This is a genomic window from Comamonas sp. JUb58, from assembly GCF_004364775.1.
In the GTDB taxonomy this organism is placed as follows: Bacteria; Pseudomonadota; Gammaproteobacteria; order Burkholderiales; family Burkholderiaceae_C; genus Comamonas.
On record NZ_SOAL01000009.1, the window covers coordinates 55,855 to 237,954 of the forward strand.

Annotated in this window: 149 protein-coding genes and 1 riboswitch (1 of these 150 only partly in view); of the genes, 80 read left to right on the forward strand and 69 right to left on the reverse strand. The window is 64.5% G+C overall.

From position 1 onward, the window contains the following. Both EDF71_RS11290 and EDF71_RS11295 read left to right on the forward strand, forming a co-directional pair. A protein-coding gene (locus EDF71_RS11290; RefSeq protein WP_133856818.1) for an NAD(P)/FAD-dependent oxidoreductase crosses the window boundary here: on the forward strand, nt 1–19 show its 3' portion. The gene continues 1,802 nt to the left of window position 1, outside the view; the window shows 19 of its 1,821 coding nt (coding positions 1,803–1,821); the start codon falls outside the window, past its left edge; it ends in the stop codon at nt 17–19. Nucleotides 20–146: 127 nt separating this feature from the next. Further along, on the forward strand, nt 147–1,127 hold the full coding sequence (locus EDF71_RS11295; RefSeq protein ID WP_133856694.1) for a YihY/virulence factor BrkB family protein: 981 nt from the start codon (nt 147–149) through the stop codon (nt 1,125–1,127). 69 nt (nt 1,128–1,196) lie between these two features. Here the strand turns inward: EDF71_RS11295 and EDF71_RS11300 are convergent, their stop codons facing one another. The 3 genes from EDF71_RS11300 to EDF71_RS11310 form a co-directional block, all read right to left on the reverse strand. Next, a complete protein-coding gene (locus EDF71_RS11300; RefSeq protein WP_133856695.1) occupies nt 1,197–2,498 on the reverse strand; it encodes an MFS transporter in 1,302 nt (433 codons plus the stop codon). Between the two features lie 233 nt (nt 2,499–2,731). Beyond that, nucleotides 2,732–4,252, reverse strand: a complete 1,521-nt coding sequence (locus EDF71_RS11305; protein WP_133856696.1) for an acetyl-CoA hydrolase/transferase family protein — start codon at nt 4,250–4,252, stop codon at nt 2,732–2,734. 236 nt (nt 4,253–4,488) lie between these two features. Further along, nucleotides 4,489–5,781, reverse strand: a complete 1,293-nt coding sequence (locus tag EDF71_RS11310) for a solute carrier family 23 protein (RefSeq protein ID WP_133856697.1) — start codon at nt 5,779–5,781, stop codon at nt 4,489–4,491. A gap of 284 nt (nt 5,782–6,065) precedes the next feature. On the opposite strand from EDF71_RS11310, the gene EDF71_RS11315 reads away from it, so the two are divergent. The 6 genes from EDF71_RS11315 (at nt 6,066) to minE (ending at nt 11,349) form a co-directional block, all read left to right on the forward strand. Beyond that, the gene (locus EDF71_RS11315; protein WP_133856698.1) at nt 6,066–7,007 is read left to right on the forward strand and encodes a zinc ribbon domain-containing protein; all 942 of its coding nucleotides are present in this window, start codon (nt 6,066–6,068) and stop codon (nt 7,005–7,007) included. A 23-nt stretch (nt 7,008–7,030) separates the two neighbouring features. Continuing rightward, nucleotides 7,031–7,666 (forward strand): hypothetical protein, encoded by a 636-nt coding sequence (locus EDF71_RS11320; RefSeq protein ID WP_133856699.1) that lies wholly within the window; start codon nt 7,031–7,033, stop codon nt 7,664–7,666. 88 nt (nt 7,667–7,754) lie between these two features. Then, the gene (locus tag EDF71_RS25010; protein WP_166656518.1) at nt 7,755–9,284 is read left to right on the forward strand and encodes a hypothetical protein; all 1,530 of its coding nucleotides are present in this window, start codon (nt 7,755–7,757) and stop codon (nt 9,282–9,284) included. Between the two features lie 190 nt (nt 9,285–9,474). Continuing rightward, entirely contained in the window at nt 9,475–10,206 is a 732-nt protein-coding gene (gene minC / locus EDF71_RS11330; protein ID WP_133856700.1) for a septum site-determining protein MinC, read from the forward strand. A gap of 67 nt (nt 10,207–10,273) precedes the next feature. Further along, nucleotides 10,274–11,086 carry a septum site-determining protein MinD gene (minD, locus tag EDF71_RS11335; RefSeq protein ID WP_133856701.1) on the forward strand — a complete coding sequence of 271 codons (813 nt, stop codon included), beginning with the start codon at nt 10,274–10,276 and terminating at the stop codon, nt 11,084–11,086. A 5-nt stretch (nt 11,087–11,091) separates the two neighbouring features. Beyond that, entirely contained in the window at nt 11,092–11,349 is a 258-nt protein-coding gene (gene minE / locus EDF71_RS11340) for a cell division topological specificity factor MinE (RefSeq protein WP_021027472.1), read from the forward strand. Nucleotides 11,350–11,748: 399 nt separating this feature from the next. On the opposite strand, the gene EDF71_RS11345 is transcribed toward minE, so the two are convergent. From EDF71_RS11345 to EDF71_RS11360, 4 genes are read right to left on the reverse strand one after another with little or no spacing between them, the layout of a single operon-like run. After that, nucleotides 11,749–12,207 (reverse strand): PaaI family thioesterase, encoded by a 459-nt coding sequence (locus EDF71_RS11345; RefSeq protein ID WP_021027471.1) that lies wholly within the window; start codon nt 12,205–12,207, stop codon nt 11,749–11,751. After that, complete coding sequence (locus EDF71_RS11350) at nt 12,204–13,364, reverse strand: acyl-CoA dehydrogenase family protein (RefSeq protein ID WP_133856702.1); 1,161 nt, start codon at nt 13,362–13,364, stop codon at nt 12,204–12,206. The genes EDF71_RS11345 and EDF71_RS11350 overlap by 4 nt, the downstream gene beginning before the upstream one ends. 23 nt (nt 13,365–13,387) lie before the next feature. Then, nucleotides 13,388–14,581, reverse strand: coding sequence for a thiolase (locus EDF71_RS11355; RefSeq protein ID WP_133856703.1), 1,194 nt, complete (start codon nt 14,579–14,581; stop codon nt 13,388–13,390). Between the two features lie 15 nt (nt 14,582–14,596). Beyond that, nucleotides 14,597–14,962: a Zn-ribbon domain-containing OB-fold protein gene (locus EDF71_RS11360; RefSeq protein ID WP_133856704.1), complete on the reverse strand. Its 366-nt coding sequence runs from the start codon at nt 14,960–14,962 to the stop codon at nt 14,597–14,599. A gap of 534 nt (nt 14,963–15,496) precedes the next feature. Here EDF71_RS11360 and EDF71_RS11365 point away from each other — a divergent pair. The 7 genes from EDF71_RS11365 to rraA all read left to right on the forward strand — a co-directional run bounded on the left by EDF71_RS11365 (nt 15,497) and on the right by rraA (nt 23,832). After that, complete coding sequence (locus tag EDF71_RS11365) at nt 15,497–16,705, forward strand: ABC transporter substrate-binding protein (RefSeq protein WP_133856705.1); 1,209 nt, start codon at nt 15,497–15,499, stop codon at nt 16,703–16,705. A gap of 82 nt (nt 16,706–16,787) precedes the next feature. Next, complete coding sequence (locus tag EDF71_RS11370) at nt 16,788–18,227, forward strand: NAD-dependent succinate-semialdehyde dehydrogenase (RefSeq protein WP_133856706.1); 1,440 nt, start codon at nt 16,788–16,790, stop codon at nt 18,225–18,227. Between the two features lie 132 nt (nt 18,228–18,359). Further along, on the forward strand, nt 18,360–19,190 hold the full coding sequence (locus EDF71_RS11375) for a TlpA disulfide reductase family protein (protein WP_133856707.1): 831 nt from the start codon (nt 18,360–18,362) through the stop codon (nt 19,188–19,190). Nucleotides 19,191–19,286: 96 nt separating this feature from the next. Beyond that, nucleotides 19,287–20,213 carry a LysR substrate-binding domain-containing protein gene (locus EDF71_RS11380; protein WP_133856708.1) on the forward strand — a complete coding sequence of 309 codons (927 nt, stop codon included), beginning with the start codon at nt 19,287–19,289 and terminating at the stop codon, nt 20,211–20,213. A 79-nt stretch (nt 20,214–20,292) separates the two neighbouring features. Continuing rightward, nucleotides 20,293–22,293 carry an aconitase family protein gene (locus tag EDF71_RS11385; RefSeq protein WP_133856709.1) on the forward strand — a complete coding sequence of 667 codons (2,001 nt, stop codon included), beginning with the start codon at nt 20,293–20,295 and terminating at the stop codon, nt 22,291–22,293. A 25-nt stretch (nt 22,294–22,318) separates the two neighbouring features. Further along, nucleotides 22,319–23,317: a tripartite tricarboxylate transporter substrate binding protein gene (locus EDF71_RS11390; RefSeq protein ID WP_133856710.1), complete on the forward strand. Its 999-nt coding sequence runs from the start codon at nt 22,319–22,321 to the stop codon at nt 23,315–23,317. Beyond that, nucleotides 23,317–23,832, forward strand: a complete 516-nt coding sequence (rraA, locus tag EDF71_RS11395) for a ribonuclease E activity regulator RraA (protein WP_243854265.1) — start codon at nt 23,317–23,319, stop codon at nt 23,830–23,832. Before EDF71_RS11390 ends, rraA begins: the two co-directional genes overlap by 1 nt. On the opposite strand, the gene EDF71_RS11400 is transcribed toward rraA, so the two are convergent. The 6 genes from EDF71_RS11400 to EDF71_RS11425 form a co-directional block, all read right to left on the reverse strand. Continuing rightward, nucleotides 23,823–25,340: a class I adenylate-forming enzyme family protein gene (locus EDF71_RS11400; protein WP_133856711.1), complete on the reverse strand. Its 1,518-nt coding sequence runs from the start codon at nt 25,338–25,340 to the stop codon at nt 23,823–23,825. The genes rraA and EDF71_RS11400 overlap by 10 nt on opposite strands. A gap of 11 nt (nt 25,341–25,351) precedes the next feature. Further along, the gene (locus EDF71_RS11405; protein ID WP_133856712.1) at nt 25,352–26,341 is read right to left on the reverse strand and encodes a tripartite tricarboxylate transporter substrate binding protein; all 990 of its coding nucleotides are present in this window, start codon (nt 26,339–26,341) and stop codon (nt 25,352–25,354) included. Between the two features lie 44 nt (nt 26,342–26,385). Beyond that, a complete protein-coding gene (locus tag EDF71_RS11410) occupies nt 26,386–27,582 on the reverse strand; it encodes an acetyl-CoA C-acetyltransferase (protein WP_133856713.1) in 1,197 nt (398 codons plus the stop codon). 24 nt (nt 27,583–27,606) lie between these two features. Continuing rightward, nucleotides 27,607–28,875: an acetyl-CoA hydrolase/transferase C-terminal domain-containing protein gene (locus EDF71_RS11415; RefSeq protein WP_347876666.1), complete on the reverse strand. Its 1,269-nt coding sequence runs from the start codon at nt 28,873–28,875 to the stop codon at nt 27,607–27,609. Further along, nucleotides 28,872–29,765 carry a MaoC/PaaZ C-terminal domain-containing protein gene (locus EDF71_RS11420; protein WP_133856714.1) on the reverse strand — a complete coding sequence of 298 codons (894 nt, stop codon included), beginning with the start codon at nt 29,763–29,765 and terminating at the stop codon, nt 28,872–28,874. Before EDF71_RS11420 ends, EDF71_RS11415 begins: the two co-directional genes overlap by 4 nt. 291 nt (nt 29,766–30,056) lie before the next feature. Next, nucleotides 30,057–30,962 carry an SDR family NAD(P)-dependent oxidoreductase gene (locus tag EDF71_RS11425; protein ID WP_133856821.1) on the reverse strand — a complete coding sequence of 302 codons (906 nt, stop codon included), beginning with the start codon at nt 30,960–30,962 and terminating at the stop codon, nt 30,057–30,059. Nucleotides 30,963–31,183: 221 nt separating this feature from the next. Between EDF71_RS11425 and EDF71_RS11430 the strand changes: the two genes are divergently transcribed. The 7 genes from EDF71_RS11430 to EDF71_RS25015 all read left to right on the forward strand — a co-directional run bounded on the left by EDF71_RS11430 (nt 31,184) and on the right by EDF71_RS25015 (nt 39,015). Then, nucleotides 31,184–32,080 carry a MaoC family dehydratase N-terminal domain-containing protein gene (locus EDF71_RS11430; protein ID WP_133856715.1) on the forward strand — a complete coding sequence of 299 codons (897 nt, stop codon included), beginning with the start codon at nt 31,184–31,186 and terminating at the stop codon, nt 32,078–32,080. Between the two features lie 87 nt (nt 32,081–32,167). Continuing rightward, the gene (locus EDF71_RS11435) at nt 32,168–33,334 is read left to right on the forward strand and encodes an acyl-CoA dehydrogenase family protein (protein ID WP_021025399.1); all 1,167 of its coding nucleotides are present in this window, start codon (nt 32,168–32,170) and stop codon (nt 33,332–33,334) included. Between the two features lie 40 nt (nt 33,335–33,374). Next, nucleotides 33,375–34,556 carry a CaiB/BaiF CoA-transferase family protein gene (locus EDF71_RS11440; protein WP_133856716.1) on the forward strand — a complete coding sequence of 394 codons (1,182 nt, stop codon included), beginning with the start codon at nt 33,375–33,377 and terminating at the stop codon, nt 34,554–34,556. Nucleotides 34,557–34,581: 25 nt separating this feature from the next. Next, nucleotides 34,582–35,961, forward strand: a complete 1,380-nt coding sequence (locus EDF71_RS11445; RefSeq protein ID WP_133856717.1) for an MmgE/PrpD family protein — start codon at nt 34,582–34,584, stop codon at nt 35,959–35,961. Nucleotides 35,962–36,110: 149 nt separating this feature from the next. Beyond that, nucleotides 36,111–37,064, forward strand: coding sequence for a tripartite tricarboxylate transporter substrate-binding protein (locus EDF71_RS11450; RefSeq protein ID WP_243854278.1), 954 nt, complete (start codon nt 36,111–36,113; stop codon nt 37,062–37,064). Between the two features lie 70 nt (nt 37,065–37,134). Continuing rightward, a complete protein-coding gene (locus EDF71_RS11455) occupies nt 37,135–38,016 on the forward strand; it encodes a CoA ester lyase (RefSeq protein ID WP_133856719.1) in 882 nt (293 codons plus the stop codon). Between the two features lie 129 nt (nt 38,017–38,145). Next, entirely contained in the window at nt 38,146–39,015 is an 870-nt protein-coding gene (locus tag EDF71_RS25015; protein WP_166656519.1) for a hypothetical protein, read from the forward strand. A gap of 67 nt (nt 39,016–39,082) precedes the next feature. Here the strand turns inward: EDF71_RS25015 and EDF71_RS11465 are convergent, their stop codons facing one another. From EDF71_RS11465 to EDF71_RS11480, 4 genes are all read right to left on the reverse strand, one after another. Beyond that, nucleotides 39,083–40,087: a tripartite tricarboxylate transporter substrate binding protein gene (locus tag EDF71_RS11465; RefSeq protein WP_133856720.1), complete on the reverse strand. Its 1,005-nt coding sequence runs from the start codon at nt 40,085–40,087 to the stop codon at nt 39,083–39,085. A gap of 44 nt (nt 40,088–40,131) precedes the next feature. Further along, nucleotides 40,132–41,709 carry a class I adenylate-forming enzyme family protein gene (locus EDF71_RS11470; protein ID WP_133856721.1) on the reverse strand — a complete coding sequence of 526 codons (1,578 nt, stop codon included), beginning with the start codon at nt 41,707–41,709 and terminating at the stop codon, nt 40,132–40,134. Between the two features lie 23 nt (nt 41,710–41,732). Then, nucleotides 41,733–42,686, reverse strand: coding sequence for a tripartite tricarboxylate transporter substrate binding protein (locus EDF71_RS11475; protein ID WP_133856722.1), 954 nt, complete (start codon nt 42,684–42,686; stop codon nt 41,733–41,735). Between the two features lie 187 nt (nt 42,687–42,873). Next, entirely contained in the window at nt 42,874–44,178 is a 1,305-nt protein-coding gene (locus EDF71_RS11480; protein WP_133856822.1) for a Glu/Leu/Phe/Val dehydrogenase, read from the reverse strand. Between the two features lie 208 nt (nt 44,179–44,386). On the opposite strand from EDF71_RS11480, the gene EDF71_RS11485 reads away from it, so the two are divergent. Beyond that, a complete protein-coding gene (locus EDF71_RS11485) occupies nt 44,387–45,169 on the forward strand; it encodes a fumarylacetoacetate hydrolase family protein (RefSeq protein WP_133856723.1) in 783 nt (260 codons plus the stop codon). A 97-nt stretch (nt 45,170–45,266) separates the two neighbouring features. Here the strand turns inward: EDF71_RS11485 and catC are convergent, their stop codons facing one another. The 9 genes from catC to EDF71_RS11530 form a co-directional block, all read right to left on the reverse strand. After that, the gene (gene catC, locus EDF71_RS11490) at nt 45,267–45,551 is read right to left on the reverse strand and encodes a muconolactone Delta-isomerase (RefSeq protein ID WP_021026843.1); all 285 of its coding nucleotides are present in this window, start codon (nt 45,549–45,551) and stop codon (nt 45,267–45,269) included. 206 nt (nt 45,552–45,757) lie between these two features. Next, nucleotides 45,758–46,522: a hypothetical protein gene (locus EDF71_RS25020; protein WP_166656520.1), complete on the reverse strand. Its 765-nt coding sequence runs from the start codon at nt 46,520–46,522 to the stop codon at nt 45,758–45,760. 9 nt (nt 46,523–46,531) lie between these two features. Next, nucleotides 46,532–47,401, reverse strand: coding sequence for a YaiO family outer membrane beta-barrel protein (locus EDF71_RS11500; protein ID WP_133856724.1), 870 nt, complete (start codon nt 47,399–47,401; stop codon nt 46,532–46,534). Between the two features lie 20 nt (nt 47,402–47,421). Further along, the gene (wecB, locus tag EDF71_RS11505) at nt 47,422–48,606 is read right to left on the reverse strand and encodes a UDP-N-acetylglucosamine 2-epimerase (non-hydrolyzing) (protein ID WP_133856725.1); all 1,185 of its coding nucleotides are present in this window, start codon (nt 48,604–48,606) and stop codon (nt 47,422–47,424) included. After that, nucleotides 48,603–50,495 (reverse strand): hypothetical protein, encoded by a 1,893-nt coding sequence (locus EDF71_RS11510; protein WP_133856726.1) that lies wholly within the window; start codon nt 50,493–50,495, stop codon nt 48,603–48,605. The genes wecB and EDF71_RS11510 overlap by 4 nt, the downstream gene beginning before the upstream one ends. A gap of 10 nt (nt 50,496–50,505) precedes the next feature. Continuing rightward, the gene (locus tag EDF71_RS11515; RefSeq protein ID WP_133856727.1) at nt 50,506–51,507 is read right to left on the reverse strand and encodes a hypothetical protein; all 1,002 of its coding nucleotides are present in this window, start codon (nt 51,505–51,507) and stop codon (nt 50,506–50,508) included. Further along, the gene (locus tag EDF71_RS11520) at nt 51,504–52,457 is read right to left on the reverse strand and encodes a polymer-forming cytoskeletal protein (protein WP_133856728.1); all 954 of its coding nucleotides are present in this window, start codon (nt 52,455–52,457) and stop codon (nt 51,504–51,506) included. The genes EDF71_RS11515 and EDF71_RS11520 overlap by 4 nt, the downstream gene beginning before the upstream one ends. Then, nucleotides 52,454–53,920, reverse strand: a complete 1,467-nt coding sequence (locus tag EDF71_RS11525) for a glycosyltransferase family 2 protein (RefSeq protein ID WP_133856729.1) — start codon at nt 53,918–53,920, stop codon at nt 52,454–52,456. The genes EDF71_RS11520 and EDF71_RS11525 overlap by 4 nt, the downstream gene beginning before the upstream one ends. 517 nt (nt 53,921–54,437) lie before the next feature. Further along, nucleotides 54,438–55,205, reverse strand: coding sequence for an enoyl-CoA hydratase (locus EDF71_RS11530; protein ID WP_133856730.1), 768 nt, complete (start codon nt 55,203–55,205; stop codon nt 54,438–54,440). A 348-nt stretch (nt 55,206–55,553) separates the two neighbouring features. Here EDF71_RS11530 and EDF71_RS11535 point away from each other — a divergent pair, with 348 nt between their 5' ends. The 6 genes from EDF71_RS11535 (at nt 55,554) to EDF71_RS11560 (ending at nt 68,848) form a co-directional block, all read left to right on the forward strand. Further along, a complete protein-coding gene (locus EDF71_RS11535; protein ID WP_243854266.1) occupies nt 55,554–56,006 on the forward strand; it encodes a YjfI family protein in 453 nt (150 codons plus the stop codon). Nucleotides 56,007–56,046: 40 nt separating this feature from the next. Next, complete coding sequence (locus EDF71_RS11540; protein ID WP_133856732.1) at nt 56,047–56,751, forward strand: PspA/IM30 family protein; 705 nt, start codon at nt 56,047–56,049, stop codon at nt 56,749–56,751. 93 nt (nt 56,752–56,844) lie between these two features. Beyond that, the gene (locus EDF71_RS11545; RefSeq protein ID WP_133856733.1) at nt 56,845–57,531 is read left to right on the forward strand and encodes a ubiquinone biosynthesis protein UbiH; all 687 of its coding nucleotides are present in this window, start codon (nt 56,845–56,847) and stop codon (nt 57,529–57,531) included. A 74-nt stretch (nt 57,532–57,605) separates the two neighbouring features. After that, nucleotides 57,606–59,696, forward strand: a complete 2,091-nt coding sequence (locus tag EDF71_RS11550; RefSeq protein WP_133856734.1) for a flotillin family protein — start codon at nt 57,606–57,608, stop codon at nt 59,694–59,696. Nucleotides 59,697–59,845: 149 nt separating this feature from the next. Beyond that, complete coding sequence (locus EDF71_RS11555) at nt 59,846–65,344, forward strand: DNA repair ATPase (protein WP_133856735.1); 5,499 nt, start codon at nt 59,846–59,848, stop codon at nt 65,342–65,344. 123 nt (nt 65,345–65,467) lie between these two features. Beyond that, nucleotides 65,468–68,848 carry a mechanosensitive ion channel domain-containing protein gene (locus tag EDF71_RS11560; protein WP_133856736.1) on the forward strand — a complete coding sequence of 1,127 codons (3,381 nt, stop codon included), beginning with the start codon at nt 65,468–65,470 and terminating at the stop codon, nt 68,846–68,848. Here EDF71_RS11560 and EDF71_RS11565 read toward each other — a convergent pair. Next, nucleotides 68,845–69,783, reverse strand: a complete 939-nt coding sequence (locus EDF71_RS11565; protein WP_133856737.1) for a LysR family transcriptional regulator — start codon at nt 69,781–69,783, stop codon at nt 68,845–68,847. The two genes, EDF71_RS11560 and EDF71_RS11565, sit on opposite strands and share 4 nt — an antisense overlap. Before the next feature lie 68 nt (nt 69,784–69,851). Here EDF71_RS11565 and EDF71_RS11570 point away from each other — a divergent pair, with 68 nt between their 5' ends. After that, nucleotides 69,852–70,307: a PACE efflux transporter gene (locus tag EDF71_RS11570; protein ID WP_243854267.1), complete on the forward strand. Its 456-nt coding sequence runs from the start codon at nt 69,852–69,854 to the stop codon at nt 70,305–70,307. A gap of 64 nt (nt 70,308–70,371) precedes the next feature. Here EDF71_RS11570 and gltS read toward each other — a convergent pair whose 3' ends face one another. After that, nucleotides 70,372–71,598, reverse strand: coding sequence for a sodium/glutamate symporter (gene gltS / locus EDF71_RS11575; protein WP_133856738.1), 1,227 nt, complete (start codon nt 71,596–71,598; stop codon nt 70,372–70,374). A gap of 225 nt (nt 71,599–71,823) precedes the next feature. Continuing rightward, nucleotides 71,824–71,936, forward strand: a riboswitch (S-adenosyl-L-homocysteine riboswitch). 35 nt (nt 71,937–71,971) lie between these two features. Between gltS and metH the strand changes: the two genes are divergently transcribed. From metH to EDF71_RS11590, 3 genes are all read left to right on the forward strand, one after another. Continuing rightward, on the forward strand, nt 71,972–74,725 hold the full coding sequence (gene metH, locus EDF71_RS11580; protein ID WP_133856739.1) for a methionine synthase: 2,754 nt from the start codon (nt 71,972–71,974) through the stop codon (nt 74,723–74,725). Nucleotides 74,726–74,852: 127 nt separating this feature from the next. After that, nucleotides 74,853–75,128, forward strand: a complete 276-nt coding sequence (locus EDF71_RS11585; protein ID WP_133856740.1) for a helix-turn-helix transcriptional regulator — start codon at nt 74,853–74,855, stop codon at nt 75,126–75,128. A 3-nt stretch (nt 75,129–75,131) separates the two neighbouring features. Further along, nucleotides 75,132–76,481, forward strand: a complete 1,350-nt coding sequence (locus EDF71_RS11590) for a type II toxin-antitoxin system HipA family toxin (RefSeq protein ID WP_243854268.1) — start codon at nt 75,132–75,134, stop codon at nt 76,479–76,481. 46 nt (nt 76,482–76,527) lie between these two features. On the opposite strand, the gene EDF71_RS11595 is transcribed toward EDF71_RS11590, so the two are convergent. Further along, nucleotides 76,528–77,133 carry a hypothetical protein gene (locus EDF71_RS11595; RefSeq protein ID WP_133856741.1) on the reverse strand — a complete coding sequence of 202 codons (606 nt, stop codon included), beginning with the start codon at nt 77,131–77,133 and terminating at the stop codon, nt 76,528–76,530. A gap of 243 nt (nt 77,134–77,376) precedes the next feature. Between EDF71_RS11595 and EDF71_RS11600 the strand changes: the two genes are divergently transcribed. The 3 genes from EDF71_RS11600 to EDF71_RS11610 all read left to right on the forward strand — a co-directional run bounded on the left by EDF71_RS11600 (nt 77,377) and on the right by EDF71_RS11610 (nt 79,721). After that, entirely contained in the window at nt 77,377–78,201 is an 825-nt protein-coding gene (locus EDF71_RS11600) for an ABC transporter substrate-binding protein (RefSeq protein WP_208301035.1), read from the forward strand. A 66-nt stretch (nt 78,202–78,267) separates the two neighbouring features. Beyond that, nucleotides 78,268–79,035: an amino acid ABC transporter permease gene (locus EDF71_RS11605; RefSeq protein ID WP_243854269.1), complete on the forward strand. Its 768-nt coding sequence runs from the start codon at nt 78,268–78,270 to the stop codon at nt 79,033–79,035. Next, the gene (locus EDF71_RS11610; protein WP_133856742.1) at nt 79,032–79,721 is read left to right on the forward strand and encodes an amino acid ABC transporter permease; all 690 of its coding nucleotides are present in this window, start codon (nt 79,032–79,034) and stop codon (nt 79,719–79,721) included. The genes EDF71_RS11605 and EDF71_RS11610 overlap by 4 nt, the downstream gene beginning before the upstream one ends. Before the next feature lie 72 nt (nt 79,722–79,793). On the opposite strand, the gene EDF71_RS11615 is transcribed toward EDF71_RS11610, so the two are convergent. The 3 genes from EDF71_RS11615 to EDF71_RS11625 form a co-directional block, all read right to left on the reverse strand. After that, complete coding sequence (locus tag EDF71_RS11615) at nt 79,794–81,155, reverse strand: glycerophosphodiester phosphodiesterase family protein (RefSeq protein ID WP_133856743.1); 1,362 nt, start codon at nt 81,153–81,155, stop codon at nt 79,794–79,796. 274 nt (nt 81,156–81,429) lie between these two features. Then, the gene (locus EDF71_RS11620) at nt 81,430–81,699 is read right to left on the reverse strand and encodes a hypothetical protein (RefSeq protein WP_133856744.1); all 270 of its coding nucleotides are present in this window, start codon (nt 81,697–81,699) and stop codon (nt 81,430–81,432) included. A 44-nt stretch (nt 81,700–81,743) separates the two neighbouring features. Further along, nucleotides 81,744–82,523 carry an SDR family oxidoreductase gene (locus tag EDF71_RS11625; RefSeq protein ID WP_133856745.1) on the reverse strand — a complete coding sequence of 260 codons (780 nt, stop codon included), beginning with the start codon at nt 82,521–82,523 and terminating at the stop codon, nt 81,744–81,746. A gap of 116 nt (nt 82,524–82,639) precedes the next feature. Here EDF71_RS11625 and EDF71_RS11630 point away from each other — a divergent pair, with 116 nt between their 5' ends. Further along, entirely contained in the window at nt 82,640–83,575 is a 936-nt protein-coding gene (locus EDF71_RS11630) for a LysR family transcriptional regulator (protein WP_133856746.1), read from the forward strand. Between the two features lie 109 nt (nt 83,576–83,684). Here EDF71_RS11630 and EDF71_RS11635 read toward each other — a convergent pair whose 3' ends face one another. The 3 genes from EDF71_RS11635 to EDF71_RS11645 all read right to left on the reverse strand — a co-directional run bounded on the left by EDF71_RS11635 (nt 83,685) and on the right by EDF71_RS11645 (nt 85,244). Next, nucleotides 83,685–84,035: an RNA-binding protein gene (locus EDF71_RS11635; protein ID WP_133856747.1), complete on the reverse strand. Its 351-nt coding sequence runs from the start codon at nt 84,033–84,035 to the stop codon at nt 83,685–83,687. A 110-nt stretch (nt 84,036–84,145) separates the two neighbouring features. After that, nucleotides 84,146–84,385, reverse strand: a complete 240-nt coding sequence (locus tag EDF71_RS11640) for a hypothetical protein (RefSeq protein ID WP_243854270.1) — start codon at nt 84,383–84,385, stop codon at nt 84,146–84,148. Between the two features lie 259 nt (nt 84,386–84,644). After that, entirely contained in the window at nt 84,645–85,244 is a 600-nt protein-coding gene (locus EDF71_RS11645; RefSeq protein ID WP_243854279.1) for an ankyrin repeat domain-containing protein, read from the reverse strand. A gap of 237 nt (nt 85,245–85,481) precedes the next feature. Between EDF71_RS11645 and EDF71_RS11650 the strand changes: the two genes are divergently transcribed. Then, nucleotides 85,482–86,648 (forward strand): hypothetical protein, encoded by a 1,167-nt coding sequence (locus tag EDF71_RS11650; RefSeq protein ID WP_133856749.1) that lies wholly within the window; start codon nt 85,482–85,484, stop codon nt 86,646–86,648. Between the two features lie 19 nt (nt 86,649–86,667). Here EDF71_RS11650 and EDF71_RS11655 read toward each other — a convergent pair whose 3' ends face one another. From EDF71_RS11655 to EDF71_RS11670, 4 genes are all read right to left on the reverse strand, one after another. Then, entirely contained in the window at nt 86,668–87,294 is a 627-nt protein-coding gene (locus tag EDF71_RS11655) for a pseudouridine synthase (protein ID WP_243854271.1), read from the reverse strand. After that, the gene (locus EDF71_RS11660) at nt 87,294–87,980 is read right to left on the reverse strand and encodes a GntR family transcriptional regulator (protein WP_133856750.1); all 687 of its coding nucleotides are present in this window, start codon (nt 87,978–87,980) and stop codon (nt 87,294–87,296) included. Before EDF71_RS11660 ends, EDF71_RS11655 begins: the two co-directional genes overlap by 1 nt. 4 nt (nt 87,981–87,984) lie before the next feature. Then, nucleotides 87,985–89,292, reverse strand: a complete 1,308-nt coding sequence (locus tag EDF71_RS11665; protein WP_133856751.1) for a C4-dicarboxylate transporter DctA — start codon at nt 89,290–89,292, stop codon at nt 87,985–87,987. Between the two features lie 224 nt (nt 89,293–89,516). Further along, nucleotides 89,517–89,882 (reverse strand): RidA family protein, encoded by a 366-nt coding sequence (locus EDF71_RS11670; protein ID WP_133856752.1) that lies wholly within the window; start codon nt 89,880–89,882, stop codon nt 89,517–89,519. Nucleotides 89,883–90,005: 123 nt separating this feature from the next. Here EDF71_RS11670 and EDF71_RS11675 point away from each other — a divergent pair, with 123 nt between their 5' ends. From EDF71_RS11675 to EDF71_RS11720, 10 genes are all read left to right on the forward strand, one after another. Further along, on the forward strand, nt 90,006–90,671 hold the full coding sequence (locus EDF71_RS11675) for a TenA family protein (RefSeq protein ID WP_133856753.1): 666 nt from the start codon (nt 90,006–90,008) through the stop codon (nt 90,669–90,671). A gap of 101 nt (nt 90,672–90,772) precedes the next feature. Further along, entirely contained in the window at nt 90,773–91,972 is a 1,200-nt protein-coding gene (locus EDF71_RS11680; protein ID WP_133856754.1) for a threonine ammonia-lyase, read from the forward strand. A 206-nt stretch (nt 91,973–92,178) separates the two neighbouring features. Continuing rightward, complete coding sequence (locus tag EDF71_RS11685) at nt 92,179–93,447, forward strand: nitrate/nitrite transporter (RefSeq protein ID WP_133856755.1); 1,269 nt, start codon at nt 92,179–92,181, stop codon at nt 93,445–93,447. A gap of 34 nt (nt 93,448–93,481) precedes the next feature. Continuing rightward, the gene (locus EDF71_RS11690) at nt 93,482–94,918 is read left to right on the forward strand and encodes an MFS transporter (RefSeq protein WP_133856756.1); all 1,437 of its coding nucleotides are present in this window, start codon (nt 93,482–93,484) and stop codon (nt 94,916–94,918) included. A 39-nt stretch (nt 94,919–94,957) separates the two neighbouring features. Continuing rightward, entirely contained in the window at nt 94,958–98,764 is a 3,807-nt protein-coding gene (locus EDF71_RS11695) for a nitrate reductase subunit alpha (protein WP_133856757.1), read from the forward strand. Between the two features lie 25 nt (nt 98,765–98,789). Beyond that, entirely contained in the window at nt 98,790–99,149 is a 360-nt protein-coding gene (locus tag EDF71_RS11700; RefSeq protein ID WP_166656521.1) for a cupin domain-containing protein, read from the forward strand. Continuing rightward, complete coding sequence (gene narH, locus EDF71_RS11705; RefSeq protein WP_133856759.1) at nt 99,146–100,669, forward strand: nitrate reductase subunit beta; 1,524 nt, start codon at nt 99,146–99,148, stop codon at nt 100,667–100,669. Before EDF71_RS11700 ends, narH begins: the two co-directional genes overlap by 4 nt. Nucleotides 100,670–100,680: 11 nt before the next feature. Further along, on the forward strand, nt 100,681–101,367 hold the full coding sequence (gene narJ / locus EDF71_RS11710) for a nitrate reductase molybdenum cofactor assembly chaperone (RefSeq protein WP_208301036.1): 687 nt from the start codon (nt 100,681–100,683) through the stop codon (nt 101,365–101,367). A gap of 17 nt (nt 101,368–101,384) precedes the next feature. Further along, nucleotides 101,385–102,107 carry a respiratory nitrate reductase subunit gamma gene (gene narI, locus EDF71_RS11715; RefSeq protein WP_133856760.1) on the forward strand — a complete coding sequence of 241 codons (723 nt, stop codon included), beginning with the start codon at nt 101,385–101,387 and terminating at the stop codon, nt 102,105–102,107. Continuing rightward, nucleotides 102,104–103,000, forward strand: coding sequence for a peptidylprolyl isomerase (locus tag EDF71_RS11720; protein ID WP_133856761.1), 897 nt, complete (start codon nt 102,104–102,106; stop codon nt 102,998–103,000). Before narI ends, EDF71_RS11720 begins: the two co-directional genes overlap by 4 nt. A 1,290-nt stretch (nt 103,001–104,290) precedes the next feature. Here EDF71_RS11720 and EDF71_RS11725 read toward each other — a convergent pair. After that, nucleotides 104,291–104,509 carry a DUF3079 domain-containing protein gene (locus tag EDF71_RS11725; protein WP_133856762.1) on the reverse strand — a complete coding sequence of 73 codons (219 nt, stop codon included), beginning with the start codon at nt 104,507–104,509 and terminating at the stop codon, nt 104,291–104,293. Nucleotides 104,510–104,642: 133 nt separating this feature from the next. On the opposite strand from EDF71_RS11725, the gene EDF71_RS11730 reads away from it, so the two are divergent. The 3 genes from EDF71_RS11730 to EDF71_RS11740 are packed head-to-tail and all read left to right on the forward strand — an operon-like array spanning nt 104,643 to nt 107,865. After that, a complete protein-coding gene (locus tag EDF71_RS11730) occupies nt 104,643–105,200 on the forward strand; it encodes a hemerythrin domain-containing protein (RefSeq protein WP_243854272.1) in 558 nt (185 codons plus the stop codon). After that, nucleotides 105,197–107,158: a type IV pili methyl-accepting chemotaxis transducer N-terminal domain-containing protein gene (locus EDF71_RS11735; protein WP_133856764.1), complete on the forward strand. Its 1,962-nt coding sequence runs from the start codon at nt 105,197–105,199 to the stop codon at nt 107,156–107,158. Before EDF71_RS11730 ends, EDF71_RS11735 begins: the two co-directional genes overlap by 4 nt. Beyond that, nucleotides 107,155–107,865, forward strand: a complete 711-nt coding sequence (locus tag EDF71_RS11740; protein WP_133856765.1) for a response regulator — start codon at nt 107,155–107,157, stop codon at nt 107,863–107,865. Before EDF71_RS11735 ends, EDF71_RS11740 begins: the two co-directional genes overlap by 4 nt. Here EDF71_RS11740 and EDF71_RS11745 read toward each other — a convergent pair whose 3' ends face one another. Next, nucleotides 107,866–109,383 carry a PLP-dependent aminotransferase family protein gene (locus EDF71_RS11745; RefSeq protein WP_133856766.1) on the reverse strand — a complete coding sequence of 506 codons (1,518 nt, stop codon included), beginning with the start codon at nt 109,381–109,383 and terminating at the stop codon, nt 107,866–107,868. 109 nt (nt 109,384–109,492) lie between these two features. Between EDF71_RS11745 and EDF71_RS11750 the strand changes: the two genes are divergently transcribed. The 3 genes from EDF71_RS11750 to EDF71_RS11755 all read left to right on the forward strand — a co-directional run bounded on the left by EDF71_RS11750 (nt 109,493) and on the right by EDF71_RS11755 (nt 112,590). Then, nucleotides 109,493–110,104 carry a LysE family translocator gene (locus EDF71_RS11750; RefSeq protein ID WP_133856767.1) on the forward strand — a complete coding sequence of 204 codons (612 nt, stop codon included), beginning with the start codon at nt 109,493–109,495 and terminating at the stop codon, nt 110,102–110,104. A 101-nt stretch (nt 110,105–110,205) separates the two neighbouring features. Then, nucleotides 110,206–110,352 (forward strand): hypothetical protein, encoded by a 147-nt coding sequence (locus EDF71_RS25025; RefSeq protein WP_166656522.1) that lies wholly within the window; start codon nt 110,206–110,208, stop codon nt 110,350–110,352. Between the two features lie 369 nt (nt 110,353–110,721). Then, nucleotides 110,722–112,590, forward strand: coding sequence for a phosphoenolpyruvate carboxykinase (GTP) (locus tag EDF71_RS11755; protein WP_133856768.1), 1,869 nt, complete (start codon nt 110,722–110,724; stop codon nt 112,588–112,590). 384 nt (nt 112,591–112,974) lie between these two features. On the opposite strand, the gene EDF71_RS11760 is transcribed toward EDF71_RS11755, so the two are convergent. Beyond that, on the reverse strand, nt 112,975–113,412 hold the full coding sequence (locus tag EDF71_RS11760) for a hypothetical protein (protein ID WP_133856769.1): 438 nt from the start codon (nt 113,410–113,412) through the stop codon (nt 112,975–112,977). 146 nt (nt 113,413–113,558) lie between these two features. Here EDF71_RS11760 and EDF71_RS11765 point away from each other — a divergent pair, with 146 nt between their 5' ends. Beyond that, entirely contained in the window at nt 113,559–114,536 is a 978-nt protein-coding gene (locus EDF71_RS11765; protein ID WP_133856770.1) for a LysR family transcriptional regulator, read from the forward strand. 41 nt (nt 114,537–114,577) lie between these two features. Beyond that, nucleotides 114,578–115,423: a metallophosphoesterase gene (locus EDF71_RS11770; protein ID WP_133856771.1), complete on the forward strand. Its 846-nt coding sequence runs from the start codon at nt 114,578–114,580 to the stop codon at nt 115,421–115,423. Nucleotides 115,424–115,445: 22 nt separating this feature from the next. On the opposite strand, the gene EDF71_RS11775 is transcribed toward EDF71_RS11770, so the two are convergent. Further along, entirely contained in the window at nt 115,446–117,047 is a 1,602-nt protein-coding gene (locus tag EDF71_RS11775; RefSeq protein ID WP_133856772.1) for a Fic family protein, read from the reverse strand. 300 nt (nt 117,048–117,347) lie between these two features. Here EDF71_RS11775 and EDF71_RS11780 point away from each other — a divergent pair, with 300 nt between their 5' ends. After that, on the forward strand, nt 117,348–117,770 hold the full coding sequence (locus tag EDF71_RS11780) for a universal stress protein (protein ID WP_133856773.1): 423 nt from the start codon (nt 117,348–117,350) through the stop codon (nt 117,768–117,770). A gap of 177 nt (nt 117,771–117,947) precedes the next feature. Here EDF71_RS11780 and EDF71_RS11785 read toward each other — a convergent pair whose 3' ends face one another. Then, entirely contained in the window at nt 117,948–118,892 is a 945-nt protein-coding gene (locus EDF71_RS11785) for a LysR family transcriptional regulator ArgP (protein ID WP_133856774.1), read from the reverse strand. A gap of 54 nt (nt 118,893–118,946) precedes the next feature. On the opposite strand from EDF71_RS11785, the gene EDF71_RS11790 reads away from it, so the two are divergent. Beyond that, a complete protein-coding gene (locus EDF71_RS11790) occupies nt 118,947–120,314 on the forward strand; it encodes a D-amino acid dehydrogenase (RefSeq protein WP_133856775.1) in 1,368 nt (455 codons plus the stop codon). A gap of 67 nt (nt 120,315–120,381) precedes the next feature. Here EDF71_RS11790 and EDF71_RS11795 read toward each other — a convergent pair whose 3' ends face one another. Continuing rightward, a complete protein-coding gene (locus EDF71_RS11795; protein WP_133856776.1) occupies nt 120,382–121,482 on the reverse strand; it encodes a branched-chain amino acid aminotransferase in 1,101 nt (366 codons plus the stop codon). Between the two features lie 239 nt (nt 121,483–121,721). Beyond that, a complete protein-coding gene (locus EDF71_RS11800; protein WP_133856777.1) occupies nt 121,722–122,531 on the reverse strand; it encodes an alpha/beta hydrolase in 810 nt (269 codons plus the stop codon). Between the two features lie 155 nt (nt 122,532–122,686). Here EDF71_RS11800 and EDF71_RS11805 point away from each other — a divergent pair, with 155 nt between their 5' ends. Then, nucleotides 122,687–123,214 carry a flavin reductase family protein gene (locus tag EDF71_RS11805; protein ID WP_243854274.1) on the forward strand — a complete coding sequence of 176 codons (528 nt, stop codon included), beginning with the start codon at nt 122,687–122,689 and terminating at the stop codon, nt 123,212–123,214. Between the two features lie 65 nt (nt 123,215–123,279). On the opposite strand, the gene EDF71_RS11810 is transcribed toward EDF71_RS11805, so the two are convergent. The 11 genes from EDF71_RS11810 to tssI form a co-directional block, all read right to left on the reverse strand. Further along, nucleotides 123,280–124,053 (reverse strand): ferredoxin--NADP reductase, encoded by a 774-nt coding sequence (locus tag EDF71_RS11810; RefSeq protein WP_133856779.1) that lies wholly within the window; start codon nt 124,051–124,053, stop codon nt 123,280–123,282. Between the two features lie 157 nt (nt 124,054–124,210). Continuing rightward, nucleotides 124,211–125,035 carry an IclR family transcriptional regulator gene (locus tag EDF71_RS11815; RefSeq protein ID WP_133856780.1) on the reverse strand — a complete coding sequence of 275 codons (825 nt, stop codon included), beginning with the start codon at nt 125,033–125,035 and terminating at the stop codon, nt 124,211–124,213. A gap of 29 nt (nt 125,036–125,064) precedes the next feature. Next, on the reverse strand, nt 125,065–126,201 hold the full coding sequence (locus EDF71_RS11820; RefSeq protein WP_133856781.1) for an alpha-hydroxy acid oxidase: 1,137 nt from the start codon (nt 126,199–126,201) through the stop codon (nt 125,065–125,067). Nucleotides 126,202–126,214: 13 nt separating this feature from the next. Next, complete coding sequence (dapA, locus tag EDF71_RS11825; RefSeq protein WP_133856782.1) at nt 126,215–127,129, reverse strand: 4-hydroxy-tetrahydrodipicolinate synthase; 915 nt, start codon at nt 127,127–127,129, stop codon at nt 126,215–126,217. Nucleotides 127,130–127,135: 6 nt separating this feature from the next. Further along, on the reverse strand, nt 127,136–128,899 hold the full coding sequence (locus EDF71_RS11830; RefSeq protein ID WP_133856783.1) for an ABC transporter permease subunit: 1,764 nt from the start codon (nt 128,897–128,899) through the stop codon (nt 127,136–127,138). Next, entirely contained in the window at nt 128,896–129,990 is a 1,095-nt protein-coding gene (locus tag EDF71_RS11835; protein WP_133856784.1) for an ABC transporter ATP-binding protein, read from the reverse strand. The genes EDF71_RS11830 and EDF71_RS11835 overlap by 4 nt, the downstream gene beginning before the upstream one ends. A 113-nt stretch (nt 129,991–130,103) precedes the next feature. Further along, nucleotides 130,104–131,180 (reverse strand): ABC transporter substrate-binding protein, encoded by a 1,077-nt coding sequence (locus EDF71_RS11840; protein WP_133856785.1) that lies wholly within the window; start codon nt 131,178–131,180, stop codon nt 130,104–130,106. A gap of 50 nt (nt 131,181–131,230) precedes the next feature. Continuing rightward, entirely contained in the window at nt 131,231–132,661 is a 1,431-nt protein-coding gene (locus EDF71_RS11845; protein ID WP_133856786.1) for an FAD-binding oxidoreductase, read from the reverse strand. Nucleotides 132,662–136,142: 3,481 nt separating this feature from the next. Beyond that, complete coding sequence (locus EDF71_RS11850; RefSeq protein ID WP_133856830.1) at nt 136,143–136,652, reverse strand: RHS repeat-associated core domain-containing protein; 510 nt, start codon at nt 136,650–136,652, stop codon at nt 136,143–136,145. A 668-nt stretch (nt 136,653–137,320) separates the two neighbouring features. Next, a complete protein-coding gene (locus EDF71_RS11855; RefSeq protein ID WP_133856787.1) occupies nt 137,321–141,919 on the reverse strand; it encodes an RHS repeat-associated core domain-containing protein in 4,599 nt (1,532 codons plus the stop codon). Between the two features lie 62 nt (nt 141,920–141,981). Continuing rightward, nucleotides 141,982–144,321 carry a type VI secretion system tip protein TssI/VgrG gene (tssI, locus tag EDF71_RS11860; protein ID WP_133856788.1) on the reverse strand — a complete coding sequence of 780 codons (2,340 nt, stop codon included), beginning with the start codon at nt 144,319–144,321 and terminating at the stop codon, nt 141,982–141,984. 374 nt (nt 144,322–144,695) lie between these two features. Here tssI and EDF71_RS11865 point away from each other — a divergent pair, with 374 nt between their 5' ends. Together EDF71_RS11865 and EDF71_RS11870 are read left to right on the forward strand one after the other, a co-directional pair. Continuing rightward, the gene (locus EDF71_RS11865; RefSeq protein WP_133856789.1) at nt 144,696–145,910 is read left to right on the forward strand and encodes an ABC transporter substrate-binding protein; all 1,215 of its coding nucleotides are present in this window, start codon (nt 144,696–144,698) and stop codon (nt 145,908–145,910) included. A gap of 111 nt (nt 145,911–146,021) precedes the next feature. After that, complete coding sequence (locus EDF71_RS11870) at nt 146,022–147,923, forward strand: ABC transporter permease (RefSeq protein ID WP_133856790.1); 1,902 nt, start codon at nt 146,022–146,024, stop codon at nt 147,921–147,923. A 49-nt stretch (nt 147,924–147,972) separates the two neighbouring features. On the opposite strand, the gene EDF71_RS11875 is transcribed toward EDF71_RS11870, so the two are convergent. From EDF71_RS11875 to EDF71_RS11885, 3 genes are all read right to left on the reverse strand, one after another. Then, nucleotides 147,973–148,323, reverse strand: a complete 351-nt coding sequence (locus EDF71_RS11875; protein WP_243854275.1) for a signal protein — start codon at nt 148,321–148,323, stop codon at nt 147,973–147,975. Nucleotides 148,324–148,467: 144 nt separating this feature from the next. After that, nucleotides 148,468–150,072: a DUF3482 domain-containing protein gene (locus EDF71_RS11880; protein ID WP_133856791.1), complete on the reverse strand. Its 1,605-nt coding sequence runs from the start codon at nt 150,070–150,072 to the stop codon at nt 148,468–148,470. A gap of 13 nt (nt 150,073–150,085) precedes the next feature. Next, a complete protein-coding gene (locus tag EDF71_RS11885; RefSeq protein ID WP_133856792.1) occupies nt 150,086–151,615 on the reverse strand; it encodes a DUF2868 domain-containing protein in 1,530 nt (509 codons plus the stop codon). A gap of 103 nt (nt 151,616–151,718) precedes the next feature. On the opposite strand from EDF71_RS11885, the gene trpB reads away from it, so the two are divergent. From trpB to EDF71_RS11950, 13 genes are all read left to right on the forward strand, one after another. After that, nucleotides 151,719–152,927 (forward strand): tryptophan synthase subunit beta, encoded by a 1,209-nt coding sequence (trpB, locus tag EDF71_RS11890; RefSeq protein ID WP_133856793.1) that lies wholly within the window; start codon nt 151,719–151,721, stop codon nt 152,925–152,927. 193 nt (nt 152,928–153,120) lie between these two features. After that, on the forward strand, nt 153,121–154,137 hold the full coding sequence (locus tag EDF71_RS11895; RefSeq protein ID WP_133856794.1) for a LysR family transcriptional regulator: 1,017 nt from the start codon (nt 153,121–153,123) through the stop codon (nt 154,135–154,137). Then, nucleotides 154,134–155,621, forward strand: a complete 1,488-nt coding sequence (locus EDF71_RS11900; RefSeq protein ID WP_133856795.1) for an NAD(P)/FAD-dependent oxidoreductase — start codon at nt 154,134–154,136, stop codon at nt 155,619–155,621. The genes EDF71_RS11895 and EDF71_RS11900 overlap by 4 nt, the downstream gene beginning before the upstream one ends. Further along, on the forward strand, nt 155,618–156,592 hold the full coding sequence (locus EDF71_RS11905) for an ABC transporter permease (protein WP_133856796.1): 975 nt from the start codon (nt 155,618–155,620) through the stop codon (nt 156,590–156,592). The genes EDF71_RS11900 and EDF71_RS11905 overlap by 4 nt, the downstream gene beginning before the upstream one ends. Further along, nucleotides 156,589–157,527: an ABC transporter permease gene (locus EDF71_RS11910; protein WP_133856797.1), complete on the forward strand. Its 939-nt coding sequence runs from the start codon at nt 156,589–156,591 to the stop codon at nt 157,525–157,527. Before EDF71_RS11905 ends, EDF71_RS11910 begins: the two co-directional genes overlap by 4 nt. Then, on the forward strand, nt 157,524–158,552 hold the full coding sequence (locus EDF71_RS11915; RefSeq protein ID WP_133856798.1) for an ABC transporter ATP-binding protein: 1,029 nt from the start codon (nt 157,524–157,526) through the stop codon (nt 158,550–158,552). Before EDF71_RS11910 ends, EDF71_RS11915 begins: the two co-directional genes overlap by 4 nt. Nucleotides 158,553–158,557: 5 nt before the next feature. Beyond that, nucleotides 158,558–159,586 (forward strand): oligopeptide/dipeptide ABC transporter ATP-binding protein, encoded by a 1,029-nt coding sequence (locus tag EDF71_RS11920; RefSeq protein ID WP_133856832.1) that lies wholly within the window; start codon nt 158,558–158,560, stop codon nt 159,584–159,586. Nucleotides 159,587–159,658: 72 nt separating this feature from the next. Then, nucleotides 159,659–161,227: an ABC transporter substrate-binding protein gene (locus EDF71_RS11925; RefSeq protein WP_133856799.1), complete on the forward strand. Its 1,569-nt coding sequence runs from the start codon at nt 159,659–159,661 to the stop codon at nt 161,225–161,227. Further along, nucleotides 161,227–162,534 (forward strand): acyl-CoA thioesterase/bile acid-CoA:amino acid N-acyltransferase family protein, encoded by a 1,308-nt coding sequence (locus tag EDF71_RS11930; RefSeq protein ID WP_133856800.1) that lies wholly within the window; start codon nt 161,227–161,229, stop codon nt 162,532–162,534. The genes EDF71_RS11925 and EDF71_RS11930 overlap by 1 nt, the downstream gene beginning before the upstream one ends. 14 nt (nt 162,535–162,548) lie before the next feature. Then, on the forward strand, nt 162,549–163,067 hold the full coding sequence (locus EDF71_RS11935) for a CMD domain protein (protein ID WP_133856801.1): 519 nt from the start codon (nt 162,549–162,551) through the stop codon (nt 163,065–163,067). Beyond that, nucleotides 163,064–163,675 carry a peroxidase-related enzyme gene (locus tag EDF71_RS11940; protein ID WP_133856802.1) on the forward strand — a complete coding sequence of 204 codons (612 nt, stop codon included), beginning with the start codon at nt 163,064–163,066 and terminating at the stop codon, nt 163,673–163,675. The genes EDF71_RS11935 and EDF71_RS11940 overlap by 4 nt, the downstream gene beginning before the upstream one ends. A gap of 240 nt (nt 163,676–163,915) precedes the next feature. Beyond that, on the forward strand, nt 163,916–164,236 hold the full coding sequence (locus EDF71_RS11945; RefSeq protein WP_133856803.1) for a helix-turn-helix transcriptional regulator: 321 nt from the start codon (nt 163,916–163,918) through the stop codon (nt 164,234–164,236). Then, nucleotides 164,220–165,473, forward strand: a complete 1,254-nt coding sequence (locus EDF71_RS11950; RefSeq protein WP_133856804.1) for a type II toxin-antitoxin system HipA family toxin — start codon at nt 164,220–164,222, stop codon at nt 165,471–165,473. Before EDF71_RS11945 ends, EDF71_RS11950 begins: the two co-directional genes overlap by 17 nt. 117 nt (nt 165,474–165,590) lie before the next feature. Here the strand turns inward: EDF71_RS11950 and EDF71_RS11955 are convergent, their stop codons facing one another. From EDF71_RS11955 to EDF71_RS11990, 8 genes are all read right to left on the reverse strand, one after another. After that, entirely contained in the window at nt 165,591–166,964 is a 1,374-nt protein-coding gene (locus tag EDF71_RS11955; RefSeq protein ID WP_133856805.1) for an LLM class flavin-dependent oxidoreductase, read from the reverse strand. Between the two features lie 22 nt (nt 166,965–166,986). Next, nucleotides 166,987–167,550, reverse strand: a complete 564-nt coding sequence (locus EDF71_RS11960; protein ID WP_133856806.1) for a carboxymuconolactone decarboxylase family protein — start codon at nt 167,548–167,550, stop codon at nt 166,987–166,989. Between the two features lie 2 nt (nt 167,551–167,552). Continuing rightward, nucleotides 167,553–168,458, reverse strand: a complete 906-nt coding sequence (locus EDF71_RS11965) for a branched-chain amino acid ABC transporter permease (RefSeq protein WP_133856807.1) — start codon at nt 168,456–168,458, stop codon at nt 167,553–167,555. Then, complete coding sequence (locus EDF71_RS11970) at nt 168,455–169,318, reverse strand: branched-chain amino acid ABC transporter permease (RefSeq protein ID WP_243854276.1); 864 nt, start codon at nt 169,316–169,318, stop codon at nt 168,455–168,457. The genes EDF71_RS11965 and EDF71_RS11970 overlap by 4 nt, the downstream gene beginning before the upstream one ends. Next, nucleotides 169,318–170,040 (reverse strand): ABC transporter ATP-binding protein, encoded by a 723-nt coding sequence (locus EDF71_RS11975; RefSeq protein ID WP_133856808.1) that lies wholly within the window; start codon nt 170,038–170,040, stop codon nt 169,318–169,320. Before EDF71_RS11975 ends, EDF71_RS11970 begins: the two co-directional genes overlap by 1 nt. Further along, the gene (locus EDF71_RS11980) at nt 170,037–170,813 is read right to left on the reverse strand and encodes an ABC transporter ATP-binding protein (RefSeq protein WP_133856809.1); all 777 of its coding nucleotides are present in this window, start codon (nt 170,811–170,813) and stop codon (nt 170,037–170,039) included. Before EDF71_RS11980 ends, EDF71_RS11975 begins: the two co-directional genes overlap by 4 nt. After that, a complete protein-coding gene (locus EDF71_RS11985) occupies nt 170,810–172,042 on the reverse strand; it encodes an ABC transporter substrate-binding protein (protein WP_133856810.1) in 1,233 nt (410 codons plus the stop codon). Before EDF71_RS11985 ends, EDF71_RS11980 begins: the two co-directional genes overlap by 4 nt. 157 nt (nt 172,043–172,199) lie before the next feature. Beyond that, nucleotides 172,200–173,741 (reverse strand): YifB family Mg chelatase-like AAA ATPase, encoded by a 1,542-nt coding sequence (locus tag EDF71_RS11990; protein WP_133856811.1) that lies wholly within the window; start codon nt 173,739–173,741, stop codon nt 172,200–172,202. Nucleotides 173,742–174,068: 327 nt separating this feature from the next. Between EDF71_RS11990 and EDF71_RS11995 the strand changes: the two genes are divergently transcribed. The 3 genes from EDF71_RS11995 to amt all read left to right on the forward strand — a co-directional run bounded on the left by EDF71_RS11995 (nt 174,069) and on the right by amt (nt 176,556). Beyond that, entirely contained in the window at nt 174,069–174,800 is a 732-nt protein-coding gene (locus EDF71_RS11995) for a TorF family putative porin (RefSeq protein WP_133856834.1), read from the forward strand. Nucleotides 174,801–174,843: 43 nt separating this feature from the next. Further along, on the forward strand, nt 174,844–175,182 hold the full coding sequence (gene glnK, locus EDF71_RS12000; protein ID WP_027010591.1) for a P-II family nitrogen regulator: 339 nt from the start codon (nt 174,844–174,846) through the stop codon (nt 175,180–175,182). A gap of 66 nt (nt 175,183–175,248) precedes the next feature. Further along, nucleotides 175,249–176,556: an ammonium transporter gene (gene amt, locus EDF71_RS12005; RefSeq protein WP_133856812.1), complete on the forward strand. Its 1,308-nt coding sequence runs from the start codon at nt 175,249–175,251 to the stop codon at nt 176,554–176,556. An 87-nt stretch (nt 176,557–176,643) separates the two neighbouring features. On the opposite strand, the gene EDF71_RS12010 is transcribed toward amt, so the two are convergent. Next, a complete protein-coding gene (locus tag EDF71_RS12010; protein ID WP_133856813.1) occupies nt 176,644–178,896 on the reverse strand; it encodes an aminotransferase class V-fold PLP-dependent enzyme in 2,253 nt (750 codons plus the stop codon). A 100-nt stretch (nt 178,897–178,996) separates the two neighbouring features. Between EDF71_RS12010 and EDF71_RS12015 the strand changes: the two genes are divergently transcribed. The 3 genes from EDF71_RS12015 to EDF71_RS12025 all read left to right on the forward strand — a co-directional run. After that, on the forward strand, nt 178,997–179,458 hold the full coding sequence (locus EDF71_RS12015) for an Lrp/AsnC family transcriptional regulator (RefSeq protein WP_166656524.1): 462 nt from the start codon (nt 178,997–178,999) through the stop codon (nt 179,456–179,458). Between the two features lie 74 nt (nt 179,459–179,532). Next, a complete protein-coding gene (locus EDF71_RS12020) occupies nt 179,533–180,480 on the forward strand; it encodes an SMP-30/gluconolactonase/LRE family protein (RefSeq protein WP_133856815.1) in 948 nt (315 codons plus the stop codon). Between the two features lie 124 nt (nt 180,481–180,604). After that, on the forward strand, nt 180,605–182,100 hold a 1,496-nt coding region (locus EDF71_RS12025), incomplete at its 3' end, for a DUF6531 domain-containing protein (protein ID WP_243854277.1).

Sequence of the window (182,100 nt, forward strand, 5' to 3'; positions counted from 1 at the left end):
GGTGCACCATCTGCGCTGATGCGGCGTGGGGCAAGGGATGGGCCGGCATGGGCGGGGCGCTGCAGATTGTCAGGAATTGGGACCTGGCGCCAGCTATGGCCGATGGCTGACACCGGCCGGCCGCCCTTCAATGCCAGAATCGGGCGATGGTGACACAAGACTCCACGCTCGCCCAACGGGTGCAGCGCAAGCTCAATCCTTTCCGCCCCTTCTACCATGCGGCCGATCAATGGCTGGCAGCCGATGGCTTGCGCATGAGCGCGGCCATGTCCTTCTACGGCATGCTGAGCCTGGCGCCACTGCTGCTGCTCCTGGTAGGGGTGCTGGGCTGGTGGCTTGATCGGTCCTACATCGAGAGCAACCTGATCCACCAGGTCGAAGACATCATGGGCTCGCAGGTGGCCGATGTGGTGCGCGGCGCGCTGTCGAGTGCGCAGACCAAGTCGCAGGGCCTGATTGCCTCGGCGATTGGTTTTGTGATGCTGCTCTCGGGCGCCACCGGGGTGTTTGTGGAGCTGCAGACCTCGCTGGAGCGGCTTTGGAACCATGGCGAGAAGGTCGACAAGAGCGGCACGCCCTGGTGGTACTCGCTGGTGCAGCGGGTGCGGGGGTTGGGCTACATCCTGGTGCTGGGCTTTTTGATGCTGATATCGCTGGTCATCACCACGATGCTGAGCATGACCACGCGCTGGGCGGGTGCTGTGCTGCATGTGGAGGCCCCCGGCATGCTGCTGGGCGTCATCAACGAGACCGTGTCCTTCCTGATCACCGTCACCTTGTTCGTCGGCATGATGCGCATCGGCACGGGCACCAAGCCCCGCCTGCGCTTTCTGATTGCCGGTGCGGCGATTGGCGCCTTTCTCTTCACCATCGGCAAGCAGGTGCTGGCCTGGTATCTGTCCACCGCTGCCGTGGTCTCGGCCTATGGCGCTGCCGGCTCGCTGGTGGTGCTGCTGATGTGGATCTACTTCTCGTCCGCCATCCTGCTGTTTGCCGCCAGCTGCGCCCGCGCGCTGAACAGCGCAGACATTGCCTTGCATGGCAAGGGCGGCGGCGCGGCGGAGGAGGACAGCACGCAGCTGCGGCCATCGGCCGGGCAGGCCGCCACCGTGGATTTCCAGATTTAGCAATCCACCGCAGCAAACAACAATGCGCCCTCGGGCGCATTGTTTTTGGGGGGAGGGAGAGGCCGTTCTTTAGTGGGCCTGGGCCTTCACATCAAAGCCTTCGGCGCGGGTGTCATGGCGCATGAAGAACACCAGTGCAAAGGCGACGACGGCCAGCGATGCCAGGAACATCACGGCATAGACATCGTTGCCCATCTTGTCCTTCAGCGTGCCAAAGATCGTCGGGCCGATGTAGCCACCCAGGTTGCCGATGGAGTTGATCCAGGCGATGCCCGCTGCGGCTGCGGTGCCGCTCAGGAAGGCCGTAGGCAGGGTCCAGAAGGTGGGCAGTGCGCTGAAGATGCCAAAGGCAGCCAGGGTCACCGCAGCCATCTTGGGCACCGGTGCAGCAGTGTTGGCGGCAATCAGCAGACCGGCAACGATGCAGGCCAGCGGAATCAGCACAAACCACTTGCGCTCTTTCATGCGGTCGGAGCCGCGCGTCCAGAAGATCATCGCAATGGCGCCGACCAGATAGGGGAAGGCGTTGATGAAACCGACCTGCACATTGGACAGGCCACCAAAGCCCTTGATGATCTGCGGCAGGAAGAAGCCCAGGCCGTAGAGCGGCACGGTGATGCCCATGTAGACAAAGCCCAGCGCGATCACCTTGGGGTTGAGCAGGGTCTGTTTCCAGGAGATCTTGTGGATGGATTCGCGGTTCTGGCGCTCGGCCGTCAGGGTCTTGGCCAGCCAGGCGCGCTCTTCGTCGGTCAGCCACTTGGCGTCTTGCGGGCCATCGGGCAGGTAGAACAGCACGACAAAGGTCAGGAAGATCGCTGGCAGCGCTTCCAGGATGAACAGCCATTGCCAGCCATGCATGCCGCCCATGCCGTCCATATCGAGGATGAAACCGGAGATGGGCGCACCGATCACCGTGGAGATGGGGATGGCGAACATGAACCAGCCGACGATGCGCGCACGGTAGGCGGCCGGGAACCACAGGGTGATGTAGAAGATCACGCCGGGGAAGAAGCCCGCCTCGGCAATCCCCAGCAGAAAGCGCACGATGTTGAAGCTGGTTGCGCCACCAACCCAGGCCTGCGCGGCCGACAGCACGCCCCAGCTGAACATGATGCGGGCGATCCACTTGCGGGCGCCAAACTTCTCCAGCGCCAGATTGCTGGGCACTTCACAGAGAAAGTAGGAGAGGAAGAAGATACCGGCCGCGCTGCCGAATACGGCTGCCGAGAAGCCCAGGTCCTTGGACATGCTGGCCCCGGCAAAGCCGATATTGACGCGGTCGAGGTAGGCGATGAAGTAGCAGACCATGAGCAGCGGCAAGAGCCGCCAGCTGATCTTGGAGATGGTGCGCTGTTCCAGGGTGTCCATGTTTGTCTCCGATGCTGTTATGGATAGGACGTGCGGTTGAGGTGCTTCGCTTTTGATAGCTGTTAATGCAGACCTATCTTAAGCAGATGCTATTTTTGCCCAGGGTTGCTACCACGGGCCGCCGCTATTGTGCGCTGCAGCGCCCGCTGCCGCTGGTGCGTCGGAGACAGATGCAAAAAGCCCCGCACAGCGAGCGCTGGCGGGGCCTAAGGGTAAAACCGGAGGGGGTTGGCTTACGCCGTTTTCATCGAACCGGTATCCAGATAGCGCTGGTGCCAGGACAGCGCCTCGGTCAGGATGTGCGGCGTGTGCAAGCCGGCTGACTGCTGCATCGCGCGGTCCACATAGTCCTGCAGCATGGGGCGGAAGTCCGGGTGCGCGCAGCGCTCGATGATGACTTTGGCACGCTGCTTGGGCGAGAGGCCGCGCAGATCGGCCAGGCCCTGCTCGGTGACGATGATCTGCGTGTCGTGCTCGGTGTGGTCCACATGCGAGCACATGGGCACGATGCAGGAGATATGGCCGTTCTTGGCCACCGAGGGCGTGACGAAGAAGGACAGGTAGCCGTTGCGCGCAAAGTCGCCGCTGCCGCCAATGCCGTTCATCATGCTCGATCCCATCACATGGGTGGAGTTGATGTTGCCGTAGATGTCGGCCTCGATCATCGAGTTCATCGCGATCACGCCCAGGCGGCGCACCAGCTCGGGATGGTTGGAGATCTCCTGCGGGCGCAGGATGATGCGGTCGCGGTAGAAGTCGATGTTCTCCTCGAAATCGCGGTAGGCGGCCGCCGACAGCGAGATGGAGGTGGCCGAGGCGCGCGACATCTTGCCGCTGCGCAGCAGGTCCAGCATGCCGTCCTGCAGCACTTCGGTAAAGCCCAGCAGGTTGTCGAAGGGGCCGGTGAGCAGGCCGGCCAGCACCGCATTGGCCACATTGCCTACGCCCGACTGGATCGGCAGCATCTCCTGGGGCAGGCGGCCCATCTTCATCTCGTGCGAGAGAAAGTCGATGATGGAGGCTGCAATGGTGTTGGAGTTGGCGTCCGGCGCGGCAAACACATTGTCGCGGTCGCCCTTGTGGGTCTCGACCACGGCCACGACCTTGTCCAGGTCCACGTTCAGGTAGCCCTCGCCAATGCGGTCGTCGGCATGGGTCATGCGGATGGGCACGCGGCGCGGCGGGATGGCAGTGCCGTAGTAGATGTCGTGCATGCCTTCCATCTTGGCGGGCGGCTTGGTGTTCACCTCCAAGATCACCTTGTCGGCAATCTCCAGCCAGGTCTTGTTGTTGCCCACCGCGGTCGACGGGATCAGCAGGCCATCGGCAGTGATGCCCAGCACCTCGATCACCGCGACATGCATATGGCCCAGAAAGCCGAACCAGGCGTGCTGGGCGACGTGGGACAGGTGCATGTCGATGAAGTTGATGTCACCGGCATTGATGGACTTGCGCGCGATCGGGTCGGTGTTGAAAGGCAGGCGCTGGTCGATGGCACCGGCCTCGGCCAGCACGCCATCGCATTCCGCAGCGGTGGAGGCGCCCGTCCAGACATTGATCTTGTAGGGCCGGCCTGCGGCATGCTCGGCCTTGGCATGGCTGGCAATCGCCTGGGGCAGGGCCTTGGGGTAGCCTGCGCCGGTGAAACCGCTCATGCCCACATTGGCGCCAGCAGGGATCAGCGCGGCCGCGTCGGCGGCGGACATGATGCGGGAGTGCAGCGCGCTGCAGCGCACACGGTCATTCAACGACATGGGGGGAGACTCCAGGAAGGTGTTTTCGTTATTGTCTACAGATGCAGCCCGGCGGCATAGGCCGGGCGGCGAGGCGGGCAAATCTTAGCAGTCGTTGCATCCGAAACCATTGAGAATCCGGGAATACCCGATTGTGGATAAGTGCTACTGCGGCGGCAATTTATTGTTGCACTGCAACAATTTAGCGCATAAAAAAAGCCCGGGACAACCGGGCTTGGGGAGGGTTAAGGTGCTGCTCAGCGCTTGTCGCGGCGGTTGAGCAGTTGGTAGAGAATGATGGCGCCGAAGGTCGCGGTCCCGATGCCGCCCAGCGCAAAGCTGCCGAACTTCAGGGTGAAGTCACCGGTACCGATGATCAGGGTGATGGCGGCCACGATCAGGTTCTTGTTCTGCGAGAAGTCCACCTTGTTTTCCACCCAGATCTTGGCGCCGGCCACGGCAATCAGGCCAAACACCACGATGGACACGCCGCCCATGACGGGCAGCGGGATCGCCTGGATCAGTGCGCCGAACTTGGGCGAAAAGCCCAGCAGCAGGGCAATCAGGCCGGCCACCATGAACACGGCGGTCGAGTAGATGCGGGTCGCCGCCATCACGCCGATGTTTTCGGCATAGGTGGTCACGCCCGTGCCGCCTACGCCGCCGCTGACCATGGTCGCCACGCCGTCGCCGATGAAGGCCCGGCCCATGTACTGGTCCAGGTTGCGGCCGGTCATGGCCGTCACGGCCTTGATGTGGCCCAGGTTCTCGGCCACCAGGATGATCACGATCGGGGCGATCAGCACCATGGCTTGGGGGCTGAACTGCGGTGCCGAGAAATTGGGCATACCAATCCAGGCGGCCGAGGCCAGGCCCGACAGATCCACCGGCTTGCCCAGGCCCATGCCATTGGTCAGGATGGCGTAGATGATGGCCGCGGCAATCAGGCCCACCAGGATCAGCAGGCGCTGCACCATGCCGCGTGCCAGCACGGCCACCATGCCGACGCAGACAAAGGTCATCGCCTGCATCCAGCTCTCGAAGTTGTTGCTGGCCATGTTCTTGATCGGGACAGTGGCCAAGTTCAGGCCGATCACGGCCACGATAGCGCCGGTCACCACCGGGGGCATGAAGCGCTCGATCCAGCCCGTGCCCACCGCCTGCACGATAAAGCCGATCAAGGTGTAGAGCAGGCCGCAGGCAATGATGCCGCCCAGCGCCATGCCGATATTGGCATTGGGCCCCGAGCCGGCATAGCCGGTGGCGGCAATCACCACGCCGATGAAGGCAAAGCTCGATCCCAGGTAGCTGGGCACGCGCCCGCCGGTGATCAAAAAGAAGATCAAGGTGCCGACACCACTCATCAAAATGGCGACATTTGGATCAAAACCCATCAGAATGGGCGCCAGAATGGTCGAGCCAAACATGGCGATGACATGCTGCACCCCCATGATCGAGGTTTGTGGCCAGGGCAGGCGCTCATCGGGCGCGACGACATCGTCAGCGCCCGGGCGCACTTCACGCCAGCGGGGAAGGAAGGAATCAGACATGGTTTGGGCAGGCCGCAGGCAGGGCTGCACCGGGAGGGGCAGTTGCAGGCGCGCAAGAGAAAAGGTGCTGCATCATAGTGAATTTGTCAATCCTTGTAGAGAGAGGGAAACTCTCTAACCAGGACCGATGCGGAGACTGCAGGGCCCCGGGCGCGAAGGCCGGTACACCAGGTGTGGCGCCATAGCACTGGCCTGACGAGCTAATCCAATAGATAATCGCAATCATATTGAGAACAAATACAACAACTGCCTGCAGCAACTTGTTGTTTAGGGAGAGGGATTCTATGAACTGTGTGCAATGTGGCGAGGCATTGGCCGCCGGCGCCAAATTCTGTCGAAAATGCGGCTGCAAAGTTCAGACCGCGCCGACCGCTGAGGACCTGGCCAGCGCCCGTGCGGTGCCAGCCGCGCCAGTGGCGGCCTATGCCACCTGCCCCGATTGCGGCGCGCTGTGCAAGGGCCAGGCGCTGTTTTGCAAGCAATGCGGCTGCCGCTTCGAAGAGACACCCGGCTTTCAGGACACGGCCCCGGACTGGGATGTACCGCTGAGCGTGGCCGAGGAGAAGGCCATCCTGGTCTTTGGCAATGTGCAGGACAGCTCCGGCCCCCCATCCAGCTTGCCCGGTGAGCGCATCCAGACCAGCGCTGCGATGGTGATTGGCGGCGCGGCAGGCAGCTCGGCCGCAGCCGTGCCCGCCCCCGCGTTGCGCGAGCCCGAGGCGCCGCTGTGGGAGACCGATGCTGCTGCCAAGCGTGCCCCGCCAGCCACCCCCGACCCCAGCCTGCGCCCACGTGCCAGCGCCCAAGCGCGCAACCCCATGCCCGAAGCCCCTGTGCCCCAAAGCGGCGGGGGCTTGCGCATTGTGCTGGCGCTGCTGGGCGTGGTGGTCTTGGCCGGTGGCGGCGCCTGGTGGTGGAAGAGCCAGCAAGGCCGCGCGGCAACGGGCACGGTGGCGGCGCCCAGCGTCTCCGCCCCCGCAGATGTTGCAGCTCCGGTAGAGGCAGACGCCGCAGCCGTGCCGCTGGAAGCCGCAGCACCTGCGATGGTCGCGACCGATGCCGCCCTGGCCCCGAATGAAACGCTGGTCACCCCGGCCGCCGCTGAAGATGCCGTTGCCGCAGCTGTGGCTGTGGAAGAAGCGCCCGCCCCAGCAGCCGCACCCGCCCGCCCGGCGGCGGTGCGCAAGCCGGTGCGTAAACAGACCTTGGATGATTTGCTGAATTGAAGGAGAGCATTGTGAAGCTGTTGATGAAAATGTCCGCCCTGGTGTCGGTGCTCGCGCTGGCGGGCTGTGCTGCCCCACCTCCAGAACCCGCACCCGCTCCCGCGCCGGCCGTGCCGGTGCAGGTCGAATGCGGTATCGCATCGCCCCCCGGCTGCCGTGAGCCGGCTGTGCCCCCAGCGCTGGTGACCTGGGAGCAGAAGATGAAGGGCGAGATCGATGAGGCCGAGGCCCTGCGCGTTCGCGCGGTCGAGGCCATGTCGGCGCTGCCGGTCAAGCAGCGCATCTCGGGCAGCAAGACCACCTCCACCGAGCAGGTCTTCAGCTCCAGCCAGTCGCCTGCCACGCGTGGCATGCCGGTGCTCGATTCGGTGTCGCTGGATCTGCCCTGGGCCGCCAAGTCGCGCCAGGAGCACAAGGATGCGATGGTTGCCATCAAGGACATCGCCACGATGATGGCCGACAACCGTGGCGGCGCCACGATCTTTGTGACCGTCTCGCCGCGTGATCTGCGCGCCAAGAAGGTGAACACCAATTCCGGCACCGCGCCCACCGAGGCCGGCAACCCGGTCGAGGTCAAGAAATCGGCCGACAAGAATGTGCCGCCCGGTATCGAGCACTTTGTGATCCAGGCCAAACCCTGGCCCAGCCGCATCGACTGAGCACGCGGCGCGCACCCCTTAGCTGCCATGCGCGCCCCTGCGGGGGCGGTGGCACATCTACACGGTAACCACGACGAAGGAATCGCAGATGTCTTCTCCCAAATCGATGCTGAAGTCCATTGACTTTGGCCAACTGATGCGAGCGGCCGAGGGGCTGACCCAATGGCGCGTGCTCGGCCTGTCGTTTCTGACCTGGCTGGCCGGCGGCCTGGTGATGGTGGGCGGCCAGATGCTGGCCACCCGCGCGGGCAGCATGCTGCTGGCGCTGCTGTTCCTGATCATTGCCTCGGTGGTGTTCTCTGCCGGCATGTCGGCCGTGGGCATCCTGCTGCAGGACAAGGCCAAGGATGTGGAGCAGCGCAGCATGTCGGCCGCCATCCGGGCCGGCCTGCTGTGTGTGCCGCGCTTCATCATGTTTGGGCTGCTGGTGCTTGCCGTGGTGCTGGGCCTGTGCCTGGTGGCGGCCATTGTCTACTTCGTCTGCAAGATCCCCTTCATCGGGCCGATCCTGCTGTTCTTTGCCCACCCGGTGATGGTGATCGCCGCCTCGGTGTTCTTCATTGCGCTGTACTGGGTGGCCGCGCCCCTGCTGGCGCCCGCCATCTGGGATGGCCGCTCGCTGCGCCGCGCGGTATCGCTGGTGCTGGCGGTGGTGCGTACGCGCCTGGTGCCGCTGGTGCTGATGCTGCTGGCGCTCTACATCGTCATCACCGTCATCACCTTGGTGGTGTTCACCGGCTTTATCCCCGGTTTTGCCTACATGACGGCCATTGCCAGCGGCGTGATTGGCCCGAGCATGATGGCCTCGATGGGTGGCATGGGCAACTCTGCCGCCTTTGGCGCGATGGCCAGCAGCGGCCACATGATGGCCGGCACGCTGTCGACCGTGATCCTGTTTGCCGTGCTGATGGCGCTGACCATGCAGGTGATGATCATGGGCGTGAACATCATCTACCTGATGGTCACCGATGGCCTCGATGAGCAAGGCACCGAAGAGAGCCTGCAGGCCGGCATTGACCTGGCCCGCGAAAAGGCCCGCCAGGCCCAGGGCATGGCCCGTGAAGCCGCCGACAAGGTGCGCCACGCCACCCATATGGACGGCCATGGCCACCAAGGGACTGCAGCGCGTGCCCCGGCAGCGCCTGTAGCCCCGGTGACGCCTGCAACGCCTGCCGCACCGGTAGCGCCGCTGAACGACATCTTTGCACCGGCGCCAGCGCCGGTCGCCCCCGTGGCTCCCGTGCCCCCAGTGGCGTCGGTGCCTGCACCGCCACCGGTGGTCGCTCCGGCACCTGCCCCTGTGCCGGTGCCGCCCCCAGCGCCCGTGGCTCCGGTCCCGCCTGCTCCCGTGCCGCCAGCCCCTGTGGCACCGGCACCTGTAGCCCCGGCTCCCGTGGTGCCTCCTGCGCCCGTACAGCCGCCGGTGGCGCCAGCGCCGGCAGCCGGCCTGGGCGCTGCAGCAGTCGTTGGCGCTGCAGCCGCATCGGCCTTGCCGCCCACGGCAGCGCCAGCGGCACCGGTGGCCTCCGAGCCCTTGCTGCGCTGCCGCAGCTGCTTTGAAGTGGTGGCGGCCGACGATGTCTTCTGCGGACACTGCGGTTTCCAGCTCAAGCCCTGATGGGTTGTGGCATTCTTCCAGGGCGCGCAAGCGCCCTTTTTCATGGCACTCTGTATCCGCCCGTAAGCGCGGCTTCATTGGTAAAAGAGTGTTGTCAATCCGGGCAAAACGGCAGACCGGCCGCGGCGATTCACGTCAGGCAGGTTACACTTTGCCGATTCATGTCCAGTAACTAGATCGGCTTATAACCATGTCAGGTGAAACGACCCAGCGCAGCGGTTTCGATATGAAAAGCGCCCAGTTGCCGGTGGTTGCGTTCGCTCTGCGTTCGGCTGACCTGGAGCAGTTGGCGCTGGAGTTTGCCGAGCGTTTTGGCAGCGATTCCGCCTTTTTCGACCATGACCCGGTGCTGGTCGATCTGGCGCAGCTGCGCGAGGCCGACGAGGACATCGACTTTGCCGCCCTGGTGGCCTTGCTGCGCCAATACCGCACCACGCCGGTGGCGGTGCGCGGCGGCAGCGAGGCGCAGATGGCCAGCGCCTACGCGGCCGGCCTGATTGCTGCGCCTGAGGCACCGCCCGCGCGCAAGGCGGCCGAGCCGGAAGTGCGCGAGGTCGAAGTCGAGGTCATCAAGGAAGTGCAGCTGCCGGCCAAGGCGACCTTGCGGGTCGACAAACCCATGCGTTCGGGCCAGCAGGTCTATGCCTCGGGCAGCGATGTGATCGTCAACGCCATCGTCAGCTTTGGCGCCGAGGTGATTGCCGATGGCAACGTCCATGTCTACGGGCCCCTGCGTGGCCGGGCCGTGGCTGGCGCCCGTGGGGACAAGAGCGCACGTATTTATTGCACCTGTTTTGAGCCGCAGCTCGTCTCGATCGCCGGCATCTACCGCACGGTCGAGTCGGATTGGCCCGCCGAGCTGTCGGGCAAGGCGGCGGTGGTGCGGCTTGAAGGTGAGAAACTGTTGATCGAGCCGCTGTGACAGGCGCCAAGGGACGGCCCGCACAGGGCTTTGGACATTTGAGGACGTAAAGGGATCGGATCGAAAGATGGCAAAAATCGTCGTTGTAACTTCCGGCAAGGGCGGAGTTGGAAAAACTACCACCAGTGCAAGCTTTGCGGCCGGACTGGCACTGAGCGGCCACAAAACTGCGGTGATCGACTTTGACGTCGGCCTGCGCAATCTGGACCTGATCATGGGCTGCGAGCGCCGTGTGGTCTATGACCTGATCAATGTGATCCAGGGTGAGGCCAACCTCAACCAGGCGCTGATCAAGGACAAGCAACTGGAAAACCTCTACATCCTGGCCGCTTCGCAAACGCGCGACAAGGATGCGCTGACGCAGGACGGGGTCGAGAAGATCCTCAAGGACCTGGCGGCGATGGACTTTGACTACATCGTCTGCGACTCGCCCGCCGGTATCGAGAGCGGCGCGCTGATGGCCATGCACTTTGCCGATGAGGCTTTGGTGGTCACCAACCCCGAGGTGTCGTCCGTGCGTGACTCGGACCGCATCCTGGGCATGCTCAGCTCCAAGACCAAGCGTGCCGTCGATGGTGGCGATCCCATCAAGGAACACCTGCTGATCACGCGCTACAACCCCAACCGGGTGCAGGACGGCCAGATGCTGTCGCTGGAAGACATCCAGGACATTCTGCGCATTCCGCTGATCGGCGTGATTCCCGAGTCGGAGTCAGTGCTGCAGGCCTCCAACCAGGGCACCCCTGCGATCAACCTGAGCCAGACCGATGTGTCCGAAGCCTACAAGGATGTGGTGGCACGCTTTTTGGGTGAAGACAAGCCTATGCGCTTTACCGATGCGCAGAAGCCTGGTTTCTTCAAACGCATTTTTGGGAGGTAAGTTCAATGTCCTTGCTGTCCCTGTTTTTGGGTGAAAAGAAGAAGACCGCGTCGGTCGCCAAGGAGCGGCTGCAGATTATTTTGGCGCGGGAGCGCACGGGGCGTAGCAACAACCAGCCAGACTACCTCCCTGCTCTGCAAAAAGAGCTGATGGCTGTCATTGCCAAGTACGTCTCCATCAACCCAGATGACGTCCGTGTCAATCTGGAACGACAGGACAATCTTGAAGTTCTAGAAGTCAAGATTGAGCTGCCAGACAAGTAAGTTTCTAGGTCTGGGGTGTTTGTCCGTCGTGCATGGGTGTTGCGGCGAATGCTGGTGATTTTGGGGCTTTGGCAGTTTTCGTTTTGGGGTGGCGATATGGGCCCGCATGCGTTGTTGTGGCGCCTTGCCATACCGAAGTATTGTCTGCGGCGCCACGCCTAGCCTGCGGGCCCATCTCGCCATTGGGGTGGGTGGGTGGTTCGGGGCGCTCTGTGGGCTGCCGACATTGCTGTTGAATACCGTAATCGGAATCACCATCCTGGTTTCCGTTCTCCAAAAACAAACGCGACCTTCGGGTCGCGTTTTCGTTGGGGGTAAGTCGGTGGATTTCTGGAGGTTTGTGGGTAAGTGGGTGTCTTATCCACAAAACTATGCACATGCCGGTGCTTTTCCCCTCAGTTATGCACTGGGCTCGGCCGTGTTGTCGTAGGCGTGGGCTTTCCAGTATTTGAAGGTGCCCTGGGCGGTAGCCAGGATGCGGCGGTTGGCGTCGTAGATGTTGGCCTGGCAGGTGCAGAGCGAGCGGCCCTGGTTGATGACCCAGCCTTCGGCAACCAGGGGACCACGGCCCGGGTAGATAAAGCGCGAGGACATCTCGACGGTGACGGCGGTGCTGGACGGCGCGCCGGGGGCGAGCACGGCGGCGCGGGACATGGCCACGTCGAGCAGGGTCATCAGAATGCCGCCATGCGCGGCGGGCAGCTGGTTGCACAGTTCCTCGCGCAGGTCGGGCAGGTGCACGCGCACGATGCCGTCTTCAAAGTTCGGATCCTGGCGGGCGCCGATGAGGCGCAGAAAGGGCACGCGGGTGTTGAGGTCCTCGATGCTCAGCTGCTGGCGCGGCGGGGTGGTGCTCATGCGGCGGCCTTGGCTTCGCGCACCATGTTGCGCGCAATGATGATCTGCTGGATCTGGGTCGTGCCCTCGTAGAGGCGGAACAGGCGCACATCGCGGTAGAAGCGCTCAATGCCGTACTCGGCCATATAGCCCGAGCCGCCCAGGATCTGCACCGCACGGTCGGCCACGCGGCCGCACATCTCGGTGGCAAACATCTTGGCGCTCGATGCCTCGGTCGAGACGTTCTGGCCTGCATCGCGGCGGCGTGCCGCGTCGATGGTCATGCACTCCGCGGCATAAAGCTCGGCCTGGCTGTCGGCCAGCATGGCCTGCACCAGCTGGAAGTCGCAGATCGCCTGGCCAAACTGCTTGCGCTCCAGCGAATACTGCAGCGCATCGCGCAGGATGCGCTTGGCGCAGCCCACCGCCACGGCGGCGATGTGGATGCGGCCTTTTTCCAGCACCTTCATCGCGGTCTTGAAGCCCCGGCCCTCTTGCAGGCCGATCAGGTTGGCCGCAGGCACCTTGACGTTGTCAAAGATCACGTCGCAGGTGTGGGCGCCGCGCTGGCCCATCTTCTTGTCGTACTTGCCAAAGCTGATGCCCGGGCTCTTGGCATCGACGATGAAGGAGGACACGCCACCGGCGCCCTTGTCGGCCGGGTTGGTGCGCGCCATCAGGGTGAACATGCCGGCATGGGGCGCATTGGTGATGAAGCGCTTGGTGCCGTTGACGATGTAGTGGTCGCCCTGCTTGACGGCGGTGGTGCGCAAGGAGGCCGCGTCCGAGCCGGCTTCTGGCTCGGTCAGCGCAAACGAGGCGATCACCTCGCCGGTGGCCAGGCGTGGCAGCCATTCGGCCTTCTGGGCATCGGTGCCATCCATCAGAATGCCTTGCGAGCCGATGCCCACCGTGGTGCCGATCACCGAGCGAAACGCGGGCGAGGTCTGGCACAGCTCCAGCAGCACATGCACTTCCTCTTCCATCGTCAGCTCCAGACCGCCGAATGCTTCAGGGATGGTCAGGCCGAACAGGCCCAGATCGCGCATCTCCTGCACGATGGCTTCGGGGATCTCGTCGGTCTCGGCGACTTCGTTCTCGGCGGGCACCAGGCGCTCGCGCACAAAGCGGCGCACGCTGTCGAGCAGCGCGTCCAGGGTTTCTTGGTCTCGGATCATGGAATGTTCTCTGTTGCAGGGCTTTAGAGCGTTGCCGCCGTGCCCAAAATCGCCGTGGCCTGGCTGGACAAGGTGCCGCCATTGCCATGGGCCAGTGCCAGCTGGGCGCCCGCCACTTGGCGCTCGCCGCAGTTGCCGCGCAGCTGGCGCACCGCCTCGATCAGCGCAAAGATGCCATACATGCCCGGGTGCACGCAGGACAGGCCGCCACCATTGGTGTTGACCGGCAGGCTGCCGCCCGGTGCAATCGCACCGCTGGCGACAAAGGCACCGGCCTCACCCTTTTTGACAAAGCCCAGGTCTTCCAGGAAGAGCAGGGTGTTGATGGTGAAGGCATCGTAGAGTTCGACCACATCCATGTCTTGCGCCGTCAGGCCTGCCATCGCAAAGGCCTGTGCACCCGACTGGCTGGCAGCGGTGACGGTGAGGTCGGGCATCGACGAGATCTGGCGGTTCCAGCAGGCCGTGGCATTGCCCAGCACATAGATGGGCGCGTTGGGGCCGCGCTGGGCGTCTTCGGCGCGGCTGAGCACAAAGGCGCCGCCGCCATCGGTCACCAGGCAGCAATCGCGCACGGTGAAGGGATCGGCCACCATGCGGGCGCCCAGCACCTGCTCGATGGTCAGCGGATCGCGCATGAAGGCCTCGGGGTTCTTCTGCGCCCACTGGCGGGCCGAGACGGCCACGGCCGCGAGCTGCTCGCGCGTGGTGCCGTACTGGTGCATGTGGCGCGCCGCAGCCATCGCATAGGCTGCCACCGGCATCGTGGGCTCGAAGGGGTGCTCAAAGGGCTGCGGGTCCATGAACTTGCGCGCAGCGGTGGACTCCTTGCGGCCAAAGGCGGCCGAGCGCTGGGCGCTGCCGTAGCAGACCAGCACATGCTTGCACTGGCCGGCCTCCAAAGCCATGATCGAGGGCAGCAGGTGGGCGATAAAGCTGGAGCCGCCCACCATGGTGCCGTTGATGTAGTTCGGGTTGATGCTCAGGTGCTCGATCACCGGCATGGGCCACATGGTGGCGTTGACGCTGCAGGTGGCCAGGCCGTCGATGTCCTGCATCGTCAGGCCGGCATCGGCCACGGCCGCATGGGCAGCGCGTGCGAGCAGCAGCATGTCGTCCGAGCCTGGGGCTTCGCCGCAGCCATAGGTGGCCACGCCGGTGATGGCGGCCTTGCCGCGCAGCGCGCGCAGGCCGCTGCTGGTATGTACTTGTGCCATGTCTTATCCCTCTTGTTATGCGGCTTTGAACACCACCAGGCCCTTGCCGTTGTGCTCGATCACCTCGGCCTGCACGGCCATGCCGATCTTCACATCGGCGGGCGCCATGCCTTCGACGCGGCTCATCATGCGCGGGCCTTCTGCCAGGTCCACCAGCGCAACGTTGTAGTCGCCACCGGCCTCGGCCTTGCGGCGGATCACCGTGGTCGAGTAGACCGTGCCCTTGCCACTGGGTTGCTCCCAGGCCAGCGCATCGCTGCCGCAATGCGGGCACAGCTCACGGGGGTAGAAGATGGCCTGGGCACAGGCCTTGCAGCGCTGAATCTGGAAGCTGCCCGTATCCAATGCAGCCTGGTACTGGCTTGACATCGAGGGTGTCATTGCGGAATCTTTCTGAGGAGATAGCGGATGCTGAAGCATGGCCCCATTGCCTGCTGCACGCAATTATTGGTTGCCGAAGAGGGGGTTTGGCCGCGCTTGACGAACCTGGGTGACAGCAGTTTTGGGTGGAATGGTGAGAGCGTGATGACGACCTCCTCGCGCCGCGACAGTGTCTTTGCGGGATGGGATGCTAGGCGCAGCGCGCAGCCAATAGCCAGCTATTGGCAAGCGCTGCAACGACGCAGACCGCCCCTGCCCGGGCGGCCGCAAAGGCACTGGCCCGAAGGGTTGGAGTGGAATCGGCCAGGTTCGGCGCGCCGGCTCTCGCTAAACCCCGACGAAAGCTGCTTTCCTGGCCTTTGAACTCACTCCGATTGCACTCCAACGCGGCTGCGCAGAGGTCGTCAACACGCTCTTAGGGTTTTCTAGGCTTTGGCACAGGCTAAGGCGGCGCTTGGCAAATGCAGAAACCGGCGGGCCAGAAATCTCTAGCATCGTCTGTCAAACGCTTTCTATAAAACCGGAGACAAGACCATGAAAATGACCGCGCTGGCTTTGGCGATGGCCGCAAGCTGCACCACGGGCGCGCAAGCGCAGGGCATCTCTGACGACGTCGTCAAGATTGCCGTGCTCAGCGATATGTCCGGCCCCTATGCCGATACCGCAGGGCGCGGCTCGCTGGAGGCCGCGCGCATGGCGGTGGAGGACTTTGGCGGCACGGTCGGGGGCAAGAAGATCGAGGTGGTGTTTGCCGACCACCAGGGCAAGGCCGATGTCGGCGCCAGCCGCGCACGCACCTGGTTCGATACCGATGGCGTGGATGTGGTGGTTGACCTCAACAACTCGGCCGTTGCGATGGCCGTCTACAACCTGGCCAAGGAGCGCAACAAGCTGGTGCTGACCTCGGGCGGCGCATCGGACGCGCTGACCAGCGAGGCCTGCATCCCCACCGGCATCCACTACACCTACGACACCTATGCGATGGCCAGCGGCGTGGCCCATGCGATGCTGGAAAAAGGCAAGAAGGACTGGTACATCATGGCGGTGGACTATGCCTTCGGCAAGGCTGGCGCCGAGACGGTGACCAATATCGTCAGCAAGGGCGGCGGCAAGATCGTGGGCCGCACCAACTTCCCGCTCAATGCCAGCGATTTCTCCTCCTTCGTGCTGCAGGCGCAGGAGTCCAAGGCCTCGGTGGTCACCCTGGTGAGCGCGGGCAATGACACCATCAATGCGATCAAGTCGGCCAAGCAGTTTGGCCTGATGCAAAAGCAGACCGTGGCGCCGCAGTTCATGTTCATCCAGGACGTGCATTCGCTGGGCCTCAAGACCGCGCAAGGCCTGACCTTTGCGACCGCCTTCTACTGGGACCGCACCCCCGAGACGCGCGCTTTCTCGCAGCGCTTTTTTGAGCGCATGGGCAAGAAGACCATGCCCTCGATGGTGCATGCCGGCACCTACTCGGCTGTCACCCAATACCTGAAGGCCGTGGCCGCGATCAAGACCGACGACGGCCCCGCCGTCACCAAGTACCTCAAGTCCAACAAGATCGAGGATTTCTTCAGCCAGAACGGCCATGTGCGTGAGGACGGCCGCATGGTGCACGACCTCTACCTGGTGCAGGTCAAGTCGCCCGAGGAATCCAAAGGCCCTTGGGACTATTACAAGGTGCTGGCCACCATCCCGGGTGACCAGGCGTTCCGGCCCATGGCCGACGGCAAGTGTGGTTTCGTGAAGAAGTAACCACATACTTATCCACAGGCAACGCGGTCTTCAGCGCTGAAAGACCGCGTTATGCATTCCAAACCCCTTGCAGGAGCCCAGCATGTCCCAAGCTTATCCACAGTTGCAACTGTTTATCAACGGCCAATGGCTGTCCGCCGACGGTCGCAAGAGCGAGCCCGTCATCAACCCGCTGGACGAGTCCACGCTGGGCCAGCTGCCCCATGCCAGCCCGGCCGATCTGCAGGCTGCGCTGCAGGCCGCCAACGCCGCGTTCGAAGGCTGGAAGCGCACCTCGCCGCTGGCCCGCTCGGACATCTTGCGCAAGGCCGCCAGCCTGATCCGTGAGCGTGCCGACCACATCGCCCGCTGCATGACCCTGGAGCAGGGCAAGCCCGTGCGCGAAGCCAAGCTCGAAGTGCTGGCCGCCGCTGACACCTACGACTGGTACGCCGAAGAAGGCCGCCGCAACTATGGCCGCCTGGTGCCGGGCAAGACCCCGACCCAGCGCATCGCCGTGCACCATGAGCCGGTCGGCGTCTGCGCTGCGTTTGCACCCTGGAACTTCCCCGCCATCACGCCCGCGCGCAAGATCGCCGGCGCCTTGGCTGCGGGTTGCACGCTGGTGCTCAAGCCCGCCGAGGAAACCCCCGCCACCGCCCAGGAGCTGGTGCGCGTGCTGCACGATGCCGGCCTGCCCGCCGGTGTGCTGAACATGGTGTTTGGCGTGCCGGCCGAGGTATCGGGCTACCTGCTCGACCAGCCCGAGGTGGCCAAGTTCTCGTTCACCGGCTCCACTGCCGTGGGCAAGATGCTGGCCTCGCATGCCGCCAAGAGCATGAAGCGCGCCACCCTGGAGCTGGGCGGCCATGCGCCGGTCATCGTCTGGAAGGATGCCGATATCAACAAGGCCGCTGACGCCCTGGTCGCCGGCAAGTTCCGCAACGCCGGCCAGGTCTGCATCTCGCCCACGCGCTTTTATGTGCACCGCGATGTGTTCGACAGCTTCGTGACCGCCTTTGTCGAGCGCACCAAGAAGCTCAAGGTCGGCAATGGCCTGGACGAGAGCAGCCAGATGGGCCCGCTGGCCAATCCGCGCCGCATCGAGGCGCTGACCCGCCTGATCGCCGATGCGCAAGAAAAGGGCGCCACCCTGCACACCGGCGGCAAGCGCATGCCCGGCAAGGGCTTCTTCTGGGAGCCCACTGTCATCAGCAACCTGCCCGAAGACGCCGGCCTGATGAACGAGGAGCCCTTTGGCCCCGTCGCGCTGATCAATCCCATCGCCGACATGGACGAAGCCTTGAAGCGCGCCAACCGCCTGCAATACGGCCTGGCCGCCTATGCCTTCACGCAGGACAGCGCCGTGCGCCAGCAGCTCTCCAACGGCGTGCAAACCGGCATGCTGGGCATCAACACCTTGAACATCTCCATGGCCGAGGCGCCCTTTGGCGGCGTCAAGGAAAGCGGCTGGGGCTCGGAATGCGGTATTGAAGGGCTGCAGGCTTACTGCAATATCAAGCTGGTGAGCGAGGACCAGTAAGACCCACCCGCCCATGGCTGGCCCCTGTTGCGAGGCCGGCCATGGAACCAAACGCCGCGTCAGGTATTCAGACAGCAGATTCGCCGCTGGTGTGCCTCCACACCAGTGCCTTCTGTGTTTAAAAATACAACGATGAGCGCAAGTTTGCAGTTCGGGCCGTTTTCACTGCCCTGGGGTTTGGTCATTTTGATGCTGGCATGGCTGCTGGCCGATGTGCTGTTGGCGCGCTGGGCGCGGCAGCGGGGTCTGTCAACCACGCCGCATGCCTGGCTGCTGCCGCTGCTGGCGCTGGTCGCAGCGCGCCTGGGCTTTGTGGCGCGTTATGCCGATGAGTACCTGGCGCAGCCGCTGTCGCTGTTCAATGTGCGCGATGGGGGCTGGGAGCCCTGGGCGGCGCTGGCGGTGACGGTTGTTTACGTTTGGTGGCTGTGGCTGCGCAAAAAGGCGGTGGTTCAGCCGCTGGCAGGTGCGGCGGCGCTGTTTGCGGTGCTGTGGCTGGGTGGCAATGCCCTGGTCTACCACTTCTCCTCCAGCGCCAAGGCTTTGCCGCAGCTGTCGCTGGTGGCGTTGGATGCCAAAACCCATGTGCTCGACCAGTTCAAGGGCAAGCCCGTGGTCATCAACCTTTGGGCCAGCTGGTGCACCCCTTGCGTGCGCGAGATGCCGGCGCTGCTGGAGGCGCAAAAGCGCTACCCGCAGGCGCAGTTTCTGTGGGTGAACCAGCAAGAGGCGCCCGAGGTGGTGCTCAAGGCCGCACGCGGCTTTGGCCTGCCCGATGGCCAGGTGCTGCTGGACCCGCGCAACAGCATGGGCGTAGTCGCTGGCAGCCGTGCGCTGCCCACCACCTTGTTCTATGACGCGAACGGCCAGCTGCAGGGCCAGCGCGTGGGCGAGCTCTCCCACGCCAGCCTGAACGACTTCATGCAGCAGATCGTGCCGGCCAGCGCTAGCGCATTGCGATGACAGCGCGGGCGCGCACGGCGGCCGCGCGCTCGGGTATCGCCGCCTAGATGGTGTTGGCGCGCTATCCTTGGCGGCTGCCCACCTCCACCCCCCACCATGACCGCCAACCGCCCGCCCGTCAGACGCCTGGACACCTATAGCCTGCGGCTGTTCATCGCCGTGGCGCGCTCGGGCTCGATCGCACGGGCTGCGGAGACCGAGCATATTGCCTCATCGGCGCTCAGCCGGCGCCTGTCGGACCTGGAGCATGCCTTTGGCACGGCCTTGCTGGTGCGTTCGCCGCGCGGCGTGGTGCTGACGGAAGCCGGTCGCCGGGTGTTTGAGCGGGGCATGCAGATTGATGAGGAGCTGCAAGGCCTCGTGCGCGAGGTGCAGGAGCAGGGCGACGAGGTGCGCGGCACCGTGCGGCTCTACGCCAATATGTCGGCGGTGGTGGGCTTTTTGCCCGAGAAGCTGTCGCAGTTCCGCGCGCGCTATCCGCATGTGCGCATCTCCTTGCACGAGGCCGATACCCGCGAGGTGCTGCGCGCCTGCCTGGATGACCGCGCCGATGTAGGCGTTGGTGTGGCCGTGCCGCCGGCCTCGGGGCTGGATGCCTGGTACTTTGCCAGCGATCCGCTGCAGGTGGTGATTCCGCCGGGCCATGCGCTGGCTGCGCATGGCACCGTTGATTTTGCGCAGCTGCTGGCCCATCCCTTGATCGGTGTGCACCAGGGCGGCGCGCTGGACCGCATGCTGCACGAACGCGCCGAGGCGCTGCAACAGCGCTTCAACCCCGAGGTCTCGCTCAGCAGCTTTGATGCCGTCTGCCGCATGGTCGAAGCCGGCCTGGGTATTGCCGTTGTGCCGCAAAGCGCCGTGGCGGCCTATGGCGGCTCGGCCGGCTTTGTGCTGCGGCCCTTGGCCGAGCCCTGGGCGCAGCGTGAGCTGCACCTGTATGCCTTGCGGCGCCAGCCGCAGCTGCGCACCACCCAGGCCCTGCTGCAGGTGCTGCAAGGCGGTGGGGAGCAGCTCCCCGGGTAATCCCGGTTATCGATTTTTGCGCTATCCCCTGTGCTGTCTTAGCGCTTCTGGCTGCGCGGCGACATCGCGATGATGGGGCATGCAAAGCAACGGCCCCACGGCACTCCATTTTTCTCCGCGCATCCTGTACCTGAGCCAGAACCCCGCCTGCGTGCAGCAGGTGCTGGCTGGCGAACAGCTGTCCCTGGCGGCAGCGCAGCCGCTGCGCGACGATGTCTCCACCGACGAGATCACGCCGATCGCGATCCTCACGCACTTTGACGATGCGCTGGGCCACTACCCCTACAGCGGCTTCCAGGCAGGCGGTGTGTTCCCGATTGCAGCCGGTGCGATGCGGGGCAGCGGCATCGAGGTTGTGGTCGCTGGCAAGCGCTACGGCAAGGGCTCCTCGCGCGAGCACAGCCCCATGGCCGAAAAGCTGGCCGGCGTGCGGCTGGTGATTGCCGAGAGCTTTGAGCGCATCTACCGCCAGAACGCCGACAACATCGGCCTGATCACCTCGACCGACCTCAGCCTGGTCCCGCGCATTGCCGCGGGTGAGGCGATTGCCTGGCAAGAGCTGCTGGCCGGGCGCGATGCGCTGGCCGCCGCCATCCTGGTGCAAGGTGGCCTGCTGGCCTTTGGTCGCGCGCATCTGGCGAATGTGGCAGACGTAGCCAGCGCAGCGCAGCCCGCACCAGCGCCGACCACCCAGCCGCGCACCCTGTTCGAGAAAATCGTCGCCCGGCATGCACTGGCCACGGCCGTTACCCCGGCCCAGCCGGTTGCTGGCGATGGCGCCTTTGTGCGGGCCGATTGGCGCTTTATCCACGAGTACTACACGGGCATGGCCGCGCACATGCTGCATGCCAGCCTGGGCCGCCCGCTGGCGCTCAACGACCCGGCATCGATCCTGGTGTTTGAGGACCACACCTCCTATGTGCAGGAGAGCCCCGCCCATGTGCGCGGCGGCCTGGTGCCCAATGTGCAGCGCATGGTGCAGGCCCAGCGCAGCTTTGCCGCCGACTATGGCCTGCACAGCTACCGCACCCTGACGGAAGACGAGGCCATGCGTGATGACGGCAGCAATGTGGCGGGCATCTCGCACGCGATGATGACCGAGCGCCATGCGCTGCCCGGCCAGCTGGTGGTGGGCACCGATTCGCACACCACGCACAGCGGTGCGTTGGGCTGCGTGGCCTTTGGCGTGGGCACCACCGACATGGCCAATGCCTTTGTCACCGGTGCCGTGCGCCTGACCCTGCCGCAAAGCCTGCGCATTGTGCTCGATGGTGCGCTGGCGCCCGGTGTGGCCGCCAAGGATGTGGTGCTGCACCTGCTGGCCCAGCCCTTGATCCGCGCCGGTGGTGGCGTCGGCAAGGTGTTTGAGTTTTGCGGAACGGCCATCGCGCAGATGGGTACCGATGAGCGCGCCACCTTGACCAATATGACGGCCGAGCTGGGTGGCTTCACCGGCATCGTCGCGCCCGATGCCGAAACCGTTCGCTTTCTGCGCGAGCGGCGCGGCATCGAGGTGGTGCTGGAGGACTGGATGCACAGCGACCCGGGCGCCGACTATGCGCAGACCATCCACATCGACTGCGCTGCGGTGCCCGCCATGGTGGCCAGTCCGGGCGATCCGGGCAATGGCCGGCCGCTGGCATCGATCACTGCGCCGCTGCGCATCGACATTGCCTACGGCGGCTCCTGCACTGCTGGCAAGCGCGAGGATTTTGTGCACTACCACCAGGTGCTGCACTGGGCTGCCGAGCGCGGCCTGAAGGTGGCACCCGGCGTGCAGCTGTTCCTGCAGTTTGGCACCACCGCCGTGCGCGACCACTGCGCCGCTGCCGGCTACCTCGACGCCTTTGAGCGCGTGGGCGCACGCCTGCTGCAGCCCTCCTGCGGGGCCTGCGGCAACTGCGGCCCAGGCGGCTCGGAGCGTGCCGACCAGGTGACGGTCAGCGCCATCAACCGCAATTTTCCCGGCCGTGGCGGGCCGGGCAGCGTCTGGCTGGCCAGCCCCGCCACCGTGGCGGCCAGTGCCATCGCCGGTGAGCTCATGTCGTTTGAGGAGTTGAGACGCCGCTTTTCCTACTGAGAAAAAAAGAGACCAGGAGACAACGATGAAAAAAGCAAACCCACCCAGCAAGCGCCGCTTGCTCGCCATGCTGCCGCTGCTGGCCGCTGCGCTGTGGCTCCCCTCGGGCCCGGCCAGCGCGCAGCCCGCCGCATCGGACAAGCCCATCCGCATGGTCGTCCCGCTGGCCGCAGGATCGACCGTAGATGCTGTGGCCCGCGCGCTGGCCCCCGGCCTGGGCCGCATCACCGGGCACCCGGTGGTGGTCGAGAACATTGCCGGGGCCGGCGGCATCCCCGGCACCGCCCAGGTGGTGCGGGCGCACAAGGATGGGCTGACCCTGGGCATGATCTCGTCCAACCATGTGATCAACCCCGGCATCTACCAGACCATTCCCTACGACAGCCTGCGCGACATCACGCCGATTGCGGTGCTGGCCACCGTGCCGCTAGTGCTGGTCGCCAACGCCAAGCTGCCGGTAACGGACCTGGCCCAGCTGCGTGCCTATGCCAAGGCGCACCCCGGCACGCTCAACTACGGCTCGGCCGGCAATGGCAGCACCTTGCACCTGGCCAGCGAACTGTTGATTGCCGAGACCGGCATCGACATCAAGCATGTGCCCTACCGGGGCACCGGGCCGCTGATTACCGACCTGATGGGCGGCCAGGTGCAGGTGGCCTTTGTGTCGGTGTCGCAGGCGCTGCCGCAGATCAAGGCCGGCACCCTGCGTGCCCTTGGGCTGTCCACCACGCAGCGCTCGGCCGCGCTGCCCGATGTGCCCACCTTGGCCGAGGCGGGCGTGCCCGGCTACAGCTTTGATGCCTGGATTGCACTGGTGGGCCCGGCCGGCCTGCCCAAGCCCATCGTCGACCAGTACGCTGCGGCCATGAAGACCGCACTGGCCTCGCCCGAGGCGCAGACCGCCATCGCCGGCCAGGGCCTGATGGTGCTGGACAAGGGGCCGGCGCAGGCACCAGCCTTTTTCCAGGAGGAGCTGGCCAAGCACCAGAAGCTGGTCAAGCTCTCGGGCGCGAGGATCGACTGATGGCGATGGCAACGGCTCCAGCAGCCGACGTGCCGCCGTCGCTGCCCACCCGCAGCTCCGACCTTTGCGACCAACTGGGCAGCGCCGCCCAGCTGTGCGAGGCGGCTTGGCAGTCCTATGGCGGGCGCGCATCCGCCAGCGGCCGTATCCAGACCTTGCGCTGCCACGAAGATGCCGGCCTGCTGCGCCAGACCTTGGAGACCTCCGGTGGCGGGCGCTTGCTGGTGGTCGATGCCGGGGCCTCGCTGCGGGTCGCCGTGCTGGGCGACCGCATGGCGCGCATCGCGCTGGACCACGGCTGGGCGGGCCTGCTGGTCTATGGCGCGGTGCGCGATACGGAGGTGTTGGCCCGCATGGACCTGGCGGTGTTTGCACTGGGCCGCACGCCGCTGCGGGGGACCGGCAACGGCGGCGGGGCGCTGGGGCTGGCGCTGCAGCTGGGCGGTGCCCAACTACAGCCGGGGGACTACCTGGTGATGGACCCCGACGGCGTCGTCGTGGCCCCTCAGGCCTGAGCCTGCTCGGCCTCCAGCCGGGCCTGCAGCTCGCGCTTCATCACCTTGCCATTGGCGTTCACCGGCAGCTCATCGATGGCGATGATGCGTGCCGGCCGCTTGTAGGGCGCCAGGTGCTCGCGCAAATGCGCTTGCAAGGCATCCAGGTCCGGTGGATGGCGGGCATCCTGCACCACAAAGGCGATCACGGCCTCGTTGCCATCGGCCTCCTTCTGGCCCACGACAGCGGCGCGCTGGATGCCGGGGAAGCTGCCCAGTGCATGCTCCACCTCGCTGGGGTAGACGTTGAAGCCCGAGCGGATGATCATCTCCTTGAGGCGGCCCACGACGAAGAGCGCGCCATCGGCATGCAGCTCGCCCAGGTCGCCAGTGGCATACCAGCCGCCGTCGCGCAAGGCTGCGGCCGTGGCCTCGGGGTCACGGAAGTAGCCGGGCATCAGGCCTGTACCACGCACCCAGATCTCGCCCCGCTCGCCGGTCGGCAGTGGCCGGCCGCTGTGCGGATCGACGATCTGCAATTCCGCGCCATCGATGCAGTAGCCAGCGCTGGTGTCGCTGCGCGCCTCGTCGATGCGCGTCAGGTGCAGCGAGCCAGCGTATTCGCTCATCGCATAGCCGTGGTGCAGGGTCTGGCCAAACAGCGCCTCGACCTTGGTTTTCAGCGCCAGATCCAGCGGGCCGGCGCCGGTGTAGAGGTAGCGCAGATGCGGTGCAGCGGGTTGGCGGATGCCATGCTGCTCGCAGTACTGCAGCAGGCGCGCAAACAAGGTGGGCGGGCCTTGCAGCTGGGTGATGCCATGCTGGGCCAGCGCGTCCAGCAGGTCGGCGGGCTCGAACTGGCTGCGCATCTCCAGCGCGGCCCCCGCCGACAGCGAGGCCAGCAGCACGGTGCCCAGGCCGAAGATATGGGTCATCGGCACAAAGGCATAGACCTTGTCATCCGGCCCCAGCCGGCGCGACTGGGCCGAGACGCGGGCAAAGTGCGCCACACCGCGCTGGCTCATCAGCACGCCCTTGGGGGTGCCGGTGGTGCCGGAGGTGAAGATGATGGCGGCCACTGGATTGCCATCCGGCTCAGGCTCGGCGCGCGCATCGGCACGCACCGCCGTATGGGCCAGGCCTGGCACGCAGGAGGGGCTGGTGCCATAGCGCTCGCCATGGGCGGCTGCGGCCTTGGAGACGCGGTCGGTGAAGTAGACCACCCGCGCATCGGCCTTGTCGGCAAAGCCGCGCACCTCGCCGGGGGCCATGCGGGCATTGACGCCGCAGGCCCAGGCGCCCACGCGGCTGCAGGCCAGCAGCAGGGCGGCATGCTCGGGGCAGTTCTCGGCGACCACCAGCACGCGGTCGCCGCTGCGTACCTGCAGCGCGCGCAGCTCCGCCTCCAGCGCATCGACCAGGCGGCCCAGGTCGGCATAGCTCAGGGTGCGATCGGGCAGGTAGATGAAGGGCCGGTCCGGGGCCTCTTGCAGCCAGCGGTCCAGAAACTGGTGAATGCGAAATTCCATCTTGGGTCCTATCAGTCCACCACAATGCCCTGGGTCACGGTGGACCACATCTGGCGTTCCTTGGCGGCACGTTCGCTCAGGGTCTGGGGGCTGCCCGTCCATTCGTCATAGCCCAGCTCCTTGTACTTGGCCTTCAGCTCGGGCTGGGCCAGCGCGGCGTTGATGGCCTTGTTCAGGCGCATCTGCAGCTCGGGCGACATGCCCTTGGGCCCGTAGACGGCATACCAGCCACCCACATCAAAGCCCTTGAGGCCTTCGATGCCGCTTTCGGCAAAGGTCGGCACATCGGGCAGGGCCGGGTTGCGCTGGGGCGAGGTCACGGCAATCGGGGTCACCTTCTTGCCGTGGATGTAGGTGCCGGCGGTGCTGATGATGTCCATCATCATGTTGATCTGGCCGCCCATCACATCGGTCATCGCCGGTGCGTTGCCCCGGTAGGGCACATGGTTCAACTCGATGCCGCTGCGCTTGGCAAACAGCAGGGTGCCCAGGTGGTTGGAGCCGCCCACGCCGGCCGAGGCATAGCTGAGCTTGCCGGGGTTGGCCTTGGCATAGTCCACCAGCGCCTGCGTGGTCTTGAAGGGCTCGTTGTTGTTGGCCACCAGCACGTTGTAGTAGCTCAGCACCGGTGCGATCGGGGTCAGGTCCTTGACCGGGTCGAACTGCATCTTGCGCATCACATTGGGGCTGATGGTGATGGTGGGGCTGGCGGCAAACCACAGGGTCAGGCCATCGGGGTTGGCGCGCGAGGTTTCGTTGCCGGCCAAGGTGGCGTTGGCGCCCGTCTTGTTGTCGACCACGACGGTGCTGCCCAGCTCCTTGGACAGCGCGATGGACAGCAGGCGTGCGCCCTGGTCCACGGGGCCGCCGGCCGAGTAGCCAACGATGAGGCGCACCGGCGCGCCCGATCCCAGGCCACCTTGGGCTTGGGCAAGGGTACAGAGGCTGAGAGCGGCGGCGGCCGTGGCGGCCAGCAGGCCGCGGCGGTGGATGAGGGTCATGTCTTGTCTCCTGGTTTTTGTAAGCGGTGGGGGCGGGCGGGCGCTCAGTAGCGCTCGAACACGGCGGCAATGCCCTGGCCGCCGCCGATGCACATGGTCTCCAGGCCATAGCGGCCCTTGCGGCGGTCCAGCTCATGCAGCAAGGTGGCCAGGATGCGCACGCCGGTGGCACCAATCGGGTGGCCCAGCGAGATGCCCGAGCCGTTCACATTCAGGCGCTCGGCATCGTTCCATTCCAGGCCCTGCAGGACAGCAAGCACCTGGCAGGCAAAGGCCTCGTTGATTTCGACCAGGTCCATGTCGTTCATCGTCAGGCCCAGCTTGCCCAGCAGCTTCTTGACGGCGGGCACCGGGCCAATGCCCATGCGCGAGGGCTCGCAGCCGGCAGCAGCCCAGCCGACCAGGCTGGCCATCGGCGTCAGGCCCAGCTCCTGGAGCTTGTCTTCGGCAACGATCAGGCAGGCGGCCGAGGCATCGTTTTGCTGGCTGGCATTGCCGGCGCTGACGGTGCCGCCCTTCATCAAGGCGCGCAGCTTGCCCAGCGAATCCATCGTGGCATCGGCGCGGAAGCCTTCGTCGCGGCTGAACAGGGTGGCCTCGCCTTTTTTCTGCGGCACGCTGACGGGCACCACCTCGGCATCAAAGCGGCCGGCCTGCCAGGCGGCGGCGGCGCGCTGGTGGCTGCGCAGCGCAAAGGCGTCGGCCTCTTCGCGGCTGATGCCGTAGTCGCGTGCCAGGTTCTCGGCGGTCTCGATCATGCCGGAGATGACGCCAAAGCGTTCCACCGGTTGCGAGCGCTCGCGGCCCCGGTCCAGGCGGTCATACATGGTGACGCTGCCAGCGCGCTTGCCCCAGCGCATATCGGTGGTGTAGTACTCGATATTGCTCATGCTCTCCACACCGCCAGCGATCACCACATCGGCGGCGCCGCTTTGCACCATCATGCAGGCGGTGACCACGGCTTGCAGGCCGCCACCGCAGCGGCGGTCAAGCTGCATGCCCGGCACTTCCACCGGCAGGCCGGCCTGCAGCGCGGCCCAGCGGCCCACGCAAGGCGTTTCGCTGCTGGCATAGGACTGGGCAAACACCACATCGTCGATGCGGCTGGGGTCGATGCCACTGCGCTCGACCACGGCACGCACGGTGGTGGCTGCCAGGTCCTCGACCGAGACGGGGCGCAGGCTGCCCCCGTAGGTGCCCACCGGGGTTCGCAAAGGGGTGACGATGGCGGCTTTACGCATGGCTTTCTCTCCAGAAAAAAGGGGTCAATTCAGCTGCTGGCGCGCTTGGGCCGCCAGCAGGTCTCGGTGTTCAGGTGCGGCAATGGCCAGCATGGCGCGCAGGCGCTGGCCCAGGCTCAGGCCGCGCAGGTCGGCGATGCCGTGTTCGGTGACGATCAGGCCGGCATCGGCACGCGGTGTGGAGACCGGGCCGGACAGCTGCGCGACGATGCGCGACTGGCCTCTGGCGGTGGAGGGCAGCGCCACAATCGGCAGACCGCCATCGCAGGCGGCAGCGGCACGCAAAAAGTCCATCGCGCCGCCGACCGCGCCCAGGTACTGGCCTGCCACCACCTCGGCATTGATCTGGCCCGTCAGATCGACCTCGATCGCCGAGTTGATGGCGGTGAGCTTCTGGGTCTGGCCCAGCACCCGGGCGTTGTGGGTGTAGTCGGTGCCGGCAATGCGCAGTGCAGGGTTGTTATGCGCCCAGCGCCGGGTGCGGGCACTGCCCATCAACAGGCCGGTGACGCTGGTGCCCGCATCGATGCCCTTGCGCGCATTGGTGATGACGCCGGCGTCGACCAGGTCGGCCACGCGGTCGCCGATGGTGCCGCTGTGTACGCCCAGATCGCGGTGGCCTTGCAGCGCCTGCAGCACGGCATCGGGCAGGTTGCCAATGCCCAGCTGCAAGGTGGCGCCGTCTTCCACGCGGCTGGCGATCAGCTGCGCAATCGCCTCTTCTGCGGGGCCAATCTTGCCGGCGGGCACATCGACCACGGCCTGGTCGCTCTGCACCCAGGCATTCACATTGGCCAGGCGCAGGCTGGCGCCCGCCACCCAGGGCACATCGGCGTTGACCTCGGCGATCACGCAGCGCGCATGGCGCATGGCGGTGACCAGGTAGTCATGGGCCAGGCCCAGGCTGCAGTCGCCATCGGCATTGGGCGGTGATACCTGGACGAACACCACATCGACGGGGATGCGGCGGCTGGCGATCAGCTGCGGAATCTGCGAGTAATGGCAGGGAATCGGATCGAGCACACCGGCCATGCCGAGCGTGCGGTGCGAGCCACCGGCGGCATAGCCGCGCATATCGATGGCATCGGCATGCGCGGGTTGCAGGGTGTTGGCGCCGCCAATGCCCAGAAACACGCTGGTGCGCGCAAAGCGCTGGCGCTGGGCCACATAGGCCTGGATCAGCGACAGCGGCTCGGCGGCCGACTGGCCCCAGACGATGCTGTCGCCAGCACGGATGAACTGCGCCAGGTCCAGGTCTGCCAGCGCTATCTGCCGGCCTTGGGCCATGCTCATGGCTGGGCGGCAGCCAAGCTGGCATTGCCATGGCTGAGCACGACAATGCCGCGCTCGACCACCAGCGCACGGAACTGCAGCGCATCGCCTTCCTGCCAGACCTCGGTGCGCAAGGTCTCGCCCGGAAACACCGGCGACGAGAAGCGCGCATGCATGCTGCGCAGCAGGCTGGCATCGCCATTGCAAGCAGTCATCACCAGCGCATGGCAGACCATGCCGTAGGTGGCCAGGCCGTGCAGGATGGGCTTGTCAAAGCCAGCGGCTTGCGCCACCTGCGGGTCGGCATGCAGGGGGTTGTAGTCGCCCATCAGGCGGTAGAGCAGGGCGGCCTCGGGGCGGATAGTGTGGGTATAGGTCCAGCGCGGTGCCGTATCGGGCGTGGGCGCCAGTGCCGGCAGCGAGGCATCGCTGGGCTGGCCGCCCAGCGCTTCGCTGTAGCCGCCATCGCCGCGGCAGAAGGTGACCTGCTCCAAGGTGGCATAGCGCGTGCCGTCTTCGCCTTCCAGGCTGCGCTCGCTGACCACAATCGCGCCCTTGCCCGCGCCCTTGTCGATGACGCGCGTAACCCGCGTCTTGCCCACCACCTTGGCCCCCACCGGCAGCGGCTGGTGGATGGTGGTGCGCTGCTCGCCATGCACCAGCTTGACCCAGTCAATCCCCGTATCCGCCTCCTTGGCCCAAAAGCCCGGATAGCCCAGCACCGAGCTCATCGTCGGCAGCGCCTGCAGCGGCTGCGCCATGCCCTCGTAGACCAGCGGCAGATTGCGGGTATCGAGCGGATCATTGCCCACCCCCAGACTCAGCGCATACAGCATCGTGTCGCGCTGCGAATAATCCTGGTGCACCGGCGCAAACGGCCGGGCCTTGAGTTGCTGGTAGTTGATGGTCATGGTTGTTGTCTCTGGGGTTGTTGTTGTGCGGCGTAGTGCACTGTGTGTTGGATGTTTTGCGAGGCCACCGGGGGACCTCCTTGAAACGGTCAGAGCACACCCATCGAGCTTCGTTGTTCGAGCATCAACACGCCCACTGTGCACTGCGCGTAAAAACTGGCGCTACCGTACTAACAGGCACCGACGAAGGGCCTAGCCGGCCGCGCCGCCCCGCCCGGAGGGTGCCGTCCCCCTTCCCACGCGAAGCGTGAGAGAAGGGGGAAGCCGCGCAGCGGCTCAGGGGGATGCCTCTTAAACCGGATCCCAGCTAAACACCTCGCCCGACCGCTCCATCGGCACAAACGAAGATTTCAGCGCCGGCATCGCATGCGAGGCGATGTCCTCAGGCGTCCAGCCTTCGCCCTGGTGCACCGAGCGCAGGGGACGCGGTTGGCTCATCAGGAAGATCTCGTTATTGCGCACCGCAAACACCTGGGCGTTGACGTCCTTGGCCTGCTCGCTCAGCAGGTAGACGGCCAGCGGCGCGATCTTGTTGGGGGTCATCTGCTTGAGCTTGTCCACACGGGCCTGCTGCTCGGGCGTGTCGGTGGGGATGGAGCCGATCATGCGGCTCCAGGCAAAGGGCGAGATGCAGTTGCTGCGCACATTGAACTTGGCCATGTCCAGCGCAATGCTCTTGGACAGCGCGACGATGCCCAGCTTGGCGGCCGAGTAGTTGGCCTGGCCAAAGTTGCCGATCAGGCCGGAGGTGCTGGTCATGTGCACCATGGCGCCGCTCTCCTGCTCCTTGAAGTGGTTGGCCGCAGCGCGCGCCACGTAGTAGCTGCCGTAGAGGTGGACCTTGATGACGGCGTCCCACTCGTCCACGCTCATCTTGTGGAAGAAGCGGTCCCGCAGGATGCCGGCGTTGTTGACGATGCCGTCGAGCTTGCCAAAGCTGTCGAGCGCGCACTGCACGATCTTGGCGGCGGCATTGGCATCCGAGACGCTGTCGGTATTGGCGACGGCTTCACCGCCGGCGGCCTTGATCTCGTTGACGACCTTTTGCGCGGGGCCGTCGTCATGGCCTTCACCGGTGGTGGAGGTGCCGATGTCGTTGACGACGACCTTGGCGCCTTCCTTGGCCATGGCCAGGGCCATATCACGGCCGATGCCACCGCCAGAACCGGTGACGATAACGACTTTGCCTTCGAGCATGGTGGACATGTCTGCTTTTCCTTGGAGCTGTGTGTAGATGAATACCACCAGCATGCCGTCCATGAAGCGCATTGCCAATTCGCAAATGCGTAGGCAGGGCTTTGGCAAACTGAAACCGCAGGTTCAAAAACCAGGGCTAACCCTTTGTCTTCACCGCTGTAAAAGGAGAGGTTCCAATCTCTGCGATTGCGCTGGGGGGCCGAGCCTGCGACAGTGCCACCATGTCGCAAACCCCTGAACCTTCTGCCGCCTCGCTCTCTGCCGAGCAGGTCGCCCATTTGCAAAGCTGGATCCACAAGACCGAGACCATGCAGGACCTGGTGGCCCGCACGGCCGTGACCGGTCTGTCAGCCACCCTGGACCGCGATGACCTCCCGGCCCAGGACGGCGACAGCCTGCCGCCGCTGTGGCACTGGATGAACTTTCTGCCGATGGCGCGGCAAAGCCTGCTGGGGCCCGATGGCCACCCCGCGCGTGGCGGTTTTCTGCCCCCGGTGCCGCTGCCCCGCCGCATGTGGGCCGGCGGCCGCCTGCAGTGGCAGGCGGACAACCCGTTGCGCATTGGCGAGAGCCTGGAGCGCGTATCGCGCATCGCCTCGGTGGACCACAAGGTGGGCCGCTCGGGTGAGCTGCTGTTTGTGCTGGTGCAGCACAGCTATAGCAATGCCCGGGGCCTGGCGCTGACCGAAGAGCATGACATCGTCTACCGCGCCGCAGCGCAACCCAGCGACCCGGTGCCCCCGCCCACGGCCGCCGAGACGCAGGCCGCCTGGAAGCGCGAGATCAATGCCGACCCGGTGATGCTGTTCCGCTACTCGGCGCTCACCTTCAACGGCCACCGCATCCACTACGACCGCAGCTATGTCACGCAGGAAGAGGGCTACCCCGGCCTGATCGTGCATGGTCCGCTGATTGCGACCTTGCTGGTCGATCTGCTGCGCCGCAATGCGCCGGATGCGGTGCTGACCGACTTCTCGTTCAAGGCCATCCGCCCCACCTTTGATCTGCATCCTTTCACCGTGCTGGGCCAGCCCCAGGACGATGGCAAGACCATCAAGCTCTGGGCGCATGACCACGAGGGCTGGCTCACGATGCAGGCCACCGCCAAGATCCGCTGAGCGCGCAGACCAACAACGCTTTCCCCAACACCGGCGGGTGGCGCAGACGCTGTCAGCGCCGCCACCCCCAACGCCAGACCCAGAACCATGATCGAACACACCGGCTCCAACAACTTCCCCGAAATCCGCGATGCCATCCGCGCGCTCTGCGCCGAGTTTCCCGACGAGTATTTCCGCAAGGTCGATGAGGCCCGTGCCTACCCCGAGACCTTTGTCGAGGCGCTGACCAAGGCAGGCTGGCTGGCAGCGCTGATTCCGCAGGAATACGGCGGCTCGGGCCTGGGCCTGACCGAGGCCTCGGTCATCATGGAAGAGATCAACCGCTGCGGCGGCAACTCCGGCGCCTGCCACGGCCAGATGTACAACATGGGCACCTTGCTGCGCCATGGCTCGACCGCGCAGAAGGAAAAGTACCTGCCCAAGATCGCCAGCGGCGAATGGCGTCTGCAATCGATGGGCGTGACCGAGCCCACCACCGGCACCGACACCACCAAGATCAAGACCACGGCCGTGAAGAAGGGCGACAAGTACGTCATCAACGGCCAGAAGGTCTGGATCAGCCGCATCCAGCACAGCGATTTCATGATCCTGCTGGCGCGCACCACGCCGCTGGCCGAGGTCAAGAAGAAGAGCGAAGGCATGTCGATCTTCATGGTCGACCTGCGCGAGGCCGAGAAAAAAGGCCTGACCGTGCGCCCCATCCTGAACATGGTGAACCACGAGACCAATGAGCTGTTCTTCGAGAACCTGGAGATCCCCGAAGAGAACCTGATCGGCGAAGAAGGCAAGGGCTTCAAGTACATCCTGGACGGCCTCAACGCCGAGCGTACCCTGATCGCCGCCGAGTGCATTGGCGACGGCTACTGGTTCCTCGACCGCGTGACCAACTATGTGCGCGACCGCGAAGTGTTTGGCCGCCCGATTGGCCAGAACCAGGGCGTGCAGTTCCCGATTGCCGATGCCTTCATCGAGGTCGAAGCGGCCAACCTGATGCGCTGGAAAGCCTGCGAGCTGTTTGACAAGCACGAGCCCATGGGCGCCCAGGCCAATATGGCCAAGTACCTGGCCGCCAAGGCGAGCTGGGAGGCGGCCAATGCCTGCCTGCAGTTCCACGGTGGCTTTGGCTTTGCCTGCGAATACGACGTGGAGCGCAAGTTCCGCGAGACGCGCCTGTACCAGGTGGCACCGATCTCGACCAACCTGATCTATTCCTACGTGGCCGAGCACATCCTGGGCCTGCCGCGCTCGTTCTGATGGCGCCGCGCAGCGATAAAAACAGAGAACCGGAGACTTCATGACCAGACCATTGGATGGCATCACCGTCGTATCGCTGGAGCACGCCGTGGCCGCGCCTTTTTGTGCGCGCCAGCTGGCCGATCTGGGCGCGCGCGTCATCAAGGTGGAGCGGCCGGGCAGCGGCGATTTTGCGCGCGGCTATGACAGCCGGGTGCGCGGCCAGTCCTCGCATTTCACCTGGCTCAACCGCAACAAGGAAAGCCTGGCGCTGGACCTGAAGGACCCCGCATCCCTGGAGGCGCTCAAGCAGCTGCTGGGCACGGCCGATGTGCTGCTGCAGAACCTGGCACCGGGCGCTGCGGCGCGCATGGGGCTGTCGTATGAGGCCTTGCATGCCGCCTTTCCGCGCCTCATCGTCTGCGACATCAGCGGCTATGGCGACAACGGCCCTTACCGCGACAAGAAAGCCTATGACCTGCTGATCCAGAGCGAGGCGGGTTTTCTGTCGGTGACCGGCACGCCCGAGACGCCGAGCAAATCGGGCATTTCGGTGGCTGATATTGCGGCGGGCATGTATGCCTATACCAATATCCTCTCGGCCCTGCTGCTGCGCGGCAAGACGGGCGAGGGCAGCCATATCGATGTGTCCATGCTCGAAGCGCTGGGCGAGTGGATGGGCTACCCGATGTACTACGCGTTTGAAGGCGCCGCGCCGCCACCGCGCACCGGCGCATCGCATGCCAGCATCTACCCCTATGGCCCCTTTGTGGCCGGCGATGGCGGCACGGTGATGCTGGGCCTGCAAAACGAGCGCGAGTGGAAGATCTTCTGCGACCAGGTGCTGCTGGCACCGGCGCTGGCGACCGATGCGCGCTTTGACAGCAATGCCAAGCGCAATGCCAACCGCGCCGAGCTGCAGGCCGAGATCCTGCGCATCTTTGGCTCGCTCAATGCCAGCGATGTGGTGCAGCGCCTGGACGAAGCCGGCATTGCCAACGCCCATGTCAACGACATGGCGGGCCTGTGGGCGCACCCGCAGCTGCTGGCACGCCAGCGCTTTGCGCAGGTGGACACGCCCGTGGGCACAGTGCCGGCGCTGCTGCCGCCTGGCCGCAACAACCAGTACGACTACCGCATGGATGCGGTGCCTGCGGTGGGCGAGCACACGGCCGCCATCCTCGATGCGCTGCAGCTGCCGGCCGATGCGCTGGCAGCAGTGCGCAAGGCCTCCGGCCTTTGATGCTTTCTGTTGGAGAAAAAAGAACATGACCACCGCAACCCCATCCCCCACGCCAGCGGCCAAACTGGCCCGCTTTGCAGCCGAGCTGCAGTACAGCGACATTCCCGAATCCGTGCTGCAGAAAACCGAAGACCTCTGGGTCGACTGGTTTGGCTCGGTGGTGGCCGGCCACAATGCCCGCCCCGTGGCCAGCATCACCCGCTTTGCGCTGGGCCAGGGCCCGGCCCAAGGCCCTGCCGAGGTGATTGGCCCCGAGGGCAGCAGCAGCAGCCCCTACCTGGCGGCCATGGCCAATGCCGCCGCCTCGCATGTCGCCGAGCAGGACGATGTGCACAACGGCTCGGTGTTCCACCCGGCGGCCGTCGTCTTTCCCCCGGCTGTGGCCGTGGCGCAGGCGCTGGGCAAGTCCGGCAAGGAGCTGCTGACCGCCTGCATCGCCGGCTATGAAGTCGGCATCCGTGTGGGCGAATTCCTGGGCCGCTCGCACTACAAGATCTTCCACACCACCGGCACCGCCGGCACCTTGGCAGCGGCTGCGGCCGTGGGCCATCTGCTGGGCCTCAATGCGCAGCAAATGCTGCATGCCTTTGGCTCGGCCGGCACGCAGTCTGCAGGCCTGTGGGAGTTTTTGCGCACCGCTGCCGACAGCAAGCAGCTGCACACCGCGCATGCCGCCGGTGCCGGCCTGATGGCTGCCTACCTGGCCAAGGATGGTTTCACCGGCGCGGCCGACATCTTCTGCGGCGCGCAGGGCATGGCCGCTGGCATGTCCAGCGACAGCGATCCGGCCCGCCTGGTCGATGGCCTGGGCACGCGCTGGGCCACGCCCGAGACCTCGTTCAAATGGCATGCCTCCTGCCGCCACACCCACCCGGCGGCCGATGCGCTGCTGCAGGTGCTGCGCGCGCACCAGCTCAAGGTCTCGGACATTGCCGAAGTGGTGACCCATGTGCACCAGGCCGCGATCGATGTGCTGGGCCCCGTGGTGGACCCGAGCACAGTGCACCAGAGCAAGTTCTCGATGGGCACGGTGCTGGCGCTGGCCGCGCGCTTTGGCTTTGCCGGCCTCAACGAGTTCGACAACGAATTCCGCGCCGAAGACACGATGGCACTGCGCGACAAGGTGCGCATGGTGCTGGACCCCGAGGTGGACGGCGCCTACCCGCAGCGCTGGATTGGCAAGGTCACCGTGACCACCACCGATGGCCGCGTGCTGGAAGGCCGGGTGGACGAGCCCAAGGGCGATCCGGGCAACACCTTGAGCCGCGAGGAGCTGACCGACAAGGCGCTGCGCCTGGGCGAATTCAGCCGCGCTGTGCCTGCCGCGCAGATGCAGCAATCGGTGCAGAAACTGTGGCAAGTACGGGAATGGACCAGGGTCGAAAAGCTATTGGTGGCCGTATAAAGAAAGCAGCAGCGCCGAAGCTGGGTGGCTGCGACGCGGGGGCCCGACCAGGCCCCCATCCCCTACCGGGATGGGCGATGTACCCCTCCCAAGATCAGGAGACAAAAATGCGCTTTCGCTTGTTGACCCCGGCAGCCGCTGCCGCCGTGATGGCCTGTACCGGCCTGGGCCTGCACCTCAACGCCCAGGCGGAGGACTGGCCCACCAAACCGGTGGTGATGGTGGTGCCTTACTCGGCCGGTGGACCTACCGATGTGGTGGCACGCATGCTGGCCATTCCGATGGGCAAATCGCTGGGCCAGACCGTGGTGGTGGAAAACACCGTGGGCGCAGGCGGCACGATTGCGCCCGCACGCGTGGCCCGCGCCAAGAACGATGGCTACACCATCCTGATCCACCACATGGGCATGGCCACGGCACCATCGCTGTACAAGAAGCTGCCCTATGACCCGTTGAAGGATTTCGAGTACATCGGCCAGGTGCTGGATGTGCCGATGACCCTGCTGTCGCGCAAGGACTTTCCGGCCAACAACTTCCAGGAGCTGATGGCCTATGTGAAGACCAACCAGGAGAAGGTGTCGCTGGCCAATGCCGGCATTGGCGCGGTCTCGCAGCTCTGCGGCATGCTGTTTGCGTACCAGGCGGGGGTCAAGCTCACCACCGTGCCCTACAAGGGTGCGGGCCCGGCCATGAATGACCTGATGGGCGGCCAGGTCGATCTGCTCTGCGACCAGACCACGCAGACCGCGCCGGTCATCAAGGACGGCAACCGTGTCAAGGTGTTCGGCGTGACCACGCCCCAGCGCCTGACCGCCATGCCGCAGATCCCCACGCTCGACGAGCAGGGCCTGAAGGGTTTTGACGTCAAGGTCTGGCATGGCATGTATGCCCCCAAGGGCACGCCGGCCGAGGTGATCAACAAGATCAACGTCGCCCTGAACGTGGCCTTGAAGGACCCCGTGGTGGTGCAGCGCATTGCCGACCTGAGCAGCGAGCTGGTGACCCCGGACCGCGCCACGCCGCAGAGCTTGAAGGCCTTGCTGGAATCGGAAGTGAAGCGCTGGAATACGGTGATCAAGGCAGCCGGCGTGACCGCCGAATAAGCCTGGCGCTTGACCCGCGCAGGAGCAGGGGCCATGGGCCCCTTTTTTGATAGACGAAAGACTGATGGACATGACTCTCAACACGCATCCGCTGGCCAGTGCTACCTCCTGGCTGTTTGTACCGGCCAGCCGCCCCGAGCGCATCGCCAAGGCACTGGCCAGTGGGGCCGATGCGGTGATCGTGGACCTGGAAGATGCGGTGGCGCCGCAGGACAAGGAAGGTGCCCGTGCCGCCTTGCTGGGCGCCTTTGGCCAGCTGCAGGCGGCCGAGCGCGCCCGGGTGCTGGTGCGCATCAATGCCCATGGCACGCCCTGGTTTGACGGCGATCTGCAGGCGCTGGCCCAGCTGGTGGCGCAGGGCGCAGCTGGCGTGGTGCTGCCCAAGGCCGAGACCGCCGAAGCGATGGCGCTGCTGCTGCCAGCGTTGGGTACGCAGGGGCTGCTGGTGCCCATCATCGAATCGGTCGCGGGCCTGCATGCCATCGATGCGATTGCGCACGCGCCGCGCGTGCTGCGCCTGGCCTTTGGCCATCTGGATTTTCAGGTCGATGCCGGCATGGCCTGTGCGGAGGACGAGAGCGAGCTGCTGCCGGTGCGCCTGGCCGTGGTGCTGGCTGCGCGCCGCGCCCAGCTGCCCGCGCCCATCGATGGCGTCACTGTCAACACCCAGGATGCGGCCGTGGTGCAGGCTGATGCGGCGCGTGCGCTGCGCGGCGGCTTTGGCGGCAAGCTCAGCATCCACCCGATGCAGGTGGCTCCTATCAATGCCGCCTTTGCGCCGACGGATGCGCAATTGCAGCGCGCCCAGCAGGTGCTGGCGGCCGCCGAGGCGGCGCAAGGCGGGGTCTGCGTGGTCGATGGCCGCATGGTCGATGCCCCGGTGATTGCACTGGCCCACAAGACCTTGCAGCGCCACCAGCAGGCCCAACGGCGCTTGCAAAGCGCGTCCTGAGCCTGTGCCAAAAGCGGTCCGCTCGGGTAGCCGAGCAGGACACTTTCTGACACAGCTCTCCGCAATCTCGTCGATATACTCGCTCGACCACCGCGCCGCAAAAGCGGTACACCGAAAGAGGAGAGCGAGATGTTCAAACACGCGATTGCCTGGGCCGCCGTGGCCCTTACCGGGATGGCCCATGCCTACGTGCCGCAGGGCGGTACCTGGATCATTTCCGAGGAAGCCAATGGCCGCCCCGGCCGTGGTTTTGCCGTGGATGTGCAAAACGATGTGCTGGTGATGCAGGTCTATGCCTATGAAAGCAGCGGCCAGCCGACCTTCTACATGGCCACCGGCCGCCTGGATGACAACAGCGAGCTGACGGCCACCTTGGGCCGCTATGAAGGTGGTCGTTTCCTGGGCAGTGACGCCCGCAGTGGTGTCGAGCGCGGCAGCCCTGGCAATGTGCGCATCCGCTTTGTCAGCGGCACCTTGGGCTATATCACCCTGCCGGGCGAAGGCGAGAAGGAAATCAAGCGTTTCCGGTTTGGCTATGACGACTCGCCCGCCTCGCTGCTGGGCCTGTGGAGCCTGGTCTATGGAGACAGCATTGGCAACATCGAAACCGAGACCATGCAGCTGACCCGTATCACCGGCGGCTCGTCCTTCGGCAGCGGCATGACCGTGTCCTACGACGGCCTGTTTGCCTGCGAGCAGATCATCCGTGGCGTTGATACCGGCAAGACCCAGTGCGTGAAGATGCGCAGCGGCTCATCAAGCGAAACGGTGCGCGGCTTCTGGTTTAACTTCAGCGTTAACCAGGCAGAGGGCAACTGGAACAATACCCGTGGCTCGGGCGACGGTGCCCTCTATGCCAACCGCCTGATGCAGAACTCGGGCCGCATCACCGGCCTGCTGCGCAAGGTAACGCCGGATGCCGGCAGCGAGCAGAACAGCAATGACGATGCGCTGCGCTCCGCACTGGAAGCCCAGGCCAGCGCGCGCCAAAGCCGCTGATCTGCGTTCACTGCCCCATGAAAAATGCCCTGGCTTGCCAGGGCATTGTTGTTGGGGCCTTGGGCTCTTATTCAATGCGGGCGCCGGTCGCTTTGACCACTGCAGCCCAGCGCTCCATCTCGCGGTCGATATGGGCACCCAGCGCCTCAGGGGTGGAGCCCACCGGCTCATAGCCGCTGGCGGCCAGCTGCGATTGCAACGAGGGGTTTTGCAGCGCGGTGGCAATCTCGCGGCTGAGCTTGCCGGTGATGTCGGCAGGGGTGCCTGCCGGCGCAATCACTGCATACCAGCCATTGATGTCAAAGCCCGGAAAGCCTTGCTCCTGCACGGTGGGGATCTCGGGCGCCAGGGCGGAGCGCTTGGCGCTGGTGACGGCCAGCGCATGGAGCTTGCCGCTGCGCACATGCGGGATCGAGGTGGAGATGCTGTCAAAGGTCAGGTCGATATCGCTGGCCAGCATGGCGTTGACGACACCGGCACTGCCCTTGTAGGGCACATGCGTCATCTTGACGCCAGCGGTGCTGGCAAACAGCGCGCCGGCCAGGTGGCCGGTATTGCCATTGCCGGCCGAGCCATAGGTGAGCTTTTCCGGCGCGGCCTGCGCGGCCTTGACCAGCTCGCCAATGTTCTTGGCCTGCAGCTTGCTGCTGCCCACCACAATCATCGGCAGGTTGGCCACCAGCGAGACTGGCGCAAAGTCCTTGCGGGTGTCGTAGGGCAGCTTGGGGTAGAGGCTGTCGTTGATCGCATGCGCGGCCAGCACCATCAGCACGGTGTAGCCATCGGGCTTGGCGCGCGCCACATACTGCGAGGCCAGGGTGCCGCCCGCGCCGGGCTTGTACTCCAGCACCACCGGCTGGCCCAGCTGCTGCTGCAGCTGCAAGGCCAGTGGGCGACCCAGCAGATCGGCACTGCCCCCGGGTGGGTAGGGGATGACCAGCTGGATCGGCTTGCTGGGCCAGGTCGCTGCATGGGCCATGCCGGCCAGCAGGCTGCTGCCCGCAACCGCCATGCCAGCGAGCAGGCCGGCCAGCTGCCTGCGCCGGTGGGAGGTAGGGTGGCGATGGGTCATGTCATGTCTCCTGGTCTTGTTGTTGGATGGGCGTCGCCGGGCGATCAGGCCGCTGAGGCGCTGGTCTGGCTGGCGTATAGCGTGCGCAGCTCGCGCTTGAGCACCTTGCCAATCTCGCTGCGCGGCAACTGGCCGTGGATGACCAGGTCGGCCACGCGCTGGGTCTTGCCGACGCGGCTGTTGAGCCACTGCTGCAAGTCAGACGCCTGGGGGCTGCTGCCGGGCTGGGGCACCACATAGGCCACAGGGCTCTCGCCCCAGGCGTCCGAGGGCACGCCGATCACCGCGCATTCACGCACCTCGGGGTGCTGCAGCATGACGGCCTCGATATCGCTGGGGTAGACGTTGAAGCCACCGGTGATGATCATGTCCTTCTTGCGGTCGCCCAGCACGATGAAGCCGTCGGCATCCATCTGGCCCACATCGCCGCTGCGGATAAAGCGCTCGCCGCTGGGGCTGATCCACTCGGCCTCGCGGGTCTTGTCGGGCTGGCGGTGGTAGCCGGTCATCATGCCGGCCGAGCGGCCAACGATCTCGCCCTGCGCGCCCTTGGGCAGCTCCTTGCCTTCTTCGTCGATAAAGCGCAGATCGGCGTCGGGGCCGGCGCGGCCGACGGTGTGCAGCTTGTCGGGGAACTGGTGGCAGTGCAGCTCGCAGCGCACGCCGCCCTCGGTCATGCCGTAGTACTCGATCAGGCGGCCGGGCCAGCGGCGCAGCACCTCGGACTTGAGCGCGGTCTTGAAGGGCGCACTGGTGCAGAATTTGTTCTGCAGCAGCGTCAGGTCGGCCTGGTCAAACGCCGGGCAGTCGAGCAGGCGCTGGTACTGCACGGGCACCAGCATGGTGTGGGTGGCGCGCTCCGCTTGGGCCAGCTGCAGGTACTGGGCCGCGTCGAACTTGCGCATCATCACCAGGGTGCCGCCCAGGGCCAAGGTGGGCAGAACCGCCACCAAGGTGGTGTTGGAGTACAGCGGCGTTGCGCACAGCGATACCGCATCGGTGCCGTAGCCATTGGTGACGGCGCGGTTCACATGCGACCAGCGCATGCCCCAGCTTTGCACAATGCCCTTGGGCACACCGGTGGTGCCCGAGGAATAGATCAGGTTGAAAGGCCACTGCGGCGTGGGCTGCACCGGCTGGGGCGCCTGGCCGGCGGGCACCTGGGCCAGCCAAGTGCTCCAGGGCGTGCCGGCCTGCGCGGCATCGTCCAGCGCGATGCAGGGCCGCTCTGCGGTGCTGGCCAACGGCCACTGCGCAGCGACCTCGGCATCGCGCAGCAGCAGCTTGGCCTCGGAGTTGTCCAGCATGGCGCTCAGGTGCTCGGCCGTGGCCGATGGCGCCAGCGGTGCCACGACGACACCGGCCTGCAGCGCGCCCAGGTAGGCCAGCACATAGGGCACCGAGGTGCTGGCGCAGATGGCCACCACATCACCGGCTTGCAGGCCTTGCTGCTGCAGCGCGCAGGCCACCTGGCGCATGCCCTGGGCCAGCTGGGTGTAGTTCAGGCGGGTGTCGCCCAGCACCAGCGCGGTGTGGTTGGGGCGTTCCTGGGCCTGGGCCAGAACCAGGGCGGGGATGGAGCCAAAGGGCTGGGCGAGTTGGAAGGAGGAAGTGTCAGACATACCAAGAATGCAAACGAAAGAAATCAGTCCAGGGACAGGTTGGCGGCGCGGACGATCTCGGCCCAGCGCTTGCGCTCCTGCGCGATGAAGGCGTCGTGCTCGGCCGCCGTTTCGCCGCCGGGCACACCACCCAGCTCGGCAAAGGTGCGGCGGATGTCGGCGCTTTGCAGTGCCTCATGGGCCACCTGCTGCAGGCGGTTGACGATGGCATCAGGCGTGCCAGCCGGGGCCAGCAGGTCAAACCAGGCGGTCACATCCATCGGTACACCGGCCTCGCGCATCGTCGGCACATTGGGCAACTGGTCGGAGCGCTCGCGGCTGGTGATGGCCAAGGCCCGGAACTTGCCTGACTGGATATGCGGCATCGAGCTGGGCAGGTTGTCGATCATGAAATCGACCTGCTGGCCCAGCAAGGCAGTGACGGCGGGCGCTGCGCCGCTGTGGGGCACCAGGGTCACATCCAGCCCGCTCTGCTGGCGGAACAGCTCGGTGGACATGTGCGGCGATTGGCCCACGCCCGAGGTCGCGGCGGTCAGCGGCTTCTGCTTGCCCAGCGCCACGAGCTGCAGCACGTTCTGGATGGGCGAGCTGGCGTGCACGACCAGGATGTTGGGCACCGAGATCACATTGGTGATGCCGCGCAGGTCATTGGGGCCGTAGGCCAGCTTTTTGTTGAGGCTGAAATTGATGGCCACCGGGCCGATGTTGCCCATCAGCAAGGTGTAGCCATCGGGCTTGGCGCGCGCTACATAGGCAGTGCCGATGCCACCGCCGCCGCCGGCCTTGTTCTCGACGATGACGCTGGTCTTGAGCGACTGGCCCATCTTCTGCGCCAGCAGGCGCGCTGCGATATCGGTGGTGCCGCCGGCCGCTGCGGGCACGACGATGGTGATGGGGCGGGCCGGCCAGTCGGCCGCGAAGGCCAGCAGGGGGGAAAGCAGCAGGGCCGCAAGGGCGCGGCGGCGCGCAAAGCGCATGGTGTTGTCTCCGTATTTATCGTTAAGGGTTCACGATAGGGAGTTCCACCCAGCGGCGTGAGGGGGTTTGCCTGCACCAGGGCATATTGCGCCTTCGCCGTTGCGAAAGCCATGCTTTGCGTGCGCAGAAGCAGGCCAAAAAAAAGCGGCCCGAAGGCCGCTGATGAAGCGTGGAGTAGCGCTGACTTTATGGGTACAGACCGCGTGCTTCGCGTGCGTGCAGAATGCGGCGGCAGGCGATGATGAAGGTGGCGGTACGCAGGGAGACCTTGTTCTCCTGCGCCACTTGCCACACGGCAGCAAAGGCGTCCTGCATGATGCGCACCAGGCGGGCGTTGATCTCGTCCTCGCTCCAGAAGAAGCTGGAGAAATCCTGCACCCATTCGAAGTAGCTCACCGTCACGCCGCCGGCGTTGGCGATCACGTCGGGCAATACCAGCACACCCTTGTCATGCAGGATGTCATCGGCTTCGGTGGTGGTCGGGCCGTTGGCGCCCTCGATCACCATCTTGGCCTTGATCTTGCCAGCGTTCTTGCCATTGATCTGGCCTTCCAGCGCAGCGGGGATCAGGATGTCGCAGTCGACGGACCAGAAGTCCTCGTTGGCCATCTTGTCGGCGCCCTTGAAGCCGCCCACACCGCCGGTGTTGGCCACATGGTCGAGCACGGCGGGCACATCCAGGCCCTTGGCGTTGAAGATGGTGCCGGTGTGGTCCTGCACGGCCACGACGATGGCGCCGGCTTCAGCAAACAGCTTGCCAGCCGTGCCGCCCACGTTACCAAAACCTTGCACCGCCACCTTGGCGCCTTGCAGGGCCAGGCCGGACAGCTTGGCGGCTTCGACGCCCACGGTGAACACGCCGCGGCCGGTGGCCTCGACACGGCCCAGCGAGCCGCCCAGATCGATGGGCTTGCCGGTGACCACACCCGTGGAGGTGGCGCCGGTGTTCATCGAGTAGGTGTCCATCATCCAGGCCATGATCTGGCCGTTGGTGTTCACGTCGGGTGCAGGGATGTCCTTGGACGGGCCAATGAACAGACCGATTTCGCTGGTGTAGCGGCGGGTCAGGCGCTCGAGCTCACCCTTGGACAGGGTCTTGGGATCGACGCGGATACCACCCTTGGCGCCACCGTAGGGCACGTTCACGGCGGCATTCTTGATCGACATCCAGGCCGACAGAGCCATCACTTCGGACAGGGTCACATCCTGGTGGAAGCGCACGCCGCCCTTGCCGGGGCCACGGCTCAGGTTGTGCTGCACACGGTAGCCTTCAAAGTGGGCGATCGTGCCGTTGTCCATCTCGATGGGCACATCCACAATCAGCGCACGCTTGGGGCGCTTGAGCGTCTCGACCCAGCGGGCCAGCGAGCCGAGGTAGGGCGTGACGCGGTCGACCTGCTGCAGGTAGTTGCCCCAGGGGCCCAGGTGCTTGGCGTCGAGGTAGGAAGGCAGCGCGTGTTGTGCTGCGGCGGGAGTGCTGTTGGACGGCATACGATCCATGCGGTTGAAAAGGTCTGTACAGCTTAAATCCGCTCTATATCCTTTGTCCAAGGCCGGATGATAGGGATGGAATGCTTTTTTTGCATAACCTGGCCTTGCCGCTGCTTACATGTGGCGTATTGCTGCGGCGACAGGGGCTGGCGCCGCTGTCCGTTACGCTATGCCAATTGGATTTTTTACACTTTCGGACACCATCGCCATGCCCTCTGCCGACACCGCCCCGACCTTCCAACCCGCAGCACTAGCCCAGGCGCTGCAGACGGCCACCTCGGCCGGCAGCGCCATCGATGCGGCCGCCTGGCCCGCCAGCCTGGCGCCTGCCGACATCATCGCCGTGCACTGCGAGCGGGCTCAGCGCTGGGGCGACAGCGCCCAAGCACCCCAGTACTGGAAATCCGGCGGCCCCAGCCGCAGCCAGCCGCTGGGCCATGCACCGCTGCCGCCCCAAGGGGTGCATGCTGGCGGCGCCGATCTAGGAGGGACGCCGTTCTTTCTGCGCGGGGTGGAGGCCGAGATTGCATTGCGCCTGGGCCAGGCGGTCGATGCGGCCCAGGCCGCTGCGCTCGATGAGGCCAGCGCTGCCGAGCTGATCGATGCGATAGCGGTAAGCATTGAGATTGTCGATTCGCGCTGGCAACAGCAACTGCAGGCACCCGCCGCCCTCAAGGCTGCCGATCTGCTCTGCCATGGCGCGCTGGTGCTGGGCCCCTGGCAGCCCTACCGCCCCGTGGATGGCCGCACGCAGCGCTGCACGGTGCAGATCGGCACGCAGCCGGCCCAGGCTTTTGAGAACAGCTACGGCCTGCAGGACCCGGCCTGGCTGCTGCCGCAGTGGCTGCGCCATGCCACCGCGCACTTTGGCAGCCTGCGCGCCGGCACCGTGGTGACGACCGGCAGCTGGTGCGGCCTGTTGCAGGCCGCGCCTGGCGATGCAGTGCGGGTACAGTTTGACGGCATTGGCGAGCTGCGGGTGCAGCTGTAATCCGCAGACCCCGCCAGAAAGCAAAAACGCACACCGTTCGCCATGGGCGAGGGTGTGCGTTGCACAGCGGGTGGCCGGCCCAGGCCGGCGCGCGCTATCAGTTCTGGGCGATGGCCGAAGGGTGCTGGGCCAGCGGCGTGACCGAGATCTTCATGTAGGGGAACAGCGGCAGCGCCTGCAGCAGGCCGTGGAGTTCGTCGTTGGATTCCACATCGAACACGCTGTAGTTCGCATACTCGCCCGCCACGCGCCAGATGTGCTTCCAGCGGCCATCGCGCTGCAGATCTTGCGAATAGGCCTTCTCGCGGGCCTTGATCTCTTGGGCCTGCTCTTGGGGCAGGTCATGGGGAATGTTCACATCCATGCGAACCAGGTACAGCATTGTTTTCTCCTTGGCGGCGCTGGGTGGGCCTGCCGCTGGGCGGGCCACCATGCGCTATGTGTCGATCGGTTGGTGCCGGCCCTGCGGGCAGGGCCAGCGCGCATTGTCCGCCCAGGAGGAAGCCAACAGGGTCTCGTCGGCTAATCGTTGCTTGGGTAACCGTTTTAAAGGCTCTGAACCAGCCGCCCGTAGCTAGGTGCGGCCGGCTAGGCGCCCCCATGCTCAGGCGCCGGTGCAAAGCTCATGAACAGGCCGTAGATGCCCAGCTGTGCTGCAATCTGCGGCAGAAAGCTGAACAGCATGTACAGCGGCAAGGTGACGAGCAGGCTGAACTGCTGGGACAGCCAGGCGAGCGAGGCGGCTTGCAGCGGGATGCTGATGACGAGCATCAGCATGCCGGTCAAGGTGGCGGCCACCTTGTGCAGCACCGGAATCGGGAAGATATACAGCACCAGTGCATGCACGGCAGGCAGCAGCCAGAGCATGGCCAGGCCCATGTCCAGGATGTTGTCGGCCAGCAGGCGGTTGACGTCGCTGACCGCCAGCGTGGGCAGGAACTCATAGGAGAGCAGGCCCACGATGCCCAGCAGCGCGACGATGCGCAGCCCATAGATCAGAGGCAGGCGTTCGCGCGAGAGCACAAAGGACAGTGCCATCAGCCCCAGCGACAGCAGCGCGCCGCCCCACCATTGCCAGAGGTTGGGGGCCGGCACATAGAAATGCGTGCGCACCACATCGATGGGCATGCCCAGCAGCGAGGTGGTCTTGACCTCCACCCCGTCACTGCTGCCCAGGCCCAGATGCGGCCAGGCCCAGCCCAGCACATCGGCCCAGCGGTGCATCAGCAGCGGCGCGCCCCACCACAGCACCAGCCAGAAGGCCAGCAGCAGCACCAGCAGCTGCGCGCTGTGCTGCCAGGTCCAGATATAGCTTCTGAGCCCTCGGTGCTGGCGGGTCATGCGCAAAGACATGGCGGGGCCTTAGAAGTCGAAGAACACCGCAGCGCTCAGGCCCTTGCGGTTGTAGTAGGGGTTGCGGTAGAACTGGCCGCCGACCAGGTAGCCCCAGTCCTTGCCCAGCCACTGGCGCCATTGCAGGCTCAGCTCGGTCGACTGGAAGCCGACCTGGTCACCGGCGCCATTGGCGATGGCGCCGCTGGGCAGATAGCCTTCCTTGCCGTGGTCGATGCGGGCGGTGAAGTAGTGCTGCTTTTCGCGGCCCATGGTCAGCGCGGCAAAGCCCCGGTAGCCTTCCACCGAGCCGGGGTTGGATTTGTTGTAGACCACGCCGCCTTCGCCGACCCAGTCATTGGCCGAGTAGTAGGCCACCGAGGCGGTGATGCCGGTGTCGCGGTGGATGCCGTCGCGGCTGGCCGACTTCATCAGGGCCAGGCCGGTCACCCACTGCTGGCTCTCAGTCCACTTGCGGTAGATGGCGATGTCGCCACGGTATTTGTTTTGGAAGTCCGCCGAGCCGGAGCTGGCGCCCACCGACATGTACCACCAGGGCGACAGGGTCTGCGTCAGCGACAGCGCACCGACGGTGCCGCGCTGGTCGAAGTGGCGCTGGCTGGACAGTTCCCAGTTCAAGGTGGTGCCGGGCTTGAGGCCGACATTGCCGCGCACGAATTCGTCGTTCCAGTTGCTGTTGCCGCCGGTCAGGCTGGAGAAGCCCGCGCCGATATCGACCTGGCCGCGCTTGCCGGGTTCAAAGTCGGCGGCGGGTGCAGCAGCGGGCTCGGCGGCGGTGACGGGGGCAGCAGCGCTGGCGGCCGTGGTCTGGGCCATCGCGGGGGCCAGCAGGGCGGCGGCGCTCAGGGCCAGGGAGCTGCGGAGGAGGAAGGTGTTCATGGTGTTCTTGTGTGGGTTTTTCAAAGGGAGGATGGCGGCAGATGGCGGGCAATCGCGGCGGCAATCTGCACACCGCTGCTGCCATCGCCAAAGGGGTTGTCCACCGTGGCGGGCGGTTGGCCAGGCAACTGGCCGGTGGCCAGCACATGGCTGGCGGCCGAGAGGATGCGTTCGGCCTGGGTGCCCACCAGCAAGCCGGCGCCGCAGGTGATGACTTCCGGGCGTTCGGTCACATCGCGCATCACCAGCAGCGGCTTGTGCAGCGAAAGGCCTTCTTCCTGGATGCCGCCCGAATCGGTCAGCAGCAGCTGGGCAGCGTCCATGATCTCGACCATGGGCGCGTAATCGAGCGGCGCGGTCAGGCGCCAGCGGTTCTGCACCTCGGCCGTGGTGGCGGCATGCACGCTGCGCACCACGTCCTGCACCAGCGGGTTCAGGTGCACCGGCCAGATCACGGCGGCATCGGGGTGCTGCTCCAGCAGGCGGGCCACCGATTGGGCGATCTCCACCATGGGCCCGCCCCAGTTCTCGCGCCGGTGTGCGGTCACCAGCACCAGCTGGCGCAGGCCGCTGTCAACAAACCACTGGTAGTCCGGGTTGGCCACCGGCTGGCCGGCAGCGCGCTGCTTGCGCACATGGCGGGCAGCCAGCAGCACGGCATCGACGACGGTGTTGCCGACCACCGAGACCTCGCCCGGGACGTTTTCCTTTTCCAGGTTGTCACGGGCCTGGCCGGTGGGCGCAAAGTGCCATTGGCTGACGCGGCCGATCAGGCTGCGGTTGATCTCTTCGGGGAAGGGCTCGGAGATGCGGCCCGAGCGCAGACCCGCCTCGACATGGCCAACGGGAATCTGCAGGTAGGAGGCAGCCAGCGCGCCCATGGCGGCACTGCTGGTGTCGCCATGCACCAGTGCCACGGCAGGCTTGAGGCTGGCCAGGGTGCTGCCGATGGCGGACATCAGCTCGCTCGACAGCGCCGGCAGGGTGGCGACTTCGCGCTTGAGACGGATCACCTCCTGGGGTGCAATGCCAAAGAATTCATACAGCGGCCAGGCCATCTCTTCGTGCTGGCCAGTGTGCAGCACATGGGTGGTGATGCCGCGCGCGCGCAGCGCCAGCACCACCGGGGCCATCTTGATGATCTCGGGCCGGGTGCCCATGATGGCGGCCACGGAGAAGGAGGAGGAAGGGTTGGAGGTGCTCATGGTAGGCGATGCAGTTCAAGGCTGAGTTCTTTGCCGTCCTGTACGCGGACCAGCCAGGCATCGTCGGTGCCTTGCACCTGGGCCTGACCAGTGCGCACGCGCACGGCATCGTATTTGGTCTTGGGAACGGTCCAGGTCATCGACTCCAGGGACCGGTTGTGGCTGGCGCTGAGCAGGTCGTTGTCACCGTCGGCGGTGATGGTCCACTGCACCTGTTCGCGACGGCTGAGGAAGTCGGCCGCCTCGGTCATCGAGATGAACTGGCACTGCTTGCGGTCCGCGCAGGCCTGCACGCTGTCGATATAGGCCTTCACTGCGGGCAGGTAGTCCACTGCGCCAATCGGGTGGAAGTAGCTCAGGCGAACGCTGCGGGTGTGCTCGATAAAGCGCGCCACCTGCTGCAGCCACTGGCCGAACTCGTCAATGGGCATCTTCTGGAACGAGGCCTCTTCGGCCGAGGCCACCTGGCCATAGGTCAGCACCGGGAAGGCCCAGGACTGGTTGACCTGGCGCGTGCCCAGCCACAGCCGCGTGGGCGGCATGCCGACATTGGCCACCGTGTAGAAGGCCTGCACGCCGTGCTCGGCCATCCAGTCGTAGGTCCAGAGCGGGGTGTTGCCATTGGGGGCCGAGTATTCCTTGGGCTGCAGGCCATGGTTGGCCTTGGTGACCGAGGCGTTGTTCAGGTCCAGCAAGGGCATGAAATCATCGGCATTGTCGTCCGATGCGTTGTTGCCGAAATAGTTGTGGATCCAGCCGCCATGGTTGCCGATACTGTGGCCCTGGCTCAGCAGCTTCTGGATCATCTGCTGGGCGTCTTCGTTGTAGTCCAGGTCCATGCCCAGGCCATCGCCCTGTTTGTTCACATCCGGGCCGGCGGTGAAGTGCAGGGACTGGTGGCCGTGCTCAAAAATGCCGGCTTCCTGCAGCTCGTGCAGAAAACCGATCGCCTTGCCGTCGTCGTTGTGCCAGTTCAGTACCAGCGCGCCAATGCCGTCGGGCGAGGCGAGCAGCGCAGGGCGCTCCACCACCTGCTGGGAAAAGTAGGACAGAAAACCGTGCAGGAAAATGCCGTCGGTGCGTTCGAGCAGGTAGGTCAGCGGCAGGTTGACAAACAGCGCCTGGCCCTTGCCCCAGCGGTTGAGGCTGGCCACCACATCGCCATTGCTCGATTGCAGCAGGATGCGTGCACTGCCCTTGGGACGGTCGGTCTTCAGCACGGTAAAGCGCTGCGAATCCTTGGTGTAGCCGGCGATGAAGCTGGGGAAGGCGGGTACATCCACTTCCAGCTCTTCGGGATCGATGGCGGTGAGCTTGGCAGCAGCCTTGGCATCCAGATAGCGCCCGGGGGGAATGCCCAGCAGCTCCATCGTGGCGGGTGCGCCCCGGATCTCTTCATAGTCGGAGAGCCGGTCCTTGTAGGTGTCGTAGTCGCCGTAGCGCACGCCCAGCATCTCGGACAGGCGCGAGGTGCCCTTGCTGTAGTAGCCGCGCTCGTCGAGCATGCCGCCGTCCTGCACCACCATGGCCTGGCCGCCAGCCTGCACCACCTGGATCAGGGTCTGCACGGCCGCATCCGAGATATTGCGGTGGAAGGTGTCGGGCAGGATCACGGCCTGCTGCGCGGCTGGGGCGCCGTAGTTGATGCCGCGCATCCATTCACTGATGCGCAGCGGCGTGAGCAGCACGCCGCGCTCATGTGCTGCCTGGCGCCAGATCTGGACCTCGGGGGCGTTGGGGGCCATGCTGTCCGGAATCAGCAGGCTGATGGTGGCGTAGTGCTGGCTGGCCTTGACGCTGCGCGCCTGGTGCCAGGCGATGGCGGCCAGCGCGCACAGCACGACCACGGTGGCGGCCAGCCATTTTTTCCAGCGCAAGAGCTTGTTCATGGTGTCAGCCTCAAGGGTTGGCAGCAGGGGCGGTTGCGGGCGCTGTGGTTTTCGCAAAAGGGCACTGGGTGCCAATGCCCTTTTGCGCCAGCGCCTGGTCGATCATCGCATCCAGCACGGTCCAGCCTATCGTGGCCTGGAAGGGCCGCAGCGACGCGCGCCAGCAGGCCGCCTGGATCGGGGCGGTCTGGCGCATTTTCCACGCAACCAGGCCCCATGCATAGTCATCTTCGCTGCGCGACAGCCAGGCCTTGCCATGCAAGGCCAGCCACTGGGCAGTGGCGCGGTCCGATTCGGCGCTGGAAATCACGCCGGTTTGCCACAGGTAGGCGCTGGCCAGGGTGTGGGGGTAGAAGCGCGGCTGGTCGTATTCGGGCAAGGCCGGCTTCCAGTCGCTGCCGCTGCGAAAGTTGCGGGTGATGGCGGTCGCGAGCTGCTTGGAGGCGGGGCCGGCCTGTGCACCTTCGGTCACGCGCAGCGCTTCGTAGACCTCGACGTTGTCCATCAGGTAGTACAGCTCGGTGTTCAGCAGCGCCTTGTAGAGCTGGTTCTTGGGGTTGCGCAGGCGCGTAAGCAGCTGTTGGCTGCGCACAATGGCCAGATCGGCAGCCACCAGCTGGCTGGTGGTCAGCCATTTTTTCTCGCGTGCCTGGTGCAGCATCTCGATCGTGGTGGCGGCCATGGAGTCGTCGGCATCGGCACCCATGCAGCTGCGCCAGCCCATGTCACCGGTGGGGCAATAGCGGTCAAAGCCCCCGTCCAGGCGCTGGCGCGGCAGCAGCCAGGCCAGCCAGCGGCGCAGCTCGGCCTTGAGCGGCACATCGGCCTGCAGCGCGATGGTGAAGCCCTTGTTGACGAAGTAAGGATCCACTACCTGGCCGCCCAAGGTCGTGTAGTAGGCGCCATCGCCTGTGGCAAATTCGGCCAGCGCCGGGGGCTCGGCCGCCTGCGCGCTGCCCGCCAGCTGCCAGGCCATGGCGGCCGAGGCCATCCAGAGATTGCGTGTTTTCATAGCACCACCTGTCCGGAACGTACGGCAGCAATACTGCCATAGACCCGCACACTGGCGTGCAAGGCGATGGTCCAGGCCGAGACACTGCTGGGGCATTCCTTGTCGCCCACCTGGCTGTCCGGGCCCAGATGCAGGCGCTTGCCGGCGCACAGAGGGCCTTCGACATAGTTGTTGCCCTTGGTCTGCAGGTCGCCCTGCACAAAGACGGCGCCCTGCACACAGGCGCTCTGCGCCAGGATGGCATTGCCATGCACCTTGATATGGCCCACGACCACGGACATCTCTTCCATCAGCAGGTTGCCGGTGACCACCAGGCCGCCCCGCACGATGGTGCCGGCCGGAATGCGCAGGTCCCCTTCATGGCGGCGTTGCAGGGTCGTCAGCGGCATACCGGTGCCCAGCTCGGGCAGCGGAAAGCTCAGCGAGCGCTTGAGCGGCCAGGTGAAGATGCAGGCGGCCGAGAGGCGCAGAAAGCGCGCACCGGGCGACAGCACGATATGGCGCTCGGCGCTGGTCAGGCGGGCCAACTGGGCAGGGCCCAGGCAGTGGATGCTCTTGGCATGCAGCACGCGCTGCACCACGCTGTTGGCCTGCAACTCGACCACATCGCTGGAGATCAGGGTGCGCAGCTGGGAGCGAAAGCCGATCACCACCGGCACCTGGGTCTTGGCCATCAGGCGGTTCTGGCCCCGGGGCACCATCAGGCGGCCCTGGTCATCGTGGCGCCATTGGGCGACACGGGGCATGGCTTCCAACAGGTCGAGCTGGTCGGCCATGCGCTGGGCCGTGTAGTCGGTGCGGCCGTTGTCCAGCGGGTCAATGGCCAGCGCATCGGCATCACTGCGCGAATACAGCTCGCGCAGCGCTGGCAACAGGGGCAGAAGGAAGACCAGGGCGGTCGCGATCAGCCACATGCTGCCAAACAGCAAGGGGTTGGCGGGGGCGGTCATACACGTGCTTCAGGCAGGGCGACGGTGGCGACAGCAGCGGCCTGCGCAGCGGCGGGGGCTGCAGCGGGCGCCTGGCGGTAGCGCACGGTCTTGTCCCATTTGAACTGGCGCTTGAACAGCTTGTCGAGCAGCAGCCCATCGATCGTGGCCTTGGAGACCGCGACCATGCTGACCACAAAACCCGTCAGCAACAGTGGCAGCAGACGCAGGCGGCGTTGGTGGCCATCCAGGTGCACGGCAGCGGCCACTTCAAAGAAGGCGGCGAAGTTACCCACGCAGGCAAAACCGGTGGCAATCAGCAGCATCAGCAAGGCAATGTTCACATTGGCGCCGATGCCGTAGCCGGTCACTGTCAGCACCAGGGCCAGCAGCCAGCCCACCAGCAGGATGGGTGACATCAGGAACACGCCCAGCAGCGCCACGCCGTCGACCCGTTCCATCCAGCGCAGGCCCTTGCGGGTCAGCATCTCGGTGCCCAGCTTGGTCATCACCTGGTTGTGGCCCTTGGCCCAGCGGCTGATCTGGCGAAAACGCACGGCCCAGCTCTCAGGCACTTCTTCGTAGCATTCGGCGTAACCCAGGTAGGCGGTTTGCCAGCCCTTGAGCAGCAGACGGTAGGTCAGGTCGGTGTCTTCGGCCAGCACTTCAGGTGTCCAGCCGCCGACATCCTGCAGCGCGCTCAGGCGAATGCCGCCGACGGTGCCGCCATATTGGGCCACGGCGCCCATGTTGAAGCGGGCTTGCTGGTCGACCTGGTAGCCGCCGGAGCGCTCCAGATCCAGCAGGCGGGTGAGCAGGTTCACACCAGCGTTCTGTGGCACCACGCGGCCCATCACGGCGCCCACTTCGGGGTCGAGGAAGGGGGCCACCAGTTGCTTGATGATTTTCTTGCCAGGCAGGTAGTCGGCGTCGAACACCACGATCAGCTCGGACTCACCCCGGGCCTGCACGATGGCGGTGGCATCGGCCAGCGCCGCAGCCTTACCTGGGGGGCCTTCCTGGCGGTGGAACAGCTGCAGGCGGCCGGGGTGGCGGTCGGCATAGCTGTCGATGATCTGGCGTGTGCCATCGGTCGAGCGGTCATTGACCGGCATGATCGTCAGGCGGTCACGTGGGTAGTCCACGTCCAGCAGCGCCTCGATGCAGCCGGAGATCACGGCCTCTTCGTTGTGCGCGGCAATAAAGACGGTGATATGGGGCCAGTGCGCCTGCTCGATGCCGGCATACAGCGGGCGCTGGCGGGCAAACAGGCGGTTGAGCGTGAAGGCGTAGTGGCGGAAGGTGTAAAGCGCCTCCAGCAGCACCACCAGCATCAAGGCCGCCAGGCACAAGCCCAGTGCCCAGGTCGCCCAGCTGGCTTGGTAGAGCGTTGAGGGCTGTGCATGGGCAAGCACAGGCGAAAAGCCCAGGAACGCTGCGCAGAGTGCAGGTGCCTGAAGAAAAGGGGCGGAGTGCTTGGCCATGATGATTGATAGAAAAAAATTCTTACGACTTGTGATTCGATTATATCAATCACTACAAATGCATGAATAGTGTTTCAACAAGTATCCGAGTAAAAAGTAAGCATTTATTAACGTTAAAGCGAATAACTATCAACACTTTGTGAAATGGCTGCGCCGAAGGCGTTACAAATTGATGCTTGATTTGGAAGCCTTTTTTGGAGATTGTGCGGCGCAAATGCTGCAGTGCATCAGAATTTTTTGTAGCTGGATGATGCGTTTGATAGTTGGTGTAAGCGCAACGCGATAGAAAAAATGCTTGGATAGTGATGGGCCAAAGAGACACGCTGCGCGTACATCCGGCGCGTAGCGGCTGCATCCGTGCGCAAAGAGGCATCGCCCAGGCGCAGACTGCGGGGCGGTCAAGATGAGGGGGGGGTGCTGGGTTGCGCGGCACAGCGCTGCACGCCAGCTAGAAGCGCTGCCGGCTGTTATGGAGCGAGAAAGTCAGGCCGGGCAGTGCGAGTGCCCGGGCCAGGGGTCAGTGCTGGCCAAACCGGGCCATATAGGCCTGGGGCTCCCCGGTCTTGAAGGCATGGGCAAATTCCTGCACGCTGTCGTCGATCGCCTGGTCGATGGATTGCGTCTCCCAGGCGCGCAGCATGCGCTTTTGCTGGCGCAGGGCCTGCGGGCCGTAGCTGGCCAGCTTGTTGGCCAGGTGCTCCACCTCGCCATCCAGCCGCTGGGGCGGCACCACCTGGTCGAGCAGACCCCATTGCAGCGCCTGCGCGGCATCGATGTTGTCACCCGTCAGCATCAGCCACTGCGTGCGTGCTGCGCCAATCAGCCGGGGCAGCAGCGCGGCATGGATCACCGAGGGGATGCCGACCTGGACCTCGGGCATACCGCATTGCACACGGTTGCTGGCAATGCGGATATCGCAGGCGCAGGCCAGCTCCAGCCCGCCGCCCAGGGTCCAGCCCGGCAGGCGTGCAATCACTGGCGTGGGGAACTGGCGCGCGCCTTCGCAGACGCGGCGCAAGCGGCTGATGAAGGCGGCGGCATTGTCGGGCGTGAGGGCACGCATTTCCTTGATGTCAGCGCCTGCGACAAAGGCCTTGTCGCCGGTGCCGCGCATCACCAGCACGCGGATGCGGCTGTCCTGCGCCAAGGTATCGAGCGCCTGGGCCAGGTCTTCCAGCACGGGCGACGACAGGATGTTCAGGCTGCCGGCGTTGCGAAAAGTCAGGGTGGCCACGCCCTTGTCTTGCAGGCTGGCATGGGCATGGTGCAGGTCGATCAAAAGCATGCATCCATTGTGGAGATGCATCGCAAACTGGCCGGTCCCCATCGGGACAAAACGCCATGCAGCCCATGAAATAGCCATGCAGTGCTATGATTTTAAAGGAGAATTTACATATTGAAACTATTACATGTACACATCACATGTAATGACTGTTATGGTGGCCGCATGGACCAAAAAACATCTGCCCACTACCAGCGCTTGCACCGCCAACGGTTGCGCGAGCAGGGGCTGGTGAAGAAAGAGGTCTGGGTACTTCCAGAGTACAGCGCGGTCCTGCATCTGCTCGAGAAGCAGATGCGCCAGCCGCAGGCGCAACCGGGTTCATTGACCATCCACCAACAGGAGGGGAGCATGGAAAACAGCAAGCACCACTACCGCAGCATTCAGGCGCTGGCCGAAGAGCTGGGCGCATCGGCGCTGGCCCGTGAGGGCAAGTTGCAGATAGAGCTACTGGAAGGGACCGAGACCAGCGTGCTGGTCACCTTGTCCGATTTTGGCGATCTACCCGTGCATGTGGCCCTGTCGGGCGAGCAGCTGGTGGTCGAGGCCTTTTTGTGGCCTGCCAACCAGGTGCGTGACGGCGCTGGCCTCAATGCGCAAATCCTGCGCCTGCAAAAGCTGTTCCCGTTCACGACGATGGCGCTGGAGCCGCTGGCCCGGGGTGGCGAGGGCTATGTGATGTTTGCTGCGATGCGCGCCAACAGCAGCACGGACGACATCCTCGCCGAGATCCTGATCCTGGCCGACAGCGTGATCCAGGCCACCGAGGCGCTGGCACCCTATCTGACCTTGGCGCAGGTCTGAGCGCAGCCCGTCCCCGACCCCACAGTACAAGGAGAGCATCATGACCGTATGGAACAAGCTGGTGACTGCGCTGCGCGGCGCGGCGCACGAGGCGGGTGAAGCCGTCACCGACAGCCAGGCGCTGCGCATCTTGGACCAGGAAATCCGCGATGCCGACAACGACCTGAACAGCTCCAAGGAAGCGCTGGCCGAGATCATGGCCAAGCAAAAGCTGTCCGCCGGCAAGCTGCAGACCACGCAAGCCAAGATTGCCGAATACGAGGGCTATGCGCTCAAGGCGCTGGAAACCCAGGACGAGGCCCTGGCGCTGGAAGTGGCCGGCAAGGTGGCCCTGCTCGAAACCCAGCGCGACGAAGAAGAAGCCCAGCTGGGGGCCTTTACCCAGAGCGTGGAGCAGCTGCGCACGGCGATCCAGACGGCGCAGTCGAACATCAAGCGCCTCAAGCAGCAGGCGGACACCGTCAAGGCCACCGAGAGCGTGCAGCGCGCCCAGGCCACGGTGGCCGGTCGCTACACCGGCTCGCAGTCGCGGGTGCAGACGGCGCTCGATTCGCTCGAGCGCATCAAGCAAAAGCAGGCCGAGCGCGGCGCCCGCATGGAGAGCGCGGCCGAGCTGGCACAAAGCAGCAGCGAAGACGCACTCGATGCCAAGCTGCGCGCCGCTGGCATCACCGCCAGCGCCGGCAATGCGCAGTCGGTGCTGGAGCGCCTCAAGGCGCAACGCGCCGGCAACAAGGAGGCCTGATACCGCCCGGGGCCATGGCTGGCCCGACCAGACACACAACAAGTGAGGAGCCGGCACTGCGCCCGCTACCCCACACCTAGAAGAGGGACTGCCATGTCGACATTTCTGCACTATGCGCTGGGCTTTCCGACCTTCATCTTCGGCGCATTGCTGCTGTGCATGCTGCTGTACTGGCTGATCGCCCTGCTCGGCCTGGTGGAGACCGATTCGCTCGACCAGTGGCTGCTGTTTGATGGCAGCGACCATGCCCATGGCGTGGAGCATTCGGTCAGCGCGCTGGCCGGCCTGCTGCTCAAGGTGGGGCTGGGCGGTATTCCGGCCACCGTCATCCTGACGGTGTTGCTGCTGCTGTCCTGGCTGGCGTCGTATGTGCTGTGCCACCTGGTGCCCATGCCCGAGGGCTGGGCGCTGCTCAACTGGCTCATCGGCAGCGCGCTGGCGGTGGCCGCCCTGGTGCTGGGCTTTGCCGCCACCGTGGTCGTGCTGCGGCCGCTGCGCGGCCTGGTGGCACGCATTGCACCGCCCGAGACCCCGCAGGTGCTGCTGGGCCGCAGTGGCCTGGTGCGCAGCGGGGTGGTCAACGCCACGCAGGGTTATGGCAGCGTCGATGACGGCGGCGGCGGGCTCAATGTGCAGATGCGCTCGCCTGAGCGCGAACTGCCACGCGGCACCGAGATCGTGCTGATCGAGCACCTGCCCGAGCACAACGCCTGGCGTGTGGTCAGCAAGGCCGAGTTCGATGGCAGCGAAATACCGGGCCTGCGCCCACCTGTTGTATAGGAGCGGGCCGCCTGCGCCAGCGCGGCGGCCGGCAATTGCACTTTTCAAAAATTGATACTGATAGGGAGCTACGCATGAATTGGGGAAATCTGGAGTGGTACATCGTCGCCGGGGTGGTGATCGGCTCGATCTTCATCGTCATCCTGGGCCTGTTTGCGCTGGTCAAGGCCTTCTACATCAAGGTGCCGCAGGGCACGGCCTTGATCATCAATGACACGACCTCGCAGCCCAAGGTGAAGTTCACCGGCGGCATGGTGCTGCCGGTGATCCACAAGAAGGAGTTCATGCGCATCTCGCTGATCACCTTGGAGATTGACCGCCGTGGCAAGGAAGGCCTGATCTGCCGCGACAACATGCGTGCCGACATCACCGTGGCCTTCTACCTGCGCGTCAACGAAACCGCTGCCGACGTGCTCAAGGTGGCCAAGGCCATCGGCGTGGACCGCGCCTCGGAAAAGGGCGCCGTCAACGAGCTGTTCAATGCCAAGTTCTCCGAGGCCTTGAAGACCGTGGGCAAGCAGATCGACTTTGTGAAGCTGTTCGAGAACCGCCAGGATTTCCGCGACCAGATCATCCATGTGATCGGCAACGACCTCAACGGCTATGTGCTCGAAGACGTGGCCATCGACTACCTGGAGCAGACCTCCAAGGCCTCGCTGGACCCGAACAACATCCTGGACGCAGAAGGTATCCGCAAGATCACCGAGCTGACGGCCAACCAGAACATCGTCACCAACGAACTCGAGCGCAATGCCGAGCTGGCCGTGACCAAGAAGAACGTCGAGACCAAGGAAGCGATGCTGGCGCTGGAACGCCAGCAGGCCGATGCCGAAGCGCGCCAGAAGCGCGAGATCGCCACCATCCAGGCGCGCGAGCAGGCCGAGACCCAGAAGGTGCAGGAAGAAGAGCGCCTCAAGGCCGAGCAGGCCCGCATCCAGACGCAGGAGCAGCTCGACATCCGAGAAGAAAACCGCCAGCGCGAAGTCGCCGTGGCGCAGCAGAACCGCGAGCGCGCCGTGGTGATCGAGATTGAAAAGGTCACCCGCGCCAAGGACCTGGAAGTGGTCTCGCGCCAGCGCGAAGTGGAGCTGCAGCGCATCGAGAAAGAGAAGGCCATCGAAGTCGAGAAGGCCAATATCGCCAACGTCATCCGCGAGCGCGTGGTGGTCGAAAAGGGCGTGGCCCAGGAAGAGGAACGCATCAAGGAAGTGCGCGTGGTGTCCGAAGCCGAGCGCATGAAGCAGGTCACCGTGCTGACCGCCCAGGCGCAAGCCGAAGAGGACCTGGTGCGCCAGGTCAAGAAGGCCGAGGCCGACGAATCGGCATCGCGCCACAAGGCCGTCGAAGTGACCACCCTGGCCCAGGCCGAGTTGGAAGCCGCCGGCAAGACCGCAGAAGCCAAGAAGAAGATGGCCGAGGCCATCGAGGTCGAGCGCGCAGCGCCGGGCCTGGCCGATGCCAAGGTGCGTGAAGTGACGGCCGCCGCGATTGAGCGCGAAGGCCTGGTGCAGGCCAAAATCATTGCCGAGAAGCTGATGGCCGAGGCCCGAGGCGAAGAGGAAAAGGGTCTGGCCGAAGTGCGCGTGATCGAGGCGCAGGCCGATGCCAACGAAAAGCTGGGCCTGGCCGATGCCAAGGTGCTGGAAGAGCGCCTGATGGCGCAGGCCCGTGGTGAAGCCCAGGTGGGCAACACCAAGGCCGTGGTGACCCGCGATGTGGGCCAGTCCGAAGCCGATGTGCTGCGCGACAAGCTGTTCGCCGAGGCCAAGGGTTTGACCGAGAAGTTCAGCGCGCTGGCCTCGCTGTCCGACCAGGCCCGCTCGCACGAAGAGTTCCGCATGCAGCTGGAGAAGAACTTCGAGCAAGCGCTGGCCGCCATCGAGGCGAACAAGACCGTGGCGCAGGAGCAGGCCGAGGTGCTGTCGGCCGCACTGTCCAAGGCCAATATCGACATCGTCGGCGGCGGTGGCGACTTCTTCAACAACTTTGCCAAGGCGCTGTCGGTGGGCAAGGCGGTCGAGGGTGTCTCGGCCAAGAGCCCCATCGTGCAGGAGCTGCTGCAGAAGTTCATCGGCGGCAAGGGCCTGCCCAGTGATGTGCTGAGCAACCTGCTGGGCGGTGGCCAGGACAAGAAGAGCCTGCCTCCGTCGGCGACCGAGTCCTGAGCCCGGGCCATGCCAGGCCGGGCGCCATGCCTGGTCTGGCCTGACCTTGGGCCGACTCGTTCCTTCTGGGCATCTAGCCCTCTTGCAAGGCAGGCTCCAGCCGCTGTGCTGGCCTGCCATGCCCCACCGCATTCTCTGCCGCTCTAGCCATGTCCACTACCCCATCCAACGACCCACCGGACCGCTCTGCCGTTGACGACGCCGTCGCCAGCGGTGGCTCCTATGAAGTGCTGGCCAAGCGGCTCGATGCCCAGGGCCAGGCGCTGGAGACCCTGGCGCGTGAGCTGAACGAAGCACGGCTGGAAGAATTTGGCCGCAGCCAGATGGAGGTCATCGCCCGCATGCGGGTGCGCACCGAAAACAACTGCCTGGGCCGCGACATCGCCCAGGTCGGTGGTTATCTGCTGTTTGGCTACAACGTGTTCATGGGCCTCAAGCAGGAGACGCGCATCGAGGATGTGTTCGCGCTCTACCGCTTGCACGAGGGCGAGCAGGGCTACGAAGTCACGCCGGTGGACACCAAGGACAGCTTTCTGGGTATCCAGAGCTTTGTGCAGGATTTCCAGGAGCTCTACGCCTACTACAAGCACACCAAGCTGATGCAGCTGGCGGTGCGCGATGGCAAGCTGCTGGCCAGCTTCCAGATCGGCGAGCGCCTGGGCGATGTGCGGGTGTTCCGCTGGTCGGTCTCGCCCGATGGCCAGCAGATCCGCTATATCGACAACCGGGGCGAGCGCGATATCGAGCTGCCCGCGCCCCATGATTTTGAATGGCAGCGCGCCGGCCGCGAGCACCTGGTGCAGGGCCGCCATCCGCACATCAACATCCTCGACAAGGTGTTTGTCGAGACGCTCGATGGTGACCTGACCATCAAGGTCGAGAACAACACCAACGACGGCCTGGGCATCTACCGCGAGCCGGTGCAGGAGAAGAACCAGTCGCTCGACGACGCCGTGTTTGAATACGCGGCCGTGGGCAGCCTGATCCTGCTCAAGATCCTGCCCTACCGCGAGGACCAGTGGCGCTACCTGGTCTACAACACCTTGTCGCGCCAGGTGCTGCGCATGGATGCGATTGGCGCGGCCTGCATCCAGCTGCCGCAGGACCACGGCATCATCTTCCCCGGCGGCTACTACCTGCAAAACGGCGAGCACCGCGCCTTTGAGCAGAACATGCAGGGCATGCGCTACCGCCGCAGCATCCGCTCGCCCAATGGCGAGGATGTGCTCTATGTGTTCTACGAGCCCGAGAGCGGGCGCATGGCGCTGTTCAAGTACAACCTGATCGAGCGGGCGCTGCAGCCGCCCATCATCGGCCACGGCTATGCGCGCATGGATGATGGCCGCATCGTCATTTTTGCCGCCGAGAGCAATGAGGCCTCGCGCGTGCACCCGATGCAGCTGTGGCGCACGCCTTTCGCGTCGGACGACTATGCGGCGCGCCAGCCGCAGAAAGACAGCGCGCTGGGCCGCATCGGCAATGCCGAGCTGGTCAGCGGCATCTCCGATCTGTACAGCGTGCGCAAGGAGATCGCGACCACCGAGGTATCGCTGCCGCGCTACGAGCGCCTGATCGACACCGCGCGCCGCCTGTTTGAGCGCTACCACTGGCTCAGCGGGCCGGGCATGCAGGCGCTGCATGAGAACCTGCTGGGCATCGTCGCCACCGGCGATGCGGTGCTGGACGAGTACGAAAAGGTCGAGAGCATCCGCCAGGCCTCGGCCAAGGCGATGAGCGAGGTCAGCAGCCGCCATGGGCAGCTGCTCAAGCAGATTCGCCTGTCCGATGGCGACAGCATCGATGCCTATGTGGGCGCGCTCACCGACCTGGCCGCACTGCGCGGCCAGTTGCTGGCCACGCGCGAGCTGCGCTATGTGGATGCCGCTGCCATCGATGCCATGGTGCAGACGGCCGACGAGGCCCAGGCCGAGGTATCGCAGCGCACGGCGGGCTTTATCGCCACCGATGCCGCGATGCAGCCCTATGTGGAGCAGCTGCAAACGCTGGACCAGCAGGCCCAGGCAGCGACCACGGTGGTGCAGCTGGCCGAGCCGCTGGCGCAGATGGCACAGATGTCGGCCGCGCTCGATCTGCTGTCCGAGTTGATGGGCAGCCTCAAGATCGACGATGCCACCCAGCGCACGGCGGTGGTGGACCGCATCTCGTCCATCTATGCCCGCCTCAACCAGGTGCGGGCGCGGGCCGAGCAGCGCAAATCCGGCCTGGGCAGCGCCGAGAACCTGGCGCAGTTTGCCGCGCAGCTGGCGCTGTTCTCGCAAAGCATCGTCAGCGGGCTGAACCTGGCCCAGACACCCGAGAAATGCGATGAGCAACTGGCGCGCCTGCTGGTACAGCTCGAAGACATCGAGGGCCAGTTTGGCGAGCATGCGCAGTTTCTCTCCGACATCATCGCCAAGCGCGAAGAGGTGCTGGAGACCTTCGAGGCGCGCAAGCAGTCCCTGCAGGACGAGCGCCAGCGCCGCGCGCAAGGCGTGCTCGATGCCGCGCTGCGCATTGTGCAAGGCCTGCCCAAGCGCACTGAAAAGATCGCCAGCCCCGAGGCCTTGCACGCCTTTTTTGCCGGCGATCCGCTCATCGCCAAGCTCAAGGAACTGGCCGGGCGCCTGCGCGGCGAGCTGCAGGACCCCGTCAAGGCCGATGACATCGATGGCCGCATCAAGTCGCTGCGCGACCAGGCCTTCCGCGCGCTGCAGGACCGCAATGAGCTGTACGAGGGCGATGGCAAGCTGATCCGCCTGGGCCGCCACCGCTTCTCGGTCGGCAACCAGGACCTGGACCTGACCTTGCTGCCCCGCGATGGCCAGCTCTACCTGCACCTGGTGGGCACCGAGTATTTCGAGCCGGTGGACAACCCAGAACTTGCCGGGCTGCAGGCCTACTGGGATGCCTCGTCGCCGGCCGAATCGGCCGAGATGTACCGGGGCGAGTACCTGGCGCTGGAAGTGGTGCAAGCCGTGCGTGCCGGCCGCGAGGGCTGGAGCCAGGACCGCCTGCGCCAGCTTTTGCCCGATGGCGAGGCACTGACCCAGGCGATCCGCGAGTTTTCTGCGCCGCGCTACCGCGATGGCTATGAGCGCGGCATCCACGACCATGATGCGGCGCTGATCCTGCAGGCGCTGGTGCCGCTGGCCGATGGCGCGGGTGTGCTGCGCCATGCACCGCAGGCGCGCAGCCTGGCGCTGCTGTTCTGGAGCCAGCAGGCCCATATCCAGCAGCCGCAGCTGGCCAGCAGCATTGCGCGCTGGCCTGAGCGCGCGCAGCAGGCCCTGGCCATGCAACAACTGCTGGGCAGCGAGACCGAGCGCCTGGCGCTGCAGACCGACATCATGGCCCAGCTGCGCGCCTTTGCGCAGGACCAGGGCCTGCTCGATGCGCTGCTGCGCTCCGACCCGGCCAGCCCTTTGCTGGCAGCTGCCGCAATCGATGAAGGTGAATGGGACAGCGAGGCCGACAACCTGCTGCGCGCCGCCGCCGATTACCTGCAGGCCGAGCTGGCGCACAAGGCGCTGCGCTTCCACTTCTCGGGCGCCAGCCAGGCGGTGATGGCCGCCTTGCAGCAGGCGCTCAAGGCCGGTCCCAAGGAAGGGCTGCACTGGGCCGACCTGCAGCGCTACTGGGCGGGCGGCGAGGCCGGCCAGGCCAGCCGCGAGCGCGGCGCCGCACCGCTGGCCCAGCGCTGGCGCAGCGCGCTGCACTGGCTGCAGACGGTGGCCCAGGCCGCGCCGCCGGCCGAGCGCGCCGCCTGGCTGCCCTACTGCAGCGAGGCGGCAGCCTGGCTGGTGTGCCAGGCCGAACTGACCCACCAGCTGAGCACCGCCGATTTGCGCTGCGAGGTGCAGGGCCTGCTGGGCCAGCATGGCCGGGTGGATAGCGGCCGCATGCACATCCAGCTCGATGAGCTGACCACGCGTGCGGCGCGCCACTACCGCCGCTATCTGCCGCAGTGGGAGCGCTACCAGGCGCTGCGCCAGCAGCTGCTGGGCGACTACCGCGCGCGCTTCCGGCTGGAAGAGTTCAAGGCCCGGCCGCTGTCGTCCTTTGTGCGCAACCGGCTGATCAACGAGATCTACCTGCCTGTGATTGGCGACAACCTGGCCAAGCAGATCGGCGTGGTGGGCGAGAACAAGCGCACCGACCAGATGGGCCTGCTGATGATGATCTCGCCGCCCGGCTACGGCAAGACCACCTTGATGGAATACGTGGCCAACCGCTTGGGGCTGATCTTCATGAAGATCAACGGCCCGGCGCTTGGCCATTCGGTGCGCTCGCTCGACCCGGCGCAGGCGCCCGATGCGACGGCGGCCAAGGAGCTGGAAAAGCTCAACCTGGCGCTGGAGATGGCCAACAACGTGATGCTGTACATCGACGATATCCAGCACACGCATCCCGAGTTTCTGCAGAAGTTCATCTCGCTGTCCGATGGCACGCGCCGCATCGAAGGCGTGTGGCGCGGCCAGACCAAGACCCATGACATGCGCGGCAAGCGCTTTTGCGTGGTCATGTCGGGCAACCCCTATACCGAGTCGGGGGAGGTCTTCAAGATCCCCGACATGCTGGCCAACCGCGCCGACATCTACAACCTGGGCGATGTGCTGGGCGGCATGGACGAGGTCTTCAAGCTCAGCTACATCGAGAACAGCATGACCTCGAACGCGGTGCTGGCGCCGATGGCCACACGCAGCCTGCAGGACCTGTACCTGCTGCTCGACCGGGTGCAGGGCAAGGAGGTCTCGGCCAATGCGCTGTCGCACGACTATGCCGCCGCCGAGCTGCGCGAGATGGAGGCTGTGCTGCAGCGCATGCTGCAGGTGCGCGAGCTGGTGTTCAAAGTGAACCAGCAGTACATCCACAGCGCCGCGCAGGACGACAACTACCGCACCGAGCCGCCGTTCAAGCTGCAGGGCAGCTACCGCAACATGAACAAGCTGGCCGAGAAGATCACCCCGGTGATGAACGATGCCGAGATGGCGCAGATGCTGAGCGACCATTACCAGGGCGAGGCGCAGATGCTGACCGGCGGCGCCGAGGAAAACCTGCTCAAGCTCGCCGAGCTGCGCGGCAGCACTGATGCCCAGGGCCAGGCGCGCTGGGCAGAGATCAAGGCCCAGTTCCAGCGCCAGCAGGCTGCTGGCGGCGCCAATGCCGATGCCGCCACGCGCGTGACCACCCAGCTGGTCGACCTGGTCGCCGCCACCCGGGCGATGGCCGAGGCCCAGCAGGCCCGCCACTTGGGCGATAGCGCTGCGCAAGAAGGCCTGCAGCGCATGCTGGCGCGATGGGGCCAGGCGCAAACCGCCGTGGGCCAGTCGCTCGATGGTATCCGCCAGGCAGTGCTGGACAGCGCGCCGGCGCCGCAGTCCGCAGAACCTGCCGATCCGCCGCTGGACCTGGCCATACAGCAGCTGGGCCAGCTGGTGCTGCAGTCGCTGCAACCGGTGGTGGAGCACCTGGACCAGAGCCGGCGCCAGCAGCTCGGTCTGCACCGGGTGCTGATGCAGGTTGCCACCCGCATGCAAGAGCAGATCGACCAGCAGCGCGCTGGCCGCCAGCCGCTGCAGCCCACCTTGCAGGCCGATGACATTGACAAGGCCTTTGACCGGATGCAGGACCCACGGCCAACGCGCTGAGCATCCCGGCGTCCCTGGCAACCGCAGCGACCACTGCCAGGGACGTTGAAAGCATTGTTATCAGGTGCAAGCAGCGCCCTTGTCCTAGGTCCGGGGCATGTCGCCTGCCGATACACTGTGCCGATGCGCGCTTCCCCCCTCTTTTCCTCTGCCCGCCAGGGTCTGCCACGCTGGTGGCTGCCGGCCCTGTGGCTGCTGCTCTGCGCCTGTCTGCTGCCCCCGGCAGCGACGGCACAGTCACTGACCTCGCTGGCCGGCTTGGGGAGCAGTTCATCGAGCAGCAGTAGTAGCGATGAGGAGCGCGCCATCCAGGCCCAGCGCGAGGCCACTGCCACCGCTGAGCAAGAGGCCGATGCGCTGGCGCAGTCGCTCGAGCGCCTGCGCAGCCGGGTGCAGACACCCGCAGGCACGGCGCCCGCGCCGCTCAGCGACCAGGAACTGGGGCAGATACAGGCGCGCTGGGAAGAGCGCGTGCCCGCCAATGCCAGCCAGGAAGTGCTGGAAAAGCTGCTCACCGATGAGCGCGAGGCGATTGCCGCGCTCAAGTCCGGCATCGAGAAATCGGCGGCCGAACAGGCCAACCTGGTGGCCCAGCCCGGCAATGGCCGCAGCGACCTGGCCAGCCTGCAGCAGCGCGTGCAGGAAACGGCTGCGCCGGTGACGGCCGAGCCGGGAGAGTCAAAAGCGCTGACCCAGGCGCGCCAGCAGCGCCGCAGCGCCGAACACCGCCGTGCCACGCAGGAGCTGGCGCTGCGCCAGGAAGAGCAATCCACCATCGAAACCCGCCAGCGCCTGCTGGATGTGCAGCTGCAAACCCAGCGCCGCGAGCTGCTGGAGCGCACGCCGCGCGTGGCCTGGCTCAACCAGCGCATTGCCGACCGCGCCCGCCAGCAGCTGGAGCAGCAGGTGCAGCAAACCCAGGCCGCCGAGAACGATACCGCCGAGGCCTCGGCTGCCGTGCGCGAGCTGGCGCAGCAAAACAGCGCGCTGGCCGCGCAGATCCTGGCCCACAACGACCGCCTGGTGCAAGAGCGCCAGGACCTCGCCAGCGACGAATACCGCCAAAGCCAGCTGGCCTCGGCGCTGCGCGACACACAGGCGCGCCTGCGCCTGGGCGGCAGTGCATCGGTGGGCCAGTGGCTGTGGAAGCAGCGGGTGGCGCTGCCCACGGTCAACACCATCCAGTCGCGCCGCAAGGCCACCTTGCGGCAGCTCGCGGAGCTGCGGCTGGCGCTGTTCAATGCCAGCGAGCGGCGCTTCAGCCTCAACGGCACGGCCACGGGTGGCGGCAACTCGGGCATGACCACGCGCGGCAGTGCCCAGAGCACGGCCTTGTGGACCAAGCAGGCGGCGCTGATCGACCAGCTCCAGCCCTTGCTGCTGCGTCGCATTGCCGTGCTGGAGCAGACCGATGCGGCGCTGCAATCGACCTTGACCAGTGGCAACGCGCTGCGCCAGGTGATGGACAAGGAGCTGCTGTGGTTCCCCAGCCATTTGGCGATGGGCGGCGCCTGGCTGGACGAGTGGCGCTCGGTGCTGCGCAGCTCGGACGGCGCCGGCCTGGAGCAGGGCGCCAGTGCCTCGCCATGGAACACCGCAAGAGCGCTGGGCGCCAGCATTTTGCGCAATCTCTGGATCTATGCCGGCATCGTTGCGGGTGTGGCACTGTTGCTGGGCCTGCGCCGCTATGCCTTGCAAAAGCTGCAGGCGATTGCCACGCAGGTCGACAACTTCTCGCAGGACCACTTTGGCCTGACCTTGCTGGCGCTGGGCTGGAGCCTGCTCTATGCACTGCCCTGGAGCTTTGCCACTGCCGCGCTGGGCACCTTGCTGCAATCGACGGCCGCGCCAGTGGCGCTGGAGCCGCTGGGCCAGGCGCTGGAGCAGCTGAGCGCCTTTGTCTTTGTCGTGACCCTGCTGAACGTGCTGTTCCGCCCCTGCGGGCTGGCCGTGGCGCACTTTGGCTGGCCGCGCGAGCGGGTGCAGGTGCTGCGCCAGATGGTGCTGCGCGCCACCTGGCTGATCGTGCCCATTGATCTGCTGGGCGGCCTGGCCTTCTTCAGCCACGATGATTCGGCCATCAGCACCTGGGGCCGCATGTGCCTGCTGGTGCTGACCCTGGGCCTGGCCTGGATGGCCTTCCGCTACCTGCGCCAAAGCCTGGGCAAGCAGCGCCCCGGCCTGCGCTGGAGCCAGGTGGTGAGCGTGGCCGTGCTGCTGGTGCTGGCCGTGACCCTGGTCGGCATTGGGCTGGGCTATGTCTATACCGCGACCGAGGTGATCCAGGCGCTGCTGAGCAGCTTTGTGTTCCTGGCGGCGGCCGAGGTGCTGGTCAGCCTGCTGCGGCGCTGGCTGCTGCTGGGCGAGCGCCGCCTGGCGCTGAACCGCCTGCGCGCTGCCGCCTTGCAGCGCCAGGCGGCCAATGCCGCAGCGGCTGCCGATGCCGCCGCTGGCGGCGGAACCGCCCCCACGGCCAACAACAATGCCACCGATGAGCAAAGCCAGATGGCCTTGGTGACGGTGAGCACCCAGGCGCACCGCCTGCTGGGCCTGCTGCAGCGGGTGCTGGTGGCGCTCAGCCTGGTCTATGCCTGGTCGCCGGTGCTGCCGGCGCTGCTGCGCTTTGAAGGTGTGGTGCTCTGGTACACCACCAATACCGAGGCCAGCGGCATTGCCCGCCCCGCGCCGGTGAGCCTGATGGATCTGCTGGTTGGCGCGCTGATCCTGCTGATGACCTTCAGCCTGACGCGCAACCTGCCGGGCCTGGTCGAGGTGGTGTTCTCCAGCACGCGCCGGGTCAGCAGCTCTGACCGCTACACGATGGCCACCTTGGCGCGCTACGGCATCACCATTGCCGGCACGGTGAGTGCGCTGTCCCTGCTGGGGCTGCGCTGGAGCCAGCTGCAGTGGATGGCCGCCGCGCTGACCGTGGGTCTGGGTTTTGGTCTGCAGGAGATTTTTGCCAACTTCGTCTCGGGGCTGATCCTGCTGGTGGAGCGGCCCTTCCGGGTCGGCGATGTGATCACCATCAACCAGCACACCGGCACGGTCACCCGCATCCGCACCCGCGCCACCACCGTGCTGGATTTTGACAACCAGGAAATCGTCATCCCGAACAAGACCTTCATCACCGGCCAGGTGACGAACTGGACCTTGAGCGACGATGTGACCCGCCTGATCATCGATGTCTCAGTCGCGCACGGCAGCGACCCGGCCGAGGTGCAGCGCATGCTGCTGGCGATTGCGGCCGAGCACCCTAAAGTGCTGCGCGAGCCCGAGGCCAACTGCTGGTTCATGGCGCTCGAAGGCCAGGGCCAGAAGTTCGAGCTGCGCGTCTATGTGGGTGCGGTGGACGACCGCCTGCCGGTGCGCAACGACCTCAACCGCAGCATCAATGCGCGCCTCAAGGCGGCCGGCATTGCGGTGGCCTTCCCGCAGATGGACATCCATGTGCGCGACCTGCCGCCAGCCCCGGCTGCAGCGCAGGAGGCGCAGGGCGCTTAAGGGGTTTGGGACGCTGCCTGCACCAGCGCCACAAAGCGCTTGGCGGCCAGGCCCATCGGGTGCTCCTTGGACCAGACCACATCCACATAGAGCTGGGCGCCATTGCTGAGGTTGGCAAACTCCATCGCTACCAGCGCGCCCGACTGCAGCAGCGGCGCCACCAGCGGCTGGGGCAGCCAGCCCCAGCCAATGCCGGCGCTGACCATCTGCAAGGCGGCCACATGGTTGTCGGTGCGCCAGACATCGCGGGCATAGACCAGCCGCTCATGGTCCAGCGACCAGTCACGGCTGGCAACGATGATCTGCCGGGTGTTGGTCAGGTGGTGCTCGCGCAGCTGGGGCCTGGCCGGCTCGCCCGGTAGCGGCGCCTGGTGCAGCGACAGCATCAGCGGGTGGCTGGGGGCGATCACCGCCAGCAGGGTCTCGGTCGCCACTTCCTGAAAACCTTCGCGGCCATCGAGGCTGGGCCGCTCAAACACCAGCGCCAGCTGCGCGCGGCCACTGTGCAGCATGGTCAGCGCATCGGCCTGCGGGGCGGTGAGCACCTCAACCGCCAGCTGTGGGTATTCCTGCGCCAAGGCGGCCAGCGGTGCGGCCCAGGGGGCCGAGAGCAGCTCGGGCGCGATGGCCAAGGTCAGCCGCGATTCCAGCCCTTGCTCCAGCGCCAGCGCATGGGCATTGAGCTGCTGCAGTTGCGCGGCCAGCAAGCGTGCCTGCGGCTCCAGTGCCAGCGCGGCGGGCAGCGGCCGGGGCTCGCGGCCTTCGCGGGCAAACAGTGGCATCTGCAGCTCGGCCTCCAGCTGGGCGATCTGCATGCTGACGGCCGAGGGCACCTTGCCCAGCGCCCGGGCGGCGGCCGAGAAGCTGCCATGGTCGAGCACGGCCAGCAAGGTCTGGATGGTGTCGGAGTCGAAGGGGGCAAAGGCGCTGCGCATTGATGTGTCAGTTTTTCTGAAAGATTCTGACTTATGTTATCAGTTCATGACACATAAGATAGCGCCCCATGTCAGTTCAAAAAATACAAAACAGCCCTTGGTCCCTGCAGGGGCCCATGCGGCGCGTGGTCTATGTGGCCTTGTACGAAGCGATTGCGATTGTGGCCGCCACGGCAGGCCTGTCGGCCTTGTCCGGCCAGGGTGCTGCGCACTCCGGTGTCGTGGCTGCTGCCTCGTCGGCCATCGCGATCATGTGGAATGTGGTCTGGAACCATCTGTTCGAGCGCTGGGAAGCCACCCAGCCCACCCGTGGGCGCGGCCTGGGCCGCCGCATTGCGCATGCACTGGGCATGGAAGGCGGCCTCGTCTTCATGCTCGTGCCTTTGTTTGCCTGGTGGTTCAATGTCAGCCTCTGGGATGCGCTGGTGATGGACATCGGCCTGCTGCTGTTCTTCCTGGTCTACACCTTTGTGTTCAATTGGTCGTTCGACCGCCTGTTCGGCCTGCCGCAATCGGCGCAGTAGCCCAGCCATGAAAGCACAACGGGGCGCCGTGTCTCCACGACGCCCCGTTTCTATTTGGCCGCGCTTAGCGAATCCAGGCAATCATCAGCTGCAGCACAAAGGCGTTGATGATGTCGATAAAGAACGCGCCCACCAGCGGCACGATCAAGAAGGCCTTGTGCGAGGGGCCGTACTGGCTGGTGATGGCCTGCATGTTGGCGACGGCGGTGGGCGTGGCGCCCATGCCAAAGCCGCAGTGGCCGGCAGCCAGTACAGCGGCATCGTAGTTGCGGCCCATGGTGCGGAAGGTGACGAACACGGCAAACAGTGCCAGAGCCACGGTCTGCACGGCCAGGATGAACATCAGCGGCCCGGCCAGATCGGCCAGCTCCCAGAGCTTGAGCGACAGCAGCGCAATGGCCAGGTAGATCGACAGGCCGGCGTTGCCGAACACATCGATGGCGCGGTCAAACACCTTGAAGCCAAAACCATAGTCCAGCACATTGCGGATCACCACGCCGCCGCCCAGCGCCCAGACAAAGGTGGGCAGCTGCAGCTTGGTGCCCTGGGTGGCGCTGGTCATGAACTCGGCAAAGGCCAGACAGCCGGCAAACAGCGCCAGGGTCTCGATGGCGGCCTCGGCCGTGATCAGGCGCGGGGCGGTATTGGGGGTTTCAAAGTTGGCAGGCTCCTGACCTTCGCTGGCGCTGGCTGCCGGGTGGGCCAGGCCGCGTGGCTGGGCCAATTGGTGGCGGGTGATCAGGCGCTTGGCCAGTGGGCCGCCCAACAGGCCGCCAATGACCAGGCCAAAGGTGGCGCAGGCGATCCCCAAGGCGGTGGCGCCGCTCAGGCCGTATTGGTTCTCCAGCACCGAGCCCCAGGCACCAGCGGTACCGTGGCCGCCCAGCAAGGTGATCGAGCCCGCGACCAGGCCAATCAGCGGGTCCAGCCCCAGCAGGGTGGCCAGGCCCACGCCCACGCCGTTTTGCACAAAGATAAAGGCGACGATCACGCCCAGAAACACCACCAGGCCCATGCCGCCCTCGCGCAGCTTGGCAAAGTTGGCGCTCAGCCCGATCGACGAGAAGAACACCAGCATGAAGGTGGTCTGCATGCCGGTGGCAAAGGCCAGGGTCAGGCCGGTGGCCTGGTGCAGCGCAAAGATGATGGCCGCCACCACCAGGCCGCCAGAGACCGGCTCGGGGATGTTGAAGTCGCGCAGAAAACGGATATGCCGCGTCAGCAACTTGCCCAGCAAGAGCACGAGCACGGCAAAGATCAGGGTGTAGTAAGCACTGAAACTCAGATGCAAGGGAATTCTCCTCAAATAGCAGGCCTTGACCTGGTTGAAAACAGAAAGCCGGTGTTAGCTATCGATTGGTGTTTTTTGCCGGCAAAGTGCTGCAATATGGGTGAAGGCCGAAGCATCGTTTGATTGAATAAGGCTATAACCAACCGTGCTGAGTGGTGTTTATGGCTATGGACAAGTTCCCCTGCCTGTGCTTTAGCAGCCTGCCTGGCTTAAAATGCGGGGCCTTGTCCCAAGGAGCGCTGCAGCAGGCCGGTGGTACCCCCATCACAGGCCTGTCAGGCTTGGGGCAGGTCGACGGGCATGCATGGCATCGCCCGCATCAACGGCGCTCACCTGTTCTGTCTCTGTTTTCTGGTTGTCACAGGTGAGCCCCATGTCCGCGTCTGCCGTCCCCGTTTCCGTTCCTCCCATGCGCCTGTCGGGCCTGGAGCCCGTGTTTGTTGGCGAGGACAGCCTGTTTGTCAACGTGGGTGAACGCACCAATGTGACGGGCTCCAAGGCCTTTGCGCGCCTGATCCTGAACGAGCAGTACGAAGAGGCACTGGCCGTTGCGCGCCAGCAGGTGGAAAACGGCGCCCAGGTGATCGACGTGAACATGGACGAGGCCATGCTCGACAGCAAGGCGGCGATGGTGCGTTTTCTGAACCTGATCGCCTCCGAGCCCGATATCGCCCGCGTACCCATCATGGTCGACAGCTCCAAATGGGAGGTGATCGAGGCAGGCCTGCGCTGCATCCAGGGCAAGGGCATCGTCAACTCCATCTCGATGAAGGAGGGGGTGGACGAGTTCAAGAAGCATGCGCGCCTGGTCAAGCGCTATGGCGCGGCAGCCGTGGTCATGGCATTTGACGAAAAAGGCCAGGCCGATACCTACGAGCGCAAGATCGAGATCTGCGAGCGCGCCTACCGCATCCTGGTCGATGAGGTGGGTTTCCCGCCCGAGGACATCATCTTCGACCCCAACATCTTTGCCGTGGCCACCGGCATCGAAGAGCACAACAACTACGGCGTGGACTTTATCGAGGCCACGCGTTGGATCAAGCAGAACCTGCCCGGCGCCAAGGTAAGCGGCGGGGTGTCCAACGTGTCGTTCTCGTTCCGTGGCAACGACCCGGTGCGTGAGGCGATCCACACCGTGTTCCTGTACCACGCGATCCAGGCGGGCATGGACATGGGCATCGTCAACGCCGGCATGGTCGGCGTTTATGACGACCTGGAGCCGGTGCTGCGCGAGCGCGTCGAAGACGTGGTGTTGAACCGCCGCCCCGACGCCGGCGAGCGCCTGGTGGAAGTGGCCGACAGCGCCAAGAGCGGTGCCAAGGACGACAGCAAGAAGCTGGAATGGCGCGGCACGCCCGAGAACCCCAAGACCGTGAACGAGCGCCTGTCGCATGCGCTGGTGCATGGCATCACCGACTTCATCACCGAAGACACCGAAGAGGCCTACCAGGCCATCGTCGTGCAAGGGGGCGGGCGCCCGCTGCATGTGATCGAAGGCCCGCTGATGGACGGCATGAACGTGGTCGGCGACCTGTTTGGCGCCGGCAAGATGTTCCTGCCCCAGGTGGTCAAGTCGGCCCGCGTGATGAAGCAGGCCGTGGCCCACCTGGTGCCCTACATCGAAGAGGAAAAGCGCCAGCAGGAAGCGGCCGGTATCGATGTGTCGAGCAAGGGCAAGATCGTCATCGCCACCGTCAAGGGCGATGTGCATGACATCGGTAAGAACATCGTCACCGTGGTTCTGCAGTGCAATAACTTCGAGGTCATCAACATGGGCGTGATGGTGCCCTGCCACGAGATCCTGGCCCGGGCCAAGGCCGAGGGCGCGGACATCATCGGCCTGTCGGGCCTGATCACGCCCAGCCTGGAAGAGATGCAGTACGTGGCCGGCGAGATGCACAAGGACGACTATTTCCGCATCAAGAAGATCCCGCTGCTGATCGGCGGCGCCACCTGCTCGCGCGTGCATACCGCCGTGAAGATCGCCCCCAAGTACGAAGGCCCCGTGCTCTATGTGCCCGATGCCTCGCGCAGCGTGAGCGTGGCCCAGAGCCTGCTCGGCGAGAACAAGGACCGCTACCTGCAGGAGGTGGAGGCCGACTACGACAAGGTGCGCACCCAGCACGCCAACAAGAAGAAGACGCCGCTGTGGACCCTGGCACAGGCCCGCGCCAATGCCACCCCGGTGGACTTTGCCGCGCACCCGCCCGTCACGCCCCGCGTGCTGGGCCGCCGCGTGTTCAAGAACTTTGACCTGGCCGAGATCGCCCAATACATCGACTGGGGCCCGTTCTTCCAGACCTGGGACCTGGCCGGCCCGTACCCGGCCATCCTCGATGACGAGGTGGTGGGTGTGGAGGCCCGCAAGGTGCTGGCCGATGCCCAGGCCATGCTCAAGAAGATCATCGAAGGCCGCTGGCTGCAGGCCAATGGCGTGATGGGCCTGTTCCCTGCCAACCGGGTGGGCGATGACATCGTGTTCTACACCGACGAATCGCGCAGCACCGAGCTGCTGACCTGGTACGGCATGCGCCAGCAAACCGAAAAGCAAGCGGTAGAAGGTGTGATGCGCCCCAGCCGTTGCCTGGCCGACTTTGTGGCCAGCAAGGAATCGGGCATCGGCGATTACGCCGGCCTGTTTGCGGTCACCGCCGGCATCGGTGCCGAGAAGAAGGACAAGGAATTTGAAGCCGCGCTGGACGACTACAGCGGCATCCTGTTCAAGGCCCTGGCCGACCGCCTGGCCGAAGCCTTTGCCGAATGCCTGCACCTGCGCGTGCGCAAGGACCTGTGGGGCTATGCCGCCGATGAGCAGCTGAGCAACGAGCAGCTGATCAAGGAAAAATACCAGGGCGTGCGCCCCGCCCCCGGCTACCCCGCCTGCCCAGACCACACCGCCAAGATCGACCTGTTCAAGGCCCTGGACGCCGCCGACATGGGCATGCAACTGACCGAGAGCCTGGCGATGTTCCCCGCCTCCAGCGTCAGCGGCTTCTACCTGGGCTACCCCGAAGCGGTCTACTTCAATGTCGGTGAAATCGGTGAAGACCAGCTGGCGGACATGGCGGAGCGCCGGGGCATGGACATCGAGGCGCTGCGCCGGGCGCTGGCGCCTAATTTGGCGTAATTACAAACGATAGGCTGTAAAACGGAAATACAAACCAAGACTTGTATTTTTGAAATACAGCCTATATTTTGTAAATCACAAATACAGCGTATAGTGTGTTTTTCTGCTGTTTGCAGAGGAGCGCGCCATGGAAGAATTCACCGTGAGCACGACGGCACAGCTGCCGACGCTGCTCAAAGCCTTTCGCAAGACGGCCAAGCTGAGCCAGGCGGATGTGGCCATACGTCTGGGGGTCACCCAGCAGACGGTCTCGGCCATGGAGCGCAATGCCGAGTCAGTCAGCGCTGAGCGCTTGATGAAGCTGATGGGCATCCTGGGCGTAGATCTGGTATTGCGCGCCCGCCCGGCCGCGTCTCCGTCTCCGGACATCGGCCGTGAACTGCAGACATTGGATAGCTGGTAAGCCATGCGCAGCGTTGGCCATAACAAAGCCCTGGGCCTGTGGATGAACGGCCACCGTGTCGGGACATGGCGCATCGAGGCGGGCAGCGATGTTCTGCAGTACGACGACGCCTGGGTGCGTGATGTGGCTCTGCGCCGGCCCTTGTCCTTGTCACTGCCCTTCACACCGGGAAATGGTCCGCACAAAGGCGAGGCGGTGCGCTTCTATTTCCAGAATCTGCTGCCGGACAACGAGCAGATTTTGGAGCGCATCGCGCGCCGCTACAAAGTGGGTGCTACAGACCCCAATGCGCTGTTGCGGGAAATTGGCAGAGACTGCGTTGGCGCATTGCAGATCCTGCCCGCTGGTGAGGCGCCCCCCGAAGAGCCAGAGATGCAGTACGAGGTGCTGAGTGAGGCGGACGTGGCGCGCCTGGTGCGTGCGGTGGTGAGCCCGACGCAGTCCGGCGATGGGGGTCTGGACGACGACGATTTCCGGATCTCGATTGCCGGGGCGCAGGAGAAAACCGCGCTGCTTTACTGGGCCGGCCAATGGTGCAGGCCCCTGGGTGCAACACCGACTTCACACATCCTGAAATTGCCGCTGGGACTGATTGGCAATATGCAGATCGACATGCGCCACTCGGTAGAGAACGAATGGCTGTGCTCAAAGCTGGTGGCGGCCTTCGGGATTCCGATTGCGCCCTGCGACATGTTGCGCTTTGAAGACCAGAAGGTGCTGGCCGTTGAACGCTTTGACCGGAGCGTATGGAAGGAGAAAGTTCTGGTGCGGATCCCGCAGGAGGACATGTGCCAGGCCAGTGGTGTCTCGCCCATTCTCAAATACGAGAGTGATGGCGGGCCCGGCGTCGACACCATCATGAATTTACTGATGAGATCCAGAAATCCAGCGACAGACCGGTTCCAGTTCTTCATGGCACAGCTGTTGTTTTGGATGCTGTGCGCGACCGACGGCCATGCCAAGAATTTCAGCATCTTTTTGCGCCCCCAGGGCGTGTTCGAGATGACGCCGCTGTATGACGTGATCTCGGCCTATCCCATTTTGGGCGCCGGCCCGGGCAAGCTGTCGCACCACAAGGCACGCATGGCCATGGCCGTGCGCTCCAAGAATGCGCACTGGCACATGAACAAGATCATGCGCCGCCACTGGGAGGCTGTTGGCGAGCGCTATGGCATCCGCTCGCCCCAAGGCTTGGATGTGCGAGCAATCATCGACCAGGTGGTGGAGATGACTCCGGACGTGATTGCCCGCGTGAAGACCCAGCTGCCCTCTGACTTTCCGGAGGCGGTGTCAACGGCCATCTTTAAAGGCCTGCAAGACGCTGCGAACCGCCTGGGCAAGGTGCATGACTGAGCTGCCATGTTGAGCCACGGCAGTACTTGCCCCAGCACCGCACCGCTCAACCCGCCAAAACCGCCTCCAGATGCGCACGCAGCGAAGTAGCGCGCTCCGGCACCCGGGGCAGCGCTGCCTGGGCGATGGATTGAGCCAGCGCAACCTCAGCCAGCAGGGCGGCGACCCGGGCCCAGGTGAGCAGGTGGGCGGGGTGCCGCTCTGTGTCCTGTGCAGCCTGCCGGGCGGTGGCTAAAAACGATGCGGGGTAGTCGCTGAAGGGTGCAAAAAAGGCCTGGGACTGCCGTTGCCATTCCGACACCAGAAAGGCCACCGATTCGGCCGCATCCTGTGCGCTGGCGCCGTAGGCAAACTCGGCGTCTTCGGCGTTGCGAAAACCGGCGATGACCGAGCCGCGCCAGGCGCAGTCATGGTCGCGCATGGTTTGTGGCGCGGGCAGGGTGCCGCCGGCCACATCACCCAGCGCCAACAGATGGGCCCCCAGGTTGACCTGGAACACCGCGCTGCGCGGGCGGTGCTGGATCTCGACGATGTGCACCACGCCACCGTCCAGCACACGCCGGGCGATATCACCCTGGCGGACAAAGCCATCGGCAAGAAGCAGCGGGAAGAACTGCGCACGCAGTTCGCTGGTGGTAGTTTTACGGTCCATGGCAGAGGGCTGGTGGGTGATCGGGTGGAAGGCGAGCAGACCTGGGGGCCGCCGCGCTTCCCAGCTTATAAAAGATTTTGGATTGCTTGCTTTGTCGTCGATCGCTACATGCGAAATCTACATATCGATTGAATGAAATCGTCGTTGCCTGACGACGCTATGCATTTCTACACTGGGCCTTCAGTCAAGGTTTCGCCAGCAAGGGCATGGTGCCCTAGCGTGGAGATCTCAGAAAGCATAGCTATGAAAAACAACGCATGGACGATGGTGGCGACCGCTGCAGTGGCGGCACTGGCATCGGGGGCGGTGTGGGCGGATCGCCTGCAGGACATCAAGCAGGCAGGGGTGCTGCGCGTGGCAGCTTTTGATGCCAATCCACCGTTTGGTTTTGTCGATCCCAAGACCCGCAAGATCGTGGGCCTGGATGTGGACTATGCGCAGGCCTTTGCGCAGCGCCTGGGGGTCAAGCTGCAGCTGGTGCCGACCAACCCGGCCAACCGCGTGCCGCTGCTGCTGTCGAACAAGGTCGATCTGGTGCTGGCCAATTTCACGATCACCGACGAGCGTGCCAAGCAGGTGGGCTTCAGCGTTCCCTACTTTGCCTCGGGCACGCAGTTCATCGCCGCCAAGGGTACCTTGACCTCGCCCGAGCAGCTGAACCAGCTGCGCATTGGCGTGGACAAGGGCACCACCAACGAAATCGTGCTGCGCGAGAAGCACCCGCAGGCCACCTTGGTGGCCTATGACGACACCCCGTTTGCGTTCACTGCGCTGCGCAATGGCAATGTGCAGGCCATCTCGCAAGACGGCCCCAAGCTGGTCGGCCTGCTGGCCACCATCAAGGACAAGAAGGAGCGCGACAAGTGGGAGGTGCCGGCGTTCACGATCTCCAGTGACTACATTGGTGTGGGCATTCCGAAGGGAGAGGCGGCGCTGACCGACTTCGTCAACACCGCCTTGAAGGAGCTGGAGGCCAGCGGCCAGGCCGGCAAGATTTACGACACCTGGTTCGGGCCGCAAAGCGCGACGCCGCTGGTGCGCAACTTCAAGATCGGCGACAAACAATAACAGCCTAGATACGGCAGCGCACCGCGTCTGAGAAGGCGTGGGTGCCTGCTGTTGGCGTTGGCATTCATGCAACTCTTGATGTCCTGGCTGGAGCCGCTGTGGCCGCATCTGGTGGCGGGCAAGTACTGGCGCTGGCTGCTCGATGGCTGGTGCACCACGGTGCTGGCCTCGCTGCTGGTGATTGCGGCGTCCACGGTGCTGGGCATCGCCTTTGCGGTGGCGCGCAGTGCTGCCTGGGCACCGCTGCGCTGGCTGGCGCTGGTCTACCTGTCGGTGTTTCGCAATACGCCACTGCTGGTGCAACTGTTCTTTTGGTACTTTGGCGTGCCCAGCCTGCTGCCGCCCGCATGGATGGCTTGGCTCAACCAGGCGCACAGCCTGGCGCTGGGCCCGCTCAGCCTGGGCTGGCCGTCGCTGGAGTTTCTCTCGGCCTGCATCGGCATGGTGTTCTATGCCACCGCCTATGTGGGCGAAGAGGTGCGTGCCGGCATCAACAGCGTGCCCGCCAGCCAGAGCCAGGCGGCGCGTTCGCTGGGCATGGGGGGCTGGCAGCTGCTGCGCCATATCGTGCTGCCCCAGGCGCTGGCGCGCGTGGTGTCGCCGTTGATGGGCCAATACATGAACATCGTCAAGAACACCTCGCTGGGCATGGCGATTGGCCTGGCCGAGCTCTCGTACCGGGCGCGCCAGGCAGAGGCCGAGACCTTCCAGTCCTTCCAGGTCTATGGCATCACTACCTTGCTCTATATCGTGCTGATCATCGGGCTGGAGCTGCTCAGCCAGTACCTGGCCCAGCGCCGCCGCTGGGGCCGGGTAGAGGTACGGCGCGCATGAACTTTGCTGCACTGAGCGATGACTGGCTCTACCTGCTGCTGGGCACCTTTCCCGAAGGGCCACCGGGCGGTGCGCTGCTGAGCCTGATCCTGAGCGCTGTCTCCGGCGTGCTGTCTGCATTGCTGGGGCTGGCGCTGGGCATTGCGCTGGTGATGGGGCGGGGACTGGCCTTGCAGTGCCTGCGGGTGGTACTGGGCTTTCTGCGTGCCATTCCGGTGCTGCTGCTGATCTTCTGGATTTATTTTTTGCTGCCGGTGCTGTTCCGGCTCGATGTGCCGGGCAGCTTCTCGGTGGTGTGTGCGCTGTCGCTGGTCAGCGGCGCCTACCTGGCCCATGGCGTGGCCGCCGGCCTGCAGGCGATTGCGCCGGGCCAGTGGGATGCCGGTGCTGCGCTGGGCCTGACGCGCTGGCAGGTGCTGCGCAGCCTCATCCTGCCCCAGGCGCTGGCGGTGATGCTGCCCTCGTTCGTGAACCAGTGGGTGACCCTGATCAAGGACAGCTCGCTGGCCTATATCGTCGGCGTGGGCGAGCTGTCCTTTCTGTCCACCCAGGTCAATGCGCGGCTGATGGTGCACCCGGCCGAGGTGTTCCTGCTGGTGGGCGCCATCTACTGGCTGATGTGCTCGGCGCTCAACCTGCTGGCCTGGGCGGTGGCGCGGCGCAGCCAGCCGCATTTGGTACGCTGAGTTGGCACGCGGATACGGGCATGAAAAAAGGACGCCAGGCGTCCTTTTTGGGTGAGTGCTGCAGCGCCGCGATTACTGGTTCTTCAGCTCGGCGATGTAGGCATCGCGTGCCTTCACACCGGTGGGGGTGAAGTCGGTGAACACGCCGTCGATGCCCAGGCGGTAGTAGGCCAGGAACTCTTGCACTGGGTCACCCTTGTAGATGCCGGCCAGGCGGCCCGCTTCGTCGCGGAAGGTGAAGCTGTGCACGATCAGGCCAGCCTTGTGGGCGTTGGCGATCAGGCCCGTGTCCTTGAGGGTGTTGACGTCCTTCAAGCCCGCGCCTTCCTTGTAGGGCACGACGGAATGGGCCAGGATCTGTGGCTTCCAGGGGCCGATGCCGTCGGCATAGGTCTTGATCTCGGCCAGGCCGGCAGGGGTCTGCATGGCGGCAAAGGTGCGGGCATCGCCAGCCAGGGTCCAGCTGAAGGGGCGGCCGCTGATGAAGGTCCATTCATCGGTGGTGATGTAGACCATCGAGCCGTCCTTCAGGTCGAAGTCATTGCCATCGATCAGCTGCACGCCCTTGGCCTTCATGCCGGCCTTGCGCAGGTACTTCAGGCTCTCGGGGTCAAAGCTCTGGATGTAGATGGCCGAGTCCTTGCTGTTGAGCTTGTTCTTCTCGAGCAGCGCCATCACCGCATCTTCAAACGGGTGGTTGCCGGTGCCGCAGCCGTTGGCAATCGCCTGCTGGTTGTTCCAGTAGGGGTTCTTGGTTTCGGCGTAGACGGGGATGGTGCGGCCCAGCGACTTGCTCTTGGCCGCGGCGATGTCGATCACATCCTGGGCGCTGATCAGCGGCAGCTTGCCGTTCCACTCGGTGGGGCGGTCAGCGCGGTTGTCCAAGGTGGTGCCGGCGATCCAGTCACGCATTTCCTGCATCGTGAAGTCGCTGATCGACCAGTCGTTGGTGTGGTCTTCGCCATCGACGATCAAGGCCTTGAGCACCGACTTCTGGTTGCCGGGCTCGACCAGGTCGGTCAGATACTTGCTGGGGCCGTTGGCCGGAATGGCGGGGTATTTCACATCGACCAGCACGCCAGGGGTGGTGCGCTTGCGGGCTGCCACGGCGGAGTTGGTCTTGGCCACATCGGCGATATTGGTGCTGTCGCTCAGCCAGGCGTTGTGGCGTGCCACCAGCTGGCAGTCACGCGTCATGTGCATGTCCAGCTCCAGCATGTCGGCGCCGGCGTCTGCTGCCTTTTCGTAGGCCATGCGGGTCTGCTCGGGGTACATGCCGGAGTAGCCACGGTGCGCGATCACCTGGGGCTGCTTGCCGTCCAGGGTCTTGAAGCTGGGATCATCATCGCCGCCGCCACAGGCGGTCAGCAGCAGTGCGCCGCACAGGGCAGAGCCCAGCGCAGCCAGGCGAAATTTGGGTTGGTGTGTTGTCATCGTCCGTTGTCCCCAGGGTTGGTGAATCAGCAAGTGGATGGATGCTGCGGGGTCGGTATGACGGCGCTGTGACAATGTAAAGCGCGCGTCTACGGCTCACAACAGGCGAGGTCTGCGGGCCCCTTGTCGGCCGTTGAAAGCTTCTGTAGAGCACCTCTGCACCGGTTGCCGCAGGCATCTGCATCCAGCGCACCAGCGTAGTGCAAGCCCGGTGGCGGGCCCAGTGTTTTCGATGCTGCAGCGCGGCAACTGTGGTGTTCTGTCCAATCGCCGATCAGGCGCGGCCCAGCCACCAGACCAGGCCCAGCGCCAGCGCCGCAGGCACGGCAAAGTTGACGAGCAGGATGGGCAGCTCTTGCGCGACCGTGTAGCCGGCCTTGTGCACGCCGACCCACATATTGACCAGCGCCACGCCCAGCCAGACAGGAATAAAGTATTTGGCGGCCAGCATGATGCTGGCCGCATCGGCGCCCCAGAGCGTGCCCAGCAGGGCAAAGACGGCCAACAGCAGCAGGCCGGTCAGCATGACCAAAATCATATGCATGGGCAACTCCTTGTAGTGGTCGGAGGGCGCGGCCCTCCGCGGGCTTATTTTGTCGTATAGCCGCCGTTGATCAGAATCGTCTGCCCGGTGATCCACCAGCCATCGCTCACCAGGTGGCGCACAAAGGGCACCACGTCTTCGATGTCGGTCAGGCCCGTCTGGCTGAACGGCGACAGCGCGGCGGCGCTCTTGTGGTAGGCCTGGGCATCGGCGCTTTCCTGGCCGTAGAAGAAGGGCGTGTCCATGGGGCCGGGGCCCACGGCGGTGACCGAGATGCCCCGCGCGCCCAGCTCCTTGGCCGCTGCGCGGGTGTAGTGCTCCACAGGCGCCTTGGTGCCCGCGTAGGACGCATAAAACGGCGTGAACGCGCCCAGCAGCGAGGTGACCAGGGTGCAGATTTTGCCGCCGTCGTTCACATGCTTGCCGGCCTCTTTCAGAAAGAAGAACGCAGCCTTGTTGTTGACCGCATCCATCTCGTCAAACTCGGCCTCGCTGATCTCGGACATCGGCTTTTTCAGCACCTTGCCGACGGTATTGATGGCGATGTCGGGGCGGCCCACAGCGGCCACCGCATCGGCAAACAGCCTCTCGACCGCTGCAGCGCTGGTCAGATCGCCTTGCAGGATGACCGCCTTGGCGCCGACCTTTTGCACCGCTGCCAGGGTCTGCTCTGCATCGGCCTTGCTCGCAGCGCTGTTGTAGTGGATGGCGACGGCCTTGGCGCCATGATGAACGAGGTCGGTGGCCAGCAGGCCGCCGAGGTTCTTGGCACCACCGGCGATCAGAACGGTTTTGCCTTGGATGCTGTGCTTGGGGTTGGACATGAAAAGCTCCTTGGGATGGGCTGTTCAGCGTAATTGGTCATAAAACAAAGATAAATATAGAATTTATTCCATGTTTATCCATGATTTACTAACAATGGCTGCGATGCAGGTTTGGCATGGACCGCATTGACCTGCTGCGCATCTTTTTGCGCGTGGCCGCCACCGGCAGCTTTTCCCAGGCCGCTGACCAGCTGGCACTGCCCCGGCCCACGGTGTCGCTGGCAGTGCAGCAGCTGGAGGCCCGGCTGGGCACGCGCCTGCTCCACCGCACCACGCGCAAGGTGGCGCTGACCCTGGATGGCCAGGCGCTGGTCGACAGTGCCAGCAGCCTGGTCGATGAGATGCAGGACCTGGAGCAGCGCTTTCGCCCGCAGGCGCACGCGGTGGCAGGGCGCTTGCGCATCGATGTGCCCAGCCGCGTGGCGCGGCTGATCGTCGCGCCCGCCTTGCCGGCGCTGCTGGCGCAGCACCCGGGGCTGGAGGTGGATTTAGGCTCCAGCGACCGGGCGGTGGACCTGGTGCAGGAGCACATCGACTGCGTCCTGCGCGTGGGCCCGCTGGCCGACAGCTCGCTGGTGGCCAAGGCACTGGGCAGCATGGAATTGATCAACTGCGCCAGCCCCGCCTACCTGGCCCGGCATGGCCGTCCGCAAAGCCCGGCGGAGTTGGCCGGCCACCAGAGCGTGCACTACAACTCGCCCACCACCGGGCGCGCTGCCGCCTGGGAATGGCTGGAGGGCGGGGCCGAACACAGCATGGTGCTGCCCGGCGCCGTGGGTGCCAACCATGTGGAGAGCTATATCGCCTGCGCGCTGGCCGGCCTGGGGCTGATCCAGATACCGCGCTACGACGTGCAAGCCCATCTGCAATCAGGCGAGCTGGTCGAGGTGCTGCAAACCTACCCACCGCCTGCGCTGCCGGTGCATGTGCTCTACCTGCACCGCGCGCATCTGTCGCGCCGGGTAAGGGTGTTCATCGACTGGATCGAGCAGCTGCTGGTGCAGGCCAGGGCGATTGCGCCGGGCACGGCGGCTGCCGCGTTGCCGCCATGACAAAGAGCCTCTCACGCCATGGGCGTTGAGAGGCTCTTGCGGGGGAGCGGGGTTGATCCAACCTGAAGGGCGCCGGCTAGGACAGCCGGGTCTTCAGGATGCGATGCGCTCAGTAACTGCCACCGCCGTAGCCGCCATTGCCATAGCCCACATCGGAGCGGCCGCTGGAGCGATAGCCGGAATCTCCATAGCCACCAGAGCTTCGGGATTCTTCACGCGGACGGGCCAGGTTGACGACGATCTGGCGTCCGTCCACGGACATGCCATTGAGAGCATTGATCGCCGCCTGGGCCACTTCGGCAGAGGCCATTTCGACAAAGCCGAAGCCCTTGGAGCGGCCGGTTTCGCGGTCCATCATGACCTTGGCCGAGTTCACAGAGCCGAATTCGGAGAAGTTGTCCTTGAGGCTGGAATCGGTCACCGAGTAGGGCAGGTTGCCCACATAAATTTTGTTGCTCATGTCAGAGCCTTTCTTAAAAAGATTGCGCCACACAGCGCAGGGGGTGGAATGCAAACACCGGGATCGGCGTTGCATCGCAAAGGGGGAATGAAGGGATTGCTACCGGGCCGTCAACAGACGGGCGGCTCGGGCATGGACGATTGGAGCCAGCCTTGGGTCACGGCAAAGATGCGTGCCGCTTCCGCAGTGGCGAATGTCTTGTCAAAGCGGAACACCCGGCAATAGCTGCCGTTGCCTTGTGATCGCTGAACGGAGAACGACGCGCCGAAGCGGCCGTTGGGGGTCTGGTGGGTCGAGGGTGAAACGACGTACTTCCCGATGGAAATAAAAGTCTTGGAAATGGGGATCAATCAGGGTCACAGGCTTTGGCCGCCTGTGTGAGCGGGGAGGTCATCAGTTGACTGCTGCTCTACAGATCAACCAGGCGAATGTCGCCAGGAACGCGGCTGTAGCACTGCTGGCCAGCTGCGGTAAAGAGAGGCTGGCCCACGGGGCGCTGCCTCTCCAACCGATCCACTATATAGCATTGGTTATAAAAAAGCCAATTTTTATTGTTTTATTACATAAAGCAGGCGCAGCGGCAGGCTCCACCCGCTGCGCCGGGCTGCATCAGCGCGCGCCAGCGGCCGTCAGCGTCTCCACCATCGCGCTGTAGCCGCGCTGGCGGGCATGGGCCAGCGGCGTTACGCCTTCCTTGTCGGCCAGGTTCACATCGGCCTTGGCGTCGATCAGCAGCTGCAGGATCTGCTGGTGGCGTGGGCCGCCATCGCTCAGGATGATGGCCTCCATCAGCGCCGTCCAGCCCAGGCGGTTGACATGGTTGACATCGACACCGGCGTTGATGAGGGTGCGCACCGTCTCGACATGGCCGCGTTCTGCCGCCGGGATCAGCGCCGTGCCGCCATAGCGGTTGGTGCTGCGCAGGTCAGCGCCATGGGCCAGCGTCATCTGCAGGATCTCTTGGTGGCCGCGTGCGCCGGCATAGAGGTAGGGGCTGTCTTCGATGTTGTCCTTGGCATTCACATCGGCACCGGCCTCGATCAAGGCCTTGGCCGCTGCCACCTGGTTGCTCTGTGTCGCCACCAGCAGCGGCGTGCGGCCCTGGGCATCGCGCGCATCGATGGCGCTGGCGCCCCCGTTTTGCAGCAGTTGCTGGATGCGGCTGCCGTTGTTGGCAGCCGCGGCCTGGTGCAGGGCGAGCGTGGTCATGTTCTGTGCGTGGGCAGCGAGCTGCGTCAGTTGAAAGGCCAGGCCAAGGCAGAGGCTGAGCAAGGGGCGCATGGGGGTCTCCTTACAGCGGGGGATGGCAGCCGAGTCCATCCCTTCCATTTCATATACTCCCAAAACCATAGCTGGTCTTGAAGGATTTACGGGTGCGAAAGGCCATTCTTGCACAGGAATGCCGAGTGCCAATGGAGATGGGAGACAAGGGGAGTGCAGAGACGAATGGATGGGAATAACGAGCGAAAGCAGCAGCGCGGCCATGTGGCGCTGCTGCTGCTGGGCGGGCTGGTCTTGCTGGCGCTGGGGGTGCTGCTGTTCTGGCTGTGGCTGCCGCTGCTGATCGCAGTGGCAGCAGGTGGCCTAGTGTTTGTGCTGCTGTCGCAGGTGGGCCGTATCGGCTGGATGCTGGAAGGGCGGCGCGCGCTGCGCGATCCAGGCTTGCTGATGGAGGACGGGCGGCTGCGCACGCCGGTGTGGCTGCCGTTTTACGCGATGCTGGCAGCCCTGGTGGCCACGGCCTGCGGCTGGATGGTCTTGTTCCTGCTGCCCGACAGCCTGCACCCGGCCGAGATGCTGCAGATGGGCACGGGCCTGGCCGGCGCCATCGTGGTGCTGGTGGCAGTGTGGCTGCTGGGGCAGCTCAGCACCGGCTGGTCGCTGCTGCGCCAGGGCGAGGCCTGGAATGCGCGCCGCATGTCGCCTGAATGGTGGGTCTGGGCGACGATCGCGTTTGTGCCGGCCATGCTGGCAATCGGCCTGCTGGCGCCAGACCGGGCCGGGCTGCAGGCCTGGGGCCTGCAATGGCGCGGGTATGACAGCCAGCCGCTGCGCATCCAGCTGGCGCCCGCCAGCAACCCCGAGCAGGCGCGACTGCGCGATGCCGCCTTGCTGGAGCTGGTGCAGCCCTTGCTGGTACAGGGCAGCCGCCGCATCCGTGCCAGCATGCGCAGCCGCCACGGCACAAGCAATTGGACCGCCGCCCTGCCGGCGCGCTACCGGCTGCGGGGGGATGTGCTCGACATCCAATTGTCAGGCCGCCTGGACCCGGAGGGGCTGCAGCGATATGCACAGCAACTGCAGCAACTGGGCGCGGGCGACCCCAGCGCCCTGCGCTGGTTGGTGGCGGCGCAATGCCTGCCAGCCCCCAGTGCGATAGCGGCCCTCAGCGCGGCCGCGCGGCGCGCGCAGTGGGCACAGGTGCAGGCCTGCGCGCAGCAGCGCAGCCAGGCCTTGCAAGCGCTGGGCGCGCAGCTGCAAGGGCAGATCCAGCAGGTGGATCTACTGCCGCCGGCGCACTACCGGCCCTGGCCCCAGCGCGGTGGCTGGCAGGCGGTGGCCTTGCCCTCGGGGCCAGAGGCTTTGAACGAATTGCCGCTGCTGGCGCATTGAGGCTGGGCGCGGCGGCTTTTTACAGCGCCAGATCCGTCCACTGCCCCGGCTCCAGGCCATCGAGCGTGTAGGGGCCAATGGCCATGCGCACCAGGCGCAGCGTAGGGTGGCCGACGGCGGCTGTCATGCGCCGCACCTGGCGGTTGCGGCCTTCGCGGATGATGAGCTCAATCCAGCAATCGGGCACGCTCTGGCGTACGCGGATCGGCGGATTGCGCGCCCACATCGCGGGCTGCGGATCGAGCATGCGCACCTGGGCGGGCAGGGTCTTGCCGTCTTTCAGGTCCACGCCATCGCGCAACTGCTGCAAGGCCGCTGCATCGGGAATGCCTTCGACCTGCACCCAGTAGGTCTTGGCCATCTTGTGGCGCGGGTCGGCAATGCGGGCCTGCAGCTGGCCATCATTGGTCAGCAGCAGCAGGCCTTCGCTGTCGCCATCGAGCCGGCCCGCGACATAGACGCCGGGCACATCGATAAAGTCCTTGAGGCCTTGCCAGCGCCCCTCGGGCGTGAACTGGCTGACGACGCCATAGGGCTTGTGAAAACCCAAGAGCCGTGGCGGCCCGGCCGGGACTGCGGGCCTGGAGGGCTTGAGAAATTTGACCGGCCCGCCGCTCTTGCGCGGCCGCATGCGTGGCTCGGGCATCAGCGCTGCACGGGGCTCAGGGTTGCACGCAGGCGCTCGCCGGGCGCGGTCTCCGGGGGCGGGGGCGTGGTCTCCAGCGCCTCTTCCACATTGCCGATATGGGCCAGCATCAGTGCGCGGGCCTGCTCGGCATCGCCCCGTTCCAGCGCTTCGACAATGCTGGCGTGGTCGGCGCAGGACTGCTCGGCGCTGTGGTCGGACTGGTAGAGCGTCGCGGCCAGGGTGGTGCGGGCGGTCAGGTCGCGCAAGGTATCGGCCAGCAGGCGGTGGCCCATGTTCTCGGCCAGGCAGACATGGAAATCGGCCAGCAGAAAGGCGCGCGTGGCGGCATCGGCCCCCTGGATCGCGCGCTGCTCCTCATCGATATGCAGGCGCAGCTGGCGGATCACCTGCTGCATCGGCCGGCCCGAGGTCTCCAGAATGCCGGCCTCGATGATGCGGCGGGCGGCAAAGGCGTCGCGCGCCTCCTCGGCACTGGGCTGCACCACATACCAGCCCCGGCGCGGCTGCACCTGTACAAAGCCGCGCGCCTGCAGCTGCATCAGCGCCTCACGCACCAAGGTGCGGCTGACCGAGAAGTTGTCTGCCAGCGCTTGTTCTCCCAAGCGTTCGCCCGGCGACAGCTTCTGCGCGAGGATGGCTTCGACGACGCGTTCGGCGATGGTGGTGGGGCTGACAGCAGTCATGGGCTCAGGCGTGGGGTGTGGACAGCTCCGATTGTGCCGTGTCTTGCGGCAGCTTCTCGCCATTGAGCACCTTATGGGCCCGTTCGCGGTCGATATCGCCTTCCCAGGACGCAATCGCCACGGTGGCCACGCAGTTGCCGATCAGGTTGCCCAGCGCACGGGCAATGCCCATGAACCAGTCCACCGACAGCACCAGCACCAGGCCAATCGCCGGGATCGCGGGGATCGCATGCAAGGTGGCAGCCAGCACCACGATCGCCGAGCCCGGCACGCCATGCGCACCCTTGGAGGTGACCAGGGCAATCGCCAGGATGGTCAGCAGATCGGTCATCGAGATCGGCGTATTGGTGGCCTGTGCGATGAAGACCGCCGCCAAGGTGATGTAGATCGAGAACGCATCCAGGTTGAAGGAGTAGCCGGTGGGGATCACCAGGCCGACGGTGGAGTCGCGGATGCCCAGGTGGCGCAGCTTGGCCATGATCTGGGGCAGCACGCTGTCGGACGAGGTGGTGGCAAACACGATCATCAGCTCTTCACGCAGGTAGCGCAGCAGCTTGATGAGGCTGAAGCCCGAGACACGCATCGCAAAGCCCAGCACCACAAAGACGAAGAAGGCGACGGCCACATAGAACAGCAGCACCAGCATGCCCAGCTGCTTGAGCGAGCCCACACCATACTGGCCGACGGTAAAGGCAATCGCGCCCAGCACGCCCAGCGGCGCCAGCTTGATGATGATGCCCATCACCTTGAACAGCACATGCGACATGGTGTCGATCACCAGGCTGACCGGCGCGCCGCGCTCGCCCAGCATGGTCAGACCGCAGCCAAACAGCACGGCAAACAGCAGCACCTGCAGCACATCGCCGGTGGCAAAGGCCTGCACCACGGTGGTGGGGATCAGCTTCATCAGGAAGTCGACCGTGCCGCCGCTGGTCAGCTTGTCGGCATTGCTGGCGTAAGCGCTCATCGCCGAGGCATCGAGCTTGCTCGGGTCCACGTTCATGCCTGCACCAGGTTGGAACACAAAGGCCAGCACCAGGCCCAAGGCCAGTGCAATGGTGGTGAGCACCTCGAAGTAGATCAGCGCCTTGACGCCGACCCGGCCCACGCGCTTGAGGTCGCCCGCGCCGGCAATGCCATGCACCACCACGCAGAACACCAGCACCGGGATGATCATCTTGATGAGCTTGATGAAACCATCGCCCAAAGGTTTGAGTTTGACGGCCCATTCCGGTGCCATCAGGCCGATGATGACCCCGATGATGAGAGCCACCACCACCTGCCCGAACAGCGATCTGACAAAGCGACGCATACGCATTCCTTTTGTGTTTGTATACAAGTTATAAATCTCTTGTATGCAAAAATGTACCCAAGCACAAAGCATTCGGTGAACAGGGATTACCCGTGAGTGTTCACCGACTTGTGCGACCTCGGAGACATAAGCAAAAAGCCTGCCATGCAAGATGCAAGACAGGCTTTGTATGCAAGGAATGCAGCTTTCTGCAACGGCCCCGGGCGGGGGCCATGCAGGGGCTATCAGGCCTTTTCGACGGCGGCGACCACCACCACTTCGATCTTGTAATCGGGGTTGCCCAAGGTGGCCTGCACGGTGGCGCGGGGCGGCGTATGGCCGGGGGCCACCCAAGCGTCCCAGACGCTGTTCATCTGGCCGATTTCGCTGATGTCGGTCAGGTAGATCTGGCACTGCAGAATGCTGGCCTTGCTCGATCCGGCCTCACCCAGCAGGCGGTCGATATGGCCCAGCACTTCCTGGGTCTGGGTGACGATATCGGCACCGGGGTTGTTCTCGGGGATCTGGCCAGCCAGGTAGACGGTACCGTTGTGGATGGCGGTTTCGGACAGGCGGGCGCCGACGTGGCGGCGGTCGATGGCAGAGGTCATGCTCGTCTTTCGGTAACGGAGGGGGATACGCAAAAATCATAGCGCATCACAGGGGCGGTGCGCAGGCACAAGGCTGTTGCGGCACAATGGCCCTCTTCGCCGTTGCAGCCTCTGCCGCCCACCATGACCGACCGTTTTTCCGATGCGCTCCAAGCGCTGAACCAGCCCGTTTGGGATGCCTGCATCCACCACCGCTTCATTGACGAGATGCGGGCCGGCAGCCTGGACGATGCGGTGCTGCGCCGCTACCTGGTGCAGGACTACCAGTTCATCAACCAGTTTGTGGCGCTGCTGGGTGCGGCCATCGCCAGTGCCGATAGCTTTGCGCCGCGCGTGCGCCTGGCGCAGTTTGCGGCCATGATCACCAGCGACGAGAACACCTATTTCCAGCGCAGCTTTGACGAGCTGCAAGTGCCTGCGCAGGAGCGCGAGACGCCGCCGCTTACGCTGCCTACCGTGCAGTTCCAGGCGCTGATGGGCCAGGCCGCGCGCAGCCAGAAATACGCCAACTGCCTGGCCGTGCTCTGTGTGGCCGAAGGCCTGTACCTGGATGGCTTTGACCAGCCCGGCCAGACCCTGCCGCCACGCTTTGTGCATGCCGAATGGATCAGCCTGCATGCCAACGACTTCTTCCGCGATTTTGTCGGTTGGCTGCGCGCCGAGCTCGACCGCATGGGCGAGAGCATCGACCCCGATGCACGCGCCGAGGCGGCCGATTATTTCAGCCGCGCAGTGGTGCTGGAGCAGGCCTTTTTTGACCATGTCTACCAGCCGCCCAGCGCCGACTGAGCGCAGCAACCGCCACCAACCCCTCAACACCTCGAGACAAAGCTCCCCACCACAGCCAGCCCCTGGCCGGGCGGCACCCACTCCCTACAGCGAGTCATCCCATGCTCAGCATTCAAGACATCCGCGACGCCGCGCAGCGCATCCAAGGCAAGGTCGAACGCACACCCTGCCTGTACTCCCACACCCTGTCCCAGATCGTGGGCGCCAAGGTCTACCTCAAGTTTGAGAATCTGCAGTTCACGGCCGCCTTCAAGGAGCGCGGTGCCTGCAACAAGCTGATGCAGCTCGATGCCGAGCAGCGTGCACGGGGCGTGATTGCGATGAGCGCGGGCAACCATGCCCAGGGCGTGGCCTACCATGCGCAGCAGTTGGGTGTGCGGGCGGTGATCGTGATGCCGCGCTTCACGCCGGGCGTCAAGGTCGAGCGCACGCGCAGCTTTGGTGCCGAGGTGGTGCTGCATGGCGACACCCTGGAAGAGGCCCGCGCCCATGCCTATGCGATGGCCGAGGACCAGAAGCTGGTGTTTGTGCACCCCTTTGACGATGCCGACATTGCAGCCGGCCAGGGCACCTTGGCGCTGGAGATGCTGGAAGACCAGCCCGATCTGGACACCTTGCTGGTGGCGGTGGGCGGCGGTGGCCTGATCGCCGGCATGGCTACCGCGGCCAAGGCCGTCAAGCCCGGCATCCAGGTGGTGGGCGTGCAGACCTCGCGCTTTCCCAGCATGGTCAATGCGGTGCAGCACCAGGACCTGCCCGTCGGCGTATCGACGATGGCCGAAGGCATTGCCGTGGCCACGGCCGGCATGATCACGCGCGAGATCGTGGCCCGCGCCGTTGATGACCTGGTGCTGGTCGAAGAAAGCGATATCGAGCAGGCCGTGCTGATGCTGCTGGAGATTGAAAAGACCCTGGTCGAAGGGGCCGGCTCGGTGGGCCTGGCCGCGCTGCTGCGCTACCCCGAGCGCTTCCGGGGCCAGAAGGTGGGCCTGGTGCTGTCGGGTGGCAATATCGATCCGCTGCTGCTGGCCTCCATCATCCAGCGCGGCATGGTGCGCTCGGGCCGGCTGGCGCGCCTGCGCATCAGCTCGCGCGATGTGCCCGGCATGCTCGCACGCATCACGGCCATCGTGGCCGAGGCGGGTGCCAATATCGAAGAAGTGCACCACCAGCGCGCCTTCACCAAGCTGGCCGCGCAAAACACCGAGATCGACATCGTGCTGCAGACCCGCAGCAAGGCACATATCGACGAGGTGGTGGAGAAGCTGCGCGCCGTCGGCATGCAAGTCGATCTGGCCTGAGCAACCAGGCATCATGCCGGCCCGGCCGCAGGGCCGGTTTGATGCACATCAGGCGCTGCCGAGAAAAGCGGCGGTGTAGTTCTTCAGAACGATGGCAGGGCGCAGGCCATCGTTCTTCCGGCGCGGCCTGATGCGCTAACCGGTGGATGGTGCGCTGCGCGCTGGCGCAGGACAGTAGGGGTAGACCAACAACATCTGCCCCCACCATGGATTCCGCCACTGCCCCTCCCGCTGTCTCGCGTCAGGCCTGGAGTGTGCTCGCCGTCAGCACCCTGGCCTTCACGGTCTGTTTCATGGTGTGGATGATGTTCGGCGTCATCGGCATCCCGCTCAAGCAGCAACTGGGCCTGAACGCGACCGAGTTCGGCCTGCTCACCGCCATGCCGGTGCTCTCGGGCTCGCTGGTGCGGGTGCCGCTGGGCATCTGGACCGACCGCTTTGGCGGCCGCAATGTGATGACCCTGTTGATGGCGGTCACCGTGCCGGCCGTCTGGCTCATGGCATACGCCACGCAGTACTGGCAGTTTCTCGTTATCGGCCTGTTTGTCGGCCTGGCGGGGGGCTCGTTCTCGGTCGGCACGCCCTATGTGGCGCGCTGGTTCCCCAAGCAGCGCCAAGGCATGGCCATGGGCGTCTATGGCGCGGGCAATTCGGGCTCGGCCGTCAACAAGTTTCTGGCCCCGGTCCTGTTGGTGGCGGGCGGCTGGGCACTGGTGCCCCAGGTCTATGCGGCCATTCTGGCCTGCACTGTGGTGCTGTTCTGGCTGTTCAGCGCGCACGACCCGCGCCACCTGGTGGCCAGCAATGCTCGCTTTGTCGACCAGCTGCAGGCCTTGAAGGACCCGCGCGTGCTCAAGTACTGCCAGTACTACAGCATCGTCTTTGGTGGCTATGTGGCGCTGGCGCTGTGGATGGTGCAGTACTACGTGGGCGAGTACGGCCTGGACATCCGCGTGGCCGCCTTGCTGGCGGCCTGCTTCTCGCTGCCCGGCGGCGTGCTGCGCGCCATTGGCGGTGTGCTGTCCGACAAATACGGCGCCCACAAGGTCACCTGGTGGGTGATGTGGGTGAGCTGGATCTGCCTGTTCCTGCTGAGCTACCCGCAGACCGATTTCACCATTGCCACCGTCAACGGCCCCAAGACCTTCCACCTGAGCCTGAACGTCTACAGCTTCACCGCGCTGATGGGCGTGCTGGGCGTGGCCTTTGCGTTCGGCAAGGCCAGCGTCTTCAAGTACATCGGCAATGACTACCCCGACAACATCGGTGCCATCAGCGGCATTGTGGGCCTGGCCGGCGGCCTGGGCGGCTTTGTGCTGCCCATCCTGTTTGGCCTGCTGCTCGATCTGACGGGCGTGCGCTCCAGCGCTTTCATGCTGCTTTATGGCGTGGTCTGGGTCTCGCTGATCTGGATGTACTGGACCGAGGTGCGCCGCGCCGATGTGATGGGCGCTGCCGCTGGCCGCAAGGCCTGACAGCCGCCATCGATTTCCCCTGGAAGGACTCTCCATGAAAACCAACACCCCCTCTGCGCCGCGCCGCGGCAGCACCTTGAAGATCTGGACCCCGGAAGACAAGGCCTTCTGGGAGAAGGAAGGCGAGGCCATCGCCAAGCTCAACCTCTGGATCTCCGTGCCGGCCCTGTTCCTGGCCTTTGCCGTCTGGCAGGTCTGGAGCGTGGTGGCCGTCAGCCTTCCGGGCCTGGGCTTTCAGTACTCCACCAACCAGCTGTTCTGGCTGGCGGCTGCGCCTGCGCTGTCGGGTGCCACCTTGCGCATCTTCTACTCCTTCATGGTGCCGCTGGTGGGCGGCCGGCGCTGGACGGCGATCTCCACCGCCAGCCTGCTGATCCCTGCGATCGGCATCGGCATCGCCGTGCAGGACCCCGCCACGCCGTACCCGACCATGCTGATCCTGGCCTTGCTGTGCGGCCTGGGCGGGGGCAATTTCAGCTCCAGCATGGCCAACATCAGCTACTTCTTCCCCAAGGACCGCAAGGGCTCGGCGCTGGGCGTGAATGCCGGCCTGGGCAACCTGGGCGTGTCGGTGGTGCAGTTCCTGAGCCCCATCGTCGTCACCGTGGGCCTGCTGGGTATCTTTGGCGGTGAGCCGCAAACCATCATCCAGGGTGGTGTGCAGGTCAAGGTCTGGATGCAGAACGCCGCCTTCATCTGGGTGCCCTGGATTGCGCTGACCTCGGTCGTGGCCTGGTTCACGATGAATGACGTGGCCGATGCCAAGGCCTCGGTGGCCGCGCAGGCTGCCATCTTTGTGCAGCCCCACAACTGGATCATGTGTGTGCTCTACCTGGGCACCTTTGGCTCCTTCATCGGCTTTGCCGCCGGCTTTCCGCTGCTCATCAAGGGCCTGTTCCCCGAGGTCAATCCGCTGGCCTACGCCTGGCTGGGCCCGCTGGTGGGCGCGCTGGTGCGCCCCTTTGGTGGCTGGCTGGCCGACAAGGTCGGTGGCGGCGTGGTCACGTTCTGGAACTTTCTGGTGATGGCGCTGGCCGTGCTGGGCGTGCTGTGGTTTCTGCCCAAGGGCACGGGCAGCTACGCGCTGGCCTTTGGGCCGCAGGCGGGCAGCTTCACCGGCTTCTTCCTGATGTTCCTGGTGCTGTTTGTCACCACCGGCATCGGCAACGGATCGACCTTCCGCATGATCCCCGTGATCTTCAACCAGCTGGCCACGCAAGGAGCCGGCAAGGATGCGGCCTCGCAGGCCGCCGCCCTCAAGGAAGGCAATGTGCTGGGCGCCGCCGCCGTCGGCTTTGCCGGTGCGCTGGGCGCCTACGGGGGCTTTTTCATTCCCAAGAGCTATGGCAGCTCGATCGCATCCACCGGCGGGCCCGAGGCCGCGCTGTGGGTCTTTTCTGCCTTCTATTTGCTGTGCGCCGTGGTGACCTGGTGGTGCTATGCCCGCCGCAACGCCGCGATGCCCTGCTAAAGGTCCCCGGACCTGGACCCCACGAGAAAGAGAACTGTTATGAGCCATTTCCTCGACCGACTCACCCACTTTCGCCTGCCCAAGGAGAGCTTTGCCGGCGGCCATGGCCGTACCACCGGCGAAGACCGCACCTGGGAAGATGCCTACCGCGCCCGCTGGGCGCATGACAAGATCGTGCGCAGCACGCATGGCGTCAACTGCACGGGCTCCTGCTCCTGGAAGATCTATGTCAAAGGCGGCATCGTCACCTGGGAAACCCAGCAGACCGACTACCCCCGCACCCGCTGGGACATGCCTAACCATGAACCGCGTGGCTGCGCCCGGGGCGCCAGCTACAGCTGGTATCTGTACAGCGCCAACCGGGTCAAATACCCGATGGTGCGCGGTCGCTTGCTGGAGCGCTGGCGCGCTGCGCTCAAGGTCGCCAGGACGCCGGTCGATGCCTGGGCCTTGATTGCGCAGGACGATGCTGCACGCCGCGACTACCAGCAGGTGCGTGGCTTGGGCGGCTTTGTGCGCTCCACCTGGGACGAGGTCAACCAGCTGGTGGCCGCTGCCAATGTCTACACCATCAAGCAGCACGGGCCGGACCGCATCATCGGCTTCTCGCCCATCCCGGCGATGAGCATGGTCAGCTACGCGGCCGGCAGCCGCTACCTGAGCCTGATTGGCGGCGTCTGCATGAGCTTTTACGACTGGTACTGCGACCTGCCGCCGGCCAGCCCCCAGGTCTGGGGCGAGCAGACCGACGTGCCCGAATCGGCCGATTGGTACAACAGCAGCTACATCATTGCCTGGGGCTCGAATGTGCCGCAGACGCGCACGCCCGATGCCCACTTCTTCACCGAGGTGCGCTACAAGGGCGCCAAGACGGTGGCCGTCACGCCCGACTACAGCGAGGTGGCCAAGCTCTCCGATGTCTGGCTGCACCCCAAGCAGGGCACCGATGCGGCGCTGGCGATGGCCATGGGCCATGTGGCGTTCAAGGAGTTCTACTTCGACAAGCGCAGCGAATACTTTGACGACTACGCACGCCGCTTCACCGACCTGCCGATGCTGGTGCTGCTCGAGAGCAAGACCCTGGCTGATGGCAGCGTGGTGCAGGTGCCTGGCCGCTACCTGCGCGCCAACGATTTCAACGGCAAGCTCGGCCAGGACAACAACCCCGAGTGGAAGACCATGGCCTTTGACAGCCAGGGCCGTGCCGTGCTGCCCCATGGCTCCATCGGCTTTCGCTGGGGTGCCGAGGGGCGCGACGACGCGGGCAAGTGGAACCTGGAGTCCAAGGAAGCGCGCCATGGCGACGAGGTCACCCTCAAGCTCTCGGTGCTGGAAGATGGCAGCCAGGCCCATGAGATTGTGGATGTGGGCTTTCCCTACTTTGGCGGCATTGCCACGCCGCATTTCACGGCCAATGAGCAGCAAGGCGATGTGAGCCGCGCCAAGGTGCCGGCCGTGCGCCTGCGCCTGGGCAGCGATGGCGAATACCAAGAGGCCCTGGTGGCCACCGTGTTCGACCTGCAGGCTGCGCAATACGGCATCAACCGGGGGCTGGGCAGCGGCGCTTCCAGCTACGACGACGATGCCGCCTACACGCCCGCGTGGGCCGAGAGCATCACCGGCGTGCCGCGCGAGCAGATCACGATGGTGGCGCGTGAGTTTGCCGCCAATGCCGACAAGACCAAGGGCAAGTCCATGGTCATCATCGGTGCGGCGATGAACCACTGGTACCACTGCGACATGAACTACCGGGGCGTCATCAACCTGCTGATGCTCTGCGGCTGTGTGGGCCAAAGCGGCGGCGGCTGGTCGCACTATGTGGGCCAGGAAAAGCTGCGCCCACAGACCGGCTGGACCGCGCTGGCCTTTGCGCTGGACTGGGCACGCCCACCACGCCAGCAGAACTCGACCAGCTTCTTCTACGCCCACACCGACCAGTGGCGCTATGAGAAGCTCGGCCTTGAAGAGATCGTCAGCCCGCTGGCCGACCGCAGCCAGTACGGCGGCAGCATGATCGACTACAACGTGCGCGCCGAGCGCATGGGCTGGCTGCCCAGCGCGCCGCAGCTCAAGACCAACCCCTTGTCGATAGCGGCCGCTGCCGATGCCGCCAACCTGGCGCCGCGTGACTATGTGGCCCAGGGCCTCAAAAGCGGCAGCCTGACGATGAGCTGCGAAGACCCCGATGCGCCCGAGAACTGGCCGCGCAACCTGTTTGTGTGGCGCAGCAACCTGCTGGGCTCCAGCGGCAAGGGCCATGAGTACTTCTGCAAGCACCTGCTGGGCACCGACAACGGCGTGCAGGGCAAGGACCTGGGCCCGGATGACGCCAAGCCCGAAGAGGTGACCTGGCATGCCGATGCGCCCCAGGGCAAGCTCGATCTGCTGGTCACCCTGGACTTCCGCATGAGCACCACCTGTCTGTACTCGGACATCGTGCTGCCCACGGCCAGCTGGTACGAGAAGAACGACCTCAACACCAGCGACATGCACCCCTTCATCCACCCGCTGTCGGCAGCGGTCGATCCGGTGTGGGAATCGCGCTCGGACTGGGAAATCTACAAGGGCTTTGCCAAGTCCTTCAGCGAGGTCTGCGTGGGCCACCTGGGCGTGGAGCGCGACACCGTGCTGACCCCGCTGATGCATGACACCCCCGCCGAGCTGGCCCAGCCCTATGGCGTGGCCGAGTGGAAGAAGGGCGAGTGCGAGCTGATCCCGGGCAAGACCGCGCCGCAGGTGACCGTGGTGGAGCGTGACTACCCCAACACCTACAAGCGCTTTACCGCACTGGGCCCGCTGATGGACAAGCTGGGCAATGGCGGCAAGGGCATTGGCTGGCAGACCGGCACCGAGGTCGAGCAGCTGGGCCAGTTGAATGGCCTGACCACCGAGCCCGGCGTGACCGAAGGGCGCCCGCGCATCGTCAGCGACATCGATGCCTGCGAAGTCATCCTGCAGCTGGCCCCCGAGACCAACGGCCATGTGGCGGTGAAGGCCTGGGAGGCGCTGGAGAAGTTCACCGGCCGCGAGCACAAGCACCTGGCGATCTACCGCGAGGACGAGAAGATCCGCTACCGCGACATCCAGGCGCAGCCGCGCAAGATCATCAGCTCGCCCACCTGGAGCGGCATCGAGAGCGAGACGGTCAGCTACAACGCCGGCTACACCAATGTGCATGAGCTGATCCCATGGCGCACCCTCACCGGCCGCCAGCAGTTCTACCAGGACCACCCCTGGATGGTGGCCTTTGGCGAGGGTTTCTCCAGCTACCGTCCACCGGTGGACATGAAGGCCACGGCCGGCATGCAGGGCATCCAGCCCAATGGCCACCCCGAGATCCAGCTGAACTTCATCACGCCGCATCAGAAATGGGGCATCCACAGCACCTATACCGACAACCTGTTGATGCTCACGCTCAACCGGGGCGGGCCGGTGGCCTGGATCAGCGAGGAGGACGCCCTGCGCGCCGGCATCGAGGACAACGACTGGATGGAGATGTTCAACCTCAACGGCGCAGTGGCCGTGCGGGCGGTCGTCAGCCAGCGGGTCAAGCCCGGCATGGTGATGATGTACCACGCGCAGGAGAAGATCATCAACACGCCCGGCAGCGAGATCACTGGCGTGCGCGGCGGTATCCACAACTCGGTCACGCGGATTGTGCTCAAACCCACGCACATGATCGGCGGCTACGCGCAGTACAGCTACGGCTTCAACTACTACGGCACCATCGGCACCAACCGCGACGAGTTCGTTGTGGTGCGCAAGATGGCCAAGGTGGACTGGCTGGACACGCCGCGCGATGACCACCTGGCCGCCGCCTACCAGGCCCAGGGCGAGAACCCCTGAGCGCCACGCAGAAGGAGTCCCCGCCATGGCACTGATCCACACCCCTGCTGGCGCCATCTTCTCGGCGCGGCCCCTGGCGGCCGCGCTGGGCGAGGCGAGCTCGTACACCTTGGTGCGCGATCCCGATCTGCAGATCTTCCGCCTGGTGCTGCAGGCCGGCCAGCGTCTGCACAGCCACCAGGTGCCCGAGCGCATGGTGATCCAGTGCATCGAAGGTCGCTTCGTCTTCGAGACCATGGGCCGCCAGCTGGCCATGGCGCCTGGTGACTTCTGCCATATCGCCGCGGGCGAGCCCCACGCTGTGCATGCCCAGGAGGCCGCATCTGCCCTGGTCATGCTTTTCGCACCGACCCCCACACCAACCCCCACGGAGAACCCAACATGAAGGTTCGCGCACAAATCGGCATGGTCCTGAACCTGGACAAATGCATCGGCTGCCATACCTGCAGCGTCACCTGCAAGAACGTCTGGACCAACCGCCCCGGCGTCGAGTACGCCTGGTTCAACAACGTCGAGACCAAACCGGGCATCGGCTACCCCAAGGAATGGGAAAACCAGGACCGCTGGAACGGCGGCTGGGTCCGCAAGGCCGATGGATCCATCGCGCCACGCCAGGGCGGCAAATGGCAGCTGTTGATGAAGATCTTTGCCAACCCCAACCTGCCCGAGATCGACGACTACTACGAGCCCTTTACCTTCGACTACGAGCACCTGCAAACCGCCAAGGAGATGAAGGCCGCGCCCACGGCCCGGCCGCGCAGCCTGATCACCGGCCAGCGCATGGACAAGATCGTCTGGGGCCCAAACTGGGAAGAGATCCTGGGTGGCGAGTTCAGCAAGCGCAGCAAGGATGTGAACTTTGACGAGGTGCAAAAGGACATCTACGGCCAGTTCGAGAACACCTTCATGATGTACCTGCCGCGCCTGTGCGAGCACTGCCTCAACCCCGCCTGCGTGGCCAGCTGCCCCAGCGGCTCGATCTACAAGCGCGAGGAAGACGGCATTGTGCTGATCGACCAGGACAAGTGCCGTGGCTGGCGCATGTGCGTCTCGGGCTGCCCCTACAAGAAGATCTACTACAACTGGAAAAGCGGCAAGGCCGAGAAGTGCATCTTCTGCTACCCACGCATCGAAGCGGGCCAGCCCACGGTCTGCTCCGAAACCTGCGTTGGCCGCATCCGCTATCTGGGCGTGCTGCTGTATGACGCAGACCGCATCGAAGAAGCGGCCAGCATCACCCAGGACAGGGACCTGTACCAGGCCCAGCTCGACATCTTCCTCGACCCCAACGACCCGGCGGTGATCGCCCAGGCGCGGGCCGATGGCATCCCCGAGGCCTGGCTGATCGCAGCCCGCAACAGCCCCGTCTACAAGATGGCGGTGGACTGGCAGGTGGCCCTGCCGCTGCACCCCGAGTACCGCACCTTGCCGATGGTCTGGTATGTGCCGCCGCTGTCGCCCATCACCGCCGCCGCCCAGGCCGGCCATGTGAGCGCCAACGGCGAGCTGCCCGATGTGAACCAGTTGCGCATCCCCGTCAAGTACCTGGCCAACCTGCTCACCGCAGGCGACACGGTGCCGGTGGTGCGTGCGCTGGAGCGCATGCTGGCCATGCGCGCCTACCAGCGCGGCAAGCATGTCGATGGCGTGCCTAACGAGGCCGCTCTGCAGCAGGCCGAGCTGACGGTGGCCGAGGCCGAGGAGATGTACCGGATCATGGCCATTGCCAATTACGAGGACCGCTTTGTGATCCCCACCACGCACCGCGAATACGCCGAGAACGCCTTCAATGTGCGCGGCGGCTGCGGCTTCTCGTTTGGCAACGGTTGCAGCGAAGGCGTGACCGACACCAGCCTGTTCGGCAGCGAGAAAAAACGCACCATCCCGATCCAGGCCAGCCTGTGAGGAGAGACAACATGAAAGACAGCATCAGCTTTAGCTTGCGCGCACTGGCCCACCTGCTGCGCTACCCCGACGCCGACATGCGCGGCCACCTGGTCGACATCCACACGGCACTCAACGCCGAGAACGCCTTGGGCCATGTGCGCCGCAGCGAGCTGGACGCATTGATGGACCGCCTGCTGGCCGAAGGCATGGATGCCGAAGCCATCTATGTGGACCTGTTTGACCGGGGCCGTGGCACCGCGCTGCACCTGTTCGAGCATGTGCATGGCGACTCGCGCGACCGGGGCCCGGCGATGGTGGACCTGGTCCAGACCTATGAGCAGGCTGGCCTGCTGCTCGACCCTGCCGAGCTGCCCGACCACATGACGGTGCTGCTGGAGTTCGCCTCCACCCAGCCGACCTTGGAGGCGCGCGCCTTTATCGGTGAGTTTGCGCACATCCTGCAATCCATCGCCGCTGCACTGAGCCGCCGGCACAGCGACTACGCCGCCGTCGTGTCGGCCGTGCTCGATCTGGCCGGCCAGCCGGTGGTGGCCGACCCCCCCGCTGCACCGCTGCCCGCCGACGAGCCGCTGGACGCAAGCTGGGAAGAGCCCGCCGCCTTTGGCGGCTGCAACAGCCAGGGCCAGGCTGCGCCGGGCAGTGCCCAACCCATCCACATCACACGGCGCCAGCCACCCGCTGGCGCGGCCCGCTGAACCCCGAGGAGACCGCCATGCCCATTGCATTGCACAACTTCCTGTTTAACGTCTATCCCTACATCTGCCTGGCCGTCTTTCTGATGGGCAGCCTGGCGCGCTTTGACCGCGACCAGTACACCTGGAAGAGCGACTCCTCGCAGATGCTGCGCGCCGGCCAGCTGCGCTGGGGCAGCAACCTGTTCCATATCGGCATTCTGTTCCTGCTGTTCGGCCACACGGTGGGCCTGCTCACACCGCATTTCATGTATGAGTGGCTGATCACCGCACCGCAAAAGCAGATGCTGGCCATCATCTCCGGCGGCACCGCCGGCCTGGTCTGCTTTATCGGCCTGAGCCTGCTGCTGCACCGCCGCATTGCCGATCCCCGCATCCGCCGCACCAGCCACCGCACTGACCTGGCCATCCTCATCATCCTGTGGGTGCAGCTGGTGCTGGGCCTGGCTACCTTGCCCGCCTCGTTCTCGCACCGGGTCGATGCCCATGCGATGCTGGTGCTGGCCGACTGGGCCCAGCGCATCGTCACCTTCCGCCCCGACGCGGCAGGCCTGGTGGGGCTGGACTGGCAGTTCAAGGTGCACATGGTGCTGGGCATGACGATCTTCCTGCTCTTCCCCTTCAGCCGCCTGGTGCATGTCTGGAGCGGGCTGGCCTCGGTCGCCTACCTGGCACGCCCCTACCAGCTGGTGCGTGCGCGCCGTCTGAACCTGCCCAACAAACAGCAAGGAGGCCGCCCATGAACGCCGACCTGCACACCCCCACCGGTGGCTGCGGCAGCGCAGCCTGCAGCTGCCAGGACAGCCCCGCCGCCCCCAGCCTGCCCCGCATCGAAGCGCCACTCGGCGCACCGCGCGGTGCGCTGGCCGCTGCCCAGGTCAACGGCATTGCGCTGTGCGATGCCGACGAGCTGCTGGACCCGATGGAGCTGCGCCAGCGCGCCTGCACCGAGCTGCTGCGCCAGGCCGCCCAGGCCCAGGGCCTGCTCGCTGCTGACGACCCCGTGCCGAGCGCCGGCGCCATCAGCGAAGCGGCCGGCAGCGCCATCGAGCAGCTGCTGGACGCCGAGCTGCAACTGCCCGAGCCCGACGACAACGCCGGCCGCCGCCACTACCAGGCCCACGCAGCCCGCTACGCCCGGGGCGAGCGCGTACGGGCACGCCATGTGCTCTTCGCCGTGACGCCCGGTGTTGACATCAACGCCTTGCGCCAGCGCGCCGAGGCCTGCCTGCTGGATGTGCGCAGCGCCACTCCGCAAGAGCAGGCCACCGGCGACCGCTTTGCCGCCGCTGCCAGCGCCAGCAGCAACTGCCCCAGCGGCGCGCAGGGCGGCCAGCTGGGCTGGCTGCGCATCGAAGACTGCGCCCCCGAATTTGCCCGCGAGCTTTTCGGCCATGCCGAGGTGGGGGTGTTGCCGCGCTTGGTGCACAGCCGTTTTGGTCTGCATGTGGTGGAGGTGCAGGAGCGCGAGGCGGGCACCGTGCCGCCTTATGAGCAGGTGCGGGCCGCTGTGTTGCAGCAGTTGCGGCAGCAGAGTTTTGCGACGGGGTTGTCGCAGTATTTGCGGGTGTTGGCTGGACGGGCGCTGGTGGTGGGGGTGGATTTGGAGGGGGCGGAGACGCCTTTGGTGCAGTAGCTCTTTTGTTTGTTTGCTCTGTGCTGCAAGGCTATTGTTTTGGCAACTGTGGTTGCTTTGATGACAGAGGCCGGGAGCGTCCAAGTAAGAGATGCTGACGGACTCAGCTGCCGTTTTATCTCTATTTTTCTGTCGAAGGACAGAGGCCGGATTTCGTCCGGCGGCCGACTCACTTTTCTTGCTCGCACAAGAAAAGTAAGCAAAAGAAGTGCGCCCCTGCTGTCTGCGACCCCTTCGCTGCGCTGCGGGGCAACCTGTGCTGAGACGTTTGCGGGCTGCGCCGTGGAACTCACTACGCGCTAAAGCGCTCCGTTCAAACAGCCACGGCGAGTCAGTTCACGAAGCATGCGCGCTGTGGCGCGCATGCCAGCCCGCAAACGCCCCACCACAGGCGCATACAGAAGGGGGTGTAGTCCTCTCCCATGCCGAGCGCAGCGATGGCATTGCGGCTGCTGGACCCGTCTTCCCCCTTCTAGCCGTGCCGAGAAGCACAGACCCAGGGGTGGGCGTGTGCCGAAGGACACACGCTTCGTGAACATACTTGCCGCATCTGTTTGAACGGAGCGCTTTAGCGCGTAGTGAGTTATGCGGCACGCCCCTGAGTCGAGCATCGCAGGTTGCCCCAGTGCCGCAGGCACTGGGGACACGGATAGCAGGGGCGTGTTTCTTTGCTTACTTTCTTGCACGAGCAAGAAAGTGAGTCGCCTGCCGGGCGAAAACCGGCCTCAGGCCTGAAGGCCAAAGCAGGAGCCTGCATGGCTAAGAGCGATGGAATGCCGACCATCGCACGGTATTGCCGAGTTAATGGAGAAGCGTTGGCCACAGTGTCTGGTTTCTACTTCTTCTTTTGTTGAAGGACAGCAGGGGAAGAGGGGGCCAGCAGCCCCAAGCTGTCATCGCTGCGCTCGGCATCGGGGGCATTCCCCCTTCTGTATGCGCCTGTGGTGGGGCGTTTGCGGGCTGGCATGCGCGCCTAAGCGCGCATGCTTCGTGGACTGACTCGCCGTGGCTGTCTGAACGGAGCGCTTTAGCGCGCAGTGAGTTCCACGGCGCAGCCCGCAAACGTCACGCCGCAGGTTGCCCCGTAGCGCAGCGGAGGGGTCGCAGACAGCAGGGGCGTGTTTCTTTGCTTACTTTCTTGCACGAGCAAGAAAGTGAGTCGCCTGCCGGGCGAAAACCGGCCTCCGGCCTGAAGGCCAAAGCAGGAGCCTACATGGCAAAGAGCAATGGAACGCCGACCATCACTCGGTCCCATAACCCACCCGCTGCAAGCATAAAAAAGCACACAACTCAGCGATCGGCATCAACGCCACCCGCGCCAACATCATCCTCAGCAGGCTGAGAAGCCAAAGGATCCCACTCTGCCCAATCGGGCCCAAACAACTCCACCGGATGCGCCGACCGCTCCGACCCATTGCCGCAAGCCATCGACGACGCAGCGCAATAACGGTCACACCCCCAGCAAGTCCGCTCAGGATGCGCAGGATGGATAGGAAAACGTTTGGCCATAAGCAGCTAACAGGGCAAAGATGTAGCGGTACCGCACCACTGTGCGCCTGTGCCAGGCCGCAGGATTTGACCTGGATCATGGTTGGCGTACACCGCAACGCACAGCCAGCGATGGGCAGCGAAAATGGAGGCTGTGACACAGCTCCTGAACACCCCACCCACAGCAGGCTTTGACGAGCCGTTTGGCATGCTGCAGGCCTGCCATGGCCGGGTGGCGCGTAGCCTGGATCTGTTGGGTCGGCTGGGTGCTTACTTGGCTGAGCAGGGCGGCGACGATACGCAGGGCCAGGCGCGCGATGCGGCGGCCGATGTGCAGCGCTACTTTGACCTGGCTGCGCCCTTGCACCACCAGGATGAAGAGCTGCATGTGCTGCCCGCGTTGCGGGCTGCTGGGCAGCGGGCGCTGGCAGACCAGCTGCAGGCCGAACACCGGCAGATGGAGGCGCTGTGGCCGGCGATTCGGGCAGATCTGCAGGCGGTGCAAGCTGGGCATGCCCCGGCGGGCACCGCGCTGGTGGCGGCACGGGGCCGCTGGGCGGATTTTGCAGCGGTGTATACGCGCCATATCGCCGCAGAAGAGACGCAGGCCTATCCCAGCGCACAAACGACGTTGGAGCCACCCGTGCAGGCGGCTATGGGGCGCGAGATGGCGCAGCGGCGCGGTGTGCGTTACCCAGAGGTGGGGCCATGAAGGCGGAGCAACAGCACGCACGGCAGCGGCCTCTGGCCGTCAAGATCGGTGCCATTGGCTGCGCGCTGCTGCTGATGGCGCTGGTCGCGATTGGGCTGACCTTGCGGCTGACCTGGTCGCTTGAAGGCGGCGCTGCGGCCGTGAACGAAGCGGGGCGCCTGCGCATGCAGACCTGGCAGCTGGCACAGGCCTTGCCGGAGGCGAGCTCGCAGCGGCTGGCCCTGCTGATCGGCCAGCTCGATGCCAGCCTGGCCTTGCTGGAAAAAGGCGATGCCGCCCGGCCGCTGTCCGTGCCGCGCGATGCGGCCTCGCGTGCGGCCTTGGCAGCCGTGCAGCAGCGCTGGCAGCGGGTGCGTGGGGCCTGGCAGCAACCGATGCGCGGCAACCATGCGGTGCAGGCCGAGGTTACGGCCCAGCAGGCGCAGAGCTTTGTGGGCGAGGTGGACCATCTGGTAGGCCGTATCGAGCAGCAGCTCGCGCGCTGGACGACCTGGCTCAACACGGCCCAGTTCGTGATGATGGCGCTGGCCATTGCCGCCGCGTTGGCGCTGATGTATGCGGCGCAGCTGCTGGTGTTTGGGCCACTGGCGCGGCTGCAGACAGCCCTGGCTCAGGTGGAGGCGGGCGACCTGTCGGTGCGGGTGCCAGCCGATGGTGGCGATGAGTTTGGCGCGGTGGCCCGGGGCTTCAACCGCATGGCCCTGCGTCTGCAGGATCTGTATGCCAGCCTGGAGCGCCGCGTGCAGCAAAAGACCGAACACCTGCAGGCCGAGCGTGCCCGTTTGGCGGTGCTCTATGACGGTGCCGCGCTGGTGGCGCGGGCCGATTCGCTGCCGGTGCTGGCCCAGGGCTTTGCGGCCCAGATGCGCAAGACCGCGCAGGCCGATGCGGTGGCGCTGCGCTGGTCGGATGAGGACAACCGCCGCTATGTGCTGCTTGCCTCTGAAGGGCTGCCCGAGGAGATGGTGGATGCCGAGCACTGCGTGCCCACCGGTGACTGCTTTTGCGGCCAGCCCCAGGCCCAGGCGCAGACCCAGCTGGTGGCGTTGCAGGACTGGCGCAGCGGCGTGCCTGCAGGGGCCAGCCGTGTGGATGCCGGGCAGTGCCGGCGGGCGGGCTTTGTCAGCGTGCTGAGCGTGCCGGTGCGGCTGCATGAGCGCATGGTGGGCGAGGTGGACCTGTTCTTTCGCCATGCGACCATGTTGGCGCCCGATGACCGTGCATTGCTCGATGCGCTGGCGAGCCACCTGGCCGGTGGCATGGAGGGTCTGCGCGCCGATGCCTTGCAGCGCGAGGCGGCGGTGGCCGATGAGCGCGGCCTGCTGGCGCGTGAGCTGCATGACTCCATCGCGCAGAGCCTGGCATTTTTGAAGATACAGGCGGGGCTGTTGCGCCGCGATATAGCGCGGGTGCCGGCCGAAGGCGCCCGCGTGCAGGCAACCCTGGCTGAGCTGGATACCGGCATCCGCGAGAGCCTGTCCGACGTGCGTGAGCTGCTGCTGCACTTTCGCACCCGCACTAATGCCGAGGACATCGTGCCTGCGCTGCGCACCACCTTGACCAAGTTCGAGCACCAGACCGGTTTGCCCGCGCATCTGCAGATCGCCGGCGAAGGCATGGCGCTGCCGCCCGATGTACAGGTGCAGGTGCTGCATGTGGTGCAGGAGGCGCTGTCCAATGTGCGCAAGCATGCGCAGGCCAGCCAGGTGTGGGTGGAGGTGGAGCAAGGCCCACAGTGGGCGGTGGAGGTGCGCGACGATGGCCAGGGCATGGCGCAGGCCGCTCCGGCGCTGGATGAAACCCATGTGGGTCTGCGCATCATGCGCGAGCGCGCGGCAGGCATTGGTGCCCGCTTGGAGATCGAATCCGTTGCGGGCGCGGGCACTTGTGTGCGCTTGAGCCTGCCACCGTTGCAGCCCGCGGCCGCTGCACCGCTTACGCTCAGGAGCCCCGCATGAATGCTGCACCAACGCCTACCCTTGCTGTTGCACCGATTCGGCTGCTCGTCGTGGACGACCACCCGCTTTTCCGGCGTGGCGTGATCGCGCTACTGGCCGCCCAGCCGCAGTTGCAGGTGGTGGCAGAAGCGGGCGATGCCGGTGAGGCGCTGCGCCATGCCGCGCAGCTGCAGCCCGATGTGGTGCTGCTGGACCACCATATGCCGGGCGTGAGCGGTGTAGACCTGCTGCCCGGCCTGCGCGACGCCGCGCCCGCTGCGCGGGTGCTGATGCTTACCGCCAGTGAAGATGCGGACACCTTGGCGCTGGCGTTGCAGCGTGGCGCCCATGGCTATCTGCTGAAGACGGCGGACAGTGAGGTGCTGGTGGCCGCCATCGAGCGCGCCTTGCGCGGCCAATCGACGGTGAGCATGGAGATGACGGACAAGCTGGTGAACGCCTTGCAAACCCGGCCAGCGGAGCCGGCTGCGGCACCCGCCGCGGTGCCCGAGCCGGCCGACCCGTTGGAGCAGCTGTCGCCGCGCGAGCTGGAGATCCTGCGCGAGATCGCCGCCGGTGCCAGCAACAAGGAGATCGCGCGCAGCCTGGCCATTGCCGAGACCACGGTGAAGATCCATGTGCAGCACATTCTGCGCAAGCTGGGTCTTTCATCGCGGGTGCAGGCCGCCGTGCTGCTGACCGAAGGACGCGGTCGTACAGGGGCCTGATCAAGCGCCCCGGTGGCGCTCCAGCAGCAGGGCCAGGGTGTGCCAGGCCGCCGGTTGCTCGGCCATCGCTACCGAGATGCGCAGCAAGGTCGACGGCGCCTGGCGCGGCGAGAACAGCACCCCGGGCGCCAGCAGCAAGCCGTGCTCGCTGGCCTGGCGCGCCAGCAGTTCCGAATCCATGCCGCAGTCCACCCAGGCGAAGGTGCCGGCGACCGGCTCATGCACGGCGTGGCAGCCCAGCGCTTCAAGCTGGCGCAGGCAACGGTGGCGGGCCTTGTCCACCCGCTCGCGCAGCCGGTCCACATGCTTGCGGTAGCTGCCATCGGCCAGGATGCGGTGCACGATCTGCTCGCTGGGCAGGGCGGAGGTGAGGCCGCCCAGCAGCTTCAGATCGGTCAGCTGGTGGATGAACTCCGGCCGCGCCGCCACATAGCCCACGCGCAAGCCGCCTGACAGCGTTTTGGAATAGCCGCCCACCAGCAGCACGCGCTGCAGCCGGTCCATGGCGGCCAGGCGCAAGGGCATATTGCCCAGGTACTCGGAATAGGTGTCGTCCTCGACCAGCAAAAAATCATACCGCTCGGCAATGCGCAGCACCTCATGGGCCACACCGGCCGACAGGCTGAGCCCGGTGGGGTTGTGCACAGCGGTGTTCAGGATGAAGAGCTTGGGCTGGTGCTGCGCGGCCAGTGCCTGCAGCGCCTGCACATCGGGGCCGCCGGGTAGGCGCGGCACCCCCACCACATTCACCCCCATGGTGTTGAGGCGGCCAAAGATCAGGAACCAGCCCGGGTCCTCCACCAGCACGGTGTCGCCCGGCTGCAGAAAGCAGCGCACGATCAGGTCCAGCCCCTGGGTGACGCCGCTCACCGTCATCAGCTGGGTCTCGGGGTGGGCGGGTACTTCCTGCGCCTGCAAGGTCGACGCGATCTGGCGGCGCAGCGGCGCCAGGCCCTGGGGCAGGCCATAGCCCAGCAGGCTGCGTTCTGCCCGCACACCCTGCTTCAGGATGGCGCGCAGCGCGCCGCTGATCAGGCCCTCGTCCATCCAGCTGGCCGGCAGACAACCGGCGCTGCCGGTGTGGCCGGAGCCATCGGCATCCTCGCGGAAGATGCCGCGCAGCAGGTAGGCGGTGTCAAAGGCCGCGCCCTGGGCCAGGCTGGCGGCAGGCGCTGCGGCTGCCTCGGCCAGCGCGCGCTGGGCACAGACAAAAAAGCCCGCGCCTCGGCGCGATTGCACCAGGCCCTGGGCCGCCAGCCGGTCATAGGCCTGCACAACGGTGTCGCGGCTCACCCCTGCCTGCTCGGCCAGCGCCCGCACCGATGGCAGGCGCATGCCAGCGCGCAGCCCGTGGTTGCGGATGCGGTCGCTGAAATGCGCCACCAGCTGCTCGACCAGGGAGGCGCTGCCGGTGCGCACCGGCTGCCATCCCCAGGCGGCCGCTGCCAGCGGAGGGGCGCCGAGGCCGGAGGCAGTGGTATCGGCAATATCGGCAGCGGGCGAAAGTGTCTGGGTCATAAGAGCAGGCCAATTCTTGAAGTGGCCAGATAAAGTGTACCGGTACTGTACTGCATTGAGGCCTTAGCATGGCAGCAGCTTTTCTTTTCTCCATTTTTCGCACCTTGCCATGTCTGTTCTGCCCGAAACCTCCGCCTTTGTGTTGCCTCTGGCCCTGTTTGCCTTTGTCAGCTCGGTCACGCCAGGCCCCAACAATGTGATGCTGACGGCCTCGGGCGCCAGCTTTGGCTACCGCCGCACGGTGCCGCACATGCTGGGCATCAGCCTGGGGGTGGTGGCCATGCTGCTGCTGGTGGGGCTGGGCCTGGGCGTAGCCTTTGAGCGCGAGCCGCGCCTCTACACCTGGCTCAAGTACCTGGGCGCCGCCTACCTGCTGTGGCTGGCCTGGAAGATCGCCCGCTCCGGCCAGGCAGGAGCCGGGCAAGCCGGTGCGCAACCCTTTGGCTTTTGGCAGGCTGCTGCCTTCCAGTGGGTCAACCCCAAGGCCTGGATCATGGCCATCGGCATTGTGGCGACCTATACCCCGCGCGATGGCTATGCCGCCAACCTGCTGCTTGCCGCCTTGGTGCTGGGGTTGGTGAACTACCCCAGCGTCAGTGTCTGGACCTTGTTTGGCAGCGCAGTGGGCCGGGCGCTGCGCACGCCCCGGGCACTGCAGCGCTTCAACTGGTGCATGGCGGCGCTGCTGGTGCTGTCGCTGTATCCGGTGTTGGAAGGCTGATCGCTGGCCAGGCTCAGGGTTTCTGCCCGGCATGCAGTCGGGGGCCCGCTGGCTACAATGGTCCTCAGCTTTTTTGGCAGCCTTTGCATTGGAGAGAACCCATGTCCAGCCCGCACACCGACGCCGATACCGAACACCCACCGATGGATACCGTGGAAGCCATTGTTCCGCTGATGCCGGTGGTGCTGCCCGTGGTGGGAGCGCTGATGATGTTCCTGCTGGCCTTTATTGCCGTGCACATGGCCTGAGCGCTGCGCGCAAAGAGCGCAAGCCCCTGTTACTGAACCCGCCGCTGGCGGGTTTTTTGTTGCCTGCTGCTGGCTGGCCATGGCTGGCGTGGCCCCGCGCCACCTGCGCGACAGGCGCTTTGCCAAAGAAACCGGTATCAATACAGTTATGCATTTTGTCATGCATCAAATGCATAGATGTGGCAACTGAAAATCACCGTTTTGGGGGCCGACTGCTAAAATCGCCGATCCAGCGTAGGCATTTTTGCGCACAGGCATTGCGCCTTGTCCGACGCTGTGGAGACGGTTTTTCAAAAATGGGTTGCTGTCGGCCAAGGAGCTTGTCGCAGCGGTTTTTGATGAACCGTTTACAACTTTGAAAGCCTTCCCATGAACGCAAACATCCAGGCCGGTGTCGCCATTCAGGCCCCCGACTACGTCAAGAACCCCAAGCTCATCGCCTGGGTGGCCGATATGGCCGCACTGTGCAAGCCCGATTCCGTCTACTGGTGCGATGGCAGCCAGGAAGAATACGACCGCCTCTGCCAGCAACTGGTCGATGCCGGCACCTTCAAGAAGCTCAACCCCGCCAAGCGCCCTGGCAGCTTTCTGGCCTGGTCCGATCCATCGGACGTGGCACGTGTCGAAGACCGCACCTACATCTGCTCGGCCAAGAAAGAGGACGCCGGCCCCACCAACAACTGGATGGAACCTGCCGAGATGCGTTCGACTCTACAGCCGCTGTTTGACGGTTGTATGAAGGGCCGCACCATGTATGTGGTGCCGTTCTCGATGGGTCCGCTGGGCTCGCCGATTGCCCACGTGGGCATCGAGCTGTCCGACAGCGCCTATGTCGCCGTCAACATGAAGATCATGACCCGCATGGGCCGTGCCGTGTACGACGTGATCGGCAGCGATGGTGCCTTTGTGCCCTGCGTGCACACCATCGGCGCGCCCCTGCAAGCCGGTGAAAAGGACACCACCAGCTGGCCTTGCAACAAGACCAAGTACATCGTGCACTACCCTGAGACGCGCGAAATCTGGTCCTATGGTTCGGGCTACGGCGGCAATGCGCTGCTGGGCAAGAAGTGTTTTGCACTGCGCATCGCTTCGACCATGGGCCGCGACCAGGGTTGGCTGGCCGAGCATATGCTGATTCTGGGCGTGCAAAACCCCCAGGGCAAAAAGTACCATGTGGCAGCCGCTTTCCCCAGCGCCTGCGGCAAGACCAATTTCTCGATGCTGGTGCCGCCCACCGGCTTCGAAGGCTGGAAAGTCACCACCATCGGTGACGACATTGCCTGGATCAAGCCCCAGGCTGACGGATCGCTGCGCGCGATCAACCCCGAAGCCGGCTACTTTGGCGTTGCCCCAGGCACCAACTACCACACCAACCCCAACTGCATGGCCAGTTTGGACAAGAACGTGATCTTCACCAACGTCGCGCTGACCGATGACGGCGATGTGTGGTGGGAAGGCATGGAAAAGGACAGCGGCCAACTGCCAGACCACCTGATCGACTGGCAAGGCAAGGACTGGACGCCCCAGATCGCCAAGGAAACCGGCGCCAAGGCCGCCCACCCCAATGCCCGCTTCACCGTGGCTGCCACCAACAACCCGGCACTGGACGAAGCCTGGGACGACCCCAAGGGCGTGAAGATCGATGCCTTCATCTTTGGTGGCCGCCGCTCGACCACGGTGCCACTGGTGACCGAAGCGCGCAACTGGAAGGAAGGCGTCTACATGGCTGCCACCATGGGCTCGGAAACCACCGCCGCCGCCTTTGGCGCGCAAGGCGTGGTGCGCCGCGATCCGTTCGCGATGCTGCCTTTCATGGGCTACAACATGAGCGACTACTTCGCCCACTGGCTGAACCTGGGTGACAAGCTCGAAGCCGCTGGCGCGCAGCTGCCCAAGATCTACACCACCAACTGGTTCCGCAAGGATGCCGCTGGCAAGTTCGTCTGGCCTGGCTACGGTGAAAACATGCGCGTGCTCAAGTGGATGCTGGACCGCCTCGAAGGCCAGGTGCAGGGCACGCAGACCGCCTTTGGCGTGGCTCCGCAGTACGCCGAGATCAACTGGACCGGCCTGGACTTCAATGCCGAGCAGTTCAAGACCGTCACCAATATCGACACCGCCGTCTGGACCGAAGAGCTGGCATCGCACCAGGCCCATTTCGACCACCTGGCCCAGCGCCTGCCCCAGGCGCTGCTGGACATCAAGGCCGATCTGGAAAAGCGCCTGACCGCTGCTTGATCGGACGCTGGCTAGGTCGCTGGTAGCCCCGCTGCCAGTGGCTGGGATAGCGAAACACAGCAAAACCCCGCATGTTTTAGGCATGCGGGGTTTTGTTTTGGGTGCTTAGCTTGTTGTGAACGCGCTTGGACTCAGGGTCAGTGCATCGACAGAACTGTGGTTTGTTGCATACAGCCAGCTCGCTGCGGGGCGGAAAAGCGCTTGCCAAGCATCCTCCAAGCACCTGCTGCTTGCGCTGGCTGAGGTGTTTCGCAATCCCAAACCACTGATCCGCTTTGGATGAGGTGCAGCCATCAACGACAAAAAAGCCACGGCATGCCGTGGCTTTTGAAAAAGCAGATCGTGGCTGCCGGCGCTGGGGCTCTGGAGGAACCCCGGCGTTGATCAGTAGTTCTTGTGGTAGAACGAAACCGCTGCGTCGCTCATGGCGCGGTTCAGGTCAGCCATCACGCGGCTGTCTTGCAGGGCCACTTGCCAGGTCTTGTCGTCTTCCATGGCGCGGCGGTGGCCTTCGTCCCAGCTGCGGCGAGCGGCGCGCAGGCTGCTGCTCAGGTTGCGGGCAGGGGCAGCCAGCAGGGCGATGGCGACAAAGGCGACAGCCCACAGCAGGGCCCAGCCAGCGATCCAGTGGCTACCGCCGGCGACGGAGTCCACCAGGCGGGTAGCAACCACCAGCACGGCGGAAACCAGGGCGGCCAGCATCAGCGATGCGCCAACACCCTTGGTGCCGAAGGTGGTCTTGAGATGTTCAGCAGCACGTTCCACACGCAGAACGCCCGTGTGCTCGGTAGCCATGTCAGTGTGTACAAAACTGTTGGTCATGATGGATGTCTTTGGTATTAATGCTTCTTTGAAGCGATGAACGAAGTATAGGGTTTACCCTAGACGTTCTCAAATTTATCTTTTGAATCTGTATCATTCATGCCAGTGATGTATTGCGGGTCGTCCATCGCTGCAAAGGATTGAAAATGCTGCCCCATCAATTTAGGCACCTGGATCTGAACCTGTTGCGAGTATTCGACGAGGTGATGAATGAGCGCAGCCTGACCCGGGCGGCCGACAAGCTGGCCATCACCCAACCGGCGGTCAGCAATGCGATGCGGCGCCTGCGCGATGCACTGAATGATGAGTTGCTGGTGCGCAGCGGCCAGGGCGTGGAGCCCACGCCGCTGGCCAATGCGCTGTGGCCGGTGGTGCGCGAATCGCTGGCGCGCCTGCAGTCCAGCTTTGCCCCCGAGCGCTTTGACCCCGCGAATGCCACCCAGGCCTTTGTCGTGGCCATGGCCGATGCGACCGCCGCCACCTTGCTGCCCAGCCTGATGCACATTCTGGAAACCGAGTCGCCAGGCGTCTCCGTACATGTGCAACCACTCACTACCCGTGATCCGCGCGAGGAGCTGGAGGCCGAGACCGCCGACCTGGCCGTGGGCTATTTCCCCTTTGTGCTGGCCGAGATGACCGCGCGCGCCCAGTCGGGTGACCTGGTGGATTTCGAGAGCCGGCGCCTCTATGACGGTGAGTACATTTGCGTGATGCGCAAGGACCATCCGTTGAGTGAGGGCTTGCTGACTTTGGAGCGCTACTGCGATGCGCGCCACATGCTGGTGAGCTTTTCTGGCCAGCCCTTTGGCTTTCTGGATGAGGCGCTGGCGTCGATCGGCCGCAAGCGCCGCGTGGTGCTGACGGTGAACCAGTACTTCACCGCCGCGCGCGTGGTGGCGCGCACCGATTTGATCACCGTGCTGCCGCGCCACTTTGTGCCTGCGACCGGCATTGCCGATCTGCTGGCCTTCCAACCGCTGCCGCTGCGCGTGGAAGCCGTGCATGTGGATGCGCTCTGGCGCAGCCGCAGCGGGCATATTCCGCCCTCGGCGCTGGAATGGATGCTGCATGCGCTGGAGCGCTCGGCCCGGGCGGCTTTTCCTGACCTGGAATTACCGATGTAGCGGGCTGCAAGGCGCCAAAGCCCATGGTAGGCTTGGCGACCATGCACCTGCAAATCCTGTCCGACCTGCACCTGGAGACCCATCCCCATTTCCGCGCCCAGCCCGCGCCCGGCGCCGAGCTGCTGATCCTGGCCGGCGACATTGGCTCCTACCAAAGCGGCTCGATGCTGGACGATGCGGATTTTGGCCTGGGCCAGTTCAGTCCGCAGCAGGCGGGTGGCCATTGGCCCGAGCCGGTGATCCTGGTGCCCGGCAACCATGAGTTTGACAACCAGGATTTCGACACTGCCCGCCAGCGCCTGCGCGCCAGCTGCGAAAAGCTCGGCATCACCATGCTGGACTGCGAAACCCTGGTCATCGACGGCGTGCGCTTTATCGGCACCACGCTCTGGTCCGACTACGACGCCATTGCGCTGCACAACGGCGTGACCGAGCTGGGTGCGCTGATGAAGCAGCGCGAGAAGGCCTTCAAGGCCGCCAACTTCTACCTGATCAAGGCCCAGACCGAGCGCAACGGCCAGCCCTTTCTGGCCGCCGAGATGCGCGACGAAGCGCTGCGCTGCCAGGAATGGCTGCGCGCCGCACTGGCCGAGCCCTTTGACGGCAAGACCGTCGTCATCACCCACTTCGCGCCCAGCCTGCGCAGCGCCGATCCGCGCTATGGGCTGACCCCGGGCACCGCCGGCTTTTGCAATGTGCTGGACGAGCTGCTGCCCTATGCCGACCTCTGGATCCACGGCCACCTGCATGCGCCCAGCGACTATGTGGCTAAAGGCCAGCACAGCGATGGCCGCCCCTGGCAATGCCGGGTCCTGGCCAATCCGCTGGGCTATGCGCGCAAGGGCGAGCAGGAAACCTTCAACCCGCATTGCCTGGTGCGGGTGTAAATCTCAGCCTTTCAGGCACGGTTCATCGGGCCACCACGTCAAAGCGCGGCTCCATGTCATCGTCATCTTTGCCATCGTCGGGCAGCAACTCAAAGGCTTTGAAGACCGCATGTTCAATGCGCTCAGTGAGATCTTCGTCGTTGAAGATAGCGGGGTACGTTTTGCGCAGCTTGCCGCTGACCTGCATGTTCCTCACCAGCGATTGGATGATCGTTGCATAGTCTTCATCGCGGCCCTCGATGATTTCCTTGAGGCGGTTGCATGCGGTCTCGTAACGCAGTAAGTACAAGGCTTCGTCCTTGAGGCCGTGCAGGATCGAGTGACGGATGACATCGATCAAGTACTCAGACTGGAAGCTGAGGTCCGCATAGCGCCAAGTGGCTATGCCACGGCGCCATTCGGCTACATGCAGGTTGGACTTGACACCATCTTCGTATTGCACGGTTGCGCCAAAGCTGCACACCGGATTCATCGTCGCCATCAGCGGCCGTGACAGATGTTCCAAGGCGGTGTCGTAGGCCGCGCGCCTTGCGGCGCTCTCGCTGATCACCGCCGAGACTGGCAAGATGACCGGCGCTGGTAGAAAGCCATCGCGCCGAAGGATGTCATTGATCAGAAAGCGTGAGAGGCGACCATTGCCGTCGCCCAGCGGGTGGATGTAGACAAAGCCAAAGGACAGCGCCGCTGCTCGCAGCAGCGGATTTTGTCCACGGGTGCGTTGCTCGAATGCACGCAACCCCTCCATCATCTCCGCCACGTTTTCATAGTGTGGCGCCAGGTAATCAATGACGGGCTCGAAGAGCGAGTTGGTGTGCCCGACAAAAACCGGGGACTGGCGAATGCCTAGCTTGGCGCCTACCATCTTGTCACCCATGATGGCCTGCTGAATGATCAGCATTCCCTCTTCCGTCAGCGCGGATTCGATCTTGCCGCAGTGCGTGCTCATGGCGCGTGCCAAGCGGCGGATACGATCCTCCTCCTTACCCTCGGACTCAATCGCAAAACTGGCCTTGCTCTCTTTGATGGTCAGCCAGTTGACGGCGCGCTCAATGGTCTCCAGCCCGAACTGATCCACCATGTTGTCGATCTCAGCGCGCAGTGGCGCCGGATCAGCCCGGCGTTGTTCGCTGAAATCGACCATCGGGCAGAAAGCGCGGGTGCCCGGCAGGTTGTTGTTGATGCGCCAGCGGCGCACCCTATCAGGAACCGTGGCGCTGAGGTACTGAGAAGGGTCAAGCAAGTTGACGTAGTTTCCGCTGGCGTCACCCACCGCATCCAGCATGGAATCGCTAAGCCATTCATAGAGGAAGCCGCAGCGGCGCGCGTACGCACCCGTGGGTTCTTCCAGTGCCCAACTGGCGAGAGGATTGGGTCCAGTCACCTCGAACAGGCGATGCATAAAATCCAGCTCAACGCCCTCGTACTTGAGCGCAAATGTCAGGTGTGCTCTCAGCGTTGGATCCGGTCTGTAATTTGATGGGTAGGTCTCCACCCTGAAACCGTTCGATATCGCGCTGGAGCGTGTGGAGCCGATGACACTGCGAATCCGAAAGGGCTGCACTGGCGCCACGTCATAGGCCTCCGACAACCACTTATATCCAGCGTATTCTTCTCCATTTTGCATACGGAGCCTCTAAAACAGTTATTTTCACCATTTTCTGCAGCAAAACGCTTACGGTCAACGACAGAGTTAGAACCTATGTTCTGTGGATAAGGTTGAAAACCAAGGGTTTTTACCTAAATTCTTCGCCCGGCCTGATACACATCAATGTGCGTTTGACGGTGAATCTATAAGCTGATACACATGATTTAAGCCTGCAAAGCGCTTTGCCGATACCGGAAGCGGTTTTGTCAGGCCATCAGTCCAGCGTTGGTCATGGCACCGGTGTTGGGTCCCTCACCCCTTTTTTGAAGGAGTACAGGCATGCGTATTTTGTTGGCCGTTGACGGCAGCCCCTACACCCAAAAGATGCTGGATTACCTGGCAGCGCACGCGGAGTGGCTGACGCCCAACCACCATTACACGGCGCTCACCGTGCAGCCGCTGCTGCCACCCCGGGCCGCCAAGGCCCTGGGCAAGGCGCTGGTGGACGACTACCACTCCGAAGAGGCGCAGAAGGTGCTGGTGCCGGTGCAGGAGTTTCTGGCTGCCCACCAGGTGAAGGCGGTGGCCGAGAGCGCGGTCGGCCCCATCTCGCAGACCATTGCCGAGACGGCCGATAACGGCGGCTATGACCTGCTGATCATGGGCACCCGGGGCCATGGCGCATTGGCCAAGCTGGTGCTGGGCTCGGTGGCCACCCAGGTGCTGGCAGAGAGCAAGGTGCCGGTGCTGCTGGTGCGATAAGCCGGCCACGCCAGATGACGCTGTTGTCATCTGCTATTCACAATATAGCAATACTTGGCGTGGATACTTCGCCATTGACAGTTTTTACTGATGAGGGAGGGGTGGAACCACCGGTGCAATGAACACAGGGGTACATCCGGAAACTGCTTGCATCCTTTGGGGTGCAGGCAGTTTTTTTTATGCCTTCACGGTGGCGCGCGCGGCTGCGGTGGGCGGCGCCAGGCTGCTCTTGGCGCTTTGCACCATCGCGTCGCTCAGTGCGCTCAGCAAGGCGGACTGCAGGTTCCAGCAGTGCCAGTACAGGTCAACGCGCAGCACCTGGGCCTCGGCCACATTGACCAGGCGGCCATCGGCCAGATAAGGGCGGGCCAGCAGCTCGGGCACCACGCCCACGCCCCAGCCGGCGGCCACGGCACGCACCTGGGCTTCGGAGTTGGGCACAAAGAGCTGGTGCAGGCCAACGGTCTTGAGCCCCATCGCGCGGGCGACAAACACGCGCTGCATGTCGTCCTTGCGGTTGTAGCTGAGAAACGGCAGGTGCTTGAAGTTGCTGCGGTTGATGCCCTGCGGCACATGCTGTTCGGCAAAGGCGGGCGATGCCACGGCGATGTAGTGCATGGCGCCCAGCGCCGTCACGCGGCAGCCGCGCAGTGCCTGCGGCATGGTGGTGACGCAGCCCAGCACCTCACCGGTGCGCAGCAGCTCCAGGGTGTGGTCCTGGTCGTCGGTGATGATCTCCAGCGGCAGCTGCTGGAGCGCAATGTCCTGCAGCGCATCGATGGCCCAGGTGGCAATGCTGTCGGCATTGATGGCAATCGAGATGGCCTCGTCATGTGCGCTGCGGCCCATGGCCTGGGGCAGCAGGCTGTGCAGCTCCTGCTCCAGGTCGGTGCGCAGCAGCCGCAGCTGCTGGGTATGCTTGAGCAGCAGCTGGCCCGCCGCCGTCGGGCGCAGCGGGCGGCTGCGCACCACCAGCACCGATCCGATCTGCGCCTCCAGCGCACGCAGCCGCTGCGAGACGGCAGACTGCGTCACATTCAGGCGCACAGCGGCCTTCTCGAAACCGCCTTCTTCAATCACGGCGGCCAGGCATTCCAGCGCGACCGGGTCCAGGTTGCTCATGGGGCTCCAGTATTAGTAGAACTGATGATTCTTGAAGAAGTTTAATTGCACTTTATGTTGCAGCCAAGATGCCAGACACTGAGAGCCATGAAAGTCATCATCCTCGGCGCCGGCATCATCGGCACCAGCACTGCCTGGCATTTGCTGCAACTCGGCCACGACGTCACCGTCGTTGACCGCCAACCGGACGCGGCGCTGGAGACCAGCTACGCCAATGCCGCGCAGATCTCGGTGAGCTACTGCGAGCCCTGGGCCAACAAGCATGCCCCGCTGAAGGCGCTCAAGTGGATGTTCGACAAGGAGGCACCGCTGCTGCTGCGCCCCCATGCCGATCCGCAGCAATGGCGCTGGCTCACCCAGTTTCTGGCCGAGTGCAATGACCGCTCCTTTGCCCGCAATGTGCAGCAGATCGTTGCGCTGGGTGCCTACAGCCACAACGCCTTGAAGGCCGTGGTGGCGCAGACCGGCATCCAGTTCAACCGGCTTGAGCGCGGCATTGCTCACTTCTTCACCAGCGATGAAGCGGTGCAGGATGCGCATATGGCCGTCGATCTGATGCGCCAGTACGGTGTGAACCGCCGCATGGTCAGCACCGAAGAGTTTCTGAAGATCGAGCCCGCCTTCAAGCCCTATGCCGCGCAGATCAAGGGCGGCACCTTTACCGAGAGCGATGAAAGCGGCGACGCCCGGGTGTTCACGCAAAAGCTCGCGCAGCTCTGCGCTCAGGGCGGTGTGCAGTTTCTGTACAACCACCGGGTTGAGCGGCTGAATGTGGCGGGCGGCGCGATCGATTCGGTCACCGTGCGCGCCACCGCAGCGGGCGCTGACAGCAGCCCACGCACGTTGCAGGGCGATGCCGTCATCGTCGCCTGCGGCAGCTACACCGCACCGTTGCTGCGCACCGTGGGCCTGAATGTCGCCATCTACCCCGGCAAGGGCTACAGCGCCACCTTGCCGATCCTCAAGCCCGAGGCGGCGCCCTTTGTCAGCTGCATCGATGATGGCAACAAGCTGGCCATGAGCCGCCTGGGCAACCAGCTGCGCGTGGCCGGTACGATCGAGCTCAACGGTTTTGACAGCTCGCTGGACAGCCCGCTGGCCAAGGCGCGCTGCCATATGCTGGCGCGCCGCATCGAGGAGCTGATGCCCGGCGTCTGCGACACCCGCCTGCCCGAGCAGGGCGGCAACCCGCAGTTCTGGACCGGCCTGCGCCCCGCTACGCCGACCAATATCCCGTTCATCGGCCGCACCAAGATCAGCAAGCTCTGGATCAATGCCGGCCACGGCACCCTGGGATGGACCCATGGCGCCGGCAGCGGCAAGGCCATGGCCGAGCTGGTGAGCGGCCGCATGCCGGACATGCGCTTTGGCTTTTATGGCTTTGAGAGCGACAGCAAGCGCCAGGCTGCCGTCGCTGCGTAACGGGCTCACAGCACCATGAAAAAAGGGCCGCACACTGTGCGGCCCTTTGGCATTCATAGGACGGAAATTACGCGTCCAGACGCACCAGCCAGCCGTGGCGGTCAGGGGCGCGGCCGTACTGGATGTCGGTCAGTTCCTTGCGCAGGGCCATCGTGACTTCGCCAGCCGGGGCCGACAGGTCGCCCACCGAGAAGCCTTCGCCCTTGAGCTGGCCGATGGGGGTGATGACGGCAGCGGTACCGCAGGCAAACACTTCGGTGATGTCACCGGAGGCCACGCCTTGCTTCCACTCGTCAACAGCGATCTTGCGCTCTTCGACCACCATGCCACGGTCGCGTGCCAGTTGCAGCAGCGAATCGCGCGTGATGCCTTCCAGAATGCTGCCGGACAGCGCAGGGGTGACCAGCTTGTTTTCCTTGCCGTAGACCAGGAACACATTCATGCCGCCCAGCTCTTCGAGGTACTTGCCTTCGGCAGGATCGAGGAACAGCACCTGCGAGCAGCCGTTGTCCTGGGCTTGCTGCTGGGGCAGCAGCGAAGCGGCATAGTTGCCGCCGCACTTGGCGGCGCCGGTGCCGCCCTTGGCCGCGCGGGCAAAGTCGGTGGACAGCCAGATCGCCACCGGTGCCACGCCCTTGGCAAAGTAGGGGCCTGCGGGGCAGGCGATCACGTAGTAGGTGGCCTTGTGGGCGCTGCGCACGCCCAGGAAGACTTCGTCACCGATCATGAAGGGGCGCAGGTACAGGCTGGCTTCGTTGCCGCTGGGCACCCAGTCCTTGTCCAGGGCGATGATCTGCTTGAGCGATTCCACAAAGATATCCACAGGCAGCTCAGGCAGGGCCAGGCGGCGGGCGGAGCGTTGCAGGCGCTCGGCATTGGCTTGAGGGCGGAAGGTCCAGACCGAGCCGTCAGCATGGCGGTAGGCCTTGATGCCTTCAAAGATTTCCTGGCCGTAGTGCAGCACGGCGGCCGCAGGGTCCAGCGCAATCGGGCCGTAAGGGGTCACGGCCGCATCGCGCCAGCCGCCCTCTTTGTCCCAGTGCACCGATACCATGTGGTCGGTGAAGTGCAGACCAAAACCCGGGTTGTCCAGAATCTTGGCGCGCTCTTGGGCGCTGCGTGGCTGGCTCGATGGGGTGACGGCAAAGGTCAGGGAAGAGGGGGACACGGGACTAATCCTTCAGTTGGCAACAGGGACAGCAGCGTCCTGTGGGGGAGCCGCTGCCGATCATGGTGGCCGTCCGCCAGCCTGGAGAAGCTCCAGGAAAGTGACGGGCTGCACGCCAAACCCCATAGCATGCCAGTTTTTTGCCCCGGTGGCGCCAAGCGGGCTGCATTGCCAGGATGGCGAGTCAACCACCTGCAGAGGCAAAGCGCCGCCGCAGGCCGCCGATTTACGGGTTTTTCCTAGTGAACCGTGGCCCGCTGGGTCGCCAAAAAGTCGAGCAGCAGGCCTTCGAAGGCATCGGGGCTCTCCAGCTGGGGCCAGTGGCCAATGCCTTCCAGGCTCTCGTGCCGGGCCTGGGGCAGCAGGTCGGTCAGCGCCTGCATGCGCTGGGGCGGCATGCAGACGTCCTGGCCGCCGCTCACCAGCAGGCAGCGCTGGCTCAGGTGGGGCAGGCGCTCGGCCAAGGTGCTGGGGCCGGCCAGCATCTCCAGCATGCGGCCATAGGCCAGCGGCTGGATCTGGGTGATCGCGTGGCGCGCCAGTTGCAGGCCTTCGGGCAAGGCCTGCTGGCCCGATTGCAGCTGCACCAGCAGCTCGGCAAAGCGCTGCATCTGCACCGGTTCGGTGCTGGCCTGCTGCTGGCACTGGGCCAGCAGTTGCTGGCGCGTCTGCACCCAGTGCTGCTGGCTGTCCGCCTCCAGCGCCGGGCCGCCGGCCACCAGGGTCAGGCTGCGCACGCGGGTGGGGTGGCGCAGGGCCAGCTCGGCGGCCACCATGGCCCCCATGCCATGGCCCACGATATGGGCGCGGCCAATCTTCAGTGCTTCCAGCAGGCCATCTGCGGTGGCAGCCAGCGCCTTCAGGCTGTAGCCGCCATAGGGCGGCGGGTTGGCATGGTAGCCGGGCATGTCCCAGGCGATGGCGCGGTAGCCCTGGCTGGCCAGCAACTCCACCTGTGGGGCAAAGCCCAGGTGGTCGGTGTCGGCATCGTGCAGCATCAGCACCGTGGGGCCACTGCCCAGCATGGCAAAGTTGGGAATCAAGGACATAGGTTTGCTTCTCGCCGTGTGTTTCCCCCGCAGATGCGGCCCGCCTGCCTTGTTTTCAAGCACCTACGCGCGTTGGGGCCTCGCCCCCTGGCCGATAATGACCCCTATCCATGCTTTTGACGGCATGGCATCCGCCCCTGCCGTCTGCCTGCCCCGTGAACCGCTCCCTCCCCCCCGAACACCTGCAATCGCCTGTTTCTGCCTCGTTTTCCGAACGCGAGTTTCGCAATGCGCTGGGCCAGTTCGCCACCGGGGTGGCCGTAGTGACGGCGCTGGCGCCCGATGGCAACAAGGTCGGGCTGACGATCAGCTCCTTCAATTCCGCCTCGCTCACGCCGCCGCTGGTGCTGTGGAGCCTGATGAAGACCGCTACCTCGATGCCGGTGTTCGAGAGCGTCAGCCACTACGCGATCAATGTGATGGGTGCGCACCAGAAGGAGCTGGCCTTGCAGTTCAGCCGCAAGGGCATCGACCGCTGGGCGGGCGTGGAGTTTGAGATGGGCGTGACCGGCGTGCCGCTGCTCGCCGGCGCCATTGCCAGTTTCGAATGCCGCAACGGCCCGCACCATGATGCGGGCGACCATGTCATCCTCGTCGGCGAGGTGGCGCACTGCCAGCATGTGGTGGGCGTGCCGCCGCTGCTCTACCACGGTGGCAATTTCTACACCGAGCAGCTGATCTAAGCCGCCTGCGCTGCAGACAACAAAAAACGACCCGAGGGTCGTTTTTTCATGGGGCGGGGCGCTGCTTACTTCTCGACGAAGGCGCGTTCCACCACAAAGTCGCCAGGCGTCGAGGTATTGCCTTCCTTGAAGCCCTTGGCTTCCAGCAGTTCCTTCAGCTCGGCCAGCATCGCGGGGCTGCCGCAGAGCATGACGCGGTCGGTGTCCGGGTTCAGTTCGGGCAGGCCGATGTTCTGTGGGAAAGTGCCGGCGGTGATCTGGTTGGAGATACGGCCCTGGTTGCGGAAAGGCTCGCGCGTCACCGTGGGGTAGTACACCAGCTTGTCCTTGACGACTTCGCCGAGGAACTCGTGGTTGGGCAGCTCTTCTTCCAGCAGTTGCTGGTAGGCCAGCTCTTCGACCTGGCGCACGCCGTGCACCACGACAACCTTTTCAAAGTGGTCATAGGTCTCGGGGTCGCGTGCCACCGACAGCCAGGGCGCCAGGCCCGTGCCGGTCCCGATCAGGTACAGGTTCTTGCCAGGCAGCAGGTAGTCGACCAGCAAGGTGCCCGTGGGCTTCTTGCCGACGATGATGGTGTCACCCACCTGGATGTGCTGGAGCTTGCTGGTGAGCGGGCCGTCATCGACCTTGATCGACAGGAACTCCAGATGCTCCTCGTAGTTGGGGCTGGCGATGGAATAGGCGCGCAGCAGGTTCTTGCCGTCAACCTTCAGGCCAATCATGGTGAAGTGGCCGCTGGAGAAACGCAGGGCGGGATCACGGGTGGTCGTGAAAGAGAACAAACGATCGGTCCAGTGGTGAACAGACAGGACACGTTCTTCGAGAAAGGCGCTCATAGCAGTGCAGTACTCAGTTAGTCTTGTGTATATCTATAAACGCTATTGTTCACTATTCATACAACTTAAACGTCATATGGACATATCGGCGCGTTGTGAGCGGGGTTTTTCAGCGTTCTTGGGCCTATTTTCGACCTAACGCAATAAGACTGACGACCTAGAAGTTATCCAGGATGTTGGAGATCGAGGTGGCTGCCAGCAGCACATGGGGCAGCAGTTCGGCCTCGGCCTTGGCCGTGCCCCAGCGCGTGGAAGGGGCGGAGATGGTGATCGCGCCAATGGGCACACCGCCCCGGCCGGTGATGGCGGCGGCGACCGAGATATCGCCCACCACGGTCTGGTTTTGCACAATCGCATAGCCGTCGCGCTCGGCGTCTTCGATGCGGCGCAGCAGCTCCTCGGGGTCGGTCATGGTCTGGGCGGTGATCTTGACCAGCGGGGTCGATGCGATCAGGCGCAGGCGCTCGTCCATCGGCAGTTTGGCCATCATGGCGCGGCCCGAGGCGGTGTAGGCCGCAGGCAGGCGCGAGCCCACGGCAAAGTCCGAGTTGTAGATGTAGCGGCCCGGCACCTTGGCGATGAAGACCACCTCGTTGCCATCCATCTCCTGCAGGTTCGAGGTCTCGCCCAGGGTGTGGGTCATCTCGATCAGGTAGGGGTAGGCACGCTCGACGATGCGTTGCGAACGCAGGTAGTTGTAGGACAGGCGCAGCACCTCGGGCGCGAGTGTGTACTGGTTGGAGCCGGGCAGACGCCGGATGTAGCGCAGCTTCTCCAGGGTGAAGATGATGCGCTGGGTGGCGCTGCGGTCGAGCTGGGCGGCCCGGGCGATCTCGGCCAGCGACATCTCGCGGTGGGTGTCGCGAAAGGCCTCCAGCACCTGAAAGGCCTTGGCCAGGGAGCCCACAAACAACGAGGATTCGCGGGCGGAGGGTTCAACGCTTGCTACGGGCTCGGCAATGCTGTGTGTGGTTTTAGGCATCGTAAAAAGCGGCTGTCTCGGGTCACTGTCTAATGTTTTTGCAGGAAGCTCGCGTTCAGGCCCGTGGCCTGCGGCGCGCCCAGCAATCGCAGGGTTGTCTCCAGCTCGGTGCGCAGTATCTCCAGAACCTCGGCCACGCCCTGCGGCCCGCGCGAGGCCAGCCCGTACAGAGGCGCGCGCCCCAGCAAGACGGCATCGGCCCCCAGCGCCCGGGCTTTGGCGATGTCACTGCCTCGGCGCACCCCGCCATCGACAAAGATATGCATCTTGCCATGAACGGCGTCGGCAATCTGCGGCAATTGCGCCATCGGTGCGGGTGCGCACTCCAGCTGGCGCCCGCCGTGGTTGCTGACCACAATGCCGTCCGCGCCGGCTTGTAGCGCAAGCCGGGCATCGTCGGCGCTGAGCAGGCCCTTGACGATGACGGGCCCCTGCCAGTGGCGGCGCACCCAGGCCAGGTCTTCCCAGCGCAGGGCCATGTCCATTTCGCGGCTCATCGCGGCGGCCTGCTTCTGGATATTGCTCTCCACCCCGGCGCTGCGCGCCAGGTTGACCAGCTGCGGCGAGCCGCCCTGGCGCAGCATGCGCAGGCACCAGCGCGGGTGGCTGAGCAGGTCGGCCAGCAGCCGGGGCGTCCAGGGCACGGGCATGCGAAAGCCGTTGCGCACATCGTGGTCGCGCTTGCCATGCACCATGGTGTCCACCGTCAGCATCAGCGCGCTGAAGCCCGCCGCCTGCGCGCGCGCCATCATGCTCTGCGCAATGCGGCGGTCCTTTTGCACATAGAGCTGCAGCCACAGATCGCCGGGGCTGGCGGCGCGCACATCTTCCAGGAGCGAGGTGGAGGCGGTCGACATCACAAAGGGCAGGCCGGCGGCATGCGCCGCGCGCGCCAGCACCTGCTCGGCCTGGGGCCAGTACAGGCCGTTCAGCCCGGTGGGCCCGACAAAGGCCGGCATGGCCTGCTTGCGGCCAAACAGGGTGATGCTGGTATCCACCTGGCTGACATCGACCATGGTGCGCGGCAAGAAGGTGACATCGCCCCAGGAAGCGAGGTTGCGTGCCATGCTGCGGCCGTCTTCCGCGCCGCCTTCGAGGTAGTCAAAAGCGAAGCGGGACAGGCGCCGGCGGGCCAGCGCACGGTAGTCTTTGATGGCGGGCAGCATGGCGGGTGCTCGCTCAGGCCAGCTGGCGCTCGGCCTGCAGCTGGGCCGTCAGCACCTGGCGCAGGCGGGCAGACAGCTCGGGGTTGCAATCGACCAGCGGGGCCAGCAGGTGCGGGGCCTGCACGCCCACCAGGTCCCAGACCGACTTCATCGGGCCGGGGTTGGTCTCGGCAAAGGCCAGGTCCAAGAGGCCGATCAGCTCCTGGTGCAGGGCCAGTGCTTCTTGGGTCTTGCCGCTGCTCAGCAGCTCGTACATGCGTGTCCATGTCTTGGGCAGCAGGTTGGCGGTCACGATGATGCCGCCCTGGGCGCCGCAGAGCATCTGCGCGGGGAAGATGGTGTCCTCGCCGCTCAGCACCGCAAAGCTGGCATCCACGCCCTTGACCACCTTGAGGAAGTGGTACATGTCGGTGTTGCAGGCCTTCATGCCGATGATGTTCTCGTGGCGCGAGAGCTCATGCAGCACTTCGGGCGCGATCGAGATGCGGGTGCGGTAGGGGATCTCATAGATCACCACCGGCAGCGGCGAGGAATCCGCATAGCGCAGGAAGTAGTCGCGGATGCCTTGCTGCGACGGCGTGGTGTAGTAGGGCGTCAGCACCATCAGCGCATCTGCGCCGGCATCGGCCAGCGCCTGGCCGGAGGCAATGGCGTCGTGGTAGCCGGGGTCGAGCACACCAGCCAGCACCGGCAGGTCGGCGGACTGGTGCTCGCGCACGGCAGCCACCATGCGGGCCCGCTCGGTGCGCGACAGCGCGCCGTATTCGCCGGTGCCGCCCAGCGGCACCGTGCCGCTGATGCCGCTGCCCTGCAGGTGGTCCAGCAGCGCGCGCACGGCCTGGGTGTCGATCTGGCCGTCGGCGGTCACCGGCGTGGCCAGTGCAGGGAAGATGCCGCGGAGTTGCTCAGAGGTGATACGTGTAGTCATGGTTCATCAATTCAAAGAAGCGGCGGAGCGGCGACGCAGCCAGTCCGCACAGGTGATCAAAATGCCGATGAAGGCGAACAGGCAGGTCGAGACGGCGGCGATCACCGGCGAGATCTGCAGGGTCACTTCATCCCAGAACTGCTTGGGCAGGGTGGAGCTCAGGCCACCGGAGGCAAACAGCGAGATGGTCAGCTCGTCAAACGAGGTGGCAAAGGCAAACAGGAAGGACGAGGTCAGACCGGCGGCAATGATCGGGAAGGTCACATAGCGCAAGGTCTGCCAGGGGCGGGCGCCCAGGCTCTGGGCGGCCATGTCCAGGCGCGTGTCGTAGTTGCGCAGCACGGCCATCATGGTCATCACCACATAGGGGATGGCGATGACGGTATGCCCCAGCACCAGACCCAGCGAGGTGCCCACCAGGCCCACCTTGGAGAAGAAATAGAACATGCCGACGGCGATGATCATGCGGGGGATGATCAGCGGCGACAGCACAAAGGCCAGCAGCAAGGCCTTGCCGCGCATCTGGCTGCGCACCAGCAGGAAGGCCACTGGCGTGCCCACCGCCATGGCCGCCAGCGCGGCAAAGAAGCCCACGACAAAGCTGCGCACCGTGGCGTTGATCCACAGCGGCGAGGCCAGCATGTCCTGGTAGTGCTGCAGGGTGAAGCCCTGGGGCGGCCAGTTCAGGCCCGACTTGTCGGCGAACGAGATCGGGATCATCAGCAGCGCAGGCACGCTGAGGAACACCAGCAGGGCCACAACGCTGGCGCGCAGCACGAAGGAATCCCCCTGCTGCAGATCGCGTTTGCGCGAGCGCGGCACCAGCGCAATCAGGCGGTCGCTGATGCTGCCCAGCAGGCCCAGCACGGTCTCGGACAGCTGGCGCATGAAGCCGCTGCTGTGGTTACTCTTGTCGGACTGCGCACCGGTCATCGTCGACAGGCCCAGCACCTTGTCATAGATCGCAAACACGATCAGCACCACGATCAGCAGCAGCACCGAGATGGCGCCGGCAAAGCCCCAGTTCATCACCTGCATCACCTGCTCGATGATGAGCTGGGTGATCATGGTTTCTTTGCGGCCACCCAGCAACTGGGGCACGATGAAGAAGCCCACGGCGGTGACGAAGACCATGATGGCGCCCGCTGCCACGCCGGGCATGGACAGCGGAAAGTAGACACGCCAGAAGGCCGTGCCCGGGCGTGCGCCCAAGGTGAGCGCGGCGCGCGGCAGGTTGCGGTCGATGTTCTCCATTACCGAGAGCATGGTCAGCACGGCCAGCGGCATCAGCGCATGGACCATGCCCACCAGCACGGCGCCAAAGCTGTAGAGCATGTTCGAGGGGGCATCCTGCAGGCCCAGCGCCAGCAGCAGCTGGTTGGCCAGGCCGTTGCGGCCCAGCACCACGATCCAGGCAAAGGCGCGCACCAGAAAGCTGGTCCAGAAGGACAGCAGAATCCAGAACACCCAGCGGCTCTTCTTGTCCTTTTGCAGGGACGAGACCAGGTAGGCAATCGGGTAGCCGCCAACGATGGACAGCAAGGCCGTGACCAGCGAGATCTTCAAGGTGATCCACATCGTGTCCAGGTAGACCGAGGAGCTGAATAGCTGGCTGTAGTTGTTCCACTTGAAGCCGCCATCGCTGTAGATGCTCAGCAGCAGCAACTGGCCGACCGGGTAGACCAGCAGCACCAGAAACAGCATGACCAGCGGTGCGGCCATCATGAGCGGCCTCAGCCAGGCCGCGCGGGGGGTGGCGGCGCTGTTCATGCGGGCTCCGGAACGGCGACCGCGTCGCTGCTGGACCAGCCAAACTCCAGGGTGCTGCCCAGCGCATGGTCATGCTTGGCGATGGAGGTCGGGAAGGACAGCACCACCGGCTCGCTGCTGAGGGCTGGCGCCTTCAGGTAGAGCTTGGTGAGGCTGCCGGTGATCATCGTGTCGAGCAGCTGGCCGCTGAAGCGTTCGCTGGCGCCTTGGGCCGCAGCGGCGGCCGCCATGTTTTGCGGGCGCACCATCACGCAGACCTTGGCGCCGGTGGTCAGCGGCTGGTCGGCCGATGCCAGCAGCTCGGTGCTGGTGCCGTTCAAGGCCACGCGGGCCTGGCCGCCCTGGCTCGACACCACGGTGCCTTTGAACAGGTTGCTCTCACCCAGAAAATCAGCCACAAAGGGCGTGCGCGGGCGGAAGTACAGGTCCGCCGGCGAGCCCAGCTGCTCGATGCGGCCGCCGTTCATCAGGCAGATGCGGTCCGACATGGTCATCGCCTCTTCCTGGTCGTGGGTCACATAGACGATGGTGGTGCCGGCCTCACGGTGGATGCGCTTGATCTCCAGCTGCATGTGCTCGCGCAGCTTCTTGTCCAGGGCGCCCAGCGGCTCGTCCATCAGCACGATGGAGGGCTTGTAGACCAGGCAGCGCGCCAGCGCAATGCGCTGCTGCTGGCCGCCCGACAGCTCCTTCGGAAAGCGCTGCGCCACATGGGGCAGGTGCACCAGCTCCAGTGCTTCCAGCGCGCGCTTCATCGCGGTGGCGCGGTCCAGCTTGCGCATCTTCAGCGGAAAGGCGATGTTCTCGGCAATCGTCATGTGCGGGAACAGCGCATAGTTCTGGAACACCATGCCGATGTCGCGCTCATAGGGCGCGCCATAGGTCACATCCTTGCCGTTGATCAGCAGCTGGCCGCCATCGGGCACGGACAGGCCGGCGATCATGCTCAGCAGGGTGGTCTTGCCCGAACCCGAGGGGCCCAGCAAGGTCAGGAACTCGCCCTCAGGCACTTCCAGGTTGGTGGGGTGCAGCGCGACAAAGGAGCCGTAGCGCTTGGTCAGACCCGCAATCGACAGTTTTATGTTCTTCATTTCAATGGACTCCATTGCACCGCGGTGCAACGAATGAACCTGGAGGTGCCTGTGCGGAGCTCGGCAGGCTGTGCCGCAGCTCCGCAGGGTTCGTCATCAGTGGCGGGCCGTGCTTACTTCAGCACCCAGCCGTTGAACTTCTCGATCACCGCAGCCTGGTTGGCCACCCAGTACTTGGCATCGATCTGCACGCCGTTCTTGATGTTGTCGGGATAGGTGGGCGAGTCCTTGGCCAGCTCGGGCTTGATGTACTTGAAGGCCTCGGGCTGGGTCACGCCGGCGGCAAAGTACTGGCTGAGCGAGCCCATGCGCTGGGGCTCGGACGCGAACTTGATGAACTCGCGGCAGGCATCGGCATTGGGCGTGCCCGCCAGGATGGACCAGCTGTCGACGCCCCAGATGTTCTGGTTCCAGACGATGCCGATCTTGGCGCCATCGGCATTGGCCGACTGCGGGCGTGACACCCAGGTGGCGATCATGTCCACTTCGCCAGACTTGAGCATCTGCTCGACCTGGGCACCGGAGTTCCACCAGACATCGATCTTGGGCTTGATCTCGTCGAGGGCCTTGAAGGCGCGGTCCAGATCCAGCGGGTACAGCTGCGCGGCTGGCACGCCCGAGGCCATCGCGGCCTGCTCCAGCGTGTCGAACGGGTGCTTGCGGATACCACGGCGGCCGGGGAAGTCTTTCACGTTCCAGAAATCGGCCCAGGACTTGGGCGCTGCGCGGCCCTTGAAGGCCTCTTCGCGGTAGGCCAGCACGGTGCTGTAGACATTGGTGCCCACGCCGTAGGGCGACATGTACTGCGCCGGGATGGTCTTGACGAAGGGGTCGTTCTCCAGGCCGTGTTTTTCCAGCAGCACCTTGCCGCCTTCGGTCAGCAGCAGGATGGCGGGCTGGCTGATCTTGGCCATGTCCCAGGTGTAGTTCTTGGTCTCGACCATGCTGCGGATCTGCGCCACGGGCTCGGCCGTTGCCTGCACCCCCACCACTTCGATGCCGGTCTTCTGCGTGAAAGGCTTGTAGTACACCGCGCCATAGGCCTTGGTGTAGATGCCGCCGTCATCACGCACCACGATACGCTTGGACGTGGCACGGGCATAACGCAGTACGGCAGGTGCAGCAATCAGGCCTGCGCCAGCCACGGCCGCCTTCAGTGCGGTGCGACGGGAGGTAGTGATCTCAGTCATAAAGTGTCCTTTCGAAGGAAGAGGCAGGGGAAGTCAAGGGAGGGAGGGGATCAGGGACCGGGCGGCAGCAGGCGCCCGGGGTTGAAGCGCTGCTGCGGATCGATGGCGCGCTTGATCGCATGCATCAGATCGAGCTCGACGGCGGGCTTGAACAGCGCCATCTCGTCGGTCAGCACCTGGCCGATGCCATGCTCGGCACTGAAGGTGCCGGCCAGCGCGCAGGCCACTTCGTTGACCGCCTGCTTGACGCGGTGCGAGAGCTGGTCCTGCTCGGCGGGCGTGAGCGCCTGCCACTGCGCAAACTGCAGCTGCGGAATGAAGTGCACATTGCCGTCGCCCAGGTGGGCCACGATGATGATGGGCGCGCCCGGCACCATGCGGTGCGCCGCAGCCGTGGCCTGGCTGATGAAGGCCGGGATGGCCGACAGCGGCACGGCCGGGTCGGTGTTGATGCCGATGCCGGCCTTCTTGTTGCCTTCGGAGACGCTGTGGCGCACCTCCCACCAGTCGGCCTGCTGCTTGCCGTTGGTGGCGATGGCTGCATCCAGCAGCATGCCCTCTTCGGCAGCGGCCGACAGGGTCTCTTCCAGCGCGGCAGCCAGCAGGGCCTCGTCGCAGGTATCGGTCAGCTCCACCAGCACATGCCAGGAGTAGCTGGGGCTCAGCGGCGCACGGCGGTCGGCCACATGGTTCAGCACAATGTTCAGCTGCACATCGTTGAGCATCTCAAAGGCAGACAGCGAGGCACTGCAGCGGCTCTGGAAACGGGCCAGCATGTCGATCGCCGCCTGGGGCGATTCCACCGCCAGCCAGGCCATGACACGCGCCGTGGGCAGCGGATGCAGCTTGAGCGTGGCACCGGTGATGATGCCCAGCGTGCCTTCGGAGCCAATGAACAAATGCTTGAGATCGAAACCGGTGTTGTTCTTGCGCAGGCCGTAGAGCCCCTCCCAGATGCGGCCATCGGGCAGCACCACTTCGAGGCCCAGCACGTTCTCGCGGGTATTGCCATAGCGCAGCACGCCCGTGCCGCCGGCATTGGTGGCAATATTGCCGCCGATCTGGCAGGAGCCTTCGGCACCCAGGCTCACCGGGTAGAGGCGGCCATGGCTGCGGGCCGTCTCCTGCACGGTCTGCAGCACGCAGCCCGCATCCACCACCATCGAGTTGTTGGCCGGATCGACCGCACGCACCTGGCGCATGCGGCCCAGGTTGATGACCACGGTCTCGGGCAGGTCCGCGCGGGGAATCGCGCCTTCGCAGAGGCTGGTGTTGCCACCCTGGGCCACGACGTGAACCTGCGCTGCATGGCAGAGCTTGACCACCTCGGCCACCTGCGCCGTCGTCGACGGGAACACAACGCACTGGGCCTGGCCCTGGTAGCGGCCGCGCCAGTCGGTCACATGGCCAGCCAGGTCCTGCTCGCTGTGGAGAACTGCGCTTTCACCAAGCAAGGTGATGAAGGTCTGAATCAATGCCATATGCCCACGGGTCCAAAAGTCTGGGAGAGGACTCGATGATGGCTAATTCTTAATAAGATTAGTATTAGATGAAATACGAATACATGTGATTGCAATGCGATTGATATGGGCGATGCTGAGCAGGCGTGCTTTGCCAGAGGTCAGGCTGCGGGGAAAGGGGAATGTGGCTTCGGAGATGTGCTGCTGCGCGGGAGGTTGCTTGCGCTATCTGCGACCTTTTAGCGCTGCGGTGAGCCATGGTCTGCGTGGGGCTGACTGACGTGATCTTGCCACCCGTCTTCGTCTTGCCAAAGGCGTGAAAGCCTTGCGTGAGCAGCTTTCGTCGGAGGCACCTGAAGAAGATGCCGGTATTAGCGCGAGTCGACTGATGAATGCGTCAGCGACGATAAACGGCTAACGGGAGTGTTTTGTGAATGAAAGACAATTACCTGCAGATTTCATTGTCTATTTTTATATTAACCATCATAGAGAACATCAGTCGAGCATTTTCTCCAATAATCACTAAATTGCATTTTTGGATGTATAAAAAGCTCATATGGCTTGTCACAAAAATAACTCTCACAAAATAGTCATCGCCTAGTTGATGCACTTCTTTTTTTTTCTGTGTCCATGAACCACGTTTTCTATGAATTTATCTGATTTTCTAAAAAACATAGTGTCTAGTCCATCAGCGTTCAGTCCGCAAGTCATCCAGTTTTCTGCCGTGTCCCAGTTATCGGAAAATTCATTCATGAGGCATTCAGCATGGGTTTTCACTAGGACGTCATCTACTACCAGTCTATTGTGATCCGCAAGGCTTACATTGGAGTAGATGAGGGTAAATATGAAGATATATATCTTAAACATTGATAGCCTATTAATTATTTATTAATCTTTATCGTGCTTGACAAGTTTTCGACCTAAAGAGAGCGCAAGGACAGTACCCAGCATTCCTGCGATAGCTAACAAGCCAGCAATTGCCGGTTGTCTACAGCGCGGGTTAGAAGCAAACAGGGTAAAAGCATTTCCTCAGTCTGCAAAAGCCATACTGAAGGAGGAAATCACCCACATGAGACACCAAATGGAGAATATTGAAAGTATGACCGCAATGGCGTATAGACAAAAGTAGAGGAATTTGCGAAAGCTCATTTTGAAGTTTCCAGCTATATTTAAATCGCATTCCAAAATCTAATGTGGGGCTAAGAGAGCATCTACTCTGTAAAGTGAATGTTGATTGTCCAATCGATAATACATATCAGAATTCGAGCATAAATTTTATAATTTGTATTTTTAATGTTCGGGATATAAATCTAACGATTTTATTTTTGGTGTAAAGATTTCTTATTCAGGTTTCCCTAATTTCTCATTACTTGTATAAGCTGTCACAAATCGCTGCGCAATGAGGATGTCGCTAATTTTCGCGGGAACCATAAGTAAAAAACAAGACAAAATCCCTGTTGAATCATCCAGGATTATTCGCAATGCAGTCAGCAGCAACCAGCAAATGGGTGCGGCTATAATCGTTTCTACTGCTCTCACCATCCATATGTCAGTGCGAATGTCTTTGTGGCATAGGGGGCAAATAGAACGAGACGTTTGATAGAGTTTGAAATATAAATGCCCGCAGCTAGGGCAACCGGCTCGTTTGATACGCTTGAGATAAAAATTCATTGACACATTGCCTCACACTTACCTGCTTTGGTCGGGTAGACCGGAGACCCGCTGCAAATTCAGCAGAGACATGGTAGTCAAATGCTGTTATGGGCTTGCATGCCTAGCTCCCGTACCAAAGTTGATTTGCTTGTAATTCCTCACGGTCAATAAATAACAGATTTCGTTTCTCAGAGGAATTAAGCTTATTGAGGAGCTGAAGTAGATGCTTCGAAAGGTCTCTGTCAAGCAGGCTAGAGCTTTGCTGACATTCGTGCTTTCAGTGAGCGCATCGCTGCCCAAAGGGCAAGGCGTGTGATCACTTCACTTTGCATCTCCATTGCTTGACCCACAGCACGATGGAAACGATCACACAAGCTACACCTCCCCCAAGCTGCAACGCAGCCCATGTCGCGTACTTCTGCCTGTCCTTGCCAGGAAAGGAACCTAGCCAAGCAGTTTGTAGCGCCCACATGAGAAAAGTGAGAGCAGCTAGCAATAGCGCCACTGTCAATAGCCATAGAACCCATTTGCGCATGATTGTTAGCTCGAGCTGGTGTTTGTATAGCAGGGATACGGTTGCTTTGCGTTGATTTAAAAATCAATATTTTATTTTTGATTTATCAGGTGTTATCGACGTTTATTCTTTTTTCTATACCTAAATCCGTTGTTGCTAGGGTGAAGGTATGCATTGTTTCCCTGTTAAATCTTCCGGTTATAGTTGAAAATTTTTATAGTTGCTTATGTCAATCAAGTGGCCCGGCGTTTTATTTATTTTTTTGATATCTTGGTGTTTGCGTAGTCATTTGCATTTGACAAAAATTCTCGTATTTCTATTTAGCAGCCATATTGCTAGAGCGCTGATTGATGAAATAACTGGCCCCCATATAATTAAGTAAGGGGCAGTCAAAATAATTGCCAATAAATTCAAGTAATCAATGCCGTCTGAGCGTGCTAATTGTCTAAAAAGACCTGTTTTCATAACAAATGCATATGAAAGGATTGAAGCAAAGTAAGGCATAAAAAAGCCGACCAATAGGCCGTTTTTGAGTCGGCGCGTTAGAAGTATGATCGTCAATAAAAACAATGACCAAAAAATGTAGCTGAGAATTACGTCAGTTGTGTGGCGATGCAATCTTCTATTAATTACATCCCAGTTGAGTGCCACAACAAAGGTCGAGGATGCCAAATGCGAGAAAGTTATATATAGGAATGATCTCCAGTTCAACGCCATAGCCCACCTGACCCGGGAATAAATGGTGAGGGTGGAAGAGGTGTCAATGCTCTGTCTAAGCCGCAAGGTGTAAATGGCGAACCAAGACCTTCGAATGCTATGAGCAGCGGATACCGGTTTTTGTCTATGCAATCATCAGGGATGCGATACCTACGATGGACAAGGGTCATGGGTGGATTTTGTTTAGATTAATAGAAAGGAAAGTGAGCGTTGGTGCCTATGGGGTGTGCGGTGGCAACCTTGGATTTAATCTGAGGCTGGCGCCTTTTTCACATTCCTCAACGACAGGCGCACTTCGCAAATCGAAGATGATTCCGCCTTTCTGTCGGTGAGGCATTTGGTAAACCACGCTGCCCCTCCATGACTCCTGCACGGGGTGCGCACTTTTTCTTACATGCCTCCAATTCCATCGCCTGCCGTTCTCCCTTGCTTGGAGCAAAGTAGTATGCCGTGCCAGCGAAGGTAGTCAGTGTCAAAAATGCTATCAGTCTCTTGTACTTACGAAACCACACTTTCATAGCTGTATGCTCCATCATCGCATCGGCCCAATAACCGGTCCGCAAATCAGTCTAGTTGTCGGCTGCGCGGGGCATATGCCGTTCGGGGTTGGCGTAGTGATCAACACACAACTTTCATAACTCCGGGCACAAATGGCTCAGTTCGGTGCGGGTCTATAAGCGTTTCTATTGCGTTGGGAACACTAGGGTGGCGCCCTTTTATTCCACCGCCAGCAAGAGCTCCCAAGCCATCGCTATAGTCACCCCATCTTTGATTTTTGCGAGTGAAATCGCGCAGCCATGCTTTTTGCTGCGCTTCGCGCAGTGAGTTTGCTTCGTGCCGCCGCCCTATAGCCGTCGCTTGCTGTTGATAAGAATTGTTGCCACAGAGAGCGCAAGTCCTGCTTGTGTTGTTTGTTCTCGCTGGCGCGCCTCTTTGTAGCCCCATAGGATCCGTAAAGCTCAGCGGATTCCCCTCTACATATGCAAACATATTTGCTCCCCCCTCTAATCCAATCGGATCCTGCGTGTTATACCCCCCAACCTGCGGGTCGTAATACCGATGCCGGTTGTAGTACAGCCCCGTCTCCCGGTCATGAATCTGCCCCGGTAAACGAATAGGCTGCCCCATCCCCTGCGGGTCGTACTCATCGAGCACATTGCCCCAAGGGTCGAGCGTGGCAGCCCAGGCGATCTGGTCGCTGGTATCGGTCAGGCCAGTGGGGTACCCAGGTGTTCGCAGTGGTAGTAGTGGGTGGCGATGCGGGCATGGGCTTGCTATTGTTGTATCAGGGCTGATAATTATTTAGCGTCGGTATGTTATGTTCAAGCATTCAATCATTTATTTATTTATTTATTTTTTAGAAGAATATTTTTAAGCAAAATTGTAGCGTAAATAGAGTAAATGACTATTATCGTCAATCCTACTCGGGAAGACAGAGATATGATCTCTAAAGTCAAAAATTTGAAAAATGTCTCGAAACCTAACGTGTTTATTTTAAATAAATAGCTAGGTATTTCAATCCAGAAAAAAGTATGAAGAATATAATGCGGAGATAGAAATAATCCTATTAATAAATAAATAGTTGCGACAAAGTATAAATTTATTCTTTTTTTTGAGAAAAAAATTGTTACATAAGCTCCTAAAATTATACTTGAGAATAATTCAATAAGCCAAAATAGACCATTGTAGTCAGATATGGTGAAGGATTTAGCTGCGGTGGAGGTTATTAGAAAAACTGCAGATATACGAGGAATTATTTTATTCAAATGCATACGGTCTTGTAAAAAGCAAGAATTTCATTTGAAAAAATCGAAAGTGGGTTGGTTTGTTTGTAGTAGATTGACGCAGTTCTTATTGGGTGCGGTAAAGTAGCCATATAAAATCGGGGATTTTGTAATCCAATCTGATTGGAAGTTTTCAACGCCTGCAGCTGCTGGTCCTGCAGCATAGATGGATGTTTTCTTGGCTGCTAATGCCAATTTTGCTGCTTCGGGGGTTAATTGATCATTTTCAACCCGCTCAGCAATTTCTTTCTCCGCTTTACACATTAGTATGTCCTGATCTTTTTTTACTTCTCTGCCTTTTTCTATATTTTCACGCCAGCTCAGTGCATCTTGTGCTTTATCCCACCAGCCCTTGGTTTTACCGAGGTCTGGCCCTCTTGCAGGAGGCTGTGTTGGGTCAAGCCCTAAAGGATCGACCCACATCATTGGATTGAGTGGGTATCTTGATTTGTTCGTTCCCCCCTCCAATCCAATCGGATCCTGCGTGATATACCCCCCAACCTGCGGGTCGTAATACCGGTGCCGGTTGTAATACAGCCCCGTCTCCCGGTCATGGATTTGCCCCGGTAAACGAATAGGCTGCCCGATCCCGTGCGGGTCGTACTCATCGAGCAGATTCCCCCAGGGATCGAGCGTGGCGGCCCAAACGATCTGGCCATTCGTATCGGTCAAGGCCAGCGGGGTGCCCAGGTGGTCGCAGTGGTAGTAGTGGGTGGCGATGCGGTTATGGGCTTTTTGTTGCTGCTGCTGGAGCTGGTCACGCATGTCTTGCAGCAACTGGCCACCGCGTTGGGCGGTGTCTCCCATCAAGGCGGATGCGGCGGGCATGGTGGTGCTGCTGTGCAGGGCCTGCTGCATGTTTTGCTCCGCCTGCGCTTGCATGCTGGCGGGCATGGCGCTGAGCATGGATTGCATCAGGGCCAGCGCTTGGGTGGTGCTGTCGTCTGCTTTGTCGTTACCCTCGCCTCCACTCTCTCCACGGCTGCTGTCCGCATCGGCCATCCCCGCCTGCAGCGCGCGCAGCAGCAGCGGCGGCTGTTGGTGTTCGCTGAGTTGGGTGGTGGTGCTCAGGCGCACCAGCGGGGTAAAGCTGCCGCTTTCGTAGATGGTGTGTTCGATGTGCCGGCAAGGTTGAGCATCGGGGCCATCGGGGCCGGGGCGCAGGTGCTCGGTGTGGATGAGCCGCTCGCCGTCCCAGCCGTAGTAGCTGGTGTGTTCGCCTGCGGCGGTGCTGCTCTTTTTGCACAGGCGACGGCCCAGCGCGTCGTAGGTGTAGCGCAGGTGCTGCTCGGGCCGGCCGTTGCTGTAGGTGCAGTGGACTTCGAGCAGTTGGTGGTCGCCGTCGTAGCGCAGTTCTTGGCGGCTGCGCTGGGGCTGGCCTTGTGCGTTGGGGGCCAGCGATTGCAGCTGCTCGATGCGCCTGCCGAATTCGTCATAGCGCCAGACGCAGTCGGTGCTGTAGCCGATGCGGTTGTCGTCCCATTGTTTGACGGGGCCACGCTGGTAGGCGCCCCGGTGGTCCAGGCCGAGCAGGTTAAAGCTTTCTTCCCGCCAGTGGGCGTGTACCTGGGCGGTCCATTGCTGGGCATCGCTGCCGGGGTTGGCCGCTGTGGGGGCGGGACCGGGCAAGCGGTTGCCAGCGGGGTCGGTGCGCCACTCCCGGACGTTGGTGGGGCGCAGCCCTTCTGCAGATGCAAGCAGGCGGCCTGCGGCGTCGTAGGCATAGCGCAGCACCTGGCTGGCCTGCTCACCCACCCCTTGCTCGATGGTGGTGATCTGGCCCAGCGTATCGTGGCGGTAGCGCCGATTGGCGATCTGGCCCACCAGCTGCAAAGCCAGGGGCGGTGCAGCGGGGTTGGCTGCAGCGGGCAGCTGCAGGCCTTGGGTGGCGGTGGAGAAGACGCGGCCCAGGTGGTCCCATTTGCGCAGGATTTGGAGGGGGCTTGGGCTGTTTGCTGGCTTGTCTGCAGGGCCGGGGCTGCCCAGGCTGCGCCGGGTTTCTCGGTGCTGCGCATCGCGCTCTATGTCGACCAGGGTGTGGCCGTTGTGCTGCAGCCCGTGCACATGGCCCGCGCCGTACAGTTGCCAGGCGATGGTGCCCAGCCCTTGCAGCTCACTGTGCAGGCGGTTGCCCAAGGCGTCCAGCCCATGGCTGATGTGGTGTTCAAACTCCGGTGTGGCAGAGGCTGGATCGGCGTCACTGCCGCCCGTGGCGTAGAGCTTTTGTACTTCGCCAGTGATGCGGCCCAGCGCGTCGCGTTGCAGGCTGATCTGGCTTTGCAATTGAGCGGGCAAGGCTTGGGCCGCGTCTGCCGCTGATGCCGGGTGCAGCCACACGCTGGCACCGACCAGTTGCCCGGCCGCGTTCCACTGGTAGTGGTGGGTTTGTGCGGGGGCATGCGCGCTGGCGGGAATGTGGCGCTGGCTTAGCCGGGCGCTGCTGTCCCAGGCATAGCGGGTGGTGTGCTGGTACTTGGCATTGCCATCGGTGCTGGTCAGCAGCTGGCCGGCGGCATCCCAGCGGTAGCGCTGCAGCCGCTGGTCAAAACCTTCTTCCTGCACCAGGCGGTCTTGCGTGTCCCAGGCAAAGCAGCTTTGGGCGCCGTTCTCGTTCACCAGCCGGGTCAGGCGCCCCGCGCTGTCGTACTCCAGGCTGATGCTCCGGCCCCCCTGGCTGCGTTGCAGCAGCCGGCCCCACAGGTCGTAGCTCAGATGGATGTGGTGCGCTGTCAGGTCCGTTTGGCCCGGGCCTGGGCGGCTTGAAGCATCCCATGCGGGCTCAATGCGCACCAGGTGGCCGGCATCGTTGTAGTGGTAGCGCTCTACCGAGGGGCCTACCCGCTCGGTGGCCACCAGCCGGCCCTGGCTATCGCGCTGGTAGCGTTCCCACTCTCCGCTGGCATTGGTGGTTTCTTCCAGCGCGCCATAGCGGTCATAGCTGTAGCGGGTGCTGCGGCCAGAGCAATCGGTGTACGACAGCAATTGGCCCGCTCCGTCCCAGTCCAGGTGTTTGGTAGCGCCGTGGGCATCTTCAATGCGCAGGGGCTTGTCGGCGATCAGGGGTGACTCCGTGGGGTTGGGGTAGTGGTAGCGCTCATGGCTGCCATCGGCCCAGGTGGTTTGCGCCAACCGGCCCCAGGCGTCGTACTGGTAGCGGGTGCAGGCGCCGGCCGCATCGGTGCTGTGCAGCAGCCGGCCGCTTGCCTCGTCATAGTGCTGCTGGGTGCTGCGGCCACCGGGCAGTTGCGTGCCGGTGATGCGGCCCTGGCCGTCGCGGCGCAGGTAGGTGCTGCGCGCTAATGGATCGGTGCTGCAGGTCAACCGCCCAAAGGCATCGTAGGCCTGCAGCCAGCGGCTGCCGTCTGCCTTGTCGTGGGCCACCAGGCGCGACAGGCCCGGTGCGCCCTCAAAGTAGTAGGTCTCCACGCGGCCCAGGCTGTCGCTGACGCGGGTGCTGGCCCGGGGCAGGCCCTGCGGGCTGTCCGGCAGCACCAAGTAGTCAAAGCGGTACTGCAGGCCGTCCTGGTTGTAGTGTTCGATCACGCGGGCGCCTGGCGTGGAGCTTTCGTAGCGGTAACCGTGCCAGGGGCCTTGGGCAATGCGGTGGGCACTGATGCGGTGGTAGTCCCACTCAAAGCTGCGCACCAGCACCTTGGCGCGGTTGTGGACGGTCAGCAGGTCACCGTCGTCGCTGTAGCCGTAGTGTGCCAGTGCAATGGTGCCGCGCAGGGGGGCGATAGGGTCTTCAACAAGCTCCACGGTGGCCAGGCGCAAGCCGTCATCGACACCCCAGAGTGCATGGCGGTCCCGGGTCTTCTTGCCTTTGTGGATGCGCTGGTGTTGCAGCCGGTAGCGGCGACCGGTGCCATCGCTCAGCCCCACCAGCATGCCCAGCGGCAGGGGGCGGAGATCTGTGTCACGCTGGCTGCCATCGCTGTACTGGTAGTGTTGGCTGCGCCCGAGCCGGTCTGTGACCGCCACCAGGCGCCAGCGGTCTGCCGCGTCGTCTGCGCTGCGTTGGCTGGGCACCATGGCCAGGTGCCATAAGGTATCGCCATTGCCGCTGGTCGCCAGGATGGTGTTCGCGCTGCGCGCCAGCGTGGGCGCAACATGGCGCCAGCGTGCATCGCTGGCCCAAGGGGCGGTGCCTTCTCTGTCACTGCCACCACCACCACGCAGCAGCCACAGCCCTTCGCTGGCACTGTAGAGCTGGCCGCCCGGCGGCAGGGGTTCGTCAAAGGTAATCACCCGGCCATTGGCATCAAACAGCAAGGTGGCTTCTTCTTGCAGCGCAACGCTCAGCTCCAACCACAGATGCCAGCCGTAGCCCAGCAACCCGCAGGCTGCCCCGTGGCTGGCGTTGACATAGCTGCTGTAGCGGCGCTGCCAGACGACGGGCAGCGCGCCTGGCAGTGCAAAGTCCAGGTCTTCCTCACCCAGCAACACCTTGGCGCCGATTTGTGGATTGACGGGCGAGCTGACGGTGATGCCGCCGGGGCATTCAGAGCAGGCGATACCGCCTTGGCTGCCGATGAGTACGGTGCGTGAGCCTTGGGCGATCTTGCCTTTGGCGACGCGATCGCCCTTGCGGGCTGCGGGTTGGCCACTCATGAGAGGGGTCTCCTGGCGTTGGTTGGATAGCGAGGTCGGGGTAGGGGGCCGCTGTGAACGCCTTAGCAGTTCAAGCGGTCTTCGGGCGAGAGAATCTCGATGCGGCCGGGCGTGATCTTGAGGGTGCTGTCGCCGCAGCTGAAGATAATTTCTTGCTGCGCTTCCAGGCGGATATTGGCGGCGGTGATGGTGACGTTCTGGCCCGTCATGCGGAGGTTGGAGGCTTTGCCACCTCCGCCGCCACCGTCTTCACCGCCGGGGCTGACGATGTTCATGGAAGCGCCTTCAGCGCCACCCCCCGAGCCGCCGCGACCACCGCCACCACCGCCACCGACGGTGAGCGAATACTGCTCGCCCACCTGGGTGGTCTGCTTGCTGCCGACCTTGGTGCTCTGGTTCTCGCCCACATTCAGGCTTTGGTTCAGCCCTACATGGGTTTGCATGAACATGCCAATGTTCTGCATGTAGTTCACGCCGATGTTCATCATCTTCATGGCGCCAACGTTCTGCAGGTAGGCCATGCCGATGGTTTGGGCTTTGAGCACGCCGACGTTGATGGTCCAGTTGTTGCCGATGTCGTCGGTCTCGTTGCGGCCTACGGTTTTGTCCCGGCTGATGCCGATGTCTACCGACTCTTTCAGGTCAACGCGGCGTTGGCGATTTTGGTGGACGGTCAGGGTTTCATCCAGGTCCACCTCCTCGGTGCGCCAGCCGTGCACATTGATCTTCTCGTTGCGGTCCACCACTTCGGTGCGGTCTCGGTGGATGGTGTTGAACTCATCGCGGTCGATGACCTTGCGCCGGTCATTGCCAACCCATTTGTCTTCATCGTTCTCGACTTCGGTGAGCTGGTCCTTTTGCGCGTGCAGCCACAGCTGCTCCTGGCCTTTTTTGTCCTCAAAGCGGATGGCATTGGCATCGCCTGCACCGTCTTTTTCTCCAGCGCCGGGTGCGCCGCCCTTGCTGGATCGGGTCTTGATGCCCGACTGCGTTTTGTTGGCCGGCAAGTCCCAGGGCGGCATCTGCATGGCGTTGTAGACGCGGCCGGTGATGATGGGGTAGTCGGGGTCGCCGTTGAGAAAATCGACGATCACCTCTTGCCCGATGCGCGGAATATGCATGCTGCCGTAGCTGCTGCCGGCCCAGGTTTGGGAGACGCGGATCCAGCAGCTGGAGTTTTCGTCTTTTGTGCCATAACGGTCCCAGTGGAACTGCACTTTGACGCGGCCGAATTTGTCGGTATAGATCTCTTCGTTGGGTGGGCCGGTCACCACGGCGGTTTGTGGGCCGGTGGTGCCGGGCTTGGGGGTGTTGCGCTGGCTGCGGTAGGCGGTGCTTTTGGGCACGGCAGAAAAGCGGATGCGATAGCTGGCGCCATGGTCAGCGCCACCGCCGTCGCTGCGGTGTACGTTCTCGGCAAAACGGTAGGAGGCCGACTCGATCAGGTATTCCTTGTTCTGGTCGCTGCGCGGGTATTTGCTGAAGGTAAACAGATAGCCGGGGGCGATGTTGCGGGCATTGCCATCGCCCTGCACCATCTCCCGCTGGGCCTGCTGCTGTTCGATGCGCACGCGGGCATAGTTCTCGCCGTCGGTCACATCGGTGTAGCCGCCGGGCCAGTCATAGCGCTCACGGCTGTCCTCGCTGTGGCCGGCAGGCTGCTCCTGGCGGGTGTCCAAAATAGCGCGGGGCCGCTCGAAGTCGTAATCGTCGGCAGCAAAGTGGCCCGATGCAATGTCTTCAGCAAAGGCCCAGCTGTCCACAAAATCTTCGTCGCGCACCTGGGCGGCGCGGTCCCCGGGGTAGTAGGGGTGGGTGCTGGTGCCCTGGGGCAAAGGGGTATGGCTGCCAATGTCATCGGCCAGCACCAAGGTATGACTGCCGTTGTGGTGTTCAAAGAAAAAGTAGGCGCCTTCCATCTCCAACAGGCGCGAGACGAAGTTGAAGTCGCTCTCGCCGTACTGCACCAGGTACTTCCAGCTGCGGTAGTTGCCGATGAGCTTTTGGTCGATCACAAAGCCATAGGGCGCCAGCACTTCCTGGACGATCTCGGGCACGGTCTTGAACTGGAAGATCTTGAAATCGGTGCGCCGGGTGGCGTGCCACAACCAGGGGCGCAGCACCGCTTCATAGGCGTAGAACGCGCCATCCTTGCCGCTGAAGCTGAACTGGGTGATTTGCCCGGAGAGAAAGCGCCTGGCGCTGCCGTGGAGCTTGGTCGTGAGATCGATCTCGATGCTCATGTCCTTGCCCAGCAGGCTTTTGGCCGAGATGCCTTGCGATTCGCTGATCAGCCGAACCCGGTACTCGAACAAGCGGGAGATCTGCTCGCTGCCGTCCAGCGAACGAAACTGCAACTCCTCGCCCAAGGGGCTGTGCGCGATAAACGTGCGGTTAACCATATGCGTGACCCAGCTCTGGATGAAAAACCGAATCGATGATAGTTAAATAATAGTTAATAGCAATAAATAACTTAATAATGATTTGTGTTTTTAAATCAATAACCAAGCGCTGATGGCAGGCGGCGGGCGGGATCTATGGACGCTAAACATGTATTTGCTGTCGCTGTAAGGTATCGGCCGCTGTTGGATGCCTGGGAGCTGCACAGCCGGCCCCAAAACCTGTCGCACCAAGCGGTCAAAACCGCACTCGCATCCGCATGCTGGCTGCCCTTTGCCACCCAGGGCGCTGGCAGCGCGCGGAAGCCGTCACAATAGCGGCCTGAATATCAGCGCCTGCCTCCGCTGCGAGGCCGGTCTCACCTGGAGACTTTTGCATGCGTATTTCTGCCCGCACCCCTTTGTTGTCCCGCACGGCCAGTGCGCTGCTGCTCGCTGGCCTGGGGGCCTCGGCTGCCCAGGCGGCCGGTGTGATCAAGATCGGTGAGATCAACAGCTACAAGAACCAGCCCGCGTTTCTGGAGCCCTACAAGCGCGGCATGGAACTGGCGGTGGACGAGGTCAACCGCGCGGGCGGCGTGAACGGCAAGAAGCTGGAGCTGATCACCCGCGACGACAACGCCAACCCGGGCGATACCGTGCGCGTGGCCGAGGAGCTGATTGCGCGTGAAAAGGTCGACGTGCTGGCCGGCGGTTTTCTGTCGAACACCGGCATGGCGCTGACGGACTTTGCCAAGCAGCGCAAGTTCTTCTACCTGGCCACCGAGCCGCTGACGGACAAGATGATCTGGAGCAATGGCAATGCCTACACCTTCCGCCTGCGCCCCTCCACCTATATGCAGGTGTCGATGCTGGTCGAAGAGGCGCTGACGCTGAAGAAAAAACGCTGGGCTCTCGTCTATCCCAACTACGAATACGGCCAGTCCTCGGTCGCCACCTTCAAGGCCAAGATGAAGGCGGCCCAGCCGGATGTGGAGTTTGTCACCGAGCAGGCCACGGTGCTGGGCAAGGTCGATGCCGGCAGCGTGGTGCAGGCGCTGGCCGATGCCAAGCCCGATGCGATCTTCAACGTGCTGTTTGCCACCGACCTGACCAAGTTTGTGCGCGAAGGCAATACGCGCGGCCTGTTCAAAGGGCGGGATGTCGTCAGCGTGCTGAGCGGCGAGCCCGAGTACCTCGACACCCTGAAGGCCGAAACGCCCAATGGCTGGATCGTCACCGGCTACCCGGTGCACAGCCTGAAGACGCCCGAGCACAAGGCCTTCTTTGATGCCTACCAGGCCAAGTACAAGGACTACCCGCGCCAGGGCTCGGTCGTGGGCTATGCCGGTATCAAGTCGCTGGCCGAGGGCATCAAGAAGGCCGGCAGCACCGACACCGAGGCGCTGATCAAGGCCTTTGAAGGCCTGCAGGTGGTGTCGCCCTTTGGCCCCATCACCTGGCGCGCGCAGGACCACCAGTCCACCATGGGCGCCTATGTGGGCAAGCTCAAGAACGTGGGCGGCAAGGGCGAGCTGGTGGACTATGTCTACCGCGATGGCAAGGACTACCTGCCCAGCGACGACGAAGTGCGCAAGATGCGCCCGCAATAAGGTGATGGAACGCTGCCTGGCCCCCGCACGCACCGCAAGCTTGCGGGCACCGTTGCCCGTCTGGCTGGGGCGGCATGACGGCCAGGCATGGCCACAAGCGCAGGATGCCGCATGAGTTTTTCCGGTCTGCTGGTGCAACTGCTCAACGGCCTGGCCGGCGCCTCGTCGCTGTTCCTGGTGGCCGCCGGGTTGTCGCTGATTTTTGGGGTTTGCCGCATCGTCAACTTTGCGCACGGCTCCTTCTACATGGTGGGCCTGTATGCGGCCTATGCGCTGGCCGAGGCCATGGCGCCGCTGGGCGGCGGCTGGGGTTTCTGGCTGTCGCTGCCGCTGTCGGCCATCGCCGTCGGGCTGCTGGGCGGCCTGGTCGAGGTGCTGCTGCTGCGCCGCATCTACAAGGCGCCCGAGCTGTTCCAGCTGCTCGCCACCTTTGCACTGGTGCTGGTGATCAAGGATGCGGTGCTCTGGCTCTGCGGGCCCGATGAGCTGCTGGGCCCGCGCGCGCCGGGGCTGGGCGGTGCGGTCGATATTCTGGGCCGCGCGTTTCCGAGCTATGACCTGTTCCTGATCGCGGTCGGCCCGCTGGTGCTGGGCGCCACCTGGCTGCTGCTGCACCGCAGCCGCTTTGGCATGCTGGTGCGCGCCGCCACGCAGGACCGCGAGATGGTCGGCGCGCTGGGCGTGCGCCAGGCCTGGTTGTTCACGGCCGTGTTTGCCTTGGGCGCCGCCTTGGCCGGGCTGGGCGGCGCGCTGCAGTTGCCGCGCGAGCCGGCGACCCTGGAGCTGGATCTGCAGACCATCGGCTCGGCCTTTGTCGTCGTGGTGGTCGGCGGCATGGGCTCGCTCACCGGCGCCTTTGTCGCGGCGCTGCTGGTGTCTACCGTCAAGGCGCTGTGCATCTGGCTGGGCGTGGTGCAGATTGCCGGCATCGACATTGCGTTTCCGCAGCTCACCCTGGTCGCTGATTTTCTGGTGATGGCCGTGGTGCTGGTGCTGCGCCCCTGGGGCCTGCTGGGCCAAGCGCAGGCGCCCAGCCGCAGCCATGGCCTGCGCGAGCAACCGCTGCGCGCACCGCCACCCGCTTTGAAGGCCGTGGGCGCTGCCGTGCTGCTGGCCTTGCTGGCGCTGCCCTGGGCGGTGGATGCGCAGTCCTACACCTTGGTGCTGATGGTGGACCTGGTCATTGCCGCGCTGTTTGCCACCAGCCTGCATTTTCTGATGGGGCCGGCGGGGCTCCATTCCTTTGGCCATGCGGCCTTCTTTGGCCTGGGCGCCTATGGCGCGGCGCTGCTGCTGAATGCGGCCGGCCTTCCGATGCTGTGGGCGCTGTTGCTGGCGCCGCTGCTGGCGGCCTTGGGCGGCGTGCTGACGGGCTGGTTTGCGGTGCGGCTGACGGGCGTGTATTTCTCGATGCTGACCCTGGCCTTTGCGCAGATCATCTGGGCCACCACCTTCCAGTGGGATTCGGTCACCGGCGGCAGCAATGGCCTGACCGGTGTCTGGCCAGCGGCCTGGCTGGAGGACAAGCGCTGGTTCTACCTGCTGACCCTGCTGCTGGCCACCGCCGGTGTGCTGGCGCTGTGGCGGGTGCTGTATGCCCCACTGGGCTATGCCTTGCGCGCCAGCCGCGATGCGCCGCTGCGCGCCGAGGCCATCGGCATTGCGGTGGCCAAAGTGCAATGGATGGGCTTTGTGCTGGCGGCCTCGGTGGCCGGGCTGGCGGGGGCCTTGTTCGCGTTCTCCAAGGGCAGTATTTCGCCAGAGACCATGTCGGTGGCCAAGTCGGTCGATGGCCTGGTCATGGTGCTGCTGGGTGGGGTGCAGACCTTGGTCGGCCCGATTCTAGGCGCCTTCAGCTTTACGTGGTTGCACGATGCCGTGGCGCGCAACACCGATTACTGGCGTGCCACGTTGGGTGCCGTGATTTTGCTGCTGGTCTTGCTGTTCCCACAGGGTATTGCCGGCTACGGCAAGCGCTGGTGGCAGTGGCTGCTGCAGCAGCGCGGGGCATAAAAAACCCCGCCAGGGTGCGCGGGGTGGAGTGTGTTGGTGCGGGGCCCTATCAGCTGTTGCAGGCCTTGCTGCCCTTGGCGGGCTGGATGCCCTTGGCCTTGGCATCTGCCAGGCTCATGTACTCGCCTTGCTTGGTGGTGCCGTAGTAGCGGTCGCCTTGGCAGTGGTAGATCTTGGAATTGGTATTGGCCCAGACCTTGCCGGCACCGCCGCCGGGAGCGGGGGTCTTGGCCTTGGCTTTGTCTGCTGCAGCGGCCGGCGCCGCTGCTGCTGCGGTGGTTTTGGCCGCTGGCGCCGGTTTGGCGGCCGGGGCCGTGCCTGCGGCTGGTGTCTGGGCAAAAACGGCTGCGGTGCTGCACAGGGCGATACCGCTGATCCAGGCTTTCCAGGTGTTACGCATAAAAACTCTCCTGTCGTTATGTTGGTCGGGATGCCAGGCCGCAGGGCCATGGCAGTTCCATGCTGCGGCGGGCATGCACAAAAAACAACCGGGTCAATGCGAATTGATGTTCTTTATCGCTGGTTATTTTGTAATTGCTTGTTTTTATTGAGTATTTGTATCAGCACTGGCTGCCGGTCGATCCATGCCGGGGTAGAGGCGGTCCAGCGCTTGGTGCAGGCATTCGCCCAGCTGCAGCTGCAGCGCCTGCAGATGGGCGGCACGTGCCTCGCTGCTCAAGCCCGCGTCGGGCGCCAGGCTGCCCAGTGCTTTCCACTGCTGCTGCCACTGGGTGGCGCGGTGCTGCACGGCGGCCTGCACGGCCTCGCTCCACTGCGCAGGTGCGCTGGGGCTGGTGTAGCGCCCGCGCCCCCGGCCAAAGTGCGAGATCACCAGGTACTTGAGCAGCAGCTGGCCGGTCAGGGCGCTGAGGTAGTCGGGTGAGAGGTGAAAGCGCTGGGCCTGCTGGTCAAACATCTTGTTGGCGCTCCAGGCGGCGCCGGCAAAGGTGACGGCGCCCACCAAGGCGCCCACCAGTGCACCGGCGCCCAGGGTCATGCCACCAGCGACCATGTCGGCGCCCAAGCCGGTGGCAGCGCCGGCCGTGAGCGCCCCCCAAAGGCTGGCTGTCTGCGGGTCCAGCGGCGTGCTGGTTTTCAGGTGGTCCTTGAGCTGTTGCTGGATCTGGCTGGCCGCCTGGCCATCGAGCTGGTGCAGCTCCAGCAGCGCCTGGGTGCTGGCCAGGTCGGCCTGCTGCAGTGACTGGGTCAGGCGCTGCATTGCGGCGGTCTGCTCGGGGCTGAGCTCGGCGCCCTCAGCACCGCTGCCCCGGATGGCCTGCGCGACCGAGCCGCTGACCTTGTTCCAGGCGCGCTGCCAGAGCTTGTTGTCGCTGGCCTGCACCGTCTCTTGCGCGGTGGCCGCCAGCAGCAACTGCTCGGCCAGGGCCTTCAAGCTGGCCGCTTCGCGCTGCTGCTGGCGCGCGGCGCGGGTCTGCAGCAGGCGCTGGTAGGCCGGCTGCTTGGCATCGGGCAGCAGCGGCGCGATGGACTGCATCACCTGCTTCTCATGCCACCAGCTGCGGGTAAAGGCATCGAGCACCTGCACCGAACGCACCGTGCCGGCAAACTCGGCCGTCGCCGTGCGCCAGCGCTGCAAATCAGCGGCGGTTTGCGCGGCGCTGGTGTCGCTGCCAATCTGGTTGAGCAGCACCAGCACGGGCTTGTCCATCCACTGCAGGATGCGCATCTCGCTGGCCCAGTAGCCGGCGTCGGCCGGGTCTTCGGCGGCATTGACCAGGTAGAGCATCACATCGGCATGGTCGCGCGCGGCCTGCAAGGCGCGCTGGCTCATGTAGAAGGGCTTGTCGCGCCAGCGGTCCCAGACGTTGGACAGAAACCAGCCCAGCGGATTGCCCTGCTGCTTCAAGCGGTTGTAGAGCCGTACCGAATCGCCAAAACCTGGCGTGTCCCAAAGCCATAGTTCATCGCCTTGCTCGGTGCGCTGCAGCAGGTAGCGCTGTGATTGGCTGGTGACATGGGCGGCGTCCTGCACTTCGCCAATGTCCTCGGCCACCAGGGTGCGGGCCAGGGTGGTCTTGCCGATATTGGTGTGCGACAGCAGGCACCAGGCAATCGACTGGTCGCTGGCGCCGACCGCATCGGGGGCCAGTGCGGGGGAAGGGTGGAGCGCGTTCGTGGTCTCGGTCATCGTGCGGATCTCGTCAGGTGCCGGTAGTGATCAGCTGGGCGTTGATGCCATGCTGGTGGGCAAACTCCTGCCACAGCGCTTCGCGCTCCTGCAGGCGGCGTGGCGCGCCGGCATTGCGGGCGGCAAAGTCGCTGCCCCAAAGCCAGAGCTGGCCGTTGGCGCCGTGGCGGTTGCGCAGCTGGCTCAGCAGCTCGCCATGCACCTCGGCCTCGGGCGTGGCCGACAGGCTGACCAGCACCACGGCCTGCGCGCCTGCGGGCAGATCGATGCCGGGCAGCGCCGCGCCATAGGCCAGGGTCGGCAGCCAGTCGACATGGGCGCCGGCGCCATAGAGGCCGATGGCGTGGTGGTCGATCGCCGTGCGGCGCTCGGGCGTCACATCCATGCTGAAAGGCAGCAGCGCCAGACGCGTGGCCAGGCCGCCAAAATCGCGCTGCAGGCGGGCAAAGTAGGCCTGGTTCAGTGGCAGTTGCAGGTGCTGGCGGCGCCAGCGCGCGCGCAGCCCCTGCCACAGGGCCAGCAGCAAACGCGGTACCACTACGGTGGCGCCCAGCAAGGCGGTATAGGCCCAGACCCAGCGCTCACCCACATAAGACACGGGCGCGCTCAGCACACCCGGCTGCGGCGCCTGGGCCGCTGCCGATTGGTACTGCGCCGGCATGCTGCTGCTCACCCAACCTTGCAGCGCCTGGATGTCGGCCAGGCTCCAGGGCGTTGTCCACTGCAGCCATTGGGTGGGGGCAAACAGGATGTTGAGCCAGTGCTGCACCTGCGTGGCCGACAGAAAGGTGCTCTCCCAGCCGACCTGGTATTCCTTGGTCAGCCCGGTGAGCCAGAGCGAGGCCAGTGCGCCGACTGCCACCAGGGCGGCACCCAGGTGCAGCCACTGCAACAGCTGGGCGTTGCGCACGCCTTCGCTGGCCTGCCACCAGTTGCGCTCAAAGCGCAGCGCCATCTTGCGCAGGCCGCTGCCGCGCAGCGCGGGCATGGCCTTGCCGCGCAGGCGGGCCAGCCAGCCGGGGTGTTCGTCGGTGGTGGCGCTGGCGGTGTCTGCACTGCCCGCAGTCTGTTGTGCGGGCTCCCAGGGCACCACCCGGGCGGGCTGGCGCCGCGCCAGGCCCAGCAGACTGCGAACCAGTAGCACTGCATACATGACCAGGTTCCACAGCACGATGCCCATCAGCGACAGCGACAACAGATCGACCCGGTGCGGATCGGTGATGCGGTGGCTGGCAAAGCCCAGGCACAGCGCCAGCAGGCCGATGGCCAGCGGCGTCCAGCGCGCCAGGCCGGGGGCATGCTGCCAGAGCTGGCGCACATCGGCCGGCAACTGGCTGGCCTGGATGATGCGCTTGGCGCGCAGTTGCAGAAACTGGGCAAAGGCGGCCTGGCCGGCCTTGCCACCCAAGGCTGGCTTGCCCAGGGTGTGCAGCACCTCCTGCGTGATGGCCTCGCAGCGCGCAGCGCTGGGCAGGGCCTCATGGGGGGGCGAGGTTTCGATGGCATGGGCCAGGGCGATATCACGGACGGCGTCAGCTTTCATGGCAGCTATTGTGGCATCGGGAAAACCTGCAAGGTTTTGCCGCGAGCGCTGTGGTATCAACAAGGCTTTGCCACTACCGAGACAAAGAGGGGAACCTAAGCCTATGACAACAATGATGAACTTTGCCGACATGCCCGATGCCAACGGTTTCTTCGGTGACTACGGCGGCCAGCTGGTGCCCCCACATCTGAAAAAGGCGATGGACGATATCGCCGAGGCCTACGAGCAGATCGTGCAGCGCCAGGATTTCCAGGATGAGCTCCAGCAGCTGTTCCAGGACTATGTGGGCCGCCCCAGCCCCATCTTCCATGCCCGCCGTTTGTCAGAGCAGCTGGGCGGCGCGCAGATCCACCTGAAGCGCGAAGACCTGAACCACACGGGCGCGCACAAGATCAACCACTGCCTGGGCGAGGCGCTGCTGGCCAAGTTCATGGGCAAGACCAAGGTGATCGCCGAGACCGGCGCCGGCCAGCATGGCGTGGCCTTGGCAACGGCCTGCGCGCTGGTGGGCATCCCCTGCGAGATCCACATGGGCCAGGTCGATATCGAGAAGGAGCACCCCAACGTCACCAAGATGCGCATCCTGGGCTGCAAGCTGGTGCCGGTGACCTTTGGCCAGGCGACCTTGAAGGAGGCGGTGGACAGTGCGTTTGAGGAATACCTCAAGGACCCGACGAACTACCTCTATGCGATCGGCTCGGTGGTGGGACCGCATCCGTTTCCCAAGATGGTGCGCGACTTCCAGTCCATCGTCGGGCGCGAGGCGCGCGAGCAGTTCCAGGCCCGCCACGGCAAGCTGCCCGACTATGTCGCCGCCTGCGTGGGCGGTGGCTCCAATGCCATGGGCATCTTCAGCGCCTTTTTGGCCGATGCCGGCGTGCAGCTGGTCGGTGTGGAGCCCGCTGGCGAGGGCGTGGACCAGCCCGGCAAGCATGCCGCTACCTTGTCGGTGGGCAAGCCCGGTGCCATCCATGGCATGAAATGCTATGTGCTGGAGAACGCCGATGGCAGCCCTGCGGCCGTGCATTCCATCGCCTCGGGACTGGACTACCCCGGCGTGGGCCCGCAGCACAGCTACTTGAAGGACCTGGGCCGGGTCGATTACCAGGCCGTGGACGACAAAGCCTGCCTCCACGCCTTCATGACCCTGTCGCGGGTCGAGGGCATCATCCCGGCGCTGGAAAGTGCCCATGCCGTTGCCTGGGCCATGGGCATTGCGCCTCAGCTGGACAAGGGGGTGAACATCCTCGTCAACCTCTCGGGCCGGGGCGACAAGGACGCCGATTACGTGGCCAGGAAGCTGGGGCTCTGAGCGAAATTTGCAACGCAAACCGCCGGAAACGGCCACCACACAGGGAGCGCATGCTCCCTTTTTTGCGTCTGCACGGCCGGCGGCAAGCCCCCGCGTACTCGGGTAAATACGCTTCTGCTATTTGGATATGTCTATTTAGTATTTGTAGATTGCATACTCAATAGCTCAGAATGCGGTTTTCGCATTCAACACCATGGAACTTCGCCAGCTTGAGGCCTTCGCGGCCGTGATCTCGACCGGCAGCGTGACGGCCGCCGGCCGCATGCTGGGTCGTTCGCAGCCGGCGATCAGCCGCCTGGTGCAGGAGCTGGAGCAGGAGATCGGCTATGCGCTGTTCAGCCGCAATGGCCCCCGCATCACCCCGAATGAACAAGGCTTTCTGCTGTACGAGGACGTGGCCCATGCGCTGCACAGCCTGCAGCAGATCCGCCAGCGCGCCCGCGAGATTGCAGGCGGCAGCCAGCGCCCGCTGAACCTGCTGGCCACGCCGGCGCTGGCGGCGGGACTGGTGCCTGCAGCGCTGGCAAGGCTGGAAGGCGCCATGGCGCAGAGCATCTCGCACATCCAGCTGCGCAGCGCCTCGCCCGAGCAGGTGGCCCATGGCGTGCTGACCGGTGCCGCCCAGCTGGGCGTGAGCAGCCTGCCGCTGGAACACCGCGGCCTGCAGGTGCACTGGATTGGCCGCGCCTCCTGCGTGGCGGTGCTGCCCGAGGACGATCCACTCGCCGCGCTGGACGTGGTGCCGCTGGCCGCGCTGGCCGAGCGCCGCATCATCACCATGGCCAACCCCTACCGCTTGCGCGGCCGCCTCGATGAAGCCTTTGCCGCCGCCCGCCCTGGCGAGCTGCCCGGCCAGACCCAGTTCATGGAAACCAATGCCTCGGTGAACGCGATTGCCGCCGTGCGCGCGGGCCTGGGAGTATCGGTGCTGGAGCCGGTGACGGCGCTGGGCCTGCCGCTGCACGGTGTGGTGGTGCGCCCGCTCGATACCGAGATCCCCTTTTTGTTTGGTGTGGTCAGCCAGCAGGCCACGCCTTGCACGCCGGCGATGGATGCGCTGTGCCAGGCCTTGACCGAGGTGGCGCAGGCGCTGCTGCCCGGCTTTGTACTGCATGACGCGCGCGCCCACGCCGCGCTGCTGGAAGAAATGCTGCCAGAGGGCCACCGGCCCGCTGCTGGCGCACAAGAACCTTTAGAGAACCACGAATGAACGACGACCGCCAATTGCCGCCCGCTGGGCTGGCTGCACTCGAAGCACGGGTGCGCCAGGACCTGGCCTGGCTGGACCTGCCTGCCAAGGACTGGGTGCCCGAAACCGCGCTCGAGGGCGAGCCGATTCTGCCCGTTGCCATCATCGGCGGCGGCATGTCGGGCCTGGCCGCTTGCGCGGCGCTGCGCTTCATGGGCGTGCCGGCCGAGATTTTTGACCAGTCGCCGGCTGGCTTTGAAGGCCCCTGGGCGACGACGGCGCGCATGGAAACCCTGCGCTCGCCCAAGCAGCTTACCGGCCCGGCGCTGGGCAAACCGGCGCTGACCTTCCGCGCCTGGTTCGAGTCGCAGTTCGGCCTGGAGGCCTGGGAGGCGCTCGACAAGATCCCTCGCCTGCAGTGGATGGACTACCTGCGCTGGTACCGCCAGGTGCTGGCGCTGCCGGTGCACAACGGCCACAAGGTGCTGGCGGTGCGCCCGCGCGGTGCCGATGGTGTGGTGCAGCTCGATCTGGAAACCCCCGACGGCGCACGCCAGGTGCTGGCGCGCCATGTGGTGCTGGCCACCGGCCGTGACGGCCTGGGCGGCGCCTATGTGCCCGAGATGGCACGCAGCCTGCCGCGCGACCGCTGGGCCCATTCCTCGGACAGCACCGATTACACCCAGCTGGCTGGCAAGCGCATCGGCGTGGTGGGGGCTGGTGCCTCGGCCATGGACAGCGCCGCCACCGCGCTGGAGAGCGGCGCTGCCAGCGTCGATCTGCTGATCCGCCGCAGTGATATTCCGCGCGTCAACAAGGGCAAGGGCGCCGGCAGCCCGGGCCTCACCCATGGCCATCTGCACCTGCCTGACGACTGGAAGTGGAAGATCCGGCACTACATCAATGTGCAGCAGGTGCCGCCACCCCGGGGCAGCACCTTGCGTGTCTCGCGCCATGCCAATGTCCGCTTCAACCTGGGCTGCGCGATCGAGCGCATGGAATGGACCGGCGACGAGATCCGCGTGCACACGTCCAAGGGCGTGTTCCACCTGGACTTTGTTGTGTTCTCTACCGGCTTTCGCATCGACTGGAATGCGCGCAGCGAGTTTGCCCCCTTTGCCGCCCATGTGCGCAACTGGGGCGACCGCTACCGCCACCCCGAGGGCGAGGACGACCAGGAGCTGTCCGACTCGCCCGACCTGGGCCCGGCCTTCGAGCTGCAGCAAAAGATTCCCGGCGCCTGCCCGGGGCTGGAGCGCATCCATGCGTTCTCGTACCCGGCTGCGCTGACGCATGGCACGGTGTCCGGCGATATTCCTGCGATCAGCGTGGGCGCCGAGCGCCTGGCCCAGGGCATCAGCAGCCGCCTGTATGCCGAAGATGTGCAGTGGCATTTCGAGAAGCTGCAAGCCTTCAGCGACCCCGAGGTGTTTGGTGACGAGTGGACGCCGGCCGAGCCGCCCGGCCAGGCCGCTGCGTTGCTGGACAAGGCGGACGCACCATGATCGGCTGGCTGCTGCGCCGCCTTGCGCAGGCCCTGGTGGTGGTGCTCTTGATGACGGTCATCGTCTTCGTGGGCCTGCATGCCATCGGCAACCCGGTCGATATTCTGATCGGCCAGGACGTGGACCAGGTCGAGCGCGCGCGCATCATCGCCCAGCTGGGCTTTGACCAGCCGCTGTGGCGCCAGTACCTGGGCTTTGTTGGCGGTGCGCTGCAGGGCAACCTGGGCGTGAGCTTTGTCTACAACGTGCCGGCCATCGAGCTGATTCTGCAGCGCCTGCCGGCGACCCTGGAGCTGGCGATTGCCGCGCTGGTCATTGCCGTGGTGCTGGGCGTGCCGCTGGGCCTGCTGGCCGGCCTTTACCCCGAGAGCTGGTTCTCCAAATCCATCATGGCCGGCAGCATCGTGGGCTTTTCGCTGCCCACCTTCTGGGTCGGGCTGATGCTGATCATGACCTTCAGCGTCTCGCTGGGCATGCTGCCGTCGAGCGGGCGCGGCCAGACCGTGGAGTTTCTGGGCGCGCAGTGGTCGTTTTTGACCACCGATGGCCTGCGCCACATGCTGCTGCCGGCGATCAACCTGTCGCTGTTCAAGATCTCGCTGGTGATCCGCCTGACGCGCGCCGGTGTGCGTGAAGTGCTGCCGCTGGACTATGTGAAATTTGCCCGCGCCAAGGGCCTGTCGCCGCTGCGTGTGGTGGGCCTGCATGTGCTGCGCAATACGATGATTCCGCTGGTCACCGTGCTGGGCCTGGAGCTGGGCTCGACCATCGCCTTTGCGGTGGTGACCGAGAGCATCTTCTCCTGGCCGGGCGCCGGCAAGCTGATTCTGGACAGCATCAATGCGCTGGACCGCCCCGTCATCGTCTCCTACCTGGTGGTGGTGGTCTGCCTGTTTGTCACGCTCAATCTGATCGTGGATATCTTGTACAAGGTGCTCGACCCCCGCGTGCGCCTGGAGGGCGCGGCATGAGCGGCACCAACACCCCTGCCAACACCCCCGTGGGCACGGCCCCGGCAGCGGCGCTGCGCCAGCCTTCACCCTGGCGCGCGCATGTGGCGGATTTCATGGCCTCGCGCCTGGCGCTGTTCGGCCTCGTCGTCGCCGTGGTGCTGATTCTGGCGGCGCTGGTCGCGCCCTGGATCACGCCGCAGAACCCCTATGACCTGCAGCAGCTCGACGTGCTCGATGCGCGCCTGCCGCCTGGCTCGGCCAATGGCATGGACAGCTTCCACTACATGCTGGGCACCGATGGCCAGGGCCGCGATCTGTACTCTGCGATTCTCTATGGCCTGCGCATCAGCCTGCTGGTGGGCGTGGGCTCGGCGCTGATTGCCGGCGTCGTGGGCACCTTGCTGGGCCTGCTGGCCGCCTATGCCGGTGGCAAGACCGACACAATCATCATGCGCGTGGTCGATCTGATCCTGTCCTTTCCCTCGATCCTGGTGGCGATGATGATCCTCGCCTACCTGGGCAAGGGCGTGGGCAATGTGGTGCTGACCCTGGTGATCCTGGAATGGGCCTACTACGCCCGCACCGCACGCGGCCAGGCCCTGGTCGAGCGCCGGCGCGAGTATGTCGAGGCGGCACGCTGCCTGGACATCCCCAACTGGCGCATCATGGTGCGCCACATCCTCCCCAACTGCCTGCCGCCGCTGATCGTGATCGGCACCCTGCAGATCGCCCGCGCCATCACCTTGGAGGCTACCTTGAGCTTTCTGGGCCTGGGCGTGCCGGTGACCGAGCCTTCGCTGGGCCTGCTGATCTCCAACGGCTACCAGTTCATGCTCTCGGGCCAGTACTGGATCAGCTTCTACCCCGGCATTGCGCTCTTGGTCACCATCGTGGCGATCAACCTGGTGGGCGACCGCCTGCGCGATGTCCTGAACCCGAGGAACACCCGATGAGCAGCGTGCCCACCTTGCAGGTGCGCAATCTGCGCACCGAGTTTGCGACCCGCGCCGGCACCCTGCGCGCGGTCAATGATGTGTCCTTTAGTCTGGAGCGCGGCCGCATCCTGGGCCTGGTCGGCGAGTCCGGCTCGGGCAAGTCCGTCACCGGTTTTTCCATCATGGGCCTGGTCGATGCACCGGGCCGCGTGACCGGCGGTGAGGTGCTGTTCCAGGGCCGCGACATCACCAAGATCAAGCCCCGCGAGCTGCGCCAGCTGCAGGGCAACCGCATCGCGATGATCTTCCAGGACCCGATGATGACGCTCAACCCCGTGTTGCGCGTGGACACGCAGATGATCGAAGCGGTGCGCGCCCACAGCTCGGCCAGCAAGGCCCAGGCGCGTGACCGCGCCCGCGAGACCCTGGCGATGATGGGCATTGCCAGCCCCGACGAGCGCCTGCAGGCCTACCCGCACCAGCTGTCGGGCGGCATGCGCCAGCGCGTGGCCATTGCCACCGCCATGCTGCACCGGCCCGATCTGATCATTGCCGACGAACCCACGACGGCGCTGGATGTGACCATCCAGGCGCAGATCCTGTCCGAAGTACAGAAGCTGGCACGCCAGCAGGGCACCTCGCTGATCTGGATCACGCACGACCTGTCGGTGGTGGCTGGTTTGGCGGACGAAGTGGCGGTGATGTATGCCGGCCGCATCGTTGAGCAGGGCGGCGTGGATGCGGTGCTGGACAGCCCGCTGCACCCCTATACCGCTGGCCTGATCGGCAGCCTGCCGGCTAACAACCGGCGCGGCAGCCGCCTGCAGCAGATTCCCGGCATGACGCCCAATATGCTGCAGCTGCCCCCGGGCTGCGCCTTTGCGGCGCGCTGCGCCCGCGCCACCGCTGCTTGCCAGGCCCAGCCTGAGCAGACCGAGCCGCTGCCCGGCCGCCTGGTGCGCTGCTTTCACCCGGCGCTGACCGCCAGCGCCCCCAGCACCCTGGGTGCCACCGCGCCGCAAGGCCTGGAGGCCCGCGTATGAACGAGATGACGAATACCACAGCAGCCGACAGCGCGGCAGACACCCCGGTGGTCGAGCTGCGCCAGGTCAGCAAGCGCTTTGGCGAGCAAAAGCCCGGCCTGGGCGGACGCATGCTGCAAAAGCTGGGGCTGGAAAAGCCCCACCCCGTTACCCGCGCGGTCGACCATGTCGATCTGCTGGTGCGCCCCGGTGAGGTGGTGGGCCTGGTCGGCGAATCCGGTTGCGGCAAGTCCACCCTGGGCCGCATGGCGGCCGGGCTGCTGCCCCCGTCGGATGGCGAAGTGCGCTTTTCCGGCAAGCCGCTGGCCGAGCTGACGCCAGCCGAGCGCCATGCCGAGCGCCTGCGCATCCAGATGATCTTCCAGGACCCGTACGCCAGCCTGAACCCGCGCCTGCGCGTGGATGAGATCGTTGGCGAGGCAGCCCGCATCCATGGCCTGGTCGACAAGGCCGGTTTTGATGACTATGTCTGCGCGCAGATGGAGCGCGCCGGGCTCGACCCGGCGCTGCGTAGCCGCTACCCGCACCAGTTCAGCGGTGGCCAGCGCCAGCGCATCGGCATTGCCCGCGCACTGGCCGTGCAGCCGCGCATGCTGGTCTGCGACGAGGCGGTGGCCGCCCTCGATGTGTCCATCCAGGCGCAGATCCTGAACCTGTTCATGGATCTGCGCGAGCAGCTGCACCTGACCTATCTGTTCATCAGCCATGACCTGGGCGTCGTCGAGCATATCTGCGACCGGGTGGTGGTGATGTACCTGGGCCGCGTGATCGAGACCGCACCGGTCGAAGAGCTGTTTGCCCGGCCCAACCACCCCTACACCCAGGCCTTGCTGGCCGAGGTGCCCAACATGAACGCGCGCCACAAGACCTACTCGGCCATCCAGGGTGAAATCCCCAGCCCGCTCAACCCCCCCAGCGGCTGCCACTTTCACCCCCGATGTCCGCGTGCCATGCCGCGCTGCAAGGTGGAGGCGCCCCAGCTCAAGGGCATCGCCATCCAGCACCAAAGCGCCTGCCATTTGAACGACGCCTGAACGCTCACCAGCGTGCCGCCTTTTTCTCCGTATTTGATTGCACCGTTTTCACAGTTTCACCAGGAGTTCGCCATGAAACGCATCATCGTCTCTTCCCTCACCGCTGCCCTGATGGGCGCTGGCCTGGCTGCCCATGCGCAGACCTTGAACATCGGCTTTGCCGACCCGGTCTCGTCGATGGATCCCCAGCTCAACAACCACGCCGGCGACCGCTCGGTGGACCTGCACTTCTGGGATTTGCTGGTACAGAACAACCACAACAAGCTGCAGCCTGGCCTGGCTGCGAGCTGGAAGAACCTGGACCCCAAGACCTGGGAGTTCAAGCTGCGCACCGATGTGAAGTGGCAAGACGGCAAGGCCTTCAGCGCCGAAGACGTCATCTACTCCTACCAGCGCGCCCGCGCCGTGCCCGGCAGCGTGGCCACCTTTGCCGGCTACCTGCGCACCGTCGAATCGGTGACTGCCAAGGACCCGCACACGCTGATCATCAAGACCAATATCCCCAACCCCGATCTGCCGCTGAACCTGGCTTCGGTGCACATCGTCAGCAAGCATGTGGGCGATAAGTCGGCCACCGAAGACTACAACTCGGGCAAGGCCATGGTTGGCTCGGGCCCCTACAAATGGGTCTCCTACACGCCGGGCGACCGCGTGGTGATGCAGCGCAACGATGGCTACTGGGGTGACAAGGCCATCTGGGACAAGGTCAACTACCGCTACATCAACAATGCCGCATCGCGCACTGCTGCGCTGCTGGCGGGCGATGTGGATGTGATCGACAAGGTCTCGGTCTCCGACCTGGCACGCCTGAAGAATGCGCCCAACGTCACCGTCTACCCCTACGACGGCCTGCGCGTGATGCTGCTGCAACCCAGCTTCAACCCGGCGCCCAATGCCTTCATCACCGACAACGCTGGCAAGCCTTTGCCCAAGAACCCGCTGCTGGACCAGCGCGTGCGTGAGGCGCTGAACCTGGCGATCAACCGGGGCGCCATCGTGGACCGCATCCTGCAGGACGCGGCTACCGAGGCCAACCAGTGGATGCCCAAGAACACCTATGGCTACAACCCCGACATCAAGAACATTCCTTTTGATGCCGCCAAGGCCAAGAAGCTGCTGGCCGATGCCGGCTTCCCCGAAGGCTTCAAGCTGACCATGCATGTGCCCAACGACCGCTACCCCCAAGGCCCGGAAACGGCCCAGGTGGTGGCCCAGTTCTGGACCCGCATTGGCGTGAAGACCCAGGTCGAGGTGGTGCCATGGGCCGTGTACTCGGGCCGCGCCAACAAGAACGAATATGCGATGAGCATGCTCGCCTGGGGCAATGGCACCGGTGAGGCCAGCTATGCGCTGGTGAACGTGCTGGCCACGGTCGATGCCAAGAAGGGCCTGGGCGCCTCCAACTGGGGCCACTACAGCAACCCGGCTGTGGACAAGGCGCTGACCGAATCCACCGAAGAGTTCGACATGGCCAAGCGCGAGAGCATCCTGCGCCAGTCGGCCAAGGTGGTGTCCGATGATGTGGGCATCATCCCGCTGTTCCACTACCGCAATATCTGGGCCGCGAAGAAGGGCCTGAAGGTCACCCCGTTCAGCAGCGACCGCACCACCGCATCCATGGTGACCAAGGTGGCGCCCTGATGGCCCAGCTGTCCATCACGATTGACCAGGCGGACGCGCTGATCGATGTGGCGCGCCACATCCGTATCGAAGGCGCCCAGCCCGGTGAGGCGGTGGAGATCAGCGCCGAGACCCCGCGCAGCGGCGTGCTGTGGCGCGCGCAGGCGCGTTTCATCGCCGATGCGCAGGGTACGGTTGATCTGAACCGCGATGCACCCGTCTCCGGCAGCTATGCCGGTGTCGATGGCATGGGCCTGGTCTGGTCGCAAAGCCCGGTGGCATCCACCAGCCGCGAGCTGTTCAACCAGCCGGTGACGGATGCGTTGGTGACGAGCTTGCAAGCCAGCGCGGGCACTGCGCAGGCGCAGGCCCGCTTCAGCCAACAGCTCGCAGCCCCCGGCGTGACCCGCCGCGAGGTGCGCGAGGACGGCCTGGTCGGCACCCTCTACCTGCCCGTTGGCCCCGGCCCGCACCCGGCAGTGATGATCGTCAACGGCTCGGGCGGCGGCATCAACGAGCCGCGCGCGGCGCTCTATGCATCGCGCGGCTATGCGGCCTTTGCGCTGGCCTATTTCAAGGCGCCGGGCCTGTCGCCCTACATTTCCAACACCCCGTTGGAGTATTTTGAAAAAGGCCTGCAATGGCTGCGCCGCACGGTGCAACCGGCGCATGACTTTGTCGCGCTCAGCGGCCAGTCGCGCGGCGGTGAACTGGTGCTGCTGCTGGGGGCCACCTTTGCACAGCAGGTATCGGCCGTGGTGGGCTATGTGCCCAGCGCCTTCGTGCACAGCGGCCAGAACGCCTGCGACCCGCAGGTGGGCCGCGAAGGCCCGACCTGGCTGCTGGACGGCAAGCCGCTCACCCACATCTGGGAGAACAACCGCACCGCCAGCTGGGCACCGTTTGACGAAGGCCCATCGCCCCACCGCCATGAGCGTGCGATGCGCACTGCCTTGTGCGATGCCGAGGCCGTGGCGCGCGCGCGCATCCCGGTGGAGCGCATCCAGGGTCCGGTGATGCTGCTGTCGGCCACCGACGATGGCTCCTGGCCGTCGAGCGTGTATTCGCAGATGGTGCGCGACAAGCTCGCCGAGGTGCAGCACCCGCACGATGTGCAGTGGCTGGACTTCGAGCGCGCCGGCCACGCCATCCTGTTCCCCTATGTGCCGACCACGCAGCTGGTCTATGCCCACCCGGTCTCGGGCAAGGTCAGCACCGGCGGCGGCAACCCGCCCGACAACGCCCATGCCGATGCCGCGTCCTGGCAGGGCGTGCTGCAGTTTCTAGAACGCGCAGTGGCGGCCCGGGCCGGCGCTGCAAAAACATAACCAAGGAGTCTTGCATGTCCACATCCCCCAGCGAGGACCTGATCGACCGGCTGGTCGGTCTGGCACCGGGCAGCCGTACCTATGCGGCCCGCCACCAGCGTGAAAAGGTGGTGGCCGCCACCCAGGGCAGCTACCAGGCCCTGTTTGATCCGGCGCTGCCGGGTATCAGCCTGGCCGAGCGCCTGCTGGTCGCGCTCTATGCCTGCCGCCTCACCCCTGCCCCCGAGCTGGTCGCCCACTACAGCGAACGCCTGCAGCAGCTGCCGGTGGATGCCGCGCTGATCGCCGTGGCCGAGACCGGCCAGCCCCAGGACGCACAAGACCCGCGCCTGGCCGCCATCCTGGCCTTCACCCGCACCCTGATCGAAAACCCGATCGAGGGCGACAAGGCCGCGCTGGAAACCCTGCCAGCCGCTGGCATCAGCACCCCGGCTGTCGTGGCGCTGTCGCAGCTGATCGCGTTTCTCTCCTACCAGGTCCGCCTTGTGGCCGGCCTGCAAGCCATGAAAGCATCCGAGAAGGCCACCGCATGAGCACGCCCGCCGCATTCCAACCCGCCCAGGTCATCCGCGCCCACGGCTTCACCAACGAATCGCTGGAGTGGAAGGCCTGGCTGGATGTGGTCCAGCTCGACCAGGCCACGCCCGACCAGATGGCCGTGCTGGAAGAGAGCCATCCCAAGGCCAAGACCTCGGACTACTACCTGTTCCTGGTGCACCAGCCGCTGATCCTGCGCGAGCGCTCCACCGCCTTCAACGCCATCATGTATGCGCCCGGCGGCCTCTCGCGGGCCGAGCGCGAGCTGGGCTCCACGGTGGTATCGCGCATCAACGGCTGCGTCTACTGCGCCTCGGTGCATGCGCAGCGCTTTGAGCAACTGGCCAAGCGCAGCGACACCATCGCCCAGGTCTTCGAGCAGCCCGCCACCGCCGGCACCACCGCGCGTGAAAAGGCCATCGTGCAGTTCTCGATCAAGATCACCGAGCAGCCCGCCGCCATCAACGCCGCCGACATCGACGCGCTCAAGGCCGAGGGCCTGAACGACGGCGAGGTGCTGGACCTCCTGCACTCGGACGCCATCTTTGCCTGGGCCAACCGCCTGATGCTGAACCTGGGCGAGCCGCTGATGCCGGAAGCCTGAAGCGGCTGTCTGCGTTGACGTACCAACCCCCATCGCCTGTTGCCGGGCGATGGGGGTTGTTTTATCTGTGGAGGCTGCCTCTTGTCCAGGTTGCAAAGCCCGTGATGACCCAGCAGCGCCCGCCGGTTCTGCCCAGCCTCGGCCACTGGAAACAAGGCCGGGTCGATGTTTGACTGGCTGAAGTCTAAAACTTAAAATATTAGGTCTTAAACGTTATTATTTTGCTTAAAGAGAAAAATAATGAATCTTGGACTGTATGCTCCGGCACAAATCGCTGCCGAACTCGCGGGGCGCTTGCGCAAGCATCGCATTGCCCAAGGCTTCACCCAAGCCGAGCTCGCCAGCCGAGTAGGCGTGTCAAAAGCGACCGTGCTGAACCTGGAGACGGGAAAAAACGTTTCCTTTGAGACGGTCATCGCGGTTGTACAAGTGCTTGGCCTCGCCATACAGTTAGAGGACCTGTTCATCTACCAACCACGGACGATCGCCGAGCTTGAAAAAGCTGCCGCGCTGCCGCTTCGCGTCCGACATCCGAAAGGATCCTATGGTGCAAAAGATTAATGTGTTCTACGAAGGCTGGGGAGAGCGCTTCCACTGGGCTACCCTGGGTGCCGCCGACCTTCGCAGTCCCGTTATCTTTGAGTACACCGAGGCGGCTTTCCAGCGCGGGCTTGAGCTATCTCCGTATCTGCTGCCGTTGCAGCGGGGGCGGGATTTCTCCAAAGTGCTGTTTCAGCACCAAATGGGACTGCCCGGGCCCGCCTACGACTCCTTGCCAGATGGCTGGGGCTTGCTGCTGATGGACAGGCTCTTCCGCCAGCGGGGGCTGGAGCCTTCTAGACTGTCGGTCCTGGACCGGCTGGCTTACATCGGAAACACAGCCATGGGCGCAATGGCCTTCGAGCCGGCGAGCGGCCTGGATGCGTCAGAGGCGGCACCTATCCCCTTGGAGCAATTGGCGCGAGAAGTGCAGCTTGTCTTGGAGGACAAGGACACAGCGCTTCTAAAGCAGCTTGCGCTGGTGGGCGGCTCTCCCCACGGCGCGCGCCCCAAGGCACTTGTGTACATCGACACGAAGCATCAAAGAGCAAGCACCGTACCCATGCACGGGGGCAGCCCCTGGCTGGTCAAATTCCCCGCCATGCATGAGCCCAGCGAGGTTTGCGCGATAGAGGACCTGTACTGTAAGTCGGCACGTCGCTGCGGGATAGAGGTGCCTGAAACCCTGTGGATGGACTTGGGTGGCGACCTGTCGGCCTTCGGCATCCAGCGATTTGACAGGGAAGGGGGTCATAAGGTCCCTATTCATACGCTCGCGGCCTTCGTGGGGGCAGATTTTCGGCAACCCGCAAGCATTGGCTACAGTGCGCTGATCCAAGCGACGAGGATATTCACCAAGGATGTGCGGGAAGTCCACAAGGCGTTTGAGCGTGCGGTGTTCAATGTCATTTTCAACAACCGAGACGACCACGGGAAGAATTTCTCCTATCGAATGTGCCAGGACGGCACCTGGAAGCTTTCACCCGCGTACGACCTCACCTTCAACAGAGGACCTAACGGCTACCACCAGATGGATGTCGCGGGGGAGGCTTTGACCATCAGGCGCTCGCATCTCCAGCGTTTGGGGGCGGAGGCGCAGCTGAGCAGCATCGAGGTTGACACCACGATTGACCGAGTGGCGCAGGAAGCGTCAATGTTTCTGGCTCGGGTGGGCGACTACCAGGGCATCATCAGTGCAACCAAAGCGAGCGACATCGCGGGGTCTATCGGCGCCAACACCAAGGCAGCACGCTCTTAGCTCGCGTGCCATGTGCCATCTTTGCCCCATGGTGGTCTCGCGCATCCATGGCCGCATCTGCTGCGCCTCGGCGCATGCTTCTGCGCTGAAGTGCCAAGCCCCATTGCACTGCAAAAATCAGCGCCGGTAAGCCGCGCCCGGGTGGCTGGCCGGCAGCAGCTTGCCCCCTGCCGGGAACAGCTTTTCGCGCAAGGTCCCTTCCGCATAGCGCGTCTTGAACATGCCCCGGTTTTGCAGCTCGGGGATCAGCAGGTCGACGATGGCGTCCAGGCTCTCGGGCATGACGGTGCGCACGAGGTTGAAGCCGTCGATATCGCTCTCGGCCACCCAGTGGGCCACCTGGTCGGCGACATCGACGGGCGAGCCGATGAAGACCGGCGCCCGCGCGCCGACGGGGCTGAAATCCAGCAGATCGCGGACCTTGGGCGGTTGTGGTGTGTTGCGGGTCAGGTGCTCCACGGTGGACTGGATGGCATTGGTCTTGGCAAAAGGCAGCACATCGTCCAGGTCGAGCTTTGACAAGTCCATGCCGGTCCAGCCCGAGACCAACGCCAGCTGACCGGCGCTGTCCAGGTAGCGGCGGTATTCGTCGCGCAGGTCCTGGGCCTCGGCCCTGGTGGGCGCAACGATCACGGTGGCGCCCAGCAGGGTGAGCAAGTCGTAGGGATCGCGGCCGGCGTGCTGGGCAGAGGCGCGCAAGGCCTTGACGGATTTGGCAGCTGCTGCGGGTGTGGGGCCGTTGATAAAGCAGGCCTCGGCATGGCGGCCGGCAAACTGCTGGCCGCGCGTGGAACTTCCGGCCTGGTACAGCAAGGGCGTGCGCTGGGGCGAGGGCTCGGCCAGTGCACGGCCATGCACGCGGTAGTAGGGGCCGTCATGCGCCACCGCATGCACGCGCTCGGGGTGGCTGAACACGCCGCTGTTCTTGTCGCGCACGGCAGCGCCGGCTTCCCAGCTGCCTTCCCAAAGCTGGTAGATCGCGGCCATGAAGTCTTCGGCCACCTCGTAGCGCTCGTCATGGTCGCGCAGGCTGTCGCGGCCCAGGCCGCGTGCGCCGCTTTCCAGGTAGCCGGTGACGATGTTCCAGCCCAGGCGGCCGTTGGTCAGGTGGTCCAGCGTGCTGAAGCGGCGCGCAAAGGAGAAGGGGTGGTCGTTGCTCAGGCTCGATGTCACTCCAAAGCCGATGTGCTCGGTCACCAGGGCCATCGCCGAGATGAGCATCGTAGGATCCAGCTGCGGGGACTGGGCACCGGCCGCCAGGGCCGCATCGGCATTGCCTGCGTAGACGTCGTAGATGCCAAACACATCGGCGATAAAGATGCCGTCGAGCAGGCCCCGCTCTGCGGTGCGGGCCATGTCCGCCCAATAGCGCAACTGGTGGTACTGCGCCTGGTTGTCACGCGGGTGCTTCCACAGGCCGGCCCAGTTGTGGGAGGGCGCAGCCATCTGGAAGCTGTTGAGGCGCAGTTCACGCCGGGGCTGTCTGCTCATGCGATGGAATCTCTCCAGGTGCTCAGACTTGCGCAGCGGCCACGCTGGCCGCAGGGCTGGCCAGGGGCGCGGTCTGCACCTGCAGGATGTCGTTAAAGCGGTTGAAGGCGCCGCACAGCGCGGTGCGCCAGGTCAGCTCGACAATCTGCGCTTCGCTGAAGTGCTGGTGCAGGCGCGCAAAGATTTCGTCGCGCGTCTGGCTCCAGTTCCGGGTCACGGCGATGGCGTACTCCACAACCAGGCGGTCCAGCTCGTTCAGCTCGGGGTGGTTGGCGTAGTCCAACAGGTTCTGCACGCCTTCTGCCGACAGGCCCTCGACCAGCAGCTTGGGGCCGTGGTGGTCGATGCAGTACTCGCATTCATTGAGCAGCGAGACGGTGACGATGGCCAGCTCGGTGTAGCGCTTGGGCAGCACCGCCTCCTGGCCCAGCTGCAGCAGCAGCGCCCAGGTCTGCGAGAAGATCGGCAGGCGCTGCGCCATGACGCCGGCCTGGTCGGCAAAGTCGCCAGCGGCCAGCATGCGGTCCCACAGCGGTTGCTCTGCGGCGGGCAGGTCGTCGCGGGATTTGCGGGTGATTCGGGTCATGGTCAGCTTTCTTGAGAGCGGGGGCCGAGCCGGTATTCCGGCAGCAGGCCATTGGGTTTGAAGATCAGCATCGCCAGCAGCAGCACGCCGACCAGCGACAGGCGGATGGCGGCCAGCTGTGCGCCATCGAGCCAGGGGATGACGCCGGCCAGCATGCGGCTGCCCTCCAGCAGCAGGATCACCGTGAAGCCGGCGACCAGCACGCCGGCATGGCTGCCGCGCCCGCCCAGGATCACGGCCATGAAGGCATAGGCCGTCAGGATGGTGGTGAACTGGGTCGGGTCGATATAGGTGTAGTAGAAGGCGTGCAGGCTGCCGGCAATGCCCAGGATGGCGCCGCCCAGCGCAAAGCTGCGCGCCCGTACCCAGAGCACGTTCTTGCCCAGCGCCTCGGCCACGCCCGCGTCCTCGCGCGTGGCGCGCAGCAGGCGGCCAAAGGGTGAGCGCGCCAGGCGCTGCAGCACCACGAACACCAGCGCCAGCCAGAGCAGGCAAAAGCCCAGAAAAAACAGATCCCGCCAGGCGCCGGGCACCAGATCGGCAAAGGGCCGCACGATGTTGGGAATGCCCAGCGTGCCCCGGGTCAGCCATTCCTCGTAGCTGATAAAGAGCCGCAGCGATTCGGCAAAGCCCAGCGTGACGATGGCCAGGTAGTCTTCGCTGAGCCGTACGGAGATCAGGCTGACCAGGGCACTGGCCGCGGCCGTCAGCAGCAGGGCCAGCAGCATGGCGGCCAGTGGCGGCACACCCTGCATCTCCAGCAGGCTGCAGGCATAGGCGCCCAGCATGTAAAAGCCGAACAGCCCAAAATTGACCAGGCCACCCAGGCCCCATTGCAGGTTCAGCGCCAGGCCCGACAAGGTGGCAATGACCACCAGCACCAGGGTTGCAATCAGATAGCTTGTCATTTGCGCACCCACTTGGCGCCAAACAGACCCTGCGGCCGCAGCAGCAGCAACAAGGCCATCACCAAAAAGGCCACCACCGTGCGGTAGTGGGGCGGCAGGAACAGGGTGGCCAGCTCTTCGGTCACCCCCAGCAGCAGCGCGCCCGCCACCGCCGCCATCGGGCTGCCGATGCCGCCCAGGATGGCGGCAGTGAAGACCGGCAACAGGTAGTTCCAACCCATTTGCGGGTCCACATTCGAATCCAGGCCAATCAGCACGCCCGACAAGGTGGCCATTGCGGCGGCCAACGCCCAGACGGTGGCCGTCACTTTCTTGCGCGAGATACCGCGCACATCCGCCAGATCAGGGTTGTCGGCCACGGCCTGCATCGCCCGGCCCAGGCGGGTGAAGCGGAACACCAGCCACACCAGAGCCAGCGCTGCCAACACGCAGACCAAGGTGATGAGCTGCTCCTGGTTGACGCGCAGACCGAGCAGGCGCGCGGGCCGGGCGATCTCCACACCAAAGCCGCGTGGCGCATTGCCGGCGACCAGGCGCACCAGGTTTTCCAGCACCAGTCCTAGGCCGATCGAGGCCACCAGCAAGGTGACGCCTGAGCGCCCGCGCAGCGGCGCAAACACCAGCCGGTCCAGCAGCAGTGCCAGCGCAATGCTCAGCGCCATGCCGGCGGCCACCGCCAGCGGCAAGGGCCAGTTCAGCGGGCCGTTGAAGGCATAGACCAGGTAGGCGCCGGTGGTCACCATCGCGCCAATGGCGTAGTTGGCAAAGCGCAGCACGCTGAAGACCAGGGCCAGCGACAAGGCTGGCAACGCAATGAGCAGGCCTGAGACCAGGCCGTTGAAGATGAGCTGCGCCAGCATCAGTGCGCCCCCAGATAAAGACTTTGAAGTTGGCCGTTGGCCAGCAGCTCCTGGCTGGGCGCGCGCGCCCGTACCTGGCCGGCTACCAGCACCAGGCCCTGGTCGGCCGCATCCAGACCCAGGCGGGTGTTCTGCTCGATCATGAACAAGGTGACGCCGGTTTGCGCCACGCGCTGCACCACCTCAAACAGGCGCGATGCATTCAAGGGTGAGAGACCGGCCGAGGGCTCATCGAGCGCCAGCAGCCGGGGCGAGGGCATCAGCGCCGCACCCATGGCCACCATCTGGCGCTGGCCGCCGCTGAGCAAGCCGGCGGCCACGTTCAGCTTGGGAACGATCTCGGGAAACAGCGCCAGCACCGCATCCAGCCGCTGGCGCAAGGCCTTGGCGCCACCGCTGGCGATGAACTCATGGCCGAGCTTGAGGTTGTCCAGCACCGAGAGGTTGCGGAACACATTGGCCTCTTGCGGCACATAGCCCAGCCCCAGGCGCGCGCGGCCTGGCGCGTCGATGGCGGTGATGTCGCGGCCATCCCAGAGCACGCGGCCCGATTGGGGGCGGATCAGCCCGGTCACCACGCGCATCAGGGTGGATTTGCCCGAGCCGTTGGGGCCAACGACCACCAGGCTGGAGCCGGGTGCGACATCCAGGCTCACGCCATGCAGCACGGCGCGCGCGCCGTAGCCGGCCACGATGTTGTCCAGACGGAGTTCGGCGCTCATGCCACACCTCCGAGGTAGGCCTCGACCACCTGCGCATGGGCAGAGACCTCCGCAAAGCTGCCCTGGGTCAGCACCTTGCCCTGCGCCAGCACATACACCGGGTCGCAGAGGGCGGCAATCATGTCCATGTTGTGTTCCACGATGGCGAAGCTCATGCCTTCGGCCTGCAGGCTGCGGATGAAGTCCGCAATCTCGCCGACCAGCACCGGGTTGACGCCGGCCGCTGGCTCATCGAGCAGCACCAGCCGGGGCTTGAGCATCAGCGCGCGGCAGAGCTCCAGCAGTTTCTTCTGGCCGCCCGAGAGGCTGTCGGCCCGCTCATGCGCCAGGCGCCACAGGCCCACGCGCTCGAGCAGGGCCTGGGCCTGCGCCATCGCCTGGGCTTCATGCTGGCGCGCGGCAGCGTTGTTCAGCAGCGCATGCCAAAGCTTTTCTCCGGGCTGCTGCGGGGCGGCGAGCAGCAGGTTCTCCAGCACCGTGAGCGCGCCCATCTCGCGCGAGATCTGAAAGGTGCGGGTGAGCCCGGCCTGGGCACGGCGGTGCACGGACCAGTGCGTGATGTCCTGGCCATCGAACAGCACCCGGCCGCCCTGGTGCGCCTGCTGGCCGCCCAGCACATTGAACAAGGTCGACTTGCCCGCGCCATTGGGCCCCACCATGCCGGTGATGCCACCGCGCGCAATGCGCAGGTGGGCACCGTCCAGCGCGGTGAATTCGCCAAAACCTACATGAACATCCTGAACCGAGAGCAGATCGTCTGTCTGCAGGCTCATTTGGTGGTGCCCACCAGCTTGCTCACGCCATTGAGCACGCGGTAGTGGCCATAGTCCAGGTCCACCTGGTCACCATTGGGCGCAAAGCGGAAGTCCGCCGTCGCGCCGGAGTAGCGGAAAGGCTTGCCTTCGCGGATCAGCTGCAGGCCCTGCACGGGGTCGTGCACATCGGGGCCCTTGGTGTTGACCACGTTGGCGATTTCCTTGCTGAAGTCGGCCGCCTTGGCGCTCTTGGCCTTTTCGATGGCCAGCGCCAGCACATTGATCTCGTCAAACACATTGGCGCCAAAGGCGACGATGGTTCCTTCGGGCTGTTTTGTCTGCTTCAGGTAGAGCTGGTAGCTGGCGTTGTTGCCCACCGGCGTGGCCTGCACATGGTTCACACCTTCTGCGGCGGCCTTGCCCACGTTCTGCACAAACTTGCCGCCGCTGTCGGCCGCATGGCTGAAGGTGTAGAGCTTGCTTTCGTAGCCGCTGCGGTAAATCTCGCGCACGATGGCGCTGAACTCGGGGATGTAGCTGGGCAGAAAGACCGCATCAGGCTTCTTGCTGAAGATCTTCTCCACCTCGGCCCGGTACGAGGGCTGGTTGGGGTTGAAGTAGAGGGTGTCGAGCACCTTGCCGCCCTGCTGCGTAAAGCGCTCGGCAAAGGGCTTGACGGTGCTGAGCGTGAAGGGCGTTTGCAGCACCAGGATGGAGGCCGTCTTCGCGCCATCCTTGTAGACCACATTGGCAAAGGCCTGGCCCCAGTTCTTGCCATTGGTCTGGAAGCGCCAGACCAGGCCCTTGTTGTCACCCTCGGTCAGCTCATCGGCCGAACCCACGGGCAGCAAGGCCACGCTTTTCTCCAGCGCCACCGGGCGCACGGCCAGTGCCACGGCACTGCTCCACACGCCGGTGATCGCCACCACGCCATCGACATCGATCAGCTTGCGCGCGGCCGACACACCGGCCGTTGGCGTGGTCTCGTCATCGGCCACCACGATCTCCAAGGGCCGGCCCAGCACACCGCCATGGGCATTGATATGGGCAGCGGCGGCCTTGGCGGCCGTTTCCTCTTCCTTGCCGTAGGCGCCGCCCGATCCCGTCAGTGGGGCCAGCAGGCCGATACGGATGGGAGCGCCGCTGGGGGCGCTGGCTGCGCCTGCAGCATGGGCACCGGCCACCACACACATCGAGGCCATCGCCACGCCCAAGACTCGCCACTGGCCCAATTTGCTCACACCCATATCCGCTTTCTAAAACCCGCCGGTCGCAGCAGGGCTGCGTGGCGCAAAAGGGGGGATTGTGCAAAGGCAGCGTTGCGGGAGGAACTAATTTTTCTGACTTAGCAAACGCGTTTTCTGCATAAGGGTGGGCATGAGCACGGGCATCGGCATGCGCTGGCTACATGCCGCTCGTACCCAACAACGCCCGCCGGTACTGCACCGCCTCGGCTACATGGGCCGGGCTGATGGTCTCCGACTGCGCCAGGTCGGCAATCGAGCGGGCCACGCGCAGGCTGCGGTGGATGCCGCGCGCCGACCAGGCAAGCTGGGCGGCGGCGGTTTGCAGTTGCAGTGCGGCGGGCTCGGCCTGGCAATGGGCATCGAGCGCCTGGCCTTGCAGCTGCTGGTTGAGCATGCCCTGGCGCTGCAGTGAGCGGGCCCGGGCCGCGGTCACCCGTTCGCGGATGGCGGCGGTCGATTCGCCGGCTGGGGCGGTGAGCAGTTCATCGGCCGGCAGGGGGCTGACTTCCAGGTGCAGGTCGATGCGGTCGAGCAGGGGGCCGCTGATGCGGGCCTGGTAGCGGCTGACCTGGTCGGGCGAGCAGCGGCAGGCGCGCTGGCGCGAGCCCCGAAAACCGCAGGGGCAGGGGTTCATCGCGGCGATCAGCTGAAAACGGGCGGGGAAGGTGGCCTGCTGCGCGGCGCGGGCGATGCTGATCTGGCCGGTCTCCAGCGGCTCGCGCAGTGCTTCGAGTGCGCTGCGCGGAAATTCAGGAAGTTCATCCAAAAACAGCACGCCGCAGTGGGCCAGTGAGATGGAGCCGGGCCGGGGCGGGCTGCCGCCGCCCACCAGGGCCACGGCGCTGGCGGTGTGGTGGGGCGCCATGGTGGTGCGCTGGCCCCAGCTGCGGGCATCAAAGGCGCCGACCAGGCTGTGTACGGCGGCGTTCTCCAGCGCCTCGGCCACCGTCAAGGCGGGCAGCAGGCCGGCAAAGCGCTGGGCCAGCATCGATTTACCGGCGCCCGGTGCGCCCAGCATCAGCAGATTGTGCCCCCCGCAGGCGGCGATCTCCAGCACGCGCTTGCTGGCGGTCTGACCTTTGACATCGGCCATGTCGGCGCCGGGCGCCTCGGCTGGCATGGGCTGGGTGGCCATGCGCTGCCACTGACTGGGCGCTGCATCGGGCTCGGCATTGGCGGCCTGCGGGGCAAAGTGCTGCACCACGTCCATCAGGTGGCTGGCGCGGTAGACCTCGGCATCGGGCACCAGGGCGGCATCTTCTGCACTGCCCGGGGGCAGCACCTGGCGCACATGCTGGCCGCGCTGGTGCAGATCCATGCTGGCGGCCAGCGCGCCGCGCACCGGCCGCAGGGCGCCCGACAGCGACAGCTCGCCAGCAAACTCGTAGTGGTTGAGCCGCTCCGCATCGATGGCGCCACTGGCCGCCAGAATGCCGACCGCGATGGCCAGGTCATAGCGGCCCGACTCCTTGGGCAGATCGGCCGGGGCCAGGTTGACGGTGATGCGCTTGTTGTGCGGAAACTCCAGCCCGCTGTTCTGCAGCGCCGAGCGCACGCGCTCGCGGGCTTCCTTCACTTCCAGATCGGCCAGGCCGACCAGGGTGAAGCTGGGCAGGCCATTGGCCAGATGGACTTCGACGCTGACGGGATGGCCGGTGAGCCCGACCAGGGCCCGGCTGTGCACCACGGCGAGACTCATGGGCTGGCTTCCTTGTGGTTACGCACCGTTTTGGTGCATTGCTAAGCACCTCTTGGAGGCACGGCTGCAGCCAGCATCGCAAAAGTCGGTTTTGGGGACAAGGGGCGACAGCCCGGGGCGGCCTGGCCCCCGGTCCGCGCCTGCTGCCGATCACCCCGGAGCGCCCCGTTGCGGCTCAGAACGTAAGCATTTGCAAAAAAACATAGCGCGCCGCGCTTGTCTGGTGCGCACAACGCAGCAGGTGGCGCGGAGATTGGCACGCTCTGTGCATTGTGCTTGCCACAAACGGATGGGTCGAATTCATCAACAAGGAGTGTGGCAATGGCAATGAGCAACAGAGGCTGGATGGTGGTGGCGGGTGCAGCGTTTCTGGCGCTGCCGATGGTGGCAAGCGCGCAGCTGACCGCCAACGTGAGCGCGACCACGAACTACAAGTTCCGCGGTCAGGACCAGAAGTCCTCTAGTGCCCAGTGGGTCAAGCCTGCGCTCCAGGGAGGGATCGACTACGCCTTTGGCGACAGCGGCTTTTATGTGGGTAACTGGAACTCCACCGTCGACTGGCTCGACAACAACAAGCTGGAGATGGATTTCTACGGTGGCTACAAGTTCAAGGCCGCCGATGTGGACTGGGATCTGGGTCTGCTGACCTATGTCTACCCCGGCAACACCTTGGGCAATACCACCGAACTGTATGGCTCGGGCACCTACGGTCCCGTGACCGTGAAGTACTCGCACACCGTATCGAAGGATTATTTTGGCTGGGCCGGCACCAAGTACGACAGCACGTACAAGGGCCGCAACACCGGCTACCTGAATGTGGCATTCGCCCAGGAAGTGGCACCCAAGACGACCTTGAAGCTGGCCGTGGGCTACACGCGCTTTTCCAGCGACATCAAGGACCTGGGCGTGCCCAACTACCTGGACTACAGCGTGGGCGGTGCCTATGACCTGGGTGACGGCTTCTCGCTGAGCGCCGCCTGGGTGGGCGCCAACAAGACCGGTGCCTTTGGCTTTGTGAACAAGGGTCGCGCGATCGTGTCGCTGACCAAGGCTTTTTGATGCAGCGCCGCTGCAATAAGTGACGACAGGAGAACCTATGAACATGAAACTGGTAGTGGCGGTGATCAAGCCCTTCAAGCTCGATGAAGTGCGTGAGGCGCTGTCCGATATTGGGGTGCAAGGCATCACGGTGAGCGAGGTCAAGGGCTTTGGACGTCAGAAGGGCCATACCGAGCTGTACCGCGGCGCTGAGTACGTGGTGGATTTCCTGCCCAAGGTGAAGCTGGAGATCGCGGTGGCCGAGGACCTGGTGGACCGGGTGATCGAGGCCATCGAGAACGCAGCGCGCACCGGCAAGATCGGCGACGGCAAGATCTTTGTCTCTCCGCTGGAGCAAGTGGTGCGTATCCGTACCGGCGAAACCGGCCCGAACGCTATCTAAAAAAACAGCGCTCCGCGCTGGCAAGGCGCGCGCAACAAGCCAATTTATCTTGAAGGTGTGAACAACATGAGACGACTACTTTCCTTGGCAGGGCTGGCGGCGGTGGCACTGGCCACTGCGGGCAACGCGGCTGCGGCCGATGCAGCAGCTCCCGTTCTGAGCGCAGGCGATACCGCCTGGATCATGACCTCGACCATGCTGGTGATCCTGATGGTCATCCCGGGTCTGGCGCTGTTCTACGGCGGTCTGGTGCGCAGCAAGAACATGCTGTCGGTGCTGGCCCAGGTGTTCACGATCTTTTCGCTGATCACCGTGCTGTGGACCATCTACGGCTACTCGCTGACCTTCTCCGGCGAAGGCAACTTCTTTGGCGACTTCGGCAAGGTGTTCCTGATGGGCATCACCCCCGATACCTTGTCGGGTGCGATGGCCACCGTGCCTGAGTATGTGTTCGTCTCGTTCCAGGCCACGTTCGCCGCCATTACCGTGGCGCTGATCGTCGGTGCCTTTGCCGAGCGCATCAAGTTCGCCGCCGTGATGATCTTCGCGGTGCTGTGGTTCACCTTCAGCTACCTGCCGATTGCCCACATGGTCTGGGGCGGTGGTCTGCTGGGCAAGGATGGCGCGCTGGACTTTGCCGGTGGCACCGTTGTGCACATCAACGCCGGTGTGGCCGGTCTGGTGGGCTCCTATGTGCTGGGCAAGCGCCTGGGCTTTGGCCGCGAAGCGCTGGCTCCCCACAACCTGACTCTGACCATGGTGGGCGCATCGCTGCTGTGGGTGGGCTGGTTCGGCTTCAACGCCGGCTCGGCAGGTGCTGCCAACGGTATCGCTGGTCTGGCCTTCATCAACACCATTGTGGCCACCGGCGCAGCCTGTGTGAGCTGGTTGGTCTGCGAAACCCTGCACAAGGGCAAGCCTTCGATGCTGGGTGCCGCTTCGGGTGCCGTCGGTGGCCTGGTGGTCATCACCCCGGCAGCCGGTTTTGTCGGCCCCATGGGTGCCATCGTGATGGGTCTGCTCGCTGGCGCTCTGTGCCTGTGGGGTGTGTCCGGTCTCAAGCGCCTGCTCAAGGTCGATGACACCTGCGACGTCTTCGGTGTGCACGGCGTGGGCGGTATCCTGGGTGCCATCCTGACCGGTGTGTTCTGCGCCTCCAGCCTGGGTGGTGTCGAGCCAGAAGGCTACAACATGGCCCACCAGATCTGGGTGCAAACCAAGGGCGTGCTGATCACCATCGTCTGGTCTGCGGTGGCAGCCTGGATCTCGTACAAGGTGGCTGGTCTGCTGACCGGTGGTCTGCGTGTGACGGAAGAAGCCGAACGCGAAGGCCTGGACATCACCTCCCACGGCGAAGCGGCCTACGGACGTTGATTCTTGCGGATACTCCTTGGGGGGCCGGACGGGTGCACAACCCGGCCGGCCTTTTTTTATGCGCCGTGCTGGCGCATAAAACACCGTTTAGATCGTTGCAGCAGCGCGTTCTGGCCACAGCGCCAGGCCACCGGCCACGCTGAAGGCCTGGTGGTGGCCCAGCCGGCGCAATGCATGGGCGGCCTGGGCGCTGCGGTTGCCACTGCGGCAGTAGAACACCACGGGGGTATCGGCCGGCAGGGCCAGCCACCGCGGCAGTGCATTGAGCAGGCCCGACAGCGGCACAGCCTGGCTGCTGGCGCCATCGTCCATGCCCGGCGCCTGGCCCAGTTGCTGCTCATAGGGCTCGCGCACATCCACCAGCAGCGCGGCGCTGCCGACCTGCTGCAGCGCCTGGGCATGGGCCACCGGCAGCTCCACACATACGGTGGGCGTAGCGGCATCCACACGGGCGCCGCAGGCCATGGTTTGGTAGGCGGTGGGGGCCAGGTCCTGCTCTAGCGCGGCCTTGGCAGCGGCAAAGGCGGCGGCATCCAGCTGGCCTTGCAGCACGCCGGCCAGCAGCGGCTGGGCAGCAGCCTCAACGGCCAGGGTGCAGGCAAAGCGGTTGTCATAGTCGTGGCCGGGCAGCAGCAGGGTTTGCGGGCCCACGGTCTCCGCCAGCAGGCGCAGGCTGCCTGCATAGGCCTGCGGCGCGCTCTGCGCAAAATCGCTGCGGCCCAGCGCGCCGGGCAGCACCGTATCGCCCACCAGGGCCAGCTGCAGCTGCGTGCCTTCATGCAGCAGATAGGCGGTGGAATCTTCGGTATGGCCGGGCAGCGCCAGGCGGCTCAGGCGGTAGGCGCCCAGCGCAATCTGCGTGGCGCCTTGGGGCCAGCCCAGGGCATCCACCGCGCCAGCGGCTAGCAGCGCAGCGGGCACGGCAGCGCGCAACTCGGCCGCCGATGAGGCGTGGTCGCCATGGCTGTGGGTGTCCAGCACGGCGGCCAGGGTGTAGCCCCGGCAGCGCAGCCACTGCGCCAGGCGCTCGACCAGCTCGGGCAGCGGATCGACCACCACGCAGCGCTGGCTGGCGGCATCGGCCAGCAGGTAGCAGCAGGCGCCATCGACGACAAAGCGCGTCAGCAGCGGGGTGGCGCCATGGGCGGTGTCTTCAGGCGCCTCCACCAGGCAGTTGGCGCGCAGTGCGGCGCCGCAGGCACGGATGCGCTGGCAGGCTTCGGCGATCATCTCGGCCGAATCGGCCGCGCCAAAGGACATGCGCACCGCCGCAGCCGTCTGCCAGGCGGGCAGGCCCATGGCTTCGAGCACATAGCTGGGCTGGGCCTTGCTGGCGCTGCAGGCCGAGCCACCGCTGACCCGCAGCCCGGCGGCATCAAACAGATCAAGCAGCAGCTTGGCGCTGAGGCCCGGCACGGAGAAGTTCAACGTGGTGGGCAGGCACAGCGCGGGCGGCGCGTTGAACACCAGGCCGGCAAAGGCATTGCGCAGCGCCGCTTCCAGCTGGCTGCGGTGGTCGGCCATCGTGGCAGCGCTGGCAAAGCTGCCGCCGTCCTGCAATGCGCGCAGCACGGCGCCCAGTGCGGCAATACCAGCCATGTTTTCGGTACCGGCGCGCAGTGCGCCTTCCTGGCCGCCGCCGGCCAGTAGCGGCGTAAAGGGCGCGCCCTTACGCACATAGAGCATGCCCACGCCCTTGGGCGCATAGAGCTTGTGGCCGGAGAACGGTGCGTAGTCGATGCCGCGCTCAACCGGGTTGAGCGCCAGCTTGCCCAGCGCCTGCACGCCATCGACCAGCCACAGCGCCGGGCTGCCGCGCAGCGCATCGGCAATGCCGTCCAGATCGCTGACCACGCCGGTCTCGTTGTTCGCGGCCATCGTACACACCAGGCCTGCCGATGGCGCCTGCGCGCGCAGCCAGGCCAGGTCATGGCGGCCATCGATGCCCACGGGGATGGCGGTGACCGGCAGCTGCAGGCCGAGCACGGCATTCCAGTGCTTGAGGGCCTCGGGCACGGCCTTGTGTTCGGTCGCGCCGTAGAGCAGCTGCATGGGGCTGCTGTCGCCTGCCTCGCGGCGCTGGCGCAGGGCGCTCAGCGCGGACAGCACCGCCGTCTGGATGCCCTCGGTCGCGCCGCTGGTGAACAGCAGCTGGCCGCTGGGCACGCCCAGCACCTGGCGTGCTGCCGCGCGTGCCTCGTCCAGCAGTGCGCGGGCCTTGAGGCCGCTGCCATGGATGCTGCTGGGGTTGCCATAGGCATCGGCCATCATCGCCAGGGCGGCGGCGCGGGCTTGGGGGAGGACGGGGGTGGTGGCGTTGGCGTCGAGGTAGATTTCCATGCCCAAATTGTCGAGGCCGGGCCGGGGAATACAGTCGCAAAATTCGGCAGTTGCTGCAGAATAATGGAGTTCTATTCCAAAAAATTGGCAAAGAATGAAATTGGATTCTATTGACCGCAAACTGCTGGAGTTGCTGCAGGCCGATGCCGAAACCCAGGTCGCCGAACTGGCAGCCCAGGTCGGGCTGTCGGCCACACCTTGCTGGCGCCGTATCCAGCGACTCAAAGAGGCCGGGGTCATCAAGCGCCAGGTGGCACTGGTGGACCGCGACAAGGTCAATGTGGGCGTGACGGTGTTTGTCGCAGTGCGCACCAGCACGCACAGCCAGGAATGGTTTGAGCGCTTTCGCGCGGCGGTGGCTGCTATTGCCGAGGTGGTGGAGTTCTACCGCATGAGCGGCGAGGTGGACTACCTGCTGCGCGTGGTGGTGCCCGACATCGCCGCCTACGACAAGGTCTACAAGCGCCTGATTGCCGATACCCAGTTGCTGGATGTGTCGTCCAGCTTTGCGATGGAAGAGCTGAAGTTCACCACCGCCTTGCCGCTGTCATATATTCCATAAGCCTGTCTTGCGGCAAGCCGGTGGCACAGATAATGCTTAGGGTTTTCCATGCAATTTTTTATCAAAGGAACGCCATGATCTGGCATACCGTGGTCAGTCAGCCCTTTGCGTTGGGGGAGTCTCCTTTCTGGCAAGCCAGCGGTGGTGTTCTCTATGGCGTCGATGTGGCTGGCAAACAGCTGTGGCGCACGATGCCCGGATCGGGCTATATGGACCGCTGGGACATGCCCGCCGAGCCCGGCTGCATGGCGCCGGCCCGCAGCGGCGGCGCGCTGGATGGCTGGATCGTGGTGCTGCGCGACCGCATCTGCCGCGCCACCCACTGGGGCGGTACCCTGCACGAGATCGCCCACCTGCCGATCGACCCCGCCACCGAGCGCGGCAACGACGGCCGCTGCGATGCCCAGGGCCGCTTCTGGGTAGGCACCATCCACGAGCCGACCAGCGGCCCGCGCCAACCGGTGGCCGCGCTCTACTGCGTCGATGGCCTGACAGGCACCACGACGGTGCGCAAGGTGCTCGATGGCGTCTCCAACGCCAATGGCCTGGCCTGGTCGCCCGACCGCCGCACCATGTACTGGGCCGATACGCCCAGCCACACGGTCAGGAAATTTGCCTGCGATGTGAGCGGCTACCCGCAAGGTGAGGGCGAGGTCTTCATTCGTTTTGACAGCAAGCCCGAGGGCTGGACACCGGGCGAGCCCGGCTACGGCGGCCGGCCCGATGGCGCCGCTGTCGACGTTGAAGGCAACTACTGGTGCGCGATGTACGAGGGCGGCCGCGTGCTGCAGATCTCCCCGCAGGGCCGCATCCTCGCCAACCACTACACTCCGGCGCTTTGCCCCACGATGCCCTGCTTTGGCGGCAGCGATGGCCGCACCTTGTACGTCACCTCCGCCCGCCACGGCCGCAGCCGCGACGAGCTGGCCCAGCTGCCGCTGTCGGGCTGCGTGTTCGCAATGCGGGTCGGCGTAGCCGGCCTGCCGACTCAGCCTTGGCGGGAAATCGGGCATGGGTTCTGACCTGTCGTTGGTGCGTCTGCCGATGTAGCCACTACTGCTGCCAGGCCAGCGATCTTTCTTCCTATCGACATTGTTGATTTGTTAGTTATGAACTATCATTCTTCAATTTTCGATAGGAATTCGCATGTCAGGAAAGCCAGCAGCTCGAATAGATGACAAGGTCAAATACGCGCGAATCGTCACCGGTTCGCGCACCGTCCTGATAGGCACTCAGGGCGGGGTGGCTTGCTCAGTTTGTCCGGATGGCAAAGCTGCCGACTCGACGGTTGGTAATCCCGTCAATCCGCAGCTGGGTGCCAAAGTATTGTCTGGGTCTTCTGACCTGGACTTCGCTCTACCGGGCGCCATGCCCCTGGTCTGGCAGCGCCAGTACAGCAGCTACGTGAACGCGCAGCACGGCGGTCACTGCGGGGTGCTGGGCTATGGCTGGGGCCTTCCCATGGATTTGCGCATCAAGGTGGAAGCAAGCGCCACCTTGCTGCACGACAGCCAGGGCCGCACGATCACCTTTGATGCCTTGGCAGCAGGGGAGTCGATCTACAGCCCCAGCGAAGATATCTGGCTGCTGCGCTCGGGCTCGCATCCGGGCCATCTGACGCACGATCTTGCAGCCATGACTGGGCCTGCCAAGTTCACCGAGGCGGGCGCCGCAGATAGCTTTGAAGCCCCACCCCCGCGCAGCCAACAGGCACCTTTGTGGTGGCAGGGTCGCTTCTCCTGGATCCGGCGCGATATGGCTTGCGGGGATTTGATGATCCTGGCGGCCAATGGCAGAGGAGATACCGTCTGGGTGTTTGGCCCGGCGAACTGGCAGGCGATTGAAGCGGCACGCAAAGATATCCATGAACAGAAGACCGCAGGCAAACCGGTCACGGTGACCGAGCCGGATATCGATGCAAACTGGATTTTGCTGGGCAAGGTAGACCGGCTGGGCCGCTCCCAACGTTACCACTGGACCAAGGTGCTGGGCCAGGAGCGCATCACCACCATCGACGATGGCGTGGGCCGGGGCTATCAGCTGCACTACACGCAGGCGATTGCCGCGCAGGATGCCCAGCACTTTCACCATAAGAGCACTGACGAAGATGGGCACGAAGACGAGCACTTCTTCTGGCAAGCCGACAGCGGTGTGCGTCTGTCAAAGGTAGATCTGTATCGCGACCCTTTGGCCCCCATGCTGCAGACCGAGCCCACCACCTTGGTGCAGTACAGCTACAGCGAACAAGGCGACCTCACCTCCGTCACCAACCGCCACGGCCAGGTCGTGCGCCGCTTTGCCTGGCGCAACCATTTGATGATTGCCCACCAGGAACGCGGCGGGCCGGAGCACCACTATGCCTATGACCGATATGAGCCAGGCGGGCAAGCCATCGAGCAACGCAACCAGGAAGGCCTGGACTACAAGTTTGACTACCAAGAGCTGCCCGAAGTGGATGGCCAGCCGAGGCGAACATGTGTCGTCACGGACAGCCTGGGCCGCGTCGACAAATACATCTTTCAAGGTGAAGCAGGGCTGCAGCGCCTCGTAGAACACACCCGGGCTGACGGAAGCACCATTAAACGCAAATACAACCAGTACGGCCACCTGAGCGAAGTCACCGACCCGCTAGGCCGCACTGT

What these genes read in the sequence shown, in the direction of transcription:
- EDF71_RS11870 (WP_133856790.1), top strand. Translation starts at nt 146,022, where the DNA reads ATGAGTTTTTCCGGTCTGCTGGTGCAACTGCTCAACGGCCTGGCCGGC.
- metH (WP_133856739.1), top strand. Translation starts at nt 71,972, where the DNA reads ATGTCCGCGTCTGCCGTCCCCGTTTCCGTTCCTCCCATGCGCCTGTCG.
- glnK (WP_027010591.1), top strand. Translation starts at nt 174,844, where the DNA reads ATGAAACTGGTAGTGGCGGTGATCAAGCCCTTCAAGCTCGATGAAGTG.
- EDF71_RS11925 (WP_133856799.1), top strand. Translation starts at nt 159,659, where the DNA reads ATGAAACGCATCATCGTCTCTTCCCTCACCGCTGCCCTGATGGGCGCT.
- EDF71_RS11565 (WP_133856737.1), bottom strand. Translation starts at nt 69,783, where the DNA reads ATGCGCAGCGCCTTTGCCCCCTTCGACTCCGACACCATCCAGACCTTG.
- EDF71_RS11680 (WP_133856754.1), top strand. Translation starts at nt 90,773, where the DNA reads ATGCTCAGCATTCAAGACATCCGCGACGCCGCGCAGCGCATCCAAGGC.
- EDF71_RS11970 (WP_243854276.1), bottom strand. Translation starts at nt 169,318, where the DNA reads ATGCTGGCGCAGCTCATCTTCAACGGCCTGGTCTCAGGCCTGCTCATT.
- EDF71_RS11690 (WP_133856756.1), top strand. Translation starts at nt 93,482, where the DNA reads ATGAAAACCAACACCCCCTCTGCGCCGCGCCGCGGCAGCACCTTGAAG.
- EDF71_RS11405 (WP_133856712.1), bottom strand. Translation starts at nt 26,341, where the DNA reads ATGACCCTCATCCACCGCCGCGGCCTGCTGGCCGCCACGGCCGCCGCC.
- EDF71_RS11355 (WP_133856703.1), bottom strand. Translation starts at nt 14,581, where the DNA reads ATGGCACAAGTACATACCAGCAGCGGCCTGCGCGCGCTGCGCGGCAAG.
- EDF71_RS11310 (WP_133856697.1), bottom strand. Translation starts at nt 5,781, where the DNA reads ATGTCTGATTCCTTCCTTCCCCGCTGGCGTGAAGTGCGCCCGGGCGCT.
- EDF71_RS11910 (WP_133856797.1), top strand. Translation starts at nt 156,589, where the DNA reads ATGAGCGGCACCAACACCCCTGCCAACACCCCCGTGGGCACGGCCCCG.
- EDF71_RS11720 (WP_133856761.1), top strand. Translation starts at nt 102,104, where the DNA reads ATGAACGCCGACCTGCACACCCCCACCGGTGGCTGCGGCAGCGCAGCC.
- EDF71_RS11485 (WP_133856723.1), top strand. Translation starts at nt 44,387, where the DNA reads ATGCCCTCTGCCGACACCGCCCCGACCTTCCAACCCGCAGCACTAGCC.
- EDF71_RS11950 (WP_133856804.1), top strand. Translation starts at nt 164,220, where the DNA reads ATGGTGCAAAAGATTAATGTGTTCTACGAAGGCTGGGGAGAGCGCTTC.
- EDF71_RS11835 (WP_133856784.1), bottom strand. Translation starts at nt 129,990, where the DNA reads ATGAAGAACATAAAACTGTCGATTGCGGGTCTGACCAAGCGCTACGGC.
- narH (WP_133856759.1), top strand. Translation starts at nt 99,146, where the DNA reads ATGAAGGTTCGCGCACAAATCGGCATGGTCCTGAACCTGGACAAATGC.
- narI (WP_133856760.1), top strand. Translation starts at nt 101,385, where the DNA reads ATGCCCATTGCATTGCACAACTTCCTGTTTAACGTCTATCCCTACATC.
- EDF71_RS11500 (WP_133856724.1), bottom strand. Translation starts at nt 47,401, where the DNA reads ATGAACACCTTCCTCCTCCGCAGCTCCCTGGCCCTGAGCGCCGCCGCC.
- EDF71_RS11350 (WP_133856702.1), bottom strand. Translation starts at nt 13,364, where the DNA reads ATGATCCGAGACCAAGAAACCCTGGACGCGCTGCTCGACAGCGTGCGC.
- EDF71_RS11465 (WP_133856720.1), bottom strand. Translation starts at nt 40,087, where the DNA reads ATGACCCATCGCCACCCTACCTCCCACCGGCGCAGGCAGCTGGCCGGC.
- EDF71_RS11585 (WP_133856740.1), top strand. Translation starts at nt 74,853, where the DNA reads ATGGAAGAATTCACCGTGAGCACGACGGCACAGCTGCCGACGCTGCTC.
- EDF71_RS25010 (WP_166656518.1), top strand. Translation starts at nt 7,755, where the DNA reads ATGTCTTCTCCCAAATCGATGCTGAAGTCCATTGACTTTGGCCAACTG.
- EDF71_RS11975 (WP_133856808.1), bottom strand. Translation starts at nt 170,040, where the DNA reads ATGAGCGCCGAACTCCGTCTGGACAACATCGTGGCCGGCTACGGCGCG.
- EDF71_RS11510 (WP_133856726.1), bottom strand. Translation starts at nt 50,495, where the DNA reads ATGAACAAGCTCTTGCGCTGGAAAAAATGGCTGGCCGCCACCGTGGTC.
- narJ (WP_208301036.1), top strand. Translation starts at nt 100,681, where the DNA reads ATGAAAGACAGCATCAGCTTTAGCTTGCGCGCACTGGCCCACCTGCTG.
- EDF71_RS11345 (WP_021027471.1), bottom strand. Translation starts at nt 12,207, where the DNA reads ATGAGCACCACCCCGCCGCGCCAGCAGCTGAGCATCGAGGACCTCAAC.
- EDF71_RS11920 (WP_133856832.1), top strand. Translation starts at nt 158,558, where the DNA reads ATGACGAATACCACAGCAGCCGACAGCGCGGCAGACACCCCGGTGGTC.
- minE (WP_021027472.1), top strand. Translation starts at nt 11,092, where the DNA reads ATGTCCTTGCTGTCCCTGTTTTTGGGTGAAAAGAAGAAGACCGCGTCG.
- EDF71_RS11545 (WP_133856733.1), top strand. Translation starts at nt 56,845, where the DNA reads ATGTCGACATTTCTGCACTATGCGCTGGGCTTTCCGACCTTCATCTTC.
- EDF71_RS11790 (WP_133856775.1), top strand. Translation starts at nt 118,947, where the DNA reads ATGTTGCAGCCAAGATGCCAGACACTGAGAGCCATGAAAGTCATCATC.
- EDF71_RS11800 (WP_133856777.1), bottom strand. Translation starts at nt 122,531, where the DNA reads ATGTCCTTGATTCCCAACTTTGCCATGCTGGGCAGTGGCCCCACGGTG.
- EDF71_RS11880 (WP_133856791.1), bottom strand. Translation starts at nt 150,072, where the DNA reads ATGACCGAGACCACGAACGCGCTCCACCCTTCCCCCGCACTGGCCCCC.
- EDF71_RS11320 (WP_133856699.1), top strand. Translation starts at nt 7,031, where the DNA reads ATGAAAATGTCCGCCCTGGTGTCGGTGCTCGCGCTGGCGGGCTGTGCT.
- EDF71_RS11895 (WP_133856794.1), top strand. Translation starts at nt 153,121, where the DNA reads ATGGAACTTCGCCAGCTTGAGGCCTTCGCGGCCGTGATCTCGACCGGC.
- EDF71_RS11555 (WP_133856735.1), top strand. Translation starts at nt 59,846, where the DNA reads ATGTCCACTACCCCATCCAACGACCCACCGGACCGCTCTGCCGTTGAC.
- EDF71_RS11620 (WP_133856744.1), bottom strand. Translation starts at nt 81,699, where the DNA reads ATGCATATGATTTTGGTCATGCTGACCGGCCTGCTGCTGTTGGCCGTC.
- EDF71_RS11655 (WP_243854271.1), bottom strand. Translation starts at nt 87,294, where the DNA reads ATGCCCGAGCCACGCATGCGGCCGCGCAAGAGCGGCGGGCCGGTCAAA.
- EDF71_RS11660 (WP_133856750.1), bottom strand. Translation starts at nt 87,980, where the DNA reads ATGACTGCTGTCAGCCCCACCACCATCGCCGAACGCGTCGTCGAAGCC.
- EDF71_RS11820 (WP_133856781.1), bottom strand. Translation starts at nt 126,201, where the DNA reads ATGCTGCCCGCCATCAAAGACTACCGTGCGCTGGCCCGCCGGCGCCTG.
- EDF71_RS11415 (WP_347876666.1), bottom strand. Translation starts at nt 28,875, where the DNA reads ATGAGCATGGCCCAAGGCCGGCAGATAGCGCTGGCAGACCTGGACCTG.
- EDF71_RS11615 (WP_133856743.1), bottom strand. Translation starts at nt 81,155, where the DNA reads ATGACAACACACCAACCCAAATTTCGCCTGGCTGCGCTGGGCTCTGCC.
- EDF71_RS11815 (WP_133856780.1), bottom strand. Translation starts at nt 125,035, where the DNA reads ATGCCTAAAACCACACACAGCATTGCCGAGCCCGTAGCAAGCGTTGAA.
- minC (WP_133856700.1), top strand. Translation starts at nt 9,475, where the DNA reads ATGTCAGGTGAAACGACCCAGCGCAGCGGTTTCGATATGAAAAGCGCC.
- EDF71_RS11315 (WP_133856698.1), top strand. Translation starts at nt 6,066, where the DNA reads ATGAACTGTGTGCAATGTGGCGAGGCATTGGCCGCCGGCGCCAAATTC.
- EDF71_RS11840 (WP_133856785.1), bottom strand. Translation starts at nt 131,180, where the DNA reads ATGACTGAGATCACTACCTCCCGTCGCACCGCACTGAAGGCGGCCGTG.
- EDF71_RS11420 (WP_133856714.1), bottom strand. Translation starts at nt 29,765, where the DNA reads ATGACCATCAACTACCAGCAACTCAAGGCCCGGCCGTTTGCGCCGGTG.
- EDF71_RS11875 (WP_243854275.1), bottom strand. Translation starts at nt 148,323, where the DNA reads ATGCGTAACACCTGGAAAGCCTGGATCAGCGGTATCGCCCTGTGCAGC.
- dapA (WP_133856782.1), bottom strand. Translation starts at nt 127,129, where the DNA reads ATGACTACACGTATCACCTCTGAGCAACTCCGCGGCATCTTCCCTGCA.
- EDF71_RS11440 (WP_133856716.1), top strand. Translation starts at nt 33,375, where the DNA reads ATGACCAGACCATTGGATGGCATCACCGTCGTATCGCTGGAGCACGCC.
- EDF71_RS11725 (WP_133856762.1), bottom strand. Translation starts at nt 104,509, where the DNA reads ATGGCCAAACGTTTTCCTATCCATCCTGCGCATCCTGAGCGGACTTGC.
- EDF71_RS11390 (WP_133856710.1), top strand. Translation starts at nt 22,319, where the DNA reads ATGAAAAAAGCAAACCCACCCAGCAAGCGCCGCTTGCTCGCCATGCTG.
- EDF71_RS11810 (WP_133856779.1), bottom strand. Translation starts at nt 124,053, where the DNA reads ATGAGCGCCTTTCTCGAAGAACGTGTCCTGTCTGTTCACCACTGGACC.
- EDF71_RS11630 (WP_133856746.1), top strand. Translation starts at nt 82,640, where the DNA reads ATGGACCGCATTGACCTGCTGCGCATCTTTTTGCGCGTGGCCGCCACC.
- EDF71_RS11955 (WP_133856805.1), bottom strand. Translation starts at nt 166,964, where the DNA reads ATGAGCAGACAGCCCCGGCGTGAACTGCGCCTCAACAGCTTCCAGATG.
- EDF71_RS11965 (WP_133856807.1), bottom strand. Translation starts at nt 168,458, where the DNA reads ATGACAAGCTATCTGATTGCAACCCTGGTGCTGGTGGTCATTGCCACC.
- EDF71_RS11865 (WP_133856789.1), top strand. Translation starts at nt 144,696, where the DNA reads ATGCGTATTTCTGCCCGCACCCCTTTGTTGTCCCGCACGGCCAGTGCG.
- EDF71_RS11780 (WP_133856773.1), top strand. Translation starts at nt 117,348, where the DNA reads ATGCGTATTTTGTTGGCCGTTGACGGCAGCCCCTACACCCAAAAGATG.
- EDF71_RS11830 (WP_133856783.1), bottom strand. Translation starts at nt 128,899, where the DNA reads ATGAACAGCGCCGCCACCCCCCGCGCGGCCTGGCTGAGGCCGCTCATG.
- EDF71_RS11595 (WP_133856741.1), bottom strand. Translation starts at nt 77,133, where the DNA reads ATGGACCGTAAAACTACCACCAGCGAACTGCGTGCGCAGTTCTTCCCG.
- EDF71_RS11665 (WP_133856751.1), bottom strand. Translation starts at nt 89,292, where the DNA reads ATGCGTCGCTTTGTCAGATCGCTGTTCGGGCAGGTGGTGGTGGCTCTC.
- EDF71_RS11650 (WP_133856749.1), top strand. Translation starts at nt 85,482, where the DNA reads ATGGATGGGAATAACGAGCGAAAGCAGCAGCGCGGCCATGTGGCGCTG.
- EDF71_RS11700 (WP_166656521.1), top strand. Translation starts at nt 98,790, where the DNA reads ATGGCACTGATCCACACCCCTGCTGGCGCCATCTTCTCGGCGCGGCCC.
- EDF71_RS11905 (WP_133856796.1), top strand. Translation starts at nt 155,618, where the DNA reads ATGATCGGCTGGCTGCTGCGCCGCCTTGCGCAGGCCCTGGTGGTGGTG.
- EDF71_RS11675 (WP_133856753.1), top strand. Translation starts at nt 90,006, where the DNA reads ATGACCGACCGTTTTTCCGATGCGCTCCAAGCGCTGAACCAGCCCGTT.
- EDF71_RS11410 (WP_133856713.1), bottom strand. Translation starts at nt 27,582, where the DNA reads ATGCGTAAAGCCGCCATCGTCACCCCTTTGCGAACCCCGGTGGGCACC.
- EDF71_RS11980 (WP_133856809.1), bottom strand. Translation starts at nt 170,813, where the DNA reads ATGAGCCTGCAGACAGACGATCTGCTCTCGGTTCAGGATGTTCATGTA.
- EDF71_RS11960 (WP_133856806.1), bottom strand. Translation starts at nt 167,550, where the DNA reads ATGACCCGAATCACCCGCAAATCCCGCGACGACCTGCCCGCCGCAGAG.
- minD (WP_133856701.1), top strand. Translation starts at nt 10,274, where the DNA reads ATGGCAAAAATCGTCGTTGTAACTTCCGGCAAGGGCGGAGTTGGAAAA.
- EDF71_RS11570 (WP_243854267.1), top strand. Translation starts at nt 69,852, where the DNA reads ATGTCAGTTCAAAAAATACAAAACAGCCCTTGGTCCCTGCAGGGGCCC.
- EDF71_RS11455 (WP_133856719.1), top strand. Translation starts at nt 37,135, where the DNA reads ATGACTCTCAACACGCATCCGCTGGCCAGTGCTACCTCCTGGCTGTTT.
- EDF71_RS11755 (WP_133856768.1), top strand. Translation starts at nt 110,722, where the DNA reads ATGAACGCAAACATCCAGGCCGGTGTCGCCATTCAGGCCCCCGACTAC.
- EDF71_RS11645 (WP_243854279.1), bottom strand. Translation starts at nt 85,244, where the DNA reads ATGACCACGCTCGCCCTGCACCAGGCCGCGGCTGCCAACAACGGCAGC.
- EDF71_RS11525 (WP_133856729.1), bottom strand. Translation starts at nt 53,920, where the DNA reads ATGGCCAAGCACTCCGCCCCTTTTCTTCAGGCACCTGCACTCTGCGCA.
- EDF71_RS11535 (WP_243854266.1), top strand. Translation starts at nt 55,554, where the DNA reads ATGGAAAACAGCAAGCACCACTACCGCAGCATTCAGGCGCTGGCCGAA.
- EDF71_RS11300 (WP_133856695.1), bottom strand. Translation starts at nt 2,498, where the DNA reads ATGGACACCCTGGAACAGCGCACCATCTCCAAGATCAGCTGGCGGCTC.
- EDF71_RS11540 (WP_133856732.1), top strand. Translation starts at nt 56,047, where the DNA reads ATGACCGTATGGAACAAGCTGGTGACTGCGCTGCGCGGCGCGGCGCAC.
- EDF71_RS11430 (WP_133856715.1), top strand. Translation starts at nt 31,184, where the DNA reads ATGTCGCAAACCCCTGAACCTTCTGCCGCCTCGCTCTCTGCCGAGCAG.
- EDF71_RS11985 (WP_133856810.1), bottom strand. Translation starts at nt 172,042, where the DNA reads ATGGGTGTGAGCAAATTGGGCCAGTGGCGAGTCTTGGGCGTGGCGATG.
- EDF71_RS11670 (WP_133856752.1), bottom strand. Translation starts at nt 89,882, where the DNA reads ATGACCTCTGCCATCGACCGCCGCCACGTCGGCGCCCGCCTGTCCGAA.
- EDF71_RS11885 (WP_133856792.1), bottom strand. Translation starts at nt 151,615, where the DNA reads ATGAAAGCTGACGCCGTCCGTGATATCGCCCTGGCCCATGCCATCGAA.
- EDF71_RS11480 (WP_133856822.1), bottom strand. Translation starts at nt 44,178, where the DNA reads ATGCCGTCCAACAGCACTCCCGCCGCAGCACAACACGCGCTGCCTTCC.
- EDF71_RS11750 (WP_133856767.1), top strand. Translation starts at nt 109,493, where the DNA reads ATGTCTGTTCTGCCCGAAACCTCCGCCTTTGTGTTGCCTCTGGCCCTG.
- EDF71_RS11855 (WP_133856787.1), bottom strand. Translation starts at nt 141,919, where the DNA reads ATGAGTGGCCAACCCGCAGCCCGCAAGGGCGATCGCGTCGCCAAAGGC.
- EDF71_RS11450 (WP_243854278.1), top strand. Translation starts at nt 36,111, where the DNA reads ATGGCCTGTACCGGCCTGGGCCTGCACCTCAACGCCCAGGCGGAGGAC.
- EDF71_RS11360 (WP_133856704.1), bottom strand. Translation starts at nt 14,962, where the DNA reads ATGACACCCTCGATGTCAAGCCAGTACCAGGCTGCATTGGATACGGGC.
- EDF71_RS11365 (WP_133856705.1), top strand. Translation starts at nt 15,497, where the DNA reads ATGAAAATGACCGCGCTGGCTTTGGCGATGGCCGCAAGCTGCACCACG.
- EDF71_RS25025 (WP_166656522.1), top strand. Translation starts at nt 110,206, where the DNA reads ATGTCCAGCCCGCACACCGACGCCGATACCGAACACCCACCGATGGAT.
- EDF71_RS25015 (WP_166656519.1), top strand. Translation starts at nt 38,146, where the DNA reads ATGTTCAAACACGCGATTGCCTGGGCCGCCGTGGCCCTTACCGGGATG.
- EDF71_RS11935 (WP_133856801.1), top strand. Translation starts at nt 162,549, where the DNA reads ATGTCCACATCCCCCAGCGAGGACCTGATCGACCGGCTGGTCGGTCTG.
- EDF71_RS11515 (WP_133856727.1), bottom strand. Translation starts at nt 51,507, where the DNA reads ATGAAAACACGCAATCTCTGGATGGCCTCGGCCGCCATGGCCTGGCAG.
- EDF71_RS11295 (WP_133856694.1), top strand. Translation starts at nt 147, where the DNA reads ATGGTGACACAAGACTCCACGCTCGCCCAACGGGTGCAGCGCAAGCTC.
- tssI (WP_133856788.1), bottom strand. Translation starts at nt 144,321, where the DNA reads ATGGTTAACCGCACGTTTATCGCGCACAGCCCCTTGGGCGAGGAGTTG.
- EDF71_RS12010 (WP_133856813.1), bottom strand. Translation starts at nt 178,896, where the DNA reads ATGGAAATCTACCTCGACGCCAACGCCACCACCCCCGTCCTCCCCCAA.
- EDF71_RS11930 (WP_133856800.1), top strand. Translation starts at nt 161,227, where the DNA reads ATGGCCCAGCTGTCCATCACGATTGACCAGGCGGACGCGCTGATCGAT.
- EDF71_RS11305 (WP_133856696.1), bottom strand. Translation starts at nt 4,252, where the DNA reads ATGTCGTTGAATGACCGTGTGCGCTGCAGCGCGCTGCACTCCCGCATC.
- EDF71_RS11400 (WP_133856711.1), bottom strand. Translation starts at nt 25,340, where the DNA reads ATGGAATTTCGCATTCACCAGTTTCTGGACCGCTGGCTGCAAGAGGCC.
- EDF71_RS11425 (WP_133856821.1), bottom strand. Translation starts at nt 30,962, where the DNA reads ATGCTCGAAGGCAAAGTCGTTATCGTCACCGGTTCTGGCGGTGGCATC.
- EDF71_RS11760 (WP_133856769.1), bottom strand. Translation starts at nt 113,412, where the DNA reads ATGACCAACAGTTTTGTACACACTGACATGGCTACCGAGCACACGGGC.
- EDF71_RS11635 (WP_133856747.1), bottom strand. Translation starts at nt 84,035, where the DNA reads ATGAGCAACAAAATTTATGTGGGCAACCTGCCCTACTCGGTGACCGAT.
- EDF71_RS12020 (WP_133856815.1), top strand. Translation starts at nt 179,533, where the DNA reads ATGATCTGGCATACCGTGGTCAGTCAGCCCTTTGCGTTGGGGGAGTCT.
- EDF71_RS11445 (WP_133856717.1), top strand. Translation starts at nt 34,582, where the DNA reads ATGACCACCGCAACCCCATCCCCCACGCCAGCGGCCAAACTGGCCCGC.
- EDF71_RS11470 (WP_133856721.1), bottom strand. Translation starts at nt 41,709, where the DNA reads ATGTCTGACACTTCCTCCTTCCAACTCGCCCAGCCCTTTGGCTCCATC.
- EDF71_RS11940 (WP_133856802.1), top strand. Translation starts at nt 163,064, where the DNA reads ATGAGCACGCCCGCCGCATTCCAACCCGCCCAGGTCATCCGCGCCCAC.
- EDF71_RS11610 (WP_133856742.1), top strand. Translation starts at nt 79,032, where the DNA reads ATGAACTTTGCTGCACTGAGCGATGACTGGCTCTACCTGCTGCTGGGC.
- EDF71_RS25020 (WP_166656520.1), bottom strand. Translation starts at nt 46,522, where the DNA reads ATGTCTTTGCGCATGACCCGCCAGCACCGAGGGCTCAGAAGCTATATC.
- catC (WP_021026843.1), bottom strand. Translation starts at nt 45,551, where the DNA reads ATGCTGTACCTGGTTCGCATGGATGTGAACATTCCCCATGACCTGCCC.
- EDF71_RS11770 (WP_133856771.1), top strand. Translation starts at nt 114,578, where the DNA reads ATGCACCTGCAAATCCTGTCCGACCTGCACCTGGAGACCCATCCCCAT.
- EDF71_RS11775 (WP_133856772.1), bottom strand. Translation starts at nt 117,047, where the DNA reads ATGCAAAATGGAGAAGAATACGCTGGATATAAGTGGTTGTCGGAGGCC.
- EDF71_RS11850 (WP_133856830.1), bottom strand. Translation starts at nt 136,652, where the DNA reads ATGGGGCAGCCTATTCGTTTACCGGGGCAGATTCATGACCGGGAGACG.
- EDF71_RS11735 (WP_133856764.1), top strand. Translation starts at nt 105,197, where the DNA reads ATGAAGGCGGAGCAACAGCACGCACGGCAGCGGCCTCTGGCCGTCAAG.
- EDF71_RS11370 (WP_133856706.1), top strand. Translation starts at nt 16,788, where the DNA reads ATGTCCCAAGCTTATCCACAGTTGCAACTGTTTATCAACGGCCAATGG.
- EDF71_RS11685 (WP_133856755.1), top strand. Translation starts at nt 92,179, where the DNA reads ATGGATTCCGCCACTGCCCCTCCCGCTGTCTCGCGTCAGGCCTGGAGT.
- EDF71_RS11990 (WP_133856811.1), bottom strand. Translation starts at nt 173,741, where the DNA reads ATGAGTCTCGCCGTGGTGCACAGCCGGGCCCTGGTCGGGCTCACCGGC.
- EDF71_RS11625 (WP_133856745.1), bottom strand. Translation starts at nt 82,523, where the DNA reads ATGTCCAACCCCAAGCACAGCATCCAAGGCAAAACCGTTCTGATCGCC.
- EDF71_RS11900 (WP_133856795.1), top strand. Translation starts at nt 154,134, where the DNA reads ATGAACGACGACCGCCAATTGCCGCCCGCTGGGCTGGCTGCACTCGAA.
- EDF71_RS11435 (WP_021025399.1), top strand. Translation starts at nt 32,168, where the DNA reads ATGATCGAACACACCGGCTCCAACAACTTCCCCGAAATCCGCGATGCC.
- EDF71_RS11475 (WP_133856722.1), bottom strand. Translation starts at nt 42,686, where the DNA reads ATGCGCTTTGCGCGCCGCCGCGCCCTTGCGGCCCTGCTGCTTTCCCCC.
- EDF71_RS11745 (WP_133856766.1), bottom strand. Translation starts at nt 109,383, where the DNA reads ATGACCCAGACACTTTCGCCCGCTGCCGATATTGCCGATACCACTGCC.
- EDF71_RS11785 (WP_133856774.1), bottom strand. Translation starts at nt 118,892, where the DNA reads ATGAGCAACCTGGACCCGGTCGCGCTGGAATGCCTGGCCGCCGTGATT.
- EDF71_RS11915 (WP_133856798.1), top strand. Translation starts at nt 157,524, where the DNA reads ATGAGCAGCGTGCCCACCTTGCAGGTGCGCAATCTGCGCACCGAGTTT.
- EDF71_RS11380 (WP_133856708.1), top strand. Translation starts at nt 19,287, where the DNA reads ATGACCGCCAACCGCCCGCCCGTCAGACGCCTGGACACCTATAGCCTG.
- amt (WP_133856812.1), top strand. Translation starts at nt 175,249, where the DNA reads ATGAGACGACTACTTTCCTTGGCAGGGCTGGCGGCGGTGGCACTGGCC.
- EDF71_RS11765 (WP_133856770.1), top strand. Translation starts at nt 113,559, where the DNA reads ATGCTGCCCCATCAATTTAGGCACCTGGATCTGAACCTGTTGCGAGTA.
- EDF71_RS11560 (WP_133856736.1), top strand. Translation starts at nt 65,468, where the DNA reads ATGCGCGCTTCCCCCCTCTTTTCCTCTGCCCGCCAGGGTCTGCCACGC.
- wecB (WP_133856725.1), bottom strand. Translation starts at nt 48,606, where the DNA reads ATGAGCACCTCCAACCCTTCCTCCTCCTTCTCCGTGGCCGCCATCATG.
- trpB (WP_133856793.1), top strand. Translation starts at nt 151,719, where the DNA reads ATGACAACAATGATGAACTTTGCCGACATGCCCGATGCCAACGGTTTC.
- EDF71_RS11845 (WP_133856786.1), bottom strand. Translation starts at nt 132,661, where the DNA reads ATGGCATTGATTCAGACCTTCATCACCTTGCTTGGTGAAAGCGCAGTT.
- EDF71_RS11385 (WP_133856709.1), top strand. Translation starts at nt 20,293, where the DNA reads ATGCAAAGCAACGGCCCCACGGCACTCCATTTTTCTCCGCGCATCCTG.
- EDF71_RS11600 (WP_208301035.1), top strand. Translation starts at nt 77,377, where the DNA reads ATGAAAAACAACGCATGGACGATGGTGGCGACCGCTGCAGTGGCGGCA.
- EDF71_RS11740 (WP_133856765.1), top strand. Translation starts at nt 107,155, where the DNA reads ATGAATGCTGCACCAACGCCTACCCTTGCTGTTGCACCGATTCGGCTG.
- EDF71_RS11530 (WP_133856730.1), bottom strand. Translation starts at nt 55,205, where the DNA reads ATGCTTTTGATCGACCTGCACCATGCCCATGCCAGCCTGCAAGACAAG.
- EDF71_RS11995 (WP_133856834.1), top strand. Translation starts at nt 174,069, where the DNA reads ATGAGCAACAGAGGCTGGATGGTGGTGGCGGGTGCAGCGTTTCTGGCG.
- EDF71_RS11375 (WP_133856707.1), top strand. Translation starts at nt 18,360, where the DNA reads ATGAGCGCAAGTTTGCAGTTCGGGCCGTTTTCACTGCCCTGGGGTTTG.
- EDF71_RS11605 (WP_243854269.1), top strand. Translation starts at nt 78,268, where the DNA reads ATGCAACTCTTGATGTCCTGGCTGGAGCCGCTGTGGCCGCATCTGGTG.
- EDF71_RS11590 (WP_243854268.1), top strand. Translation starts at nt 75,132, where the DNA reads ATGCGCAGCGTTGGCCATAACAAAGCCCTGGGCCTGTGGATGAACGGC.
- rraA (WP_243854265.1), top strand. Translation starts at nt 23,317, where the DNA reads ATGGCGATGGCAACGGCTCCAGCAGCCGACGTGCCGCCGTCGCTGCCC.
- EDF71_RS11695 (WP_133856757.1), top strand. Translation starts at nt 94,958, where the DNA reads ATGAGCCATTTCCTCGACCGACTCACCCACTTTCGCCTGCCCAAGGAG.
- EDF71_RS11945 (WP_133856803.1), top strand. Translation starts at nt 163,916, where the DNA reads ATGAATCTTGGACTGTATGCTCCGGCACAAATCGCTGCCGAACTCGCG.
- EDF71_RS11550 (WP_133856734.1), top strand. Translation starts at nt 57,606, where the DNA reads ATGAATTGGGGAAATCTGGAGTGGTACATCGTCGCCGGGGTGGTGATC.
- EDF71_RS11520 (WP_133856728.1), bottom strand. Translation starts at nt 52,457, where the DNA reads ATGACCGCCCCCGCCAACCCCTTGCTGTTTGGCAGCATGTGGCTGATC.